The sequence below is a fragment of the Herpetosiphon geysericola genome (genome assembly GCF_001306135.1).
GTDB classification, from domain to species: domain Bacteria; phylum Chloroflexota; class Chloroflexia; order Chloroflexales; family Herpetosiphonaceae; genus Herpetosiphon; species Herpetosiphon geysericola.
Map to the genome: position 1 here is coordinate 1 of NZ_LGKP01000011.1, position 230,686 is coordinate 230,686.

Sequence of the window (230,686 nt, forward strand, 5' to 3'; positions counted from 1 at the left end):
TGGGCGGGTGGTGTGGTAGAATGCATGGGGAACCTCGTGCTGCTGGTTGGGTGATTGCTTCCAGCATACCACGAGGTTCTTTGTATGCCTATCCCTAAGCCTGTCAGAGCTTAAGTTACCACCTATGCCCCTTGCCCCTGATCCTCGATCTCCAATCCCGTATGTTCTTTGCTCTATGCTCTTTCTATGCTTTACATTTAAGCTTTGCTCGTATATAGTACTAGCACAAATGTTTGTATTTGGGGGATGGAATGAGTACAACTGCCAACGCTACGTTTAGTGTGGTGCAATGGGACGAAAAGCCGTATCACGAGCAAGCAGGCGAGGGCAAAACCACGCGCGCGCACGTCATCTATCGCTATGAAGGCGATTTAGTCGGCGAAAGTACGGTCGAATATTTAATGCACTATCCAGAAGCTGGCGATGCAACCTATGTTGGCTTGCAGCGCTTCGTTGGCACGCTGGCTGGCAAAACTGGTAGTTTTGTCTTGAAACATAATGGCACTGCCAACCAAACTGATATTTCCGATAGCATCGAAGTGGTGGCTGGCTCGGCAACTGGCGAATTGGCAGGCTTGCGCGGTAGCGGCAAAATTGCGCTCAGTGGCCATGCAGAAAGCTATCCTTTTGTGTTTGAATACGAGTTTGTTTAAGTGCTGAAACCTTCGCCACCAAGCCTGCGTACTATGGGCTAGAAGGATTGAGGTTCGAGCATCAGCATTGCCTTGGCTAGTTCTTTTGGCAAGGCGAAAGGAACAAAAGGTCATGGATTGTTCAGCATGTGGCCGTCACAACGAAACAGCAGCGGTATTTTGTATCTATTGTGGTTTTCGGCTTGAAACCGTTAATCAGGCCAAGCCATTTCAGCCTGCGCTTGGCAAGACAATAGATTTACGCCGTGAGTCTGGGCCTGCTGTCCAATCGATTCCTGCTATGCCCAAACTTGAGCCTGTTGTGCCACCGGTGGCCGCTGCCCAGCCAATTGCCCCAGTTGCTCGACCCAGCAAGCAAACAAACGATGGGCTGATGCTGATTGGGATTGTCCTGCTTGCGCTGGTCTTCTTTAGCAATATCGCTATTCCAACGTGGGCAGTGATTATGATGGCGATTGGCGTGCTTTCACTGCGCAATTCCCGCCAGACTGCGGTATGGATGATTGGGATTCCAATTCTCGTAATAACTAATTGGTGGTGGGCAATTGTGTTTCTGATCATGTTCAGCAACGATAAATCAAAAGGTTGCGGCATGAAACATTCATATAAGCATTAATCAATAAAATCTGCGCTATTAAACAATGGCTCTGCTGCATTGCAGGGCTATTGTTTTTTAAGTGGCTGCGATCTATACTCGCTAGGTTTTGCTAGGTTCGCTAGTGCATTTTGGAGGAGTAAACCATGGCCCAATATTTGTATGGGGATCGCATTGCAGCCCAAGGGCGTTTGATGCTTGGTTGTTCAGCAACCCTATTTGATGCCACCCGCAGTAAGCTTCTGCTAACGCGCCGCACCGATAATGGCCGCTGGTGCTTGCCTGGCGGCGCATTTGATCCTGGCGAGTCGGTGAGCGAAGCCTGTGTGCGCGAGGTTTTTGAGGAAACTGGCTTGATTGTCGAAGTTGTGCGTTTGTTGGGCGTGTATAGCAATCCCCATCGCATGATTCGCTACGCCGACGGCAATCAATATCACATCGTGAGCCTTAATTTTGAAGTTGCTTTGGTTGGCGGTGAGCTTGGGCTAAGCAACGAAACCACCGAAGTTGGTTATTTCAGCGAGGCCGAAATTGCGACGATGGACATAATTGATCCTCATGCTGAGCGGCTGGCAACAATTTGGGCCAACGAGCCAGGCATTACAATTGCCTAATATATGCAAAAAAGCCCCTCGCCCAAGCTTGGACGAGGGGTTGAGGCGAGCAAAATAGCTTATTGCCCAACTTGTTTATGAATACCTTCGCCTAATTCTTCGATAAATTTGCGATTGAAGGCTGGAATATCGTTTGGATTGCGACTTGTGACCAAGCCATTATCGACCACAACTTCGCGATCAACCCATTCGGCCCCAGCGTTTTTGAGGTCGCTTTGTAAGGTTGGATACGAAGTCATTAAGCGGCCTTTGACAAGTCCTGCATCAATCAGCGTCCATGGGCCATGGCAAATTGCGGCAATTGGTTTGCCTGCCTCAGCGATAGCGCGCACAAAATTTAAAACATGCTCTTCACGGCGTAATGTATCGGGGTTCATCAGGCCACCAGGCAAAAGTAGCCCATCGTAATCGGCGGGGTTTACTTGCTCAAGGGTATGATCAACGCTGACTTCGCTGCCCCAATCTTTACCCTTCCAGCCGCGAATCGCGCCAGCCTTGAGTGAAATCACATGGGTTTCAGCGCCAGCTTGTTCGAGCGCTGCTTTTGGTTCTTCTAGCTCACTTTGCTCAAAACCATGGGTTGCAATAATTGCTACGCGTTTGCCTTTTAAGTGATGACTCATTATGCATACCTCCTGTTACACCTTTGTTTTATGCAATCACAGAAGGCAAGATTCAGGCCACAGGTGGCTAAGTCGGCCTCGATCAAGCCAGATCGAGGCCGACAGTGGTTATTTGTTGGGGGCTGCGGGCACGCTGCTTGGTGGTTGCTTGCGGAAAAATTTTGCAGCTGCCAAGAAGACTTTCGGGGTAAATAAACTTGCTGCTGAGCCAATCATATGAATTGCACCAACCATGGCGTTGGTCGCGGCGCGATTGCCTGCTGCTGCCATGTTCACCTTGTCGCTATACCATTGCAGCACCCGAATTGGCAACAGCGGCTTATAGGTCGGTGTGTCAGCTAAACGTGAATCTTCGCTAATCGTGGTAATCCAGCCTGATTTGTTGCGGCGAGCCAAGGCTTTTTGAAAGCCCAAAGCCCATGGTGCGCTGCCAACGCCTTCACGTTGCAGCCATGTGGCCAAGAGTTGGGCGCTGAGGGTCGTGTTGGTAATGCCTTGGCCATAAATTGGATTCAAGGCACACACGCTATCGGCAATGGCAATTAATCCGGCGGGCATGACTGGCAGTTGTTCGTAGTGCAGCCAGCGATTTTCGGTTTTGGCGTAGCCATAGACTTGGCTGGCTGGCGTGAATTTTTGGGTTATTTCGGCCACGAGCGGGGTACGCATGCGTGCCAGCCAAGCCTCGAACTCGGCGTTATCGGTTGGTGGCCGTTGGCTGCCGACGCCGCCGATCGTCAGCAACCATTGGTCGTTTTCAACTTTGAGAAAGGTTGCGCCATGGCGAATATGCGGCGGCATGGGCATGACAAACAGCGCTGGCCAGCCTTGCCAATCGGTGGGAGCAGTGTACATGCGGGTGGCATAGCCAACATCCGACTTATAAATCGTCTCTTTGACGCGGCCAAATTGATGCTGTTCGAGCCATTCGGGCAGTTTCGATGGCCGACCTGCTGCATCGACCACCAAATTAGCTGCAACCTCGCGCTGCTCGCCAGTATCGCGATTGCGCACCTGCACGCCAACAACTTGCCGCCCATGAAACAGCAAATCGGTCACGTCTTGGCGGGTCTGAATTTCAATGTTGGCAATTTGACGAATGCGGCCCAAAATTGCCGCATCGAACAATGGGCGAGTGGCGATAATGCTGCGATAGTTTGATGGCTGTGGCTCGGCCCAACCAGCGGCAAATAAATAGCGGCAATCGTTCATGAGATCAAGCTCGTTGCCGCCGAGTGCCTTCATATCGTCGCGCAGGTTGGGGAACAGCTTTTCTAGCTCTAGCAGCCCGCGCATGAGCAACAAGTGCAATTGACGGCCTTGCGGCACGCCAGCCCGAAATTGCACGCCGTCTGGCAAACTATCGCGCTCCAAAATGGTTACTTTGCTATAGACGTCGCTCAACACCCGCGCGCTGAGCAAGCCGCCGATGCTGGCTCCAATCACAATCGCATGGTCACGTCTCACAACACACCTCCCACAAGCTAGAATGCTCGACTTCTATTCTAGGAGTATAACAAAGCTACGGGTGTTTGCCTATGCTTAAATGTTGCGCTGCAAGGGCAAATTTGGCACCAATGTGGAGGCTTTTGGGCGAATTTTGCTCATCAACACTGGAATAAAGACCCGGGGATGAAACAGTGCCATAGGATTGCCGATCATATGCACCATTTTGATGAATTCGCTAAATACAACGTTGCTCGACACGCTGGCTTGGTTGATTTGCTCAAAGTAGGGCGCCAAAAATTTGCTCGCTAAGGGGCGCTTGAAATTTGGATCATAGCGGGCATCCTCGCCGCTGGCCATTTCCCAGGCAAACTGATTGTTTTTTGCCAAATCGCGCTGAAAGCGTTGGCCCCACGCTGCCGAGCCACGATCTTGCTCTTTGAGCTTTTGGCCAAGCAAAATTGCCCCAAGCGTGGCGGTGCTAATGCCTTGACCATAAATGGGATTGAAGGCGCAAACCGCATCGCCCAAGGCCACCACACCTGCTGGCAATTGCATGCGCTCGTAATGGCGTTGGCGATTTTCGGTGCGCGCATAGCCACTGGTTGGGCTGAGTGGCTGCGCTTGGCTGAGCAAATCGGCCAAAATTGGCGAGGGTAATTCGCGTAGCCATTGCATAAAGCCAGCTTCATCGGTTGGTGGTTTGGCATGATTAACGCCACCGCCAGTCACAATCCAACGATTGCCCTCTACTTCGAGCAAAATCGCGCCTTTGGGTGCGCTTGGCGGCTGTTGCATCACAAACAAGCCTTTCCATTCGTTCCAGCCGTCGGGCTTGGCATAGATGCGTGAGGTATAGCTGAGTTTGGCATCGAGCACAGTTTCACTGATAACGCCACATCCAAGCTCGGCTAGCCATGTGGCTAATTTGGAGCTGCGCCCGCTGGCATCAACCACTAAATCGGCGTATAAACTCGTTTCGCTGCCAGTTTGACGATTGCGCGCTTGCACACCCTGAATATGCCGCCGATTGCCAATTAGATTGATCGCATCGTGTTGGGCAAAAAACTGAATCTTGGGGTTTTGCAACAAGCGGCGGCGAATTGCCCAATCGAATAACGGGCGGGTAGCTGAGAGGGTTTTTAATTCGGTTGGCTGTGGGGTTGTCCAGCCATTTTTGAGATAGTAGTGGCAATCGTTGACGATATCAAACGCTTGGGCACCAAGATCTTGGAGTTCTTGCTGAATGCCGGGAAACATAATTTCCAGCTCGCGCGCGCCACGAATTAAGAGCAGGTGAACATGACGACCTTGGGGCACGCCCGCCCGGAAATCGCTGCCCTCAGGCAAATTATCACGTTCAAGCACGCTCACACGGCTGTAATGGTGCGATAAAATATGCGCCGTAACTAATCCGCTGATGCTCGATCCAATAACAATTGCGTGATCTTGCAGCATTGTAGAACTCCTTGGTTATCTGTTGTTGATCGTATTGTCGCTGGTGTGGCATTGGTGGGGTCGCTGCTGAATGGCGGGAGCATTGGTGCAATATTGTGGTGCGAGCTTAGTCATTTCATGCAGCAACCAAAATTTTGATTGCTGCATAGTAGCATACATAATTTGTTTTGTACGGCTTTTTTTTAGGCTAGAAAGGCTTGGTTAAGTAGGTCATTTGGACACTCTAGTTGGGGGATTTGTTGGAATTTATTAGCATAGAGGCTGGTGCGCAGTTGTTCACCAAGCGCTGCATAGCTGATTTGGGGCTGTGTGCTTAGAATCGTGTTCAAGAAGAAGCTCATTGCACCGTGGTAAGTTCCACCAAAGTTGGCATCGGCGGCAACTTGCTCTGCTTTACATGCAGCAAGTAGCACCAAATTCTCGTGCTGTGGGCGTTGGCCAAAACGCTGTTTCTGCAACGAACCAATCAATTCGCCAGCAAACTTGGCAATTTCAGCAGGGTCGCTGGTGCGTGGCTGAAGATCGCGAAGTTGCTGGCTGACGCTAGCAACCTGGTTTTGTTGATAGGCAGCTTTTTTGGCGCGAATTTCGGCGTAGACCTCGTTGGCTGGGGTTAATGTGCGATAGCGAATATCAGCAAACGGATCTTTGCTAATCGTGCCCGAATGGCAGCAATCCATCAGCAAAATGAGCCGCGTTGTGCCCAAAAACCCTTGATACAGTTCAGCCAAATGATCGTCGGTCAGCACGCCAGCGCTCGTATAATCGATTGGGGCCAGGCATTCATCGGCGCCATCTGGTTCGTCGCCATTTTCATCTGGTTGGAGTAAGCCATGGCCGGCATAGTGAAAGATCCGCACTTCTGGTTGTCCGTCGTTAAGCGGTTCGGCCAGCCAGCGCAGATTTTCGATGATTGCTTGGCGGGTGGCCGCTGTATCGGCGACGAGCCGCAATTGATCGTCGGCGACACCATGCTGGGTTTTGAGCAGTTCGCGCACCGCAGTTACATCGTTGACACAACCCTTGAGTGGCCGCTCGCTATATGTATTGATGCCCACAAATAAGCCACGCATACCCATGCTGCACGCTCCTCAGATAGTTATTTGGCTAGTACAGTAGTTGTCTGCGCGTGCCATGTCAAGCCCAATCTAAAACTCAGGATTATGGCTCAAACATAGGGTTAGCCAACAGGGCTGGGTGATAATTGGCAAAAACGTGAGCAATTCGCTGGCCCATGGATCAATGCTATCAATTTCGTAGCGCAGGCTTTGATAGCCATTGTGCTGGGCGAACTGCATGGTTTTTTGTAATAGTACGCGAATGATCGCTGCTTGCTGAACGCTATACCCATTGGCAACTCCAATTAAACCTTGTTCGAGGGTTTGGGCAGCTGTTGAATGATAGATACAATTGAAGCCGACAAGCTGATCTGCGGTATACAGCACAAATGATGCTGCTGCATGAATGTCGGTCAAGAACGCGGTTTGGGCTTCGCTGGTTGTTTGGGTGGCTGGGTTATAGCTATGGGTGGCCTGATAACAGCTATTGATTAACTTGAGCAATGGTTCTGGTTGATTGCTGCTTAAATAGGCTTCAAACGAAGCAATTGTTAAATCCTGCGCTGGCTCAAGCTGGGGAATTTCAATGTCTAGCAGCGAAAACTCACCAAGGTAGGTTTGTTTAATAATCTGAAAGCCTTGCGCATGCAAAAAATTCAGTGTCTGTTGGGCATGGCTCCATGTGGCGGTTTGCAGGGTGCGGCCTTGAATAATGCTGGTTTGAGCGATTAACTGGGCATAGAGTAGCTGGTCGATGGCTGCCTGTTGATAGGCAGGCTGAACGTGAATGCCAATATAACAATGCTGGGGATGAAAGCGGTTATTCCAGAGGCTGCCAACACCAATCAGCTGCTCTTGATGCCAGGCACAAAGCGTTAGTTCGCTTTGCTCACCAATTCGATAATAGCCAATTGTGTCGATATCATCGGGCCAACACTGTTGCATCAGCTGGTCGATGGCTGCTTGTTGTTGTTGATCGTACACTCGAATCGATAGTGGATCGGGCGTGATTGCCATGGATTTGCTCCTGATAATGTTTAGTCGTTGCCGATTAAACCACATTTAGCAGCATGGGCGCTGAGCAAATCCCGCCCCAAACTGTTTGGATAGAAGCGCTCGTTGCGACATGCAAAACCAAGATAATCAGGTACAATAGGCGCAGACGGGAGCAAAGAACCTAGCTGTTCTTTGCTCCCCTTTTGCGAACAATGGAGGACAAACGGCGTGAGCGCAGAGCAACGACCAATTGTGATTGGGGTCGCTGGTGGAACTGGATCGGGCAAAACCACAGTTTCGCAGGCAATTCTTAGTCGCGTCGGGCCATCACGAATTGCATTTTTACAACATGATTCCTATTACCGTGATTTTGCTGAGCTTTCGTTTGAAGAGCGGCTACGGGTCAATTTTGATCATCCTGATTCACTGGATAGCAATTTGCTGGCGCAGCATGTTGAAGCCCTATGCAACGGCCAAACCATCGAAGTGCCGATCTACGATTTTACCCGTTATGCGCGGCGGCCTGAAGTGATGCATGTGCAGCCACGGCCAGTGATTTTGGTCGAAGGCATTTTGATTTTTGCTGAAGCTGTGCTACGCCAATGCATGGATGTGAAAATCTATGTTGATGCAGATGCAGATTTGCGCTTTATTCGGCGGCTCAAACGCGATATTGCCGAACGGGGCCGCTCGATCGAATCGGTGATTGAACAATATACCAACACCGTGCGACCAATGCACCTTGAGTTTGTCGAGCCAACCAAGCGCTATGCTGATATTATTATTCCGCGTGGCGGCCTCAATGCCATCGCCATCGATATGGTGATTGCCCGCGTTGAGTATTTGCTGGCCGAGAGCGAAAAAATAAGTATGCAGGATGAGCATAGAGAACATAGAACATAGAACATAGAACATAGGGGTCAGTGATCGGGTGTTAGGGGTCGGGTGTTAGGGGTCGGGGATCGGGTGTCAGGATTTAAATGCAGAGGCGCAGAGGAAATATGGCTATGGGCTTTTGGCTATCGGAACATTATTCGTGCAATTCGTGCAATTCGTGGAATTCGTGGCTAAAATAATCTTCGCGGCCTTCGCGGTTTCAACCCTTCGTGGATTACTCGATTCCTGACAACCGATTCCCAGCCCGCATTATATACGGAGGAAATTGCATGCAGCGCCGACGATTGATGATTATTGCAACTAGCCTGACGCTGCTTTCGGCGAGCGTTGGCTTGAGTTTGGCTCGGACGAATAGCTTGTTGGATGACCCTGATTGTAGCATCAGCGATTGTACATTCTTGCCATTAATTTTGAACAATGCGAGTGCGATTACGACCTTGCCAAGCGCTACGCCAACCGCATTGAGCGTAACAGTTTCGCCAACCGCTGAGCCAAGCCTAACGGCGACGGATACTCCGCTACCAACCAACTCGCCAACCGATGTTGCAACGCCAACCAATATTCCAACCATCAGCGCAACTGCGACCGCAACTGCAACCGCGACCGATCTTCCAACTGCAACCAGCGTTCCCACCAACACGCCAACTGACGCGCCAACTGCAACTACAATTCCCACCAACACGCCAACCGATGTACCAACCGCAACTACAATTCCCACCAACACGCCAACGGAAACGAGTACGCCGACCAATACCAACACACCGACGAATACGCCAACCAATACCGCCACCGCCACCAGTACAATCACAGCTACGCCGCGACCACCAACAACCACGCCAACCACGATTGTCGGCACGGCCACGCCAACCACGCCCGCCAACTTCACGCGGATTGTTTGGTCGACTGCGGTGCCAACGCCGTTTAGTTATCCATTTGGTGCAGTCGAAGCCCAAGGTGCGGTTGTCGGCGGCAAACTGTATGTCTTTGGTGGTTTCGGCCAGCCTGGCTTATCTGGCGATACGCCCTCGCGCTTGTCGAATGTCTATGATCCTGTTGCTAATACTTGGACGGCGATTGCGCCCTTGGAGCGTGGCCTGACTCACGTTGGCACGGCGACCGATGGCCAGAAAATCTTCTTTGTTGGGGGCTATATCGAGGATTTTGATGGTGTTGGCCAAATTTTTGGCTCGCGGGTTTCGCGCTATTACGATACCGCCACCAATAGCTACACCAACTTGCCAGTAATTCCAATCCAACGTGCCGCTGGCCAACTGTATTATTTGGAGCGCAAGTTGCACTATGTTGGCGGAACCTACTACAAGCAGGCTGATGTTGGCACCCACTTTGTGCTCGATTTGAACAATTTGGCGACTGGCTGGGTAACCCAAACCAACCAAATAACCTATGCCGAATTGCCCAACCCGCGCCAGCATGCTGGCGGCGTGGTGCTTGATGGCAAGCTCTATTATATTGGCGGCCAACATGGCCACGACGGTAGCTTAACCGTCGATAACGATGTGCATCGCTATGATCCTGCAACGAATGCGTGGGAGCAATTGGCCGATATTCCTTTGGCCTTAAACCACATTAGCCACTCGACGCTGGTGCTTGGCGGCAAGATTTTCGTCTTTGCAGGCCAGACAACCAATGGTACAAAACATAACACGATTTATGTGTACGATCCGGCGACCAATACGTGGGCACAAATGCCTAACAACTTGCCAGCAACCCGCTATTCGGGCATTATTGGCGAGATTAATGGCACACTCTATTTCACGACTGGCGGCGGCACCACCAGCTATCGTGGAATTCCCACACCCTAAATTCTTTTGTCAGGGCGTTGGTCGAAACTGCGACCAACGCAAACGCTATGAGCATCAACATCTATCCAATTCCGCGTGTGCTTACAACCAATCCCTACCTTGATTTGTTGTATGCGCCATTTACAGCGTGGCCTGAGCTACGGATCGTGCGCCAGCCGTTTGCCCAAAGCTTGCGGGCTGGCTTGCTACAGCGCGATCAACGGGTTTTGCATTGGCATTTTTTCGATGAATTAACTCAGCGTCCGCGCCAAAGTGCAACTGCTTTGCGCAGTATAAGCTTTATTGCGCTGTTGCGTTTGCTCCACGTGCGTGGCGCAAAACTGGTTTGGACAGCACATAACGTAGAGCCACACGAATTGCGCCATCCTGCTTGGGCTACGCGATGTTACCGGGCGATGGCGCAGGCCGCAGGCCAGATTATTGTCCATTCACAAGCAGCAGCCCAATTAATTGACCAACGCTACCAGGTTGCAACAAAAACGACAGTGATTGCCCATGGTTCGTATATTGGCGTCTATGGTGAGCGTTTGGAACAAGCGTTTGCCCGCCAGCAATTGGGGCTTGCAGCAGAAGGATTTTTGGCGCTTAATTTGGGCACATTGCGCCCCTACAAAGGCGTCGAATTGTTGATCGAAGCTTGGACTGCTGAGCTTGGCCAATTGGAGATCGTCGGAGCGGTCAAAGATCCGTTATATGTTCAGCAATTACAACAGCTTGCAAGTGCGCCAACGATTACTATTCGCCCACAGTTTATCGCTGATCAGCTGTTGCCTGCATGGTTTGCGGCGGCGGATGTGGTGGTCTTGCCATATCGCAAAACATTAACCTCGGGCATGTTATTGGCGGCGCTGTCCTATGCTCGGCCCGTGGTTGCTCCCGATTTGCCGCCAGTGCGCGAGTTGATCCGCGAAGGTGAGAATGGCTTTTTGTTTGAGCCAAATAATGTAGCGAGTTTACGATCCGCCTTGCAACGCGCCGCCGCCCATCCCAATCGTCAAGCCTTGCACCAAAACGCCTTACAAACGGTTCAACATTTGGAATGGGCACAGCTTGCGGCGCAAACTGCTAACGTGTATCGGCGTTTATTTGAGAAGAATTCATGATTTCAGGCCAAATTTCGATTATTATTGTGAGCTACAACAGCGCCGAATTGCTCCCAGCCTGTTTTGCTAGCCTCGCCACCACCAACGACGCCAACTATCAATTAATCGTCGTCGATAATGCGTCGAGCGATGGTTCGGCTGAACTGGTGCGCCAAGATTATCCTCATGTAACAGTCATTGCTAATGAACATAATCATGGCTTTGGCGCGGCATGCAACCAAGGCATGGAAGTCGCAACTGGCGAATATTTTGTATTTTTCAATCCCGACGTGCAAATAACTCCCAACTGGCTGACAATGTTACGCCAGCATCTGCACGAACATCCACAGGCAGCGATTATCTGCCCAACCACGTTGTACCCCAACCAAGCGCCGCCAACTCGCCAAGGCGTGGCGCTTACGGCGGCGGTTCCTGGTTGTGCGTTGTTGTTGCGGCGGAGCGCATGGCAAGCAATTGGCGGCTTTGATCCAACGATTTTTCTCTATTGGGAAGATACTGAGCTGTGCTGGCGGGCGTGGTTGTTGGGTTGGCAGGTGCTAGAAGATTTCGAGGCGCTGGTGGTGCACGAACGTGGGGGCAGCGGCGGCGGCCAGCGTTGGTTGGTCGAGAGCAGCAAAAATGGTTTGTATAGCTACCTGAAGTTGCGGCCATGGTCGGCAGTTTTTGGCTATAGCGTGCGCATGCTGGCCAAAACCGTGCTTGTGAGCCTGCGCCAGCGCAACGTAGCAATGTTGACTGTTTGGACGTGGCATCTGAAGCATCTCAAGCAGACGCTTGCAACCCGCCGCGCAATTCAAGCCCAAGTCACTGCCGATCGCAACGCGGTCGAGCGGTTGATCAAACAGCACCTAGCGCGTGGCAAACGGGAACGGAATGCAAGGATGAAGGATGAGGGATGAAATCAGAAAGAACATAGAGCATAGAGCAAAGAACATAGAATATTGGGGCTGGGGATTGGGGGATCGGGCTAACGGACAATTTTTCGTGGAATTCGTGCAATTCGTGGCCTAAACCTTAACTTCGCGTCCTTCGCGCTCTTTGTGGTTCCTATCCCTTCGTGCTCCTTCGTGGATCAATATCTCCGATCCCTTCAGGCTTGCGATAATGGTACAATAGCTGCGGGCGCAAGCCCTTCTGAATGTTTATAACCATGGTGCTGACAACCTATGTCCACAATATTGCTGGTAGAAGATGAAGCCCTGCTCGCCGATACGCTGCGTTACAACCTCGAACGTGAAGGCTATACCGTGCTTTCTGCTTCCGATGGGGTTACTGGGCTTGATTTGGCTCGCGCCGAACAGCCCGATTTGTTGATTTTAGATGTGATGCTGCCTAAGCTCGATGGCTTTTCAGTCTGTCGAATTTTGCGCCGCGAAACCAATATTCCAATTATGATGCTGACCGCCCGCCAAGATGAAGTCGATCGGATTGCTGGCTTGGAATTGGGCGCTGATGATTATGTGATTAAGCCATTTAGTCTTGGCGAATTACTAGCCCGCGTGCGGGCAATCTTGCGCCGAACCGATCGCCAACCAACGGGCGTTGAACGCGAATTGCTCACCGCCGCCAATCTCAAAGTGGATACTGGCAGCCGCCGTGTGTTTCGCGATACCAACGAAATTACCCTTGCCCAAAAGGAATTTGATTTGCTGGTCTGCTTGATGCGCAACCGTGGCATGGCGCTCTCGCGCGATTTGCTGCTCGAACGGGTTTGGGGCTACGATTTTCCAGGCGATTCGCGCACGGTTGATGTGCATGTGCGTTGGTTACGCGAAAAAGTCGAGCTTGACCCAAGCAACCCAATTTATATCCAAACAGTGCGCGGGATTGGCTATCGCTTCAATGATCAACTGAGTCGTAGCGAGCGCAAAAACTAATGATCTGGATTGTGTTGTTGGCGGTGACGACGATCATCGCGCTGATTTGGGGCTGGCGTGGGCAACGCAATTTGCGCCGCGAGCTGGCCTATTTACGCAATCGGCCTGTGGTTGCGCCGCCGCCACCAGCCGATCCATTTAACCAATTGTTTCGCACGCTCAGCGCCGCGCTCGATGCAGGCGTGATTGTCGTCAATGATGGCCGTACCATTCGTTATTGTAACGATGTTGCGGCCAAATTATTTGGGGTCAGTGCCAACGCCGTGCTCAACCATAGCGTTATCACCTTGGTGCGCGATTATCAGGCCGATACGATGATCGAGCAATCGATTCGCCGCCGCGACCCACAACAAGTTACCTTGCAACCAGTGCTTTCCAACCGCACAATTCGGATTTGGTGTGAGCCAATGCCCGAAAGTGGTGCGCTCATTTTGGCCCGCGATTTGACCCAACTCAGCTTGTTGGAGCGCGCGCGCCGTGATTTGGTGGCGAATGTATCGCACGAATTGCGCACCCCACTAGCTTCAATTAAGCTTTTGGTCGAAACCTTGGCAACCCAGCCGCCACCAGAGTTGGCCCAACGTATGCTTGGTCAAGTTGATACCGAGCTTGACGCGGTGATGCAGTTGGTCGATGAATTGCACGAACTTTCGCAAATTGAGTCTGGGCGCACGGCCTTGCAATTGCAGCCAACCGCAGTCAGCACAATTGTTGAGCGAGCACATGATCGGATTCAGCCCCAAGCCAAGCGTAAAGATCTGCGGGTTGTGGTGAGGGTTGCTCCGGATTTACCCGAAGTTTATGTTGATCGCGACCGAATTAGCCAAGTGTTGCTCAATTTGCTGCATAATGCGGTCAAATGGACTGATGCTGGTGGCACAATTACGATTGAAGCAGGCTTGCGTTCGCGGGCTGAACTCGGCCATTATCTTAGCCGCATGTTGGAGCCAAGCAATCGCTGGGTGATTATGGCGATTCACGATACTGGCGCGGGAATTCCTGCCGAGGCGATTCCGCGAATTTTTGAGCGTTTCTACAAAGTTGATCGGGCGCGAACTCGTGGGGTTGGTGGCACAGGCTTGGGCTTAGCCATCGTCAAACACTTGGTCGAAGGCCATGGTGGCGTGGTCTGGGTTGCCAGCAGCGAAGGCCGTGGCAGCAACTTTACGGTAGCACTGCCCGTCGTCGAAGATGAATAATTGTGTGATTTGAGGGAAATCATGACCGCGTTGAATGTGCAAACATGGGCCGAACAGTTACGCAACCAAGTTGGCCAAGTGGTGGTAGGCAAGCAAAATAGCGTCGATTTATTGCTAACAGCGCTTTTGTGTGAAGGCCATGTGCTGCTGGAAGATGTGCCAGGCGTTGGCAAAACAACCTTGATTCGGGCGCTGGCCCAAAGCCTTGATTGCCAATTTCGGCGGGTGCAATTTACCCCCGACCTCTTGCCAAGCGATGTGACGGGTCTGAATTTCTACAATCAAAAATTGAGCGAATTTCAGTTTCGGTCTGGGCCGCTGTTTGCCAATATTGTGCTGGCCGATGAAATTAATCGCGCTACGCCACGCACCCAATCGGCGTTGCTCGAAGCCATGGCCGAAGCCACGATCACGATTGATGGCGAAACCCATCAATTAACCCGCCCATTTTTGGTGCTGGCAACCCAAAATCCAATTGAGCTTGAAGGCACGTTTCCCTTGCCCGAAGCCCAACTCGACCGCTTTTTATTGCGGGTCAATTTGGGCTATCCCAGCGAAGCAGAAGAACATGCGATCATCCAACGCTTTAATCAGGGCGATCCATGGGTTGCCATGCAAGCGGTGAGCAATCAGGCGCAGCTGTTGGAGGCGATTCAGGCAGTGCGCAGCGTGCATCTGAGCGACGCAGTGCGGCAGTATGCAATTGCGATTGTGCGCGCAACCCGTGAGCATTCAGAAATTGAGCTTGGAGCTAGCCCGCGTGGTTCGTTGGCATTGACCCGCGCTGCACAGGCTTGGGCTTTAATTCATGGCCGCGATTTTGTGCTGCCCGATGATGTTAAACAACTGGTGCCGAGTGTTTTGGCCCATCGCCTCATTTTGGGAGCCGAGGCTCGCTTGGCCCAACGCAGCCCAGAGAAAATTTTGGCCGATATTGTCAAAAGCATTGCCACGCCAGTTGAGGAACGGGCATGAAAGGGCGGCGAGCAGGCTTATTTTGCTTAGTTTTGCTCTTGATTATTGGCTTGCTGACCGATGTCATCCTCTTGCCATTGGTTTGTATGCTGGGCATTATGGCGCTCGCAGCAGTAGAATTATGGGAATGGCGCATGTTTCATCGTGTTGAATATCAGCGTGAGCTTGGCCATACTCATCTTTTCCCCGATACCACGACCAGCCTGAGCCTGACCCTGAGCAACCGTAAATTTTTGCCCTTGCCATTCGTCAATTTGCACGATTTAGTGCCTGTTGGGATTCAGATTGAGCAGATCGAAACCCAACCTGCTGCTAGCCCGAATTATCGAATCTTAGCCCGCGCTTTTGGCTTGAGCAGCTACCAACAAGTGACCCGCCAATATACGATTCGCTGCCCACAGCGTGGCTTGCACCGCTTTGGGCCTGCCAATCTGAGCGCTAGCGATCCGCTTGGCCTGAGCATGAGCCGCGCCACAATCAACGATATTGATCGTTTGATTGTCTATCCGCGCTTGCTGAAAGACCCCGAATTGGGGATGCCCTTGCGTGAGCTGTTGGGCACAATTCGCGCCTCACAACGCTTATTAACCGATCCAGTTGTGCCAATTGGGATTCGTGATTATACCCAAAGCGACCCGCTGAAAAGCATTCACTGGACGGCAACTGCGCGCCGCGGCCAATTGCAAACCAGAATTTACGAGCCAGTAACCGCATTAACCGTGATGTGCATTGTTGATATTGAAACGATTGTGCCCGCGTATCTTGGGGTCAATAAATTCCAAGGCGAACGCTTAATTAGTATGGCGGCGACGGTTTGTAGCGCGTTGCACAAAGCTGGGCATGCGGTTGGCTTATGGTCGAATGCGGCCTTGGTCGAAGGCAATACGGCGGTGCATTTGCCACCCAGCCGTAGTCTTAAACAGGCCAGTGCGATTCTCGAAGTGTTGGCGCAACTGTCGCTCTATTCGCGGCTCGAAATTGCCAAGTTTATTGGGCGCGAACAATCGCGCTTGCCTTTAGGTGCAACGGTATTGCTGATTAGCGTTGTCGATACGCCTGCTCATCGCAGCGCATTGACCCGTTTGCGCGAATATGGCTACGCACCGGTATGGCTGTATTTGGGCGAACATGTGCCCAAGGTCGGCGGCATCAAGCTGATTCATAGCTATCAGAGGGAGCCATGATCAATCGTCAAAGCGCCAAATTATTAATGTTGCTCAGTGCCTGCATCGCCTATAGTAGCCTGATGAGCCTTGTGCTCAACAGCTTCGACATTGTTGGCGACAATGCGAGCGCTGTGTGGCGTTGGCCAGTTTTTTGTTTTGGCTTGATTGTCATGGTGAGTGTGCGCCTGCGGTTGCGCCAACGAGGTGCGATTATTGCCACTGCTGGCGCGATTGGGCTGAGCATGCTTGGCTGGCTTTGGTCGCGCACTGAATTCAGTGGTCAAGAATTGGTCTTGAGTGGTTTTGGGGTGAGCTTCTTGATGGCGCGGGCAATCAACGCTGATCAATGGAATCACGATTGGTTGCAACAACTGTTTTGGCGCGGGCTTGGCTTGTTGGTGGCGTTTGTGGCCTTGGGGCCAGTTATGACCCGTGGTGCACTTGAAGAAGCTGGCTTCATTCAGCTGTTCGTTGCCCAAGCCTTGGGCTTTGTCGCTGCATGTTTATTTGCCATGATGCTTGATCAAAGCAACCAAGCAGAGTTGCAAACCCCGCCAATGCTGGGCTGGAGCAGCTTGTTTACCGTGTTGATCATTGGCATTCCGCTGCTGCTTTTTGAGCTTGTCGATGGCCAACGGAGCATTGTAGGGCTGATTTTTAGCACGTTTATTGATGGACTGGTGCTGATTGTTGGGGGCATTAGCGTTGGGTTGTCGTGGCTGGTTGGCTTGCTGATTCCTTCATTCAAGCCTAATCAACGCCCGCCGGAGCAACTGGTGATGCCCGAAGCTGTCGATCCTTCAACGCTTAAACCAGAGGAAACCAGCCAAATAAGTTCGTTGCTTGGCGATCTGCTGACGATTAGCGTGGCCTTGATTGGCGTGCTGATGATTTGCTGGTTGATTTATCGTGTCGTGCGTTGGCTGCGCGACGTTGAAACGCGAGCTGTTGTGCCTGGCGAAGTTGTGATCGAGCAATCGATTTGGTCGTTTGATAGCTTGCGCGAACAGATTTTAGAGCGTTTTCGGCGCAAAAAGCCCTGGAAATTTGGTGCTGACGATCCACAGCGCCAAAAAGTGCGCCGCGTGTATACCAAGTTTTTGGAGCTTGGCGAAGATCAAGGCCAGCCACGAGGCAAGCATCAAACTGCCCACGAATATGGGCATGGCTATGCTCAACGCCAGCCCGATAGCGAGCCAGCAATCGATGAATTAACAGCTATCTATACCCAAGCTCGCTATGCAACCGAGCTTGATCCAGCGGCCTTAGAACGCGCCGAACAGGCCCTCAAAAACATTCAAAAAAACCAAGTTTAGCCTCGCCATTGCACGCTGTGCCATAAGGCAAATTGGTCGGGAATGGTTTGCGGTTTGCTGGTTGCCAACATCATCGATAAGGCGGGATAGCGTTCGAGCCATGTGCCAATCCATGCTGACCAACGCTGTTGCTCGTTGGGCTTGAGTTGGTCCCAACCTTCGATCAATAACAACCATACGCCAGCAGCCAAACCACGTTTAACCACCAATTCGTTGATCGCAAAGCCAAGCTGTTCCATCTGTTGATGCAACAATTGCAAGGGTTGGATTGAGCGGTCTGCTGCTTGCTGAACGCGGTAGAGCAAAGGAACATAGGCGGTTGGTAATTGGGCGCCGCGTGCCCATTGTAAGCAGAGTTGTCGCATCGCCAGCGAGCGTGAACCTGGCTCGATCAAGGCTAGACGGGGAGTTTCACGTAGTGCGTCGCGTAAGGTCATCGATGGGCCACCTTCGACCTGCTGAAATTGCAGTGGCAAGCGTTGCAGATGGGGCAACAACGGCTGCGAGCCAACCAAGGTTTCGCCTTCGAGCAAATGGTGGCGATAGCGCCGAATCTGTCGCCCATCACGCAGGCGAGGCAGGAAGTTAAGTCGAAATGTTGCAAGGGCCATGGCCGTGCCTCCTAAAACGATAGCTGTGCGGTTTAGCCTACGCCTTGGCTTGCACGCATTCAAGCAGTTAAGGTTACAATGCGATGACGGGACGAGACGAAAGGATGAGGGGTGAAGGATGAGGGATGAGGGATGAAGGGCGAGGGATCAGGCTATTGGCTATCGGAACATAATCAACAATAATCTGGGGCTAAAATAATTATTCGTGCAATTCGTGGCGGAAAATTTAACGCAGCGGCGCAGAGCAATGATGGCTATGGGCTAGCGGAAGCATAATCAGGGAAATCTGTGTTAATCTCTGGCGAAAAAACGAAGCCTTCGCGCTCTTCGCGTTCTTCGTGGTTTCTGGCCTTTGTGTCCTTCGTGCTCTTCGTGGATCAAACGTTATTACAATGAGGTAATTGTATGCAGTATATTGCGGCGCTCGACCAAGGCACAACTAGCACCCGCTGTATGGTGTTCGATCATGATGGTAATGTCGTTGGCGTTGATCAACGGGAACATAGCCAAATTTTCCCGCGTCCAGGTTGGGTTGAGCATAATCCAGCAGAGATTTGGCAACGAACCCAAGGCGTGATTGCAGGCGCACTGGCTGCGGCCAACATCGAAAAAGCCGATCTTGCGGCGCTTGGCATTACCAACCAACGCGAGACGACAGTGATTTGGGATCGTCACACGGGCAAGGCGATTCATAATGCCTTGGTTTGGCAAGATACCCGCACCGATCAGCTGGTGCGCCAATTTGCTGCCAACGGCGGCCAAGATCGCTTTCGGGCCAAAACGGGCTTGCCGCTGGCAACCTACTTTTCGGCTACCAAAATTCGCTGGCTGCTTGATCAGGTTGAGGGTGCGCAGGCGGCGGCTGAAGCTGGCAATGTGCTGTTTGGTACAATCGATTGTTTTGTAGCGTGGTGGTTGACTGGCGGGCCACATGGCGGCTTGCATATTACCGATACAACCAATGCGTCGCGCACCTTGTTGCTCAACCTCGAAACTGGCGATTGGGATGCAGAATTATTAGAGATTTTTCGGATTCCGCGCAGCATGTTGCCAAGCGTGCGTTCCTCAAGCGAGGTCTATGGCACATGTCGCGGCCAACTCGACGGCGTGCCCTTAGCAGGGATTTTGGGCGATCAACAGGCAGCAACGGTTGGTCAAGTTTGTTTTGAAGTTGGTGAGGCCAAAAATACTTATGGCACTGGCAATTTTATGCTGCTCAACACTGGCGAACGCTTGGTGCAATCGAGCCATGGGCTGATTACCACGCCAGCCTATCATTTTGGCAAGCAGCCAACTTGGGCTTTAGAAGGCTCGATTGCGGTAACTGGCTCGTTGGTGCAATGGCTGCGTGATAATTTGGGCATTATTCATCACGCCTCTGAAGTAGAAGGCTTGGCGGCGAGCGTTGCTGATAACGGTGGCGTATATTTGGTGCCTGCTTTTTCGGGCTTATTCGCCCCACATTGGCGCTCCGATGCGCGTGGAGTGTTGGTTGGCCTGACCCGTTATGCCAACAAAGCCCATATTGCGCGGGCTGCGCTTGAAGCCACCGCCTACCAAACCCGCGAAGTGGTGAGCGCCATGGCCCAAGATTCAGGAGTTGAATTAAAAGCTCTCAAGGTTGATGGCGGCATGGTTGCCAATGAATTGCTGATGCAGTTTCAGGCTGATATTTTGGGAGTGCCAGTTGTGCGCCCGAAAGTTGCCGAAACCACCGCTTTGGGTGCTGCTTATGCAGCTGGTTTGGCCGTTGGCTATTGGGCTAATCCTGCTGAATTACGCGCCAATTGGAGCGAAAGCAAGCGTTGGGAACCGCACATGAGCGTCGATCAGCGCGATAGCCTATATGCGCAATGGGGCAAGGCAGTCGAACGCACCCTGAATTGGCAAGAATAAGCTGCGATGCAAATCTATTGTTTGTATCAAACCTTGGCGGCCTTCGATAGTGGCTGGAAACAGTTTCCGCATCACTATTTGCTGTATGCTGCCCAAGGTGCGTTTCAGCTGGAGGTGGCAACGCTGCGCTGGTTGTTGCCACCGCAGCGGGCTGCATGGATTGCAGCGCATGTGCCAATTCGGATTCATTGCCAAAGCGCGGTGGTGTGTAGCTCGTTGATTGTTCCTCCAAGCAGTTTTGATTTGCCAATTGCTGATTGTCGGGTGTTTAGCGTTTCGGCCATGGCTCAAGCAATGTTGGAACATGCCAAACGCTGGCCCCAAAGCGCCGAATTTGATCCCAAAGCTGAGCGCTTTTTATTGGCTTTAGCTGATGTTTGTTTGGAGCTAGCGACCCAGCCTGATAATTTTTGGCTCCCAGTTGCTCAATCGACAGATTTACAATTGGCCTTGGATTATAGCTTGGCCCAGCTTGAGCAACCGATTACCTTGGCCATGGCAGCCCAAGCAGGAGCCATGGCCGAACGCACCTTGGCGCGCCGTTGTGCCAGCGAATTGGGGCTATCGTGGCGGGCCTATCTGCATCGCGCGCGCATGATTCGCGCAACCGAATTGTTGCTTGCCAGCAATTTGCCCATTTTAGAAGTCGCTTTGGCAATTGGTTTTGAAAGCGTAACTAGCTTTAGCAGTGCCTTTCGCCAATTTAGCGGCCAAGCACCACGCCAATTTCGCCAAGGCTACGCTTAACGTTGGCAAGCTTTTTGCCCATCAAGGCTCACCTGCAATTGTTGAAATAAGCCAGCAGTATCGAATAAGGCCCAATGCTCGGCAATCCGGCCTTGTGCTAGCCGATACATCCGATAAACTGCAACGTCAACAGTCTGCCCAGTTGGCGCAATGCCCCGAAATTCACCCAAATGAGTTGCCCGAAAACGCAACTGAACGACAACCCGATCAGCTTCGGCGACCGTTTGTAGAATCTGCTGCTGATGATCGGGAAAACTCCGGCTTAATTGTTCGAGGATCGCGATTAATCCAGCTTGATTGGCTGGCTGATAAGCATGGTCGACATAATCAGGGCTAAGCAATTGCTCGCTGCGATTGAGGTTCTTTTGATTCCAACATTGCTCGATAAACTGGTGAACGATCTGGCGATTGAGCGTGATTTGTTCTGACATTGCAACAGCTCCATCTGCTATGTGATGCTGCTAGTCTAGCGAATTTGTTGACGCCAGGCCGCTTGCAACCTGCCAAAAACCTATTGCACGCTGCCAAATGGCGAGCCACCTTGCGCCAACATTGGCTACTAAATGGCTACTTTAGAAAAACTACCGCTAGTGGTATTGTAGTAGGAGCCTAAAGAATCCTCGATGTTACCAAGTCTGCTGCGCTGTGGCGTTGCTTTCTTAAGAGCTTTTGACCACTGAACTACCCACCCTACGGAGGTAGGAATCATGGCGCTTGATCAGCCAACGGTTAGCTTGATTGTCGGAATTGGTTTGTTGCTCCAAGCATGTGTGATTGGAGCTTTTTTGGTATTTATCCGGCGCTATCAAGGGATACGCTGCTTTTTGCTGGGCACAATTGGCTTGAGCGTGGGCTTTTTGATTCAAGCATTGCTGCCTGCAAGCTCATTGATGGCAACTACTGCTAGCTATATTGTGCTGCTCAGTGGCTTGTTTGGCTTAAGTAGCGGGATTTTGCGTTTTATTGGGGCCAGTAATTCTGCGCGGATCTATGGATTGAGTTGGCTGCTTGTGGTTGGCTTGCTAAGTGCGAGTGCCTGGTGGTGGGCTGCGCCAAGCCTGATTATTGGTTTAGCGATGTTGATTGGCAGCTTGGGCATGGCCTATACCGCAATTCGGGTCTTGTTTCAGCGCACAATTCCGTATCAAAGTGCCAGTCGGTTGTTGGCAATTGCCTTGGGTTTGAAAATGGTGCTGGTCGTTGCTGCCCTAAGCTCTATCTGGTATCGCCAGGTATGGCCGAGCGTTGCTAGCTTGCAAATTGGCTATAGTGTGTTGATTTTGCTGCTTTCGCTGCTGTGGACTGGTGGGTTTGGCGTGATGATTACCCAGCGCCTGCAATGCGATTTATCAGCGTTGGCGAGTATTGATGTGTTGACTGGCCTCGCCAATCGGCGGGCAATCAACGACTATTTAGAGCAAGCAATGGCTAAATGGCGGCGTAACCAGCAGGGTTTTGCGGTAATTATGCTAGATATTGATAGTTTCAAGCAAATTAATGATCGCTATGGCCACCACGCTGGTGATACAGTGCTGCGTCATATTGGCTTGGTGCTGAGCGAACAAGTGCGGATTAACGATCTGATTGGGCGTTGGGGTGGAGAAGAATTTTTGCTGATTGTTGATGCGGCCACGGTGCAACAGGCAAGCTTCTTGGCCGAACGCTTGCGCCAAGCCATTCAACACCAGCCAACCGTTTGGTGTGAGCAAGTTATTGAGCATACAGTCAGCATTGGGATTGCGGTCTGTGGTTGGCATGGTTTTAATGAAACCCAATTGCTGACTGCTGCCGATCTAGCGCTCTACGAAGCCAAAGAAACCGGAAAGAATCGCTGGGTTGTCTATGAGCGCCGAATGTTGTTGAACCAACTTGAAGCTGGCAGCGCGCTTAACAACGAAGAGCTAGTGATTGATGTTGATTCGTCGATTTATGCCTAGTGGGCTGGTTGCGCTTGTGGCTCGGCGCTGGGCAAGCCAACCGCAATCAACGCTCCTGCCACCACCAACACACTGCCCATCAAATACGGCGAAGCTTCGCCAACATTTGAGAGCATCCACGTCGCATATAGTGGGGCGAAAATTCGTGCCAAGCTGCTCATCGATTGATACAAACCCATATTTTCGCCGCGTTCGTGAGCTGACGAATTGCGGCTGACCAATGATGAAAGCGATGGCGTGAGCAAGCCTTCGCCAATTGCTAGCACAATACAAATCGCCACCAAATGCCATACATTTTGAATAAAGCCTAAGCCTGCCAACGAGAGTGCGAGCAACAACGAGCCAGCCACAATCAAGCTTGCTTCGCCAAAACGGGCTGCCAAACGGCGAATTAAGCCGCCTTGGACAATTGCCACCACAACGCCAACTCCAGCCAAAGTATAGCCAGTCTGATGCGAGCCAAACTCCAAACGGCGCGCTGCAAACAAGGCAAAGGTTGTTTCAAACGCCACAAATGCCAAGTTGATCAACAAGGTAATGCTGAGCAAGCGGCCAACGTTAGGCTTGCGCACCGCTGCCAATAGTTTCATTAAGTTGAAGGTACGGCCTTGTTGTGGGGCATGGCGTTCTGGCTCTGGTAGCACCAAAAAGGTCAACACTAAACTGAGCATGGCGATGCCCGCAGCCACAAAAATTGGCAACTGATAATTGCCATCGCGACTGAGCAAAGCACCGATTGCTGGCCCAGCGATAAAGCCTAAGCCAAGCGCTGCGCCAACCATACCCATGCCGCGCGCGCGATCTTTGTCAGTGGTTATGTCGCTCACATAAGCTTGAGCAATCGAAATATTACCGCCAGTTGCGCCATCGAACATACGCCCAACGAACAGCCAAACCAGGCTATTGGCGAAGCCAAACAGCAGCAAACTACAAACTGTGCCGATCAGACTCAAAATGAGCAGCGGGCGGCGGCCAAAGCGGTCGGATAATTGGCCAAGGATCGGGGCGAAGATAAATTGCATCAAGGCATAACAGCCGACAATCAAGCCAACTTGAAACTCAGAAGCCCCAAATTCTTGAGCATAAAACGGCGTGATCGGAATCACGACCCCATAGCTCATTGTGCCAACAAAAGCGATCAAAAAGATGGTCAAAAGAGGAGAGCGTTTCATAGGCGAGTTTCTAGCCAGGCAAGCGGCTAGTGGCTCCTATAACTATTAGCCATTGCCATTGCGGCGAGCAGCTAGGACATCTTCAACAGCCAGCGAACAACCACGGAGTTCGGCTCCACTGGCCCGACCAAGCACCTCGAAGCCATCGGCCACGACCACGCCTAAATCTTCGGTTTGTAAGGCAAGCACCGAATAGAGATTGGCCAAATCGAGGTGGCGCAACAAGCCAGTTTCGCCAGCAGGCAAGGGTGCAAAAGTGGTTGGGTCGACAACTTGGGTGCGCACCCATGGCACAACAACTTTATGCCGTGGCTGCCATTCGCGCAGATAGGCCGAGTGCAACGAGCTATCGTAAAATTGGCTGCCCAATTCGGTCATGCCATATTCGTTGACACACATCGTTGATGGAATGCCCAAAACCTCGCTGTAGAGGGCATATAAATCGTTGCGGGCAATGTCGCGTACTTTGCCTTTCGAGCCGCCAGTGTCCATCAAGCGGCTGCCCTTGGGCAATTGCCAACGCTTGCCATGCTCGGCGCACCAATCGAGAAAATAGACGAAGGTATACATCACACCCATCAAGCAAATGGGCTGATTGTTGGCAACCGCTGCATCAAGCGCTGCGGCTAAAGTTGCTGAATCAAGGCCCTCGGCGCTAAACACATAGCGGCTTTCAGGGCTGCCATGCTGCTCAATTGCATCGCTGAGCATATGCGCCAACGACGATTGCGGCAGTTCATGCGCCTGCCAAAACAGCACATAAATCGGCATCCGTTTAGCATCGGGAAACAGGTGATAGGCTAAATTTGGCCGTAGCGATGCTTCATACAACGAGCGATCGCGGATGTAGTGCGAGCCACGTTGTTCGCTGCCTTGGGTTGTGCCGCTGGTGCGATAAACCACTTGAGCCTCGTCGGGCGGAAAGGTGGTGAGTGGCAAGTGCTTGAAGGCGGTGGTCGGCACTGCCGGAATCTCCGTCCAATGCTTAACCCGCTCAGGGCTGAGCATACGCCGCTCACAATAGCGTTGATAGACAAGGTTGTGTTGCCATTGGTAGCGAAACGTGCGCAAGGCTAAATCATTAAATAAACTATCGTCAGCAGGGTCGATCGAGCGCACACCTGCTTGCATCAAAGCCCGAATTTCGAAGTCTAGGGTTTCTATCTCGTTCATTTCCAACCTCAGTTGAGCCAAAACACGCCCTCAGGACGCAACCTGAATTGTACCACGGGCACTTTGGGTCTTGTTATCAATAAGGTCAAAAGTCAAAAATCAAAAAGAACATAGAACATAGAACAGAGAGCAGAGGGGATCGGGGATCGGGCTTTAACGCAGAGGCGCAGAGATGTGGTGGCTAGGCTATCGGAAGTTTAGTGCTATGCCACTGGAGCCAAAAGCCAAAAACCAAAAGCTTATAGCCATTAGCCATACTTGCTCTGCGCCTCTGCGTTAAACAGGGTTACACTCGTTATTTAGCTTTTGGGAAACCACGGCAAGAACGCGCTGGTTTTGGCGATGTAATCTGCATACTGGGGCTTGGTTTTGACCAAGGTACGTTCTAGTAGCATCACGCCAGAAACTCGAATAATCAGCAAGGTCATGAGCAATGCGCCGATAATGTGCCAATAGCTGCCAGCGGCAATTGCAAAGAGCGCATAACCCCACCAGACTGCCGAATCGCCAAAATAATTGGGGTGACGGGTGAAGCGCCATAAGCCAGAACGTAGCACTTGGCCTTTGTTGGCCGGATTAGCCTTGAAGCGGCTGAGCTGCCAATCGCCAAAGGCCTCAAAACTAAAGCCAATGAGCCAAACGACAAGCGCCAGATAATCGATCCAGTTCCAGCTTTTAGCCCCAGTTTGGGCACCAAGCAAGGTTACTGAAATGATCAATGCCAAGATACCTTGGAGCAAAAATACTTGGAAAAAGCTAAACCACCAATAGCGCTCGGCTCCGTAGCGCTGCCGAAACTCAGCATAGCGAAAATCTTCGGGCTTGCCCCAATTGCGCCAGCCAATGTAAAGGGTTAGTCGTAAACCCCAAATTGTCACCAAGCTGCTAATAATCAGTTTGCGTTGCTCATCGCCTTGAGCTTGGCTAAAATACCACCAAGTCAAGGCCACAAAACACATACCCCAACAAATATCCACAATGCTGGCATTGGTAATTTTGACACTCCACAACCACGCCAGCGTCAGCGGAACCATCACGACCGCCAAACCCAACCCCCAAATTAGCCAAAAACTCATGCAAACCTCACATGGCTAACGCACCCAAATATCATAACCACCCAAATGCACACGTATTCGATAGGGCGCAACTTTCAGCATGGCATCAAAGCCGATCGGGCGTACCGCGCCGTAGGTCACGATCACTTTTGGCGGCTTGCTGCGCAACTGTTGCAACGTCTCGTCGAGTGCATTGGGTAAAATCGCTAAGGGATAATCGTAGGGAAAACGGCTTGGAACCGCATAGTTGCCATACAGGTAAATTTCTGGCTCGGCCGCCCAAACCCACACACTGGTTTGCTTGCCCACATTCCTATCGATCCATTCGACCACTTTGGGCGCGAGGGCAAAGAATTCACGGCCATCAACGCCATATAATTGTTCAATTTGGGCTTCGGGAGTCTTATTATACAATGGCCAGAGGCTACTCAAGGGTAGAATTGCCAGCAAAACCGCAATCAAAACTATCGAAAAATCTTTGTATTGTTGTAAAAAGCCAAAACGTACTTTGGCCAAACCACCAGCAAACACTGCCAAAGCTGGCACCAGCGCCTGATAATAATGGGGATAGGCGCGCAAACTGACAAACGCGCTGGCGATCAAGCCAAGGCTCCATAAGCCAGCGAGGATCAAACTTGGCCAGTAGCGCCGCCGTCGCCAAGCCATGGTCGCGCCAATAATGCCCGCCACCACTAAGAGCAGCAACGAGCGCCAAATTGGCCAAAGTTGGCTGACTGTGGCATTGGTTTGCTGCAAATAGGTCGTGTTATACGTCCAATTTGCTTCAACAAAATCGCTCCAGCCGCCAGCAAGCGCAAAGTAGAGCACGGTTGGAATTAATACTAGCGCCAAGCCATCGATAATCAGAATTGCCCGCCCAATTCGTTCGTTAACATCGCCTTTAATCGCAAGTGTGGTCACAAACAGGGCTGGCACAATTAATACGCCAACTGGTTTGGCCAAAATCGCCACTGCCGCCGCAATTCCTGCCAGCATCCACCAAGCTTTTTGCCCATTATCAAGCGCTTTGAGGCCAAATAGCAAGGCCAAGCCACTGGGCAAAAGCATAATCGCTTCGCTGTTGAAGGTCACGCCTTGGAGAAAAACCGCGCTATTCCAGCTTGCCACCAAGATTGCAGTCAGCACGCCTGCAACTTCAGAGCGCCACAAGCGCCGCCCAGCCCGCCACAGCACCAAGGTTGTGACCAGCAGCCAAAGCGTTGCCCAAACTCGAATCGCCTGCACTGGCTCGGTGCCGACTAAAACAGGCGGGGCATAGGCCACATAGACAAACGGCGGTTTATGATCAAAACGGTCGCGGTAGGGAATCGCCCCATCAGCCCAATCGCGGGCAATGACGGCATAGGCAGCTTCGTCGCGCTCAAGCGGCAGGTGATGCAACGGCATTCGCAGCAGCCAAATCAAGCCACAAACCGCGCCAATTACTGCCCACAAGGCCAAGCGCCGCCGCCGAAAACGTCGTAACATGGCTTTAATCCCCCACGCCAAAAGATTGCTCGCCGCAATAATACTGGTAAATTGATAAAAAGCCTAAAAAAAGCCCAGCCGCATTAATGCTGGCTGAGCCATTCGATTGAGCTTGCGCTACTTTTTAGTTGTAATGGTTCATTGGATGAGCAACCGGAGCATTTCCTCATCCCAACCCAAACCTATGGTCAGTTTCCACTCAAGAGCACGAATTCAATGTTATCAAGGAATTTGGTTTGGTTGCTGATCATATTTGAGGGGGTGCAGGGGGATTAAAGCCCCCCTGCGTCTCCCGCCTTGAGGCGGGACGGAAGGGTGGTGACACAAATGATGGTGAATAACCAACCCTTCTATGGTACGGAATAACGTTGTTAATGCTATGAGCCATTACATTTAGCCGAGATAGAGTGCCATGACCAAGAAATGGCAAACGCTGCCGCCCATCACAAAGCCATGCCAAATGGCGTGGTTGTAGGGCAATTTTTCCCAGCGATAGAAAATTACGCCAGCGGTGTAGGTTAGGCCGCCAGCGACTAGCAAGGCAAATGCCCCGCCTGGCAAACTCGCTACCATATCATCCCACGCCATCACCGAGAGCCAGCCCATGCCCACATACATCAAAGTCGAAAGCAGTTCAAAGCGCTTAATGAAAAATAATTTAAAGCAGATTCCTGCAAAAGCACAGCCCCAAATCAAGCCAAACAACGTCCAAGCTACGCTACTTTGCAAGCTGACCAACAAAATTGGGGTGTAGGTGCCTGCAATCAATAAATAAATTGCACAATGATCGAAAATTTTGAGCAAATATTTGGCTCGTGGGTTGCGAATGCTATGATAGAGCGTCGAGGCCAGATACATACAAATCAAGCTCAGGCCATAGACTGTGAAACTGGCGATGCGCCATGGATCACCAGTATTAATCGCCATCACCAATAAAATCACCAAGCCTGCCACGCTCAAGGCGACCCCAATCCCATGGGTAATCGCGTTGGCCAATTCTTCGGCGGCTGAATATTCTGAGTAGTGGACGTTGCGCTCTTGAATTGCTTTTGCCATATAACCTCCAGCTAAGCGATGGTTTGCTGACGTGTATTATACCTCGTATTGCAAAGTACTTTGCAGTATCAAGTATAGTTCTTTTAGGCTAGCCAAGCGAGCGATTTTTGCTATACTTGGCGCGCAGCGTTGCACCACGAGAGTGAAGATTCCTGTAGTTCGAGGTATTTGCCATGGCCAATTTGCCAAGCTACGATTTTGCCGATTTGATCAAAGCTGACCATGACGCTGAATTTTTGTTAACCTGTTTCGCTGAAGTTTTGCACGAATTAGGCGAAGCCGATCTCGCTGGCTATCTTGGGTTGCCCACCACAACCCCAACCAATGCCCCAATTACCCCAGAACGGGCGATTCAAGCGGCCTCGCTCAACTTTCAATTGCTGAATATGGTCGAGGAAAACGCCGCTGCTCAACAACGCCGCCTGCGCGAAGCCGCCGATGGCTTCAACGCCGAAGTTGGCTTGTGGGGCAATACCCTGCAAAGCCTGAGCCAAGCAGGCTTTCGCGCCGAGCAGATTGCCGCCGCGCTGGGCCAAATTCAGGTCGAGCCAGTCCTGACTGCGCATCCAACCGAGGCCAAACGGGCAACCATGCTTGAGCACTATCGACGCTTATATTTGCTCTTGGTCAAGCGCGAGAATCCAATGTGGACTCCGCTTGAGCAACAAGTTTTGCGCAACGAGATTAAAGTTGAGCTTGAGCGGCTTTGGCGCACTGGCGAGATTTTTCTGGCCAAGCCCGATGTTGCCGATGAATTGCGTAATATTATTCATTATTTGCGCCATGTCTTTCCTGCCAGCCTTGCCACGCTCGATGTGCGTTTGCAACAGGCTTGGCAGCTGCAAGGCTTTGAACTGAAGCTGCTGCCGCCAAGCGCGCAATTGCCGCATGTGCAATTTGGCACGTGGGTTGGCGGCGATCGCGATGGTCATCCCTTGGTTACGGCGGCGGTTACGCGCTTTGCCTTACAAGAATTACGCCGCAATGCGCTCGACGTGCTGCACGAGCAATTAGTTCAATTAGTGATCAAATTAAGCTTATCTGACCGCCTGCAATCACCACCCGATGCCTTGCTTACCGCCCTCGATAGCGCTGCCGCCGCGCTTGGTCAGCGTGGTCAAATTGCTTTGGCGCGCAATCCCGAGGAGCCATGGCGCCAATGGATCAACCTGATCATTGCGCGTTTACCAGAAGCAGGCCAGCCACGCCAGCCGTGGCACTATCGCACAAGCAACGAGGTTGTGGCCGATTTGCAATTTTTGGTCGAGCAACTGAATGCAGTTGGCGCGCAACGGTTGGCACTCAACGATCTTCAGCCAGTGATTCGCAGCGTACAAAGCTTGGGCTTTCACAGCGCTGTGCTCGATATTCGCCAAAACAGCAAATTCCACGATTTGGCAATTGAGCAATTGCTCCAAGCCGCTGGCTTCAGCGATTATCACTTTAGCAGTTGGTCGGAAGCACAACGGCTGGAGTTGCTCAACCGCGAGTTGCAAAGCGCGCGCCCATTTGCCCACCCGAATCTTGCATTGGGCAACGAAGCCAGTGCTGTGCGCGATTGCTACCGCGTTTTGGCTGATGAAATTGCCCAGCATGGCACTGCTGGCCTTGGCTCGCTGATTATCAGCATGACCCGTAGCCTCTCCGATTTGCTGGCGGTTTATTTGCTGGCCCGTGAAGCAGGCTTGTTGCAGGTAACCGAGGCTGGTTTGGCCTGTGTACTGCCCGTCGTGCCTCTGTTCGAGACGATCGAAGATTTGGAAATTAGCCCCGATATTCTCGATGCATTTTTGGCGCATCCAGTGAGCCAAGCCAGCCGCAGCTTGCGCCAAACCAGCGTGCAGCAAGTAATGGTTGGTTATAGCGATAGCAACAAAGATGGCGGTATTTTGGCTAGCCTTTGGAGCTTGTATCGAGCGCAAGGCACGCTAGCAGCAGTTGGAGCCAAGCACAATGTGCGGGTGCGCTTCTTCCATGGCCGTGGCGGCACGATTAGCCGTGGTGCTGGCCCAACCCACCGCTTTTTGAATGCCTTGCCAGCAGCAGCCTTAGCAGGCGATTTACGCATGACTGAGCAAGGCGAAACCATCGCCCAAAAATATGCCAACCAGATCACGGCAGTCTACAATTTGGAATTAATGGTCGCTGGGGTAACTGAAGCCACCTTGCTTGGCTCGCAGCGCGATCAAACCCCGCATAGCCTTGCGCCAACTATGGATGCCTTGACCGCCTATAGCCGCCAACGCTATGAAAGTTTGATTCAAACGCCGGGCTTTATTCAGTTTTTTGGCCAAGCCACGCCCATCGATGTGATTGAGCAAGGCAAAATTGGCTCGCGGCCAGCCCGCCGCACTGGCCAACGCACGCTTGGCGATTTGCGGGCGATTCCATGGGTGTTTAGTTGGAGCCAAGCCCGCTTTTTCCTCTCTGGTTGGTATGGGGTTGGCAGCAGCTTGGCATGGCTCGCCGAGCAACATCCCGATCAATTTGATCAACTAAAAGCCGCTGCTTTTGAGTGGTATCCACTTAAATATTTGCTGACCAATGTTAGCACCAGTATGCTCTCTGCTGATTTGGCGACGATGCACGCCTACAGCCAATTGGTCGAAGATTCGGCGGTGCGCGAGCCAATTATGGCTGCAATCGAGGCCGAATTTAAGCAAACTCAACAGCAACTAGAGCTGATTTTTGGCGGCAGCTTGGCCGAACGTCGGCCACGCATCTACCGCATGTTGCAAGGCCGCCAAGCACGGCTCAGCCAATTGCATCAGCAACAAATTAATTTGCTGCACACATGGCGCAACTTGCCGAGCGAGCAAGTGCCAGAGCGCGAGCAATTATTAACACAATTGCTGCTGACGGTTAATGCCATCGCCAGCGGCTTGCGTACCACTGGCTAAGCCCAAAAACGCCCCGCATTGCAAAACTACAATGCGGGGCGTTTTGATTAATGTTTCAGTGCTGCTTCGCCGTGAAAGCGTTCGTAGGCGGCGCGTTCGAGGGCTTCGCGTTGGTCGGGGTGGGCAATATCAATCAAGGCTTTGGCCCGTTCGCGCAAGGTCTTGCCGTACAAATAGGCCACGCCATATTCCGTCACGATATATTGAACGTGGGCACGGGTGGTCACCACGCTGGCTCCTTCGTGCAGCACTGGCACAATGCGCGATTGGCCGCGACGGGTGGCTGAAGGCAGGGCAATAATTGGCTTACCGCCCTCTGAGAGCGCCGCGCCCCGCATAAAGTCCATTTGGCCGCCAACCCCTGAATATTGATAGGTGCCAATCGAATCGGCACAAACTTGGCCAGTCAAATCAACTTCAATTGCGCTGTTGATCGCTGTAACATTTGGGTTGCGCCGAATCACGCTGGTATCGTTGATGTAGGTGATGTCGAGCATGGCGATCTGCGGGTTATCATCAACAAAATCATACAAACGCCGCGTGCCCATCATAAACCCGCCAACAATTTTGCCAGGGTGGGTTTTCTTCATTTTGCCGTTGATGATGCCACGTTCCACCAAATCGATGATTCCATCGGAAAACATTTCGGTGTGAATGCCCAAATTTTTATGATTGGTCAAGGCTGCAAGCACTGCATCGGGAATCGCGCCAATGCCCATTTGCAAGGTTGCGCCATCGCTGACCAAGCCAGCAACATGGCGGCCAATCGCCCGTTCTACATCGCTCAATGTGGCTGGCGCATGCTCATAAATTGGCTCATCGACTTCGACCGCAAAATGAATCTGATTGAGATGAATCTGACCATCGCCATGGGTGCGGGGCATATGCGGGTTGATTTGGGCGATCACACATTTGGCTACTTCGACCGCAGCGCGGGTAACATCAACCGAAACGCCCAGCGAACAAAAGCCATGCTGATCTGGTGGCGAAACTTGAATTAATGCCACATCAAGCGGCAAAATCCCGCGCCGAAACAAACCTGGCACTTCGCTCAAAAAGACCGGCACATAATCGGCTTCGCCAGTTACCACGGCACTGCGAATATTCGAGCCAATAAATAAGGCTCGCGTATGAAAACTTTCGCGATATTTGGGATCGGTATATGGCGCTGGGCCTTCAGTATGAATATGCACTAATTCCACATCGCGCAGTTCATCGGCCCGGGCCACTAAGGCCGCAATTAATTGTTGAGGTGCTGCGGCAACACTATGAATAAACACACGATCGTGTGATTTAATCGCTTGAACAGCTTCGTTGGCTGAAACGTAACGCATCCTAAGCCCCCTAAATCGTTTTGTTGTAGCTTGGCTACCGCTTTATTGTGCCCGATTTTGGGCCATTCCGAAGTGAAAAGAGCTATGGAATGGGTTAAGGTTTGGCAACCTCAACATTGGCTACATTGTCGCGCCATTTGTCACAGACAGCCGTTATAATACATCTGTTCGATTAAATTGGAGGATGCATGCATGGCCGTGTCAGAGCAGACGGTTGCCCGCGCCGCAAGCTTGCGCGATGAATTGAATCGTTATAATCATCATTACTATACGCTTGACGCGCCGTTGGTCAGCGATGCCCAATACGATAGTTTATTGAATGAATTGCGGGCAATTGAAGCAGAATATCCCGAATTGCGCACCCCCGATTCGCCAACCCAGCGCGTTGGCAGCGCGCCCTTAGGTAAATTTCCCAAAGTGCAACACCCTGTGCCAATGTTGAGCCTTGGCAATGCGTTTAATGCAGATGATTTGGCTGCTTGGCGACGCCGTGCCGAGCAAATTATTGGCGCGCAGCCCATGAGCTACACCGTCGAGCCAAAAATCGATGGCTTGGCAGTAGCCTTAACCTATATCAACGGGGTGTTTAGCGTTGGAGCAACCCGTGGCAATGGCGAAATTGGCGAGGATATTACCGCCAACTTGCGTACGATTCGCGATGTGCCTTTGCGGCTGCAACCAATCGACGGCCAGCCTTTGCCCGAGCGTATCGAGGTGCGCGGCGAGGTCTATTTGCCAATCGAAGCCTTTAATCAATTGAATGAACGCCAAGCCCATGCAGGCGAAAAAGTTTTTGCTAACCCACGCAATGCTGCCGCCGGATCGTTGCGCCAGCTCGATTCGACGATTACTGCGAGCCGCCCGTTGCGCTTTTTTGCTTACGCTGTTGGCCCTTTCAGCGGCGTAGACCTTAACAGCCAATCTGAAACTCTCAATACCTTGCGCCATTATGGCTTTAGCATCAATCCCGATACGAGGCTTTTTGATGATTTTGCTGCCGTGGTTGATTATTGTCACGAGTGGATGGGCCGCCGTGAATTGCTGAGCTACGAAGTTGATGGCGTGGTGGTCAAAATTGATGATTTTGCTATGCAACGCGAGCTTGGTGTGGTTGGCCGCGATCCGCGCTGGGCAATTGCCTACAAATTTCCAGCTCGCGAAGAAACCACAACTTTGCTGAATATTGTGATCAACGTTGGCCGTACTGGCAAATTAATTCCTAATGCTGTGCTTGAGCCAATCAGTTTGGGTGGCACGACCGTGCAACATGCCTCGCTGCATAACGCCGATTACATCATCAGCCGCGATATTCGTATCGGCGATCGAGTTGTGGTCAAACGGGCTGGCGACGTGATTCCATATGTGATTGGGCCAATTGTCGAGGCGCGTACTGGCAACGAGCAACCATGGCCAGCGCCAACGTTTTGTCCAACTTGTGGCCAGCCAGTCGAGCAACTTGCCGATGAAGTTGATATTTATTGCATCAACAATGCCTGCCCTGCGCGGCTGATTCGCTCAATCGAGCATTGGGTGAGCCGTAGCGCGATGGATATTGTGGGCATGGGCGAGCGTCAAGCAAGCCAATTTGTTGAAATGGGCTTGATCACATCGATTCCCGATATTTATCGTTTGAACATTGCTAGCTTTGCTGGCCGCGAAGGCTATGGCGATCGGCGGGTAGCAAATTTGCTGAATGCCATCGAAGAATCCAAGCAACGCCCGCTTGATCGGGTGATCACGGCCTTGGGGATCAATGGCGTTGGCACCGTTGCTGCGGTTGATTTAGCGCGCAATTTCCGCTCGCTGCCAGCCTTGGCCCAAGCCACAATTGAGCAATTAACCGCAATTGACGGGATTGGTGGCAGCACCGCCCAAAGTGTGGTCGATTTCTTCAGCACGCCAGCCAACCAACAATTGATTGCCGAACTGCTAGCGTTGGGCGTGCAAGCCGAACTTGGCGCTGTTGCCGAGCAGCAAAGCGATCGTTTGGCAGGCAAGAGCTTTGTGATCACTGGCACATTGCCAGGCATCAGCCGCGAAGCTGCTCAAGCCTTAATCGAAGCGCATGGCGGCAAGGTTGGCGGTAGCGTTAGCAAGAAAACTGATTATTTGCTGGCAGGCGAGGCCGCTGGCTCGAAGCTCACCAAAGCCCAAAGCTTAGGCGTAAAAGTGCTGAGTATTGATGATTTGTATGCACTGCTCGCCGATAGTTAATTATTGATCCACGAAGCGCACGAAGAACGGAACCGCGAAGAACGCTAAGATCACGAAGGGGGATGAGGCTCTAGGCTTTTGGCGTTAGGCTATCGGAACAATTGTTGGAAATTCAACAAATCTCCAATAGCCAATAGCCAGCAGCCAATAACTCTACTTCGTGCTCTTCGTGGCCTTCGTGGTTAAAAAAGCTCTCTGCGCCTCTGCGTTAAAACGTTATGTTCTATGCTCTATGTTCTATGTTCTATGCTCTAATCCTTATACGGATCGAACTCGTTTTCGCCAGCCATCGCCACACCCAATGGTTGCAAGGTGTGCAGAATTTTGACCGTATTGGCGTGATGGTTGAGCACAGCAGGCAAGCGTTTGTAGCAATGTGGCGATTCATCGGTGCCAGCGCCGCGCAATTCAACGCCTTTTTGTTGGACCCAGGTATTCATCATTTCGCGCGAGATTTTGCCAGGCGAGAGCACTTTGCCAGTGCGCCAATTGACTTTGCCGCGAGCAGCGGTGCGGCTCATCACCCGCCCAGCGCCATGCACAGTTGAATGCAAGGCGGTTTTGGATTCTGGCGAATCGATGCCTTCTAAGATGACCGAAATATCGCCCATCGAGCCGCCAACAAAGCCGCGTTGGCCTGGAAAGGCTGGGGTTGCGCCTTTGCGAACCACCCACATGTCCACCCCGTTATGGGTTTCGCGCCAAGCAAAATTATGATGGTTATGGATCTCGTCAAGGATGTTTGCGCCTAAAATACGCGCAACCTCGGCGCAAACCCAATCGCGGCCAGCGTAGGCGTAGCGCCCAGCCAAATTCATACAAGTTAAATATTGCTCGCCCAAATCCGAGGCTGCTGGCAATACCAAGGGCGCAACGTCCATTCCATCTTTGGCGCCGCCAGCCTCTAAAAAGTAGGTGGCGGTTTTATGGCCCAATCCCCGCGAGCCAAAGTGCACGCCAATCCAAGCTCGATCAAGTTCGTCGGCGAATAAATCGACATAATGATTGCCGGAGCCAATTGTGCCAAGCTGATTGCGGGCAGTTTGTTTCAACGATTTGACCGCTGGAATTTGCCAAGCTGGGTCATCAAACAATGCATGATCAACGCTTTGGCGATTGTTCAGTCCAACTCCAAACGACAATGAACGCCAGATGTCGTCCATAATCTGCTTGATATTGGCGCGAACTTCGCTGGCTGGCATATCGAGCAAAACGGCTTTATTGCCGCAGGCAATATCGTAGCCAACGCCCGAAGGGCTAATTGCATCACGGTAGGCCACTACGCCGCCAATTGGCACCGCATAGCCTTTGTGATGATCAGCCATCAATGCCACCGCGTCTGCATCAAGCGCACAGGTTTTAATCTGGCTCAACGCACCTTCATCAATTGGATCACCCCAGATTGGAATATTCTCAACGTACTGCACGATCGCTCTCCTATCGCTTAAAATGAAAATGGGCTATAACTTAGCATAGCCCATACCAGCGACCATCGTTCCCCAGCCCGATTTTAGGCAGCGACGATAAAGCGCAATTCAGTTTGCCATGGATCAAGCACCACCAAGCCGCTTGCTTGCTCCTGCACTGCAACGTCGGCGGCTGCTAAGCGTTGGCGCACGCTATCGAGCGCTGCTTGGTTGGGCATAACAATCTCAAAATGCGCCAAGCCAGCAGCATCGTTTGGTTGTTGCGGGCCATTTTGGCTTTGCCATACATTCAAGCCCAAGTGATGATGATAGCCGCCAGCGCTGACGAACAGCGCACCCGGGTAGTGAGCCACAATATCAAAGCCTAAGACCCCGTGATAGAATTCTTCTGCTTGGCGCAAATTACCAACTTGTAAGTGCATATGGCCAATCGTTGTTCCCGCAGGAATGCCTGCCCACGCAGGTGCATTGGGCGTAATTTCGGCCAAAACTCCATACAGATCAAGCGATTCGGTGACCATATGAACTTCGCCATTGGATCCCCAGCGCCATTCGCTGCGCGAGCGATCGCGATAGATTTCCAAGCCATTGCCATCGGGATCATCGAGGTACAAAGCTTCGCTGACCGCATGATCCGACGCGCCAAAGCGATAGCGCACGGCAATCAAGCGTTGCACCATGTAAGCCAAATCAAGCCGAGTTGGCAAGAGAATTGCTGCATGGTATAAGCCAGTGACATTGCTTGGGTGGCGTTTCAGACCTGCTTCAACCTCTAAGCGCAACACAACCTGGTTGGGCGAACCCAAAACAATCGTTGAGGCCGTTTGTTCTAAAACGTGGAAGCCAAGTAAATCGCGATAAAATGCTAATGAGCGGCCAGCATCAGCGACACGCAAAGTAGTTACGCCGAGTGTCGTAGCGGCATCAATCGATTGAGGCGTAATCGTGCGAAATGTAGCCATAATATTCGTTCCTTTCGAGCAATCAGTACAGCGTTGTTACTGTCAAGCTGTAACCATTCTACGCTCGCTTTGTCCTTAATGTTGTCCCCTCTGTTATCCTTGCATGCGTCACAAATCGGCGTTTTGCTGGGGATTTGGCTCTGGCAACGGCGCTGCTGGCGCAATTGGCTGAATTAATACCAAGCCCTGTTCATCAATGTTAACTGCAATTGGCCGTTGCGGTATGGGTAAGCCAAGCCAAACCAGATAGCGCCCAAGCAGCCAAAAGCTAGCAGCGCTCACCAGCAGGGCCAAAACGACCATTGCACCGCCAGCAAGATAATTGAAACTCAGCCAGAGCATCGACATGCGTGCAAAGCCAGTTGCAAAACAGAGCCACGCCGTGCGGGCAACCAATTTGGTTTGGGCCAAGATTTGGCTGAGCGGGGCCAAAACTAGCAAGATCTGCATTGGCCAATGGTAGGCAAACACAATTGAGCTAGCAGCAAAATTGCGCCCAACCAAACCCAAAAGATAGGCGTAATCCCACCAAAGCACGCAAGGAATCAGGTAGAGCAAGCTGATAAATGGTTCAGCCAAATTTACAATTAATGGCCACAAGGCGCAGCGCAAATCGGCGCGTTGGCGATAGAGCCTAAGCGCCCGCTGCAAAAGCATGCCAGCATACACCGCCAGCCCAAAGATTCCAATCAACAAGCCAATTAATGGCATAGAATTCATGGCGATCACGCAGTTCGATTACCCAAAATAACAATGCAAAGATCATAACATTATTGATCAAGGGTTGGTGTAAGGGCGTTGGGCTTGGCTAATTGATTGACTAGATAATCCAGATAGATACCAAGTAAGCTAAATGACCAAATGCTGCCAATAATGAGTGCGATAACCCACATTAATGAAAACTGATAGATTGCCCACATTGCTAGCAGTCGAATTCCACCAATCAACCAGCTCGCCAAAGCGGTTTTGATGACTAACCGATCCTTCGTATAGAGGCAGAACAAAGGCAAAATTCCCAACATAATGAGCATCGGCCAATGATACAATCCAAAGAGAACCGTGCCATTAACTTTATTCGGACGATTAAGCCAGTTGAAGAATGGATGGTTGGGGCTTACCAAGAGCATTGGTAAAAACAAACCTGTGCTAATAAACGGCTCAGCCAGATTTAAGCTCAAAATTTGAAATGATGCGTTATTGCTAGGTTGCTTTTTTGCTTGTTTGATCGTTGCGCGTAGTAACAACCACATAATTGGATAAAACCCAATGATTAGCAAAATTCCACCAACTACGAGATACATAATAGCCTCCGTTATTGTATGTTCTGGCTTGATTCTAGCGCTAGCCCAAACATAAACTAGTGGAAAGATCTGCCATTCAGCTGATTAAACAGTAAATGGCAGTGCTGTTAGGCTATTAGTTTGATTGTGACACAGCTAAATTGATGCAATTAAGCACAACAAAAAACCACCCCTGCGAACAGGAGTGGTTGGGTTTGGTGGGCGGTACTGGACTCGAACCAGTGACCTCGTCGGTGTGAACGACGCGCTCTAACCAACTGAGCTAACAGCCCATAGCCTTCAAGCCACTGCCGAGTATAGCATAGGCCATGGCTTTGCGCAAATTGATCCACGAAGGCACACAAAGGGATGAAACCGCGAAGAGCGAGAAGGACGCGAAGTTTTTTTTTAGCCACGAATTACACGAATAATGTTCCGATAGCCTATAGCCAATAGCCTTCCTTATCTTTGTCATCCTTCATCCTTTCTTCTTCTGACCTCCCCTTATGCTCTTTGTTCTATGTTCTATGCTCTTTCACGGTACACAATTTGCTCACAGAGCACTAGCGATTTCTGTTGATTTAAAAGGAATTTGTGTATGTTGAAACCTATTTTTGGGCTAGCGCGAGTTTTGTTAGCTGCCCAAGTTGGTTCGTATCTTGGCGATACGCCCAAGCATGGCGCTGGCACGCCCAAAGGCATGGCGCTTGGCCCAGTTAACGTTACGCTCTCGAATGTGGCTCCAGCAGCAATTGTCGGCGTGCTCTGCGGCAATTCGATGGTTTATTCGTTGCTGACTAGCTATGCCCTGAGTAGCATTATTGGCGATAAATTCGAGGAAACAGTGCTTGCGCAAATTGGCCAATAAAAACAGCGCCCAAGTTTAATCGCTTGGGCGCTTTGCATTTAAGTTATTTGCCTTGGGGTGGCTCGACCGCCAACACATAGCCAGTGCCACGCACGGTCAAAATATAGCGTGGGTTTGATGGATCTGGCTCGATTTTTTGGCGCAAGTGATAGATATGCGGTTTGAGCAATTCGGCTGCTTCGCTGCTTTCAGCCTCGTAGCCTTGGGCGCAACGCAATAAATTGGCGTAGCTCATTACCAAGCCTGCTTGCTGGGCCAAACAGCTCAACAAGCGAAACTCAGTTGGGGTGAGATTTAATGTTTGTTCGCCGAGGCGGGCCATTTGCCGCCACAAGCCAATTTCCAATTCGCCAACCCGAATCCATTGATCGCCAGCTGGCTGTTGGCTGGCTGGCTCTGCTGGCTCTTGTTGCTTGCCGCCAAGCTCGCCAACGACCGTTTGGAGGGTCGTCATTAAGCTCTTTTTATGGCGTTGCTCTGCTTGGGCTTCGAGCGCACTTTTGACCCGCGCCAGCACATCTTGCGGGCTTGAGGTTTTGAGCATATAGTCGAACACGCCCAAGTGAATGCCTTCGATGGCACTATCAAGCGAACCATGGCCAGTCAAAATCAAAATTGCTGCATCAGGATAGCGTTCGCGCACCCGTTGGGCAACCGTAATCCCATCAACCCCAGGCAAGCGCAAATCCAAAAGAAACAAATCAAACGGGCGTTGGGCAATCCGATCAAGGGCTTCTTCGCCGCTATCGGCAGTTTGCACATCGTAGCCGCGGCGGCGCAGCAAATCGCCAAGCGTGGCGCGAATCGGAAATTCATCATCAACCAATAATATCGAAGCTTGACTCATTGAATACTCCTAGCTAGGTTGGTAGGGCAGCACAACACGGAAGGTCGAGCCAACCCCAACGGTGCTATCCACCTCGATTTGGCCGCCATGCTGGGTCACAATATGGGCACTAATCGGTAAACCAAGGCCTGTTCCATTGGGTTTGTTGGTAAAAAATGGCTCAAACAGATGCGCCCGAATATCATCAGGAATCCCTGTTCCCGTATCGCAAATTTCGATCGTCGCAAAGCTTGTGGCGGCCTCGGTTGTGACGGTTAATGTGCCGCCAGTGGTCATCGCCTCAAGCGCATTCAGCACCAAATTCAAAAATACTTGCCGTAATTGATCGGCGTTGCAGACCACGGCTGGCAGTTGTGGGTCGGGCGTAAAGGTGATTACGGTATTATTATGCCGCGCGTGTAAGCCGGCTAACGCCAAGGTTTCTTCAATAATTTCATTGAGATCGGTTGGCGCCATCTCGCCGCGCATTGGCCGATAGAAATCGCGCATACGCTCAATAATCCCAGCAATTCTGGTCAATTGATCGCGGGCCAATTGCATAATTGGCGATTCGCGTAAATCGTCGGGCAAATCTTCTTCGAGCAAGAGCAAAGCATTGCGCGCCGCATACAGCGGATTATTAATTTCATGGGCGATGGAAGCTGAAAGTTGGCCAACCGCAGCCAAGCGTGCGCCTTGCAACAAAGCTGCTTCGGCGGCACTGACGCGCTGGGTCAAGCGATGTTCGTGCTCTTTGGCTAGTTTCTTTTGCTCGGTCACATCGCGCACGACAGCAATAATTAATAATTGCTCAGTAGTTTTTAATGGGCTAAGGCTAATTTCGGTATAAAACTCGCTGCCATCGCTGCGGCGCGCCAAAAGGTCACTGCCAATGCCCATTGGGCGGGTGCGTGGCTCTTGGGTGTAATTGCCACGGTAGGCGACGTGAACGCCGCGCACGCGCTCGGGAATCAATAATTCAATTGGTTGACCGATCATCGATTCGCGATCATAGCCAAATATGGCCTCGGCTTGGGCATTGACGACCACAATTACGCCGTGGGCATTCACAATAACGACGCCATCAGGCGCTGCTTCAAGCAAGCTTTGAAAAAGCGGCTCTGCTGGTTGAGTGGCCAGCTGATGGCGCAATAACTCAACTTCGCGTTTAAGGCTGGCGTTTTCCGTTTCAAGCTGTTGATGACTCAGCATACCAAACACTCCCTTGAATGATTGGCAATCATAGCATATTTGGTTGTTGGGGATTGGGGGTTGGGGATTAGGGATCGGGTAAAGCTGGAAATCACGAATTTTTTGATGCATAAAGGAAACGAAGCCTGAAACCGCGAAGAACACGAAGGTTGAGTTGGCTATGGGCTATTGATTTTTGCCTTTTGCCTTCTGACTTTTGACCTCTGACTTCTGACTTCTGAAACCTAGCCCCTGATCCCGCGTCCTTCATCCCTCATAATTCATAATTCCTCCTTTATTGCTGGCCTGAATTATGCTACATTAATAGGCTTGCTCATATGGGTCTGAGTAGCCTAAAAGTGCCTATGTTATAATGCATACATTCATATGCCGAGGAGGATGTGTGAGCCGCTTCAGCGATGTCACCAACATTTGGTCAACCATCAAAGAAATCGATGTGCGCGATATTCGCGATCAAGCTGATCTGCCTTGTCGGATTGCGCTGCTGGGCCATGCTACCTTCGGGCGCGATTTGATTATGCGTTTGTTGACGCTTGGCGCGCAACGCTTCCCAGCCCGCACTCCCCAAGTGAGCATTATCGATTTACCGCTAGGCCGCGAGCAAGCAGTCGATCTCAATCGGGTCGATTTGGTGCTCTTAACGCTTGATTCCAGTCAAGCCTTGAGCTACGACGAATTTCTGGCCTACGAAAAATTGGCAATTCTGCCCATTCCGCTGTTGATTGCGGTTTGGGGTACCGATTTGCCCAAAAGCTCCGAGAGCACGCAGCAAGCAGATTTGCAAGCCTCTCCGGCAGTGTTGCTCGATCCGCAAGCAGATCCGGCGAGCCAACGTAAAGCACTGGCCAAAGCAGTGCTCGAACTCTTGCCTGAATCGTTGCATATTGCCGCCGCGCGGCGCTACCCTGGCTTGCGCAGCGAAGTAACCAATAGCCTGCTAAGCAGTGTTGCGCTAAGTAACGCCACATTTGCTTTCACGTCGGGCTTGCCTGAGATGATTCCTGTATTAAACTTGCCATTAAACGCCGCCGATATGTTGGTTCTAACCAAAAATCAGGCCCTTTTGGCCTATCGAGTGGCGTTGGCGATGGGTGCTGAAGGCGATTTCAGCGCCATGATTCGCGAACTGCTGCCAGTGGTTGGCGGTGGTTTTCTCTGGCGGCAACTTGCACGCCAATTGGTGGGCTTGATTCCGGGCATTGGCTTATTGCCCAAAGTTGCGGTAGCCTACGCTGGCACGTTTGTGACGGGCATTGCTGCCTGGCGTTGGTATGAACGCGGCGAACTGATCAGCAAAGCCGAATTACAAAGCTTGGTCAAAACGGCTTTAGAAGAAGGGCGACAACGGGCAAAGGCGCTCATTGGCAATCGTAAATCAGCCGATAGTGATGGTACTCCAGCGACCAAACCACGCTTGCGCCAACGGCTTGGTAGCTTGCTAAACCCCAAGAATTGGTTTAAGGCGATTCGGGGCCGTTTCAAGCGCAAACCCAAACAGGTACACCAACCAGCGGAGTCAAACGATCAGTCCAACTCTGCTGCTTAATCACATTGAGGATTATCATTCGTGGAAACCTTTGTCATTGAAGGCGGTCATCGCCTGAGCGGGACAATTACACCTGCAGGAAACAAAAATGCCGCCTTGCCATTATTGGCAGCCTGTTTGCTCAGCGACCAACCAGTTATTTTGCGCAATATGCCCGATATTGCCGATGTACGGGTCAAAGTCCAATTATTACAATCCTTAGGCATCGAATGTAGCTGGCTGGAAGATAACGTGTTGCGAGTGCACGCCGCTACTATCAACACCTCTGAGCCAGATATTGCACTTGCCCGCCGTATTCGAACCTCGATTTTGCTGGCTGGGCCGTTGTTGGTGCGTACTGGACGGGCAGTTTTGGCCCGACCAGGCGGCGATTCGATTGGCCATCGACGTTTGGATACCCACTTTCTGGCATTGGTTGCCCTAGGTGCCGAAGTTGAAGTGACCAAACAAGCCTACGAATTACATACCGCTGGCCTTGTTGGCACCGATATTTTCCTTGATGAAATGAGCGTTACTGGAACTGAACAGGCAATTATGGCTGCTGTTTTGGCCAATGGCACGACCACAATTGTCAACGCCGCTTCCGAACCACACGTCCAAGACCTCTGTCGTTGTTTGTTTGCCATGGGCGCAAAAATCACTGGCATTGGCACTAACACCTTGCAAATTCAAGGCGTTTCGCGGCTCAATGGTACCGAATATACGCTCGGCCCCGATTTTATGGAGGTTGGCTCGTTCATCGGGTTGGCCGCCGTGACTGGTAGCAACATTCGCATCGCTAATGCACGGCCTGAAGAACACCGCATGACGCGAATTATGTTTGGGCGTTTGGGCGTAACCTGGCAGGATGAAGGCCCAGATATTGTGATTCCAGGCGATCAGGAGCTGCGCGTGCGCGACGATTTGCATGGCGTTGTACCCAAAATCGACGATATGCCATGGCCTGGCTTCCCACCAGATCTCATGAGCATTGCTTTGGTGATTGCCACCCAAGCGCATGGCACGGTGCTGATTCACGAAAAAATGTTTGATGGACGTTTATTCTTTGTTGATAAGCTGCTGAGCATGGGCGCACGGGTGATTTTGTGCGATCCGCATCGGGCGGTGGTGGTTGGGCCAGCCAAACTCTTCGGCGAACGTCTGACCAGCCCCGATATTCGGGCGGGTATGGCCTTGGTGATTGCTGCATTGTGCGCCAAAGGGACGAGCATTATTTCGAATATTGCCCAAATTGATCGGGGCTACCAACGAATTGAACAACGGCTGGCTGCGCTTGGGGCGCGGATCGAACGCCGTCCTGCTGAATAATGGCCTTTAAGGAGGGTCGGTGTGACCAAAGCATCAGAACAACGGCATATTTTAATTGCTGATGACGATCCTGGGATTCGTGGCCTCTTGTGCGAGGTCTTTGATGAAGAGGGCTATCTGACAGAGCCAGCCGAGCATGGCGGCGAAGTTTTGGCCAAAATGACCAAGAAACATCCCTATGATCTGTTGATTATGGATGTGCGCATGCCTGGCCAAGATGGTTTGACCGTGCTTGAGCAATTGCGCAAAAATGGCATTACCACTCCAGTTATTATGATGACTGCCCATGGTACATCATCAACGGCAATCCGGGCAATTCAAATTGGCGCATACGATTATGTGATCAAGCCGTTCGATGTTGAAGAAGTGACCTTGGTTGTCAAGCGCTTGTTTGATCATCAGCAACTTGCCTCAAAAGTCCGTGAACTCGAAGCCAAAAGCTTTGACCCACGCGACAAAATGATTGGCAATAGCCCAGCCATGCAGGAAATCTACAAGCAAATTGGGCGCGTAGCCCACACCGATGCAACCGTGTTGATTACTGGTGAAACTGGCACTGGCAAGGAAGTGCTGGCCAACTTGATCCACGTTAATTCAGCACGGCGCAACGGGCCAATGGTCAAAGTCAATTGTGCTGCCTTGCCCGAATCGCTGCTCGAAAGCGAATTGTTTGGCCATGAAAAAGGCGCGTTTACTGGCGCGATGGCTCAGCGCAAGGGTCGCTTCGAATTAGCTCATAAAGGCTCAATCTTTTTGGATGAAATTGGCGAAATGACCCTTTCGACCCAAAAGAAATTGTTGCGGATTTTGCAAGAGCGCGAGTTTGAGCGGGTTGGCGGCACGACCACCGTGCGGGTCGATGTGCGGGTGATCGCCGCGACCAACCGTGATCTTGAGGCCGAAGTGCGGGCTGGCACCTTCCGCGAAGATTTGTACTATCGCCTAAATGTGATTACCTTGTATCTGCCAGCCTTGCGCCAACGCACTGGCGATATTCCCTTGCTGGCCGAATTTTTCTTGGATAAATATCGCTATTCGCCATCGTCACCACCAGCCCGCATCTCCGAAGATGCTATGGAGCGGCTGAACAACTACGATTGGCCAGGTAATGTGCGCCAGCTTGAGCACGAGATTGAGCGGGCAGTGATTTTGTCACGCGGCAATGTGATTACCAGCGAGCACATGTCGTTGGTGCCAAGTTCGCGCTCAGCCTTGCAAGTTGATATTGCCGCCCGTTTGCGTGAGCAATCGACGCTCGACGAACTCTTGGCCGATGTTGAACGCTTGGCCTTGCAAGAAGCCCTCGTGCAACACGATGACGACCTGAAGGCCGCCGCCCGCAGCCTTGGCCTAAGCGAAGCCGAGTTTCAAAAGCGCCAGAAGAAGTATACTTCGTAGGTGAGGCTATAGGCTATAGGCTATTGGCTTTTAACGCAGAGGCACAGATCTTTTTAAGGATCAAAACTACAGGATCAAGGGCATAACTGTACTGGTTCATTGCGTGAGCAACCGCAGCATTCCCGCATCACAACCCTATCCCAAGGGTTGGTTTTCGCTGTCCACCACGCATCCGCAGGGTCATCAATGGATGCGGTTCGGTCACGATGGTCCTTGAGGGGGTGCAGGGGGATTAAAGCCCCCCCTGCGCTTCCCGCTGGCGGGACGGAAGGGTGGAAAAGAACGATGGTGGTTAATGTGATGAACCATTACACATAACAGTTATGACTTCCTGATCCTCATAGTTCACATTCTTAACGAAACTCTGCGCCTCTGCGTTAAATAAATATTTGAACCGTGAATCGCACGACGGACGTTTTTCGCTACGAATTCCATGAATTAATGTTCCGCTAGCCAAAAGCCTTCAGCCTATAGCCTTTCTATGCTTACTCGCCCTTGAATTCGGCGGCACGGCGCGCGATTGCTGCTTGCACGCCCTCGCTAAAGTCGGCGCTACGAATTAATTGGCTCTGTGCCCAACCTTCAAGCATCAAGCCGCGGTCAACATCAAACAAACCATCAATCACCCGTTTGGCCATGCCGACGGCCAACGGTGCTGCCAAGATTAGCTCATCAGCAAACGCCTGCACAACTTCATCTAAACTGCCTGCATCAGCCACTTGATTGACAACGCCCCAGCGCTCAGCGTCGGCGGCGCTAAACGTGCGTCCAGTCATAATCAGCTCTTTAGCGCGGCCAACCCCAACCAAGCGCGTCAGGCGGGTTGTGCCACCAACATCAGGCACGATGCCCAAACGGGTTTCTGGCAAAGCCAACTTGGTGCCATTGGCCGCAATTCGAAAATCGCAGGCCAAGGCAATTTCTAAGCCCAAGCCAAGGCCCATGCCATGCAAAACGGCGATTGTGGGAATTTCTAGGCGCTCGATGCGGGTTGTCAAGGCTTGCCAATCGTCGGTGATTGTGCGCATTTGGCGCAACCAATGTTCGCCATAGCGATTGGGTAGATCAAGCAAATCGCCAAGATCGATGCCTGCTGAAAAAACCGGGCCTGCGCCGCTCAAGACGACAACCCGCACGCCCGAAGCGCTGGCTGCCTGATCGATCGCTGCGCGTAAATCTTGGCCAACTTGCCAACTAATGGCATTGCGTTTCTCAGGCCGATTGATCGTAATGCGAAAGATCGCGCCAGTTTGCTCGGTTGTAACGAAACCACTCACAGCATGCTCCTTTGCACAAAAAAAGACGCTGCATCGTTGCTTGATGCAGCGTCGATTGTACCGCTTATGCTTCGGTTGTGGCGTGACGTGTGCCGCCATAAAAAGCAATTTTATCTTTTATATGTTCGTAATTGGGCTTGACGACGGTATACATCCAGGCCACATCAGCGATAGTGCCGTTATCAGTCACCAAATCAATCCAGAAGCATGTACCTTTGTGGGGGCAAACATAGGTGCGCTCGGTCACCCGTAAATTGTGCATATCGACTGCTGCTTGATCAAAATACCAGTTGCCTTCAAGCCGAAAAACCGTTTGTGTTTCAACACCTTTGGCCAAAGTCGCCTGATCATGTTTGGCTTTGATGCTAATTTCCCGTAACATGGATCGTCCTCCGTTGGTAATAGGGAAATCGTACCACGAAAAAGGCCTTAAATTCGGCGCAGCATCGAGCGCAAGCTGAAATCGTGGTATGATTTTGGCAGCTATGATGCGCCATGTATTTCCGGCGCGTTAATCATCTTTCGTGCTCAACAACCTAGGATTAGGAATTATGGCAAAGATTATGGTCGCCATGAGTGGCGGCGTGGATAGTTCGCTCACCGCAGTTTTGCTCAAAGAACAAGGTCACGACGTGACTGGCGTAACCATGCACCTGTGGGAAGGCGATGATAATGGGATCATGGAAAGTCAATGTTGCTCAGTCGAAATGACTGCTGGCGCGCGGCGGGTCTGTGCCCAATACGACATTCCTTACTATGTCTTTAATTATCAAAAAGATTTTCGCAAGCATGTGATCGATTACTTTTTGCGTGAATATTCAAGCGGTGCCACGCCTAACCCGTGCTTGGCCTGCAACCGCGACCTCAAATTTCGAGTGCTGCTCGAACGGGCTGAACTCTTGGGCTTCGATGGCTTAGCAACTGGCCACTTTGTGCAGATTACTGGCGGCGGCGACCAGCCCTACGATTTGCGGCGCGGGATTGACATCAACAAAGATCAATCGTATGTGTTATATATGCTGAGTCAACGCGAATTGAGCCGTTTGCACTTTCCATTGGGTGGGTTTACTAAACCCCAAGTACGCCAAATGGCCCGTGAACGTGGCTTAGTTACCGCCGACAAGCCAGAAAGCATGGATATTTGTTTTATTCCCGATAACAACTATCGGCGTTTCTTAAACGAAGAACGCCCAGAAATTATGCGCCCAGGCCCAATTGTCAATCGGCGCGGTGATGTGCTTGGTAATCATAAAGGCTTGCCCCAATACACGATTGGCCAACGCAAAGGCTTGGGCATTGCCGCAGGCTCGCCGTTATTTGTGATCGAAATCGACACGGTACGCAACTTGCTCATCGTTGGTGATGCTGATGAACTAGAATGCCGCGATTTTGTGATTGACGATGTCCGCAGCGTCTATGGCCAGATCGAAGCCGGAACCTATGCGGTGCAAATCCGTGCTCATGGCGAGGCCGTGCCAGCCACGATTACCCCCCGCGACAACGGCACGCTACACATTCGCTATGATCAACCACAACGTTCGGTAACACCAGGCCAAGCTGCCGTGCTCTATCGCGATGATCGGGTGTTTGGTGGTGGTCGGATCAGTACGGAGCGCTATTCGTGAGCGAGTTAGAGCCAGCAGCATTGATTATTGCGCTGCTTGCCAGCGTTTACGGAGCCTTGGCGCATCTCTTTTGGGGGCAGCGTTGGCGCCATTTGCCCCTTTTTTTGGGCACAGCGCTCATTGGCTGCCTTATGAGCTATGCCTTTAACTTGCATTTTATTGGGGCTGGACCAGTGCCAGCAGGGGTACCGTTGGTCGAATCGACTATTGCTGCATGGATTATGTTAATCCTAGCAACGCGACTGCGCGTTTAACCCCTACGAAGGCAAAAAAGGCGACAATATTCCTGTGGTGAAAGTGTGGCATATTTCGGGGCAATATGCTATAATCGCCGCGATCAAATCCCTCTTTGTAAAGCATTAAATGTACCTTTCGACGGTTTGATTGGTCGTGTCGGTACGCTGGAGGATTGCTTGAAGAAGTTTGCCATTATCGGGGGCATCGTCCTCCTTGTTCTTGGGATTGGTCTGCCGATTTTGTTGATATCACAGGGCTGGCTCAACGAGGCCCGTGATCTTGCGATTATCCTCTTGGCAATTTTCCAACTCTTCTCGGTCACCTTGATGATTGTTTTGGTGGGCGTGTTGGTGGTGATGGTCAACGAGTTGCGCAACTTGGCCAAGGAAAAAATCTCGCCCAAGGTCGACGACGTGTTGGAACGGGTCAAAGATATTACCGAAAATGCCAAGGTTACAACCACAACCGCCAAGCAAACAGCCTCGTATGTGGCTGAAGGCGTGGTTTCACCAGTGATCAAGGCCGCTAGCTTGTTGGCAGGGGTCAAAGCTGGGGCCAAATCGTTGGCGCGGCGGCAAGCCCGTGGTTCGTTGCCTAGCGATCGCAACGAAAATAACTAGGCTGCCCTCTTGTCAAACGACAAGGGCTAGTGGTACGATACACAGACCAAACCATCCTCTATCTGGTGAACGCTATGGCTGAACGGTTTCCGTATGGTGGACAAGCAGTAATGGAAGGCGTAATGATGCGCGGTTTACACCGGGCTAGTGTCGCTGTCCGTTCACCTTCTGGGCAAATCGTCATTCGTGACCGTGAATTAAACTTAGCGCGGCGGGTTTTTTGGAGTCGGCTTCCGCTGCTGCGTGGCATTCAGCTTTTGGGCGATGCTTTGGTAATTGGGATGTGGGCTTTGATGTTTTCGGCAAGCGTGACCGAGGATCAAGCCGAGCAACCCTTGAGTAAAGGCCAAACCGCACTGTTGGTTGCAACCTCGGTCGGGATTTCGATTGCGTTGTTTTTTGTGTTGCCATTGCTGGTTGCTTCGGGCATTGCCAGTTGGGCCAAGCTTGGCATCTACAGTCGCGAAACAATCGAAGGCATAACGCGCTTGCTGATTTTTGTTGGCTACCTGATCCTCGTTGGGCGCACCGCAGAAATTCGGCGGGTTTTCGGGTATCATGGGGCTGAGCATAAAGCAGTATCGGCCTATGAAGCGGGCCTGCCATTGACCGTTGAGCACGTTCGGCCCTTTACAACCATCCACCCGCGCTGTGGCACAACCTTATTGCTCATTGTGGTGGTGCTCAGCATTCCTGTATTTGCATTGCTTGGCACGTTTCCCTTTTGGCTACGCTTGCTAAGCCGAATCATCCTAGTGCCATTTGTGGCGGCGCTTGCCTACGAGCTTATGCGGCTTACTGCAAGCAAGGCAACAAACCCGATTGTGCGTGGTTTAATGACACCAGCACTGGCGCTGCAACGCTTGACCACCCGCGAACCAGATGATGCCATGCTTGAGGTAGCAATCGCTGCCCTGGCGCGGGTCTTGGCCGCCGATGGACAAACGATTGAAACGCAGCCCATTGCGGTCGATATTCGGCCTGCACTTACGTCCTAACATCGTACATCCAGAGTGAGGGCATCTGTATGGCTCTTGTTGGTAATTTGCGCGACTTTGCACTCGCTGATTTTCTTTATCTGATCGATCGCGGGTACAAAACTGGCAGTTTACAACTGAACCGTCAAAGTGCCGCAGCAACGCTCTACTTTGAAAAGGGAAAACTGCTCTACGCCGCGCAAGCGCAAGAACGCGAATCGCTCGGCGAGATGTTGCAGCGCACGGGGAAACTCACGCCGCAACAAGTGCAGCAGGCGGTGCAACTGCAGCAAACTGATGGCAACCAATCGCTTGGAACGGTGCTGGTCGAGCACGATATTATCACGCGCGAAGACCTGCAACGCCACATCCAAACCCACATAGAAGAGACGGTGTACAGTCTGTTTGGCTGGCCCGATGGTGAGTTTTGCTTCAATGCCGGGGTAAAGCTCGACCGTGATGATGTCCAATCGCCGGTACCGCTTGGGGTGGAAAACCTCATTATGGAGGGTGTACGCCGCGTCGATGAATGGGGCCGCATCAAGGATCATATTCCCAATACCGATATGATCGCACGCTTTGTCGATCAGCCACTCGAAAAGGCTAAAAGTATCAACTTAACGCCCGATGAATGGCGGATTTTTGCCCGCATCAACGGCAAAGATTCGATCAAAGAAGTGATTAGTCGGACTGGTTTGAGTGAATTTGATGTGAGCCGCATTGTATACGGCTTCATTTCGGCAGGCTTGGTTGAGGTAACCCGACCTCGCCCTCCTGTCCCAGCGACGGGACGCGCTGGTGCTGGTGCCGCTGCAGGAGCACCAAAACGCAGCCTCGTCTCACGGATCATCAATCGTATTAGGGGAATGTAGAAAGGCGGCGCTGCGCTGGAACACTCCCACACTCCCACCGGCAACCTAGCTCCGTCTTAGGAGGACGTATGCAGACTGTCAAAATGGTTATCAGTGGCGCGGTTAACGCTGGTAAAACACAGTTCATTCGTGCCATTAGTGAAATCGAGGTGGTTTCGACCGAACGGAAGGCCTCCGACGATACCAAACTGCTCAAGGGCGAAACCACCGTTGCAATGGACTTTGGCCGCATTACCATCAGTGATGATTTGGTGTTGCACTTGTTTGGCACACCCGGCCAAAAACGCTTCGACTTTATGTGGGAAATCTTGTCCGAGGGGATGCTCGGCTTGATTGTGTTGGTCGATAGCACCCGGCCTGAAACGTTCCGCGAAACAAATCGGATTATCGATTTCTTCACTTCGCAACGTGATGCGCCGTATGTCGTCGCCGCCAACAAGCAAGACCACGAAAATGCTTGGGCACCTGATGAGTTGCGGCTCGCCTTGCGGTTGCCAGCCCATGTTAAAATTGTTCCCTGTGTGGCAACCCAAAAGGATTCGGTTAAGAATGTGCTGCTAGAATTGCTCTACGTTATTATGCAGCGCTCAGCCGATTAGGCGATTCTTCACGCTTCATTGCTCTTTTTCGCCATGCCGTACTCTGCAACCAGAGTACGGCTTTTTGCCTTTGTGGAGAAGGTTTTTTATGCAGTTGAATTTGCCAATTCTTGACCAATTACAAGGCCGTCGCTCAATCTTAATCGCTGGCATGGGCGGCGGTTTTGATATTTTCTGTGGCTTGCCGATCTTCCTCCAATTGCGCCAGCAAGGTTTTAATGTGCATCTGGCCAATTTCAGCTTCAGCGACCTTGAAGCGGCCACCAATCTTGAATATCTCGGTGATACGGTTTATGGCGTGCCCAGTTTGCCCCACGAGCCTGAATTTGTGCCAAGCCATAGTCCAATCGATGCCACTCAAGTCGCTTTGTTCCAGCGCTATAAGCCGTTTATCTATTTTCCTGAGCTGTATTTGGCTGAGTGGTTTCGCCAAACCTATGGGGAGCGATTGACGGTTTGGTCGTTTTTGCGCAGTGGCGTGCAACCACTCTTGGCCAGTTATCGGCGTTTGGTGCAGCACTTAGCAATCGATGCGATTATCTTGGTCGATGGCGGGGTTGATGCTTTGGTGCAAGGCGATGAGGCCGAAATTGGCACCTTGGTCGAAGATTCGATCTCGTTAGCTGCGGTCAAGCAGTTGCACGAGGTGCCAACCAAAATTGTGGCCTGCATTGGTTTGGGCGCTGAACGCGATATGTATTACCCGCATATTTTTCAAAATATTGCTACTTTGGCCGAGGCCGAGGTGCTGCTTGGAACATGCAGTTTGATCAAGCAAATGCCAGTTTATCAAGCCTATGCAGCGGCGGTGCACTGGGCACAAGCTCGAATTTACCAAGATCCCAGTGTGATCAATAGTTCGATTATCTCGGCGGTCGAGGGCTATTTTGGCGATTATCATCTGACCAGTAAAACCGCAGGCAGCAAGCTTGATATTAATCCGCTGATGAGTGTGTATTGGTTTTTTGATTTGGCTGGTTTGGCCGAGCGCCATTTGTTGCTTGAGCCGCTGCTTGAAACCGAGCATCTGCGCGAGGTGGTGCAATGGGTGCATACCTTGCGCGCAAACTTGCCGATTCGGCCTCGAATACGCTAAGTGGTTGCGACGCGAGGGGTCAGGGATCGGGGATTGGGATTTTAACGTAGAGGCGCAGAGAAATGAAGGATGAAGTAAAATCAAAAATCAAAAATTAGAAAGTTATATTATCCACGAAGCGCACGAAGGGCTAGGAACCACGAAGTTTGCGAAGTTAAGTTTTTGGCCACAGATTGGCACAGATTTTTGGGATTATGTTCTGCAAGCCAAAAGCCCTTTTTATTTTTCGTGCAATTCGTGGAATTCGTGGCTAAAAAACCTCGCCTTCGTGATCTTCGCGGTTCCTCGTACTTGGCTTATTGTTTCTCGGTGCGTTTGGCAGCTTCCCAAAGCGTGTCTGCTTCGCTCAAGCTGAGTTGGCTGAGTTGGCGGCCTTGGGCTTGGGCTGCTTGTTCAACGGCCACAAAGCGGCGGCGAAATTTGGCAATTGTGCCGCGTAGCGCACTTTCTGAATCAATTTTGAGCCAGCGCGCCAAATTGGTCAAGGCAAACAGCACATCACCAAATTCGGCAGCTTGTTCTTCTGGGCTGGCAGCTGCTTGCAATTCGCCAATTTCTTCATGCACTTTCTCCCAAACGCCGCTGATGTCAGGCCAATCGAAGCCAACTTTGGCAGCTTTTTTGCCCATGAGTTGCGCTGTTGCGAGTGGCGGCAAGGTTTTGGCGATGCCATCGAGTGCGCTTTCCCGTTGGCTGCCTTTTTCTTTGTGCTCAGTTGCCTTAATCGCATCCCAATTGCGCAATACTTCGTCTGCATCGCTCACTTCGGTGGTGCCAAAAATATGCGGGTGGCGGCGAATCAGCTTGCTGTTGATTGCAGCATAGACCTGATCGAGATCGAAGCGGCCTGCTTGGCGGCCAAACTCTGCGTGAAAGACAATTTGCAACAGTAAATCGCCCAATTCTTCTTTGAGATTTGGCCAATCTTCAGCGTCGAGCGCTTCGAGGGTTTCATGGGTTTCTTCAAGCAAGAATTCGCGCAAGCTGGCGTGGGTTTGTTTACGATCCCATGGGCAGCCTTGTGGCCCTGCCAAACGCGCCATAATCCATTCTAATGTGCTTGGGCTAGCCAAATCAGCCTCGATGCTGAGTGCTGGCAGATACCAGGCTTGGGCTGGGCTGGCGTTGGCAAGGGTTGTTTGGTTCAGGCCCGTTGCAGCAAGGCTCTGAATTTGATAGTCGCTGGGATAGCGGCGCAATAAGCTGGCCCGAACTGCTGGCAATATCGCTGCATCGATTGCGGTGACGATCAAGGCTTGGGTTGCTTGAAACGGTAACGGGCTAACGAAGGCTTGATAGTCAGCGATGCCCTGTAATTCACTCCACGCTCGATCAACGCCTTCGGCAGGTTGAGGCGTTGGTGCAATAAGCTTGTGGGCAGGCACAACTTGAAAGCCTTGGCTAAGGTCGAGTGGAAATTGGCTGAGAAACTGAGTTAACATTGCTGATCCTTAAATAAAGAGCGACAGGATGAGCATAGCATCCTGTCGTAACGCCCATTGGCATTGCTCTGCTTATTGGAAAACGGTCACTGATTCTGGGAAGGGTACATCCTCAGCGCGCACATAATTTTTGATCAAATCTTTTTGGCGGTATTCTTCGACTTTTCCTTGCACATAGGCCGTGCCTTCTGGCGAATTCATAAGTTCTTGGAACGAGCCAAAGCTAATCGCATTGCGGCTTTCGGTAATTTTCATAATGTGATAGCCAAATTGGGTTTTGACCGGCTCGCTCAATTGGCCAACTTCCAGCGTGTTGAGCGCGGTGGCAAACTCAGGCACGAAGCCAGCAAATTGCTCTTTGGTATACCATCCGAGGTCGCCGCCGTTTGAGCCACTGCCAGGATCTTCAGAATATTGTTGGGCTAAGGCCGAGAAATCTTCGCCAGCCTTCAATTGGGTCAAAAGTTGGTTGGCGCGATCAAGGGCGACTGATTCACTGACGGTTTCGGTGGAAACCAAAATATGAAACAGATGAAATTGTGGCGTTTCGCTTGGCAGTTGCAGCAGTTTGGCATAGCTCTCGAAGGTCAAAATCTGGGCAACATAGGCGCGCATATTTTCAACCGTGCCAAAACGATTTTCTTTGGCAAAAGCTTCATAATCGGCAAAGGTTGGTTTTTCTTTTTGAACCGCCTGATCGATCATCATCGTGGTTTGTTCTGCGGTCACGCTATCGATGCCTGCGCCAAGCTTGGCACTTTCTTCCAAAATCACTTTTTGCAAAATGAGTTGCTCTAAAAGTTGTTGGCGGGTAGTATTGGCATCAAGGCCGCCAGCATTGTTGTTGATATTATTGGAATTTTGATCTAAAAAGGTTGTAAATTCTGCTTCAGTGATTGAAGAATTACCGACCTCAACCATGACTTTCGATTGACTGGTGGTAATTTCACTACCACAACCTGCTAGGATTGCGATTACAAAACAGAGCAGCAACCACTGGGCGTGTCGTCGCATGAGCCAAAGTCCTCCACATGTTGAAATGCTAAATTATATATCTCATTGATACCGCAGCCATGGCTGCTTGTCAAACGCCAAACGAGGCAGCCGTGGCCCGACTACCTCGTTTAAGCTGGTTAATTGGCCAATTTAGGCGTATTCTGGTTGGCCTGGCACCGGGAAGGCCGCGCATAATTCGCGAACTTCGCCAGCAACTTTGGCTTGTAATTCTTTGTTGCTCAAATCGCGCACAATTTGGCCGACCCAAACGGCGATTTGGCGCATTTCATTTGGCCCAAAGCCCCGCGTGGTTGCAGCAGGCGTGCCAAAGCGCAAACCGCTGGCGGTCATTGGTGGCTTGGGATCAAATGGAATCGCGTTTTTGTTGACCGTAATGCCAGCATGGTCAAGGGCTTTTTCAGCGTCTTTGCCTGTAGCATTCACCGGAGTCAAATCGACCAACAACAGGTGGTTATCGGTGCCGCCGCTGACAATCCGCAGGCCTTCGTTGGTCAAGGCCTCGGCTAGCACTTGGGCATTTTCCACCACCCGGCGCATATAATCGCGGTAATCTGGTTGCAACGCTTCGCCAAAGGCAACAGCTTTGGCAGCGATCACGTGCATCAATGGGCCGCCTTGCACACCAGGAAACACAACTTTATCGATATTTTTGGCCTGTTCTGCACTGCACATAATCATGCCGCCACGAGGGCCACGCAAGGTTTTATGGGTGGTCGTGGTGACATAATCAGCAACCCCAACAGGTGATGGATGCAGGCCAGCAGCAACCAAGCCAGCAATGTGGGCAATATCGGCCATCAAAATTGCCCCAACATTATCGGCAATTGTGCGCAGCAAATCGAAATTGATTGTGCGTGGATAGGCGCTGGCGCCACAGATAATCATCTTAGGCTGAGTTTTGTGGGCAATCTCGGCAACTTCTTCATAATCGATCTGTTCGGTTTTGCGGTCAACGCCATAGCCGTGAATCTCATATGATTTGCCTGAGAAGTTGAGCGGATGGCCGTGGGTCAAGTGGCCGCCATGGGCCAAACTCATGCCCAGCACTCGGTCGCCATGCTCAAGTGTCGCCAGTTGCACCGCCATATTGGCTTGCGCGCCAGAGTGTGGCTGGACATTGACATGCTCAGCGCCAAACAATTGCTTGGCTCGTTTGATCGCCAAATCTTCGGCGACATCAACAAACTCGCAGCCGCCGTAGTAGCGTTTGCGTGGATAACCTTCGGCATATTTATTGGTCAACACCGAGCCTTGGGCGGCCAATACAGCACTGCTGACATAGTTTTCAGAGGCGATTAGCTCAATCCCATGGCGTTGACGTTCAGCTTCAGAGTCGATAGCTTGCGCCAATTCAGGATCTTGTTGGCGCAATTCATCCATTAACGACATGCGTACACTCCTTGTCTACGTGGAAAACATCCTTGCAGCCGGCTGGGCGTGATGCGACGATCTGCTGTGTGACCCATCCCTATGATACACGGTTTGGGCTTTGTGTGTTGCGGGCTTGAATCAAATCGGCAACCGTGCTGCGCAGGGTTTGCATTTCAAAGGGCTTGCCAAGCACGCTATCCACGCCGCGTGCAGCAGCATAATCAGCATCGTGTTGATAGCCCCAGCCAGTAATTAAAATTGCGATGATATTGGGGCGGCGCTGGCGAGCTTGCTCTAGCACATCCCAGCCATTCATCCCGGGCATGCCCAAATCGGAAATAATCAGGTCGAAGGCTTGTTCGTCGATCCAGCGCAGAGCCTCTTCGCCAGAGCCAGCTAAGGTTACTTCGTGATGATCGTGGCGCAGCACTTTGGCCACAATGTTGCGCACTGCTGGCTCATCATCAACCACCAAAATTCGTTGGGCAGCAGTTTTGGGCACAATCGCAACTGGGCGTGGCTTTGGTTGCGGTGCATGATGGATTGGCAGCAATACCACGAAGCGCGCGCCATGCGGGTAGACATCTTCGGTTAATAATTTGCCGCGATGGCGTTGGACAATGCTTAAGGCAACTGCCAAGCCCATGCCCGTGCCTTCGCCAATTGGCTTGGTCGAGAAAAATGGCTCGAAAATACGCGTCCGATCTTCTGGGGCGATGCCTGGGCCGTTATCAGCAATGGTGAAATACGACCACTCGCCTGTTGTGCCCGTGCTAATTGTAATCGTGCCGCCTTTGGGCAAAACATCAATCGCATTGACGACCAAATTAACGCAGACTTCGCGCAATTCGGCGGCGCTGCCTTGCACATGGGCGGCGGCCAAGTGGGTGCTAATATCGAGCTTGATGCCACGCTGCTGGGTTTTGTCGCGCCACGAAGGGCGGGTAAAATCGAGCGCAATATTAACCACATCACGCAAATCCACAATATCATCGTAGATCGTTTCGGAGGCCCGCGCAAACTCTTGAATTCGACGCACCGTGACCGCGCCATCTTTGGCAGCACGTTCGATCACTTGCAAGGCGTCGCGGCGTTCGGTGTGGGTTTCATCAATCAGCAAAAATTGGGCATTGCCAAGAATCGAGGCCAGCAGATTGTTGAAATCGTGGGCAACGCCACTGGCCAATTGCCCCAAGGCGCGCAATTTTTCCGAGTTGATCAAGGTTTCGCGGGTGTTTTCTAGCTCGTCGAGCACGCTACGCAATTGATAATACGATTGCTCTGCATCGGTGCGCAGCAAATGTTCTTGCTCATAGCGGCGCGCTGTATGAATTGCTTGCGAAATTTGCTGGGCAATCGAGGCCGCCAAATGGCTTTCCTCTGGATTCCAAACCCGCACGTTGCCACGGCTATACATTTGCAGCCAGCCACTAAACCGCCCGTCAACCATCAATGGCTGGGCGAAGAGCGATGATAGACCTTCAGCGCTCGCTGGATCGCCGCCGATCAGCGAGACGCGGCGAATATCGCTGATGTAGAGTGGCGTTGGCGGCTTGAAGCGCGAAATCCAATAATTAACCGTATCAGTGGTCATTTCCAGCGAATCAAGGTAGCGCTCGGAAAAACCAGCGTGGGCCACGACTTGCATTGCGCTGCCATCGTTATGCCACATCAGCACCGCAGCCGCCGCAATTTTAAACACATCGATGACCTTTTCGACCACATTGCCGCATAAGGCATGCAAATTGAGTTCGCCGCTGATCGCGCGAATAATTTCTTGCAGGGCTTCAAGCTCGCGGCGGCGTTGATGTTCGGCCTCGTAGAGCTGCATCTGGCGCAATGCCAAGGCCAATTGATCGGCCACATCGTTGATCAAACGCAAATCATCAAGCGTCCAGAGGAAGGGCCGTTGCACTTTATAGATGCAGACAAAGCCCAACCACTGGCCATTAGCCACCAACGGCACCCAAACCAAGGCATGAATATTCAAGGCCAGCAAACGCTCGCGCAATTCAGGATAATTGCTATCGTGATATTCATCGATCGTCAGCGAGCGCTTTTGTTGGAAGGCTTGCAACATTTCGCTATGCAACAAGGCCTCAGTCGCGGTGCGCTGATCTGGCGGCAGCAAGGTGGTGTAGGTGCCATGAAAGCGTAAGCGTTGCTCCTGCTCATACATGGCCACGGTGCAGAAATCGGCGCGCAGGCCTAAACCAAGGGTTGCCAAAACATCCTGCAACACCTCGCGCAAATTGATGGTTTGGCGAATATGGCTGACGATGCGGGCAAAGAGCACATTGCGTTCGTTGGCCACATACATCGAGCGAAACAGCCGATTATGCTCCAGAATATAGCCTAAGCGCGCGCCAAACTCGTGCAGCAATTGGATATCGCTTGGCTCAAATGGCGTGGCTGGAATCAGGTGCAGCATACCAAGATTCGTCTGATTGCCAGGCACAGGAATATCGATGCCAAACCTACCTGTGAGCAACGTTTTGGCCAAATGCTGGCTCTTTGAGGTGGCAAATTGTTCAGCATTGCTGAGGGCTTGCATGCCACGCTGGGTTGGCACATGGGCTGCATTGATCTGAGTCAATAAACCAAGCCCTTGCTCATCGTAGAGATAGAGGGCTGCGCCTTGGATTGGCAAGTAGTGCCAAATTAAACGAATAATTTGGTATGGCTCGGCCAGCACATCAAGGTGCTTTAAAATATGCAAATTGATTTTTTCGATGATTTTGGTGCATTGATCTTCGCGATAATGCTGGCGATGAGTGGCCAGCGTGCCCAAGGCCAAGGCCAATTGCTGGGCGATCATCTCGATAATTGGTTGGAGCAAGCGCAGTTTTGCGGCTGGCTGGTCGCTTTGAATATCGATTAAGCCAAGCAGTTGCTCGTGGCGCAGCATTGGCACGCTGAGTTGGGAGCGCTGGTTGTGCGCGCTTGCAGGCGTGATGATGCTTTGTTGCTGCTGGCAGAGCGCCGACCAAGCAGCGCCTGCATTGTGGCGCAGGCGGGGCGGCTGGTGATAACTAGGATCTTCCAGTGGGCCAAGCGCGCTAGCAACTGGCACAAGCTGATCGTCTTGAAGCAGGGCGATGGTGACATGCGGCGTTTGCAAGTAGTGGCTGATTAATGCGCTAATCCGTCGAATCAATAATTCTGCATTGTGAAGGCAAAAATGCTCTTGGGTGGTTTTGCTTAATAGCTCAAGCTGCTCGTGCCAAATGCTTGATTCCGCGCTATCACCATCGTACATACCGGCTATCCTTTCATCGAAGGGTTTACCATTTGGGTTTGCGCTTGTTGAGAAATGCGGCGAGGCCTTCTTGACCTTCGGGGCCGGTGCGGGCTTGGGCAATGGCTTCGATGGCGTAGCGTTTGGCGGCGCTGCGCTCCATTTCCCACATGGCTTGGACTAATTTTTTGGCTTGGGCCATGGCTTGGGGGCCGCCACTGAGCATGCGTTCAACCAAAAAGCCGACCGTTTGATCAAGCTCATCTTCGCTGGTAATTGCGTGAATGAGACCAATTTCGAAGGCTCGTTCGGCGCTAAAGCGTTCGCCTGAAATAAACAACGCTCGGCTTTGGCTGACCCCAATTTTGGGCACGACATATTGGGCAATTACTGCTGGAATCAAGCCAAGCTTGACCTCAGTAAAGCCAAATTTAGCTTGTTCGACGGCCACCGCGAGATCGCAGCAAGCCACCAAGCCTGCGCCGCCACCAAGCGCCGCGCCATTGATGCGGCCAATAACTGGCTGCGGCATGCTATTGAGCAGCGCAAACATGGCATCGAGATGTTCAGCATCGGCAATATTTTGCTCGGCAGTGTAGCTGGCGCTTGCTTGCATCCAGCTTAAATCGCCGCCAGCAGAGAACGAAGGCCCAGTGCCAGTCAAAATAACCACCCGCACGCTGGTGTCGGCGGCGATGGCGGTTAATGCTTGGCGCAACTCGCCGATCAATTCGGGATTGAAGGCATTGTGCAATGCTGGGCGATTGAGACTGACGGTGGTGACTGCTGCTTGCTGGCTGACACTGATCAGTTGATATGACACGAAATACTCCGGCTGTCCCAACCTCGTTGTTGGGCCAGATTGGCAATGGCCTATGGATAAGCCATGCGTAAATTATCAAATTGGGTTAAGGTATCGCCTTTTTCAAAGGTACTTGCGCCAAAGCCCATCGCTCCGCTGGCGTAGGTTTCGTCGGTGTAGGCGCCAACTTTTTCGCCATTCAAGTAGAAGGTGAAGTTTGAGCCAACCGCAACGACGCGCAAACGATTAGTTGCGCCAATTTCCTCATTGGCCACCGAGCTATATTTCCAATCGATCAAGTTCGTCCATTCGTCAATGGCTTTATCAAAGCGGCGGAAGGCAAAGTTGCCTTGACCATCGATTTGATAGACATACAAACTGCCTGAAGTATCGCCCTCAATTTGTTCGCGTAGCACTAAGCCTGCTGCATTGGTTGGCTCGCCGCTGACCATCGTAACATCAATTTCTGCATCAACATCGCTATACACTTCGTTGGTTGATGTCCAGATGATCCGTTCGTTGACATACACATGGATTTGATAGGCGCCTTCAACGTAGGCATACTTGCCCGATTTGCTGGCAGTTTCTTGCTCTGGCCAAGCCTGATCGGTGTTTGAAAAATCGTCTTCTAAGAATACGCCGCTGCCAACAACTGGCTCGGTGGTTGGTTCTGGGTCATCGGTTGAGGCCGGAGTTCGGGTTGGGCGGGTTGTTGCCGTGGCCACGCTGGTTGCATTGGTCGCGATCTGTTTCTTGGGATCTTCTTCTTTATCATTCATCAAGAAGGCTATGCCAGCGCCAAGTAGGAGCACAATCCCCACGACAATCCCAATAATCATCCCAGTGTTGCTACTGCGTTTGGTTGGCGCCCCAGCATTTGGATAGCCAGCGCCATAGCTTGGTTGTTGATAGTTGGCTGGCGTGTATTGCTGTTGGTTGCCATATGGTTGTTGGGGCTGTGGTGGTGGTGGCGGATAGCTAGTAGGCTGGCCATAATTTTGGGGTTGCTGATAGCCACCATAATTTTGCGGTGGTGGTGGATAGCTGCCAGGCTGGCCATAATTTGGTTGTGCTGGTGGCGGGTAGCTCCCTGGCTGACCATAATTTGGTTGCGGCGGTGGCGGGTAGCTCCCCGGTTGATCATAATTTGCTGCTGCTGGTGGATAACTACCACCCTGACCATCGTAGCGGGGCAATGCCTGAGTTGGGCCTTCGGCAGCAGTTGGCGCAGCGTTGAGCCTAGTTCCACACTCAGAACAAAATGGATTAATATCGTCGACACTTGCTCGACAATTAGGACATTCACGAAGCGCCATAGGGATTACCTCCAAAGCTAGGCCGAGGGTACTAATTCAACGGTTTCGAGGGCATGGCTAATGGTTGCAACAACCCGTTGTTCAACTGCGTTGCGCGCCTGCCCAATCGCGTTTTGAATCGCTAAAGCATCGGATTTGCCATGAGCAATAATCGCAATGCCATTGACTCCCAACAAGGGTGCGCCGCCATGACTGCGATAGTCCATCCGTTTGCGTAAGGCCAAAAGTGGCGCAACTGCAAGGCTGGCTGGCAAGCTCAAGCCAGTTAACCCAGCGATCACGGCGCGCCAACGGCCTTTGCCAGGCAGGGCCAAGGCCGCGAGGGTTGGTAGCAAGCCCAGCGCAAGGTTTTGACGCCAGGTTGCTTTAATATTGTTGGCGGCGGCGGTGGTGATCATTTTAAACACCCCTTCGCCAAATTTGAGCACCAAATTGCCAACAAAACCATCGGCCACAACTACATCAGCACTGCCATTGATCAACATATCTTTTGGCTCGACGTTGCCAACAAAGTTCAGGTCGGGGCGTTGTAATAACAGACCATGGGTATCTTGTACTAGTTTATCACCCTTATTTGATTCTTCGCCATTGGCCAACAGCCCAATCCGTGGCATGGGAATATTGGCAATCTTTTGGGCGTAGACATTGCCCATTTGGGCAAATTGGACCAAATATTCAGGCTTGCAATCGGTCGTTGCGCCCGAATCGAGCAACAGCGCATAGCCATTGACGGTTGGGAAATGGGTCACCAAACATGGCCGTTCGATGCCGCGAATGCGCCCGAGAATAAACAAGGCTCCAGCCATGGTTGCGCCACTATGGCCCGCAGAAACAAAGGCATCTGCCTCGCCCTCGCGCACCAAACGTAGCCCAACTGCAACTGGCGAATTGCGTTTGCGCCGAATCGCCTGCGCCGGATGTTCGGTCATTTCGATGATTTCGGGCGCATTAACGACTACTAAATCAAGGTTGCTAATATCGTGTTTCGCGAGTTCGGCGCGAATTGCCGCCTCGTCGCCAACTAAAATAATTTGGTCGCCCCATGTGCGGGCTGCGGCGATTGCGCCAGCAACTGTTGCTTGCGGCGCGTGGTCGCCACCGCTGGCATCCAAAACAATACGCACAGATAATCCTCCAAACAAAACAGTTGACCTCATCGAGCATAATCGAGTGATGAGGTCAAACTGCTACTGGTATCTTAATGGGTTTTTGGTTGAACTGCAATATGCTAATTACGGCCTATAGGCGTAGTTCTAGACAGCTCGACGGCGCTTGTTGGGCTTGCGGGCCAAAAACCAAATTATGCTCAAGGTTACGCCAATCACCAAAAGCGTGCCGATGCGCAATGCACCACGGCGCAAGTTGGCAGTGGCTTCTTCTTCCGATGAGCGATTGCCTTTGGCCGCATCGTATTGTTGGCGTCGCACGGTGTGTAAGACTTGATCTTCGCAATCGAATGGCTCGGTGCGATAGGTCAAATCAATGTTGTTCGAAAGCGGTGGTAGTTCGGGGCTATAGCCAAACGTCGGATCAAACAACATCTCTTCGGGCGAGACTTCGCTATACAAACGGGTCAAGAAGGCATATTTACTGGTCAATTCTTTGAGCAAGCTATCTTGGGGACTTAAAAACTTGCTTGGTTGGGCAAATTCGGTTAAGAAGCCTTTACCTGCAACGCTAGCCAAGACGCCGCTACGCAGTTCGTTATAGTTATTTTCGTTATTCAGCGACGTGAGTGCCAAATCGTTTTCGCGCATGGTAAAACGCTCGGTATTGGTTGGAATTGCCTGCGCCTCGCCGAAAACCCACACCGTAATTGGAGTTTTGGGTTGGCTGCTCAAGGCTGCTAATTGGAATGGCAACATTGGGGTTGTGCCCGCATAGCTAATGGCAATTGGCTGGATGCTGTTGGTTGCTGCATCTGGTTTGAGTTTGATCGCGAGCAATGGCATGCCTGCATCGGTATAGGGTTTGAGTGCAGTTTCCAAGCCTGCTGGAGCTTGGTAGCCATTATCTTTGAGCCACGTCATAAGCGCTGCTGGGTCGCGATCTTCGAGCACACTATAATCGTAGGCGCCAACTTGGCCTTGGGGGGCCGCTGGCGTTTGGGTCGTAGGCGCTGGGATTGTGCCAAGCGTTGGGGTAAAACAGGCTGGTGGCGCAGGGAATGTCACCCGTGGATCGGTCAGACTGTGCAGTTCAACAAAGCTGCTTGCGCCAACTACATCGAGCGTTGGAATGCTCGGCACTGGCAAAATCCAGGCAAATTCAGCAGGCGTGCCAGTATAATCGAGTTTTAGGTAGGCGGTCGTTTGGTTGGCTTGGCCATCGACGGCAAAAATCACGTTGAGGCCGGTTTGGCTAATCGGCGCATCAGCAGGAATCAAGGCCCCACTTGCGGCGGCAATTGAGGGCAAAGTAATGCTTAAAAGGCTACACAGCGCAATCACTGTGGCTAAACGGCGCATGGAAATCCTCCTTGAAATGTTTGCAAACTCAATCATAACACGCCGCGTTGCATGCTGTTATTCGTTCCAAGGCCTGATCCTCGTGATGGACATTGTTGTTAATATTGGCCCATTGCGATTGCTGCTTCAGATTGTGGCGGTGGCTCAATGGTGGCTTGTAGAAGGAGTGTGTCATGGAAATTCGTGCCTTGGTTGCTGATCAGCGTTTGCTTGACCAGGCTGCCGAGATTTTGACCCTGGCGTTTGCTGAGCATTGGCCAGAAGCGTGGCCAACGCTCGCCGATGCCCGCGAAGAAATGCAAGAGGCGCTGTTGCCTGAACGCGTTGGCTTTATGGCTTTGATCGAAGGCAACGTGGTGGGCTGGATTGGCGGTCAATCAAGCTACGATGGCAATGTGTGGGAGCTGCACCCCTTGGCAGTGCATCCCGATTATCAAGGCCATGGCATTGGCCGCGGCTTAGTGCAAGCCTTAGAGGCTGAATGCCATGCCCGTGGTGGCCTGACCTTAATGTTAGGTTCCGATGATGAAGCCTTTCTGACCTCAGCCAGCGGCATCGATGTCTATCCCAACCCGCTGCAACACCTCGCCACGATTCAAAACCGCCGTCGTCACCCATTTGAATTTTATCAACGCTGTGGCTTCAGCATCATTGGTATGATTCCCGATGCCAATGGTTTGGGCAAGCCCGATATTCTCATGGCCAAGCGCTTGGGCGCTTGGTCGAGCCAGTTGCCAACAGGAGGCTTAGCGTGAATTATTGGTATGGTCAGGCAGTCGAGGACGATATTGCGGCTTTAGCACCGTTATTGAGCCAAGCTTTACATTTTAATATGGCCCGTGAAGCGTCGGTCGAGTGGATGCAAAAGCGGGGCGTGGGCCTGTATCGAGCACTCAAAGTCGATGGCGCAATCGCCGCAGGCTTGGGAATTTTGCCAATGGGCCAGTGGTTTGGTGGCAAGGCTCAACCAACCGCAGGCATTACCGCCGTTGGGGTTGGCCCCGAATGGCGCGGGCGCAACGTTGGCGGCAAGATGATGGAAGCGATGTTGCGCGAGCAATATGCGCAAGATGTGGCGATCTCAACCTTGTATCCCGCCACGACCCAATTTTATCGGACGCTTGGCTACGAGCGGGCTGGCAGCCGAATTTTATATGGATTAAATCCAGCGCTGATTAAGCCCAAGCGCGATCATGGCGTAACGTTGCGCCAAGTGCTTGAAACCGATTATGCGCCATTTGCGGCGATTTACGATTCGTGGGCGGCAACTCAAACTGGGGTGCTCGAACGCTCGCCGTTGATGTGGGAGCGGATTATGCTTTCGCCCCGCGCCGAGCGTTTGCGCTATATTCTGAGCGATCAGGCTGGCCAAGCGGTTGGCTATGTGGTCTATGAGCAGGCTGGCCAATTCGAAGATGTAAAAGTGATCGATTGGGTGGCAACCACAGGCCCAGCCTTAGATGCCTTGCTCGATTTTTGGGCTGGTCATCGTTCATTAGTTAGCAAAGTTGTTTTGCCTGGCGCGCCGATGGATTCGTTGCTGTTTCGCTATCATGAGCAAGGCATTGACCAAACTTGGCATTTGGATTGGATGTTGCGGATTATCAATGCGCCGCTTGCCATTCAACGCCGTGGCTTTGCGCGCTGGCTACATTGCGAAATTGCCCTCGATTTGGTTGACCCACGCTTGGAATGGAATCATGGCCGTTGGATCTTGCAAATCCGCGATGGGGTTGGCACGCTGGAGCGGGGTGGCAATGGTGCGGTAACGCTGCACGCCCGTGATCTGGCGGCGCTGTATAGTGGCTACCTTGCGCCGCACGATTTGCGCTTGGCTGGCAGTTTGCAAGCAGATGATGATCAATTAGATCTCTTGGCGGCAATTTTTGCTAGCTCACGCCCGTGGATGAGCGATATGTTCTAGGCTGTGCGGCGAGCTTACCGCTAAAACTCAAAGGCCACTGGAATTTCCAGTGGCCTTTGGGCTGTTATGGTCTGAGCTAGGCTTATTGCATTGGCTCAAAGGCGAACGATTGACAGTCGTTATTGGTAGGATTGACCTGTTGCAATTGCACGCCGCTGGCGGTATCGCACCATGGAATATCAACGGCGAGGCCACTATGGCGGGCAGTAATTGTGCCATAGCCATTGCCAAGGTCGTTGATGCGCCATTGTTGGTTGGTGGCTCCGACCCATTCCCATTGATGGATTTTGGCTCCATCGTTGGTCGAGGCGGCGCTTACATCCATCACTTTGCCTGTAGCGCGTGAGACGAAGCGCACAAAGCCGTTGTCGGTGCTAATCAGTTGCCATTGTTGATTGTAGCCCGTGTGACAATCCCATTGCAAAATGACCGTGCCATTGGCTGGATTGCCGCCCTCGGCTACGTCGATACACTTGTTGGTAGCCTTGTTGCGAAGCCGGTAGTAGGTTGTGCCTGGCGCTTGCTTGAGCAAGAACTTATTATTGGCCGAGTTCCATTTGGTTGCCAAGTAGCTGCCTGCTGGCGGGTTGGTGTGGAAATAATCATCGTGGTTGCAGTCGAAGCGGCCATATTGGCTTGCACCACAGCGATTTTGCATTGGTGGCGTGCCTGGGCCGTCAACGTAGCACATAATATCTTCATCGTCGATACAGTGACCGTAGGCGGTGCTGTTGGGAGCTGAGCGTTGCACAGCGCCCATGGTGTGCATATGTTCGTGGGCAGCGGTCGAGCCGTTCCAGCAGCCGTTATCCACGCGCGCAAAGCCAGGGCCGAAGTTGTTGGCGTTATTTTGGTCTGGGCGATCATCGAGCATATAGAAGGCTACGCCACACAAAATATTGTTATCGACGAAGGTCAAATATTTGCGGTCGGCGCGATTGTGGCCAAGAGCCTTCAAGGCGTTAGCGGTTTTGTCGATTGAATCGTCGCCATCTGCTGGCACGACCACATTCATCACATAAATTTCACAATTGTTGGTGACGAAATTGACGGCGCGGAAGCCACCAGTTTCTTGGGCACTAGTTTGATAAATTCGATCCATGTCCGATGACCATTGGCGAATCGAGCCAACGAATTGGTTGAAGCGGTCAGGGCGGTCAGAAGCGCGCACATACATCACTTGGGTGCGGTTGCCAGCATGCCCATCGCCGTTACACACAATCTTGGGGTTGATTGCTGCTTTGTCTAAGGGCAAGGTTTCGTCCTTAACCGTTTTACCTTTGGCGATTGGGTCAGGGCCGTGGCTACAAAAGATTTCGTCGCCAACTTTGACTTCGTACAAGCCAGCACACGGGCCAGTTTTGGCTGGCGTCAAGCCATCGTAAATCATGCCACGTTCTGGGTCGTTGACCGGAACTGTATCTTCAGCTGGTTCGACTTCTCGGTCGTTGCGGGTTTGAGCTTGGGTGCTTGGAAGAGAACTACCAAAAAGAACGAGGAGCGCAAAAATCCAAATTAATCGTGGTGCCTTCATACAATTCCTCCATGAACTGTAACTACAAGGGTTTGCCTAATCGTCGAAATCTCGCCGCTGAGATCGTGCATTGCGTACGCGTGGCCTCCTTGCTGGCAAACTTATTCCAATCAATAAAATTAAGATTCCTAACTATTACGCCATAGTCATGGCCAAAAGTCAATATTTTCTTAATAACATGACTAGAATAAGTCATAAGGCGGAGAAAAGTATGAAGGATGAAATCAAAAGGCAGAAATCAAAAATCAGAAGGATGAGGGATGAAGGATGAAGCCGAGGGATCAGGGGTTAGGGGCAAGGAGGCAGCGTAAAGGCAGAAGGCAAAAATAGGGGTCAGGGGCCAGAGAATCAAGGATGAAGGATGAAAGAAAGAGTATAAAACGGAGAATGAAAATCAGAAGTCAAAAATCAAAAGGCAAAAAGCTGGTTTAACCGCGAAGAAATCTTTTTAAGAATGAATCACAAATAATCTGTGGCAAAAACAGGCTAATGGCTATAGAAAACGTAATCTAAAATAATCTGTGGGAATGTGTAGCAAAAAACTCAGCCTTCGGGTAATTCGTGGCCAAAAAGGGGCCTTCGCGATCTTTGCGATCTTCGCGGTTACGGCCCTTCGTGCGCTTCGTGTCCTTCGTGGATCAAAACGGCCTTATCGCTCAACCCGTGGTAGATAGGCCCGAAACAGGTCGGGGCCGGTTACGATGGGGCCGCGCTCGTTGCCATTCGCATCGCGGAACCAGACATACACCCGCCGCGCGGTGATTGGGTTCCACTGCCATTCGCGCTCGGGATTGAATGGCTCCCATTGCTTGCGGGTTGGGTTGGGATAGGCGCTCAAGGCCATGCTCAACGGTTGGTTGGCATCGGTGGCCGAAAGCACCAAGGTTGCACTTAACGCATTCAGATTGCGAATAGTGACGCTTGCTTGCGGCGGATGATCAATCATAATTGTTTGACTGAGCGTGCTGGTATTGCCCATGCGATCGGTCAAGCGCACGCTAATCGTATAGCTGCCCTCGGTGTTGGGCAACGTCCAGCGATAGGCGCGATAGTAGGTCATTGGTGCGGCGTAAATGCCGTTGATCCCAAGCTGCGCTTTGACGACACCGCCACCATTATCCAGTGCTGGAGTAAGAATTTGCAAATCGCGCTGATCAGTGCTGACGCTGCTTGCAACCAATGCTTGCTCGCTGATAGCCAAACGATAGATTTCATCGGCAGCTAATTGGCGCTTGTAAATCAACAATTCGTCGAGTGCAAGATTGCTGATGCCTGCGCCAATTGTCCAGCGCCCAAGATTGAGATCGTCGCCCACTTCAATTGGCAACGCGACTTTGCTTGCTTCACTAACCAACATGCCATCGATCAACAAGCGCTTATTGCCAGTCGCTTGGTTCCAGCTGATTGCAAAATGATGCCAGCCAGCGCTCAAGCGATCAGGCACGCTCAGGCTATGCTCCTGGCCATTGGCATCGACTGTCCAGAACGTCCATTTGGCTTGCTCAGTTTGCTCGTGGCGCAACGCCAAGGTATTGCGATAGATCTTATCGGGATCAACTGGGTTTTGTGAGGCGGCTAGCAGATAATGGCGGCCTGTGCTGGAGCTTGGCCACGTTTCTGGCACATTCACCCACAGCGCCAACGTGCCATGCTCAAGCTTGAGCGTCGGACTCGCCGGATAGGTCAACGATCCGTCGCCAACTTTGACCGCTTGGCCAAATTTACCACTAGCATAGCTAATTTGATCGCTGGCGGCCATTGGGCCAACCGAAGGCAATGGATTATTCTCAAACTGGGCGACCAAGGCCAAATCTGCATCAGGATTGATCGTCAACAGCGCACTAGGCGGCGTTGTATCTGTTGGCGCTGGGCCATCGGGTCGGCTCCAAGGCACACTATCATTCCAAAGCCAAACACTGGCTTCACATTTGACATAATTGGTGCATGGATCAGAACCTGGGCCATACCAGCCATAGGGATCAACTTGCTTGCCGTTGTGACGCACTTCGAAGTGCAAGTGCGGCGCGCCATCAGTAAAGCCAGTTGCCCCGCTCCAGCCGAGCAATTCGCCACGCTCAACCCATTTTGGCTTGGAATCATCGATATAATTTTTGAAACTTGGCGCAAAATCGTCGAGATGCCAATAGACCGTTTCATAGCCAGCAGTAGCGCCAGCATGTTGAATTAGCACGCCCAAGCCGCGCGTGGTACGAGCATAGGCCCAGCCTGGAGCGGCGGCAACAATCGGCGTACCATAGGGCAAATCGGGAAAGTAATAATCGTGGCCATCGTGGCTATTGTAGGAAAGCCCACTTTTGCCTTGATAATTGATCATCACATCGTTGCCATCGCCACCGCTATCGACCATTGGATAGGTATGATCAAAATGCGATGAATGGACCATTCGCGCGCCCTGCTCCCACGGAATGCTCAAAAAGCCCGTGCTAACTGGCGGCGTGCTGGGGGCCACAACTGGCTCGTTCTGAAATAATTCGTGATATACCTTGCTGTAGCGGTTTACCAGCTGTTGCCAGGTAGCTTGATCGCGCTCAAATGCTAAGAAGCGTTTGACGGTTAGCGCATGCGGATCATCCTTGGGATCGAGTTTTTGTTGGCTGCCATCGCTGAAATTCAGGATGACTGCACTATCGTAGGGGCCAAGCCCAACCCGAATCTCGCGCGCTGCCCAATCGATTTGGCTCAAAAAGCCCTGCGGCCCAGCCAAAAATGGCTGATTGGTAGCAGTGGTGGGCAAGCTTGGGTTGCTAATCAGTTGTGAGGTGGTTTCCAACAAGGCCACTAAAATACGGGCCTCGATATTGTAATAGGCCGCCATGCTCTCGATGATTTGGCCAGCTGGCTGACCATCGATAGTGACATTGGCAAGGCTACTTTGTTGCCGTTGTAAAAACCCTTGCACCCCGCCATCAAGCGATGATAGGCCGTGGGTTGGTTGTTGATTGGGCTGGGGTTGCTGCGGGCTGGCGTGCACCACGAAGGGCAGCGTTGCGCCGCCAAGCATTAATATTAATAAACCAAGGAGCAAAGAACGCTGCATAATCAATTCCAAAACTCTCATCTACATCAGTTGCCAGCCGTATGGTAGCACGCCACCAAGGCAGCGTCAATTAACATTAGCTGAGACATTGGTCCTGTTATCGCGATTTTGGTTTTTCAAGCGGGCAAAGCGAGGAAAATGCAGGGATTTTCAGCCACTGCATCTCCCTCAATGAGAACTGTTTGATCTACATACGTGGGTTACTTGGGTTCGATCAGGGTGGTGCCAGTCATGGCTTCGGGTTTGGCTAAGCCTAGCAAATCGATGATTGTCGGGGCTAGATCGGCCAAACGGCCCCCAGTGCGCAGGCTAATGTGCTCGCGAGTTAGGCCACTAGCTGGGTCGGCGACCAAAATACATGGCACAAGGTTGGTGGTGTGGGCGGTGTGCGGGCCACCAGTTTGGGGGTCGATCATCTGCTCTGCATTGCCATGATCGGCGATTAAAATTGCTGCGCCGCCTTGGGCAACCACCGCTGGCACGACTTGGCCCAAACAGCGATCGACGGTTTCACACGCCTTGATCACTGCTGGAATCACCCCTGTATGGCCGACCATATCGGGGTTGGCAAAGTTAACCACGAAGAAATCGTAGACTTGGCTATTGACCGCATCGAACAATTTAGCCGCCACTTCTTCGGCGCTCATTTCTGGCTGAAGATCGTAGGTTGCCACTTTGGGCGAAGCTGCCATCACCCGATCTTCACCCTCAAATGGTTCCTCGCGGCGACCATTCAAGAAGAAGGTAACGTGGGGATATTTTTCGGTTTCGGCGCTGTGATATTGACGCTTGCCTGCATCGGCAATTACCTTGGCCAATGGCTCGGTGATGTAATGCGGCGGGTAGGCAATTGCATAGGGGAAGGTCGCATCATACTGGGTCATGGTGACATAATGTAAATTTGCCAATTGCTCAGGCCGTTGCCAAATGCTGGTTGGCAGCTGCAAGCCTTGCTCAGCTTGGTTGGCATACCATTCTTGGACCATGGTGTTGACATCGGGCTGCATCAGCGCGCGCGTGATTTGGCGCACCCGATCGGCGCGGAAATTGAAACAGATTACCACATCGCCAGCACTGATTCGTGGCAAGGCTACGCCTGCGGCATCGGTAATCACGGTTGCTTCAATAAACTCATCGCCACGCGCATCACGCAGATACGATTGCTCGATTGCACTGATCGGATCGCTGGCGAAGTGGCCAACGCCCTCGACCATGGCTGCATAGGCAGCGCCGACCCGCTCCCAGCGTTTATCGCGATCCATTGCAAAGTAGCGGCCAATCACGCTTGCCACTTGGCCTACGCCGATTTGGGCAATCGTTTGTTGCAACTCACGCATATAGCCAAGCCCACTTTGCGGCAAGGTATCGCGGCCATCCATAAAGGCGTGAATGTAGGTGTTGCTGACCCCTTGCTGGGCCATCAGTTGCAACAACGCTGCGAGATGAATATCGTAGGCATGCACGCCGCCACGGCCAATCAGGCCAATTAAGTGCATGTTTGTGCCACGTTCTTTGACGAGTTGTACCGCTTCGAGAAAAGCGGGATTTTCAAAAAACTCACCAGCTTTGATCGATTCGCTGATCCGAGTCGAATCTTGATAGACAACCAAGCCAGCCCCGATATTCAGGTGGCCGACTTCGCTATTGCCAATTTGGCCTTCGGGCAAGCCCACATCGAGGCCAGAAGCATGGAGTTGGGTTGTTGGGCAGGTTGCCATCCAATGATCAACATTGGGAGTATTGGCTAAACTAACGCCGTTGCCAGGGCCAGCAGGTGCCAAACCCCAACCATCCATTATGGCTAACAACACAGGACGCGGTGTTGTCATGATGACTCCTTGTAAACGTTAACATGTTGGCTCTATTTAACGAGAAAAGCCCAAAAAGTGCAAGTAGCAAAGGCTTCACCTGCAATGGGCATCCAAAAACGGAAAATTAGGGGCGGTTGTTGGGGATCGAGGACTGAGTGCTTTTTAATATCCCCTCACCCTAATTCCCTTCGTCTGCGCTACGGACGAGAGGTTGAGGTGAGGGGATCTCTAATGGGTTAGTGGCTTTAACGTTTGATATTGATATAGCGAATTTTCCAACCAGATTCTAGGCGATTGAATTGCACATCGTAGGTGCCTGTTCCATCGGTATAATTGAGCGTGCCTGCAATGCCGAGCGTTGTCGTTTGGTCGGTACCAGCGTTGGCTGCTGGTGCTGCAAAATCGTCGCTAACGCTGGTATAACCTTCGAACAACTCGCGTTGGCTAAGCAACCCAGCTAATTGCTCATCACTCACGATTGAGGTATCAACAAACGCTTTAGCTGCATTAATATCATTCGCAGCCCCGGCCTTCATAAAGCCATCGAGGCTTGCTTTGACATCATCGACTTCGCCCATAACAAGTTTATAGGCTACAAAACCACCACCGACACACAGCAGTAATGCGACAATCACCCCGATAATGCCAAATTTCAAGCAGCCGCCACGCTTTTGCGGCTGTGGTGGGTAACCATAGGGTTGTTGCGGTGGATAACCAGGTTGTTGCGGCGGATAACCACCTTGTGGCGGTGGGTAGACTGGTTGTTGCGGCTGTTGGCCATAAGGCGGCTGCGGCTGTTGACCATATGGTGGTTGATTGCTCACAAAATACCTCCAAAGAACACACAAAATTTAAGTAGCAGTATAGATGATGCAGTGGTTGCTGAGAAGAGCAAGAATCATGCACGAAGCGCAGGTTTAAAAATGACACTCCGCAGTAGTACGGAGTGCCATTCAAGAAAGTTGCGTTAAGTTGCTTATTTTTCGTACACTTTGCCCGAGGCTGCTGGTGGCTTGGCGCGACCAATCACCCCTGCCAATACAATCAGCGTTACCACATATGGCAACATCTGCATAAATTGGGAAGGCAAATCGAAGTTGTAGGCCTGCACTTTGAGCTGCAAGGCATCTGCTGATGAGAACAGCAACGAGCCACCAAAGGCCCCAATTGGGTTCCACTTGCCGAAGATCATTGCTGCCAACGAGATAAAGCCTTGGCCGTTGGTCATACCATCGTCAAAGCCAAACGAGCCTTCGAGCGAAAACCAAGCGCCTGCAACCCCAGCAATCATCCCGCCAATAATCACATTGCGATAGCGCATGCGATTGACGTTGATGCCTACCGTATCGGCGGCTTTGGGGTGCTCGCCGATTGCGCGGGTTCGCAAGCCCCACACGGTGCGAAACAGGAAGAAGTTCAAGCCAATGACCATCAGAATCATCAAATAGGTAATTGGTTTGTGGTCAAACAAAATCGGCCCAATCAACGGAATATCGGCCAGCGGGCCAAGCGGCATTTGTGGCAAGCCAGCCCGTAATGGCGATTCGAATTTCAGCAGGAAGTTGGTGCGGGTAAAGCCCGTAATCCCAACCGCCATAATGTTGATCACCGTACCGCTAATTACTTGGTCGACTTTGAAGCGAATTGAGAGCCAGGCATGCAAGGCGGCCATGATGCCGCCAGTCAAAATCGCCCCCAAAATCCCGATGATCAAGGGCAGCCAAACCACACCTTTGGCGGCGCTTTCTGGCAAGGCATCGCCATAGATCATCCGAGCTGAGATTGCCGCCGCAGCATAACCAAAACAGGCTGCCGTCAGCATCATGCCTTCGATCCCGATGTTGACCACGCCCGAGCGTTCACAGACAATCCCCGCCAGCGCGCCGATGGCGATTGGCGTGCCAAGCCGCACCACCCGCGAGAGCGTATCCGAGAGATCAACGCTGTTGTTGGCTACCGCCCAGAGCAGAATCGAGAAGAAGCCAAAGGCAATCACGCTGCTCATATAGGGCGCAACCCAACCGCGTTCTGGATTCTTGGCGATTAGCACGCCGCCAACCAGAATCAACGCCCCACAAATCAAACTAATCGTGATCATCGTGGGCAGTTCGATTGCAGCGACGGGCGGTGCTTTAATGTCGACCTTCATCTTGGCACTATCGGGAATCCGAATCGTGCTCGTAAAATCCCAAATTGATTGAATTTTGCTTGTTTCAGTGATTTTATTGCCGAGGCTGTTATTGACTGCAAACAGCAGCACAATCGCAATGAAAATCCCTAACAGCCCGACCCCACGTGCGCGTGTAAATTTCATACAAATCCACCGTAAAGGTTAAATAATTCAAGAGCGACGACGCTGGCGCTATTTACCCCAGCTACGGTTAAACGTGATTTTGCCGCCTTCAGCTTGCTTGATGCGATAAATCCAGCGCACAATTTGGTCGGCAGCAATAAACATAATCACTAGAGCTTGAATAATTTGAATTAGGTTGATCGAAATGCCAGTATTGACTTGCATCGCGCCTGCGCCAGTGCGTAACGCACCCCAGAACAGCGCTGCCGGAACAATCGCAATTGGGTTGCTCTTGGCCAACAAGGCAATTGCCAAGCTATCGAAGCCCAAGCCGCTGGAGAACACAGCCTTGAGGTTATATTCCAAACCAATGACTTGGCTTGTACCTGCCAGCCCGGCCAATGCGCCCGAAAGGCCCATTGCGCCAACGACCGTGCCGGTGATGCTCATGCCTGCATAGCGAGCTGCTTCTGGGTTTTCGCCCACAGTTTTAATTTCAAAGCCCTTGGGCGTGCGGTTCATCAACCACCAAATAAAGCCAACCATCAAAAATGCCAACACAATCCCCATGTGAATCCGTAGATCCCATGTGCTGCTAGTGGTCGTGAACAAGCGTGGGTACGCTTGGCCGCCAGTGAGGCTGGGGTCGGTGGCTTTGCTGATAATTCGTGGCAAAGCGGCATTTTCGTGGATGAATGGTGTGCGTTGCAAGGTGGCGCTTTTATCTTTCATCACGCCATTGATCAAATAATCCATCACTTGCAAGGCAATATAATTGAGCATAATCGTGGTAATAACTTCGTGGGCGCCAGTTTTGGCCCTGAGATAGCCCGGGATAATCCCCCATAGCCCGCCAGCGATAACCCCTGCCAGCAAGGCTGCTGGCAAGTGAATGATTGTTGGCAGCGAGGCAACCCCAAACCATTGGGGCATAAATGCTGCAACCGCAACACTCCCAAGCGCGCCCATCAACAATTGGCCTTCGGCCCCAACGTTGAACAAGCCTGCTTTGAAGGTTACGGCCACAGCCAAGCCTGCCAAAATGTAGGGCGTTGATTCAACCAAGGTATTGCTCATGGCAACCGGAATCGAGCTTGGATTTGTCCAATCGCCAAATGCGCCAGAGAACAGCCCAGTAAAGGCGCTCAAGGTCACGCGTAGGCGTTCGGGCAAGGTGCTAAAAAACCAATCGCTGCGGCTGCCGTACAGACTGAGATCAAAGGCTGGGAGTTTGTTGCTAGGAATCGAAACAAACACGATCACTGCGCCGATTAAAACTGCGGTTAAAATTGCCAACAGCGGCACAATCGCTTCGTTGAGCCAGCCAAAGCGCCGTTTGCTGGGCTTTGGTTCAGTGGTTGGTTTGGTTTCAGCGGGGGCTTGTTGCTCATTAGACATTAGCTTGCTCCTGAATACCGGCCATCAACAGGCCAACGCGCTCGCGCGTAGCTTCGGCAATCGGGAGAATGCCAACTATTTTGCCATGATACATCACAGCAACGCGGTCGGCTAAGGCCAGAACTTCATCAAGCTCTGCCGAAACCAATAAGACCGCCAGCCCTGCATCGCGCTGTTTAATAATTTGATTGTGAATAAATTCGATCGAGCCAACGTCAATCCCCCGCGTCGGTTGCGAAGCAATCAGCAAGCGATTTTTGCGGGTAAATTCACGGGCGACAATAATTTTTTGTTGATTCCCACCTGAGAGCGAGCCAGCAGTTGTGGTTGCGCTGGGCGTGCGCACATCAAAGGTTTCAATCAATTCTTTGGCATTTTCGTCAATCGCTTGGTCGTTGAAGGTTAAGCCTTTGGTAAATGGTGGTTTGTAATAGGTTGAAAGCACCAAATTATCACGGATGCTATAGCCAAGCACCAAGCCTGTACCTTTGCGATCTTCGGGAATGTAGGCCACGCCTTGTTCAGTAATCGAGCGCGGCGGGCGATTGGTAATATCCTTGCCAAGCAACTCAATCGAGCCACTCGGTAAGGCTTGCAAGCCCGTAATCGCCTCGACCAACTCAGTTTGGCCGTTGCCTTGCACGCCAGCAATCCCCAGCACTTCACCTGCATGGACATCAATTGAAACATCATCAAGCACGGTGAGACCGCGATCGTCACGTAGATTGAGGTTGCGTACTTTCAGCACCACATCGCCAGGGTTGGCCGCAGTTTTATCAACTTTCAAGACAACATCGCGGCCTACCATCAGCGCTGCTAATTGACCTTCGCTGGCAGTTTTGGGGTCGGCGTCGCCAACAACCTTGCCCCGACGCAAGACGGTAATTCGGTCGGCAACTTCGCGCACTTCGCGCAATTTGTGGGTAATAAAAATCAGCGCCTTGCCCTTATCGGCCAATTCGCGCATCACCCGAAAGAGGTCATCGGCCTCTTGGGGCGTCAATACAGCGGTTGGTTCATCGAGAATCAACATATTGACGTTGCGATAGAGCGCCTTCAAAATTTCGACCCGTTGCTGAACACCAACTGGCAGATCGCCAACGATCGCATCTGGTGGCACGGCCAAGCCATATTGCTCCGAAAGCTCGCGCACTCGTTGGCTGGCTTCCTTGGCATTTAACACTGGGCCTTTGCGTAATTCGGTGCCAAGAATAATGTTCTCTGTGACGGTTAGGGTATCGACGAGGGCATATTCTTGGTGAACCATGCCTAAACCAAGCCCAATTGCATCAGCAGGATTTTTGATCTTGGCCAACTTGCCATTAATCAAAATCTCGCCTTCATCGGGATCGTAGAGGCCATACAAGATATTCATGAGGGTGGATTTACCCGCGCCATTTTCACCAAGGAAGGCGTGGATTTCACCGGGGAGCAGGGTAAAAGAAATATGGTCGTTGGCCAAAACCCCGGGGAATTGCTTGGTGATATTGCGGACTTCCAACGCAGGTACGACGTTCGCGGTCACACAAGACTCCTAGTTAATCAAAAAGAGGCAGCATTGCCTCAAATATGCAGAACAACCACGTTGTTGGCTGCCAAAAGTCTGGCCAAACGGGTGCTTGGTTGTTCGAGTTGCTGTGTTTCGATGCTGTGATAATACCACACAAAAGTAAAAGGGCTGCGTCATTGCTAACGCAGCCCTTCCACGGGTTTGTGCCTTGCGGCAACAGTTTAGTTCAAGGTAACGCCGGTTTTGATTGAACCATCGGCCAAGCCCTTCTTGATTTCGTCAAGTTTAGCTTTGGCATCTGCTGGCAAGGCTGATTCTGCATCGTGGAATGGAGCATAGTCAATCCCGCCGTTTGCAGCGTTGCCTAAGTATACGCCACCTTGGAACTTGCCATCGACAACTTCCTTGACCACATCGAACACTGCGTTGTCAACGCGCTTCATAGCGCTGGTGATCAACTTAGGTGCTGGGCCTTTTTTGAAGGTGGTGTTGTATTCGTCTTGGTCAACACCAATCACGAATACATCGTTGTCAGCAGCGGTCTTGATGGCGCCTGAGCCAGTTTGGCCGCCAGCACCGAAGATGACGTCTGCGCCTTCAGCGATTTGGGTCTTAGCAGCTTCACCGCCAGCGGTTGGGTCGGTGAATGAATCGATGTACACTTTGCTAACAACGATGTCTTTGTTGACATACATTGCGCCAGCTTCGTAGCCAAGGACGAATTTCTTGACCGCAGGAACTTGTTCCTTGCCACCAACAGCACCGATTTTGCCGCTCTTTGAAACCATTGCAGCCAAAGCGCCAGCGATGAAGGCTGATTCGTCTTCTGAGAAGACCAAGCCCTTGACATTTGCCAATGCTGGTTCGTAAGCGAAGTCAACAATTGCAAACTTCAAGTCTGGGTACTTGGCAGCAGCAGCCTTGATTGCATCGCCCATCAAGAAGCCTACGCCGATGATCAAATCGTAGCCTTGGCTCGCGAATTGTTCAATGTTCTTTTCGTAGTCTTTGGGATCGATGGTTTCGATGTAGTCGATCTTCACGCCAAGTTCGGTTTCGGCCCGTTTCAAGCCTTCGAACGCGAATTGGTTGAAGGTACCGTCATCAACTTTACCAACATCGGTTACCAAACCGATTTTGATTTCGCTGGTTGCGCCGCCGCCAGTGGTTGCTTCGGCGGTTGCTGCCATGGTTGCAACAGCGGTTGCTTCGGTTGCAGCGGTTGGCTCAGTTGCAGCAGTTGCGCTTGGTGCAGCTGCTGCGGTGGTTGCCGTAGCTGCTGGAGCGGTGGTTGCAGCGGTTTCGGTGCCACAAGCAGCCAAAACTGGAACCATCAAAACCAACAACATCATGAACGCAATAATGCGTTTGTTCATGGGAGGACCCCTCCTAAATAAAAGTGTATCTGTAGTTCCCCTAAAACCATGTCACCCGCAGTGCGTGGGGAATGATGACATGCATCGGCGTTGATTATAACATAACCCGTCGGACACAGAACATAGAGCAAAGAACATAGAACATAAAGCAGAAATCAAAAGTCAGAAGTCAAAAATCAAAAATCAAAAGGCAGAGCAACGAACAGAGAGCAACGAACATAGAACAGAAGGCAAAAATCAAAAGCCAACAGCCCATAGCCCATAGCCACACTTCATGTTTCGCAATCGTTTAGAATTAGGCGCAAAGCAATGAAGTATAGTAAAGAGCATAGAACATCGATAAGGATGAAGTAAGAAGGATGAGGGATGAACGTAACATCAAAAGGCAGAAGGCAAAAATCAGAAGTTAGAACAGAAAGGTAAGAGGGAATAGGATCGAATCAAATCAATCTGTGCAATCTGTGGCTAAAAACGTTCTTCGCGATCTTCGCGTCCTTCGTGGTTTCAATCTTCGCGATCTTCGCGTGCTTCGCGGTTTCCTACTTCGTGCCCTTTGTGAATCATAAATAATCTGGACTCTTGCTATAAGGAGCTTGCATGGACGATTTACTGGTAATTGGCGGCGGCTCGGCGGGCATAACCTTTGCCAAATTTGGCGCTTCGTTGGGCGCAAAAATTACCATAGTCGAAGCCAATAAACTTGGTGGCGATTGCACTTGGACTGGCTGCGTGCCCAGCAAAAGCCTCATCCACGCTGCCAAAATTGCCCATACAGCGGCGACTGCTGCGCGCTATGGCATTGCCGCCCAGCCAAGCATTGATTTTGCCGCAGTAATGGGCTATGTGCGTTCGGTGCAAGAGCAAATTTATCAGCACGATGATGCGCCCGAGGTGTTGCGCAAAGCTGGCGCGCGGGTTATCGAAGGTCGGGCTCGCTTTTATGATGACCAAACCGTGGAAGTTAATGGCGAGTTGCTGCGAGCCAAACATTTTTGCATTGCCACCGGCTCGCATCCCAAAATTCCAGCAATTGCTGGCTTGGCCGAGGCTGGCTACCTTACCAATGAAGATCTTTTTTTAGTAGATGAATTGCCCAAGCGAATTCTTGTGCTTGGTGGCGGGCCGATTGGCTGTGAGCTAGGTCAGGCCCTATTGCGCTTGGGCGCAGAAGTCAGCCTGATTCAACAAGGCTCGCGCCTGTTGCCCAAAGATGATCATGCCATGGGCGCTGCTTTGGCTCAAGCCCTCAAAGCCGAAGGCCTGCAAATTTACCTCAACACCAAAACCCTTAAGGTCGAGGTCAACGCCGGAGCCAAGCAGGTCACGATTCAGACTGCGAATAACGAGCCACAAACCTTGGTGGTTGATGCGATTTTGGTGGCCGCTGGGCGCACGCCGAATTTACATAACTTAGGCTTAGATGCAGCGGGCATTTTATACGATCCTGAACGCCGAATTCATGTTGATCAGTATTTGCGCACCAGCAACCCACGGGTCTTTGCCTGCGGCGATGTGATTGGGCGCTATCAATTTACCCATGTTGCGGCCCAAGAAGCGGGAGCCGTGCTGCGCAATGCACTTTTTCCTGGTCAAAGCGCCATGAAATACGAATTAGTGCCTTGGGCAACCTTTACCGACCCCGAAGTTGGTCATGTTGGTTTGAATGAAGACCAAGCGCGAGCCAAATATGGCAGTAGCTTGCGCGTCTACGAGTTGCCGTGGAGCGCCAACGATCGGGCGCGCACCGAGGATGCAACCCAAGGGTTTACCAAAATTCTGGCGGTTGGCCGCAAAGAGCAGATTGTTGGGGTGCATATTATCGGTCAAGGCGCAGGCGATATGATCAATGCAGCGGTGTTGGCGATGGGTACTGGCGTTAGCGCCTCAAAGCTTGGCGGCTTGATTAACGTCTATCCTACCCGCTCGCAAGGCCTTAAAATGACCGCCCAACGCTCGTTTACGCGCTGGCTCGAAAAACCATGGCTGCAACGGGCCTTGCGCTGGTACTTCCGTTAGCATTCGCCTTGGGTTATGCAAAACCTAGCAGCAAAAAAGCCCCTCGCCCACGCAATGTAGGCGAGGGGTTAAGGATTAAGGTACGGCAACGCCAAATGCGCCGCTCGTCAATTGTTGCTCGGCTCCAGTTTCAACATGAATTTGCCAAACGCCATTACTACTATTATTCAGTAAATATTGGCTATCACTCGACCAAAAGGTCAACGAGGCAGCATATTGGTCAAAATAGGGCAAGACATTTAAAAACTGGCTACTTGGGGCAAACGATTTGAGCCGCTTAACGCTCCCCGACGTTACATCGAGCACTTCCCAGTGGACTTGCACGCCAGTTTGGGCTTGGCGGCTAACCTGTATAATTCCTGCATTGCCGCTTGGTCCACGCGGTTTGGCATCAGCAACCAACAAGGCGACCGAATGCCCATCAGGCGACCAGAAAAAGGCCAATGGGCGCGCGGTTTCGAACGTTTGGCTCTTGCCAGTCGCAATTGTTTGAATCATCAGGCCCGAACGACTCTGAATGCCAAAGGTTTGGTAGGCCACTTTGGAGCGGTCGGGCGAAAGCACAAACATAAAGCCATCGCTGGTTGGCTCGCTCAAAGCCCGTTGTCCAGTTTGATCGATCTGCATCAATTGGTTGATATTGCCATCAGCCACCACAACCACGCGTGCAGAGCCATCAGCATTCCACGCAGGCGCTTGAAAATCGCCAGCAATTTCGCTAAAAAAAGTCAGATCGTTGGATTGGAGTGAGTGCAGCGCGGTGCTGCCAACCGGAGTGCCTCCGCCCGTGTGCAACAGCAAGGCGCTACTATCTGGCTTCCACGCAAAATACGATGGCTGACCATCACGCACTTTATGCGCTGTTTGCGAGCCATCAGCTGGCACAACATACAATTCCATGGTCGTGCCTGCGGCCAAAAAAGCCAAGCTTTGGCTATCGGGCGACCACGCAAGATAAAAAGGCCGCAAATTGAAATCGCTAAAAATGCTACGGGCTGGGCTGCCATCAAAGGCTTGAATTCGAATTTCGCTTTGCTTGGGGCTTAGTTGAATATAGGCGACGTGTTGGCCGTCGGGCGCAGGTGTAACTTGGGTGTATTGAATGCTGGCTGAGGCATCATTGGTGAGCGTTAATGCTGGTTTGCTGGCCGTGATCAGCTGCAAATTGCCTGTTTGATCTTGGACTAAGGTTCGATTGGGCTTAACCGCTGGCGCTTCGCGTTGCCACCAGCCAATACCTACCGCCACACTAAGCCCGACAACTCCACCGATTAACAGTAGCCAACGAATGCGTCGTCGCATGACATCGCCTCCTATTAAGTTGTATCGCTCAATAAATCTCCAATTAGTCCGCTCAATGGTATAGGATTAAGCCTATCACGAATCTGCTTACGAGCCACCTAACTAGGCCTTTTTTAACCTAGGACTATTGCGCTATTTTGGGCTGAACCTATGTTTTGCTTGAGCTATCCAAAAGTCGTGTTTTTGGATACATGGCTTAGCAGGCGCTTGTGCTAAAGTTGCAACACCGCTCGATTCTACCTAAATGTTGCTGATTTTTCCTAGCCAAGGACTGTTGTGATGCTTGCTTTTCAACCTAGCAGCCACGAATTAAATGAAGCTAGTCTGGTTGCCGGGTTGCGCCAACGCGACGATGCAGCCTTTAATTATTTTTTGCAAACCTTCGCCCCACAGTTGCAACGGCTTGCTCGACGCTATGTTTACTCCGATGATGAAGCTGATGATATTGTGCAAGAAAGTTTTATTCGTGCAGCTGAACATATCAATCGCTTTGAAGGCCGTAGTAGTCTTGGCACATGGCTGCATCGGATTACGATTAATGCTGCGCTTGATTATCGCCGTCGCCAACGACCTCAAACCAACTTGAATGAACTGGATGAGCGCATGAGCGTTGGCGATTTGGGCGATGCAACGCTTTTAGCTGAATTAAGCCAATATATTTATGCAGCCTTGGAAACGCTGCCAACTCGCCAACGCATGGCAATTAGCCTTTGTTATTTGCAAGGAATGACCGCCCAAGAGGCTTCACGCTCATTAGGCATTAGCCCCGATACGGTTTACGGCTATTTGCAACAAGCCTTCCCAAGCCTGCGCCGCGCTTTGGCCTGCTATATCAGCGAAGTGTGAAACACCTTTTTACTTTGCGCGTATAGCTGCTGCAACATCCATCGGCGGCAGTTCCCGCAAGGAGGTGTCCTATGCAAATCACTCTTATGTTGATGTTGTGTGTCGTTGGAGCACTCGCACTGGTGCTGGGGGAAGCCCATATGGTGCGGGTTCCAGGCAGTATCCAGCCGCTTTCCCTCATTGGTTGGCGTTTGGCCGTTTATATGATGTTAATTCTTGGCACGTTAAGCATTATTGCAGTATTATGATACCGATGTGCTGATCTATACATCGGCTCATTGCCCCCGCGGCAATGAGCTTTTTTTTGACAAAAACCATATTATTGAGATATTATCTCTTTTATAAATGAGAATAGTATCAATTAGCTAAGGATTTAATTTTAATGCGTCGATATAGTTTCGTGCTCTTGCTGGTGATCTTGGTTGGCTGTGGCCAAAGTACCGCCACTGTTCAGCCAAGCCAAATTAGCCAAAGCCAACAGCAAACCACCACTGCCGATCAAGTAATGCCAACTGCCACGGCAATTGCCACCGAGCCAGTCAGCCAAATTCGTGTGGTCACGACCATGAGTATTTTGGCCGATGTGATCAAGCAAGTTGGCGGCGATCGGGTGATCGTCGATAATATTATTCCTTTGGGCGCTGGCCCAGAAGACTATCAGGCTACGCCTGGCGATAGCCAAAAAATTGCCGATGCCAACATTGTCTTTTTCAATGGCCACGCACTTGAGGAATGGCTCGAACCGTTGTTTGAAAATGCTGGCGGCAGCGAGCAACCACGGATTGAATTATCAGCAGGCTTTGTGGCGCTTGAAGATGAACATGCTGGTGAAGAGCATGCTGATGAAGAACATAGCGATGAGCACGCTCACGAAGAGGGCAACCCGCACTTTTGGCTCGACCCAACCTATGTTATGTCGTATACCGTGACGATTCGCGACCAACTAAGCGCCATCGATCCAAGTGGCAAAGCTGTGTATGCAGCCAATGCAGAATCTTATCTCGGCCAGCTCGAAGCGCTCGACCAAGAATTGCAAGGCTTGGCGGCCCAAATTCCTGCCGAACGGCGCAAATTGATCACCAACCACGATGCTTTTCCCTATTTCGCCAAGCGTTATGGCTTTGAAGTAGCTGGCGTATTGTTGGAAAACCCTGAAGCCGAGCTTTCTGCTGGCGATTTATCGACCTTGATCGAGAGCGTTAAGGCCAGCGGCGTGCCTGCAATCTTCTCAGAATCGCAGTTCAACCAAAAAACTGCCCAATTGTTGGCTGACGAAGCGGGCATTAAAACGATTGCCGTGTTGTATACCGACACTTTAGGTAGCGAGACAGCAACTAGCTATATCGCCATGATGCGGTACAATATGAATACTATTGTTGCTGCGCTCAAATAACGCACACGTGACGTATGCAGTGGCTATAGGAACAGCAGCGGCTGTTGCCTATAGCTTCTTGCGTTAACAAGGATTTTTCTATGGCAGCGGTTGCTTTCCCAGCGCATACTCGAGTTCAATCTGCCACGATTGCCCCAGCGCTTGAAGTTCGTCAACTTACGATTCGCTATGATCAACGCCCAGTCTTGAGCGATGTTTCGTTTCAAGCCCAAGCCAGCCAATTAATTGGGATTATCGGCCCCAATGGTGCTGGCAAAACCTCATTAATCAAAGCGATCTTAGGCTTAATTCCTTCGACTGGCCAAATTTTGGTGGCAGGTCAAGCCTTGGCCAAGCGTTCGCGCAAAGTTGCCTATGTGCCGCAAATTAGTGCGGTCAATTGGCGCTTTCCTGCCAGCGTGCGCGATGTTGTGCTGATGGGGCGCTATGGCCAGCTTGGTTGGTTGCGACGGCCCAAAAAAGCCGATTACGAGCTAGCTGAGGCGGCGCTTGAGCAAGTTAATATGCAGGATTTTGCCCAACGCTCAATCGCCGATCTTTCTGGCGGCCAGCAGCAGCGGGTCTTTTTGGCACGCGCTTTGGCCCAAGAGCCAGATGTATTGCTGCTCGACGAGCCAATTAGCGGTGTTGATGTGCCAACTCAAGAAGTGATTTTGCATCTCCTCCGCGATTTGAGCAATGCTGGCCGTACTTTACTAGTTACAACCCACCATTTGCAGCATTTGGAGCATCATTTCGATGCCTTGCTCTGTTTGAATCAACGCCTGATTGCCTATGGCCCGCCAACTGCGATTATGACTCGCGATGTGGTTGAGGCAACCTTTGGCCGTTCGTTAGTGCTGGTGCCAAGCCATGAACGGATTATTCTCGATTGCAACCATAGCAATTGCAGCGAAAAACCGGCGCTCACCAACAACGATTCAACAGCGAAGAATTAGCGGACTCGTGGCGCTTGGGTGGTGATTGAGCAGTTATTCCCGATCCCCGACCCCTAACCCCCGATCCCCAACTCAAAAAGGTTCTCGACCGATGAAATGTACTGATTTATGGAACTGTGTCGTAGTTCCGTTACAATTTGCGCCGACCCAACGTGCTCTGGTTGCAGCGATTCTGATTGGAATTCTCTGCTCGGTAGTAGGTGCGTTTGTCGTGCTGCAAGATTTATCGTTTATTGGTGATGCATTGGCTCATGCCTCGTTTCCTGGCGTGGTGATTGCCTCGATGCTGGGCTGGAATATTGCGCTTGGTGGGGCGATTTTTGGGGTTGCCACAGCCTTGGGTGTTGGCTGGATCACCCGCCGCTCCAAAGTGAGCCTCGATACCGCAATTGGCGTGTTATTTGCTGGCATGTTTGCACTGGGCATTTTTCTACTTTCGCGTAACCGTGGCTACAACAAAGAGCTATTTGGCTTGCTGCTCGGCGATATTCTGGCGGTACGCCAAAGCGATCTCTGGACGATCGTTGGGGTTGGTGGCTTGATTTTGGTGGTGATTGCAGCGCTCTACAAAGAATTGGTGCTGATGACCTTTGATCGCACGGCGGCAGCAGCCCAAGGCTTACCGGTTGGCTTCTTGCACTATTTGTTGCTCAGCATTATGGCGATCACGGTGGTGGTGGCGATTCAAAGCATCGGGATTGTCTTGGTGGTGGCGATGTTGGTCACGCCTGCGGCAACTGCTTCGTTGGTGGTGCGCCGTTTTTGGTCGATGATCGTTTGGGGTTCGTTGCAAGGCTTGGTGGCGGCAACAATTGGGATTTACGTTTCGGCCTATATCGATGGCGTGCCAACTGGCTCGTCGATTGTGTTGGCGCATACGGCAATCTTTATTATTGTGTTGTTGCTTGCGCCGCGCAAAAATGCCTTGGCTGGGCTGTTTCAGCGCAAGGTTGCCGACTAACTAGGCAATATCGTTGCTGAAAACCACATTGGCCTGCTGCTAACAATATTCCATGTTCCACATGCACTGATTCTTTGGTAGGATACGATCTTACTATCACGCATGAGGACTGCTTATGGCCGATTTAACCTTGAACCACGATCAAATTCTTTTAGGGGATTGTCGTGATGTTCTTCCATCACTGCCACCAGCCAGCGTTGACCTCATTTTCGCTGACCCGCCCTATAATTTACAATTGCGCGGCGATTTATTGCGCCCCAACATGACGCATGTTGCTGCGGTTGATGATGCTTGGGATTCGTTTCGTGATTTTTCAGCCTACGATGCGTTTACGCGTGCTTGGTTGCAAGCGTGTCAGCGGGTTTTGAAAGATAATGGCACGATGTGGGTTATTGGCAGCTATCATAATATCTATCGCGTTGGTGCAATTCTCCAAGATTTAGGGTTTTGGATATTAAACGATATTGTGTGGATTAAGCGCAATCCAATGCCAAATTTTCGTGGTGTGCGCCTAACCAATGCCCATGAAACATTAATTTGGTGTGCTAAATTACCTGGCCAAAAGTATACCTTTAATTATCATGCCTTACGCCATTTGAATGACGATAAGCAAATGCGCAGCGATTGGGAATTTCCGTTGTGTACGGGCAATGAACGCTTGCGCATCAACGGCAATCGCGTACATAGCACCCAAAAACCAGAAGCTTTGCTTTATCGCGTTTTGTTAGCCAGTTCAAATGTCGGCGATGTGGTGCTTGATCCCTTTTTTGGTACTGGAACGACCGGCGCGGTGGCCAAACGCTTGGCCCGCCACTACATTGGCATCGAACGTGACCCAAGCTATGTCGAAGCTGCGCGAGGCCGCATTGCGGCGATTGACCCACCAACCAACATTGCTGCCCTCGAAGCCTTGCCAAGCAACAAGCGGCGGATTCCCCGGATTCCGTTTGGCAATTTGTTGGAGCATGGTTTGTTGCAGGCTGGCCAACAACTGTGGTTTAATCGTGATCCAGCCTTGGTTGCAACGCTCTTGGCCGATGCTTCGCTGCGCATGGCCGATGGCACGCGTGGCTCGATTCATAAACTTGGCACAATGTTGACTGGCCAGCCAAGTTGTAACGGTTGGGAACATTGGTTTTTTCAAGCTGCTGATGGAAGTTTGGCCTCAATCGATCTGCTGCGCCAAGCGTTGCGGCAGTTAAGTGAGCAAGCCCCAGATGCTGATGATTACAGTGGTTTATGACGATTAATCTTGCTGCTGCTGTGCGCGCGCAAGCCGCCAGTTTAGGTTTTAATTTGGTTGGCATCACGCCAGCACGCCCATCGCCAACCTTGGCTGCCTATCAACAATGGGTTGAGGCCGGAATGTATGGCGAGATGGGCTATTTGGCGCGACCTGATCGCCAAGCGCGACGCCAAGATCTGAATGTGATTGTGCCGAATGTGCGTTCGTTGATTATTGTGGCGCTCGACTACCGCACGTTGCCAATTCCCGCCAGCCTGCTTAATGACCCCAGTCGTGGGCGAATTGCGGCCTATGCCTGGGGCATTGATTATCATGATCTGATGACTCCGCGCTTGCAAGAATTGGCCAACTGGTTGCAAGCCCAAATTCCTGATCCTGTGCAGCAGCGGGTTTATGTGGATACTGGGGCGATTTTAGAGCGTTCGCATGCGCAGCAGGCAGGCTTGGGCTTTATTGGCAAAAACACCATGCTAATTAGCCCACGGCGTGGCTCATTTTTCTTTTTGGGCGAAATTCTGACGAGCTACGAATTTACTGATTACGATCAGCCAGCGCCAACGACGATGTGTGGCTCGTGTAGTCGCTGTTTGCGGGCGTGCCCAACCCAAGCCTTTCCCAAGCCGCATGTGCTCGATGCGCGGCGCTGCATTTCTTACCTCACAATTGAATATAAAGGCTCGATTCCGCGCGAGTTACGCCCACAAATGGCCAACTGGATTGTTGGCTGTGATGTGTGCCAAGATGTGTGCCCGTGGCAGCGTTTTGGGGTGCAAAGCCAAGAAGCGGCCTTTTTTCCAATCGATCACGACCGAGCTGCGCCAAGGCTGGCCAGCCTATTAACCTTGGATGCAGCCAGTTTTAGCGAGCGCTATGGCGAGGCCGCGATTAGTAGGCTTAAGCGTGATCGTTTGGTGCGCAATGCCTGTATAGCTGCTGGCAACTGGCGCGACCCTGGTATTTTGCCCTTGCTTGCACCATTGCTGCACGATGCAAGCGGCCTGGTGCGCGAGCATGCCGCGTGGGCGATTGGCCGTAATTTTGATGATTCAGCCATCACATTATTGCAGCAAGCCCTCCAAACCGAAAGCGAGCCAAGCGTGCGCAGCGAATTGCTACAAAGTTTGCATGAACGCTAGAACTTTTGCCCCGCCTCAATCAACTATGATCAAGTGGGGGCAAAAGCTTAAAACCAGTTCCTACTCAATGATTGGCTTTAACTCGTAGACCTGTCGAATCCACTCGGTTTGCTGTTGATCGACAACCCGAATCGTCATTAAGCTATCAGTTGGCGGCAGCAGCGCCCGATCTATTGCAATGCTGCTGATCGACATAACTGGACTTGCTTGGGTTAACAATTGGCCTTGGCTTGGTGGATGGTACTCCACGACGACGGTTAGGGTTAGTTGATTGCGTTGAACTTCGTTAATTTTGACCCAATACCCGCTATGACCATACGCTGAAGTAAAGACGCTCACAATAATGGTGGTCTGCATATCCACAGCTTGAATTGCTTCACGATTGACAAAAGGCTCTTTATATTTCGGGAGTTCTTCAAGCAAACGTGTTTGCTCATAGTCAGTTTGGGTGAAACGCAGATTTAATACACCTTCTGCATATGGATAATCATCAAAGCTCCCATGGTTATCATCGAGATCTGCAAGCCGAGTAAATGGCAAGACTTGAACTGGCTGTTGGCTACTACACCCAGCTAGCAAAATGAATAGTAATAAAACATCGAACATTTTGTGCATAGCTACTTCCTTCGACCATGAAGATTCAAATGAAACCTGTTAGGCGATGAGTTGATACCACGAGTGTAGCAAGCAGCAGTTGCAGCAACGTGCAGAAAGAGTGCACGATTGCAGCAGATTGGCAGCAGCAAACGTATCGATGATCTTGGTTGGCAGAATGACGATTAGATGAGCATCCGGTTGCGAGCGAAGCTGTTTGCTAGACGTTGCCCTGCGAATCTGCTATCATCCATGGGCTTTTGTTAGCTTGTGGAAGAATGAACAACGATGGAAAAACAGCAGACTGAAGGGCTAAAACAGGCTTGGTGGCGGCTTGGCATCGGTGGGTTAATGCTGATCCTGATGCTTGGCTTGATGTGGCCAGCCTTTGAACGTGGCTTGGCGCGACGGCCAGTCTTGAACTTGCAAACCCCAGATGATGGCCTCGAAGGCACATTATTACATGAAGCCCAACTGATTCGGCGTGATCGCTCGTTGTATCGCCCGATTGTGGCCGAGGAATTTATTTCCGCCCCATATACCCCGTTACACCCCATGCTGCTTTCGTTTATGCCGTTTGATCCTGAGCGACCATTTACTGCAGGGCGTTGGGTTTCGCTGCTTTCAATGTTGGCGATTGGCCTGATTATTAGCCTGTTTGTGGCCAGCAATACCCGCTATTGGTTGCTTGGCTTGGCGCTTGGCGCGTGTTGGTTGGCCTTTCCGCCTGCCCAACTCTGGGCGTTGCGGCTCAAGCCCGATTTATTTGCTTTGAGCTTTAGTGCGCTCGGGCTGCTGTTGGCAAGCTGGCGCGAAGGGCGCTGGTTTGGCTGGGCGGCAGTTTGTTTTGGCTTGGCATTTTTGGCCAAACAAACCTTAGCGATTGCTCCGCTGGCGGTTGGTCTGAATTTACTGCTGCACGATTGGCGCAAAGCACTGAAGTTTGGCACACTGGCGATTGTAGCTGCTGGCCTGCCCTATTTAGCCTTGGATCTTGTGACCGATGGTTGGGCAACACGCCACATTTGGGGCTTACACCGCTCAGAGTGGTGGAGCTTTGACCTAATGTGGAAGTATGTGCGCTTGCTTGGCTGGTCGTTGCCATTGTTGGGGTTGGCGCTGGTTGGTTTGGCCTTGCAGTGGCGCAATTTTGCGATGCGCCAAGCAGGGCTGTATGCAGTGCTTGCGCCAATTTCGCTGTATGGAGCTGGTGAAATTGGCGCACATCATAATCATCTTTTAGAGACTATGCTTGCTTGGACTTTGGCTGGAGGACTGGCGTTGGGCTTGTTGCTGGAGCTTGGCTTGAGCAAACGTGGCTGGTGGCATGCGCTGACGGTTGCCACGCTGAGTGCAGGCTTAGTGCAAGGCTGGTTATTGCGCCAAACGCCAAGTTGGTATGGTGGCGAGTTTGCGATTCTCGATTTAGAACGTTTTGTGCCCTATATTCAATCCAAGCCTGGTGATGTGTTGCTTGATAACCCTGGCTTGGCGCTTGCGGCTGGTAAACCGCTGATTTTTGATGATCCATCGACGATGGGGCCAGCGATTGAGAGCGGTGTGTGGCCCGCCCATGGTCTGTTTGAGAGCATCAGGCAACGGCGCTGGAGCCTAATCATGTTACCCTTCAACGTGCAAACTGATCAGATTGATGTAACTGGACGCTGGACTGAAGAAACAATTCGTTTGATTGATCAATATTATCAGCTTGAATTTGCGGATACAGTGTTTACCTATGTGCCAAAACCCTAAAAGGCGATTGCCAGCACCCCCTCCGAGATGCTGGCAACCCTTTTTGCATTCATCAAAACACTCTAACCAAAAAGACCCGCGGATACGGTTCGACAGCTTCAAAGCTGCACAAATACCTAATTGTTATGCCTAATTCAAGCGGCTGCCTGCCGAGGAGACCCTCGCAGGGGCTGGGCTTGTTAGCGTTCCTAGCGGTTGACCTTAAAATTACGGTTATGTCACATCACGCCAGGATGATAACAATGCTTCAAATTGATAACCGAGCAGCAGATGGGAATTCGTCGGTGATCAGTCACCACCAGCCCGATCCATGTGCATGTCTTCGTGCGTTTCCCCATAGCGCTGATATGCTAGTTGCTAGTTTCGACGCACCACCGACTATTTCCATAGGCCAATCCTACAGTCGATAGCGGTGATCAATTTGGGGTTTGGTTGATTTGTTCAGGTGCTGTTCCCGCTGAACCGTATCCATACGGGCTACGCTGTTAATATACTTGGCTGGCCAGTTAACTACAAGCGCTTCATCGCTGTTTTACGATGAAGCGCTGAAAAGGGCAATTTTGGGCTTGCTAGCGGTTCGCTTAGTTCAGTTGTGTCAACAATTAATAACGCAAAAATACCTAGGGTCAATTATTGAAAAAAGAAAAAAATACCTAGGACTAAAAAGAAAGTTACAACTGCAATCAAGACGAACTGAATGGTAGTGGTGAATTTTGCCCTTGCTGAGCTTGCAAAATTGCTGCTTGCTTGGAGGCCGAAGGTTGGCGCTGCTGTGCTTGGCCGATTGATATCGACTGGGCGGGCTTTTGGTGCGCGCTGTTGCGGCTGGGTAAACTGATCGACGAATAGATCTTCTGATGGTGCTGGTAAGGGAATTGTGAATTCGCTTGGGATGCGCCGTTGGAGTGCATGTTGCAGCTGGCTCACAAACTCGCCAACTGATTCTTGGCGTTGCTCAGGTCGTTTGGCTAAGGCGCGTTCGATGACTTGGGCGACTGCTGGTGAGATATTGGGCACAACCTCTTGCAGCGGTGGAATGCGCTCTTGCAAAATTTTTTGCACCAGCTGTGGCGAGGCAGTATCCGTGCCAAATGGCCGCGAATTAGTGAGAGTTTCGTAGAGCACCAAGGCCAGCGAATAGAGATCCGAGCGCGGCGAAGCTGGCACTTCCTGCATAATCTCAGGTGCCATATAGGCGATTGTGCCGGTTACATTGCCGGTTTTGGTGAGCCGAATATACTGCGCCGTGCTGGCAATGCCAAAATCGGCTAAAACTGCTTGGCCATTGCTGCGAAAAAGAATATTACTCGGTTTGATATCGCGGTGAATAATGCCTTTGCTATGAGCATATTCCAAGGCATAGCCAATATCAATCCCGATTTTAATCACATCTTCGACGGCAAGCGAGCTGGCGATCATGCGCTCTAATAACGAACCATCGTCAATATATTCGAGCGCAATAAAATAGACCTCCTCGTCTAGTTTGGGGTGGGGTACTGCACCGGTCTCATACGATTGAACGATATGCGGGTGATGTAAAATCCGCACAGCATCTGCTTCGTTGAGAAAGCGGGTTAACAGTTCACCGACATGAACGAGCATCGACGGCAAGACTTTAAAGGCTGTGGTACCGAACTGTGGATGTTCAGCCTTGTAAACAATTGCCATGCCGCCTTGCCCGATCTGCTCAGCTAGATGATACTCCCCAAGTTGAAGATTACTTAAGTTTTGCATAGAGGGCCACCTAATGCTAAACATTGATTGTGATCATAGACAGAGCGCACTAGCTTGTGCGCTCTGATCGCGTGATCTCCGACAAACATTATGGATTAATTGGCGGCGCGGTCGGTATAGCGGTTGGCCGTGGCGTATTGGTTGGTGGTGGTTTTGGACAACCACTGCGTGATGGATCGCCTGGCTCATTGGGACAATTATCGACGTTATCGGGAATAGTATCGCCGTCTGAGTCAGGAATTGGCGTTGGTGGTGGTGGCTCGGTTGGCGCCGGACAGCCATTATTTGGCCCAGCAACTCCAGGACAGCCATCAACATCGTCGGTAAACCCATCGCCATCGCTATCGACTGGCGCTGGGGTGTTGGTTGGTGGAACCTCGGTTGCTTGCGGCACTGGAGTATTGGTTGCCCGAGGCCGCGCTGTTGGTTGCGGCTGTTGTGGTTGTGGACGCGCCGTCGCTACAACCGCATTTGATGTGGCTGTTGCTTCTGGTGTATTGCTTGGCTCTGGAGTTGGGCTATTTTCAGGAGTTGGAGCCAAGGTACTGGTTGGAGCACCTGGATCAACGATGCCAATTGGTTGGGTTCCAACTGGGGTTCCTTGACTGGCACTACCAGTGGTTGCGGTTGCCCCGCCATTGGGATTAACCTGAACCGAGTTTGAAGTTTCGGTACCCGTTGTGTTGTTGGCAGGATTGTTGCCTGATAGAATGTAGACCCCAATTAACACCAGCCCTAAAATGCCGCCGCCAATGCCAGCAATTAAGGCCTTCTTTTTGTTATTGGGTCGGTTGAGTGCGATTGAGCCTGTGCCTGCAAGATTGAGATTTGATTCTGAGCTAGGGTTAAGACTTTGATTGAAGGCAGTTGCAGGCCGGGCGACCTCGATTGGCCGGGCATTAACTGTGCGATTTGGCCGTGAACCTGGCCCACGCACGGGGTTCTGGCCAGTAAGCGGCTGATTGACCCCGGATAATGGTTGGTTAACCCCTGAAACAGGCGCATACATTTGGGTGCTTTCGCCGCCCAAGGCCAGATTGACCCCACTCGGCGCACCGACCGCTTCCGGCGCATAGATCTGCGTCCCATCGTTTGGCAATGAAACGTTGACCTGCGAGTTTTGACCGCCTGGTAAGGGCTGGTTGGCTCCGCTGAGCGGTTGATTAACCCCACTCAATGGTTGATTAATCCGACTATTTGGACCAGTTCCTGCTGGTGGTGCGTAGATTTGAGTACCTTCGGCGGGCATGGCCATATTGGCAGCGCTAGCTGGGCCAGCCATTGGCTGGTTTGGCTTGGAAAGTGGCACATTGGCCGCACTCGCAGCCCCAACCACAGGATTAAACACTCGGGTACTGGTTGAATCGCCTTCAGAACTGCGTTCGCTACGGCTGCCGCCTGGGCGGGCAATTGGGATCATGGGCTTGCCATGGACATTCAGCGGCACATCTGGTTTGGTTGTCGTGCGCCCAAATTTAGCCTGTTTGAGCGCTTCAACAAAATCAGACATGTTTTCGAAGCGTCGTTCAGGATCTTTGGCAGTAGCGCGTTCAATAATTTGGGCCATCAAGGGTGGCACATGGGGGGCTAGTTCGCGCAATGGTGGCAAGGGTGTGCTGATAATTTTGCTCAGCGCAACTGCGATATTGGCATGCATGTTGGCATAGGGGTTTTTGCCCGCTAAAGCCTCATACAAAATTAAGCCAAGCGCATAAATATCCGAGCGCGCATCAGCACTTTGGCCTTCAGCAATTTCTGGTGCTGTATAGGCAACAGTCCCAGCAAAGCCGCCTGTTTTGGTCATGCGGGCTTCATTACTGACCAGCGCAATCCCGAAATCGGCGAGCACAGCATGGCCATCATGGCGAAACAAAATATTACTTGGTTTGATATCGCGGTGGATAAACTGCTTACGGTGTGCGTAATCTAAGGCCGAACCAATATGCAAGCCCATCTCAATCGTTGGGTTGAGTTGTTGACGGGGTTGCTTTTGTAAGCGTTCGCTGAGTGTGCTACCGCCAATAAATTCCATGGCAATATAATGGATTCGTTGGCGGGTATTGTTGGGATCAGGAATATCACTGGCTTCATAGAGCTGCACAATATGCGGGTGGTGCAGTTCACGAATCGCCCGTGCTTCGAGCATGAATCGTCGGAGCGTGTCGGTATCGTGGGCGAAATAAGGCGGCAGCACTTTAAAGGCGACTGAGCCATAGTCGGGATGATGTGCTCGATAAACGAGCGCCATCCCACCACGACCTATTTCGTCTTGCAAGGCATACTCGCCCAACTGTGTATGTTCAAACGACTCCATAGCAGCATCCTACAACGAAAACAGCGGAAGACCGCTCTCTTCAGTACCAAAGATTAACTATTCTCGACAACTTCGTTGCTGCCCCATTATCACACTATTCGCTAGCCTTGACAAGCGCCAGCATAAATGCTAAGCGCGTCGATCCAATCGACCTTGCGTTGGAGGCCAAGCGTGTGCGCTTAGGGTTGATATAAGGCTTTAACCCGATATACTGGGGGTTTATCGCCGAGTTTAGCAGCCCAAACAATATTAATCAGATAGGTTGTGTTGGCTGCAATTGGCACATTGCTCAACAACTCAGCAGTTTGGCCTGGATTTCCCGATTGCTGATAGACTTGAAACTGGCCGTTGCCATCACGATAATACAGATAGAGATTAAAATCGTGCTGGTCAGGGGTGATGTTGTCAAGCTGGATTGTTACTCTGCCGCCAACAGCCACTTTGAATTGGTAATAATCAAAGTTACTTGGAACTTCGCCAATAAAATCGCTTTCGCACCAACCACCAGATAAGGCAATAACCCCAGCTGTTGTTGAAGCATTATTGGCAGGCTCCCCAACATGAATACACGATTGTAGGTCGCCGACGACCGGAGCAAACAGTCGGGCGCGCGAGATGCCAATTGTGGTGCGAGCACCACCAATGACGCTTACATTCGCGGTTTCTGAACGGAGTTCAACTTGAAATTGCTCATATGGTTCAGCAACAGCGTTCGACAAAATCCCAATGTTGATCAACGCATAGCGGCGTAGGCCAGTAATGGTCAAGGCATTGCCAGTGCCAGCAGTTGGCGAAAAATCGCTGCCCGCGACAGCAGTACCACTGAAAGTCTGATAGCGTAAGTTAAGGCTAATACTCTCAGTCTCACCTGCACCATAGACCATTACTTTGAGCCAAACACTCATTCCCTCAGTCGTCTGAACCGCAGTCCGTTCCCACGCTACTGCGATGGCTTGGGGGCTTGCCTCTGCGCTTGGTGAGCTAGCTTCCTCGGCATGAGCAACCGGCAAGGCTATGAGACTAAAGATTATGAGGAGGAACACTGACCAACGTTTGTTGTGCATAACCTAAGAATCCTTGTTGCTAGAATCGGCTGGTGATCGCTGGTTATGAGTTTGGCAGGCGCAACAGCTGCGAGCGTTACGCCATGCCAGTGAATCATTTATGGCCTAAAGGTCACGTTTACGCGATAGGTTGGGACTTTATTTCCACTCGAGCTTGCCCAATAAACCCCAATCAGGTAGTTCGTGTTGGCTGCGATTGGGGCATCGATGATGCTCTCGGCCAATTGATTGCTATTAATTGATTGTTTGTAGGCTTGATATTGACCATTTCCATCACGATAATAAAGATATAAATCAAGATCGTGTTGATCAGGCGTGGTATTTTCGAGCTGAATGGTTAATTTTCCAGTAGTCGACTGCGTGACGCGATAGTAATCAAGCGCACGAGCTGCCTCGCCACTAAAGTTGCTGTTACACCACCCGCCACTCGCGGCAATTTCACCTGACGATACAGGAAAATTGTTATTTGGTTCGCCAACATTAATACACGATTCAATTGTGCCGACTGCTGGATTCATGATCCGTGAGCGGGCTATTGCGATCGTTAAACGTGCAGGCCCAGAAATAACCGTACTTGATGAATCTGAACGAAGTTCAACTTGAAAAGTTTCAATTGGCTCATAATAACTATTATTCAGAATGTCAATTTTTACATAGACAAATCGATCAGTGCCACTAATCGCGCCTTTGGTGCCATCACGCCAATTGGTTGGCACATAATCATCGTTGGGGGTTGCTTGTTGGCCAAACGTTTGATAAATAAATTTAAGATTAACATTCTCGGTTGGCCCAGCCCCAATCACATTAATCCGTAACCAAACATCGACCCCTTCGGCAGTGGAGACAAACGTTTTATCCCATGTAAGGGTTGCGGCGCTGGGCACATCAGGGCTGGCATAACTTGCTTGGGGCAAAATCCCATGAATTAATAAAAGCAGAATGAGGATTCTAGCAAATTTCATAATTGCGATACTCCTTAATAACGATACAAATCGTAGGTATTATAGAGGGAATCGAGCAATCCATAAATGGCCTAGCGCCAATCGGCGTTGAGCCGATAGCTTGGTACTTTCGAGCCACTTGATCTCTCCCAGTAGACCGAAATTAAGTAGTTGCTATTTGCTGCAAGCGGTGCAGTAATGAATTCTGCTTGCTGGTCTGGGTTAGTTGATTGCTGATAAAATTGATATTGACCAGTGCCATCAAGATAGTATAAATACAATTGGAGATCATGCTGATCGCGAGTCGTATTTTCAAGTCGGATCGTGATTGTTCCATTGCTGCTTGGCTTTAGTCGATAATAATCAACTGCAAGCAGTTGTTCATTTCTAAAATCACTGTTACACCAACCGCCATTAGGCGCAATCACCCCAGCGCTTGTCGCTGTGTTATTGGCTGGTTCGCCTACATGAATACATGATTCTAAATAGCCAACAACTGGGTTCATCAGCCGTGAACGGGCAATGCTTACGGTTGCCCGGGCTTGCCCAGAAATCACTGTGCCTGAAGCATCGGAACGCAGCTCAACTTGGAAGGTTTCGATTGGTTCGGAGTAGAGATTATTTAGGATATCAATTTTTACATAAGCAAAGCGCTGAAGCCCAGTAATCACACCTTTAGTGCCAGAAGGCCAATTGGTTGGCACGTAATCATCGTTGGCTGTTGCTAGTTGGCTAGCGGTTTGGAAGATAAATTTAAGCTCAACTATTTCAGTAGGCGCGGCTCCAACAACATTAATCCGTAACCAAACATCTATCCCTTCGGCAGTTGATACAAAGACTTTATCCCAAGCTAAAGTGACTGCTTGCGGTGTTTCAAGATTGGCATAGCTAGCACTTGGGAACAAACAGAATAGGCAGAGAAAAAGAGCAGATTTTGCAAAGCTGCGCATCACTGATGATCCTCCTCACGACTGAATAATCTCCTTGTTGCCACACATTGGTGGAATAGCAGGGGCTTGTATTGGTTGTACAAGCCCCTGTTTTTGATGAACCGTTATTGGAAGCTCGCACTCAGATCATAGGTTGGAACGTTGCTTCCAGTTGCAACAGCCCAATAGGCTGTGACGAGATACAAGCCGTTATTATTGCTGGTATTAGCGACAATTGGGAAATTGATTACGTCATCCAATTGGTTGGCATTATCCGATTTCGCAACTTCGTCGTAGCTATTTGTGCTTGTATTGTATTTGTAGAGGTATAAGTCAAGGTCATGTTGGTTGGGAGTTGTATTTTTTAAGCGAATAGTAACATTCCCGCCAACTCCTGAGCTGATGCGGTAATAATCAACCGCTCCAGGATTTTCGCCATTAAAATCACCATAACATGGCCCACCTGAAATTGCTAAGAACCCACTTCGTGCTGGAAGGTTATTGTTGGGTTCGCCCACGTCTTGGCAGCTTTGGAAGTTGGCAAAAGCGGGATAGAATTTTGTATCTCTGACGATTGTAATCGTTGCTCGATTGCCACGGGATTCAATCGTGCCATTCGAGACAGTTACATCAACAAAGAAGATTTCGTTTTCCTCGTTGATCGTATCGCTAACCGTGCGCAACTGAACATACAGCACTTGTGATGTACCACTGATGTAACCAGTAATTTGCTTATCGCGTGATTGATTAGTTTGTGGTAGGGTGATTTCGCGATCAAAATCCGTATCGATATCAGCGCCATTTGCTGCATTGCTGGTATAGAGCTCAATATCAATCCGAATCCCACTGGTGGTATTAATTGGCGTATCAGTGCGCAGGGCGAGCCACGCATCCTTACCTTCAACCACTTTGACATCAATCAAATCCCACTTGACTAATGGCAAGGCCTCAGCATCAGTTGGTTTTTCAACCACTGGTGGGCTGTAATTGACATCAGGGCTAGATTTTATTGCTTTTTGGGCTAAGCTTGGGCTTGGCAAGCTGCCTATTAATATCAGCAGACTAATTATGAATAAACGTTTAAAGGCCATTAAGCGAACTCCTTATTAACACATACTTCACTGCTATGGCTGCCAAACTCAGGCTTACGGGCCTGGAGTTGGTGGAACATTTGGTTTTGGAGTTGGTGGGGTTTCCTTGGTTGGCTGCGGCACATCGGTTGGGCGTTCGGTTGGCTCAGGCCGCGGCGTATTGGTTGGTGGTGCTTCCACCGGTTTTGGACAGCCATTGCGTGATGGATCGCCAGGCTCGTTTGGACAAGCATCGCGATCATCAGGAATGGTATCGCCATCGCTATCGGCAACAGCTGGTGGTGCAGTTGGCTCAACTGGAGCAGGACAGCCATTGTTTGGCCCAGCTACATCGGGACAAGCATCGATATCATCAACAAAGCCATCGCCATCACGATCGCTTGGAGCTGGCGGATTGGTTGGTTGGACTGCTGGCGGATTGGTTGGTTGGGCGACCACTGGTGGATTGGTTGGTTGGACTGCTGGCGGATTGGTTGGTTGGATGACCGCTGGTGGGTTGGTTGCCTGTGGGCGTGCGGTTGGGTTTGTGCCCGGAGCGCTGGTGGCTTGAGGGCCAAGCGTATCGGTTGGGACTGGGTTTTCGGTTGCTTGCTGAATCAAGAGCGCTTCAGCAGTTGCGGTTTCCGCAGGCAAGGTAACAGTTGCAAATGAACCGTCATCGAGCTTAATGACAGGGCGGGTTGGAATGACAACCGCATTGCGGCCACTGCCATTGGGGTTAACCTCGTCGCCGCCCATGAACACAATCCCGCCGAGGAGGGCTGCGACCAACAAGATAACGCCCAAAATCCCGCCTAAGGCGCCCCATTGAATTGGGGCTGGCCCATTGCGCACAACCACATTGGTAATGTTATCGTGGCCGCCGCGCTCGTTGGCAAGGCTAATTAATTCAGTTGTGGCATTTTGGGGTGCATTTTGAGTGGCAATTTTGCCAATTTCCTCTGCTTGAACCCCATCGGAAAGCCCATCCGAACACAGCACAATCACATCATCTTTGCCCAAAACCAGTTCATCGCTGAAGTGGGGCGTTACCTCAGGGTCGCCCATGGATTGCCAGAGGCTTTTGTTCATGGCGTTGACGTGATCTTTGGTTTGGACGGCGCGATCGTATTCGGTGTTATTAGCGCGGAACAAATAGCCTTTGCTATCGCCAACATTCGAAAAAATAATCTTGCGCAGGCTACCTTCATCCCAGACCAACGCCAGCACTAAAGTAGAGGCGCGGTTGGTATTGCCAGCCTCTTTATAGACCATTTTGGTCGCATATTGGATGGCAGCGTTGAGCTGTTCTTGTTTGTTTGTATAGCTTTTTGGGTCGCTATTATAGAAAAACTTAGTTGTATATTCAACAACCGCGCGACTAGCTAACTCGCCATCATCATTCCCGCCGACGCCATCGGCCACGACATAGAGCCGACCATGGCTGGCAAGCAATTTGTGATCGATCTTAACACTAAAACCAGTTGCGCCGCCGCCACGGATTTTGGCGAAAAGTTCTGTCACTCCATTGACAAATTTGGTGCCAACACTGCGTTCATCGGCATGCCGCCATGCCAAATTGTCTTCGTTGTTGTTGCGTTGTCGCCCAACATCGCTTTGACCATAGACCACGAGATTGGGCAGATTAGCTGCTTGACTCATTGCAATGCTCCTTGGTGGCCTATTGTAAGACGGTTTCTGGTAACCATCCTGTTTCTCCATCGCTGATACGTTGTACATTAAACCATTTGCGTCGATCGCCGCTGATAGTGCTAGGTGTTTCATTAATAACGCGAAACTTCTGGCCTGTCAGGGCTTGGCCACTTTGCAGGGCATTTGCACTTCCATCGCCTGGTTGTGCCCGTAGAATATAGGCTTGGGTCAGCGTCACTTCCCTGCTACTGGCTACCGTCGGTTCAACAATTGGTGGCAAGGTTGAGGTTGGAATGACCTCAATCGTGACCGTTGGGAAACCGCCAGGGTTTGGGCTTGCTGCTGCTGGAAGGGTCAAGGTTGGTGGGAGTGCTGCCTGATCGGGCGTTGCTTTGCCTGCTGGCACAGGCGTATCATCGCCACCAAAGAATAAAAAGAGCACTGCAATTAAAACCAGAGCACTAATCACCCCAATACTGATCATCGTCGAGCGGCGTGAGTTGCTAATTGGCATGCTTGGCGCTGCAAACGCGGCCCCATCGTTGCGCAAAGCTTCGTGCATGGCCATGCTGAAGGCTGCACAGGAGCTATAACGATCGCCTGGCTCAAAGGCTGTTGCTTTTAAGAAGACCTCGATCGCGGTTGGATGTTTGGCCAAGTTTTTACGAATCCGCTCGCTCTGGGCCGCTAGTTGTTGGCGATAGCCTGTGTTCCAAGTAGCCAAGGCTGCTTGATAAATTTGCGGATCATCCGACTCCAAGCCTTTGATTTTTGGTGGCTTGATAGTTGGAATTGTATCGCCAGTCAGGAAGTAGTAGACAACCAAGGCCAAGGCATATTGGTCGGTGGCTGGCACTTCGTGCCCAGTATATTGCTCAGGCGCCATATACGGTGGCGTGCCAAATCCACGTTCATCAACCAAGGCAAAGCGCTCGTGCGACGCCACACTAAGGTCAATCAGAATCGCATCGTGCGAGGCTTTATCAACCAAAATATTATCGGGCTTTACGTCGCGGTGAATAACTGGGCTATCTGGGTGGGCAATATGCAAATAATCCAAGGCGCTGCCAATTTGTTCGGCAATTTGCAGCGCAATGGTTTCGCTTTTTTGTTTGGCTAATTCTTTGTTGCTATAGGCATAGACAAACGTCGTGGCCAGGGTATATGGCTCATCACGCACGTTACTATGCACAAAGCCGATCACATGCGGGTGCTCGGCTTTTTTCAGCAAGCGCTCCTCATTCATAAAATACTGACGAACCTGAGGAAGTTTATTCGTCAGAAATTTAAGCGCCACTTCTTCACGATGGCCATCATCGTGGTTGATGATCGCATGGTAGACCGGGCCAGAAAGCCCTTCGGCCAAACGATCATCAACAATCTCATAGCGCCCATATTGTTGACCTGCAACAAGATGCATTGGCGATCCTCCGATAGCCTACTTACCAGCCCCTGGATCAATCCGAGTTGGGCGACGGCGGGTGGCGGTTGCTAAAGCAGTCGTAACTGCTGCCAAAATAATTGCGGCGGGAATGCCTCGCAACATGTAGTCTTTTTGAATTTGGCTCAGTGGAACAAACTCCGATGTCGTTGTTAATACGTCAGTTGGAATCGGCAAGGTTGAACTTTCCCAGGTTTGGCCAGCAATCGTGACCTTAACTTGGAAGGTATGTTGTTTATCATCGCGGGGCGCAGTATGGACAAATGCCACATCATAGCCTGTGCGGTTAACTGGCTTAACCAAGGCTTTGTAGGCTTGTTCCATATTTATAGGCCGAATATCAGCCCCTCCAGCAACATAGCGGCCATTGGTGCTGCTGGCCAAATTTGGCAATTGGTTGGTTGCTTTATCCAAGTTCTCTGGCTTGCCAATGCCTACTGCAATAATAATCGTATTATTTTTGTTGGCAATATCGACAATTTGACTGAAGAGGCCAGCACTATCGGGCGTCACTGACCCATCGCCAAAAACGATCACATAGCTATCGGTGCCGCGCTTTTTGGCCTCGGCAGCGGTTGCGGTCACAGCCTCTAAAACTGCGCCATACAAGTTGGTTGCCCCATCGCGAGGTGGTTCAGTTCGCAAAACCCCAATAATTTTATTGTGGTCGCGATCAAACTCTGGCGCGTTGGCTGGGCGCGTCGCTTGGCTGTTGGACGAACGCGGAATAAACAAGCCAATCGATTCAGGATCGTTGGGCGAAACTGCATTGCCAAGGTTGATCCAACTTTCGGCAGCAGCGCGCACTTCGCCAATAAAGGGATCACCCAAAGCCACGCTCAAATCAGTCACCAAGCCAATGGTTGCGCCTGATGCTCGCAACACATTTTGGCTATCAAATGGAATCGTATGGCTAGTTGGATGGGTCGCATCAGTCGTAATCGCATTCATTACCATTTGCGAATCGGTCAGCAATTGACCATCTTGGTAAATTGCAAGATCGCCAGTTTCCAAGGGTGGCACATCTTGGCCAGTCGCCGTATTCGTGACCCGCATTTTAAAGTTAACCACCCGATCATCAAGCAATTGCGCATCGGTGAGTTTCACTTCATAGGCTGCTTGGGCATAGGTCAAAACAGGCGAGAGTAGCAGCAAAGCAAGGCTACAACGCAAAATCCACGTTTTCATGGGGTTATGCTCCTGTATTAAACTCAAATAACATTTCTACGGCGTTGTCTTGGTTGGGGTCGCCTAAATAGAGCATATCGCCATGTTCGAGTGGTACTGGTTGCCCATCGAGCATGAAGCCTTGACCATCGCGGACCAAGAAGGTGCCATTGGTGCTGCCAAGATCAACAACTGCAATTTGATTTTCTTCTAACACGAATTTGGCATGCGTCCGTGAAACAATCACATCGCTGACTTGAATATCGCCTTTGCTGCCAATGGTGAAGTCAGGCCGCAAGGCTTCGATTGAGCCTTTGCGTGAACCATTATTAATCGTTACCGAGCCATAGGGTGCATTGATCCGCCCACCACCACCAGCTCCGCCCCGTCGCCCAAAGGCTCTGGTGGCAATATTGGTGATCGTTTTGGTCGCATTGCGAATCGCTGGGCTGATAACCGGCACTTCGCTACGCGAAAGGCTCGTCAGAAGTAATGGCAAGGTTAGGGTAATTCCTAACACGCCCCATAATCCAAATGTGTTGAGGTAATTGCCTAACACAATCGCATCGTTGCGCGCAAAATCATTGGCATTTGTGGGCATGCTATAGCCAACTCGATTAAGTGCACTCTTTAGGGTGCTTGCAATGTAGGCCGATGGGAAGATGAGCAAAACTGGAATTGTCGATAAAAAGAGGGTTAAGAAACGATTATGGACTTTTTTGATTTTGCGGGCAGCAAAAATCGCCAAGAACAGGATCGATAGTGCCCAAATTAAAGCCGGAAGCGCAATCGTCGGATACCACCAGTCATAGGTGATCTGCCCCATTTCCTTAATTTTTTGCCAGAACTCGAATTCGGTCATCGTGCGTCTCCTCGTGAGCTAGCGGATAGTGCTGGATAGTGCTGGATGAGGCGGGAGTGTGCGCCTCTGGTTGCAATTGCGCTGTATACCATGGTGCTTAACCTGTAGATATAGCTCCATGCCGTACTTCTGCGACATGAAGTTGAGGCGTAGTGTAGGTTGTCCATAGGACTTCTGGTTAGCTAGGGTTTGGATAATCGTCCCTGATTATACCAGAATCGCCTTGTTTTGTTTTACTCTTTGGCCTGTATTTTGTGGGGATAACCTAAATTTAAACAAAACCAGCACAGCCTTAGACTGTGCTGGTTTGGGCTGACTAAGATTGTCTAACTAACCTTGCTCTGCATATTTTTCGGCTAATTCATCGGAGATTTCTAAGTTGCTATAGACTTTTTGCACATCGTCGAGATCTTCGAGCCGCTCCATCAGCCGCAGAATTTGGAAGGTTGTGGCTTCGTCTGCTTCCATGATCGTTTTGGCAAGCATGGTTTTTTCAGCAGTGCTGATTTTGAGGCCTTGCTCGTTGAGTGCATCGCGCACCGCAGCCAGCTTGCTAAACTCGGTGTAAACAATAATCGTATCGTCGTTGATGATTACATCATCTGCATCAGCATCAATTGCCAACAAGGTCACTTCATCGGGGTCGGTTTTTTCAGTCCGATCAATGTTGATCAAACCTTTAATATCAAACATCCAGCCGACCGAGCCACCTTCGCCAAGCGTGCCACCATTTTTGTTGAAGGCAGTGCGAATTTCGGAGACTGTGCGGTTGCGATTGTCGGTCGCAGCATCGACGATAACCGCAATTCCACCTGGGCCATAGCCTTCGTAGGTTACTTCTTCGAGCGCTGCTTCACCGCTTACGCCAGTGCCGCGATCAATTGCCCGTTGAATATTATCCGCTGGCATATTATCGGCTTTGGCCTTTTCAATCGCCAAGCGCAGCCGAAAGTTCATATCAGGGCTGCCGCCGCCTTCGCGGGCTGCAATCGTAATATCTCGGGCGATTTTTGTCCAGCGTTGACCTCGGCGTTGATCAAGAACCCCTTTTTTGCGGCGAATTTCATGCCATTTTGTATGCCCTGACATCGGAAAACTCCTACGGTTGACAATTAAGCACACAGATTGTGCCACTCAATCATTAGTTTTTGTTGACCATTATAGCGTATGCCTGAGAAGATTGGCAAAAAATTGGCGCAAGCATAATTGCCTGCGCCAATTCTCAATTAATCATTCGAGCGAGATTTAGATGCGTTGCTTGGGCAAAGCTTCGTTATAGGCTCCGTTGTTGGAGTTATATTGCACAACTTCATCAAGCAAATTGCGTAATGGCTCGCCATCGAGGTTTTCATGCTCGATCAAGGCTTCGGCCATGCGGTTCATCACTTCACGGTTGCGCTCCAAAATCGCGCGGGCGCGTTCGTGGCCTTCGCTAACCAAGCGGCGCACTTCCGAGTCGATCTTGCGTGAGGTTTCTTCCGAATAGTTGCGTTGTTCGCTGATCTCGCGGCCCAAGAAGATCAACTCTTCTTTTTCGCCAAAGGCGATTGGCCCCAGCTCCGAACTCATGCCATAGCGGGTAACCATAGCGCGCGCCATGCGGGTCACTTGTTGAATATCGCCTGAAGCGCCAGTGGTAAAGTCGCTCAGGACTAATTCTTCAGCAGCCCGACCACCAAGTGCCACCGCAATTTGGGCTTCAAATTGCGAAACGCTCATGTAGCTTTGGTCTTCGTCGGGAATCATCAAGGTGTAGCCACCAGCCATCCCGCGAGGAATGATCGTCACTTTATGCACAGGATTTGCGCCTGGCATCGCTTTGGCAACAATTGCGTGCCCAGCTTCGTGGAAGGCGGTCAACTCTTTTTGCTTTGGCGTCATCACGCGCGAGCGGCGTTCTGGGCCACCAAGCATAATCCGTTCGGTTGCATCTTGCATTTCTTGCATGGCGATGCGTTTCTTCGAGCGGCGTGCAGCCAAGATAGCGGCTTCGTTGACGATGTTGGCCAGATCAGCACCAGATGAGCCTGGGGTCAATTTGGCAATTGCTTCCAAGTTAACATCTTCAGAAAGTGGCTTGCCTTTGGTATGCACTTTGAGCACTTCGACCCGTCCGCGCATATCGGGAGCATCCAAGACCACTTGGCGGTCGAAGCGGCCTGGGCGAACCAAGGCTGGGTCGAGCACGTCAGGGCGGTTGGTCGCGGCAATCACAATCACATTGGTATTGCTATCGAAGCCGTCCATTTCAACCAAGATTTGGTTGAGGGTTTGTTCGCGTTCGTCGTGCGAGCCACCAAGGCCAGCGCCCCGTTGGCGACCAACTGCATCAACTTCGTCGATAAAGACGATACATGGTGCATTGCGCTTGGCTTGTTCGAACAAGTCGCGGACGCGGCTTGCGCCAACCCCAACGAACATTTCGACAAATTCCGAACCGCTGATTGAGAAGAATGGCACACCTGCTTCACCAGCAACTGCGCGGCTGAGCAAGGTTTTACCAGTCCCTGGAGGGCCGACCATCAAAACCCCGCGTGGAATCCGCGCGCCAAGTTGGGCGAATTTCTCAGGAAATTTAAGAAACTCGACAACCTCGGTTAAGTCTTGTTTGGCTTCTTCTTGGCCAGCAACGTCGGCGAAGGTTACTGATGGTTTATCGCCAGTAAACATGCGGGCTTTGCTCTTGCCAAACGACATCGCTTGGTTGTTGGAGCCTTGAGCTTGGCGCATGAAAAAGACGAAAAAGCCAATCAGCAACAGCGTTGGCAGCAAGAAGGTCAAGGCTGCGCCTAAAATTCCGCCCCATGCTGGAGCCGATTTAGGGTTGAACTTAACTTTAGCGGCGTTTTCCAACGGTGCGGCAATTGCAGCTTTGTTTTCTGGGTCTTTCAGCTCTGCAAGTTTGCTCGCATCTTGGGCTTTTTGCGAAAGTAACTCTTCGATACTTTCGGTCGTGCTGTTTTTATGTGAGATATAGGTAACTGGTGGCGTGTCGTTGGTGGTTGCGCGAAACTCGATATTGCCTTCGGTTTGCACGATTTCGGCAATTTTACCTTGGAGCGATAAATCGAGAATCTCGCTGTAGCTCTTTTCACTGGTATTGCCAGGACTACCATTGATGTATTGATAGAAGAGCGCCAACGCCGCCACTACGATGATCAAATACACAAAACTGTTGCGTAAGAAGCGATTTTCACCCATCGCAGTATCTCCTGAACGTGCGCACACGCTCATAAAATTTTGCTGCACTCCATGCGGAGTACAGCGACCTTCAAAAATTATACCAAAGCGCTACCTACCTAGCAAGGGAAAGCTTTGTTAGCAATGTGTTAATGCGTATAAACACGTGGGCTTAAAACCCCAATATAGGCCAAGTTGCGATAGCGTTCGGCATAGTCCAACCCGTATCCCACCACGAATTCGTTGGGAATGTCGAAACCACAATAATCAACCTGCACATCGACGTTGCGGCGTTCAGGTTTATTGAGTAGGGCACAAATCTCTAGAGCAGCTGGGTTGCGCCGCAAAAGCATATCATGCACATACTTTAATGTTAAGCCACTATCAATAATATCTTCGACGATGATCACATGCTTGCCAGCAATATCAAGATCGAGATCTTTGTTTAAGCGCACCACCCCAGTGCTTTCGGTGCTGGCTCCATATGATGAAACGGCGATGCAATCGTAGGCAACCTCGCGGTCAAGCGCCCGCATCAGATCGGCCATGAAAATCAGCGAACCTTTTAAGATGCCAACCAACACCAGCTCTGGTGCGTTAACCGTTGCTTGGGCAATTGCTGTGCCAAGCGCTTGAATCCGGTTTTGGAGTGTCGCGGTATCAATCAATACCCGTTCAAGATCAGGATGCATCGGCGTGAGTATCCTCCAAGGTTATCAGCAAAAAGCGGGTTGTTTCGGGTGTAGGGTGGGCATGTTCGGCCATGAGTAAACCAGGAATCCAGAGAATGCCAGCATTATCGACAAATAATGGCCATTGAGCACGCAATTCGCGTGGCAAACGCATATCAACCATAATATCTTGGATGCGGCGTGAGCCAATGCCCCCAGCAGGCCGCATGCGATCGCCTGGGCGTCGTTGGCGTAACAGCAATTTGCCTTGAATCGCATCTGCATCGAGCAAGCCTTGCCAGCGCGAAAGGTTATATTCAGGCCGACTTGGCAGCACCTCTATCATGACCCGCCAGCGTTCATCGGGCAGCGGAGTCATGCCTTGTTGGTTGAGCGGCCACTCATCGATGCTCAATTGTGGTTCGTCGTTGGTTGGTTGCATGGTTGTGGCAACGGTCATCGTCCAGCCATGCGGCTTGCGATGCAGCACCAAATTATGCGGCATTTGGCAAAACAGTTGCATACTGTTCATTGCACTTAACGCATGGTCAAGCTGCGAGGATGTTAATTCCTCGCGTTCAGGCCGGAGCAGATGCACCGCGCGCCGAATTGCATGGCGCTGCAAGGCAGGATGCATGTGGTTCCATTGTTCGCGATGAAAGGTAATGGAGCCAGGCTCAAATTCGATCAGGCTTTGCCATTGGCGATCCAGTTCGCTTTGCATGTAGTCGGTTTCAATCGCTGCCAAGCGTGCCGTGCGCGCCAAGGCCGAAACAACTTTGGCATTGTATTCGCCAAGCAACGGCAAGAGTTGGTGGCGAATTCGGCCCCGCGTATATTCAAGCGAGTTATTGGTCGGGTCGCGCCGTGGATCTAATTGTTGCTCATCGCAATAGGCCTCAATTTCGTCGCGGGTAATGTTGAGCATTGGGCGAATCAAGGCTGGCCCGGTTGCTTGATGCGGCATGCCAGCGGTTACCCGCCAACCAGCCCACTCAGTACGCGGGCGCATCGCACTCAAGCCGCTTGGGCCTGTGCCACGCAATACGTGCAACAAGACGGTTTCAGCTTGGTCGTCTGATTGATGGCCAAGCACAACCGCATCTGCTTGTTGTTGCAATGCCACCTCGGCCAAAAAACGATAGCGGGTGGCACGGGCAGCGGCAGGCAGCCCAACATGAAATTGTTTGGCAATTTGGTCAACATCGCGCAGTTCAATCGTCGCGGTTAGGCCCCAATCTGCTGCTATCTCGGCCACAAACGCGGCTTCAGCAGCAGATTGCTCGCCGCGCAAGCCGTGGTCAAGGTGGGCGACATGCAAGCGCCAGCCATAGGGCACGGCCAAGGCGCAGAGCCGATGTAAGAGGGCCAGCGAATCGGGGCCACCCGAAACCGCCACCACCAAACATGCTGCCGAGGCAAGGCGGCCATCGCGAATTAGGGTTGTTTCAATGTCGAGTAGTTGGGACATAGCTGGTTTCTCGTTGCCAAGTGGTGCCACGCTTGATGATAGCACATTTTTGCGGCTAATTCGATCAATCGTAGGGTGGAGTTGTTGGGGATTGGGGATAAGGGATGCGGAACCGCGAAGAACACAAAGCGCGCGAAAGGGCTGGGATAACCCATCATTCGAAGGGTGAACAACAGAATAAACCTCAACAATCGACAACGTGAATATTAGGGGGTGCAGGGGGATGAAAACCCCTTGCGTCTCCCGCCTTGAGGCGGGACGGAAGGGTGGTGAAACGCTGAGAAGGGATTGGTTGTTGGGAATCGGAACCGCAAAGAACGCGAAGAGCACGAAGTTGTGAAGGTGGGGGAATAGATACGTCAAAACAATCCACAACGTGAATATGAGGGGGTGCAGGGGGATGAAAATCCCTTGCGTTTCCCGCCTTGAGGCGGGACGGAAGGGTGGTGATAAACAATGCTGATTAACAACCTACCCTTGCAAAATCCCCCGACCCCTAGCGCCAAAGGTGGCAAACTATACGTCCATTGCAGCCGCTGATTAGCACTTGATTAACAACCGATGCGAACCAGACTACCTATGTTATGCTGATAGCAACCAGTTTGATCCAGACCATTCTAGGAACAAATAGCCGTTATCAGGCGTTGTTCAGCTACCTATCATTTAACGGCGCATGGAACCGTTAACATTGCCAAACCGACGGCATATGCTTTGCTTAAAATTGACAGCAATTGTGCTTCGCGGCATACTAGGCGATCAATCCCCAATTTGGTCAATTAAAATCAAGACTTCTAGGGCAGGTTTTGCCAAAGTTGGTATGCTATAATGCCGCGCAGCGACTTAATTCAGGGTGTAAGGATAATTCAATGAGTTCAACACCGCTTCGGGATCGGATTGATCAACGCGCTCATCATGATCCAAATCCATTAAAACCAACGCTGCTTGAGCCAGCCCCGCCACCAGAAGAACCGCTGGATCTAGACGAGGCTGCTGCAAAGAGCGTTCCCCAACGTCGCGGCTGGTCGGTCGTCAAAGAGATTATCGAGACGGTCGTTTTTGTGCTTTTGGTCTTTTTTATTGTGCGTGGGTTGTTGCAAAATTTTCGCATCGAAGGCTCAAGTATGTTCCCCACCATGCACGATCAGCAATATATTTTGGTTAATAAAGCCTTGTATATGCACTTCGATTTAAATGCCCCATTACGCTTGTTGCCTGGCCGTGGCGAGCTTGAGCAAAATGTGGTTTATCCCTTCCGCAAGCCCCAACAAGGCGATATTGTGGTGTTCTTGGCGCCCGAATCGGCCCACGACGAGCCAGACAAAGACTATATCAAACGGGTGATTGGGATTGAAGGCGATAAAGTTACCCTGCTCGATGGTCAAGTCTATGTTAACGATCAATTGCTTGATGAATCAGAATACCTTGATGCTGGCACCCAAACCAATTGCAAAGGCTATGCGGCAACCTGTACTGTCGATGTACCAGCTGGCCATGTGTTTGTGATGGGCGATAACCGCAATAATAGCAGCGACTCGCGCGAATGGGGGCCATTGCCGCTTGATAATGTGATTGGCAAGGCCTGGCTCTCGTATTGGCCCAAAGAAGATTGGGGGATTGTACAAACCCCTAATTATGAATTATCAACTGATCAATGAACGATTTCGAGCAACCTGAAGCAAAAACAACCCGTTTGGCGCTTGATGATACGCTGCCGTTGCCGGTTGCTGCTCCAAGCGCCGATGAGATTGCTTGGCTTGAGCAATCGCAAGCACCATTGCCAGCCCCGCCAACGCCTCTGCCCCAACGCCCGCGTTTGCGGAATTCGTGGCAGTTGTTTGCAAGCTTGATTTTGAGTTTTTTGATCTTGCGCAGTTTGATTCAAAATTTTCAAATCGAGGGCGAAAGCATGGAGCCAACCATGCAAACCAAGCAATATGTGTTGGTCAATAAAGCAATTTATGCCCACCTCGATCTCAACGCGCCCTTGCGTTTGTGGCCTGGCAATGGCGAACTGCCCAAAAAATTTCTCTATTTGCTGCACCCACCAGAACGAGGCGATATTATCGTGTTTCTGGCGCCCCCGGCTGCCCACGATTTGCCCGACAAAGATTATATTAAGCGGGTGATTGGGGTTGGCGGTGATACGATCAAAATTCGCGAGGGCAAGGTTTGGGTTAACGACCAGCAATTAACTGAGGATTATCTTGGCGGGGTTGACACGCTCTGTGATGCCCATTGCGAGCTAACCGTGCCCGAAGGCCATGTCTTTGTGATGGGCGATAATCGGCCATTTAGCAGTGATTCGCGGCGCTGGGGGCCATTGCCCTTGGAATATGTGATTGGCAAGGCATGGTTTAGTTATTGGCCCAAAGAGCGCTGGGATAGCTACTAGGCTGTTACGTTGCCTCACACCCCTCATCCATCCGCTGGACGAGGGGCTTTTTGTTGGGCAAAGTATGGTTAATCGGCTAGGGAATTAACGAATTCCAAGCAAAAGATCGGTTTCATACTCTTCACGTTCGGGCAAGCTCACCCGCGATTCGATCAGCGAAAAATGTTCATGGCTCAGCAGATCGCCGCGTAACTCCTCGGGCAAAGCTAAAAAGCCCCATGTTGGTGCAATTTGGGTGCGATGCTCCAACAACGATTGCAATTTGGTCGTCAAATATTTGCTAATTTCAATTGCAGTCGTTGTGCGTGGATCATCGACATAACGTTCGAGATCGGTTTCTGGATCATCGAGTGGCGTTTTATCGCCGCGGGCCTGCATATATTCCCAGGCTTTGCGCCAAATCGAACGCCGATAGGCAGTGTAGTAGAGTTTCTTTGGTTCCCAGGCTGGGCCAGCCTCGGGAAACTGCTCGGGATCGCCTGCTGCATGGAAGGCAGCAACCGTGATTTTGTGGGCCATAATATGGTCGGGGTGGCCATAACTGCCATTTTCATCGTAGCTAATCAGCACATCTGGTTGATATTGGCGCACTAAGGCGACCAAACGCGCCGTGGCTGCTTGTAAATCAGCTTTGTTAAACGATTCAGGGTGATCGTTGGCTGGGGTGTTGATCATGCCCGAATCGCGGTAGGCCAACTGATGAAACTCGGTGATATTGAGCAGCGCAATTGCCTTTGCCAATTCTTCATCGCGAATTTCGGCCAAGCGCGCTTTGTTCTCAGGCGTGTTTAATTCGGCGTCTACAATTTCGCCTTCTTCGCCACGAGTACAGGTTACTAAAACGACCCGCACTCCTTCCTCGTGATACTTCAGCGCAATGCCGCCTGTTGAAATCACTTCATCATCAGGGTGGGCATGCACAAGCATAATCGTTGGTCGATGGTCAGTCATGAACATTCCTTTCAATGCTATGGTGCATGCCTACTATTGTGCCACGAAAACGTGTTAACGATCAGTTAACGTTGCAGTTGACTGGCCGCCGCTTGGTCGATCAGCCAATCGGCATTGCGAATCAGGCTGGCGGGATAGTTTTGGTAGTTGCCTGTTTGCTCAAGCAGCTCGCGAATGACGCTGGCTTTATCATCGCCTGCGGCCAAAAAGAGCTTGCTGCGGGCATTGTTGATCACTGGCGCAGTTAGCGAAATGCGATATTGCTTGAGCTTGGCAACCCATGTTTCAGCCACCAATACATCGTCGCGGCCTAAAATATCGCTTTCGGGAAAGAGCGAGGCAGTGTGACCATCGTTGCCCAAGCCAAGCAACATCGTATCGAATTGCGGCAATTGGCCTTCGGCTAGCCCAAAGATGCGTTTGATTTCATGGGCATATAAGTTGGCAGCACTTTCTGGCGCCAACTCGCCACGAATGCGCAATACATTGGCAACCGGAATCGGAATGTGATCGATTAAGGCGATTTTGGTCATGCGATAGTTGCTTTGGGCATCGTCAGGCCCGACGCAGCGCTCATCGCCCCAAAAGAGAAATGTGCGGCCCCAAGTAATCTTGTGCAGATATTGGGGGCTGGCTAATAATTCAAACAGCGCTTTGGGCGTTGAGCCACCAGACAGCGCGATAATCCAACGACCGCGTTCGGCGATGGCGGTTTGAGCCTCGGCTACCAGCCGATCAGCCGCGAGAATCATCAGTTCCTCGCGGCTTGGGGCAATCTGCAGCGTCATACATGTGCTCCATGAGGATCGGTTGCTTGGGCAATTGCGGCGACAATCGCCAATGCCCGTTCATAAACCCGATCATGACTATACATATTCAATTCATTTAAGAGCAAGAGGCTATCGCTGGGATTCGGCAATTCGCTCATTTGGCAGCGGGTTTCGGTATCAAGCCGCAGGTTGGCGAGCAAGGCTTGTTTGTTGCTACTGCGGCCAACCGTGATTGTGGCCTTGTGCTTGGCAGCGTGCAGCTCGATAAATGGCACTTCTTCGCCAGTTCGATCGCTGGTTTGCATGCTGATTGTGACCGTGCCATTGCGATGCTTGAAATTGCAAAGCAAGGTTTCGCTATTGCCGCTGGCGCTGATCAGTTGCCAATCAAGGCAGGTTGCGATCCAGCCGATGCTGAGCAAGCCTGCTGCTTGATGGCGTCCGGTGCTAACTTTGATGCTGCTGATGTTTTCGAGCACTGGACGCATAGCCATTGCATCGAAAATTTGGGCAAATGCTGTGCGCCAAGGAGTCAAGCGTGCCCAGGTCAAATCGCTCACCGCATCGGTTTGGTCGCTGGTCATCAGCGTATTTAAACGCGCCAAATCCGGCAATGGATCGAGAAAATCAGCAGAGTCCATAATCCAGCGATCGGCGTGGGCAAAGAGTTGGGTGCGCACGTTGCTAGCTGGGTGCAACGGGCCAGGCCACCACACAAACAAAGGCAAATCGGAAACGACCAAGGGCAGCACCGTGCCTGGCAAGCGGCGGCGCATCTGCTCGCCCACCGCAAAGGTAATTTGCTCGCAACACACTTGCTCGTGCTCTTCGCTGCTTGGTTGGCAAACCGTGCTAACCCACGCGCTGAGTTCTTCCGGCTCGTTGGCAGTTTCAATCAAAATTGCGCGACAGGGATGCACGCCAAAGACTTGGGGCAAGGCGGTCCGAATCCGCTTGGCCAATTCTTGGTTTGCGCCATAGCCAATCACGGTCATAGTGCAAACGCGGGTCATCACATGGTTGGCATCGCGATGCTGATCGCCTAAATCACGCCACAAATCACGTAGTTGGTCTTCAATCTCAGCAACATTCGCTGGACGCGGGCTATTGGAAATTTCGCCCATCATGGTTGCCACCTCCTACAATTTGCGCCACTCGCGGCCATCACGTTGCATAAATTGATCAGATTCATCTGGACCCCATGTGCCTGCTTCGTAGTGGGGCAAGTGCTTAATCTCATCGTTTTCCCAGCGTTCGAGGATGGGTGTCATCAAGGCCCATTGGGCTTCGACCTCATCGCGGCGGGTAAACAGGGTCGGGTCGCCAAGCATGGCATCGAGCAACAAGCGTTCGTAGGCTTCGGGTGCTGCCACCCCAAACGACGAACCATAGCGGAAATCCATATTAACGGGATGGATAATCATACGTTGGCCTGGTTGCTTGGCGCTAAATTTGAGCGTGATGCCTTCGTTTGGTTGAATGCGGAGCGCAAGTACGTTCGATTCAATGTCATCGCGAATTTCGGGGAAGAGCAGCAACGGCGGTTTTTTGAATTGAATCGCAATTTCGGTGACTCGTTTGGCCAGTCGTTTGCCAGTGCGCAAATAGAATGGCACGCCAGCCCAGCGCCAATTGTCGATCTCGAATTTGAGCGCAACGAAGGTTGGGGTGCGTGAGGCGGGATTAACGCCCTTCTCGGCTAAGTAGCCTGGCACTTCATCACCATTGATGGTGCCATGATCGTACTGGGCACGCAGCGCATTCTGATCAACATCGCTGGCACTCATCGGGCGAATCGCATGCAGCACTTTGACTTTCTCGCTGCGCACTTCATGCTCGTTAAACTCAACCGGCGGCTCCATGGCGGTCAAGGTCAGCAATTGCATCATATGATTGGTGATCATATCGCGCAACGCGCCAGCTTCCTCATAAAACCCAGCCCGACTGCCGATGCCAAGGCTTTCGGCGACCGTAATTTGCACATGGTCAATGTAGTTGCGGTTCCAAATTGGCTCGAAAATGGCGTTGGCAAAGCGCGCAACCAACAAGTTTTGCACGGTTTCTTTGCCAAGATAATGGTCGATCCGATAGACTTGGCTTTCATCAAAGGCGCGGCTGACCAGATCGTTAAGCTCTTGGGCCGATTTGTAATCGTGGCCAAACGGCTTTTCGACGATAATTCGCGACCAGCCATGGCTTTGTTCGGTCAATTTGACCTTTTGCAAGTTGCTAATCGCATCGTCAAACCACGATGGTGGAATTGCCAAGTAGAACAATCGATTGCCGTTAGTGCTCCGTTGCTGATCGATTTGTTCAAGGCGGCTGGCAATTTGTTCGTAGGTATTGATGTCGCCAAACTCGCCGCCAACCCAAAACAGGCCCTCGGCAAAAGTTTGCCAAACTTCTTCGTTGATTGGCTGGACGCGCGAGAATTGCTCGGCGCTTTTGCGCATCTCAGCGCGAAAATCGTCGTCGCTCCATGGGCGGCGGCCAACGCCAAGCAAAGAAAAGCCTGCGGGTACCATACCTTCGCGGGCCAGATTATAGAGTGCAGGCAATAATTTACGGGCAGTGAGATCTCCGGTTGCACCAAAAATCACCACAGTACATGCTTCAGGGGTGCGAGCAATTCGTAAGCCTGCTCGCAAAGGATTTGGCTGGTCCACAAGCCCTCCTTAGGAACCACGCATAATGACAGGGCTACATCCTTTCTAGTAGCCCCGTTGCGTTTATAGCATAGCACTGTTTTGCAAAATGTTTAGTAATTGTTGGTGGCAGCCAGCATGCTTTGACGCGGCACAGCGAGGGTAAAGGTCGAGCCAATGCCTGGTTCGCTCCAAACCCGAATATCGCCGCCAATCAGCCGCGCCAAATGCCGACACAACGCTAAGCCCATGCCTGTGCCATCGTAGCGGCGGGTGCTTGAGGCATCAAGTTGGCTGAATTCAGCAAATAGCAAGGGTAAATGTTCGTGATCGATGCCAATGCCTGTGTCGCAAACTTCAAAGGCAATCATTTCGGGGTCGAGGCTATCGGGCGCAATCGTCAGGCGCACTTGGCCTTGTTCGGTAAATTTGTTGGCGTTGTGGAGCAATTGGAAGATAATCTGGCGGACTTTTGAGCTATCAGAATAGACCCAGTTCGCCTCTGGGTCGAGCTTAATTTCAAGTTGGTTGTTGCGTTTTTGAAATTGAGTGCGTAAGCTAAGTTCGAGCGAATTGGTCACCATTTCGAGGTCAACATCGTCGTAATGGACGTTTGATGCGCCTGATTCTAAATTCGCTACCTGCAAAATCGTTTCAATCACATGCAGCAAATGTCTGCCAGCACTACGCACTTGACGGGCATCATCAGCAGATTGTTGTTGGTCGGTTGCACTTAAATCGTCGATCAGCAGCTCGCTATAGCCAATAATTGCATTGAGCGGCGTGCGCAACTCATGGCTCATCATGCTCATAAAGGTGCTTTTGGAGCGACTAAACACCTCGGCGGCCAAGGCGCTGCTTTTCAAGCTATGAATTTCTTGGCTATCTTTGAGCAATTGCTGGGCTAAGCGTACCAGCTGTTGCACATGGTTGATGGTGGCATTAATTTGTTGCGCGCTAAATGGGCGAATTTGCTCCAAGGCAGTGCGATAGCGCTCCCAATCGAGGCCTAACTCTTGAGCATAACAACGATGCCATTGCCAATCGATCGGATCTTGGGCGATAAAATTACGATTTTCAATCGTGCCTAAAACCGTGTTATTACTGATGACTGGCACGACTAGCCAGACCAAGCCGCCATGATGTTGGGCGATGACTGGTTGCTTGCTGGCGTAGGCTTGCTCGCGGGCCTGTTCAATGGTTTGGCCAAGCTTACGCCAACCAGCGTGCTGACCAATCAGTTGATAGAGCGAATCGTCGGCGAAGCATTGGCGCTGGCTTTCGTGGAAACGTTGATAATGTTGCGGCTCCAAGAAATGGTCAAGCCCTAGGCCTGCGTTGGTTTGCAAATCGAAAGCAATGTTGGTGAGATCGCGCAGGCTCGACAACGTATCCCACAAGGTATTGGCTGGCAACAGCTCGAAAATTGCAGGTAAGGGTTGCTCAATGTGGCGCAAATGGGCGGCGATGCCTTCGCAAGTCGTCCAATCAGCGGCCAAATAGGCCATGGTGGTGATTTGCGGTTGGCCGCTGGGTTGGCCAATTAGGCGAATTGCGCTGGTACGCACTGGGTTAAAATGAGCTGCATAGGCTCCGAAGGGCTTGCGATCGCCGCGTTGAGGGCTAAAATGATAATTTGGCGTAATTTGTAAATCTTCGACATTGTGCCATGCGCCCTCAGCGTCGCGATATTGCACTTGCAGCGATGTCCACCAGCCATGATCATCGAACATGGGGCCATGCATCCAATAGACCACATTTAATTTGGTGGGTTTGGGAAACGTCAGGGCATACCAATCGGGCGCATTATCGGGCTTAATTTCATAAGTATCGAACCAATGGCGATAATTGCCGCGCTGTGGGCCGAATAATAAAAAGCGCGGATCGTCAACGCCATCGCCCGCAGGGTGGCGTACCGAGCAGCTGGCGCGCACACCGTAGGCATAACTTGCCAAGTGTTGAGGCGATGTCCGCCGGATACAGGTTGGATGATCGAAAAGATAATGCATAGCTGGCCCTCCCAAATGCCCGTGATAGCATGTATTGTACCCAGCTACGATGTTGGATAGAATTGATTTTGCTGATACCTTAGTCCCAACTGTAGGGTGGGTTTTTACCTATACTGATCTCAAGCCTGGGGCATGACCATGGTTTTTGCGCCTTTTTAATTGTTGTCAAAGCTTCACTTGACGAGTTAAGCATATGTTGCTAAAAATGAAGCCTAATGCTAGAATAGTAATTAGAATCATTCTAAGGTTGAAACACAATGGCAATTATGCAACCTGACGAGCGCGCACGGCGCTTATTACGCGAATTGGAACACCATGGGTATCGACCAACCCCGCAACGCGAGGCGGTTTGTTGGGCTTTAGCGCGCCACGGCGGGCATCCAACTGCTGCTGAGATTGTCGAGGTGGTCAAACTGCATGGCATCGGCCAAGCCACGGTCTATAACACAATCACAACCTTGGAAAAGCTGGGGGTTATTCAGCCTATGCCGTTGAATACCGATGAGCACACCCGCTATGACCTCGATACAACTCCACATATGAACTTTGTTTGTTCGCAATGTGGCTCGATTATCGATTGTCATGCACCACAGCTTGACTTAATGTTGGCCCAAATCGCCTCGACCGCTGGCGCAACCTTCGAATCGGCCAATGTGGTGGTCTACGGACGCTGCGAACGTTGTAAAAATTAAGAGTAAAGAGTGCTCCGGCACTTTTTATTTGATCTCAATTTAGAATCATTCTAAATTAAAACATTTAAAACAGTCCTAATAGCAGAAATTTTTTTATTAGCAATTTAGAATCATTCTCATTGCTAAGGAGCGTGGGTCATGACAACCAGTGTTAGCAACCGCCACTTGCATGCTGAAGCGCAAGCTGAGCTTGACGAGCTTGCAGCCTTGCCTTGGATGCTGCGATTAACCGCGATCTGTTTGTTGGCGACGGGCTTGGGCTGGGTTGCTGGCAGCTTCGCTGCTGTACCAACCTGGGTGCCTTGGTTGCTGTATGTGCTCGCGTTTGCCAGTGGCGGCTGGTTTCCGCTGGGCAATGCGTGGGAAAGCCTGCGCCAACGCGAATTCGATGTTAATTTCTTGATGATTGTGGCGGCAATCGGCGCCGCAGCAGTTGGTCAGCCACGGGAAGGCGCAATTTTGATGTTTTTGTTTGCGCTTTCGAATACGCTTGAAACCTATGCCATGGGCCGGACCCATCGCGCGGTCAATGCGCTGCTGGAGATGGCTCCCGACCAAGCGACCAGAATTGCTGCTGATGGTAGCCAAAGCGTGGTTGCCGTAGCCGATTTGGCGCTTGGCGATCGGGTGCTCGTGCGGCCTGGCGAGCGCATTCCCGTCGATGGAATTGTGCGGATTGGTGCTTCTTCGATCAACGAGGCTGCGATTACTGGCGAATCGGTGCCAGTCGATAAAGCTGCTGGCAGCAAGGTGTTTGCTGGCACGCTCAATACAACTGGTGCATTAACGATTGAGGTAACGGTTGCAGTGGGCGATACAACCTTGGCGCGGATTATCGAAACTGTGGCTGAAGCTCGCAGCCAAAAAGCCAAAGCTCAAGATTTTACCGATCGGGTGATTGGCCAATATTATGCCTATGCTGTGGTTGCAATGACCCTGCTGGCGATTGCAATTCCCTTGCTATTTCTCGATTGGAGCGTTAAAACCACGCTCTACCGTGCAATGGCTTTGATGGTCGTGGCCTCGCCGTGTGCCTTGGTGATTTCGATTCCAGCGGCGATGCTTTCGGCGATGGCCAACGCCGCTCGCCATGGCATGTTGTTCAAAGGTGGGCGCTATCTCGAAGCTGCCGCCAAGATCAAAGTGGTGGCGTTGGATAAAACTGGTACGCTAACGACTGGCCAATTGAGCGTGACCCAAACCCTTGATCTTGGCCAACAGCCAACTCAACACTGGCTCAAAGCAGCAGCAGCGGTCGAAGCCTTCTCGGAACATCCTTTGGCCAAGGCGATTGTGACCTATGCTGAACAACAAAACATCAGCGTACCAACGGCGGTTGATTTCCAATCGATCACAGGCATGGGCGCGCAAGCAGATGTGCATGGCGAGTTAATTCAAGTTGGCCGCCCACGCTTGTGGGGTGAGTTAGTGCAAGCTCAAGCAGCCAAGCTTGAAGCAGAAGGCGCAACTGTAATTGGGGTTGGCACAATCGAGCAAGCATGGGGTCTGATTGCCTTGGCTGATACCGTGCGACCTGAATCCAAGCAAGCGATTGCTGCTTTGCACGCTGCTGGAGTTGAACGGGTGGTGCTGTTGACTGGCGATAATCGGGCGGTTGCCCAGCATGTGGCTAGCCAACTTGGCATCGACGATGTGCGGGCAGAATTGTTGCCTGGCGATAAAGCCAGCATGATTGAAGAATTGCAACAAACCTATGGCCCAGTTGCCATGGTTGGCGATGGGGTGAATGATGCGCCTGCCTTGGCCAAAGCCCAACTTGGCGTAGCCATGGGCGTTGCTGGCACCGATGTCGCCTTGCAAAGTGCTGATGTGTTGTTGCTGAGCGACGATTTATTGAAACTTGCTGAAGCATTGCGGCTTGGTCGGCGCGCCCAACGGATTGTTTGGCAGAATATTGCTTTTGCTGGCAGTGTGATTGTGGTGCTGCTCATTGCGGCGCTTTTTGGCAATATTGCCTTGCCTTTGGGCGTTGTTGGCCACGAAGGCAGCACCTTGTTGGTGGTTGCCAATGGCTTGCGCTTGTTGCGCCGCTAACCAAACAGCATAAAACCGAAAACAAAAACCATTGCTAGCAACATAAGCCATGCTACTGGGTCCTTGCTCAACTGACGATTCAGATTGGGCAAGGGCTTTTTGTAGGTATACTCGTGATCACACTCAAGGCATTGCACGAAAAAGCGAAACATGTGAATCCCTGAGTTAAGCAGGGGTGTCATATGCTGTTTTTTGCTGCCACCCTCAGGGCAGGCAAAACTGGTATGGGTTTCACTAGCGTTCGGCACATAATAATCGGCCATACAGCAGCTCCTCGTTTGGTTGGGCAATGAAGCGATGATGGAGATTAGAATTGCATCATAGCATGGCCCAACTTGCTTGAGAAGATTTATTTTTTTTGCAACCGATTGGCCCAGATTTTGAGGATTGGGTTGCTTTTTGCCACGAATTGCACGAATGTTGATGCTGCGAGCCACAAATTCCACAGATTGTTGCGATTATGCTCTCTGCTCTCTGTTCTGGCTTTCCTTTCATCCTTCATTCTTTAAACAAATTCCCCCTAGTAATTTTGGTAAAAATTTTTTATACTTGGAGTATTGATTTTCCTCGATGGTGTGATTCATCATTCTCTCAGGGCACACCCCCAATTACCACCCGGAGGTCGGCATGCGATTAGTTCATGGTCTTTTACTGCTGAGCTTGGTTTTTCTAAGCTTCGGAAGTGCCGCTAGCAAGCCCCCCAGCGCCACAATTCCACCAAAGTTGTATCTTCAACGGGGCACGATCGATCTCGCGGTGGCTACCCAAACCAATCAGGCTGATCCATGGTTACAGCCTATTGACGAGTATGCGGTTATTCAATTTAGCGGGCCGATTTTGCTCAAGCAGCGTCAAGCACTGGCAGCAACGGGCCTAGAGATTGTTGAATATCTGCCCGATTATGCCTATTTGGTACGCGGCTCAGCAGCACAGCAAGCAGCGGCCCGCACTATCGATGGCTTTTATGCGCGTGGCGATTGGACGTTAGCTGATAAGGTTCAGCCTGGCCTGTTGAAATTGCTGCAAAGCGGTCGCTATCAAGGCTTGCCGTTGCGCACCATTGGTTGGGATAACCAATTGACAAGTGCTGAACAAGCAGTCAACGCGCAAGGCCTCAAGCTCGATGCCATTCGCACGAGCAATCAAATGCTGCAACTGGCCCGAATTAACGAGGTACGCTGGATTGAAGTAGTCAGCACGCCCAAATTGATCGATCAGTATGCGCGCCAAGTACAAAAAGTCGAGCAAGTTTGGACTGATCGCCAGTTGTATGGCCAAAACCAAATTGTGGCCTATACCGACACAGGTTTGGATACTGGCTCGTTCTCCACCCTCAGCAGCGATTTTGCTAACCGCATTCATGCCACCCAGGTGCTTTCTACTGGCAGTAACTGGGATGATAACCATGGCCATGGCACTCACGTTGCTGGCTCAATTGCTGGGAATGGAGCGCTTTCTGGCTCCAACCCAGCCAACCATAGCTATACCAACTCGATGGCTGGGATTGCGCCGGAAGCCAAGTTGGTGGTTCAAGCGTTTGAAGCTGATGCAAATGGTAATATTATTGGCTTGCCAACCGATTTTTACCCAATGTATCAACAAGCCTACAATGCAGGCGCCCGGATTCATAGCAACAGCTGGGGCGATCTAACGGGGCCGATCACCGATACTGAAGCCTCGTATGGTGGTTATCCATACAGCGCTCAGCGCACCGACCAATTTTTGTGGGAACACCCCGATTACACCATGCTCTTTGGGGCTGGCAATAGCGGGGCCGATGGCGAAGTTGGTGAGATGGGTTTTTGTACTGGAGGCAATGGCGTGGTCGATCCCGATTCGCTGTTGACCCCAGCCACTGCCAAGAATGTGATTACGGTTGGAGCTAGTGAAAGCCCACGCCCAACTGGTGGGTTTACCAGTTTGCCTTGGCTTTTGCTGAGCTTTTGTTTTGCAACCGAGCCAATTCTTTCGGATACCCTTTCCGACGATGCCAACGGGATGGCGGCGTTTTCATCGCGCGGGCCAACTGACGATGGCCGGATCAAGCCTGATTTAGTCGCACCTGGGACGAATATCGTTTCTACCCGATCATATGGTAGTGGCGCGACGACTTTATGGGGTGTGCACGAAACCAATGGCAACTATGTCTACTCTGGTGGTACTTCGATGGCAACGCCCTTGGTTGCTGGCACGGTTGCGTTGATTCGCGAATGGCTGGCAACCGAAGGGTTGAGCACTCCCAGCGCAGCAGTGATTAAATCCATTGCTCTGAATACGACCGTGGATATTGCCCCAGGCCAATATGGCACTGGCGTAACCCAAGAAATTCCCTACAATCGCCCAAATAGTGTGGCTGGTTGGGGGCGCAGCAATTTGAGCTTTATCACCAATGCAGCGCCCTATGATCTTTGGGTCGATGATCATGCCGCAGGCTTGAGCACTGGCCAAACAGTGAACTACAACCACACCATGAGCCAACCATTAACCGTCTTGACCAATAGCCAACCATTGCGGGTAATGCTCAACTGGACTGATCCACCAGCATCGTTGGCTGCTGCCCAACAATTGGTCAATGATCTTGATTTGGTGGTGATTGGGCCTGATGGCACGCGCTACTATGGCAACAATCAGAGCACTGGCGATCGGACTAATAATCTCGAAGGCGTGATTATTAATACGCCGCAACTTGGCGCTTATCGAATTGAGGTTATTGCCCATAATGTGCCGATTGCCAGTCAAGCCTATGGTTTAGCTGTTGCTGGGCCATTCCGCGAAGGCGACGGCGGCGGTACGCCAACCCCAACAACTGGCCCAACCACCACGCCAACGACTGGGCCGACCAACACAGCAACCGCAACCAATCCACCAACGATCACGGTGAGCAACACGCCAACCGCGACAACCGCACCAAGCAATACGCCGACAGCGACAACCGCACCAAGCAACACGCCGACGGCGACAACCGCGCCAACCAACACCGCAACCAGCACAGTTGTGGTAAGCCAGCACGCGGTTTGGATTCCGTGGGCTAGTAAATAACTTCCATTCATCCAAAACCGCGATCAAACGTTTGATCGCGGTTTTGTTTTGCCCAAAAATCACCCTTGACAGCCCAATCAGCATTCTTTATACTCTTGATTGAACGTTCAATCAAGTTTTTGGAGTAGCATATGACTGATGACCAAGGCGAGCGCCGCGCGGCGATTTTGGAGGCAGCGCGGGCTGAATTTGCTGAAAAAGGCTTTCGAGGCGCTACGATCAAATCGATTGCGACGCGGGCCAACATTCAGTCGCCAGCCTTGATTTATTGGTATTTTCCGAATAAAGAAGCCTTGCTTGAGGCAGTGATGCAAGGCCAAATGCCGTTTTTGCAAACCACCCAAGCGCTTGATGCCTTGCTTGAACGTGAGCCAAGCCAATTGCTGCCACTTCTGGCCAAAGGCTATTTGCAAGCAGGCGATAATCAGCGCACCGTGCAGATAATGCGGGTTATCTTGGGCGAAATGCTGCTTGGGCGCAACCCAACCGATGTGCTCAACCAGCAGTTTGTGCCACAGGTCAAGCAATTTTTGGAGCGCTATTTTCACCATCAAATTCAGCTTGGCCGCATGCGCGCGCACGATACCCGCGCCAGTAGTCGGGCTTTTATGGGGATGTTAATGCCACAAATGCTGAGCAAGGTTATTTTTCCTAGCCTCCAAGCAGACGGCTTAACCGACGACGAACATATTGCAACCACGATTGAAATTTTCCTGAATGGACTCAAGCCAAAGGAGTAAACCCATGAACGCAGTTGAAGTTCGGGGTCTCACCAAACGTTACGGCAATGTCCACGCCCTCCAAGGCATCGATTTAAGCGTGCCTGAAGGCATGATTTTTGGCTTACTTGGTGCAAATGGCGCAGGCAAATCGACCTTAATCAAAGCTTTGGTTGGCGCACTCAAGCCCAACAGCGGCGAATGGCAGGTGCTTGGTCTGAATCCATTACGGGATCAAGCCAAATTGCGCGCATTAATTGGCTATATGCCTCAAGGTGTAGCGCTCTACGAAGATCTTTCGGCGCGCGAAAATTTACGTTTTTTTGGCAGTGCGCACGGCGTACCAGAATTAGAGCAACGGATTCAAGCAGCGCTGGAATTTACCGAATTGACCAGCCGTGCTGAGCATGCGGTCTATGGCTTTTCTGGTGGCATGAAAAAGCGGGTTTCGTTGGCCTGCGCGTTGTTGCACCAACCACGTATGCTGTTTCTCGATGAACCAACGGCGGCGGTCGATCCGCATCTCAAGGTGCGTTCGTGGCAACTTTTTCGCGAATTGGCCAACGCTGGCACAACCCTGTTTATTAGCACCCACTTGATGGATGAAGCGCTGCTCTGCGATCGCCTCGCCATTCAGCAAGCTGGCAAAATTTTGATTGTCGACACGCCGCAGGCAATTTTGGAGCATGGTCAAACTCAATTAACCATCGAACAAGCTGGACAAACCAACACCCAGCAAATCGCCAGCACGCCCAGCGCCTTGGCTGAATGCTTGCGTGGCTATGGGCTTAATCCAGCAGTGCAAGCCATTGCCTTGCAACCAGATTCATTAGAAACGATTGTGTTGCGCATGCTGCAAAAAAGCGAGGTGGCCAAATGAGCAGAATTTTGATTGTTGCCAAACGAGTATTAACCCAATTACGCCACGATAAACGTTTGCTTGGACTGTCGGTGATGGCTCCATTATTAATTATTTATCTGTTGAAAATTTTCTTCGATACCATGCCCAAGGGCTTCAACAATGCCCGTTACGTTATGCCGATTACGGCGTTTATGGTGCATTTTTTGGCCTTCTTGCTGTGTGCAATTGTGTTGGTGCAGGAGCGTACCGCTGGAACCCTAGAGCGCATGTTTATCAATGGCTTTCGGCGGATCGAGATTATTGGTGGCTATGTGCTGGGCTACATTCTGCTGGCCACATTTCAAGCCATGATTGCCTTGGCCGAGGCCTTATGGCTATTTGATTTGAGCTATGCTTGGGGTGATTTGGCGCTGTTGTTTGGGGTGATTTGGCTTTTAGCAATCACATCGGTGATGTTGGGGATGTTTATCTCGACCTTTGCTCGCCACGAAGGCCAAGTGTTTCCGTTTATTCCATTAATAATCTTGCCATCGGTATTTCTTTCTGGCTTGTTGATCAATCCTGAGCAACTGCCAACGTGGGCCAATTGGCTTGGCCATGCGTTTCCGTTGTTCTATGCCAACGATGCAATTCAAGAAATTATTGGCAAAACGCCAAGTTCCAGCGTTATTTGGACGAATATTGTGATTTTGCTTGGCTATGGCTTATTTTTATTAACCTTGGCCTCGCGCACCTTGAAAGATGTTGAATGAATGATCCACGAAGAGCACGAAGAACCACGAAGGTTAATTACTTCGTGCTCTTCGTGCTCTTCGTGGATCAAAACGAAAGCTAATTCCTACTGATAACTTACATTATCCAAACTGGGCATGGCAGCGATCCAGATTGGGCCAGCAGGAAAGACAATTTCAGCCTCAGCGCTATCGTAAAAGCGCAATGGCGCTGATTCGCTAGTTTTGCGCCACGTTGCTGTTTGCAGCGAACCATTGGCGAAAACCAAGGCGCGACCTTCGCCAACCACTTGCTGATCGATGCGGCCTTTGTCGTCGCCGATAATTGGCGCTTCGAAAACTTCCATCGTCACGATGCTTTTGAAGGTCAGTTGTTGCTCACTTACCGCGTCGATATGCGGCCTGCCGCGGCGCAAACGAGCATATTCGTTGGTGTCTTGGTTGTAGCGCCAGCCAGCAGGATCGTCGGGGTAGATGAAGAAATAATCGATGGTGCTAATTGGCTCAGCAACTGGCGCTTCAGGCTCAAACAAATAGCCAACCTCGCTCACATCTGCTTCGGCGCTGGAGCTAGCGCGCTCGGCGACATACTTGCCAATTTCTGCAGCGCTAGTATACAAATTATGCGGAGCTTCGCGTTGCAACGAACGGCGCGAATAATCGAAGATCTGACGGCCTTCTAAGCTCACCAAATCAATATCAATCACCAAATCGTTGCCGTCGGCTACCAAGCGCTCCAAGCCCTCGGGGCTACCACCAGCGTGGGTATAAACCGCACGAAAGCCCATGGCCCACTGCACAAAGTAGAGCCGTGCAGAGCGGACTGGCCCTAAATCGCCTGCAACTTCAACCAAATCGGGAGTGAAAACCGCCATATAGCGGGTGACGCCATACTCGGCCAAGGCCTCAAACACAATCGCTGCTTGGTCTAAGCCAGTTTGCGGATAGGCCGCTGGAAAGTTGTCGATCATCGTGATGTATGGGCGTTGGGTGAGCGTGCCACGCGCCATGGCAGGCCGCCCAGTGCGTGGGTCGCTACTGATCGGTGTAGCTGTTGGCACAAGGGTTGGGCTTGGTGGCGTGGTTGCGGTTGGCGCAAGCGTTGGGCTTGGCTGTGTTGTCGCGGTTGGGCTGGGTTGGGCTGGCACAGTCGCAGTTGGTGCTCCGGTTGTGCTGCACGCTGCTAGGATTAACAGCAAAATGATAAAAAACCATCGACGCATGCAAAAACCCCCTGACGCTGAACATTCAGATTATGATTAATCAGATCTATGGGCGCGAAAAGACCTGATAGGTTTGATTTTGGCTTACTATTTGCCAATTATCTGTTTGTAAATTTTTGGCAATCGGGCTATCAATTTCAACTAAGGCACATTTAATTTGATATTGATCAAACAATGGCTTGTATACACCATTATCTTCAGTTTGCATATTGCTATTCATAAAATCTCTTGGATATGGATCAAAGCGATTATCAATAAATACTGGCCGTTCAGGCAAATACCAAATCAAATCACCGCCACTATTATAGGAATTGTAAATATTTCCCGAGCAATTTTTGATTGAATCGAGAATTGATTGCGATAGTAATGGTGTGCGTTGAATCCAGCTAAAAGTAACTAAACTGATTGCGATAATCGCCGTTAGGCCTAAGATAACTCCTTGCATTGGCTCGAATGCACTGGTTTTGCTTGGTTTATAGGGTGTAGCTGCAAACATTTTGAATAATAACAAGACTGCTAGTACATCAAAAAATACATTTTGGCGTACTGAACGAAATGCCATAAAGCCAAATAAAATCGTAGCCAAGGCTAAAAACCATTCGTAATTGGTGCTTGGCTTATAGCGCCGTCGATACCAGGTTAATCCAACAACCAGAACCAGCAAGAAATAGGGATAGCTGGCAAGGCTGGTAAAGCGTTGCGGTTGCCATTCTTCAATATAGGCATAGGTGCTGCTATCGAGCGAATTGAGCGTAAAGAGCCATAATTCATAGCCATGAGGATTACATAAGCTAGCGAGAAATGAAAGCGCACTGATTGCTAGCCAGCGTACAACATCTTGGCGTTGCACAATATTTACGGTGGTAATAATGCCAATTAGCACCATCCCAACCACAAAGCCAGCATGCAGATTGGCCCAAACCAACATGAATGGGATAATCCACCAGTGATATTTCCGCTGCTGAATCATCAAAATTAACAGAACAAATAAAAAAATGGTGATAATTTGTGGTCGAATACTCCAACCTTTAACATTATCAACAATTCCTAGCGTTAATAATAAAATTGCTAATTTAGGGTTGATTTTTTCTGAACGATAAATTAAATACCATGTACAGAAAATAATGCTAGCAAATACTGCAACCAATAATGGATAACTCCCAATTGCATATACTATATACATAATTGTTTGGGTTAACCATTCATGATTTGGCCAAAAATTACCTTGATTTGTCCAACTATAGAGATCAGTGGTGATAATTGTGCGTTGCTGGACAATATCTTGGCCTGTGCGCAATAACCACCACGTATCACTTTGTAATGGAACGAGTAATGCCATCCCTAGTAACATGAGGCCAGAAATCCATAACAGAAACCGATCAAACGACCATTCTTGTGGTTTGAACCAAGCTTTGATCATAGAGTTTTCCCCGTGCTAAAAATCGAGGGCTTAGCTAATTCCATTATGTTGCTTATTTATGCCAATGCCATTGCGAAGGAATGTAAATTGCGCCAAATTGCTCGCCAATCGAAGCAGCATAGACCCGCAAATCGTGCTTGCGATCGTGATGATCATACGGATGGGTCAGGGTGTGATCGTACAAGGCAACCGAAAGCTCGTAATTGCCTTCGAGCAGCGGCAAATTTTCGATGTGATAATCGACATAGCCTTGTTCGGCAATTTCGGGAATTTCGAGGCCAGCAAAACGCGAATTTGGCCCATTGATATGAAAGCCAGTTCGATGATGAATCGCAACCCCAAAAACTGGTTTTTCAATTGGCTCGTGCGCTTGATAGTGCATGCGAATGGTTAAGGCTTGGCCGGTGGTCGCGGTCTGAATCTCTTCGCCAGCGGCGTTGAGCAATTCAACCTTATAGATTTCGGCCTCGTGGCTACCCCAACGCCGAGGATCGAATTCGACAGCTGGCTCGGGCGCTACTGCTTCGCTTTCAGTTTCGCTGCTGCCAACTTCTGGCTCAGGAGCTTCAGCGGCTTTTTCGGCCTCAATTCGCTCTGCATCACGTTGGTTAGTTTCGGCCAAATAGTCATCGATGGTTTCGGTTGGCGTGCTGTCGGTCATCAAATTGCCATGATGAAACCACAAGGCGCGGTCGCACAAATCGCGCACTTGGCCCATGGCGTGTGAAACAAACAAAATCGTCTTGCCACGGCGCTTGAGTTGATAAATGCGGTCGAGACATTTGCGCTGGAACAACTCATCGCCAACTGCGAGCACTTCGTCGGTAATCAAAATATCGGGATCGACGTTGATTGCCACAGCAAAGCCCAAGCGCATATACATTCCCGATGAATAGTGCTTGACGGGCATATCGATAAATTCTTCTAGCTCGGAGAAGCGAATGATTGCTGGGACTTTTTCGGCCATTTCGGCGCGACTGAATCCAAGCAGCGAGCCATTCAAAAAGATATTTTCGCGGCCTGTCAGGTCGGGGTGAAAGCCAGAACCAAGCTCCAGCAAGGCCGAAACCCGCCCATCGACCACCACCTTGCCACTGTTGGGTTGCAAAATGCGCGTAATTAATTTGAGGGTTGTCGATTTACCAGAACCGTTGTGGCCAATCAGGCCAACCGTTTCACCACGATTGATCGTAAAACTTACATCGCGCAAGGCCCAAAAATCTTCGTCGGGAACTGCTTGGGGCTTGAACAAGCCTGCGATACGTTCCTGAATGCTATTGCGCCGATCGCGCTTGATCGTAAAATGCTTGGAGACGTTTTCAAAAATAATCATCATTGCCTCGCTTAGAGTTCTTCGCCAAATCGGGCGCTGTAATGGTTAAACACATAGGCTCCGAAACACAGCACAATCAAGGCGGTGAGGCCAGTTCGTGCCACGCCGTCGAGGCTTGGCAAGCCAGGCGTTGGATAATCGGGAACATTCGTGACCCCACCATAGGCGATATCGCGATAGAAATCGACAATCGAGGCCATGGGGTTGAGCCAACGCACCAGTTTGGCATAATTGGCGCTAGCAATATTATCTAAGGGATAGAAAACTGGCGTGATAAAAAACCACAATTGCAGCACAATCCCCATAATATGCGAAACATCGCGATAAAACACAGTGATCGACGATAAAAACAGAATCATGCCCAAAATAAACATGCTTTCGATCACAATAATCACGGGCATCAATAAAAGCGTGGCTTTGATTGGTGCTCCAGTAATGAACATAATCAAAAACATAATTGGCAAAGCCAGCATAAAATTTACCAAATTGGAAATTAATGTGGTGATAGGCAAAATTTCGCGTGGAAAATAAACCTTTTTGATCAAGTTGGCATTGCTGATTACGCTCATCATACCTTCAGCCATGCCACCGATAAAATAATTCCATGGTAATAACGCCACCATCAAGAAAATATGAAAATGGCGAATATTAGAATTGAGCAGCAGGCCAAAAATTAAATAGAAGATCGAAATCATCAACAATGGGTTGAGCAACGACCAAACGTAGCCCAAGGCCGAATTTTTGTAGCGTGAGCGTAAATCGCGCAACACCAAGTTGCGAATTAACTCACGATAAGCCCACAGCTCACGCACTTTATCGACAATGCCAATTGCGCGATCAGCTAGCACCAACAAAATGCCGCCAACGATCCCGACCACCAAAGCCAAGCCAAATTTGAGCGCGAAGTTTTGCGAACGGGCTTGGGTTGGCAACAAGGCTGCTTGTTTGACATACGCTGCACTGGCTTTACTATCATCGGATTGGTAGCGCGGGTCGGAGTAGAGCACATCGGTTAGGATGGTGCCAATCAAGCCGCGCGCGGTTTTGAGGTCACGCACCCGTTCTGCTGCTAAATCTGGTTGCCGTAATTCAACAGCAATCTGATCAAAGCGCACCTCAAACGCCCGCACCAGATCATTGAGATCTTCGGCGTTGATTGCTGGCAGTTCAGTGCTGGCGTGTAGCGAAAAATCAAAGGCTTGGACGCCGATTAATTCGCGCAAACGGCGCCCAAGCTCATTGTTGGCTGGCTGATTTTTGAGCAATAAACCAAGCTCATATTCCATCAAGCGGCGCAAACTATCGCGGCCACCAGCCGCCCGCACCTGCTGAATCAGCTTTTGGGCGGTGTAATCGGCGGCGGCTTGGGCATCTTCTGGCGAGGTAGCTTGGGCAGTCAGAATTAAACTGCCATCAGCAGCAGGTGCGCCACAGGCTGAGCCAAAGGTATTGCTGCCAAATTTAGGCAAAATGCTTTTGACCACATTGCGACTAGCATCGCACAACTGATTTTGCAAGGCTTGCTCGGCCATAAAACTGCGATAGCGTTGCGGATTAAGTTGAATTGTGGCGCTTGCATCGTATTGAACTGTTTGGAAAAACAGGGTTGGTGCCGAAATCAGCAAGGTCATGCCAATTGTCAGCAACAACAAAAACCAATGAAAGCCGCCCAACCGACGACGTTTGCCATTTACGGTACGTGCGGCGTTGATGGTTTGAGCCATATCGTAATCTCCTCGGCGGAGTTTGCTGGTAAATCAAGAATCAACCGATGGTGGGCCTGATCAAAGCTGCCTTTATCGCTGCCAGTGCTTTCAGCAGGAAGCCGCAAGCTGAGCTGAGCCAAATCGAAACGACTTTGGTTGGCTAGGCGAATTTGGAGTTGTTCAGGAGTTTGTTCGATGGTGAGTTGAATGGATTTGAGCGCGCGCCAGCGGTCGCCAATCTCCGGCACAGTGGCGATCCACGCTTGAGCAGCAACCGCCTGTTGAATCGCGGTTTGCCACACGGCAATTTGCTCAGGGTTGTAAATTTCGTAATTATGAGCATAGATGTCGATAACGCCGCCGCTGGCCATGGCTTGCTGCAAATAGGTGGTTGCAGTGAGAGCGGTTTGCGGCGTGAGATAAACATCTGGCAAGGCAACCAAATCGTGGCCTGGCAATTGGCGCGGTTGCCACCAACGGCGATCGATCAACAAGTGGCGATCGTTTAATCCGCGTTGGATGTTGGTTGCATCGAGCACCCGGGTGCGTACCACGGTGCGAATGCCTGCGGTGTGCAAGGTTTGCCAATGGGCTTCAGTTACGCCGTCGCTGCCACCATAGGGAAACGCGAGGCTGCTGGCGGGTGCGATGCCTTGGCTACTTGCCAACGCTTGCCACTCGTTAGTGTCGCTGGCTAGCTCGTTGGCCTGAGCAAAACCAACGTACATATGGCTAAATGTATGACTTTCGATTGTTTGTTGGGCGGCCTGCAATGGCGCAAGCAAATCGCCAAAATACCAAGCTGGATCGCTCGCGACGGTGCCATAGGGATCGTAGCTGAACCATGGCGTTTGCGACCAATCGATGGTTTGCCAACGGCGTGGCGTGCTGGCAGCCCAAGCAAAGGTTGGGTCGCCCATCCAAGTACGGCGCTCTTGATTGCCGAATAAAAAATTGTAGCCATTGCCAAACCATGTGCCGCGAATCTGATGCGGCGCGAATAAAGCGAGCAAATTATGCGTGCCTTGGCGCGCTTGCAAGCCCAAACTCGTAGCGCTGCTAATCGCATCGGTTGGCAAACTGAGCGAGTGAATCGCCCCGCCCATAGCTGTTTCCCAATCGACGCTGAAGCTCACGGCGGCAACTGCGCCCTGCGGATAGGGTTCGATATAAATGCCAGCCGCTGCCATACTCAAATTATCGAGATAAATCGTGTCATCGGAAAGTGCGTGGATTGAAATTGCAACCCAAGCGGCTTGGCTGGGGCTTGGCTCGGTTTCAACCAGCAGCGGCGTCCAGGTTGGTAAACCTTGGCTATCGAAGCCCAGCAAAACTGGCGCTTGTTTATCAAGCCGAATATCATCGCCTGCGGCGTCGATCCAATGCACCCAAACCTGAATTTGGGCGCCAACACTGCTGCGTTGGGTGCCAGGGTCGATTAATGCTTGGAAGCCAAGCCGATAGCGCTGGCCTGTTTGGGCGGTTAATCGCGGCGAGCGGGCAAAACTATTGACCCCATACAGTTGCAAGCTATATTGATCATCGAGCACATAGCCATTGGTGGTATCAGCGCGTTTGAGGCCATTGCCCGTCCAGCCGTCAGGAATCCCGTTATCGGCGGCGCTGCGCCAATCGGCGTTGGCCAGAATGTTGCCGCCAGTCCATGTGCGTGGCGAGCGATCGGGGCGTAACCATTGAGCGATCAGTAGGCCGCCAAGGCCAAACAAAGCCATGGTCAACATAATAAATATCGAGGATTGACGAAACCGCTGCATGCAAAGCCCTTCGAGTTAGTGCGTGCTAAACGCAATAGCGCATTTTAACACAGGGCTGGCGGCTTGACAAAAAATGAGGCTCCCACGCTTTAGTCAGCTAGGCGCAGACACTCGCGCTGCTGCACCTGCATTTCTTCGGTCGAGCGAGGGCAAGCCAGCGCAGCGGCGTATCCAGCAGGCGCAGCGAGTGGCTGCACATGCCATTGATCGAGGGTATTTTCGCGGTTCCATTCCAGGGCTTGATCAATGTGCGGTTCGATTGAGACGGCAAAGCTAGAGAGTGGCAACGATAAACCCATGCCATGGGCTTTGATATAGGCTTCTTTGCGCGTCCAGCAGCGAAAAAATGCCGCAGTCTGATCAGCAGCATTCAGCACTGCGTGGCGCTCGCTGGGCGCAAAATAATGTTGGGCGATGCTCGCCAAGTCGTCGACTTGACGTTCTTGCTCAATATCCACGCCGATGGTGCTCAATTGGCTGAGGCCGAGCAAGCCATAGTTGCCAGCATGTGAGAGGTTAAAGCTCAGTTCAACATCCGCCAGCAAGGGCTTGCCATAGCTGTTTTGGCTAAATTCGAGGCTGCTTGGGTCGCTGCTAAGGTATTCGGCCAAAATCAGGCGCATTGCGCCACGACAAATCGTGTAGCGCAGCTGATCGCGCTCGAAGTGAAAACGTAGCGCCCGCGCTTGCTCCTCAGGGTTGAGTACAGCCCAAAAGCGGCTCCGTTGAGGTCGTAGCCGCGTCAAGTCGATCAGCCAAATGTCGATAGTATTAGCGTTTAAGATCATAGAGAGCTTTTTTAACCACGAAGAGCACGAAGGCGAGTTGGCTATTGGCTGTAGGCTATAGATCTCAAGTTTTTACCAAAATCTCCGATAGTTGATAGCCTACAGCCTCAATTCCTCTGCGCCTCTGGGTTAAAGTTTTTAACCACGAAGGACACGAAGTATATTTAATTTTTATCTCTTAGCGTAGCTTCGCGTTCTTCGCGGTTATAACTGAGCCTTTTTGACTTCTGACTTTTGATTTTTGTCTTTATCCTTCATCCCTCATCCTTCATAATTCATCCTTTTACTGTCGTGGCGATTATACCATCGGCTTGAGCTTGAATCGTATCGCGGTCGCTGGCGATTTCAGCGTCAGGAATGGCATCGGGCAGCGCATCTTCCATATAACGTAATGGCCGATAATTGAAGCCGATCAAGGCCCAAATTGCTGCACCTAAGCCAACTACCACCATCAACAGGCCAATCCCGCGATCAGGCCCAACCCCGAAGAGCCAACCCAAACTGCTGCTGAGTGCGCCGTTTGGTTCGAGCAACGGGCCAAACAATTTATCGGCCAACGGCCCAGCCAGCCAATAGCCCAGCGGGATGCTGAGCATTGCCAGCATTTGGTTGGTTGCTTGGACTCGCCCTTGTAGCTCTAGGCCAACTTTGGTTTGGATGAGCACTTGCCAGTGGGCGTTGACGAGCGAAATCGCAAACCACATTCCAAACATTGCCAAGGCCACCAACCATACCGAAGGCCGCAACCCAGCCAAAGCAATGAAAAAGCCTTCAAGAATGACGAAGCCGACCATGCCTTCGGCACGACGCTGCAAGCCGCCCCATAAGCTCATAAATAAGCCGCCGAGAAAGCCACCCAAAGCACAAGCTGCGCTGACAATGCCTAATTCGGCAGGCCCGCCAAACGAGAGCACCAACGGACTCATACTGATGCTGGCGATGCCAAACCAGATGTTGCCCAAGGCAAAAAACAGCACCATCGCCACCAAACTTGGGCGCTTGATGATATATTCCCAGCCGCGCACAATTTCGCGCAGCAATGGTTCCTCGCGCTTGTGATAGAGCGTGTTGGGGAAGCGTACCAAGAACAACACCCCAATCCCCAAGCTGAACGAGATGAAGTCGAGCAAAAAGACTCCGCCCAAGCCAAAGAATGCCACCATACCGCCTGCAATAAATGGTGCAATCAGTCCGCCCGTAGCCGAGCCAAGCTGAATCACGCCATTGGCATGGCCTAGATATTGTTTGGGCACAAGCTGGGTCATGGCTGCGGCATAGGCTGGGCGCTGGAAGGTTCCGGCAATCGAGCTAACTGCTGCCGTGAGGTAAATATGCCAAACCTCAAGTTTATTGGCCCATAGCAGCATGGCAATCACAATTGTCGAAAGCGCCGAAATTGTATCGGCAATAATCATAATCCAACGCCGATCCCAGCGGTCGGCGATTGCTCCAGCCAATGGCGAAACCAGCAAACTTGGCAGCATTGAGGCAATTGCGGTAAAGGCAAAATCGCTGACTGTGCCAGTTCGTTGATAGATCCAAATCCCCAAGGCAAAGCTTGATAAGCTTGAGCCAAGCATCGAAACTAGCTGGCCCAAGGCGACCATAAAGAAGATTCGTAGGCTGGGCATGCTGGTTTTGTGCGATTTTGATTTGGCGGCGGTTGGCTGAATTGGCCTTGGTTGTTGCCATTGCTCAGTTTGTTGATCGATGATTTGGCCTAGTTCGCTGGCCTGATGTTTGAGAAAATAATGGCCAGCGTGGGGAATCACATGCAGCGTGACGTTGTTGCTGAAATATTCCCATTCGCGGTAGCGCTCTTGGTAATATTCGGTCGCTCGATCCATCTCGCCGATGATACAGGCAATTGGGGCTTTGAGTTGTTGCGGCTGTTTTTGGGCAAAGGCTTGGGTGAAATAACGCTCAACTTCGCGGGCATCGTGGCGCAAACTGCGCATGACAAAGGTTTGCTCAGCTGGATCGACAATTTCGGTGAAGCCACCCAACGCCCGCAGAAAATCGCGATATGTCCGATCCGACATCCAACGATCGGCGGGCATAAGTTTGTTGAGCCATTCAAAGAAGCGGCCTGGCACGCGAGCCGCCGGAAAATTGCCACCGAGCACAATCCCCTGAACGTCGCGGCCTGCTTGCTCCAACAAGCGGCCAATTTCCACGGTCATGGCGCTGCCAACGCAATGGCCATACAACACAATTGGCCCTTGGGTTTTGGCTTGAATTTCGCTGGCAAGCTGACTCGCCACCACTTCTAAGGCTTGCAATGGCTCGTCGGGGCGGCTGAAATCGTGGCCAGGTAGCTCGGCGGCTAATAACCGATAGCCCTTGGGCATGGCTTGGGCCAATGGTTGATAGGTGATCGCACTGCCGCCACCATAGGGAATTGCCACAATCGTGGTGTGGTGTTTAGCCTGCGCTTTGGTTAATTCATAGAGCATGCCGCCGCTCTCAGTGCTGCTTGCACCGGAAAGATGGGCTGCCAATTCACGCACTGTCGGATATTTGAATAGCGTCATAACGCTGACATGGCTGCCAATTTTGCGCACAACCCGAATCGCTTTAAATGATTCGCCGCCTAAATCGAAGAAATTATCGTCGATGCCAACCTGATCAAGCCCCAAAACCTCGGCCCAAATTCCTGCCAATTCATGTTCAGTGGCGGTTTGTGGCGCAACGTAGCTATCGAGATTGCGCTCGTTGCTAGGGGCGGGCAAGGCACGGCGTTCAATTTTGCCATTGGGATTAAGTGGTAATCCAGCTAATTCAACAAAGGCGGTTGGCACCATATAATCGGGCAAGCTATTGCGCAAGGCCTCGCGAATGCTACCAATATTCAGGCTCTGGCCCGCTTCGGGCACGATATAGGCGACCAAGCGCTTATCGCCTGGTGTGTCTTCGCGCAAAATCACTACGCTATTGGCAACCTGCGCTTGGGACTGAATCGCAGTTTCAATCTCGCTTAACTCGACGCGATAGCCACGAATTTTGACTTGCAGATCGATCCGTCCCAAAAATTCAATCGCGCCATCAGGCTGATAGCGTACCAAATCGCCGCTGCGATAGAGCCGTGATCCGGCTTCGGCACTAAATGGATTGGGCACAAAACGCTCGGCAGTCAGATCGGGCCGCCCGATGTAGCCGCGCCCCACGCCAGCGCCGCCAACATAGAGTTCACCTGGCACACCTTGCGGCGTTGGTTGCAGCTGGCGATCGAGCACATAAATTTGCACATTGCCCAATGGCCTGCCAAGTGGTACGGTGCTGCTGGGGTAGCGCGGTTGACTGGGAATTGGGTAGGTCAGCATCGAAACCGTGGTTTCGGTTGGCCCATAGTGGTTTTGCAGTTGTACGCTAGGCTGAAGTTGGCGAATATCAGCGAGTTGCTCCCAAAGGCTGGCTTCGCCCGCCAAAATCAAGCGCTGCTTGGGAATGACATCGGCCAAGTTGTTTAGGCCGCGCATGGCCTCGAAATGGCTGGGCACAAGTTTCATCACATCGATGCGATGCTGGCGAAAATAGGCTGCGAAGGCTTCGGGATCGGTGGCGCGTTCGTAGGCCACGATGTGTAATTCGCCGCCGCTGCACAAGGCTCCATAAACATTGGTTGTGCCAAGGTCGGCGGCAAAGGTCGAAACCAAGGCATAGCTCCAGCCATCTTCGGCTGCAATTCGTTGCAATAAACCTTGAATATAATTGACATAATTGCGGTGTTCGATTGCCACACCTTTGGGGCGACCAGTCGAGCCAGAGGTAAATAGCACATACATCAAACTGCGCGGCTCAAGCGCCAAATTCAAGTTTTGGGTTGGCGCTTGAGCAATTGTCGGCCAAGCCTCATCAAGGCAGAGCACCTCAAGATCGAGCGCTGGCAAATCGGCGGCTAGCTCGGCGTGCGTAATCAGCAAACTCACCGCGCCATCTTCGAGCATAGCACTGATGCGATCTTGGGGGTAAATCGGGTCGATTGGCACATACGCCGCGCCCGCCTTGAGAATCCCCAACGCGCCCACCAACAAATCCAACGAACGATCAATAAACAAGCCAACTCGCATATCGCAGCCAATGCCGCGTTGATGCAAGCTATGCGCTAGTTGGTTGGCGCGTTGATTCAGTTCGGCGTAGCTCAGGCTTTGGCCTTCAAAATGCAAGGCTGTGCGCTCTGGCACTCGCGCCGCTTGAGCTTCGAACAAACTCACAATTGAATCGACTGCTGGATAATTGGCGTTGGTGCTGTTCCAGGTTTGCAGCAATTGTTGGCGTTCGCTGCTGCTCAGCAAGGGCAAATGCTCGATGCAGGCATCGGGATTGGTCACCGCATATTCCAACAAGCTATGGAAATGGCTGGCCATGCGTTCGATCGTGCTGCGCTTAAACAAATCGGTGTTGTATTCGAAGGTGGCACGATTGGCGGCTAAATTCAGATTAATATCAAATTTAGCGCTGCCAGTTTCAATTGCCCCGCCAAATTGTAAGCCAAATTCACCTGAATCGACAGTTTGAATGCTGGTGGTTTGATGCACAAACAAGGCTTGAAATAGTGGGTTATGGCTCAAACTGCGTTCGACTTTGAGCACATCAATCAAGTGTTCGAGCGGCATATCTTGATGCTCAAAAGCGGCCAACGAGGTTTGGCGCACTTGAGCAATCAGGCTACGAAAGCTAGGTGAGCCAGCCAAATTAACCCGAATTGGCAGGGTATTGACGAAAAATCCAATTAGATTTTCGATTTCGCGGCGGGTGCGATTGGCAATCGGCGTACCAATAATTAAATCGCTTTGGCCCGAATAGCGATAGAGCAAAACCTGAAAAGCCGCCATAAACAGCATAAACGGCGTGGCTCGCTCTTGGCGGCTCAAGCGTTCAACCGCCTCGACCAAACTCCAAGGCAGATGATATTCGACGGTTGCCCCAAGATCGCGTTTGACCGCTGGTCGCGCATGGTCGGTTGGCAAATTGAGCAGGGGTAGTGGGCCGCTCAATTGTGCTTGCCAAAAATTCAAATGTTGCTGATAAACTTCCTCAACCACATAACGTTTATGCCAAACCGCAAAATCGGCATATTGAATTGGCAGCGCTGGAAGCTCAAGCTGCTCGCCGTGTAGCCCAGCTTCATAAAGTTGGCCAAGCTCGCGCAACAAGACCCCAATCGACCAACCATCGCAAGCAATATGATGAATCGTCAATACCAATTCAGCGTGATCATCAGCCGTGTGCAGCAACAAGCCACGCAGCATTAAATCTTTGCTGAGATCAAACGGTTGCTGACTGTGGCGCTCGATCTGCTGCTGGCGTTGGCTGGCTTGTTGCTCGTTGCTCAGCCCACGGAGATCAACAAGCTCCAAATCAAGGCTGCGGAATGGCTGAATGACCTGCATTGGCTCGTCGTTGAGCACTTCGATCGTGCTACGTAACACTTCATGGCGCTGAATAATTTTATCAAGACAAGTTTGCAGTACAGAAACATTAATTTCACCAGCAATGCTGAATGTAGCTGGGATGTGATAAGCGGCGCTTTCTGGTTGCCACTGGCTTAAAAACCACAGTCGTTGTTGGGCAAACGAAAGTTCAAAGGCTGGGTGTTCACCGACGCGGGCCAGCGCTGGAATGCTGGGCACTGGCTTGGCGGCTTGGCGTTGGCGCAAACGTTGGGCCAACAAGGCGCGGCGTTCTGGCGAAAGATCTTCAAGCTGGCGTGCGACTTCGGTCATACTTGCTCACCTCGGCGTTGTTTCAAGCGTTGAGCTAAGAGCGCTCGTTGTTCAGCGGGCAGGGCTGCCAACTGGGCGGCTCGTTGCACTTTGGGGTCGGGAGTCAAGCTTGGCACGACGCTAGTTTGGCGCGGTTGCAGGTTGAGAAAATAGCGTTCGAAATGTTCGATGCCAATATTGTTGATAAAATTGAGGGCCGCAGCTTGCGAACGTTGAGCCAAATCGTTGTAATGCTCACGATCATTCAGCAAACGGCGCAAGGTTGTTTCCCAAGGCGTAACATCTTGGGTCGGCACAACTGGAATTGCCGTATAAACTTTGGCTGAAATGCTGCTATATTCGCGAATTTGGGTGACTGGCAGCAGATATTCTACGCCCAGTTTGGCTTCGGGCAAGCCGCCAACATCGCTTGCCAGCACTGGAATGCCGCGCAGCATCGCGTCAACCACCACCTGGCCAAACGATTCGCCCCACAGCGATGGCACCAGCAGCACCTTGACATGCTTGAGCACCTCGTTCATATCGGGCGAGGGCTGAATAAATTGTACATTTGGCAAGGCTTCGAGAATCGCTCGATCTTTGCCAGTGGTTGACCACGTGGGCACGGCTGCAAACTGTACTTCGGGCATGCGCTGGGCTAATTCAATAAAAATTGGGCTGCCCTTGAGCATCGACGGATTGATCATTGTGACCGCGCCTTGATCGAAGTTGGCAAGGAAGGGAAATGGGCCTTCGCCATACGATGGAAAGCGCAGCACGGTCGAATCGAGATTGCCCCATTCTTTGGCGTAGCGTTGCAAATATTCGCTCACGCAGATTAAATCGGCCATTTGTTGCAAGGTGCGGGTTTTGGTGGGGTCGTCAACGAAGCATTCGGGGCCGAATGGCAGGGTTGCTTGGCTATGCGAAAGAAAAATAGCGCGGCCCGGATTGGCTTCGTGGGCCACCTCGACCCATAAAAATGAGCGATCTTCGGTGACAATCGTCCAATCGATGTTAAATTCTTTAGTAACTTGGTGAATGAGTTTGGTGAAGAAGCTCAGTGAGCCGCCTGAGGCATAGACATCAACCCCATTCATGTGGTAATGCACCATATCGGGATGGGTTGCATCGACCACCTGAATTTGGCGTTGTTCAAGTTGCTTGAGCAACTTTTCTTTGCCATTCTTTTCGCGATTTTCTTCCAGCGGGTAGAGCACGATACATTTGTGGCCGCGCTGGACGAGGCCTTCCATCAAAAAACGATTGGCTTTATGTGCCCCGCCAGAGACGAACAAATAATCAAGCGGCTGAATCAGCAAAAAATTCATGCGGTGAGCGCTCCTTCATCAGCTAACAAGGCTTGAATTTCTTCATCGGAGAGGCCATCAAGTTCGTTCAACAGGTCGGCTAGTTCGGCATCATCGGCGTTGGCAATTTGATACTGCTCGATCAATTGGGCGGTGGCGGCGATGGTTGGCTCAACGCCCAGCAACACTGAGAGCGGAATTTCCACCGCAAAGGTGCTGCGAATTGCTGAAACAATTTGGGTCGCTAACAGCGAGTGTCCGCCAGCATCAAAAAAATCATCAAGCACACCAATGTTGGGCGTATCCAAAATATTTTCCCAAATTGCGGCGATCTGCTGTTCAAGCGGCGTGCGTGGGGCAACATAATGTTCACTAACGGTCAGCAAGGCAAAATCTGGCTCAGGCAAGGCTGCTAAATCGAGCTTGCCATTGGGTGTGCGTGGCAATTCTTTCACGACGGTATACGAGAGCGGTACCATATATTTGGGCAGCATACTCTCCAAATAGCGGTAAATATCGCGATAGTATGGTATCACTTCGCCGTGTAACACCAAATACGAGACCAAACGCTCGGTCTGGTTATGGTCGTGATGCAGCGTTACGACGGCGTGGCGCACATTGGGATATTCCATCAACAGCATTTCAATTTCGCCAGGATCGATCCGATAGCCGCGATGCTTAATTTGATGATCGATGCGTCCGCGAAACTCAAGGCTGCCATCATTCAAGCGCCTCACCAAATCGCCAGTGCGATACATTCGACTGCCCGCTTGGTCGCTCCATGGATTGGGCAAAAAGCGCTCGGCAGTTTGTTCGCCAAGGCCGAGATAGCCATGGGCTAAGCCAACGCTGCTGACCAATAATTCGCCAACCGCCTCGCCTTCGACCAAATTTAAGTGTTCATCGACGATATAGGTTTGGCTATTGCTAATCGCGTTGCCAATGCTGACGGCCATGCCATAGCGCAAAGGCTGGCTCATGGTGGCGCAAACCGTAACTTCGGTTGGGCCATAGGCATTGATAAAACGGCGGTTTGTCCCCCAACGCGCTACAATTTCGGCAGTACAAGCCTCGCCTGCAGAAACAATGGTTTGTAAATTGGGCAAGTCGCGTGGATCGAGCAACGCCAGCACTGAAGGCGGCAGGGTTGCAACCGTGATGTGGTGATCCCGTAGGGTCGTCAATAAATCTGGGCCTGGTAAAAGATCGTTCGTTGGGGCTACAAACAAAGTCGCAGCCTGAAAAAAAGCTGTGATCATTTCAGAAATCGAAGCATCAAAGCTTGGCGAGGCAAATTGCAAAACTCGCGATTGGCTGTTAATGCCAAAGCGTTCAGCTTGGGCAGCCGCCAAATTGGCCAAGCCGCGATGTGGCACGAGCACACCTTTGGGCTTGCCAGTCGAGCCAGAGGTATAAATGATATAAGCGAGATCGTCGGGTGTAAGTTGATGTTCAGGGGCATGGCTTGGTTGCTGGGCAAGCTCAGCGGCTAATTGCTCAACAGTATGCAATTGTTGCTCAGGAAATTGGCTGGCGGTGAGTTGGGTTGCCAGTACCAAACTCGCGCCGCTATTGCCCAACATATATTTAAGCCGTTCTTGGGGATAACTCGGATCAAGCGGCAAGTAGACTGCGCCCGCCTTCCAAATCGCCACGGCGGCGATCATTGCCTCGACTGAGCGCTCAAAGCATGCGCCAACTGTGTGGCCACGGCGCACTCCTTGACGGTGCAAATAATGGGCAAGCTGATTGGTGCGCTGTTCGAATTCAGCGTAACTTAACTTGAATGTGCTGGTAGCAATGGCAATAGCCTGTGGTGAATGCTGGGCGTGCGTGCTGATAACATCATGCACAAAAACTGTGCCTGTGCGGTCGGCGGTGATCGGCGCTAATGTCGCTATTGACATAACACGGCTCCTTCGCATCGTTTTAGATTGTAGTTTTAGCATTGTTGCGATGCCTATGGGCGCAGCGATAGCCTCAGCGCAACCGCCAAAGGCCCCGTAGGCAGGGCATGAGAAATCTAGTTGAGGATTGATTAAATGACACGACTCTTCAAGGCCATACTATACGCCAAAGCCGCGGCGTTTGTCAATTTGTTGGATGAACAAACAATTGAACAAATATGAAAATTCCTACGATTGCTTGTAGCTTAATCGGCTAAACAATCAGCCAAAAAGACGATCGGATGCTGGGCAATTACGCCTGTGCCAGCCTCAATCTGATGGCGACAAGACATGCCAGCCGCGAGAATTGGCTGTTGACTGTTACGAACTGCTGGAAAAAGGCGTTGCTCGCCACAAGCCAGCGAAACTTCATAATGTTCGCGTTCATAGCCAAACGAGCCAGCCATACCACAACAACCGCTTTCAATTTCCTGCACCGCCAAGTTTGGCACGAGCCGCAACATCGCCAAGAGTGGGTTGGTGCTGATCAAGGCTTTTTGATAGCAATGACCATGGACTAGCACTTCATCAGATGGTCGTTGTTCTTTCCAATGCCAATTAATGCCTTCAGCAGCCAATTTAACTAAAAATTCTTCGATGAAATAGCTTTGTGCCGCCACGATTTTGGCAGCGTTGGTCGTCACCAGCGCTGGGTATTCATCGCGAAAGCTGGCAATACAACTTGGCTCTAGGCCAATAATTGGCACGCCCAGCTCAGCAAATGGCGCAAGCAGTTTGATGTTGTGTTCAGCATTGGCCCGCGCTTCTGCCAACATGCCCTTTGAGATCAACGGCCTGCCACAACAGCGCCGTTCGTTGATTAAGTAAACCTTGTAGCCCGCTGCGCTGAGCAACTTCACGGCGGCTTGGCCAATTTGCGGTTCGTTGTAGAGCGTAAAGGTATCATCCCAAAGAATTAGCGGGCCACGCGGTGCAGCTTGAATTTGGCTTTGGCGTTTAAACCATGTCCGAAATGAGCTATTTGCCAAGGCTGGCAATTGCCGTCGTTGATCGATGCCCAAACTGCGGTCGAGCAGCCAACGGGTGATTGGTTGGGCTAGCAACCAATTATTTAAACGTGGAACCAGCATGCCGAGTTGGTTGATTTTGGCGATCTGGCCAAACAAACGGCTGCGCAATGGCACGCCATGAGTTGCTTGATACTGCGCCAGCCATTCCGATTTGAGCCGTGCCATATCCACAATCGACGGGCATTCACGTTTACATGCCTTGCATTCAAGGCATAAATCCATAGCTTCATGCAATTCAGGGCTACTCAAGCCCTCGGCTCCAAGCTGGCCTGTCATCGCTGCCCGCAACGCATTGGCTCGGCCTCGTGTTGAATGAGCCTCGTCGCGAGTTGCCATATACGATGGGCACATCACACCAGCATCAGCTTTGCGGCAAACGCCTTGGCCATTGCACATCTCGACTAAGCCAGCAAAACCGCCATCAGGCGTGAAATCGAAGAAGGTCACGCTGGGCGCATGCGGTGTTTGGTAGCTGGGGTTGATGCGCAGAATTTCTGCTTGCCACGGCTGCGGTGCTGCCAAAATTTTGCCTGGATTGAAGATTTGCTTGGGATCGAACAATTGCTTGATTTCGCCGAAGGCTTGGTGCAATTCTGCGCCATACAATTGTTGGTTGAAAGCTGAGCGCGCCAGACCTTCGCCATGTTCGCCAGTCGTTGTGCCGCCAAGGCTCATTGCCAAACTAGCAACGGCCTGCGAAATATGCGCCATTTGGGCCAAACCACGCTCAGTTTTTAAGTTAATTAATGGATTGATGTGTAAGCAGCCAACCGAGGCATGGGCATAAAAACTAGCTTCTGTACCAACCTCGCGACAAATCGCCTCAACTCCACGGGCATAGTCGGCCAAACGGGCAACTGGCACAGTCGCATCATCGACAAATGCTAGCGGTTTGGCATCGCCGCGTTGGCTCATCAACAAGCCTAAGCCTGCCTTGCGCACCGCCCAAACATTGGCAATGGCAGCGGGCGTTGTTTCGCGCACCACGCGGCCAGTTTCGCCCAACGCGCGCAAACAGCCTTCTAAGGCCGCATCGTTGGCGGCTAATTCGTTGGAATCGGTTCCCGCCCATTCAACAATTAAGACCACGCGCGGCTCACCAACCACAAAACTCAGGCGTGAACCGTACTCAGGGTTTTGGCGGGTCAAATTAATAAAATAGCGATCAAATAATTCGACAGCACTTGGCTGAAAATTTAATATTTCGGGCACTAAGGCCAAGGCACGCTTCAGATCATCAAAATGCCACAGGGCTAGCCGCGTAACCTTTGGCCGTTCGACGAGGCTAAGTTGTGCACTAACTGTTAAGCTTAATGTGCCTTCGCTGCCAACCAAAATTGGCACAGCGCTAAATGGTTGTTGCTGCTGCTGGCGTTGCAGCATACGCTGAAGATTGTAGCCCGCGACATTGCGCCAAACCTGCGGGTAATCGCGCTCGATGGCAGGGGCATAACGCTCAACAATTTGGCTAAGTTGGGCTTGAATCTGCTGCTGACGCGGATTATTGGCTGCTTGGGTTGACCAGGTTGCAACTGAGCTATCATCCAAAATGGTTTCGATCGCGAGGGTATGATCAACGGTCATGCCATAGACAATCGAATGCGAGCCAGTTGAATTATTGCCGAGCATGCCGCCAATCGTCGCCGAAGCACTCGACGACGGATCGGGGCCGAACATCAGACCATGTGGTTTGAGAAAATTATTCAAACGGTCGAGGGTGCAGCCAGCTTCGACCCAAATCTGGCGGCTGCTAGGATCAAACTCGCCAATTTGATCGAATGAATGCGAAAGATCGACGATAATGCCCGCGCCAATCGCTTGGCCCGAGAGGCTCGTGCCACCGCCACGCGGCACAATTGGCACGCAAAAGCGTTGAGCAATCTCGACGATGGCCTGTAAATCGGCGCGATCGCGCGGAATAGCCACCGCTTTGGGCATGACGGCGTAGGATGAGGCATCGGTGCTATAGAGCGCACGTGTCAAGCGGTCGGCGTGAACCTTGCCACGAACCGACCGCTGCAGTGCAGCTAAAACCTCAGCCTGAAGTTCTGCTGCGTGGTTCATCGATTAATAGCCGCGACTAGCATTAACCATGGCACTGCGTCCGCTCAAAATTTCGAGGAATTGCTGGTGATCCATGGGATGCGAGAACATTGGATAATCTTTGCTAATTGCGCCTGCTTGCTCTTCAGCGCTGGTGGCGGCTACACAATCGGTCAGGGTAATCACGTTATAGCCACGTTCGTAGCCTGAGCGCATCGTCGATTCAACGCAGCAATTGGTCAAAAAGCCCGCCAAAACCAAGTTGCTCAAGCCCCGACTGCGCAAAATAAAATCAAGGTTGGTGCTGGCGAAGGTATCAAGGCCACGTTTGCCTTCGACCACAATATCGGCGCTGTCCGGAGCCAGCACATCAACCAATTCTGCGCCCCATGTGCCTTTACGAAAGGCATTGTTATCGACCACACCTTTGAGAATGCCATAGGGTTGGTTGGTAATTTCGCGATAGCCTTCGGCAAATGAAATTGGCGCATGAATGATCGTCACGCCTGCTTCACGCGCTTGTTTGACCGTTTCGAGCGTGTTGGCCAGCATATTGGTAGCTTGCATGCTTTCGGCAACTGCGCCGTGGAGTGCTCCGCCTTCCGAGGTGAAATCGTTTTGAAATTCGATGAGAACCAACGCGGTTGTGGATGGATCGATCTGCATACTATCTCCCTTGTGGCTGAAATGGAGAACGCTGATCGGGCGGCATTAATGTGAGCTACATTGCCCAATCCCATTATCACAAACAAATCACGCTAGATCAAGTATGAAGGATGAAGTATGAGGGATGAAAGTCAGAACAGAAGGCAAAAGTCAGAAAAGAACAGTGAGCAGAGAACATATCAAGTATGAAGGATGAAGGATGAGGGATGAAAGTCAGAACAGAAGGCAAAAGGCAAAAAAGAACAAAGAACAAAGAACATAAAGGCAAAGGGCAAAATGGGGATCGGGGATCAGGGGTCAGGAATTGAGGCGAGGTTTTAACGCAGAGGCGCAGAGGGATGAGGCTATAGGCTGTAGGCTATGGGAAGCATAATTAGGGAAATCTGTGGGAATCTGTGGCCAACGGCAAGGATGAATGATGAGGGATGAGAAGGATGAAGGATGAAGGGCTATGCTCTCCACATTGAGCATGACGTTCTTTGTGCCCTTCGCGTTCTTCGCGGTTCCATTCTCTTCGTGCTCCTCGTGGATCAAAACCGATCCCCAGCCCCCAACAACCGACATGCACCTATGTTCTATGTTCTTTGCTCTATGCTTGGTTGATCAGCAACCATAATTACGGTAGAATGAGGCAATGTGCCTTTTGGGGCTTTGTTGCGTTAAACTTTCATCCTGTCGGAGGTATGGTAGCGTGCCAACCTATGTGTATGCGTGCCAAGCATGTGGCGCCCAATTCGAGCAATTTCAACGCTTCTCTGACGAGCCGCTGACAATCTGTCCGCGCTGTCAAGGCACGATCAAACGTGTATTTCAGCCGGTTGGGGTGGTATTCAAGGGTAGTGGATGGTATATTAATGATAGTCGTTCAGGCAATAACAGCAGCACCAGCAAAGCGAGCACTCCTGCAGCGCCAAGCAGCGATGCCAGCCCTGCTGCGCCTGCGGCTGCAACTAGCGAAAGCAAGCCTGAAGCTCCCAAAGCCGAAACCAGCAAATCAGAGCCTTCGGCTGCGGCCTAAAGCGACATTCAAGAACCCAAGGTACTTGGCTTAAGGCTAATGGCCTTGGGCTTTCTTTTTGTCTGCGAAAGGAATGGATCGATATGAGGCATTGGTGGCGTTCGGTTCGCGAAGATATTCAAACGATTTTACACAATGACCCAGCAGCGCGCTCGATCTTTGAGGTGTTGCTCTACCCTGGCTTTCAGGCTGTCCAAATCCATCGCCTAACTCACTGGCTTTGGAACCAAAAGTTGCCCTTTATTCCGCGTTTGCTCTCGCAACTTACGCGCTTTTTGACGGGCATTGAAATTCATCCAGGCGCGACGATTGGCCGCCGTTTGTTTATCGACCATGGCATGGGCATTGTGGTTGGCGAAACGGCAGTTATCGGCGATGATGTGGTGATGTATCAAGGCGTGACGCTCGGCGGAACTGGCAAGGAAATTGGTAAACGTCACCCAACAATTGGCAACCACGTGGTGATTGGGGTTGGAGCCAAGGTGCTTGGCGCAATTACCATCGGTGAAGGCGCACGCATTGGCGGCGGTGCGGTGGTGGTCAAGCCAGTGCCTGCCTATTCAACCGCAATTGGCGTACCTGCGCGGGTCGTCGCCACCCGCGACCCCCAAACGGGCCAAACCAACCGTGTCGAAATGTTGCCCGACCCTGAGGGCGCAATGTTGCGCTCGCTCCACGAATCAGTCCAATCGCTCAATCAACGGGTGATCGAGCTTGAAAGTGCCATGGGTAGCCAAGCCTACCATATTGCCGCGCTCAGCGCTCAACGTACCCCTGGCGATGATCCCTTCGATTGCCTTGAAGATTTGCAAAGTTACGAAATGCACTACGCTGACGGTATTTAGCTCTTTATTATTGTGTTGAGGAGCCACGTTTATGGCATTAGCAATTTACAACACCCTTAGCCGCCAGACCGAGCCGTTTACACCGTTGGTTGCTGACCATGTGTCGATGTATGTCTGTGGGCCGACGGTGTATTCTGATGCTCATATTGGTCATGCGATGTCAGCTGTCGTGTTCGATGTGGTGCGGCGTTATTTGGAGTGGTCGGGCTATACGGTGCGCCATGTGATGAATTTTACCGATGTTGATGATAAAATTATTCGCCGCGCCAACGAGCAGGGCCGCGACCCCATGGAATTGGCCGAGAGCTATACCTTGGCCTTTCTTGATCAATTGGGCCAATTGAATGTACTGCCCGCCACGGCTTATCCTCGGGTTTCAACCACCATTCCGCAAATTATTCAATTTATCGAAGGCTTGATTGCCAAAGATGCAGCGTATCACGCTAGCAATGGCGATGTCTATTTTCGGGTGCGTGCTGATGAAGATTATGGCAAGCTTTCGCGCCGCGCCGTCGATGATATGCGTTCTGGCGCACGGATCGCTCCCGACGAAGCCAAAGCTGATCCTTTAGATTTTGCCTTGTGGAAAGCGGCCAAGCCAGGCGAGCCAGCTTGGGAAAGCCCGTGGGGCCAAGGCCGACCTGGTTGGCATATCGAATGCTCGGCCATGAGTTTGCACGAATTAGCTGAGCAAATTGATATTCATGGCGGTGGTAACGACCTAATCTTCCCCCACCACGAAAATGAAATTGCCCAAACCGAATCGTTGACCGGCAAGAATTTTGCCCAAATCTGGATGCATAACGGCATGCTGCAATTGGCTGGCGAGAAAATGAGCAAATCGCTGGGCAATTTGATCACGATTGATCAATTTTTAAGCGAACACTCCGCCGATATTATGCGCTTGCTGGTACTTTCTGGCTCGTATCGTGCGCCATTGGTTTATAATGAAGAGGTTTTGGCCGACACCGAACGCAAGCTCGAACGCATCATGTCGGCTTTCAAGCCAGCGCATGGCACGACGACCAGCGGCGCGGTGGTTGATACGCTCAACACGATTGTGGCCAAAGCGCCAACCGATTTTCGCAGCGCGATGGATAGCGATTTCAATAGTGCGGCGGCGTTGGCTGTATTGTTTGATTTAGTGCGTTCGATCAATGCTGCCCGTGATGCTGGCGTTGGTGGCGAGCCATTTGCGGCAGCGCAAACTTGCTTGCGCGAACTAGCGGCGGTGCTCGGCTTGCGCTTGGAAGCAAACAGCGCTGGCAAAACCGATGCCGCTCCATTTATCGAACTATTGATTGAGCTACGCGCCGAATTGCGCAAAGCCAAGCAATGGGCGCTCTCCGATTTGGTGCGCAACCGCCTGAGCGAGCTTGATGTGCAGCTCGAAGACGGCCCAAGCGGCACAACGTGGACGACGAAAGGCTAAAATCAAAAGTCAGAAGGCAAAAGTCAGAAATCAAAACAGAGAATACTCTGAAATTTTAACTTTTGCCTTGAATAGAGCTTTTTTGCCTTTTGAACTTTAAGTTTTGCTGATAGACGTATTTGCCTTGTGATTTTGATAGTGTTTTGACCTTTGACTTTTGACCTTTGCCTTGAATAGGGGTTTTTATGCAGTGGCTCGAACTGAGCGTGACCGTCGATACTGAAGCGGTCGAAAGCGTGGCGGAATTATTTGCCCAATATGGCTATAACGGTGGCGTGGCAGTCGAAGAGGCCATCATTCCATCGCTCGACTCGCCCGAATATCAAATTGATACCAACAAACCAGTGATTGTGCGCACCTACGTGCAGGCCAACGAGCAAGCAGCAGATGCCCAAACCCACATCGAACGTGGTTTGTGGGTGCTTGGCATGATGCGTCCAGTTGGCGAATTGCAGATTAAAGCCATCGCCGAAGAAGATTGGGCCAATGCTTGGAAAGAGCACTATCGCACTCATCGCATCGGCAAGCGCTTTGTGATTGTGCCTTCGTGGTTGGAACATGAGCCTGTGGCAAACGATGTAGTACTGAATCTCGACCCAGGCATGGCTTTTGGAACTGGCTTGCACCCAACCACCCAACTCTGCCTTGAGTTAATGGAATTGATCGAGTTTAACAACACCACGGTGCTTGATCTTGGCTGTGGCTCGGGGATTTTGGCGGTTGGCGCTGCCAAGCTTGGCTCGCAACGAGTTTTGGCTTTGGATACCGACCCAATTGCGGTTGAAGCGACCGCCGAAAATGCGCGCATCAACCATTCTGCCGAATTGGTGACTGCCTTGGAAGGCAGTTTGGGCGATGCGCCTTTGGAACACTGGCTTGGCTGGGAAGGTGCCCAACTTGGCACACCGCAAAGCTATCGCCATCACAACGAGTTTGATGTGATTTTGGCCAATATTTTGGCCAAGGTGCATGTCGTGTTGGGTAATGATTATCTTGCGGCGCTGAAACCAGGCGGCGTGCTGATCACCTCAGGCATTATCAACGAGCGCGAAGCAGATGTAGTGGCAGCATTTGAGGCGGTTGGCTTAGAGCAAGTTGAACGCCGCACCCAAGGCGATTGGGTTGCTTTTACTCATCGCAAGCCAGTCTAATGAAAAATACCTATCGCTTTTTTGTGCCAGCTGAGGCCATTCAAGGCGAAGCGTTGCATGTGAGCGAGCGTGAGCTGCTGCACCAATGGAACAACGTGCTGCGTTTGCGGGTTGGTCAGCATATTGCGCTGCTCGATGGCCTTGGCACGGGCTATATTGCCGAATTGGTCAGCTTGAATAAGCGCGAAGCTCAAGGCCGTATTTTGCAATGCTATGCGGCTAATGGCGAGCCAAGCCTCAACGTTACGCTCTATCTTGCCTTGACGCGCGGCGAACGCTTCGAAATCGCCTTGCAAAAATGCACTGAATTGGGTGCGACTGCGTTTGTGCCCTTGCTCTGCGAGCGCTCGCAAGCCGACGTGACGCCAACCAAACGCGAGCGTTGGCAACGGATTATACGCGAGGCTGCCGAGCAAGCTGGGCGTGGGCGTTTGCCGATCTTGCACCAAGCCCAAACCGTGGCCCAAGCCTTGCCTCAAGCTCGTGGGCATTTGTTGTTGGCCGAAACTGGCCAGACGCTGGCTTTCAAGGCTGCCTTAGCTTTGGAGCCACGTAGCGAGCTAGCGCTTTGGAGCGGCCCCGAGGGCGGTTGGACTGAAGCAGAGCTTGAAGCCGCCAACCACGCTGGCTTGATCAGTGTTAGTTTAGGCTCGCGCATTTTACGCGCCGAAACTGCGCCAATTGCCGCTTTGGCAGCGATCATGTTTCAATTCGATCAGTGGTTTAGCCCAAATTCGTGCTAGCATGAACCATAGCCTGAGAGGCAATGCCGCGTAACCTATCCATGTCGATTACTAATGCCAACCTAACCTACAAGCAGTTGCTTAAGTTGTACACTGCATACAGGCTGGCTTAGCCTAGCTTAAATTGCGTGAAACGAGGTTTTCTATGAGCGAATTCCAGCCCATGTCGGGCGGCAACCCAGCACCATCCAGATTGTGGCTGGTGTTGAGTGGAATTGTCGGGGTCTTGCTGGTTGTGGCCATTGCCTTGGGGGCTGGATATTTTTGGGGCAGCTCATCGAAAGAGCAATCGATGACGGCAGCGAATCAGGCGTTAGCAACCGAAACTGCCCAAGTGATCCAACAAACCCAGCAGGCCTTGCCGCCTGCCAATGCAGACGAAAATTTTCAAACCTTTTGGGAAGTTTGGAATCTGGTCAATAAAGAGTTCTATCATACCGAGCCAATTGACGAAAAACAAATGATGTATGGCGCAATTCGCGGCATGTTGCAATCGCTCGGCGATGATTTTACTGGGTTTCAAGAGCCAGAATCAGCCGAACGCTCACGCGAAGATATGCGCGGCAATTTCGAGGGCATCGGCGCCTACGTCGAATATAAAGATGACCAGATTATGATTGTCTCGCCAATCGAAGGCTCACCAGCAGAGAAAGCCAATGTGCGCGCTGGCGATATTGTGGTGGCCGTCGATGGCAAACAAATTAGCGAAGTTATCGCTAATCTTGAACGAGATCAGGCCTTGGCTGAGGCAATTAAGCTGATTCGCGGCCCCAAAGGCTCGCAAGTGGTGATCACGGTTTATCGCACAAGCACCGAAAAACAAATTGATATTCCGATTGTGCGCGATACGATTCCCTTGATTAGCGTGCGTTCAACCATGATTGGCGATATTGGCTATATTCAATTGAGCGAGTTTAAGCAAACATCCTACGATGAAATGGATCAAGCAATTGCCAAACTCAAGCCCAATAATCCTAAAGCGATTATTTTTGATTTGCGTAATAACCCAGGTGGCTATGTCAATCAGGCCCAAAATATTCTGGGCCGATTTACCAAAGATGGTGTGACTCACTATCAAGAAAATAGCAACGGGGTCCAAAAAGAATATCGTACCTTGCAACAGGGCGATGCGCAAGAATTATTCGATCTGCCCGTAGTTGTGTTGGTCAATGGTGGTTCGGCAAGCGCTTCGGAAATTGTTTCTGGCGCAATGCAAGATACCAAACGCGCAACCTTGATTGGTGAAAAAACCTTTGGTAAAGGTTCAGTCCAAAGCGTGCATACTCTTGGCGATAAATCCGAAGCACGGATTACGGTTGCCCATTGGTTAACACCTAACAAGCGCGCAATCCACAAGCTGGGAATTACGCCCGATTATGTGGTGCCATTCTCAGACGATGCAACCCAATATCCGGTGGAATGTATTTTGAATCGCACGCCAGCAGATGGCGTAACGGCCTGTGCTGATTCACAATTGTTCTGGGCGCTGAAGTTTTTGGATGAACAACAAACCCCACCACCACCGCCAACCCCAACCATTACGCCAACGCCTGGTAAATAGGCTGCAAAAACGCCCGCTCAACTCTGAGCGGGCGTTGGTTTTTTTAGCGTTGTTGGCTAGCGTATAAGTCGCGGGGAACCATTTGGAAGCTGCTCCAGTGGGCCGACATTAACGGGTCATCTTCGTCGCGCGGCAGGTGATGGAAGGTCATCCCATACCAAACGATTGGGTCGACCAAGGTTTGGTTATTCACAAAACCACTAACATCATCAGCGCAGGTATTGCCATCGTTGCGCGAAGCCCAGCGTTCGCAGGGGTTGTTTTCAGTCACATAGACATCGTTCTTGGTCCATGGCTCAAATGAAGGGCCACGGAACACATGATCGGAGTTGCCAATGATGTCATACGAGATCTGGTGCCCATCGCTATTCAGGACAGTGCTATTTTTGACCCGCCATGAGCGAAAATTTTCCGGATTGACTTGAGCGGCGGTTTCAGTGGTATAGGTTTGTACTTGTAAGCCACGTTGGGCTGTGCCGCTTGAATCGAATTCGATCTGCTCAACGACGTTATTGGTGTTGCCACCAAGCGCAAAGTCGATCCGCCAGTAGTAATTGTGAACGTGCGATGTGCCATATTGACAGCTATTTGCATCGATCTTCCAGCCATATTTGGCTACATTGGTACATTTTTGCAATTTACCAGTTGCGCCGATGCCTGGTTCAATCGTGGCATCATCGTGGAAAATCCACTGGCTAACATAGTTATAGGCACCAATGTGCGAGACGGAGCGCACCACCAAGGCCGAGCCTTGCTTGACTTGGGCATAGTATTTGTAGGCATAGCCGGTTGGCACAAGCGTAGCACACAGCACATTGCGCCCATTATTTTGCAGCAAGGTTCCATCTGGGCAATCTGCTGCTGTCATGTTATTCAGGTGGCCACCACCCAAGCCATAATCGGAGAGGTCGTGGAAGCGGGCGGTGTTATCGTCGTATGGAACGTGAATTTGGGCCAAATTAATTTGGTTGATAATCGAAATCGCGTTGCCACCTGGTGGGGTGTAGCGGATGCCACGCAGCACAATCCCTTCGCTGCTACGTTCTTCCCAACATAAGGCCCAATTGGCGCCATTTTCCAAGGTTTTATTAATGATAAAACTGCCGCCAGAACAACGGTCGCGGGTTTGGGCATTGGCCGCTTGCTGCGAGTTTGTGCTAAGCAGACTGGCCCCAATTAATAGCATGCCAAGCAGCATGCCCCAACGTGCTGAAAGCTTCATCGCCAGGCTCCTAACGCTTCAAACTAACCACAAGGCCATTCGATAGATCGACAATCGGAGTGCTCTCAACCGCCCATTCATTATCGGCGCTGAGGAGCAATTGAACACAGCGATTTTGTTGGCAACTGCGCAAAACAGCAGCATTATCAACCTGTGGCTCGGCAATATAGACGAAGCCTGCTGCCCGTAATTGGCTGGCCTTGGTCAGGCTTTTGCCAGTCAAGGCTTGATACTCGCCACGTAGTTGTGGCCCAAACGAGGGATGATCCAAGACCAATTGCAGCGCGCGCGTGGTTTCGCGATCGGTCGGGTGTGGTTGGCTGCCGCGGGCTTGATCAAGCAGATCGACGTTGCCAGTGCTCAGGTTGACCAACACGGCAACCAAGCTGTTTTTGGCATAATCGAAAATCAGCACATCGGCGCGGCGTTGCCATGTGCCCTTGTTGTACACCGCTTGAATTTCTTCGTGGCGTTCGGTTTTGACGAATTCCAACTGCGCATCAGCAGGTACGGCTTTGTTTTCGACAACGTTGCCGCGTTTGGCTTGCCATGCGTTGAGCGCAATCTTCTGGGCTTGCTCAATTTCGGCCAACGATAACGGGTCATAGCCTGAGCGATTGCTCTGGGCGGCAATTTCGACCTTGCCAGTAACCGTGTTCGGGGCGGCGGTGGCCTGCGGATCACGCCGCAGATAGACGATCAGCAGGGCAACCAACGCGCCGCATGTCAGCCATGCAACGTTTTTGAGCACTGCCCGTGAGCGAGATACGACCATCGGACTCTCCTTACAGCAGAAATGGTTCAATAATCAAGCAGCCGCATTGCGATGGGCGTTGGGCCAGAAACCAACATAACCCAGAACTTGCGTCACTGCCTGAATCATAGCCTAAAGGGTATGAACACTGCTGTTCATACCCTCGAACATGCTTAAGTTGGAAGAATAAGGGAAGGTTTAGACGACGAATGTGCCGTTTTTCTCGAACAGTTGGCCATCGACATAGACTTCGCTGTTTTGGCGCAAATCGCAAACCATATCCCAGTGGATTGCCGATTGGTTTAAGCCGCCAGTTTCAGGGTAGGAAGCGCCGAGGGCCATGTGGATTGTACCACCCATTTTCTCATCGAATAAAATGTTGCGGGTGTAGTTTTTGATGTTGGGGTTGGTGCCAAAGGCAAATTCGCCCAAAACCCGTGCTCCAGCATCAACATTCAACATTTGCTCAAGGAAATCTTGGCCGCTCTTGGCAGTTGCCTTAACAACTTTGCCAGCTTCAAAGGTCAATTGCACATCTTCGACTTCGCGGCCATTATAGATCGCTGGGAAGGAGAAGCGTACAATCCCGTTGACATTCGTTTCTTCTGGGCCAGTAAAGAACTCACCATCGGGAAAGTTTGAATCGCCAGCACAATTGACAAAACTGCGCCCTGCAATCCCCAAGCGAATATCGGTGCCTTCGCCCACGATATGCACTTCGCGCTTGCCTTCCAAGAAATTAATCAAATGGGCTTGCTTGTCGTGGAGTTCTTGCCACTTGGCAATGGGGTCGGCTTCATTCAAGAAGCACACGCCATAGACAAAATCTTCAAAATCGGGCAAGCTCATGTTGGCATCTTGGGCCAAGCCCTCGGTTGGAAAGAGCGTGACACACCAGCGAAAATCGCCAGCATGGGTGCGCGACATCAATTTGCCCATCAATTCGCTACGCGATTTTTGAAACACCGATTGGCGCTCTGGGTCGACCTGCGAGAGTTCGCGGGTGTTGCTTTGGGCATCGATCCGAATCCGCACATCGGCGGTTTCAATTCCCAAACGATCGTAGGGCGAGATCCATTGTAACTGCTGATCGTTGCCATGGTTCAGCAAAATGCGCGAGATGCCAGGCATAACGGTGTGGACGACTGGATTACCACCGACCAACAAAATTTCGCGATACATTTCTTTAATCAAGGGTGCGGCAGCTGGTTCGCTTTGCAAAACCACCATTTCGCCTTCTTTGATCTTCATCGAATAATTGACCAAGGTATGGGCCATTTTGACAACCCGTGGATCGGCCATGTCAGCTCCTTACACAACACACCAACTCGCCCTTCACAACGAAGGGCGAGGATTGAACGAAGATTAAGCAGTTAATTCATCGAGTTTGGTCACCAAATCGCCGAAGCGGTTCATGGCTCGATGAATTGGGTCTGGCGTAGTCATATCGACCCCAGCGCCCTTGAGCAAGTCAATTGATGATTTGGAATTGCCACCGCGCAAGAAATTGACATAATTTTCGGCAGCCTGAGGGCCTTCGGTCAAAATCTTGTCGGTCAAGGCAAGGGCTGCTGAAATGCCAGTTGAATATTGGTACACATAGAACGAGCGATAGAAATGGGGAATCCGTGCCCATTCAATATCCAATTCTTCATCGAAAACCAATTCAGGGCCATAGTATTGCTCGATCAAGCGGCGATACAAGGCGCTGAGGTTATCGGCGGTCAGGGCTTCGCCTTGTTCGGCCATGCGATGGGTTTCGCGCTCGAATTCTGCAAACAAGGTTTGGCGCAACAAGGTGCCACGAATATCATCAATTTGCTGGGTGACCAATTGTAAGCGTAAGGCTGGATCATCGCTGGTTTTGAGCATATATTCGGCCAGCAAGGCTTCGTTTAAGGTCGAAGCAACTTCAGCCACAAACAAGGTGTAGCTGCCATAGGTATAGGGCTGATTTTTGCGGGTCAGCAACGAGTGCATCGAGTGACCAAGCTCGTGGGCCAGGGTAAACAGGCTATTCAAGTTATTTTTGTAATTCATCAAAATGAATGGTTGCGAGGTGTAGCAACCCCATGAATAGGCTCCTGAGCGCTTGTTTTTGTTTTCATAGCGGTCAACCCAGCGCGATTCAAGCCCATGGCCGAGGCTTGAGCTATATTCAGCACCCAGCGGCTCTAAGGCGCTCAGAATTAACGAAGCCCCTTGCTCGAAATCAATTTTGGTTGGTGCAGCCCCATTCAAGGGCACAAACCAATCGTAGGCATGCAGGCTGTCGATGCCCAAAATGCGCTTGCGCACTGCCCCATAACGATGTAATTTGGGCAAGTGCTCGTGCACCGTGCTGATCAAATTATCATAGACGCTCATAGGAATTTCTTTGGGTTTTAAGCTGGCCTCCAAGGCCGAATTGTAGCCGCGCGCTTTGGCATAGAAAATATTGCTGCGCACGTTGGTGGCATAGTTTGCCGCCAACATGTTGCGAAACTGGCGATAGGTGCTGTGGATGCTCATAAAGGTGTCGCGGCGAATCCGTTGGTCGGGGTTTTCCAACAAGACCGAATAGCGACCCATGGTGACTTCAACTGGCTTGCCTTGATCGTCTTCAATGGGCGGGAATTTGAGGTCGGCATCGCTAAACATGTTGAAGGTAGTTTGGGCGCCACGGCTAATCTCGCCGCTTTGGGCCAATAATTCCTCAACTTCTCCAGAGCGGGTATGTTCGCGCAAGCGAATTTGTTCTTCTAAGGCACGGCGATAGACTTCGAGGGACGGCAAGGCGTTAATGTAGCCCAAAATTTGCTCGTCGGAAAGTGCCAACAACTCAGGCTCGATCCACGACGTGGCGGCGCTGGCCTTAATCGAGAGCGCGGTGGCCCGTTCTTCGAGCGCCTGATGATGCTGGTTGGCGGTGTCTTCGTCGGCGCGCAGGCTGGCGTAGACATAGATTTGTTCGAGCACCATGCCAAGTGCTTCTTGGGCTTGAAACACTGCCAATAATGCCTCAGGACCGTTGGCTAGGCTGCCTTGCAGGCTGGTCAAGGCTGGCAGCAAATCGTTGCTAATCCGTTCAACGTCAGCCTCCCAAGCCGCTTGGTCTGCATACAGACTACTAATATCCCAAGTGTCTTCGGCGCTTACTTCCTCGCGGGTTGGTACCTGTTCTTCAACCATGGTCATGAGGGGGTTCTCCCGTTTAATGTCAATGCTTCAGTGTTGCACCATCGCAGCACTGGTCTCATAACTATACAACCTAATCGATACAGTATGCTGATTTTAGCATAAACTGCACGATTTGCACTACCCGACTTTTGGCTGAACTGCGGTTAATCTGCTGCAAAGTTGCTGCTCCATGCGCCGTGCATTGGCTATAGTAAAGCCAGTCGATTGATTCAAGCAAAAGCGAGGTAGTTATGCAGTATCCGAATGAGCCTGTCTTTCCCCACTATTCAAAGCCTGAGCCACCACAGGTGTTGCCAGCCCATGGCGTTAGTTGGCAACGCTGGTTTTGGCGTGGCTGGGGCTGGATTATCCTTGCGAATACAGCTCTGACCATGAACCTTGGTGGTATGGAAGGATTACTGTTTTTTGGGGTGCTCGGGTTGTTGGTTGGCGTGGTTTTAGGTTTCTGGGTCAGCGTTTTTAGCACAATCGGCTTATATCAACGTGAGTTTGAGTGCCAGCCAGCCTTTTGGTTTGCTGTGCATTATGCAGCGTGGGCTGCCATTGTGGTGTTGATTTTTTATTTGCTAACCTCAGCGTGGAATATCTGGAGCTTCGATAACGATCATTTTCGTATTCTAAGCGTTGAGCTGCCAATGGCGTTTTTTATGCTGGCCAGCGGTCTGGTTGGTTGGCATATGCACGGTTGGTTAAATCGTCAGCAGCCTGCTGCGGCAGAAGCTCCGCCACCGCCTGAAAGTTGATTGATTTACAAGCGGGGTTACAATGGACTATCAGGTTCCTAGCAGTGAATTGGTTAAAATAGTGCGCTGGCAAGCATGGTTTTGGCGTAGTTGGCGAGAGATCATTCTTGGTACGGGTCTAATCAATGGGGTTTTGGTTATGGTAACTATTTCTGGAATAGCCATATCGCTCATAGACCCCTTTTTGTTTTATGTTGTGCTTGGTGGATTGATTGCGCTGGTTTTGGGCTTTTGGGTTAGCGTTTTCACCACGATCGGGTTGTACAAACGTCAAATTAAGCGTGATAAAACCTTTTGGTTTTGTCTCTACTATGCCATTGGGGCGGCAATAATGGCTTTGGGTTTTGGTTCTTTGGTGCCATTTTGGGATCTTTGGTCGCTAATACCACCTTGGTTTGGCCAGGAGTATTTCGGTTTTCGGCTTGGATTCCTCGAGGTGCACATGCTTAATTTTATTGTGGCCAATGCCTTGGCTGGTTGGCGAATGCAGAGTTGGTTAAAACAAACTGGGCACTAGCAGCACAATTGGACTATGGTAGGCTTGACAAGCGAGGGTTTTTGCGGTCTGGTATTGGTACGCCCTTTTTTCATGATGGTGGCGGTTTGGATAGGAGTTCTGCAATGATTGTTGCTGAAGAGTTACGCAAGCAATTTGGAGATTTTCACGCTGTCAAGGGCGTTTCGCTTGAAGTTAAACCTGGTGAAGTTTTAGCCTTGCTTGGCCCCAATGGCGCTGGCAAAACCACCAGCATTCGCATGTTGGCGGCAATTCTTAAGCCAACCAGCGGGCGGGCAATTGTCGGCGGCTTTAATGTTGAAACCCATGCCCGTGAAGTGCGCCACGCCGTTGGCTTGCTCACCGAATTTCCAGGCCTCTACCATCGCATGAAATCGCTTGATTATTTATTGTTTTTTGGGCGGCTGCAAGGCATGAACGACCGTGATTGTGGCAAGCGCGCGATTGAGTTATTGCAACAATTTGGCCTGTGGGAAGCCCGCGAAAAACGGATCGATGGCTATTCCAAGGGCATGAAACAAAAACTGGCCTTAATTCGGGCCATGATCCACGATCCCAATATTTTGTATCTCGATGAGCCAACCACCGCCATGGACCCGCATTCAGCGCGCACGGTGCGCGATGCGATTGCTGGCTTGCGCTCGGCTCAGCGCTCGATCATTCTGTGTACCCACAATTTGAACGAGGCCGAAGAACTAGCCGACCGCATCGCTGTTGTCCACGATGGCGGCATTGCCGTGCAGGGCACGATTGCTGAGCTGAGCCAAGAATTGATGGGCGACCCAATTTGGGAATTACGCTTGGCTCGACCTCAACCTGAGCTAGCCGCTCGCTTAGCCGATTTGCTCACAATTGAGGCAGTTGGCGATAGTTGGTTGCGCTATCGCACCACCGAGCCACACGCGCTTAATCCTAGCCTCATTCAACGGATCAGCGGTTGGGGCTGGCCGTTACTATCGATCAACGAGGTGCAGCGCTCGTTAGAAGATGTCTATCTGACGATTGTTGGCCAAACTCATAACGAACGGGTTCGCAACCAGCCTGTGCAGCCAAACGCTGCTGCGGTAGCCGAGGTAGCCGTATGAGCAATCAGGCCCTAACCATTACGCGGCGCGATTTACGCGATACCCTGAGCGATTGGCGCACCTTGATTCCGCTGTGTATTCTTTCGGTGCTGTTGCCGCTGATCTTACGGGCGGGCGTGGCCCAGGCGGTGAGTTTTCTTGACGATGAATTTATCAGTCGCAGCTTAGTGCCGCTTGGCTTGTTGATTGCTGGCTTCTTGCCTGCCTCACTTTCCTTGATTGGCCCGCTGGAATCGTTTGTTGGCGAACGTGAGCGCGCAACTTTAGAATCGCTTTTGGCGATGCCGCTGAGCGATCGCGGCTTGTATTTGGCCAAATTTTTTGCCGCCCTGCTGCCACCAGTTGGTTCCTCGGCTGTGGCAATGGTTATTTATAGCGTGGCGATTGAATTTGGGCGCCCTATCCGCATGGCCTCGCTGCCAAATCGCGTCTTTCTCAGCGAATATCTGACCAGTGCCTGGATTCTGGGGATTACGGCTATTTTGCTGATTAAAGTCTTCACCATGGTTGCAGCAGCGGTCTATGTTTCTTCACATACGACCAGCATTCGAGCTGCCAACTTACTTGCGAGTTTCATTCTGATTCCAATGGCAATTTTGGTCCAGATTGAATCCTTGATCATCATTAATGGCATGGTTTTGCCAATTATCTTGATCAATGGATTGTTGCTGGTGGTTGGCCTGGTGATGGTTGGCTGGGGTATGTATAGTTTCAATCGCGAAGAATTGCTTTCGCGTGAGCATGAAACGATCAGCAAACGCAGTTCAACCCAACGCCTGAGCCAAGCGACCACGACTCATGGCCCAGTGTTGACGATTTTGCGCCGTGAAGCAACTGATACCTTGAGTGATTGGCGGATTTTGATTCCGATTGGCTTGCTGACCTTTTTGGTGCCAATTGGCGCTTTGTTTGGCGTAATCTATGCCTACTCGAATGTTGAAACACCAGAGGGTGTGGTTAATTTAATGCCCTTTATTGTGTTGCTGGTGGGTTTTCTACCTGCGTCGTTTTCGTTGATTGTTGCGCTAGAGGTGTTTGTTGGCGAGCGTGAACGTGGCTCGCTAGAATCACTGTTTTCAATGCCAATTAGCGATGGTCAATTGTATCGCGGCAAGTTGTTGGCGGCGATTGTGCCGCCAATTGGGGCCAGCCTCATTGCGATGCTGCTGTTTGGGGTTGGCCTGAGTATTTTTGCCCCAACTGCCTTGCTTGGCCGAATCGATCTTGCGATCTTTAGTCAAATGGTGCTGCTGAGCATTGCCCAGGCTTTGGCAATGGTTTCGGCAGCAGTCGTGATTTCATCGCATACCAACACTGTGCGCTTGGCCAACTTATTAGCCAGTTTCATTTTGGTGCCAGTGGCAATTATGGTGCAGCTTGAGGCGGTGTTGATTATTGGCGAACGCTATGATGTGCTGAATGCAATTATGGCGGTGATGCTGATTTTGACGATTGTGCTCAGCCGCACTGGGATTGGCAGTTTTAAACGCGAATCAATTCTGTCGCGTGAGCATTTAGCGCTTAATTTTAGCCAAATTAATCGCGCCTTGAATGCCTTCATCAGCGAAATTCGCCCTGCTGGCACGAATCCCGATAAGCATCTGCCACTGTTTTATGTACAAACTGCGCATGGCCCAGAACGCAAGCTTAGCGCATGGATCAAACGCTTCTATCGCCAAGAATTGGCTGTGGTTTGGCGCGAAACCCGCTTAGCTTTGGCGGTGGTGCTGATTTGTTGTTTGGCGGCAATTATCTTTGGCAGCCAATTTACGCCAGAGAGCCAGCGCGAACAATCGTTGGCGAATATCATGACCCGCTTGGATGTCAATCGTGGGGCCTTGGTTACAGCTAAATTTGGCAATCTTTTGAGCACTAATCTGTTTGCAATCTTTTTTGCTGGCCTGTTTTCAGCGCTTAGTCTGGGCTTTTTTGGCTTGATGCTGCCAGTGATTAACCTAATGAGCATCGCATTTCGGGCTAGCACGCTGGCGGCGAGTGGCGGGATTGGCGCAGGGTTGAATTATCTGGTGGCCTATGAATTACCTCATGGCCTGATTGAAATTCCATTAAGCATGTTTGCAGCGGCCTTGGCCTTGCGGCTGGGCGCATCCTTGGCCTTTGTGCCGCCAACCTATAGCGCCGGACGGCATTTGCTCTGGGCTTGGGGCATGTATTTGAAAGTATTTTGCTTGGTGATTGTGCCTGGGTTTGTGCTAGCAGGTTTAGTTGAGGTTTTGCTGACGCCTGTCGTATATCAAACGGTCTATGGCTTTTTGGGAATTTAGCCTGTTGACAAGCCATGAAGCGGCTTCGTACAATGGAGCCAGCACTTGGTACTGCTAGGAGGGTACTTTGATGGTGGCTCCTTCTGCGCTTGCGTTAATTTTGCCTGCTGGTATGCCTTTGGCAACCGCGTTGATGATCGTCAATCAACGCCACGTCGATTGGCTGGTGATTACGCCTACGCCCAACCCCAAAGAGGGCGATGCTGCCACGTTGATTGCTGTGGCTGAGCTGAAGCAAAGCAATGTTTCAGTCGTCGGGGCCTTGGCTGGCGTTACGGTCACGATCATCCGCATTTTTCCAGATCGCACTGCGCATTGGCAGAGCGACCCGGTTGTACCCAAACATACCGACGATTATCGCGGCACAGATGAGACTGGGACTGTAGCTCCGCCGCCAACAAACCAATTGCGGGTGATCAATGCTGCACTCTATTATGCAGATGATCCGCCTGATTTGGTTGCTGCGACTTCGACTTTAGCACTAGCAGGCCGCTATCATTTGCGGATTAATATTGGCCAGCGCCGCAGCGATTCGCGGATAGCTACTGCTGAAGCCTTGCCAACGCCCGAAACAAACGAGGATTTGCCTTTATTTATCAGTGTGTCGAGCAAAGGCCAGTATGTGGTGTTTGATGCACCGATGCATCATTTGAGTTTGCCACCAAGCGGCGATAGCCAAACCATCCAATTTAGTCTGACTGCCAACCAAGTGATCGATGATCTGCCTCTGTGGATTAATGTTTATTATAATTGGACTCTGCTGCAAACGCTTGAATTGCATTTCAAAATCACCCCCGTTGAGAGCGATTTGCCAGAGCCATTATTGGCACGGGTCAGCTATTCGCGCACGGCTGGCTTTGCAGATTTAGCATCAATTCGGCCCAAGCAAATCAGCTGCACATTAACTGGCGATGGCGAGTTTTATCGCATGAGCGTGGCATGGCCAGCTGAAGGCACAAGCACGCGCCGCGAACAACGTGGCTTGAATGTGGTGTTGCCAATCAATGCAGCCAGCTTGAGCAATGAAATTCTCCAAGCTCGCAACACGCTCTACGATATTACTTGGCAGCCATCGTATCGCCAAGGCACGCGCGGCAAGTTGGCTGAGCGGCGCGAAAGCTTGTATCAATTGGCAGTTGTTGGTAATCGGCTGTATGCTGCGTTATTTGCCCCAAGCGGCGCAACTGCTGAACAAGCAGCATCGTTGGCGGCCTTGCGTGCATGGCTCGAAACAATTAGCGCTGAACAAAGCCTACCAGCCTTGCAGATTATTCACCAAGGTATGCCCAGCGGCGTGCCATGGGGCTTGCTCTACCCCGAGCCAGTCAACGACCCGAACAGTGTTGATTTGAGCAAATTTTGGGGTTGTCGCTATCGTTTAGAGATTATGACCACGCAGCTGGCCCAAAATGCGCAACAAGCGCCAAGTGCTCAGCAGCAATTGCAGATTGGCGGCGGAACCTATAATTTTCGCGTGCCAATCGCCGATAGTGTGGTTGATGTAACCCAACAGCACCGTGCAGCCTTGCAAACGTGGAGTGCTAGCCGTGGCAATGTTACGCTTGATCTGCGGGAGGCTGGCGATAAAACCAGCCTTGGCCCGTTATTCAGCCAAAGCGATATTGTTTATATGTATTGCCATGGCCACACCGCCAAAACTCCCGATGATACCTCGGATTGGGTGGCCAAGTTTCGTGATCAGATGGCGCGTTTGGATGAAGGTGTGCGCAGCAAATACAGCGATTTGCTGAGTTTGAGCCAAAAAGAATATCAGCCAAGTGACCCAAATAGTAGCGATAGCTGGCTGAAATGGAACCAAAGCCTGTTGCCGTTGCGCTTGCTGAGCCAATGGGGCCTGAAACTCGAACGCAAACCGTTGGTGATTTTGAATATGTGTGAATCGGCCCAAGTGCTGCCAACCTTGAGCAGCGGTTTTATTCCTTTTTTTAGCCAACTTGGCGCACGCGGTATTTTGGGCACCGAATGCCCAATGCTCGCGCCATTTGCGGCAGCCTTTGGCCAAAAATTAATCGAACGCTTGGGTCTGGGCGAGGCGATGGGCGATATTCTGCCAGCCCTGCGGCGCTACTTTATCGAAGAAGAGCGCAACCCCTTGGGTTTGGCCTATACCTATTATGGCGATGCTGATGCCAAAGTTTAATGAAGGATGAGGGATGAAGGAAAGGCAGAAATCAAAAGTCAAAAGTCAAAAAGAACAGAGAGCATAGAGCAAGGATGAATTATGAGGGATGAAGTAAAGGCAGAAGGCAGAAGGCAAAAGTCAGAAGTCAGAAGGCAAAAAGAAAAGAGAACAGAGAGCATAGAACATAATCTTAAAATCTGTGCCAATCTGTGGCTAAAAAATGGTTATTCGTGTAATTCGTGCAATTCGTGGCTAAAAAATGTCCTTCGTGCTCTTCGTGTTCTTCGCGGTTCCGATCCTTTGTGTGCCTTCGTGGCCTTCTTAGTGCCTATTTTTAACGCAGAGGCGCAAAGAAGCAAAGGATGAAGGATACTACGCCGACGACTATGGCGATGCTGATGCCAAAGTTTAGGCGAGGTGGTGGAGATAGCGGGAATCGAACCCTTGTTATGCTGCCAAAGTTTAACAGTGTTATAGTTGAGTTGACAACGAACCTTTATTTCCAGCCAAGCATCATTATTCATTGTGTGAAGGAGTTGCTGTGAGCGATTCAACCAATCAAGAAGCAGTGTTGGCCAGCCAAATTCAAACGCTGGTTGAGCTTTCGGAAGATGATTTATTTCGCAAGCTTGGGATTCAGGTCAAGCAAGCTGAAGAAGCCGATGCAGCGCAATTAGAGGCAGCGCAGGCCAACGGTGCATTTGCTGAGCCAGCTGAGATTGAAATGGGCTTGGGTAAGGATTTGCGGGCCTTTGGCGCACGCTGGTGGGCCGAAATCGAACCAAAGCTCTACAATTTGTTGTGCTCCAGCGAAAGCAGCGAGCGCAGCCAAATTTTGGCCCAATTGCCCGCAGCCAAGGGTGGCACTGCAACGGCGGTGGTCGGTGGCGATAGCGGCAACGCTGCTGCTGACAATATCGCCACGGCCTTAGCGCCATTATTAATTGGCCTCTTGCCCTTTAATTTGCCAATTATTGCCTCAGTTGGCGCGACGATTGCCGCCAAAATGATTTTGAGCTCGGGCCTAAAAACCACCTGCGATATGTGGCAAGAATCGATTGAAGCACGCGAAGCTGCTAAAGCCAAAACCGAAGCTAAGCCTGCTGAATAATCATAATTCAGATAGCTGATTAAGCGCAGCACAATCTGTTGCGCTTTTTGTTTGTTAAGGGTTCGGCTATTGCACCAAATTAGCCAACAAACGTCACGGAAGTTCAGCCCAAGCAGCGCTATAATATCAAGAGTATCGATTAAAGGATTCATGGTATGACATCAATTCGTAAGTTCCTTTGGGTAAGTCTTGGGACTTTTTTCTTGATATTAGGCGTAATTGGCATTTTCGTGCCGCTGATTCCAACCACGGGGCCGTTATTGGTCTCGGCGGCGTGCTATATGCGTGGTTCGCAACGTTGGTATAACTGGCTGATGAGCAATCGCTATTTGGGCAGTTATATTCGTAATTTTCGCGATAAACGCGGCATGCCGTTGCGGGCTAAGATTGTCACGCTGCTTTTGCTGTGGCCAACCTTAGCCCTTTCTGCCTGGCTTAAGCCGATTTGGTGGCTTTGGCTCATTCTTTTGGCGGTGGGGATTGGGGTGTCGTGGCTGATGTGGAAGCTTCCGACGTTGCAGCTTGATCCTCAGGGTAACGCCATGCCAAGCGCTGCTGAACCCGCGCCTCATAGCCATGATCTGTCGGGTAGTAATAGCGATGCCCCGCTAAATTCGGCGGTAGATGCTCCTGTTCAACCTGGGCATCTTTGAAATCGTGGGCATATTGATAGCCCGACCCATAGCCCAGCCCCTTCATCAAGCCAGTGACCGCATTGCGCAAATGCAGCGGCACTGGTTCGTTGCGGGTGGCCTCTACATCGTGAATCACTGCCCCATAGGCTCGATAAACCGCATTGCTTTTCGGTGCTTGGGCCAAATAGACTACTGCTTGGGCCAAGGCCAACGCGCCTTCACCAGTGCCCATAAAATGTACTGCCTGCTGGGCGGCAACACAAATGCCTAAGGCCAGCGGGTCGGCAAGGCCAATATCCTCGACGGCCATACGAATCACCCGCCGCGCCACATACAATGGGTCTTCGCCGCCCTCAAGCATGCGTGCCATCCAATATAACGCGCCATCGGGGTCGCTATCGCGCACCGATTTGTGTAAGGCCGAGATTGCGTCGTAATGCAATTCGCCAGTTTTATCGTAGCTGACGTTGCGGCGTTGATAGGCCTCAACAATCGCCTCCAAATCGATCAGGCGTTGGCCGTTTGGCTCGGGAACTTGGGTTAATGCTGCTGCTTCGAGTGCGGTCAAGGCTGCGCGGGCATCGCCGCTGGCCAAATGGATGAGCATATCGCGGGCTTCGGGGCTGAGTTGCACTCGCTGTTTGCCCAAGCCGCGTTCATTATCGCTCAAGGCGCGTTCAATAATCGCCTCGATTGCCTGATCATCGAGTGATTCAAGCACAATTACCCGACAACGTGAAAGCAAGGCACGATTAATTTCAAACGAAGGATTTTCGGTAGTTGCCCCAATCAAGGTGACAGTGCCATCCTCAACCGCTGGCAGCACTGCATCCTGTTGCGCTTTGTTCCAACGATGAATTTCATCGATAAACAACACCGTGCGCTTGCCATACATGCCGCGGCGCTCGGTGGCCTCTTTGACCACTTTGCGCAATTCGGCCACGCCTGCGCTGACTGCCGACAGTGGCTCGAAATGTGCCGAAGAAGCCCCAGCGATAATCCGCGCGAGCGTGGTTTTGCCAGTGCCAGGCGGCCCCCACAAAATCAGCGAAATCAATTGATCGCGCTCGATCAGGCGGCGCAATAACCGCCCTTCGCCGACAATTTTGGTTTGGCCTTCGTATTCGGCCAACGTGCGAGGCCGCATGCGTGCTGCCAAGGGCGCATCGTTGCTTTGGCTCGCTTGATAGCTAAATAAATCCATGAATTGTGATACCTTTCTTATGATGATGTTTTGGAGGTACCATGCGCAAATCTCTGCTCCTGATTAGTTTGCTTGGTGTGTTGGTAGCCTGTGGCGAGCAACAAGTCGATGCGCCAATTGCGCCGACGAGTGTGCCACTCAACCAACCAGCTGGCAGTTCCGCTACTCCACTTGCTGAAGCAACAGCAGTCATTGTACCAAGCCCTGAGCCAACAACAAGTGCTGGTAAACCAGCGCCCAACGCGCCAACCGAAGTGGTTGCGCCAACCAATCCAATTAGCTTGCCCGCTGGCTTTGGCATTAGTGTGTTTCAAAGCAAATTGACTGGCCCACGTATGCTGACGATTGGCCCAGATGGCGCGATTTATACCGCCGAACGGGGCGAAGATCGGATTGTGCGCCTGCCCGACCGCAATGCAGATGGCTTGGCTGATGGCGTTGAGGTGATTGCTGATGGCTTCGATTCGCCATCAAGCATGATTTTCGACCAAGCTGGCAACTTGTATGTGGCTGAAACCACCAAGGTGATCAAATTAACCCAGCCTGATGCTGAGGGCAAATATACTCAGCGCCAAACGATCATCGATGGTTTGCCAGATGGTGGCCATAGCACCCGCACCTTGCTGTTTAACGCCGACGAGAGCAAACTCTACGTGGCGATCGGTTCATCGTGCAATGTTTGCGACGAAGACGACGAACGCCGTGCCGCCGTGATGGAATATGATCCCGATGGCAGCAATGGCCGAATTTATGCCAAAGGCTTGCGCAACGCCGTCGGCATTACTTGGCGGCCTGGCAGCAACGAATTATGGGCTACCAACAATGGCCGCGATATGCTGGGCGACGATCAGCCACCTGAAACCGTTAATGTTGCCACTAGCGATGGCTTGGATTTTGGCTGGCCGCGCTGTCACTCAGGCCGCATTGCCGACCCTGAGTTTGGCAAAGCTGCCAATGCCTGCGAAGGTGTTACGCCGCCAGCAGTTGAGATGCAAGCTCATAGCGCGCCATTGGGCCTTGCGTTTGGCAACGGCAGCAACTTCCCCGAACCCTACCAAAGCGGCTTGTTTGTGGCCTTCCATGGCTCGTGGAACCGCTCAACCCCAACTGGCTATAAAGTCGTATTTGTGCCAATCACCGATGGCAAAGCTGGCAATGCCCAAGATTTTGCCACTGGCTGGCTGACCGATGCAGGCGCAGTTTGGGGTCGTCCCGTTGATGTCATTGTTGGGCGCGACGGCAGTTTGTATATTTCAGATGATGCTGGCGGGGCGATTTACCGCGTCTTTGCCAAGTAGCCACGTCTCGATTTGTTTACCAAGGGTTGTTGCATAACAACCCTTTTTTGTTTAAACCACGGCTACCCTAGCAACAGGCCAAATGCGGTTCGACCTGCATTTAACTGTAAAAAATTATTGCTGTGCTTAATCCCCTTTACGGTGGATGAATCCGGTTCAACTATTCACAACCGTGGGGGATGAAGGCTAAAGCAAGACACGACTTTGGGCATTTTGCACAAATTGCAAACTTGACGTAGCATAGATACAAGTGATCGATTGGATCAGATTGCTTTACACTCTATCGTTCGCTGTTGGTTTGAGGAGGTCGCTGCATGCGTTTCGCGCTTCGCCCGTGGTTTCGCCTATTGGTTATCAATCTGTTTGTTATGGGAAGCCTGATTGCTTGTGGCCAAACCACGACTGATCCTGCTAGCGCCTACACGGTGGTTACTCCTGCAACCATTAACGCTGGCGATCCAATTCCCGCCCCCAGTTCTGAGGTTGTTTTGAGCCTCAGCGGCCTGATTGGCCAAACCAATAATGGCCAGCAGCTTGATTTCAGCATGGAAACGCTTGAACAGCTTGGGGTGGTGGAATATACGCTCACTGATCCATTCTTGGGTCGAACCGTGACCTACCAAGGGGTGTTGCTCAGCAGCATTTTCGCTGCGGCCAAGGTTGGCGATAGCGCCAAAACGGTCAAAGCCATCGCCTTGAACGACTATAGCGTTGATATTGCGATCGATGAATTGCGCAGCATGCCTGTCATCTTGGCAACCCGCTTGGATGGCGAGCGCATGGCTGTTTCGGATAAAGGCCCACTGGAAATTGTGTTTCCATACCACGCCTATAAACTTGAGCACGAGAAATATGTGGGCATGTGGATCTGGCAGTTGCGGAGTATGGAGATTAAGTAATGCAGCCTCGCAGTTGGATTCACCGATTGGTGCTTGCAGGCACAAGCTTGATCTTTTTGATCTTGCTTGTGCTCTTGGGCTTTAATTTACAAACCTTAAGTGTTGCCAACCGCTTCTTCACGCTTGATGGCGGCATTTGGAACCCAACCCAGCTTGAGCGCGAAATTTTGCGCCTGCGGGTAATTGCCAATGAAATTAGTATGGGCACGCCCAATTTAGGCAACGAGTTTGTGCTGCGACGTAATTTAGTTGGTAGCCGCATTAATATCTTGGGTGATTTTTATCGAGTTGAGCGCGAAGATCAACGCAGTTTGCTCGAACGTAGCTCGTTTGAAGTAATTAAGCGCGATTTCTTTACGCTCGAAACCCAGACCCGGCTTAATATTTCGACCAACTCGGTGCAGCAATTAATTCCAGTTTTAAGCAATATGGAAACCAATGCGCGCACGATGGTCAATGAGCGCCGCCAAATTGTCGATCGCGCCGCGCAATTTCAACGCCAATCACTTGAACGCTTACGGATCACGCTCTTATTTATTCTTGGCGGGATTATTATTCAAGTGCCGATTTTCTTTTTACTCAGTCGGCGGCGCTTTGATACAACCCTGCAAAAAGCCTATGGCGCATTGCAAGAACGCTCGAGCGCGCTTGAGCAATCGCAGCACGAATTGGCTAGCTCCAACGCGCTAGCGCAGCAGCAAAACGAGGCCTTGCAACAAACCTTGGCCGATTTAGAAAAAAGTATGGCTGAACGCAGCGTTTTGGAAACCACCGTGCAGCGCATGCAGTTTCCGATTATTCCGTTGCGTAATCGCATGGCAATTATGCCAGTAATTGGCAATTTATCCAGCGAGCGGGTCAAAATTGCTACTGATTCTGCGGCGCAGTACGTCGAAGTCAAACGCATCAAAGTGCTTTTATTTGACATAACAGGAGTGTCGGCGATTGATCGCTCAGCGGCGGCTAGTATGCAACAACTGTTGCAGATGTTGCGTTTGCTTGGCTGCGAGCCGGTGTTGGTGGGCGTAACGCCTGATGTGGCCGAAGAATTAGTCCATACTGGCCTACCCCAACATGGCCTGCAAACCTACGCCAATTTGCAACAGGCAATCGAGGCCACCGCGAAAACGCTAGAGTAGGCATCAGGGGCTAGGGGTCAGGGATCGGGGATCAGGCGGCAGCTGTAACCGCGAAGAGCACGAAGAACCCGAAGGTTGAAACCGCGAAGGCCACGAAGAGCGCGAAGGGGATAAGTTTGGAGTATTGGCTTTTGGTCAATTATTCGTGTAATTTGTGTAATTCGTGGCTAAATTAATCTCTTTAGCCAATCCCGATCAATGACCCAACAACGACTGTCCGCTTGCCAAAAAAGAGATCGAGCTACGAGCAGCCCGATCTCTTTTTTATTCCTACTACTTATGCTCTATGTTCTATGTTCTGAGCTCTATGCTTTGTGGTCCGCTCCAATTGCGGCTTGGGTCGATCAAGTTGGGAATTGCCTCGAAAAACATGCGCACTGAATGTTCTTCGCCAGCAGCGATATGTTTATAGACCTTGTTAAACGGATAAACCCAAATATCGCCGCCTTGGACGGGCAGGGCAATGCCCCAATCGTTGCTCTCGCGTTCGAGGCCCCAACGTCCGCCGTAGTTGGCAATAATGCAGGCGCCCAAAAACGCACCGAGCGATTGTACCAAACTTGGGGGCACATTCTCAGGGTCGTGATTGGGCCGAATTTGTTCGATATAGGTATTGAGCCATTTCACTGCCAAGTGATTATACTCAAGTTCGATGCCAAGCTGGCTTTGCACTGAGCGCACAAAGTGTTGCGCCAAGTGCTCTAGGCCAGCGATAATTTGTTCATGTTGCGACATAACGACCTTAATGATTATTTGGTGGCCTGTTCGAGCACGCGCAAGGTGACATGGGCTACACCAAAGGGTAATGGATGATTATTGGGCATTGGTTTTAGTCGGCTATTGCCCGATTCGTGCTCCAAGATGCCAATCACTTGGCCTTGGTAAAACGGCACATACAAGGTTGGTTTATCGGGCACGCTAATTTGCACGGCGCCGGTAGCGCTGCGCTTATGCACATCAGCAACAACCTGCTGCAAAATAGTTTTCGAGGCCGCAATCGCTGCTGGTCGATTAGGATCAGCGCCAACAATTGCGCTACAAGCCTCGATCAAGCGCGCTGGCGTTTGATACAGATCGGGCTGCGAATGCGCGCTGGCCAACTGCTGCAAGGCTTGGTTAGCGCTAAACCATTGATCATTGCCCAAATCTTGGGCATGCACGCCACGCAAATTACCCTCGCTGAACAGCACAATCCCCATCACAAAGCCAGTGCTTTGCGCGCCTGGCTGATAGTAAAGATAACCAGAAAAGCGTTGAGCATGTAAATATTCAAGTTGCTTGCCGAGCGGCAGGCTTTGCAATTGCTTGCTGCTATTCGGATCGTGCTCGCCTGGCGGCAGCACTAACGAACGCCGCACAGGCTGCGGAATTAAGGCCTCTTTGGGAATTGGCGCAGCACTTAGGCCAAAAAACTCCAGTGCAAAATCGTGCTCAGGTGGCCGATTTAAAATTTCACCTTCGACCATAATCGTTAATAAACGATCAAAATTTGCTACCATCTCTGCATTAATACTGTGTGCTGGCTTAAACAAGTTATCGGCGGCGTTCCATTCAAAATGGCCCGAACGCCGCGTTAATAGCCAATCAACTGCATCTTCGCCAATTTGGCCATGTGGGTCTACTTGGCCATGGCGCAAAATCCCATCGACAAAAAATAAATGCACCCGATCTATGTGATCGATCCATGTGAGTCGGCCTGATAATTGTCGCCGTTTCACGGTTTCAACCACTTGTGGTAGATCGTGAAGGTGCGGGATTGCCGCCAATGAATTCATACCATCCTCCACACCAAACAAGTAGCCCGTCGAATATGTGTATGCGTCTGATTAATTTTCTGCATTCTGTGTTTGCCACCATCCACCGAAATACCACCCACAAAAGCCACAAAACAACACAAGCAAGGCTGCGCCATTTAGTTGCCAAGAACGTGGGGTTGTTGCAAGTAATGTTAGGGCTGCTGGCAAGATGTTTGCCAACCACAACGCCACCGCCAAAGCCAACCCATTCCAGCGCAACCTGCGGCCAAGCCAGATGCTGATCAGCACGCTTAGGCCTAAAATAAGCCATTGCACTGGTTCGCGTAATGGCAAAAGGGTTAATGCCATTCCAAGACAGGTTATTGCCAAGGCGATTTGCTGCTTCCCACGTACTACCCATGTTAGCATGCTCAGGCTACCGATCAAGAGCAAACTTGTGGTGATTGCCTCAAATGTTGCTTGTAATAGTATATCAAGCATTGCTGATTGTGCGTTGAGCGGTTGAACGCTGGCCCAAAAGCCAGCTTTGGCGGTCGTCATGTTAACAAGGCTACGAATCAGCAAGATCCATGGCACGAGCAAAATGCCCAATACCACGCTTTCGCGCCGCAAAACCTGCGCTCGATCAGCGACGAAATCTTGAATCCGATGCGGAATTGCCCGGATAAAGGCTTCAAGTGGCAATTGTTGCTCGCGTTTGGTCAGATTCCAAGCGGTTGCTGCTCCTGCACCCAACAAGGCTAGCTCGCCACCATTCAGCACAGCGTTGGCGATGGTTTGGCTAATTGCTAAAATAAAGCGTGGCCCTTCACTGACTTGGGCAAATGTCCAGCGCCCTGCACCTTGAATCAAGTAGCCAATTCCCACCACAATCCCCAACCAAACCCACGGCCAAAGCTCGGTGCGCCGCCGAAAAATGCCAATTAAGCCCAAAATTGGCAAGAGCGTGGCCGGAATGGTACGCAAAGCATTGCGCAGATTGCTCAGAATACTCTCGCCCAGCGTCGTTTGGTCGCGCTCGCGGCGATATTCTGGCGGTGTGTACATCGCAGGCGAGCTGGTAATCACTTGATCGCCTGCCACCGTTACCTCAAAACGCCGATAGGCTTGGCCTATCCATGGCATTTTTGTCTGCCATACAAAGCTGTAATCGCTGCGGTTGGGTTTTTGGCTGGTGCTGGTATTGGTCAATTCATAATCATCAAGATTAATAAATTGACTCGCATGGTTGGTTGCGATTGTTTGGGCCTGTTCAAGCGTGGTTGAAATGGCGCTAGCATTTTCGGGCAAGCTCAAGCGATACGAGAGCAACTGGCCTGCTGGGTCGAGATAGACCAACCAACTATATTCAGGCCGATCCCAATTCGACCAGCGCACGCTCCAAGCGCGAGGCGTACCCTTGGCAATAGCGGCCTCGATTTCTTGTTCATCAAGTTGATCGTAGATGTAAGCCAAATCGAGGTCAACCCAATCGGCAACGGCGGTAACGCTGGGATTCAAACCGCTCAAATCGATCGTGCGGGCTTGGGCGATGGCCTCAGTGCTGGCTACCAGATCTTCGCGCACGCCATTGCGAGCCAAGGTTGGCGCACGATTCAGCCCAATCACCAGCAGAATAATGACCACCACGCCCGATAAACCAGCGAACAAGAGCCAATCACGGCGCCATTTCCAAGTTAATTGGGGCACAACTGCATCGGGCACGAGGGGCGGCAAGGCTGCGCGAATTGTATTGTCGTTTTCAAGCGGAATGCCGCGCAGTTGGCGAATAATTGAAGGCACAAGCAGCCACAATACCAAGGCTGCTGCAGCAATCCCGCTGAGCAAATAGAAGCTATTGGTTTTCCAAAACAGCGGCACATACAACGAGGCATTATAGGTATAGTGGGCCGCAATTGAGGCTAGCACGCCATAACGCAAGCTCAAAAAGCCAAACAAGATGCCAATAATGCTTAATTCGACAACTCGAATATAAAATGGGCGTTGCGGATAGGTCGCATGCAACGATGCCCAAACCACTGCTGTAACGATAATTGCTAACTTGGGGGGGCCAAAATAGCGGGTCAAAACCGTAATCCCGCCTAGGCGAAAGATCAATTCCTCGCCAATTGCAGGTAACAAGCCAAGCGCCATTCCATAGAGTGCGGGAAACGGCGTGGCAATCGTATCATCGTAGAGTGGTGTAACTGGCGACCAAACGTCAAAATAGCGGTTGCCCAAAGCATAAAAGGCCGATACAAAACCCAATTGGAAAATACCGACCAAGCCGCCAATCCAGAGCGCCTTCACCACCGGACGACTAACTAAGCCGCGCCGAGTCAGGGTTTCGCTCAACGAAACTGCGCCTTCGGTCTTTTCCCACACCAGCGCTTCGCCAGCCATGCCCGCCAAAATAATCGTGGTGGCAATAGTCACAAGTTGGCCAATGTAGCCGCCAAGCACGTTGCCCCAATAGACTGGCAAGCTTTGGTTCACGTCGTAATGGGCCAAATCGAGTGGAATACTGTTGAGCATGACCAACACGCCAACCACCGCCACCGCCGCAAATAGGTGCAAGGCCCAGCGCCAGCGCAAACGGCCCCGCCGGGCTTGAATAAACCAGGCTACCCCGATCAAAGCAGTCAGAGCATAGGTCAAGGTCCAGCCCGTATGATTAAGCAGGCCGCCCCGCCGCAGTTGCCAATCTTTCTCCAGATACCAACTTTGGGGCAACCAATAATACTCGCTGAGTTGGCCCAAATCATTACCTGCAATCGTCACGCTGTAACGATATTGCGCTTCAGCATCGGCCAGATCGCGGCGCTGCCAGATAAAGGTATGGTCGGTACGATTAGGCTGTTGGGTGGTGAATTGATCGAGTAAGGTTAATTGATCAAGTGGAATTTGCAACTTATTTTGAGCCAGCAGCAAGGCCTCTGCTTGGCTCAACGTAGCTCCAGCGGCTTCATCAGGACGACTATGATTAATCGCTAGAATTCGTCCGCTTGCTGGCGAAAGGCTAATTGTCCATTGCTCAGGGTCAAGTTCGCGCCAAAAGCGTACATTCCAGCTGCCCAGATTAAGATCTTCCTGTACTCGTTGATTGAGTGTTTCGCGGCCTCGTTCACGAATTAAATACGATTGAGCGTCATTATCCGAGCCAAAGGTAATGGTTTGGGTAAATTGGCTAGGATCGCCGCCTGCCGCCTGCAATGCTTCCGCTGAGCGTTGCAAGGCCGCATCACGATCCACGTTGAAGCGAATCTCGGCCATTGGGGTAGATTCAGCAGCAAATACAATGGCTAAGAAAATTCCAAATATGGCTAAAAGAACAAATCCTAGGGGAATCAGTCGTTTGGTATCAGGCTTGTGCACGCCAGCCCTCCATCGCTGTTAGGTTGTTATTCCTAGTATAAAGCAAAGTCAAAAAGAACATAGAACAGAGAGCATAGAACATAGGGCAAGAGATGAGGGATCAGGATTCAGGGATGAGGCTATAGGCTTTGGGCTATGGGAACAATAATCAAGCTAATCTGTGTCATCTGTGGCAAAAAATAGTTATTCGTGGAATTCGTGGAATTCGTGGCTAAAAAATTAGCCTTCGCGTCCTTCGTATTCTTCGCGGTTTCTTTCCCTTCGTTCGTTTCATCGATTAAACTGATTCCTGAACCTTCGCCCTAACCCCTCGTTGCCAACTTGTCGAAAAAGAGAGATTAGGGTATTGTGTGCAGGCGTGGCCTTCAGATGCCACCCACCAAACCCCCACTTAAAGGAGCAGAAACACTCATGTCAGCAATAATGGACAAAGTTCAAGAAATTATTACTGCGATTATTAACTTATTAAGCTACCCAGGCATTGCGTTGGTGATGTTTGCCGAAAACCTCTTTCCGCCAATTCCTTCAGAATTAGTCATGCCCTTTGCTGGTTTTAATGTTGGTAAAGGCGAAATGAACCTTGTTGCCGTGATGATTGCGGGCACAATTGGCGCAGTTTTAGGCGCACTCGCCCTGTATTATATTGGCATGTGGGCTGATGAAACGATTATTCGGCGTTTTATTCGGCGCTATGGCAAATTCTTTTTCATTAGCGAAGCTGACATCGATAAAACTCTTGCCTTCTTTGAAAAACGCGGCGAAATTGTGGTCTTTACTGGGCGCTTGATCCCCTTGGTTCGCAGTTTGATCTCGATTCCTGCTGGCATGAATCGCATGCCAATGGGCCGCTTTTTGCTCTGGACGACCTTTGGCTCATTAATTTGGAATGGCATTTTGACCTATGCAGGCATCGTGCTTGGCGCCCAATGGGAAAATGTACTGGGCCTTGTCGATCGCTACGAAAAAGTTGCTTTTGCAATTATTGGGGTGTTCGGGATTTGGTTTATTGCAAGTCGGGTTGTCAAAGCTCGGCGCAATCGCGCTGAATCAAAGCGAGTCTAAGCAAAGCCATTCCCCCGACCGATTGCAAATCGATCACGGTACGTATGATTAGCTGCGTACCGTGATTTGCCGTTAACAAGGAGTTTTCATGGCCGTTTTTGTCGAACAAGAAGCCATTTTAGAATTATTGCAAACTTCGCGGGCCGCTAGCCTGGCCGCGCTTCAACATTTGCCAGCAATCGATTTAGCCCAGTTGATTGCGCTTGAGCAACAAGCAACCAAGGATTGTGCTGACCATGCCAAGCAACCAGCGCAGCTTGTGGCAGCAGCAAATAGCTATGATCACTGGCAAGCGCAACGCCAACACTTGGCTGCAACCATCGCCGCAATTCCATGGGCCAGCTATGGCCAGCGCATCCAAACGGCGGCAGGGCCACTTTATTTGGGCGAGTTGGTCAAGCGCTTGATTGCTGCCGAGCATCAGCAATTGAGCCAGTTGCTTCAGGCGAGCCAACACCCGCCAATTATTGCCCAATGGGCCGATTAGGCCTGCTTGCGTTGGTCAAACCAATCAATTGCATACAAATAGCCATGCCAGCCTAGCCCGCTAATTTGGCCTTGAGCAATCGCGGCCACAACCGAATGATGGCGAAACGTTTCGCGAGCGTAGACATTCGATAAATGAACTTCGATGATTGGCACATCCATCAAGGCCAAGCCATCGCGCAAGCTCAAACCATAGTGGGTCAGTGCGCCTGGATTGATAATGATGCCCTGAATGTTGCCATAATGCGCATGCAGCGTATCGACCAACACGCCTTCGTGGTTCGATTGCACGAAACTCAATTCGATGCCTGCGGCGCTGGCGCGTTCGCTCATGGCGCTATGAATATCAGCCAGCGTGGTTGAGCCATAAATTGTTGGCTCGCGTTGGCCAAGCATGTTAAGATTTGGGCCTTGTAGGACTAAAAGATGCATGAATAGTGCTCCTGATTGCCAAATGCGCGGCTATTGTGCGCCGAAGCCAAAGCCTTGTCAATCGCAGCAAGCGAGGATAAACCATGGAATATGGATTAAACGCAACCCAGCGCGCGGCAATGCTGGCGATGTGGCAAAACCTGAGCGAGCAAGAGTTGCCAGAAGAGCGGCTTTCGTTTGCTGGCTTGCAGGCCTTGCCACGCTTGGTCGAGCAAGCCCTGAAGAATGGCGATCAAGCGGGCCTCACCGCCAGCCTGATCAATCCACTGTATTGGCATCAAACGGCGAGTTATGGCCATGGTTTGTTGGCCCGCGAGCGCCGAGTGCCGATTGATCATGCGGCCTATCGTTTGAGTTGGTGGCTTTGGCTGCGGCTCTACAATCTTGCCAACGCCAAGCTTTGGTTTGATCAAGGCCAGCGCTATGCCACACTGGTGCTGTTTAACGCAGAGCATCAAGAGCCAGCCACCTGCCCGCTAAATAGTGAAACAACCGTCGAACTAGCAGCAGTGCTTGAACAGCGTTTGCTGGTGCCAAGTGGCTTTCATTGTCGCCATGGGCTGGTGGTAAGAGCATAGAGCAAACAACATAGAACATAAGGCAACCGAAACCACGAAGGACACGAAGAGCGCGAAGAACACGGAAGTGGCTATTGGCATTTGGCTATCGGGATTTCTGAGCTGCCACATCATGTTCCGATCGCCCATAGCCTTAGCCACGTTGACTTTATGTTCTATGCTCTCTGTTCTATGTTCTTATTTCGCCCTTTATCCTTCATAATTCATCCTTTCCTATGTTCTTCTTTTTGCTTTCTGCCTTCTGCCTTATGATTTGGCCTTCATCCCTCATCCTTCATAATTCTGACTTTTGATTTCTGATTTCTGCCTTCAGACTTTAGTCCTTTGACTTCTGACTTTTGATTATGGTACAATCGGGCCACAGGCGTTGACGGAGCCGAGTAGTTGGGCCAAATCCTGAACCAGCGAGCGTGCAACTGGTGTGAGGCACGTATCAGCAAGCCCAACCAAAATCTCTCCTGAGCCGAACGCTGAACCCATTGGCAGTAAGCGAACCGGGTATCCCCCGTTATCGGGATGACGTTGTGATGGCAACGGCTTAAAGTGGGTAGCTCGTGCAAACGACTATCAAGCAGGGTGGTACCGCGAGGTCTTTTCGATAACCTCGTCCCAGCAGTGTGGGGCGGGGCTTTGTGTTTTTTAGTCAACGAGGAGTCAACCATGGCGTTTGCAGCAGTTGATCCCAAGGTGTCGTTTCCGACGCTCGAGGATGAGATCGCCGCTTGGTGGGAGGCCCATGGCATCGTCAAAAAGACGTTAGCCCATGGCGATGCTTCACGTCCGTTTGTCTTTTTTGAAGGGCCGCCAACTGCCAACGGTCGGCCTGGGATTCACCACGTTGAGGCTCGTTCGTCGAAAGATATTATGGTGCGCTTCAACCGCATGCTTGGCAAAAAGGTCATCGGCGCACGCGGTGGCTGGGATACCCACGGCCTGCCGGTTGAACTCGAAGTTGAAAAGAAACTGGGCTTCGCGGGCAAACCAGACATCGAAAAATATGGCATCACTGAATTTAACGCTGCCTGCCGCCAATCAGTTTGGGATTATATCCAAGAATGGGAAAAGCTGACCCAGCGGATCGCCTTTTGGATCGATCTCGAAGATCCTTACATCACCTACGATAACAAATATATCGAGTCGTTGTGGTGGATCTTTAAGCAATTGAATGAGCGCGAATTGCTGTATCGTGATTATAAAGTGACGATGCACTGCCCACGCTGTGGCACGTCGCTCTCTGATCACGAAGTGGCCCAAGGCTACCAAGATAACACTGATGATCCATCGGTCTGGATTCGCTTTAAGCACACGCCAAGCAACCATGCCTTGGATGCCCAAGTGGCCGATGCAGCCTTCTTGGCTTGGACGACCACGCCGTGGACCTTGCCAGCCAACGCTGGTTTAGCAGTCAACCCTGAGGCAACCTATGTGCTTGCTGAGCAAGAAGGCCAACGCTATATCTTGGCCGAAGCCTTGGTTGGCGCAGTGTTGGGCGAGGGTGCAACCACCGTTGCGAGCTTTACTGGCGCCGATTTGCAAGGCTTGCGCTATACGCCGCTCTTCGCTGGCGTTGGTGATAATGGTGCAGCGATCGATTTGAGCAGCGCCTATCGCGTTGTTGCCGATGAATTCGTTTCGTTGGAAGACGGCACGGGGATTGTGCACATCGCGCCAGCCTATGGCGACTTGGAAATTGGCCGCAAGTATGGCTTGCCAACCTTATTCTCGGTCGATTTGGCAGGCAAAGTGTTGAGCAGCTTTGAAAGCCTTGGTTTTGCAGGCTTGTTCTTCAAAGAGGCCGATCCCAAAATCACCCGTTATTTAAAAGAACAAGGCAGTTTGTTCAAATCAGGCCGCGTGCTGCACACCTATCCATTCTGTTGGCGCTGTAAAACGCCATTGCTGTTCTATGCTAAGCAATCATGGTACATCCGCACAACGGCCTTGAAGCAACAATTGATCGATAATAACAAAAAGATCAATTGGGTGCCTGAGCACATCCAAACAGGTCGTTTTGGCAATTGGCTCGAAAATAACATCGACTGGGCGATCAGCCGCGAGCGCTATTGGGGCACGCCGCTGCCAGTTTGGGCCTGCGATAACTGTCAGCATGTTGATGTCGTTGGCTCGTTGGCGGAGCTTGGCGAACGTTGGGGCCAAGATACGGCTGATCTTGATTTGCACCGCCCATTTGTTGATGCGCCAACGTGGTCGTGTCATTCCTGTGAAACTGGCACAATGCAGCGCATTCCCGATGTGGCCGATTGCTGGTTTGATTCAGGCGCAATGCCCGTCGCACAATGGCATTATCCATTTGAAAATCAAGAGCTGTTTGAAGTTGCCGGTCAAGCAGATTACATCTCGGAAGCAATCGACCAAACCCGTGGTTGGTTCTACACCTTGCACGCGGTTTCGACCTTGCTCTTCGATCGCCCAGCCTACAAGAATGTGATCTGTTTGGGTCACTTGTTGGATGGCAAAGGCGATAAGATGTCCAAATCCAAGGGCAACATCGTTTCGCCATGGGAAGTGGTCGAGAAGTATGGCGCTGATGCGGTGCGCTGGTATATGTTTGCCGCAGGCCAGCCCTACAACCCGCGCCGTTTCTCAGCCGATTTGGTCAGCGAATCGTTGCGCCAATTCTTGTTGACCTTGTGGAACACCTATAGCTTTTTCACAACCTATGCCAATGTCGATGGCTGGACACCTGAGGTTGCCCAAGGCGATTTGGCGGCGATCGATCGCTGGGCCTTGGCGCGGCTCAATGGTTTGGTGCGCGATGTGCGCAACGATCTGACCAATTACGACATGAACACGCCAGCCAAGCGGCTCGAACAGTTCGTTGATGAGCTTTCGAACTGGTATGTGCGGCGTAATCGCCGGCGCTTCTGGGGCAGCGAGATGAATGGCGATAAGCAAGCTGCCTATTCAACCTTGTACACATGTTTGGTAACGATCAGCAAACTGATGGCTCCATTCACGCCATTCGTGGCCGAATCGTTGTATCAAAACTTGGTGCGCAGCTACGACCAAAACGCCGCCGAGAGTGTGCACATGGCCTTGTTCCCAGAAGCCGATTTGAGCTTGATCGATGATGAATTGATCCGCAAAACCGACTTGTTGCTCAAAGCCGTCAGTTTGGGGCGTGCTGCCCGCAAGAATGCTGGCCTACGGGTGCGCCAACCGCTGAGCGAGGTGCTGGTGCGCTTGCCTCGTGGTGAGCAACTTGACGAATTGAGCGCCGAACTCAGCGACGAACTCAACATCAAGTCGGTGCGCTGGCTGGGTGTTGGCGATGGCTTGGTCAGTTATCGCTTCAAACCCAATTTACGTTCAGTCGGCAAGAAGTTTGGCAAGCTCGTGCCAGCTTTGCGCGAGGTTTTAGCAGGTCTTAGCAGCGAGCAAGCAGCAGATGCAGCGCATAAAGTTGAAACTGGCGCCAGCTTCGAGGTCGAGGTCGAAGGCCAAACCCTCACCTTGGCTGCCGACGATGTGTTGATGGAAGCTTCATCGCCAGAAGGCTACGCTGTGGCTGAAGGCGAAGGCTTGTTGGTTGCTTTGGTCACAACTTTGACCGATGAATTGCTTCGTGAAGGGATCGCCCGCGAAATCGTGCGCAATCTCAACGATGCCCGTAAGGCCGCCGATCTGGCGATCACCGATAAGATCAACGCCACTTTAGGCAGCGAAGTGGATTTGGCCGCAGTTGTGGCTGAATATGCCGATTACATCAAGGCCGAAACCTTGTGCGAAAGCTTGAGCGTTGGCGATCCGAGCGCCAACCAACACACCAGCACAATGGAGTTGGAACAAGGCAAACTGAGCCTTGGTATCAGCAAAGTCGCCTAATCGAAGTTCAATGCGGCGTATGCAGCAATAGCATGCGCCGCATTGAGCATTAATTATTTAAGGAAAATTATGCTCTTGCACATTATTTCCCCCACAGAATGGCAACAGGCCGTGGCTGCTGGCGAATATCGCCCAGCCTCGTTGGCCGACGAAGGTTTTATCCATTGTTCAACGCTTGAGCAAGTGTTAACTCCAGCCAATTCGTTTTATCGCGGCCAAGCTGGATTACAATTGTTATGCATCGATCCTGCCTTGCTCCAAGCTAAATTGGTCTATGAAGATTGCTACGAAACTGGCATGCAATTTCCGCATATTTATGGCCCGCTCAACCTCGATGCTATCGTGAAAATCGTCGATTTTCCAGTCACGCCCGATGGCACGTTTGATCAGCCGCGGTTGGATTAATCAGGGATCGTGGGTCAGGTATCGGGGATCGCTGAAAAGCCGAGGATTAGGCTTCAACGCAAAGGCGCAGAGAAGCCATGGCTGATGGCTATTGGCTTTGGGCTATCGGAACATTGTTCGTGGAATTCGTGCAATCTGTGGCTAAAATGCCCTTCGTGGACTTCGCGTCCTTCGCGGTTCCCATGCTTCGTGGCCCTTCGTGTCCTTCGTGGATCAAATCCCGCTACAATAACCTAAGCACTCTGCTAGTGAAGGAATACCTATGAAGAAGCTTTTGAGCGGCATGCTTTTAGCGGGAATCATCGTTGGCTGTGGTGGCCAAGCAACGCCGACCAGCGTTCCTGTGACGGCAACTAGCCAAGCCTCGCCTACAACGCAAGCCCTGAATCCAACCGCAACGAGCGAATCTACTCCCAGTGTTGTTGCCAACCAAATCACGCCAACCCCATTGCCAAGCAAACCAACTGCGCCGATCTTTACTGCCGACGATGAGCGTTGGGCTGGCCGTTCAATTTATTTTATTATGACCGATCGCTTTGCCAATGGCGACCCAAGCAACGACAACGCCGATGGTTTTGCTGCTGATCGTAATGATCCACGGCGTTGGCATGGCGGCGATTTTCGCGGCATTATCCAACGCCTCGATTACATCAAAGGTATGGGCTTTGGCGGCATTTGGATCACGCCAGTCAGCAAGCAAAATTCGACCAATGCCTACCATGGCTACTGGCAGTACGACCCCTATCAAATCGATCCCCATTTTGGCACGCTGGAAGAATTGCGTGAGCTGGTGAGCGAAGCTCACAAACGCGATCTGTTGGTGATGCTCGACGTGGTGCCAAATCATATGGGCGATTTCTTGCCAGGCTCAAACGCTGCGCCGCCGTTCGATGACCCAACGTGGTATCACAACAAGGGCAACATTCAAAATTATGGTAATCAACAAGAGGTTGAAGATGGCGATTTGCTGGGGCTTGATGATTTAGATCAGGATAATCCCACAACTCGAGCTGAATTGCTCAAATGGATTGCTTGGCTCAAAACCGAAACTGGGCTTGATGGTATGCGGGTTGATACGGCCAAACATCTGCCCAAAGATTTTCTGCGCGAGTTCGATCAAGCGGCGAACACTTTTTCATTGGCTGAAGTGTTTAGCAGCGATGCTGGCTATGTTGCGCCCTATACCCAATACAACGATGCAATTTTGGATTATCCATTGCACAGCGCCTTCAAAGAAAGTTTGGTTGGTGGGCGTACTCTGCTGGTGATTCAGCGGGTGCTCGAAAATGCCGACGCGAGCTATCGCAATGTGCATGTCAACGGCACATTTTTGGATAATCACGATAACGAACGCTTCTTATGCGTGGCAACAGGCGGCCCTGACGACCAAAAAACTACCCAATTACAACAGGCTTTGGCGGTGCTTTATAGTTTGCGCGGCATTCCAATCGTCTATTATGGCACTGAGCAAGAGCTGAGCGGCTGCAAAGATCCTTTCAATCGCGAAGATGCCTTTGAATTGGATTCAACCGCTGCGCCGTTGTATCAATGGATTAGCCAGCTCAACCAGCTGCGCCAAGCCCACCCAGCCTTGCAACGAGGCAGCCTCGAAAGCCGTTCTACGGCTGATGATGGCTGGGCCTTCCAACGCACTGCTGGCAACGATACCGTGGTAGTGTGTATTAACAACACCTGGAAACCGCTGGAAGTGGCGGTAACTGGCCTGACAGAGATTGCCGATGGCGAGGTCTTGACCGATGCGCTTGGCGGCGGCCAAATGAGCGTCAAGGGTGGTGCAATGAATTGTGCCTTGCAACCAAAGCAAGTTATGATTTATACCCGTTAAATTGAAACCATAACGCCAAGAAGAGCCAAGCTAGCTTGGCTCTTTTGATCTAGAGAACACTATCGAAGTTTTCGCTCCTAATTCCTAGGATTCAAAATAGACAAAATCGAAGAAGAAGCGTGAGCTAGTTGATAATGGATTGTGGGCTGCCATCGTGCGGAATTCATACTTGCCTGGGCCTGGCCCCCAGTAGAATTCAACCGTACAATCTCGCTCAAGCGTTGGCGAATAGGCATCAATAATGCCCAATAATTGGCCTTCGTAGAACACGCTAACTTTGCCTGCATCAGGCCGCATTACATAGCCCATTGCGAATTTATAGGGAGACGTAACAGCCGTATATGAAACCGTGTAGCCGCCGCCCATCGAGACATGCTGCGTGCCGTTATATGCATTAGCGAGTGGATGCCCAGATTCGGCTTTCCAAACCCCAGTATACTTAACTGCTGGGTTGGTATCATCAATCATATAGTCGGTATTGCCAAGCCAAAGCGATGGCGAATCACATTGAATATCCATCAATGGAACATCATTGGTTGCAGCTTTGGTGGTTGCTGGGGCAATCAAGCTTGGTGCGATGATGGTGGCTGCCAGCAGCAATGAAGTGAATATTTTACGCATCAAAAAAGCCTTCCTACACACTACTAGGTTCTCTAGACAGATAGGTACTTTAGGCGAGATTGCTGCATATTTCAAGCCCTAAATGATGAGAATTTGCTGATAAATATCGTTAATTACTTAACATAATTATTTTTCGATTTATAGCGACTCAATTTCGCCACGCAAACGGGCAAGGGCTTGCTCAACGCTGGCTAATTCGTTGCGTGCTTGTTGCAGCTGCTCATTTTGATATTTAACAAAACGTGTGTATGGTGCAACTGTTTCAGTCACGCGCTCGATTGATTGATCGATTTCTGCGTAAACTTGTTTGCTCAACGAACGCACAATTTTATCGCGTAGCTCGCTGACTTTTTTGTGAAACTCGCGCTTGGCTTGGGCACGTTTGGCCGGAATCAAATAGGCGCCGCCTGCAACTGCCAATACACTGAGGCTGATGCCAGTAAAATCGAGCAACGCGCCATGAGCCAAAATCACAAACAAGGCCCCAAAACCAACCGCACCAACCCCAGTTAAAGCTGTCGTGGCAATCGTGCCTTGCAAATCCATGGCCAATTGTTTGGCTTCTGCATCGCGATTGTAGCTTTGGACAATTTGGTTGGTGCTCCGACCAACTGAATCGATCAGCGATTGGCGGTTGTAGTTGAAATTTTGGCCAACATTGCCAACCATCTCGCTATTGTGGCGCGAAAGTTGGCGTCGATCGATATAGGCGTTCACATCTTGCCAAAGCTTAAGATTGCGTTCAATCAGCCAGTCGATAATTTGCTGGGTAATGCGATCGGTATCAGCGTCGAGGTCACCGACTACTTGGTCGCGAAAGCGTTGTTCAAGCAGATCTTTTTTGAGCAAATCGCGGGCACGACCTAAACGAATTTGCTCATCGAAAAAGGTATGGCCGCGCTGCTCAAATTCGTGAATCAAATTTTCGAGCTGGGCAATCCGCGGCGTGAAATCACGCTGCATATCAGCTTTATAGACCTGAATTTGGCCCTCGATATTGTTGATTGCCTTAATATCATCGCTCAAGGTTTGTAAGCGCTCATCGGACGCAGTGCGATAGGTGGTGGCTAGTTTTTGGCCAACGCCCAAAGGATTGAGCAATTTGAGCCGCACTCGTTCGCCTTCATCAAGCGTGCGCAGCAAATATTCTTCCATGGCGTTGAAGCCACTTTCGGCCCACAATTTAGGGTCGTCGTTTTCGCGGGCGCGCAAGGCAGAGCGGGCCGAAACTGCAAAAATCATCGGCGTGCTGCCAAGCAAGGTAGTGGCATTGCTGCGCACAAATTCAAGTACCTCGTTGCGGCCTTTTTCATCGAGAATATCAATTTTATTGACGACCAAGATGATTTTCTTGCCCCATTCGCGAATATGCTCAAGGAAGGTGCGTTCGCTCTCGGTAAATGGCCGATCTGCCGAGGTAATAAACAACACCAAATCCGAGCGTGGCACAAAGCGCTTGGTCAGCTCCTCGTGGCGGCGAATAATTGCATTGGTGCCTGGAGTGTCAACGATATTCAAGTCGCCAAGCAAGGGCGCAGGATGGGTGCGCAACAGCAGAAAATCTTCGAGTAATTGCGAATCGGGCTGCTCGCCAAAGCGCAAAATATTGATCCGGTCGGTGGTTGGGGTTACACCTTCAGGCAAAACCCGATCGCCGAGTAGGGCATTGATAAAGCTCGATTTGCCAGCATTGAACTCGCCAGCGACCACGAGTAAAAAGAGTTCAGCCAATTGCTCGGTGGCTTCACGCAAGCGCGCAGCATCAGCGGCGGTCACATCGGCCCCAAATTGCTCCAAAGCGTTATGCAAACGATCAAATAAGCTTTGCTCGGTAGCCCGAAGCTCTGCTTCACGTTCGCCAAGAATTGATTGAGCACCAACATGGGCCATGGCTGTGTCCTTATCTCTATGAGCAGCGTGCTACTCAATCTGACTCTGATTGTTCGCCTAAAGTTGCAATCCTCTTGTTGATTAATCACAACTCGTGCCATAAAAATCTGCATACCCCTAGCGCCATCATTTCAAGCGCAGGTCTGAAATTAAGTTTCTGCTTCGAGCCAACGATCTCATAGTTCATGGGTGGATGGATACCTTTCCCTGATTGCCATTGAGAGGGTGCAGGGGGATTAAAGCCCCCTGCGTTTCCCGCCTTGAGGCGGGACGGAAGGGTGGTGATCACAAATTCATGCTGATGGACAATGATTAGTCCTCAAAGCTAGCCCTCGCTCTCGCAAACGAGGCGATGGGAAACCGTAGTACGACTGGTGTCAGTGATTAATCCAAGCTCAATTTATAGCCAAAACCGCGCACGGTAAGCACAAAACGGGGCGCAGATGGATCGATCTCGATTCGTTGGCGCAAGCGATAGATCAAAGCATCGATGGCGTTATAATCGTAGACCTCATAATCCCACACGCCACTGGCAATTTGCTCTTTGCTAACAACTTCGCCGCGGCGATTGTAGAGCAACTCCAGCAATTGAAACTCCTTGGCGGTGAGCTGTGGATCAAGCCGTTTGCCACGAACATAGACTTCCTTGGCAGCGCTATCAACGTGCAATTCAGCCTGATCTTGGCTCGCAATTCGATGCATGACGACTGGGGGCGGCGTGCCCTTCATGGTTGCTTCAGGATCGCGAAAAATGATCACCGTATCGGCGACCCACACTTCGTCGTTATTGCGTAATGGCGCGAGGCCGTTGACCTTTACGCCATTTAAATAGGTTCCGTTGGTGCTATCGAGATCGCGAATATAACAGCCGGCTTCATCGCGTTCTAAGCGGGCGTGACGGCGCGAGGCTAAACGATGATCGATGACAATATCGTTGGCTACATCGCGCCCAATGGTGAGAATTGTTTGTTCCCACGGCATGAGCCGAGGTGGGACATCTTGGTTTTTAATTGTCAGCGATGGCACTGGCTGATCGTTCATAAAAAATTCCTCCTCAAACACACGATGCATGGAGAGGCGTGGTATGGTATGCTAGAGTCTTAGTCAGAGACAAAGCAAAAGGGCTATGATAGAATGTGACGCGATTCTAACATAGGGCTTCTGAATGCGCTAGAGGCGCAAGGAGCGGGCGTTTGACTTCTTGGAATGGTCGCCAATTTGGCAAGTATATTTTACACAACGAAGTTGGGCGAGGTGGCATGGCCCGGGTTTTTCGGGCAACCGATACCACCTTGCAACGCACAGTTGCGTTAAAAATTCTTGCGCCCCAGCTTGCGAGTGATCCCGAATCAAGCCAGCGCTTTGAGCGCGAGGCGATTACGGCGGGCAACCTGCATCATCCCAATATCGTCACCATTTTCGATGTTGGCGAGGCTGAAGGCTTGCCCTACATCGCCATGGAATATATTGCTGGTCGTTCGCTGCAAGCGGTGATCGATGAACAAGGTGCGATGGGCCTTGGCTATGCCGTAGCATTGTTGATGCCAGTGGCCGAGGCGCTGGATTATGCCCATTCGCAACAGGCAGTTCATCGCGATGTCAAACCCCACAATATTTTGCTTAATGCAGATGGTCGGGTTTTGTTGACCGACTTCGGCATTGCTCAAGCTCCTGTTGTCAATGAAAAGCGTCTAACCCGCGCCGGAATGTTTATGGGCACGCCAGAATATATCGCGCCCGAACAAGCTTCGGCGCAGTTGGTTGATGGCCGCTCCGATTTATACTCCTTAGGGATTGTGGCGTTTGAAGTGATCACTGGCCAAGTTCCCTTTACTGGAACGGTTCCAGAGTTGCTGGTTGCTCACACCTATACGCCGCCGCCAGCCATCACGAGCCTTGTGCCTGGTTTGCCAACAGCTTTTGATAAAGTTTTTGAACGAGCGTTGGCCAAACAACCAAGCGAGCGTCCACCCTCGGCAGTCGCGTTTATCGATGCCTTGCGCACGCTCTCCAGCAGGGTTGGAATTACGATTCCAAGCAAGGACGAATTAAAGGGCTTGGCGGTTCCAGCTGGCTCGTCGGCTGGCAAAGCAACGGTGGCGATCAATGCGCTGCCTGCGTTGCAACGCCAAAGCGACCCCAGCGCTCAAACCGATGTTGGGGCGATTCAGCCGCAAGCGCGTCCGGCTACACCCGTGCCGCAACCAGTGCCACGCCCAAGTAATCCTAACCCAACTGCCCGAGTTGCGCCGAGCGCGCAAGAGCCGCAAGCTAAGCCGCAAGCTGCATCATCCCAGCCACGGCCACGCCAAGCAGCGCCAAGCAATAGTAACGCTGCTCGGCCTCGCATGCGCACGCGGCCAGTCTTGCGCACGGCCACAACCAGCGATCCTTTAAAAGTAATTTATCCGGTGGCGATCATTATAACCCTTGCTGTTTTGGGCATCGTTTTTTGGCAACGCATGGGCCAAGGTACGCGTGGCTTGGTTTCGTTGCCAACTGCAACCCAAACCAGCAGCTTATCAGGGCCGTTTGTGCCCGAATCGACGCGGATTCCGACCGCGATTCCCACTAACACGCCTGAGCCAACCCCAACCGATGTGCCAACTGAGGAGCCAAGCGTCACGCCTGAGCCAAGCGCAACCGTGCCTAGCCCAATCCCAACTAGAACGCGGATTCCAACGCGAACAGTGCCGCCAACGCGAACTACAGCGCCACCCACGGTTGTACCATCGGCTACGCTAGTTGTGCCAACTGATGTGCCTGCTACGCCAACTGATGTGCCACCCCCAACCCCAACTAATGGCCCAACCGAGCAGCCAACCCAAGACTTGCCAACCGTGACCAATACCGGAGTTGAGCCGACGGTCGTGTATCCTTTGCCACGGCCTGAGCCGTCGCCAATTTCCTGAGGTTGGCCGATGGGCTTGCGCGATTTACCAGCGGTGCATCGGCTGATTGGTTTGCTTGCAGAAGTCTTCCCCGATGTGCCTGCCCAATGGTTGCTTGAGGCAGCACGAGCCAGCCTTGAGCAGGCCCGTCAAACGTTGCGGGCTGGCAATGCCCAGCCATCAATCGCCCAGATTGTGGCTCATGCTGAGCACTTACTTCGCCAACGCCAACAGCTGCCATTGCGCCCGGTTATCAACGCGACTGGCGTGATTGTGCATACCAATCTTGGGCGGGCGCCACTGAGTGCTGCCGCGCAACAAGCAATCATCAGCGCCAGCGCTGGCTATAGCAACCTCGAATACGATCTGGCACAAGGCGAACGTGGCTCGCGCAATAGCTTGTTGGAGCCGCAACTGCAACGCTTGACTGGGGCTGAAGCGGCGTTGGTGGTTAATAATGCGGCGGCGGCCATGCTGCTTTGTTTGAGTTGTTTTGCCCAAGGCCGCGAGGTGATCGTGAGTCGCGGCCATGCGGTTGAAATTGGCGGTGGCTTTCGGATTCCCGATATTTTGCGCCAAAGTGGCTGCACGTTGGTTGATGTTGGCACGACCAATCGCAGCTATTTGCACGATTACACAGCGGCGATCACCAACCAAACCGCAGTGTTACTCCATGTGCATGCCTCGAATTTTCAAGTGCTTGGCTTTACCCACGAGCCAAGCGTGGCCGAATTGGCCCAAGCCGCCCATGCGCAGCAAAAACTCTTGATTTGCGATCTTGGTAGTGGTGCATTGCTAGATACCCAAGCCTTTGGCTTGGCAGCTGAACCAACTGTTCAGCAACTGATTAACGATCAAGCAGATTTAGTGGTATTTAGCGGCGATAAATTGCTTGGCGGCCCGCAAGCAGGCCTAATTGTGGGCAAACGCAGCCTGATCGATCAATTGCGCAAACATCCCTTGCTGCGAGCACTACGAGTTGATAAATTGACGATTGCCGCCTTGAGCGCAACCCTCATGGCCTATGAAACCCAGCGTGCTAGCCACGAAATACCAATTTGGCGCATGCTTGGCTGTTCGCTTGCTGAACTTGAACAGCGTGCACTCCCGATGCTGGCCGAGTATCCTGCTGCCCAACTTGTGGCAACTCATGCTACCATTGGCGGAGGTTCGCTGCCTGGCTCAAGCCTGCCAAGCCGAGGGCTTGCGCTTGACGGCGCTGCTGAGGCTTTGAGCGCCCACCTTCGTGCCAACGACCCACCCATTGTTGGCCGAATCCATGCGCAGCGCCTAATCCTTGATCTGCGGACTGTGCTACCAGAGCAGGATGCAGTGATCGTGGCGGCGTTAGCAGCCCTCAATTCAGCTTAACCCGTCATAGAGAGGGACGCAATCGATGACTTCTGATCAAGCTGCAACGTTGTTAGAGACAGCGGTGGCGGCGTTATATGCTGGCGACCGACGCAGCGCACGTATTTACCTGACCCAAGTTTTAGCGCTTGAACCCTATCACGAGCAAGCCTTGCTTTGGTTGAGTGGCGCGGTGGAGCTGCCGGCCCAACAAATTGCCTGCTTAGAGCGGGTTTTGGCGATTAATCCCTATAATCATGTGGCGATTCGTGGTTTGGCCCAGTTGCGCGCTAGCGTTGATGCGCCAGTTGTTGCCGAGCCAGAACGCGCGCCTTGGCAGCCGCCCGAGCCATTGAGTTTAAGCCAACTGGCCGAGTTGCCAGTTGCCTGTTATGCCTGCGATGCCCAATTATATGCCAGTGCTACCTTTTGTTGGCGTTGCCATGTGGCAGTGCGCTGCTGTGCCAACTGTGTTTTTCGGCCCTACACCGAATGCAAAGTAGAGCAAGCAATTCAATCGGAGCAAAGCCCCAATTGCTGCCCGTGGTGGCGGCCAATTTAAAGCATGGCTTTTGACTTCTCTGGTTCATAATGCTAGCATGGCGGCTATCTGAAATGATTGTTTATAGCAGCAATGAGGCAGAATGCGATTATCAACCAAAGGTGAATATGGCGTGCGCGCATTATTTGATTTGGCTCAACACTATGGCGAGGGCTTGGTGCAAAGCCACGATATTGCTGAACGCCAAGCAATCTCCGAAAATTATCTCAATCAATTATTAATCGCATTGCGCAAGGCTGGCCTCATTACCAGTGTGCGTGGCCCGCAAGGTGGTCATCAATTGGCGCGACCACCCCAAGCGATTAGCTTGCTTGATGCCATTTTGGTGTTGGAAGGCCCACTCTTGCCAACCCCCGAAGGTGCTAGCCTCGATACCTTCGATGCAGGTTTGCTGGGCGAAGTTTGGGGCGAATTACGCGCCGTGATCGAAGCACATCTTAGCGAAATGACGATTGCTGATCTCTGCCAACGCAAACACCAGCAACTCGATTCACCGATGTATTATATTTAGGGGCCGGTTGGTGGGGATCGGGGGTCGGAAGATTGGTGCAGAACCAGCAATTCTTTGTATTTATTGATGTGCTCAATCATGCGATTGCGCAATAATTCTAGGCTGGACCAAACTAGACATACCAATCCCCAGCCCCCAAACCCCGATCCCCATTTAGTTTTAGGGAGCGTTCATGGCTTCGCCAACATTTGAACAAGTGCAAGCATGGGCTGCGGCTGGCTACACCCAATGTGCAGTCTACCGTGAGTTAGTCGCCGATTTGGAAACGCCAGTTTCGGCCTATTTGAAGGTCGCTCAGGGCCACTATAGTTTCTTGCTTGAAAGTGTTGAGGGTGGCGAGCAAATTGGCCGCTATTCGTTTATTGGTTGCGAGCCGCATTTAATTATTCGTGGTCTCGGCCAACAAAGTATTATCGAAACTGCCAACGGCGAGCGCACCAGCTACGACGATCTGACGACACTTGATCAATTAGAGCGCTTGGTGGTTGGTTCGCAAAAGGCCAACCCCGCGCCGCAACCCGATTTGCCACGCTTTACTGGCGGGGCAGTTGGCTTTTTAGGCTATGAAACGGTGCGGACGTTTGAACGCTTGCCAGCGCCAACCATGCGCCCTTTGCAAATTCCCGATGGCGTGTGGATGGTGGTCAAAACGGTTTTGGCCTTTGACCATGTGCGCCACACAATCAAAATTATGAGCACCCTGGTGTTTGATCCGGCACATGATTTGGCAACCCAATTTGCCGAAGCGAATAGCGCTATCGAAGCCATGACCAAGAAATTGGTGCGCCCATTGGCTCCCGAAGTCTATAGCTCAAGCGCGGCTTCGCCCAGTTTGCCCGAACTGAACGAAGAATTGCAATCCAATCAATCGTTTGGCGAATTTAGCGCAGCAATTGAAAAGGCGCGTGAATATATTCGCGCTGGCGATATTTTTCAAGTAGTGTTATCGCAGCGCTTTCAGCGTGAAACCGATGCTGAGCCATTCGCGGTCTATCGGGCTTTGCGCACGGTCAACCCATCGCCCTACATGTTCTTTTTGAATGTGCCCGATGCGGCGATTATTGGGGCATCGCCTGAAATGTTGGTGCGGGTTGAAGATGGCATTATTGAAACCCACCCGATTGCTGGCACCCGTCGCCGTGGCCGCGATGCAGATGACGAAGCGCGGATGCAGGCCGAATTGTTGGCCGACGAAAAAGAACGCGCCGAGCATTTGATGTTAGTCGATCTTGGGCGCAACGATGTGGGGCGGGTTTCGTTGCCCGGCAGCGTGCACGTGCCCAAATTTATGCAAATTGAAAAATATTCGCATGTGATGCACTTGGTTTCGGTGGTTAAAGGCACGCTCGATACTGCCCGCTACTCGCCGTTGCACGCCTTGCGCGCCTGTTTCCCCGCTGGCACCTTGACTGGCGCGCCCAAAGTGCGGGCCATGGAGATTATCGCCGAGCTAGAAACAAGCCAACGCGGGCCGTATGGCGGTTGTGTTGGCTACGTTTCGTTTGGCGGTTTATCGCTTGACACAGCGATTACTATTCGCACAATGGTGATTAAAGATGGCGTGGCCTATATGCAGGCTGGCGCTGGGATTGTCGCCGATAGTGATGTTAAATTAGAAGATCTCGAAACGCGCAATAAAGCCGGTTCACTCATCCGCGCTTTGCACGTTGCCGAAATGTTGGAGTTGTAATGTTGGGGATCGGGGATTGGTTGTTGGAGGTCGGGTTAATGTCAAAGTCATTTTAGCCAGTTTGGAAATATTGATTTAAGCTATAAATGACTACTTAATATTGAACCCGATCCCCGATCCCCAATCCCCGATCCCTACGAAACTATGGACGCATACCTTGATATTGAAACAACATGGCAACGCACGATTAGCGTGATTGGCATTTACTTGCCGCAGCGAGGCACGATTCAATTGGTCGGCGCTGGGGTTAGTGATGTTAATTTGTACGCGGCGTTGGCAGGGGTCGAGACGATCTTTACCTTTAACGGTGCCAGCTTTGATTTGCCAATTATTTACAAGGCCTTGGGTGCAGATTTGAAACGCGAGTTTGTGCATTGCGATTTGTTGCGCGAATGTCGGCGCCAGAATTTGCGCGGTGGCCTGAAAATTGTTGAACAAAAGATTGGCATTGCGCGTTCTACGCATGGGCTTGATGGCCGCGATGCCTTGCGGCTGTGGCAAGCATATGAAAGCTATAACGATCAAGCAGCGTTAGATTTACTCTTACGCTACAATCGCGACGATATTATTAACTTGCCACGCTTGCGTTGTTATTTACATAAAGTTAAAGAGCCTGATTTGCACCCGCATGTTACGATTTGGCATGCGTCCGAGCAGTCGTTGCTGTCGCCATTGAGCGACGAGGAGCAGTAGTGGGGCGATGAGCGAACAACCACGAATTCTCAATAATCGCTATCAATTAGAGCGAAAATTAGGCCAAGGCGGCATGGCAACGGTGTATCTTGGGCGCGATTTGCGGCTCAATCGACCAGTTGCAATTAAAGTGTTACACGGCCAATATGCCAGTGACGAACAATTTTTACGCCGCTTTAAGCACGAAGCCGATGCCGCCGCTCAGTTGGGTCACCCCAATATTGTGCGGGTTTACGATATTGGAGCCGAGGGCGATTTTCATTATATTGTGATGGAATACGTCCAAGGTACTGACCTCAAAGAGATTATTGAGTTGCAAGCGCCGTTGCCTGTGCCGCGCACGTTGGCGATTGTGCGCCAAATTGCCGAGGCTTTGCAGGCTGCCCACGATAGCGGCTTGGTGCACCGCGATGTTAAACCGCAAAACGTGCTGATCGATTCCAACGATTATGCGCGCTTGAGCGATTTTGGCATCGCTAAAAGCAAGCAATCATCTGCATTAACCGACCCAGGCACGACCTTTGGTACTGCCGATTATTTGGCACCAGAACAGGCGCAAGGCTTGGGTGCAACTCCGCTTTCCGATGTCTATGCCTTGGGCGTATTGACCTACGAGATGTTGACTGGGCGTTTGCCATTCAGCGGCGATTCGCCGTTGGCAGTGGCCTTGCAACATATTCAAGCAACGCCGCCAGCCTTGCGCAATTACAACCCTTCGATTCCGCCGCAGCTTGAGGCAATTGTGCTCCAAGCAATGGCTAAAGATCCTGCCCAGCGGCCTCAATCGGCGCGGGCATTTGCCGAATTACTGCGACTCTATCGCGAGCGCGGCAATCAAGCAACCATGGCGGTTCCGTCGGCAAATGTAGGCCGTTTGCCTACTACCCAAGAGCCTGCTGATGTGCGCCCACCACGCCAACAACCAGCGCCGCAAGCACGTCCGCGCCAAAACTATGCCCCACCATTGGCTGCCCAACAGCCAGTACCAATGAATCCAAGCACTGAAAAACGCCAGTCGTCTGGCTGTGGCTTGTGGGTTGTGGCAATTTTATTGTTGGTCGGGATTGGCGCCTTGGTCTATGTATTGATGTTTACCGATGTGATGGACTCGATAACCCAAGCTTTTGGTGGCAAGCAAGCGACTCAGGTTGTGCCAACCGGCGAGCCAACACCCGCCCCAGAAATGGTCGAAGTGCCACCATTGGTTGGTAAAAGCGAGAGCGAAGTGCTTGAACTGCTCAAATCGCTCGAATTGGGTGAGCAACGCAAAGCGCCACGCAACGATCTTGCACCTGCTGCAACGGTGATTGAGCAAGATATTGCGCCTGGAACCAAAGTTGCCAAAGGCACAGTTATTCCGTTTACCTTAAGTTTAGGCCCGGCCCAAGTCGAAATTGACGATGTGACGCGCCAACAATTTGAGGTTGCTTCGGATACGCTGACCCGCGCTGGCTTTAAGGTGATCCGCAAAGATGCGCCGAATCAGACAATTCCTGCTGGCTTTGTGTTGAGCCAAAATCCCCCAGCCGGGTTGAAATTGGCTCAAGGCAGCGAGATCGAATTGGTCGTTAGCATTGGCGATATGGTGACATTCCCCGATATTATTGGCCGTAAGCGGGCCGATGCTGAGGCGATTTTGGCTGGGCGTAGCGATTTACGTTTGGATATTGTCGATGAGCAAGGCCCAGATTTGATTCCAAATTTCGATAGTTTGGAGCCTAATACGGTGGTCAGTGCAACCGCCAATGGTCAGCCAGTCGAAAATGGCAATTTTATTCCCCGTAATAGTGTGATTGTGATTGGGGTGCGCCGTCCATAGCACGTTTATCCGCAGTTGCGGCCGTCTACGCTACGCCAAAGGAGAATTCCTATGAGTCTTGAACGATTAGCAGCTTTCGAGCGCCTTGCCAACAACGAGCGTTTGACCGACAACTTGACTGATACAACTGCCAAGGCGCTGTTACGTTGGGCTGAGCAGCAACTTCAGGCTGGAGTTGCCGAAGATGCTGTGCTGCAAGCGGCTCACCAAGCCAATCGCGATGATCTTGTTGATGTGAGTGGGGTTTTGGCGGCGGCGAATGCTGCATTAAATAAAGCTCATACGGCAGTAGTTGCCCATATGATGCCTGCGCCTGATCCTGCTGCCCAAGCTGGTCAGGCTGCCGCCAATGCCTTAAATCAATCAGCGGCAACGATTGCCAGCCAAATGAGTAAACTTGGTCAAAGCGTGCTCAATAGCGCTGGTCAAGCTGCCAGCGACCAAAGCACCATTACCAGCAAACTTAATCGCATTGGCGCAACCTTGGGCGCTAATGCCCGCCCGCGTTCGCATCGGATCAAGCGGCGGCGTGGCTGGCGCGGCTAATTTTGAAGTATGAAGTATGAGGGATGAAGGATGACCCAATTAGGCTATCGGCTATCGGCACATGGAGTGGTATTTCAAACGCTCTAATTGCTTAATGCCAATCGCTAATAGCCTTTTCCATCTCCTTCATGGAGAAAACTCCCGATCCCCAACCCCCAACGACCGATCCCCGATCTCTACTGAAAGGCTGATCTATGGCGCGTAGCAAATCAACGACGAAGCTCAAGCCTTGGCAAATTATCCTGATTCTGCTGATTGCAGGATTGGTGTATTGCTACCAAGAGGGCTATTTTGATCGCTGGCTTGGGCGCACCAGCGATCAGCCGACCAGCGTGGCCCAGCCAACCTTTCCCGCTAATCAGCCTGATGCCAATGCTGTGGCGGCGGCGATTGACCCGAATAAAGCTTCTGTGGCTCAAGGCGCGTGGTATCAGGTTTTCTTCACCCGCCCAAGCTACCCAGAAAAAGCTGCTGGGCGCAAAGGTGGGGTTGATGCAGGCATCATTGCCGATATTGATGCTGCCAAAAGTACGATTTATATTGCTTCATTCGATTTTGATTTGGATTTGATGACCAATGCATTGATTCGAGCCAAAAAACGCAAGGTAAAAGTGCAATTGGTCGTTGATGACGAAAACTTGGTTGCTCCAGAAGTTGCTGAAACGACAGGTCGTTTGGAAGCTGCTAAAATTCCGATTACGTGGGATGAACGCTCAGCTTTTATGCACAATAAAATCGTTGTTATCGACGATTCGATTGTCTGGACTGGCTCGATGAATTTAGTTGTGAACGATGTCTATCGCAATAACAATAATATGCTTCGTTCGCGGGTGCCAGAATTGGTTGCCAATTATCGCCAGCGCTTTCTTGATTTGTTTGCAGGCAAAATGGGCGGCAAAGCACCCAAAAACACGCCGCATCCAGTGATTAAACTTGCTGGTGGCGTGCAAATTGAAACCTATTTCTCGCCAGTTGATAAACCACGCGCCAAAATTGTCAACTATATCAAAAACGCCAAACAATCGGTTAATGTGCTGGCATTTTCGTTTACCGACGACGATACCGCCCAAGCGTTGATCAATCGCCATAAAGCAGGCTTAGAGGTTCAAGTGGTGATGGAAGCGCGGAATGCTGATGGCACTGGCTCGGAATTTGGTATTTTGGAAAAAGCAGGCATTCCAATTTTTCGCGACGCTAATTGTTATATTTTACATAATAAAACAATGGTCATTGATGAAAAAATCGTGATTACCGGTTCGTATAATTTTACTGCTGCTGCTGAAAATAATAACGACGAAAATTTATTAATTATCACTGATCCTGATTTGGCGCGGCATTATTTGGCCGAATTCGATCGGTTGTATGCCCAAGCCAAAAATCCTGCTGGTTGTGGCCGTTAGCGAGTATTCATGCGGATTTTACAAGTTATTCAGCGCTATTACCCCTATATTGGTGGGTCGGAGCAGGTTTGCCAAGTGATTGCTGAACGCTTGGCTGCCGAAGGTCATAAGGTCGATGTTTGGACGAGCAATGCCTGGGATCTTGACCATTTTTGGGCCAGCGGGCGGCGCACCATTGATCAGCCAAACGAACAACACAATGGGGTAGCGATTCGACGCTTTCCAGTGGTTCGCGCGCCTGGCCCAGCCTTGGTCTACCCAATTTTGCGCCGTGCAATGTTGGAATTGGGGCGCTTGCCAGCAACCAGCAACCTGTTGATGGCGCTCAGCCAAATCACGCCGCGCTTGCCAGCCTTCAACCGTGCGCTTAGCCAAATGATCGATCAATTCGACTTGGTTCATGCTGCTAATATTACCTTGGATTTTATGCTGATTCCGGCCTTGAAATATGCCAAGCAAGCCAAGGTGCCGTTTGTGCTCTCGCCCTATGTGCATTTAGGCGTGCCAGGCGATCGCTCGTTAGTGCGCTATTACACGATGCCGCATCACGTTAAATTGATGCAACAAGCAGATCGGGTGATTGTGCAAACGCCGCTCGAAGCCGATTATTTGGCCGATTGCGGGATTCCACGGGCAACACTGCGTTGCATTGGTGTGGGTGTTGAGCCAAGCGAATTAGCTGGCGGCGATGCTGAGCGTTTTCGCCAAGAAACAGGGATTCAACAGCCATTTGTGCTGTATATCGGCACGTTGGCCAAAGAAAAAGGCGCATTTGACCTGATTCGCGCGATGGAGCAGCTTTGGGCCAGTGGCCGCGACGAACATTTGGTGATGGTTGGCACGCCGATGGCCCATTTTGAGCAGCTTTGGGAGACGCTCGATCCTGCCAGCAAGCAACGGATTCATGTCTTTGCCCGGGCGCCGCAACAACGCAAACGTGATGCATTAGCGGCGGCAAGCCTGTTTGCCATGCCATCGCGCACCGATTCGTTTGGCATTGTCTACCTTGAGGCGTGGTTGTATCGCTTGCCCGTAATTGGGGCACGGGCTGGCGGCGTTCCGGCGGTGATTCGTGACGGCGAAACCGGCTTATTGGTCGACTATGGCAATGTTGCTCAATTAACCAGCAGCTTAACCAAACTCCTGAACGAGCCAGCCCTTGCCCAGCAGCTTGGCCAACGCGGCTATGCGCAAACCCTAGCCGAGCTAACCTGGGAGCATAAATATGCCCAAATTCGCGCGGTCTACGAAGAATTAATTTAGAACAGAGAGCATAGAACATAGGATGTAGTGGTTATGAATCAGTAGTCAGGATTCAGGGATGAGGTTTAACGCAGAGGCGCAGAGCAAATAATTATGAAGGATGAGGGATGAAGATAGTTTTAACCACGAAGAGCACGAAGAGCACGAATGTTGAGTTTGTTGGAAACTTAGAATGTATTTAATTTCAGAAAACTGCTTAACGGAATCTTAGTGATCTTCGTGCTCTTCGCGGTTGCATGCTTCGTGGCTTTTGGAGATCAAAACTGATCCCCGACAACCGATCCCTAAAAAAGAAAGGCATATCAATGGAACATACAACCGCAACGTTTACTGGGGTGCACAACACCACAATTTTTTATCAAACATGGCGCCCAGCTACGCCTAAGGCAACGGTGGTGGTGGTGCATGGCTATGCAGAGCACAGCGGGCGCTATCGGCATGTGGCCGAGGCTTTAGTTGCTGCCAACTACAGCGTTTGGGCGCTCGATCATCGTGGTCATGGCCAATCGCAAGGCAATCGGGCGACCGTCAAACATTTTGAGGAGTTTGTCAACGATTTGGCGAGTTTTGTGCGTTTGGTGCGCGATAAAGAGCCAAATGGGCCGTTATTTATGCTTGGCCATAGCATGGGTGGCTTGATTAGCACGCTCTATACTTTGGAATATGGCCACAATCTGCATGGCTTGGTACTGACTGGCCCAGCTTTCAAAGTCGATGCTAAAACACCAAAAGCTGTGGTTAAAGTTGGTGCGTTTATTAGCAAATTCCTGCCTCAACTGCCAGTTGCGCCGTTTGATCCCCAATGGAACAGCCGCGATCCGCAGGTTGTCGAGGCCTTCAAAGCAGATGCGTTAAATTATAAAGGTGGGATCAAAGCCCAAATGGGCACAGCGATGATTAACGCAACACGGGTGATCGATCAACGGGCTAGCGAAATTAGCTTGCCAGTGCTGATGTTGCAAGGCTTAGATGATCGTTTGGTTAGCCCTGAGGCGGCAATTCACGCCTTTGGCCTGTTTAAATCGCAGGATAAAACCTTGCACACCTACCCAGGCTTGTATCACGAAGTGCTGAACGAGCCAGAACAAACCACATTAATTCCCTTGATTGTCGAATGGCTTGATGCGCATATTGGCTAAGTTTGGCCATATTTCAAGCCATTCCAAAGTAGCTTTGCGCTGTTGCGAACTAAGCGCTCCGAATCAATTGCGCCTTGTTGCGAGGTAATTTGATCTTGGAGCGCGAGAGTTGCCAAGCCATGCACCGCCGCCCACGCCGTGAATGCTAATTGCCGCAGCTCGCCTGCGCCAATCAGGCCTGCTGCTTGGCCGCGTTGAATTGTGCCTACCAACACCCCAAAGCTGGCTTGGGCTGCCGCATGGGTTGCTGGATAGTGCAAGCGATCAACCCCAGAAACCCCAAACATTACCCGAAATAAGGGCGCATTGTGCAGGGCAAATTGCACATACGCAATCCCACATTGAAAAAATTGCTCGCGTGGATCTGCACTGTGCTGCATCACCTCAGCTTCCACAAAGGCCTTCAATTGCTCAAACCCGGCGCAGGCTAAGGCCGCCACCAAGGCCTCTTTATTGGGGAAATGGCGATAGGCCGCCGCATGGCTTACCCCCGCCTCACGACTAATCGCCCGTAAACTGAGCGTTTCAAAGCCTTGGCTGGTCAGCTGTTGCTTGGCAATGGCCAACAGCGCTTGGCGCAAATCGCCATGATGATAGCGTTCTTCAAGCATTCAATACCTCTATGTTGACAGTGGTAACATTGCTGATTACACTACTTGATAGTGATGTAAACAGCGGTACGTTGACAGTTTTTAGGGGGAACATATGCCAACTCAAACAATCAAACTTCCATGGCAAGCGCGCTTGCTGCGCAATGGGCTTGGCGGCCTGAGCTATGTTGCGCCACAGCTTGCAGGGCGCATGGTGCTTAAGCTTTTTCTCCAACCACGGCGGGCGGCCGCCAACAAAAGCTCCAAATTTCTCCAATCGGCTCAGCGCTTGCAGGTTGAGCATAAGGCGCTACGCTTGCAGGCTTATCGCTGGGGTGTTGGGCCGCGCAAAGCCCTGCTAGTGCATGGCTGGGAGCACGACGCACGGCGCTGGCATGCCTTGGCTCCGCGTTTGGTTGCGCTTGGCTACGAAGTTACCGCAATCGATGGCCCAGCCCACGGTGCTTCCGAAGGCACAACCACCAGCATTCCCGATTTTAGTGCAGCGTTGGCCGCAACCGTGCAGCAACTTGGCCCCTTCGATCTACTTATTGCACACTCGTTTGGGGCAGCTTGTAGCGCATGGATGCTTGGCATGCTGGGCGTTCCACAGCCGCAACGGGTTGTGCTGATGGGCGCGCCGACCAGTGGCGAATATATGACTGGCGCATTTGCCGATGGCTTTGGCCTATCGCAACGCCTAAAACGCTTATTCAACCAAGCCTTACAGCACGAATTTGGCCAGCCAGCAAGCTATTATGCCATGAAATCGATGCCAACCGAGCATTTACCGCCAGCCTTAATTGTGCACGATCGCGATGATCTGCGGGTTGATTTTCGTTATGGTCAAGAATTGCAGCAGCATTGGCCCAACTCAGAACTTTTGGCTACCAGCAAACTAGGACATAGCGGCATCCTGCATTCGACAGAAGTACTAGATAAGATCGTGACCTTTGTGGGAGGCGCAGATCACCCTAGATAGCGGACACTAAAGCGATCAGCAAATACTAAACCGAGGAGGCACGGAATGGGCACAGATGTGTATGTGGATCAGGATGAAACGACCAGTGACCTACAGCAAAAAATCATCGCCTTGCGTGCCCAGATCTCCATTTATGAACAAATTTTGGATACGATTCCAGATTTGATTCTCTACAAAGGCCCTGGCTCGCACATTCGCTACGCCAATCGGGCCTTTCGCGAATATTATGGGATGAATGAGCAGCAGCTGCAAGATGTGATTGATGCTGAATTCAACCAACCAAGCTATACCGAGCAATATGTGCGCGATGATGCTCAGGTTTTTGAAACTGGTGAGCCGTTGCTGATTAGTTCCGAGCCAGTCACGCGGCATAATGGCGAGGTGCATCTTTTTTCGACGACCAAGCATCCAATTCGTAACCAAACAGGCGAAATTATTGGCACGGTTGGCATCTCACATGATCTCAGTAGCGATGTTGCTGCTTCGGCAGCCTTGACAGAAAACGAAGCCCGTTTGCAACGAATTATTCAAAATGTGCCCGGCATGGTTTATCAATTTTTGCTCGAACCAGACCACACCATGCACTTTCCCTTTGTCAGCACTGGTAGCCGCGATATTTATGGCCTTGAGCCAGAAGCGATTATGCGCGATGCTAGCATTGTGACTGAGGCGGTCAATCCAAGCGATCGGGTTCGCTTCCAAGAAGCTATTATGGAATCGGCGCGCACGCTCGAACCATGGCGTTGGGAAGGTCGGGTGTATATCGATGGGCGAGAAAATTGGCTGCAAGGGGCGTCGCGGCCAACTCGCTTGATCAACGGGGCAATTCTGTGGGATGGCTTGTTGCTGAATATTACTGAGCAAAAGCAGGCCGAAGCTTTGTTGGGGCGCTTTGATACGATTTTGAGTTCGACAAACGATATTGTGGCAATTGCTGATCTTGCTGGCAAGATGCAATATCTCAATCCAGCGGCGCGCCGTTTATTAGCCATTGAGCCAACAGATCCCGTCGATCAATTAACTTGGCACGATCTGCACCCAGCCAAAGCCGAGCAGCAATGGCTGGCCAAAACCTTGCAACATGCTCAAGTTCATGGCTCGTGGATGGGCGAGCATGAGCTTAAACCAGCCCATGGTCAACGCTTGCCAGTGATGTATCAAATGCTTTGCCACTATGATGTTGATCAACAGCCAAGCTTCTTTTCGATAATTGCCCACGACATTAGCGACCAAAAACAGGCAGAGGCTGAGCGTCAACGCTTGCACGAAGAAATTATTCGGACCCAACAACAAGCCCTGATTGAACTCTCGACGCCGCTGATTCCAATTGCCGACACGGTGGTGCTGTTGCCCTTAGTTGGCAGCGTGGATACTGCCCGCGCCCAGCAATTTATGGAAACCTTGCTCGAAGGTGTGCATATCAACAAAGCCCAAATTGCCATTGTTGATGTGACTGGCGTTCCAGTGATGGATACTCAAGTGGCGGGCTTATTGATTCGGGCAGCTAACAGCGTTCAACTACTAGGTGCCCGCGTAATTATCACGGGCATTCGGCCTGAATTGGCCCAAACTCTGGTTACTTTGGGGATTGATTTCCGCTCGATTATGACGCATAGTAGCCTGCAACAAGGAATTACCTATGCGATCAATGTGACTCGTGGGCAGCAACTCAATGTGAGGCATCGCGGCAATTGATCGTCAGCTGCTAAGGAGCGATCATGCGCGTACTCCATTCGTTGAGCGACCTCTCGTTGGCGTGGCTGATTGAGCACCTACAGCCGTGGTTGGGCGCTGGCACGATTCGCCATTTTCAGCTGATCGAGGAACATACAGCCAATTCACAAATTGGCCATATTCAATTGCAATTGTTTCGCACGCCGCTCAAAGCGCCACGCCAACTTGTGCTCAAAATTACCCATGATCACCATGGTGCGCATGAAGTCGCAATTTATGAGTATGCGAAAAACAATGATCTGTTGCATTTGCCATTTGTGGCTTGCTATGCTGCTGGCTACGAGGCTGCCTCTGGGGTTGCCAATTGTTTGCTCGCTGATTTGAGCGAAACCCATGAGCCTGCGATTGAGCGTAAAGCCTTAATTGCTGGCGAGAGCGTGCCGAAAGAGCAGCGCCGCTTTATGTGTATTGATGCCTTGGCCCAATTGCATTCCTCGTGGTGGGAAGCAGCACCCCTCGGCCAAGCAGCTTCTGCCTTCGCGCTACGCTGGTGGTATAGCGATGCAATGGCGCATGCTCAGCACGTTCAACGTCGGCAGGACGAATGGCAGCAATTTCTCTCCCGCCATGGCTCAATTCTCAACGGCGCGTTACATGATCGTCTAACTACAACGTTAAATGCCTTGCCAACCCTTTGGCAACGCTGGCTTGAGCCACGAGTTGGCAGTTCTAAGCAATTAACCCTTTCGCAAGGTAATTGCTCCTTCAACCAATTTTTCTGCCCCAAAGACCCGCATGCAGAAGATGCTTATCTGTTGGATTTTGGTGCTGCTTCGGCCAACTTGCCAACCTACGATTTGGTCTATCTGCTGGCCACGTTTTGGAATCCAACTCAACGTGCTTTGGCTGAAGAGCAATTGTTGCGGCGTTATTTGGCAGGCTTGATTGGCGCGGGGATTAATTATTCGTGGCAGCAGCTGTGCAACGATTATCGCTTGATGTTGGCCTATATGCTGTTTGACCCAATTTGGAATGCAGTCGCTGGCGCTGATCAGGCCTATTGGTGGCCGAAACTGCAATGCCTCGCCGCTGCCAATGATGAATGGCAGTGCGAGCAGTTGTGGCAGTAGCCAAGAACAGAGAGCAAAGAGCATAGAACATAGGGGTAAAATCAAAAGTCAGAAGTCAGAAGTCAGAAATCAATAGCCAATAGCCTGATAGTCTCTGCATCGCTGCGTTAAAAATATTCTAGAAAGCTTTTTTAGCCACGAATTGCACGAATTGCACGAAGGCTCTATTTTCGCCACAGATTACACAGATTATGTGGATGATGTTCCAATAAGCAATAGCCTGATCTCTGATCACTGACGTTATGTTCTATGCTCTTTGTTCTCTGTTCTTTTTGGCCATAGATTGCACAGATGTTGAGGATTGGGCTTTGAGCTTTCATCCTTCATCTCTCATGCTTCATAATTTTGCTATGTTCTCTGCTCTTTTTTGCTCTCCGTTCAATAGTTTTGCCAATAAATTTGGCTTCAAGGCTTGTTCAACGTGGTCGGCGAGTCGCTCGAAGGGATCGCTTGCTGGCTGCCCGGCTTGCGCTTGCCAGCCGAGGCTGCCTAACCATGCATAGCGAAAAGCACGGTTGGCAAAAATTCCATGCAAATAACAGCCCCAAATCTTACCATCAGCCCGCATACAGCCATCGGCGTGGTTGGCTCCAGCCACTTCAATCGTTAATGCTGGCTGATCGGCGAGGAGTTCGCTGCGACCTAAGTGAATTTCATAGCCTGTCAGCGGGCAATCCTTGGCCCATGGCAAGTGGCTGGTGGCCTGCACTTGGCGGGTTTGTTTTTCGGCGCTAAACACGGTTGTGATGGGCAATAAGCCTAAGCCTCCCATCGTGCCGCCGTTCCCCTCAAGCGCCTGTGGATCATCAATCTGCTGGCCGAGCAGCTGGTAGCCACCGCAAATGCCGACGATTGGCCCTTGAAATTGTTGAATTGGCTGATCGAAGCCCTGCTCGCTAAGCCATTGGCGAGCGGCAAGCGTGTGCTTGGTGCCAGGCAAAATTAACGCTTGGCAATCGGCTAATTCATGCGGCTGCTTGATATAGCGTACTGCCACGCCATGCTCCTGCGCCAACGGATCAAAATCGTCGAAGTTGGCAATTGCAGGTAGTTGAATGACCCCAATTGTTAATCCCGCCGTGGTAGCCATTTGCGCAGGCCGTTCTAAGGCCACCGCATCTTCTTCGGGCAGGCCAAGCTGCGGCAACCACGGCACAACGCCCAACACTGGCTTGTTACTGCGCTGTTCGAGTATTGCAATGCCATCGGTAAATAAAGCTGGATCGCCGCGAAACCGATTGACAATCAGTCCTGCGATTAATTGGCGTTCCGCTGGCTCAAGCAACATAAGCGTGCCCAGCATGGCCGCAAAAATCCCACCAACATCAATATCGCCAACCAACAAGGTTTGGGCTTGAGCATAGGTTGCGACCCGCATATTGGTGATGTCGTGGGCTTTGAGATTTAGTTCAACTGGGCTGCCAGCGCCTTCAGCAATCACCAAATCATATTCTTGGCGCAAACTATCGAGGCTGCTGCTAACAATATCCCAAAGCATTTGCTTGCGCTGCCAATAATCGATTGCATCAAGGGTGCGCCAAGGTCGGCCTTGCACAATAATTTGGCTGCGGCGCTGGCCTTCTGGCTTGATCAAAATCGGATTCATCTGCACGCTGGGCGCAAGCTTGGCTGCTGCTGCTTGAACGGCAATGCTGCGAGCAATTTCTTCGCCATTGGCTGTGACGGCAGCATTGTTGCTCATATTTTGGGCTTTAAAAGGCGCAACCCGAATACCACGGCGGGCGGCGATGCGACACAACGCACTAACCAAGGTACTTTTGCCAACCGATGAAGCGGTTCCAACAACCATCAAAACTGGGGCGAGCATAAGGTTCTCCAAGCTGCAAGCAAACGCTGATTTTGGTGTGGCTGGCGTGGGGCAATCCGAATGAAGCTGGGCAAGCCAAACGAGCTACAATCGCGCACCAAACAGGCGTGCTGCAATAACGCGCTGCGGGTTTGGGCAGCGTTCTGCACTTCCACCAAGAAAAATGGCAAGCAACTTGGCAAAACCCGCAGCCCGAGTTGGCCTAATTCAACCCGCAGTTGATCGCTCCATGTCCACCATTGGCCCAGATTTTGCGCGAGCCACGTTGGATTTGCCATAATTGCCAAGCCCGCTGCCTGCGCCAAACTATTAACGCTCCACTGTGGCTGCCAGTGCCGCAAGGCAGTGATGATGTTTGGCTCGGCCACGACATAGCCCAAGCGCAAGCCCGCCAAGGCATAGCTTTTGGTCAATGAGTAGAGGTAAATTGTGTAGTGGTTGGGGGCTGGGGACTGGGGGCTGGATAATGATTTCTCAACCCCAATCGCCGATTCCCAATCTCCAATCTCCGTTTCCCGATCCCCAATCCCCGATCCCCGATCCCCAACCACCAAATCGGCATAGGCCAAATCGAGCACCAAATAGCCCTGCACTGCGGCACAGGCTGCTTGGAGTCGCTCAATTGCTTGGGCTGGCAAATAGCTGCCAGTTGGATTATTGGGGTTGCACAGCCAAACCAAGCGTGGACGATATTGGGCAATTAATCGGCAGCAGGCTACAACATCAACCTGAAAGTCAGTTTCAGCGCTTGCTTGATAGCGAATGAGCTGAGCGCCGACCAAACTACTTGCATAGGCATATTCGCCAAAGGTTGGCTCGATCACCACAACATAATCGTTGGCTTGCAGCAACGCACGGGCAATTAAGTGAATTAACTCATTGCTGCCATTGCCAATCAGCAACTGTGCTGGCTCGCAAGCGTGATGGTTGGCAAGTGCTGCCCGCAACGCCAAACATTGGCGATCAGGATAATGGGCCAAATCAACGTTTGCGAGCGTTGCGCGAATAAAATTTGGCGTACCAAGCGGATTAACATTGCTGCTGAAATCGTAGATTTGGCTTGGCGCAAGCCCGTGTTGTTGCAATTCTGCATAATCGATTGCGCCATGAATTGGCTGTTGCATCATTTGGCCCACGCTGGCTGCAATTGGCGAATTTCGATTGGCATGCCTGCGACAACCAAATAAACCTCGTTGGCCGCCGCCGCAATTTGCTGGTTGGCACGGCCAATCAGGTCGCGATAGACGCGGCCCAAGGCATAGGCGGGCACAATGCCCATGCCAACTTCATTGGTCACAACAACTAAATGTAAATCGCGGGCTTGCTGAGCGGCTAACATTGCGGCAATTTCAGTTTGAATCACAGGTTCGGGCTGGGCTTCGTTGGCTAACAACAGGTTGCTCACCAATAAGGTCAGACAATCGAGCAAGACCACGCTGCCACTTGGCAGTTGGCCTAATGCTTGGCTGGCAGCAAGCGGCGCTTCGATAGTTTGCCAATGGCTAGGCCGTTGAGCTTGGTGTAGGCCAATCCGCTGCTGCATTTCGCTATCGCCAGCTTGGGCTGTAGCCAAATAATACACGTGGGCTGCGTGCTGGCTGGCATATTGCTCGGCGCGCCAACTTTTGCCGCTACGTGCGCCGCCAGTAAATAAAACTAAACGAGCCATGATCGTTCCTTAGGTTGTGGTTGAAGCATCACTAACGGCAGGCCATGGCTGGGATGTTCGATCAATTGAACTGGCACATCGTAGGCCGCCTCGATCAATTCGCTGCGCAACACGCTGTTTGGCGGGCCAACTGCTTGCAAACGGCCATGAGCCAAGAGTGCAATCCGGTCGGCGCAAAGGCTGGCTTGATTCAGATCGTGCAAGGTCAAAATCACACAGACCCCATCGCTATGCGCCAGCTCGCTGACCAATTGCATAATTTCAAGTTGATATTTTAAATCAAGATGGGCGGTTGGCTCATCGAGCAACAAGATGCTTGGTTGCTGGGCCAAGGCGCGAGCGATAATCACCCGCCGTTGTTCGCCGCCCGAAAGCTCGGCCAAGCTCTGGCGTCGATACTGGGCCAAATTAAAGCGCTCAAGTAATTGTTCAACGATTGCGCGATCGGCTTTGCTCATCGGCAAGAGCCAACCGCGATGCGGTGTGCGCCCAAGCAGCAGCATTTGCTCAACCGTCAGGTCGCTATTGAGGCCATGGTTTTGGGGTGCAAAGGCAATTTGTTGGGCTGCCAAGCGCTGCTTAATCTGCCACAATGGCTGATTATTCAGCCAAATTTTGCCCAGTTGCGGCTGTTGCAGCCGTGCCAAACAGCGTAATAACGTGCTTTTGCCAGCGCCATTTGGCCCAAGCAAGGCCAGCACTTCGCCTTGGGCAGCATCTAAATCAAGCTGGGCAAAAACCTCACGCGCCCCATAACGACAACTCAGTTGTTCAACCTTGATGATTGGGTTTGACATTGATTGCGGCTTTCTACGAATTTGATCCACGAAGCGCACGAAGGACACGAAGATTAATTTTTTGGCCACGAATTGCCCGAATTGCACGAATGATTCTTTTTTAGCCACAGATTGCACAGATTATGATGATTTGATTCCTACTCTCCCATAGCCTAGAGCCAATAGCCATCTTTCTCTGCGCCGCTGCGTTAAGAATTGATCCACGACGCGCGCGAAGGTTAAGTTTTGATCCACGAAGGACACGAAGAGACACGAATGATTATTTTTGGCCACAGATTGCCCAGATTGACCCAAATTATTATTCCTTTAGCCAATAGCCATATCTTTTCTGCGCCGCTGCGTTAAGCATTGATCCACGAAGCGTGCGAAAGACACGAAGATTAATTTTTTGGCCACAGATTGCCCAGATTATGTTGATTATTGGTCTATCTCTCGTGCTGCCTGATCCCTAAACTTCTGATTTTTGATTTTTGACTTCTGGTTTTCATCCTTCATCCTTCCCCACGTGAGCGCTTGAGCACATACAAAAAGAATGGGCCGCCGAGCATGGCCGTCAAGATGCCGACTGGTAATTCCAACGGCGCGGCGATGGTGCGGGCGGTTGTGTCGGCCAACACCAGCAGCATCGCCCCAATTAGGCCGCTTGCCGGAATCAAACGGGCGTGGTTGGCGCCAAACAGCAAGCGGGCAATGTGCGGCGCAATTAGGCCAATAAAGCCGATAATGCCGCCATTGGCGACGGTTGCGGCAGTGGTGATGCTGGCGGCGGCAATCACGGCGCTCCTACTGCGCCACAGCGATAAGCCTAAACTTTGGGCCACTTCATCGCCACAACTCAGGGCATCGATTCGACGCGCCATCAGCCATAGCCAAGCAATGCCAAGCATTACAAACGGCAAACTGCTGGCTACATTGTTCCAGCTGCGGCCTGATAACCCACCAAGCAACCAGGCAAAAACTTCGTACAACGGCTGTTCGTTCATTAATAACAATAATGACACGGTTGCTGAAAGCATCGTGCTGAGCGCTGCTCCTGCTAAGAGCAAGGCAGTGCGCGGGGCTTGGCCGCCAACTTCGGCAATGCTATACACCACCGCAACCGCCAGCAATGCGCCGATAAAGGCACACAGCGCAATCGCATTAAAACCCAACCATTGCCATTGCACTTGCAAGACAATCGCTAAGGTTGCGCCCAAGGCCGCGCCTCCAGAGGCACCAATCGAGAACGGATCGGCGAGCGGATTTTGAAACAGCCCTTGGAAGGCCGCCCCAGCACTGGCCAACCCAGCGCCGATCAGGGCTGCCAGCAGCATGCGTGCCAGCCGAAAATCCCACACGATCGTCACGGCGGTGCTGTTGGTGCTGGCATGATTGGGTTGAACAATCGCTTGCAGCACCGTACTAGGGCTGAATTTTACTGCCCCAATGCCAAGGCTCACAACCATCATTAATAACAAAAGGCCAAGCATGCCGCCAAAGGCCAGCAGATCGCGCCAATAGGGCTTGGAGAATAAGCGTGCCAAAACCAACCCTTCAAAACTGAATTAAGCAGAGCCATCGCTGACTCTGCTGTGGTAACCAGCATTGCGAAAGAGGCGTTATTTGAACAATTCTGGATACAAGGCTTGGCTGATCGCTTCTAAGGCAGAGGCCAAACGTGGGCCTGGGCGCGAAAGAATATCACCATTCAACATAAAGACCTTGCCATCCCTGACAGCTTTGATTTCGCTCCAACCTGGGCGTTGGGCAAGCAGCTCAGCAGTGAATTTATCGCCGCGTGAGTCAGGCCCAATAATGACCGCTGGTTGGCGATTCAGCACTTCTTCGGCGCTAATTTCTGGATACTCTTCGCTGAGTTCAGCAAAAATATTGCTCCCGCCTGCAAGCTCAATCAGCTGGCCAATGAAGGTTTGCGGGCCAGCAGTCATCAACGGCTCATCGTACACTTCGTAGAACACGCTCAATTTATCGGTTGCGGCAAGCGTGCTGGTTTTCGTAGTTACTGCTTCAATTCGTGCTTGCATAGCAGCCACAACTTGAGCTGCTTCAGTAGGATGATTGGTTGCTTTACCAATCAGATTAATGTTTTCGTAGACTGCCTCAATGGTCTCAGCTTTAATTGCAATCACCGGAATATTGGCTTGGGCAAGGGCATCGATCACTGTTTGTTGGCTTTCGTCGCCCGAAAATACCACATCGGGCTTGAGCGCTACAATCGTTTCGAGGCTGATCGATTTGGCCGAAAAGCCGCCAATTTGATCGATGCTTTTGGCTGCTTCGGGATAGTTGCAATACTTTGTCACGCCAACCAAAGCATCACCCGCGCCAACCGCAAACAGGATTTCGGTGTTCGATGGCGCTAACGAGATGATGCGGCTGGGCGCTGCTTGCAAGGTCACTTCACGGCCAAGGCTATCCTTGATCGTCAAGGGATAGCTGACGCTGCTAGTGCTGCTGACCACAGCGGTTGGGCTGATCGTTGTAGTTGGAGTTAATGCGGCGGTTACGCTGACTGCCGTGGTGGTGGTTGGCGCTACGGCGGCACTAGCGGTTGTTGCAGTTGCTGGCACAGTTGTCGCTGGAATTTGGGTAAGGCTACTTTCGGCAGTGCCACAGGCCACAAGGCTGCTCAACAACAAGAAAACGCTCAAAAATCGGCTAAATCGAACCTTGGTCATTTGAACCTCATTTTTATAAAGGATGAAGTATGAGGGATGAAGGATGAAATTATTACTTCTGCTCCTTCGTGCCCTTCGCGATCTTCGCGGTTATAGCTTTAATCACTAATTCTTAGTTTCAGCTCCCCAGTCCCTATGCTCTCTGTTCTCTGTTCTTTCATACTCCCAACAACTAAGCCTGCCACAACCAGATAGATTACGCGGCGGGCTAGCTGGCGAGCAGTTTGCATCAGGGCTGGGTCGGGCTGGGTTGGGCCGTCGCCAAGCACATAATGCCCAATTTTGATCAGCTGGGTATCCAATGCCCCAGCCATGGCCGCCATTGGCCAACCAGCGTTTGGCGAAGCAGTTTTGCCATGATCGCGCCAAGCCACTTGCCATGTTTGTTGGCGTTGACCATGGGTAACCAACCAAAGCAGGCCTGCCGTCAAGCGCGCCGGAATCAGATTCAGTGCATCATCGCAACGGGCGGCAACTTTGCCGAGATATTCAAAGCGCTGATTGCGATAGCCCCACATCGCATCGAAGGTATTGCTCATGCGATAGGCCGCCAAGCCCGGCAAGCCTGCTGCCAAATACCAAAACAAGGGCGCAATCACGCTATCTGAGAGATTTTCGGCCAGCGATTCAATTGCAGCGGCGGCAACCTCGCTTGAGCTTAGCTCCGCCGTATCGCGACTGACCAAATGCCAGCTTAATAAGCGCCGCGCTTCAGCCAAATCATCGGCTACCAATGCGGTTTGCACCTCGCCAACTGCCTGATCGAGCGCTCGATAGGCCAACAAACTTTGGGCAACCAAAGCTTGAGCCAATGGATGTTTGGGAATTCGGGCAGCCAAGCCTGCGCTCAAGCCCAAGCCCGCGCCGAGCCAGATTGCACCCCAAGCCAAACGCGCCGCATTGTTGTTTGGCGCGAAACGCTCACCCTGCTTGATCCATTTGCCCATCCAGACCACGGGATGGATGTGGTTGGGCAACTCTGGTAGCAGCGCATCGCAAGCCAAGGCGATTAAAGCACTTAATGCCCGTTTAGCCATTGTTTGCTCGCTGGGCGAAAATAAACAGGCCATTGCTGCCATCGCCATACGCTCGATTTTGGTCTAAGCGATGCCACGCGCTGACCAAACGCAAGCCAGCATTGCCAAGCAAGCGCTGCAATTCAGGCAAATAATAATGGCGACGGGTCAATTCGTAGCTCGTGCGCTGGCCTGCATTCAGCATCGTCAAACGATCGGTGCAGGTCATGGCGCTGCGATTAGGAATCACTTCGTATAACTCCAAGCCTTGTTCAGTTTCAGCCCAGCGTTGGCTAGCTTCAGGCAGCGCAAACGGCCAATCGTTGATGCCGAAAATCAGCCAGCCGTTTGGTTGCAGCAAATTGGCTAAATGCTGCAAGCTTTGGGCATCGGCGGCCTCGCTGGGGTAGCCACAACAGCTACGGTCGTACAACGAAAAAATCGCATCAAACGGCTGATCGTTAATTTCGATAAAATCTTGTTGGCGAAATTGGCAGGTTTGGCCGCGTTGCAGAGCAAAGGCTTGGGCCGCTTGCAGCAATTCTGGCGCAATGTCGATGCTCACAACATGCTCAAAGCCCCGTTCTGCCAAGGCCACGCTATGCCGACCCCAGCCGCAACCAATTTCCAAAATGCTGGCGTTTGGCTCAAGCCCAATTTGGCCGAGCACAAAATCGAGATCGTACTGGGCGGCAGCATAATCTGCTTGTTGACGTTCGGAGCTGAGCGTGGCAAATTGGCGCGGCGCAAAATAGCGATACCAATCGTTGTTGTTCATAGCTGACCTCGTTGTTGTAAATTGCTCAAACCCAACGATTGGGCAGCTTTGAGCAGATCGATATCGTGTTGTTCAGGGTCGTGCCATAAATCGCGATCGATCGCTTCGAGCAGGCGTTCAGCAATCGCTTGCCAAGCCCAAGGGTTGCTATCGGCAAAAAATTGCTGCATCTCCTCATCGCGCAAATAGTGCTCAGCAATCGAGTGATACATCCAATCATCAACAACTTGGGCGGTAGCATCGTAACCAAAGAGATAATCGACGGTGGCGGCTAGCTCCAACGCGCCTTTGTAGCCATGGCGGCGCATGCTTTCGATCCATTTGGGATTGACCACCCGACTGCGAAATACCCGCCGCGCTTCTTCGCGCAGATCGCGGGTTTGCGGGCGTTGCGGGTTGCTTGAATCGCCAAAGTAGCGGCGTGGGTTGCGTCCAGTCAAAGCGCGAATCGTAGCGATCATGCCGCCGTGATATTGCATGTAGTCGTCGCTATCAAAAATATCGTGTTCGCGATTATCTTGGTTTTTGGTAGCAATTTGAACTTCACTCAAGGCTGTGCCAAAGGCATTGGCGGCCTCAATCCCATATTCATCGCTGGTGTAGGCATAGCCGCCCCAAGCGATGTAGGCTCGGGCAAAATCTGCGTCATCTTGCCAATTTTGGCTATCAATCAAAGGCAAAATGCCTGCGCCATAACTACCTGGCTTGCAGCCCCAAACCCGATAACGCGCTTGTTGTTGGGCAATTTCAGGCGCTAGCCCAATTTTGATCAGCTGTTCGGTGGCGGCAAAGGCTTGTTGCCGAGCAAAATTTTGATCAAGTGGTTCGTCAAGTTCAATCACGGTTTGGGCAGCTTGATCCAGCAAACTAACCAAATGCGGGAAGGCATCGCGAAAGAAGCCGCTAATTCGACACACCACATTAATCCGTGGGCGGCCAAGTTCGGCCAACGGAATCACTGCAACGCCCGTGATGCGGCGATTTTCTGCCTGCCAGACTGGCCGCACGCCCAACAAGGCCAGCACTTGAGCAATATCATCGCCATACGTGCGCATCGCGCTAGTGCCCCAAATGCTGATGCCAACGCTGCGTGGGTAGCTACCCTCTTCACGTTGATAGCGCCGAATCAGATCATCGGCCAAGTGTTGGCCAACTTGCCACGCCGCCGCGCTGGGCAACGAGCGCGGATCAACCGCATAAAAATTACGGCCCGTCGGCAATACATGGGCCATTCCGCGCGTTGGTGCGCCGCTTGGCCCTGCTGGAATGTAGCCGCCATTTAATGCATGCAGCAAACTGGCAATTTCGGCGCGCGCACTTTCGTGCAAATTGGGAATTAATTGGGTGGCGATAAATTCCAATGGCGCGACCAGCGTTTGATCCCACGCTGATGCACTTGGCAACAAGCTCGTTTGCAAGACGGCTAGAATGGCATCAATCTGCCAGTTTTGGTGTTCTAAATTTTGCAAGATTGTTTTGCAATGCTGTTCGAGCCATGCCGCCACATCGCCGTTGCTGTAGAGGGTTTGTTCGCCTAATTGCAACGGCTGAGCTAAGCGTTCGCCCAAATTGGCTTGCAAAGTATTCCAATCCAAGCCATAGAGCTTGCCAACCGCCACGGGTAAACTTGGCACCTCAAGATTGGGCAATTTGGTCAGGTGAAAGAGCAATTCTGGCAGTTGGTCGCCCTCGGCCAGAGTGCCTAAAATATGCAAGCCATCGCGAATTTGTGCTCCGGTCAGCTCGCACAAATAGCCTTCAATATCTTCGAGCAAGTGAGCAACTTGGCGACCTTCCATCTCTGCAAAGGCGGTTGGTGTGCCATCGTCAAGGAACGAGCCATCCCAATCGTGGGTGTGGTCGCCGTGATTGGCCTTGAGAATAAATTGCAAATCATCACTAAGATTGCTAGTTTGCAGCAGGTTCCAAATTTGGCGCTGCAACAAGGGCAATTTATTGGGGTCGAGTTGCTCAACTTGATAATATTCATTGACCAACTGCGCCAATTCGGCCAACTGGCCATAGGCTCCCGCGCTGGTCATCGGTGGAGTCATATGGTCGATAATTACGGCGTGGCTGCGGCGTTTGGCCTGATTGCCCTCGCCTGGATCGTTGATAATAAACGGATAAATCACTGGCAAATCAGCAATTAATGCATCGGGGAAGCACTCGCGACTAAGGCCAACGCTCTTGCCCGGTAGCCATTCGAGCGTGCCGTGTTTGCCCATATGCACCAAGGCATCGGCCTGCCAACCATCGCGCAGCCAGCGGTAGAGCGCATAATAGCTGTGCGGCGGCGGCAAATCGGGCATGTGGTAAATTGCGTTGGGGTCCATGCCATAGCCACGCGGCGGCTGCAAAGCCACAAACACATTGCCAAACTCTAAGCCCGCCAAAGCTAAACCATGCTCGCTCAAATAGGCTGTGCCTGGCGCTTCGCCCCATTGTTTGATCATGCTGGCTTGTAAATTGGCGGGCAATTCTGCAAACCATTGTTGATATTGATCGACTGGCACATGCACCGCTTGATTTAATTGCTGCTCGGTCAGCCAAGTTTCATCATACGAACAGCGATCGATCAAATCAAGCAACAATTGGTCGCTGCTTGCTGGCAAATTGCCAACCTGATAGCCCTCTGCTTGCATGGCGTGGAGCAAGGTCAATAATGAGGCTGGGGCATCCAAGCCAACCGCGTTGCCAACTCGCGAGGCCTTGGCGCTGCTGTTGGTAAACACAAAAGCGATCCGTTTTTCGGCATTTGGTTTGTGGCGCAAATTGACTAAGCGCCGCGTAATCCCCACCACCCGCTCAACCCGTTCGTGATCTGGCACGTAGCGCACAATACCAGAATTGGGGTCTTGCTCCTTGAACGAGATTGGCACGGTGATAATCCGGCCATCAAATTCAGGAATCGCCACATTAATTGCCGTATCCAACGAGCTTAATCCACGGCCTGCTCGTTGCCATTGCTCACGCGAGCGGCCACTAGCAATCGCTTGGATAATTGGCACATTCAGCTGTTGCAGCATATCGATTTCCCAGCCTGCGAGGGTTGGGCCTTCGGTATTGACATTGCCCAAAGCAAACGACAAACTGCAAATCAAGGCATCGATCGGCCCTTCAGCTTGCAAACACTCTAAGGCAGCGGGCAGATTGTTGGTTCCGCCTTCCTTGAGCGAGTGGCTATAAACCGCCCGTGGTTGCATGCCCTGGGCATCGATTGCCTGACAAATTGCATCAACAAACTCGGTATTGCCGCTGAGCATATGCGCTCGATAGAACAGCACGCCCACAGTTGGCTTGGTGGGCTGAACACTGGTGTGGCATTGCGAGCCAGTGCAGCCTTCGCAGCGATTGAGCGCTGGCGTGTAGCTGCCATGACGTGGTAACTCTCGCGGCGCGTCGTAGCCCCAACCTGTCAGCAATAAGTGGTCGCTCAAGCAAGCCAAAGCATTGACCACATTGTCCAAGCCGCCTTGCATAAAATAGCTGCTGATCAGGTGCGCCAGCGGCACGCCAACATTTGAAAGTGCCATCAACTCTGGGTCAAGCGCCTCGAACCCAGGCAAATACAGCACAAAACCATTGGTTTGTTGTGTCCATTGTTGCAAGCGCTCGATGCCATGCTCAAAGCCACGGCTCCCAGAAATTAAGCGCACAACCACAATTTCTGCCTGTGGTAACAACCGATCAAGCAAACTATCAAGCGCGTTTTGATCTTCGGCCTCGCCCACGTTGGCGGTTTGGAGGCTAGTAAAATCGCTTGGCAATTGGCGACGTGCCTGCTCAATCAGCAGAATATCGGTATCAGCTTGAGTCAAAAATACGATGCCATTGCCAAGGCTGGGCTGGCTGGCTGGCAAGGCTGGCACTTGGCTGATTGCGGCTGGTGCTTGGCCATCCCATTTGAAGCCATTAAAAACATGCGGCTTGAGCTTGGCTGGCGCAGGCAGTACTTGATCGGCCTGAATCATGGCTTCGATGTAGTCGTAGAGCGCCACAACCAACTCTGGCTGGTTAAGCGAATGAAACCAAATCGGCTGGCCATCGAACATCAACATTGCCACGTTGGCCAATGGGCATGGCCCCAAACAGCCACCCATATTCAGGTGCACAAGGTTACGTAGTTTGCGGCTTTCCCATTCGTGCTGATGAATTTCGGGCCAAACCGGGGCAAAGCCACGTTCGGTAATCCCGCAGCAGCAGCCATGAGCGCAGATAAACAACATGCCGCGTTTATAGCCAGCGTTGACCATGCGCCCATCGATGCGCTCGACCATATTGCGTTGCAAACGTTCAGTCATTAGAAGTCAATCCCGATCTGGGCACGAATGCCTTGGGTTGTAAACGGATGTTTGATCTCGCGCATCTCGGTCACGAGGTCGGCGTGCTCAATCAGGGCGGCTGGGGCATCGCGGCCCGTAATAATCACATGCAGCAATTCGGGCTTGTTGGCCGCCAACCAAGCCACAACCTCGTTGACATCAAGCCAACCAAAGGCCAACACATAGGTAAATTCATCGAGAATGACGATCTGATATTGATTCGAGCTAATCGCAGTTTTGGCCAGTTCCCAGCCATGCAAGGCTTTGGCTTTGGTCGTATCAAGATCTTTCGATGTCCAAGTAAAGCCATCGCCAGTGCCACCAAACTCAATCTCCATCTTGGCGGCTGCCCGCGATTCGCCAAACTTGGCATTTTCGTGTTTGAGAAATTGAATCACGCGCACCTTGAGATCGCGACCCCACGCGCGGGTCATCACGCCCAAAGCAGCCGAGGTTTTGCCCTTGCCATTGCCTGTATTGACAATCACCAAGCCTTTTTTGCCCTTGCGCAATTTGCGCACTTGCTCGCGATAGCGCTGTTTTTCCTCGGTCGAATGCAGTTGGGTGCCAGCAACAACGATTGGCTCCAATTGCTCAACTGCATCATCGTGTTGCAATTCAATTGGATTAAATTCTTGATCGCCACGCACTGCCGGAGCGTATTTTGGCTCTTGGCCCGCTGGATACAGCCGATGAAATATCGCTGCTTCAACTGGCTCGCCATTGATCAGATGCTCTTGAACGATTTGTTCAACTAATTCTTCATCAAGCTGGTGATACCAAATGCCTTCGGGATAGACCACCGCAATCGGGCCGCGCTGGCAGACGCCCAAACAGCTGACGGTCGAGCATTTAACCCGTTCAGGATTGCGCAATTTGCGCCGATCGCCGAGTTGTTCAAGCGTGTGTTGGGCCAACGCCGCGCCATCAGCATCGCCGTTGCATTGATCACCAGTGCAAATAAATAAATGGCGGCCATAGGCACGCATTGTCAGTGGGGAATCGCTCATGCTGGCTCCGTTGGACGACACACCAGCATGCAAACAGCCAAGAAAAAACCTCTTCGGCTCATGCCAAAGAGGAAAAGAGGCGCTAAACCCAGCAGGGTCTAGCAACTCCTTCCCTGATCCGCGAGGGAAATGTTGGAGTGTCGATGAGTTCGTGGCGGGTTATCGGGCTTGAAGCAAAGCTTCCTACCGTTGCGGGACAGCGCCAGACTTAGACTGGCTTCCCCCATTGCGCGTGTGTCATCCGGGACAGCAACGCACCACAAACAAACTTGTAAATTGCAGTCGTGATTATACGGGCAACCCCTAGTTAAAGTCAAAAGGCCAATGAAAGGATGAAGGATGAAGGATGAGGGATGAAAGGCCAAGTCAGAAGTCAGAAGGCAGAAATCAAAAGTCAAAATGCAGCGGCACAGAGAACTTTGGCTATGGGCTGTTGGCTTTGGGCTAGCAAGAAGATAATCATAAAAATCTGTGGAATCTGTGGCTAAAAACGTTCTTCGTGTGCTTCGTGGATCAATTGCTTAACGCAGAGGAGCAGAGAAAAAGAAAGTATGCGGGATGAAAGCAAAAGTCAAAAGTCAAAAGTCAGAAAGCAAAAATATTTAATGCAGCGGCGCAGAGCGATGAAAGGATGAAGGATGAAAATGTTAACCGCGAAGAGCGCGAAGGACACGAAGTTACATTGGATGAATGTCTGAATTGCGTTCAAATCCTATAGAATTCAGAACCCAGCATTCGTGCGCTTCGTGTCCTTCGTGGTTACAAATAACTAATCGACTGACCCCTCGTTCTCAATCGACTAAAAAGCGTTCGATGACTTGATTGCCGACCATGCGCCCGCGCGGCGTAAAGCGAATGGCATTTGCAGTTTGTTCGAGCATGCCTTGTTCAACTAATTTATCAATTACTGGTTGATACTGCTCAAGCAAATCGTGGCCGGTGCGTTGCTGAAAATGGGCAAAGCCTAAGCCACAATTGAGCCGCAAGCCCATCATAATCGTTTCAAAATTACGGTCGGTTGGCTCGCTTGCTTGGGCATCAACCAATGGTGCTTGGCCGCGTTCAACCTGCTGAGCGAATGGTTCCAACACCCGTTGATCAACCCAGCGCCAGCCGCGCCAATGGCTATGTGCGCCAGCGCCAACGCCCAAGTAATCGGCATTGAGCCAATAGGCGACGTTGTGGCGCGAAGCATAGGCTGGCAAGCGTTCGCTGGGGTTGAAATGTGGGCTTTTGGTTTTGGCCCAATTAGAAATCTCATAATGGCCATAGCCTGCTGCACCCAAAATCTCCATCGCTACCTCATACATCTCGCCAGTTGCATCATCGTTGGGGATGCTCACGCGGCCAGCGGTCACTTGCGCTGCCAGTGGCGTGCTTGGCTCGACAATCAGCGAATAGAGGGCAAAATGTTCGGTATCCCAGCTGACAATTTCTTTGAGCATCGAGCGCCATTGGGCAATATCTTGGCCCGGCAAGCCAAACATAAAATCAAGATTGATATTGTCAAAGCCAACTTTTCGTGCTGCCTGATACGAAGTAAAGGCCTCGCTTGCAGTATGAATCCGGCCCAATACCCGTAAAGTTGGGTCATGCAGGGTTTGGACGCCCATGCTTAGGCGATTGATGCCCATTGAACGCATAGCCCGCAAATACTCATGATCAAGCACCGTGCCTGGGTTGGCCTCACTGGTCACTTCTGCTTGCGCAAGCGGAATAATTCGCCCAACGGTTTGCATCAGTTGTTCAAGCAAGGGCAAGGGGAGTGCGGTTGGCGTGCCGCCACCCAAAAAGACGGTGGCTGGTAAATCGGCCTGCTGCAACGGCCCTGTGAGATCCTGCAGCTCATAGCTGGCCCACGGAATTGTTTGGGTTGCTGTTTTTGGCCAACTTGGGTCAACGCTCGTTTCGCCGCTGGCCATGCGTTCGAGATGCAAGCACAGCGCATCAACATAACGCTGCATAAAATCTTCGCGGTTGGCAAAGGTATTGAAATCGCAATAGGCACAACGGGTTTGGCAAAATGGGATATGAATGTAGAGATGTTTTAAATCGTGTGTTGTCATGGCACTATTGTAGTGCGATTTGAGCCTTTGCGCCATGAAGCAGCAGTTTGATCCACGAAGTGCACGAAGCTTGAAACCGCGAAGAGCACGAAGAGCACGAAGGGGAATGAGGCTATTGGCTATAGGCGTTGAGCTATCGGAACAATTGTTGCCATTTCAACAAATCTCCCATAGCCAAAAGCCATCAGCCTATAGCCCAATCCCTATGTTCTATGTTCTTTGCTCTATGTTCTCCTGCGTTCTATTTACTGCTACAATGGGGCCGATGCGCGAGCTAGCTATGGTGCGCGAGGTTTATGGTGCGGCGCTTAATTAAACGTAGCTTAGTTGCCCGCTTAGTGGCAATGTTTTGTTTGGTAGCTACACTCGCTGTAAGTCTCTTAGGCTTGACGGCCTATTGGCTTGGCCGCCGCGTTATCGAGCAATCGGTAATTGAACGGCTGAGCATTGCCACCTCGCTCAAAGAACAAGAAATCGAGCGCTGGGTCGACGATCAGCGCAAAGAGGTGCAGTTGTTGGCGGGCTTGCCTTTGGTGCGCAGCAACGCAAGCATGCTTGCCAACGCCAAGCTGGTCAGCCCCGAAGCCAATAGCGCCTACGATACGCTTTCGACCTACCTGCGCTCAGTGGTGAAAAATCAAACCAAATTCGACGAGATTTTTGTGCTCAATCAAGTTGGGCGAGTCATTTTCTCAACTGATCCGCTCCACGAAGGTACGATTATTACTGGCCTTCAATATACCAGTGTCGCCCAATTTGGCTTATACATTGAAAATATCTACCCCAACGATGCAGATATTCCCACGATGACGATTGCTAGCCCGCTCTTTGACCGCGATAACAATGTCTATGCAATTTTGGCTGCGAACGTGAATTTATCGCGGCTTGATGATATTTTAGTTCAACGGGTTGGCTTAGGCCGTAGCAGCGAAACCTATTTGGTCGATAGCAAGCAACGCTTTGTTTCAAGTAAACGCTTTGGCCGACCTGGCATGCCAATCGTCGTCGATTCATATGGCATTCAGCAGGCGCTGGCGCGCCAAAATGGCGTTGCCAAATATCAAAACTACGCTGGCGAAGCAGTGGTTGGGGTCTACCATTGGCTCGAAGGCCGCGATCTGATTTTGTTGAGCGAAGTTACTCAAGCTGAGGCCTTTGCTCCTGCCCGCGAACTCAGTATTGTAATTGTTACAATTGGCCTGGTTTTAGAGGGCTTGGCGCTGTTGGCGGTGTTTGCCTTGATGCGGCAGGTCGTTGTGCCTGTGGCCCAATTAACCGAAGCTGCGGTTCAAGTTGCCGAAGGTAATTTGCAACAAGCAGATTTGCCCGCGCGTGATGATGAATTGGGCTTGTTAATTCGCAGTTTTACTCGGATGACCAAGCAGCTGCGTGCTAACCGTGAGCAACTCGAAGACCAAGTTGCGTTGCGCACCAACGAATTGCGCCTAGCCTATCAACAATTGGTGCAACTCACTGATCAACTCCAAGAGAAGAATGATTATTTGCAGCAAGGGCTTAAACTCGCCCACGATATTCAAATTGGCTTGCTCTCGCAGCGTCCGCCGTGGAACCCCGATATTTTGCGTGCTAATGCCTATTCGTTGCCATCAGCAGAAGTTGGCGGTGATTTCTATAGCTTTGTCGATCTTGGCAATGGTCGGGTTGGCATGGCGATTGGCGATATTTCGGGCAAGGGTGTTGGTGCAGCCTTGATGATGGCGCTGGTTTCAAGCACCTTGGAAGAACGCGCTCGCGAAGGCAGTTCACCAGCTGTTTTGCTGCAAACCCTCAACACATTGTTGATCGAACGGCTCAAAGCTAATCGCATGAATGCTGCGGTGCTATATGCGGTTTATGATCAAGCCAATGCACGCTTGGAGATTGCCAATGCTGGCATGGTTATGCCTTACTTACTCCGCGCTGGGTTGCTTGAGGAAATTGAGGTTGTTGGCTTGCCCATTGGCTCGCGCCCCGATGTTCGTTATCACGAAATAAGCATTCAGCTCAAACCTGATGATCATGTGGTTTTTGTGAGCGATGGCGTGGTCGAAGCCCGCAACCCCACTAACCAAATGCTCGGCTTCGAGTTGCTCACAACGATGTTGGCTGGCTATCGCCACTGGCCAGCTATCGAGCCATATCACGAGCATTTATTCAAACAAATTAGCAATTTTATGGCTGAACGCACGCCCGTCGATGATATTACAATTTTGTGGCTGCAAAGGTAGGGATTGGGGATCGGTTGTTGGGGGGCAGAGATCAGGAGTTTGCTGATCGAAACCGCGAAGCACGCGAAGATCGCGAAGATTGATCCACGAAGCGCACAAAGGACACGAAGGTTAAGTTTTTTGGCTTAGATTCATAGTCCCAAAAGCCCATAGCCCGTAGCCATGTATCCTCTGCGTTAACCATCATGCTCCACGTCGATTGAAACCACAAAGAATGCAAAGGTGGGAAATTTCTCAAACACATAACAATCCACAACATAAACATTAGGGGGTGCTGGGGGATGAAAACCCCCGGCGTTTCCCTCCGGTGGAGGGACGGAAGGGTGGCGAAACGCTGATTGGGGATCGGTTGTTGGGGGTCAGAGATCAGGAGTTTGCTGATCGAAACCACGAAGATCGCGAAGATCGCGAAGGTCGATCCACGAAGAGCACGAAGAACGTTTTTTCGCCACAGATTCCACAGATTCGCTTGATTCTATTCCAATAGCCAAGAGCCTATAGCCTGATCCTCAGCCCCCGACCCCTGATCCCCAAATGCTATGCTCTATGTTCTTCTTTTTTGACTTCATCCCTCATAATTCATCCTTCATTCTTATGAAATAAGCCTTAGGCCACATGCACAATCGGCGTTTTTTCGGTAAACTGCACATATGTTTTGTTGTAGGAGGAAGCCCATGCTGAAAACCCAAGCCTATGCTGCATTTAATCACGTTGCGCCGTTTGCCCCCTTCGAATTCGAGCGCCGCGATTTAACGCCTACTGATGTTCAAATTGAGATTTTATACTGTGGCATTTGCCATTCTGATTTGCATCAAGCACGTAGCGAATGGGATGGCACCGTCTACCCAATTGTGCCTGGCCACGAAATTGTTGGCCGCGTGCTGGCCGTTGGCTCAGAGGTACGCAAATTTCAGGTTGGCGATACGGTTGGCGTAGGCTGTATGGTCGATTCATGTGGCCAATGTGCCGATTGCCACGATCAGCAAGAGCAATTTTGCCCCAAAACCACTTATACCTACAATAGTCCAGATGCGCACACTGGCGGCGTGACCTATGGCGGCTATTCAAGCCAGATTGTGGTTACTGAGAATTTTGTGTTGCGCATCGCCGATCATTTGGATTTGGCTCGGGTTGCCCCATTGCTCTGCGCTGGCATCACCACCTACTCGCCATTGCGCCATTGGAATGTGCAGCCAGGCCAGAAAGTTGGCGTAGTTGGCTTAGGCGGCCTTGGCCATATCGGGGTCAAAATTGCCAAAGCTATGGGTGCTGAAGTCGTGCTCTTCACCACTTCGGCGCATAAAGCTGCCGATGCTGAGCGCCTAGGCGCGACGGTGGTTATCTCCAAAGATCCTGCTGCGATGCGCAGCCAACGCAATAGCTTTGATTTTATCCTCAATACCGTCTCAGCTTCACATAATCTTGATGATTATTTGAACCTTTTGAAACGCGATGGGACGCTTTGCCTCGTGGGCGTTCCCGAAAATCCCCATCCAACCCCGAGCTATCCCAACCTGATTTTTCGCCGCCGTCAGTTATCTGGCTCATTGATCGGTGGGATCGCTGAAACCCAAGAGATGCTTGATTTTTGTGCTGAACACAATATTTTGGCCGATATCGAGCTGATTGGCGTGCAACAGATCGACCAAGCCTACGACCGCATGCTCAAAAGTGATGTCAAATATCGCTTTGTGATCGACCTCGCTAGCTTGAAAGCAGAATAAGCAGTTGCTTGTTGCCAACAGTTGCAAATACACTGCGGCTGTTGGCGCTTGGATTAAGGATGATTCATGACACCCACTATTTCGCTTGATCAAGCCCGGGCAATTGCGATTGCCGCCCAAGGCTTAGATCGCCGCCCAAGCGTTGTTGATCAAGCAACCTTGCACCAAACCATCAAGCGCATGCAAATAGTCCAAATCGATACGATCAATGTTGTGGCGCGTGCGCCCTATTTTGTGCTCTGGAGCCGTTTGGGCAATTATGATCCAGACTGGTTTGATCAGTTGCAGTTTCCGGCAGGCCAATTATTTGAATATTGGGCCCATGCAGCCTCATTCTTGCCGATCGAATTATTTCCTTTGCTGCGTCCGGCGATGTTGCGCTATACCACCCACGGCTGGCCCAAGGCGCGGCAATGGCTTGAAGAACATAAAGAGGTTGTTGATCATGTGCTTGCGACGATTCGTGAGCGTGGCCCATTGCGCTCGGCGCATTTTGAAGCGCCTGTTGATCACGCTGGCGGCGGCTGGTGGAATTGGAAGCCTGCCAAATCGGCGCTCGACTTGTTGTGGAGCATGGGCGAGTTAATGATTATCCGCCGCGAAAAATTCCAGCGCGTTTATGAGCTGACCGAGCGGGTTATGCCCAATTGGGATGATCGCGACACCCCGAGCTTCGAGGATGCAGCCGAGCAGCTCAGCGAGCGCGGCTTGCGCGCAATGGGCATTGCCAGCGAGCGCCATCTGCCCGATTACTTTCGCCAACGCCGCCCAGGCATCAAGGAACGTCTGCAAACATGGGCCGCCGAAGGCAAAGCAATCGAGGTCAACGTCGAAGGTTGGAGTGCGCCAGCCTATATCCATCATGATCAGCGCCATTTGCTGGAGCAAACGCCAACCCCAAGCCTCACCACCATGCTTTCGCCCTTCGATAACCTAATTTGGGATCGCCAGCGCACCATGGATTTTTGGCAGTTTGATTATAAAATCGAATGCTATACCCCAGCACCCAAGCGCCGTTATGGCTACTTCACCTTGCCAATTCTCTGGAAGGATCGAGTGATTGGGCGGATTGATGCCAAGGCTGAACGTAGTGCAGACATTTTTCGCGTCCATGCTTTGCATTTGGAGCCAAACATCACACCAAGCCCAGCCTTGTATGACGATTTGGCCGTGATGCTGCGCGATTGTGCCAACTGGCATCGCACGCCAACGATCAGCATCACCATGAGCGACCCGCCGCAGGTTGCCGCCGAAGTTCAAGCGCGAATTAGCTAGGCCACGCTGTGGCATTTTTTGGATTTTATTGACATAATTAAATTTGTGATTTAGTTTTACGCTTATTTGCTTCCATTTGGCAGTACCCGACCGTTGGGCAGAATATAGGGCGTAGGAATTGAAGGATCAAGCGTTTCGATCATAGGAGACATAGGGATTGGTTCATGGATGGGATTGGTATAGAGTGCATACTCATGATTGGTGAGCGAAAGATACTGCCGCATCTCTATGTCATTAATCCACGTCGCACTTGATTGGCCATTCAGCACAATCATAATTTTGTTATCGGGTTGCAAGCGGCTACGATCAACCGAGAGATCAACAATGAATGGTACATTCGGTACAATCGCCGTTGTGGCAAGCGGTTGCAATTGGGTATCAATCTGGTGACCTGTACTGATGACCGCCGTCACGTGCTCAAACCAGAGCGAATGATAGAGGGTAATTCTGATATCAATCCGTGCTGGATCGGCTAATGGTTGAAGCTGCCAATCAGCATAGTAGCCAAATTCTTCATAATGAGGAATATGCGGCGGGACTGTTGGAAAGTCGAAGGGTATATTATTCGTTTGCCCAAACTCGACAACCCTGCCACAACCAACAAGTAGCAAGGCAAACACTGCCAATCGTTTGAAAATCATGCGCTTTCCTCCAAATAAACTCAATTAGGATGTTGACGACATCTTAGTTGAGTCCTTTTGTTGATCCAGTGTTAGCATATGGAAATTGGGGTGGAGTGTGGAGCAGCATAACAGCAGGTTGCTTGCAGCTTCAGTGCAGCTAACCCATTCAAGGGTAGCATCCTAGTAATGTATTCCGAAGGAATTGTATGCAACCCATTCAACTGCGGCCAATTTTGATTGAGCATCAAGCCCAATTAGCAGCGTTGCTTGCAGATTATCTGGCCGAGCTTGATCCTGCGTCAGGGCCAGCGTATCCCTATTTGGCGAGCTATTGGGCAGATCCTGAGCGCGTGCCGTTGTGGATTGTGCAAGAAGAGCAGCGAATTGGCTTTGTGCTGTTGAATCGTTATGCTTTGTTGCCCCAAACTAGCTTGGCGATTGCTGAATTCTACATTGAGCCAACTGTTCGACGTCAAGGTGCTGCACGCCAAACCGCGTGGCTCTTGTTCGATCGCTTTCCGGCGACGTGGGAAATTCGCTGTTTAGCGAGCAATGCTGCTGGCCTCGCCTTTTGGCAAACTACCCTCGATCAGTATCTTGGCCATGCCTGCCCAGCCTTGGATGG

The 230,686-nt window shown here is 51.3% G+C and carries 181 protein-coding genes, 1 tRNA gene, 1 pseudogene and 1 riboswitch (1 of these 184 cut by a window edge); of the genes and pseudogenes, 87 read left to right on the top strand and 96 right to left on the bottom strand.

The window, feature by feature from the left end:
• Window positions 1-251 precede the first annotated feature (251 nt).
• The 3 genes from SE18_RS05280 (at window position 252) to SE18_RS05290 (ending at window position 1,862) form a co-directional block, all read left to right on the top strand.
• Complete coding sequence (locus SE18_RS05280; protein WP_054533384.1) at window positions 252-653, top strand: DUF3224 domain-containing protein; 402 nt, start codon at window positions 252-254, stop codon at window positions 651-653.
• A 112-nt stretch (window positions 654-765) separates the two neighbouring features.
• Window positions 766-1,269, top strand: coding sequence for a zinc ribbon domain-containing protein (locus SE18_RS05285; protein WP_054533385.1), 504 nt, complete (start codon window positions 766-768; stop codon window positions 1,267-1,269).
• Window positions 1,270-1,394: 125 nt separating this feature from the next.
• Window positions 1,395-1,862 (top strand): NUDIX domain-containing protein, encoded by a 468-nt coding sequence (locus tag SE18_RS05290; RefSeq protein ID WP_054533386.1) that lies wholly within the window; start codon window positions 1,395-1,397, stop codon window positions 1,860-1,862.
• 59 nt (window positions 1,863-1,921) lie between these two features.
• On the opposite strand, the gene SE18_RS05295 is transcribed toward SE18_RS05290, so the two are convergent.
• From SE18_RS05295 to SE18_RS05315, 5 genes are all read right to left on the bottom strand, one after another.
• Window positions 1,922-2,485 carry a type 1 glutamine amidotransferase domain-containing protein gene (locus SE18_RS05295; RefSeq protein ID WP_054533387.1) on the bottom strand — a complete coding sequence of 188 codons (564 nt, stop codon included), beginning with the start codon at window positions 2,483-2,485 and terminating at the stop codon, window positions 1,922-1,924.
• A gap of 108 nt (window positions 2,486-2,593) precedes the next feature.
• Window positions 2,594-3,952 (bottom strand): NAD(P)/FAD-dependent oxidoreductase, encoded by a 1,359-nt coding sequence (locus SE18_RS05300; protein ID WP_054533388.1) that lies wholly within the window; start codon window positions 3,950-3,952, stop codon window positions 2,594-2,596.
• Between the two features lie 75 nt (window positions 3,953-4,027).
• Complete coding sequence (locus SE18_RS05305) at window positions 4,028-5,389, bottom strand: FAD-dependent oxidoreductase (protein ID WP_054533389.1); 1,362 nt, start codon at window positions 5,387-5,389, stop codon at window positions 4,028-4,030.
• 182 nt (window positions 5,390-5,571) lie between these two features.
• Window positions 5,572-6,468, bottom strand: a complete 897-nt coding sequence (locus SE18_RS05310; RefSeq protein ID WP_054533390.1) for a caspase family protein — start codon at window positions 6,466-6,468, stop codon at window positions 5,572-5,574.
• 69 nt (window positions 6,469-6,537) lie between these two features.
• Window positions 6,538-7,464 carry a GNAT family N-acetyltransferase gene (locus SE18_RS05315; protein ID WP_054533391.1) on the bottom strand — a complete coding sequence of 309 codons (927 nt, stop codon included), beginning with the start codon at window positions 7,462-7,464 and terminating at the stop codon, window positions 6,538-6,540.
• Window positions 7,465-7,671: 207 nt separating this feature from the next.
• On the opposite strand from SE18_RS05315, the gene udk reads away from it, so the two are divergent.
• From udk to SE18_RS05360, 9 genes are all read left to right on the top strand, one after another.
• Window positions 7,672-8,346 carry a uridine kinase gene (udk, locus tag SE18_RS05320; RefSeq protein ID WP_054533392.1) on the top strand — a complete coding sequence of 225 codons (675 nt, stop codon included), beginning with the start codon at window positions 7,672-7,674 and terminating at the stop codon, window positions 8,344-8,346.
• A gap of 263 nt (window positions 8,347-8,609) precedes the next feature.
• On the top strand, window positions 8,610-10,163 hold the full coding sequence (locus SE18_RS05325) for a Kelch repeat-containing protein (RefSeq protein WP_054533393.1): 1,554 nt from the start codon (window positions 8,610-8,612) through the stop codon (window positions 10,161-10,163).
• A 47-nt stretch (window positions 10,164-10,210) separates the two neighbouring features.
• Window positions 10,211-11,266 carry a glycosyltransferase family 4 protein gene (locus tag SE18_RS05330; protein ID WP_054533394.1) on the top strand — a complete coding sequence of 352 codons (1,056 nt, stop codon included), beginning with the start codon at window positions 10,211-10,213 and terminating at the stop codon, window positions 11,264-11,266.
• A complete protein-coding gene (locus SE18_RS05335; protein ID WP_054533395.1) occupies window positions 11,263-12,165 on the top strand; it encodes a glycosyltransferase family 2 protein in 903 nt (300 codons plus the stop codon). Before SE18_RS05330 ends, SE18_RS05335 begins: the two co-directional genes overlap by 4 nt.
• A 267-nt stretch (window positions 12,166-12,432) precedes the next feature.
• Window positions 12,433-13,143 carry a response regulator transcription factor gene (locus SE18_RS05340; protein WP_054533396.1) on the top strand — a complete coding sequence of 237 codons (711 nt, stop codon included), beginning with the start codon at window positions 12,433-12,435 and terminating at the stop codon, window positions 13,141-13,143.
• Window positions 13,143-14,342 (top strand): sensor histidine kinase, encoded by a 1,200-nt coding sequence (locus SE18_RS05345; protein WP_054533397.1) that lies wholly within the window; start codon window positions 13,143-13,145, stop codon window positions 14,340-14,342. Before SE18_RS05340 ends, SE18_RS05345 begins: the two co-directional genes overlap by 1 nt.
• A 21-nt stretch (window positions 14,343-14,363) precedes the next feature.
• A complete protein-coding gene (locus SE18_RS05350; protein WP_054533398.1) occupies window positions 14,364-15,317 on the top strand; it encodes an AAA family ATPase in 954 nt (317 codons plus the stop codon).
• Complete coding sequence (locus tag SE18_RS05355) at window positions 15,314-16,501, top strand: DUF58 domain-containing protein (protein ID WP_054533399.1); 1,188 nt, start codon at window positions 15,314-15,316, stop codon at window positions 16,499-16,501. The genes SE18_RS05350 and SE18_RS05355 overlap by 4 nt, the downstream gene beginning before the upstream one ends.
• Window positions 16,498-17,799, top strand: coding sequence for a DUF4129 domain-containing protein (locus SE18_RS05360; RefSeq protein ID WP_054533400.1), 1,302 nt, complete (start codon window positions 16,498-16,500; stop codon window positions 17,797-17,799). The genes SE18_RS05355 and SE18_RS05360 overlap by 4 nt, the downstream gene beginning before the upstream one ends.
• On the opposite strand, the gene SE18_RS05365 is transcribed toward SE18_RS05360, so the two are convergent.
• The gene (locus tag SE18_RS05365) at window positions 17,796-18,410 is read right to left on the bottom strand and encodes an NACHT domain-containing protein (RefSeq protein ID WP_054533401.1); all 615 of its coding nucleotides are present in this window, start codon (window positions 18,408-18,410) and stop codon (window positions 17,796-17,798) included. The two genes, SE18_RS05360 and SE18_RS05365, sit on opposite strands and share 4 nt — an antisense overlap.
• A 405-nt stretch (window positions 18,411-18,815) precedes the next feature.
• Between SE18_RS05365 and glpK the strand changes: the two genes are divergently transcribed.
• Complete coding sequence (gene glpK / locus SE18_RS05370; protein WP_054533402.1) at window positions 18,816-20,306, top strand: glycerol kinase GlpK; 1,491 nt, start codon at window positions 18,816-18,818, stop codon at window positions 20,304-20,306.
• A gap of 6 nt (window positions 20,307-20,312) precedes the next feature.
• Window positions 20,313-21,053 (top strand): AraC family transcriptional regulator, encoded by a 741-nt coding sequence (locus SE18_RS05375; protein WP_054533403.1) that lies wholly within the window; start codon window positions 20,313-20,315, stop codon window positions 21,051-21,053.
• On the opposite strand, the gene SE18_RS05380 is transcribed toward SE18_RS05375, so the two are convergent.
• Window positions 21,050-21,484: an ester cyclase gene (locus SE18_RS05380; RefSeq protein ID WP_054533404.1), complete on the bottom strand. Its 435-nt coding sequence runs from the start codon at window positions 21,482-21,484 to the stop codon at window positions 21,050-21,052. The two genes, SE18_RS05375 and SE18_RS05380, sit on opposite strands and share 4 nt — an antisense overlap.
• A 276-nt stretch (window positions 21,485-21,760) precedes the next feature.
• Between SE18_RS05380 and SE18_RS05385 the strand changes: the two genes are divergently transcribed.
• A complete protein-coding gene (locus tag SE18_RS05385; protein ID WP_054533405.1) occupies window positions 21,761-22,990 on the top strand; it encodes a GGDEF domain-containing protein in 1,230 nt (409 codons plus the stop codon).
• On the opposite strand, the gene SE18_RS05390 is transcribed toward SE18_RS05385, so the two are convergent.
• The 5 genes from SE18_RS05390 to trhA form a co-directional block, all read right to left on the bottom strand.
• Entirely contained in the window at window positions 22,987-24,162 is a 1,176-nt protein-coding gene (locus SE18_RS05390) for an MFS transporter (RefSeq protein WP_054533406.1), read from the bottom strand. The genes SE18_RS05385 and SE18_RS05390 overlap by 4 nt on opposite strands.
• A 45-nt stretch (window positions 24,163-24,207) precedes the next feature.
• A complete protein-coding gene (locus SE18_RS05395; protein WP_054533407.1) occupies window positions 24,208-25,335 on the bottom strand; it encodes a LuxE/PaaK family acyltransferase in 1,128 nt (375 codons plus the stop codon).
• Between the two features lie 299 nt (window positions 25,336-25,634).
• Window positions 25,635-26,411: a DUF1295 domain-containing protein gene (locus SE18_RS05400; RefSeq protein WP_054533408.1), complete on the bottom strand. Its 777-nt coding sequence runs from the start codon at window positions 26,409-26,411 to the stop codon at window positions 25,635-25,637.
• A 15-nt stretch (window positions 26,412-26,426) separates the two neighbouring features.
• Window positions 26,427-27,878 carry an ArnT family glycosyltransferase gene (locus SE18_RS05405; protein ID WP_054533409.1) on the bottom strand — a complete coding sequence of 484 codons (1,452 nt, stop codon included), beginning with the start codon at window positions 27,876-27,878 and terminating at the stop codon, window positions 26,427-26,429.
• A 393-nt stretch (window positions 27,879-28,271) separates the two neighbouring features.
• The gene (trhA, locus tag SE18_RS05410; RefSeq protein WP_054533410.1) at window positions 28,272-28,934 is read right to left on the bottom strand and encodes a PAQR family membrane homeostasis protein TrhA; all 663 of its coding nucleotides are present in this window, start codon (window positions 28,932-28,934) and stop codon (window positions 28,272-28,274) included.
• Between the two features lie 173 nt (window positions 28,935-29,107).
• Between trhA and SE18_RS05415 the strand changes: the two genes are divergently transcribed.
• Window positions 29,108-31,834, top strand: a complete 2,727-nt coding sequence (locus tag SE18_RS05415; protein WP_054533411.1) for a phosphoenolpyruvate carboxylase — start codon at window positions 29,108-29,110, stop codon at window positions 31,832-31,834.
• 47 nt (window positions 31,835-31,881) lie between these two features.
• Here the strand turns inward: SE18_RS05415 and SE18_RS05420 are convergent, their stop codons facing one another.
• On the bottom strand, window positions 31,882-33,168 hold the full coding sequence (locus SE18_RS05420; RefSeq protein ID WP_054533412.1) for an acetyl-CoA hydrolase/transferase family protein: 1,287 nt from the start codon (window positions 33,166-33,168) through the stop codon (window positions 31,882-31,884).
• Between the two features lie 198 nt (window positions 33,169-33,366).
• Between SE18_RS05420 and ligA the strand changes: the two genes are divergently transcribed.
• A complete protein-coding gene (gene ligA / locus SE18_RS05425; RefSeq protein ID WP_407928470.1) occupies window positions 33,367-35,382 on the top strand; it encodes an NAD-dependent DNA ligase LigA in 2,016 nt (671 codons plus the stop codon).
• 251 nt (window positions 35,383-35,633) lie between these two features.
• Here the strand turns inward: ligA and SE18_RS05430 are convergent, their stop codons facing one another.
• The 5 genes from SE18_RS05430 to SE18_RS05450 all read right to left on the bottom strand — a co-directional run bounded on the left by SE18_RS05430 (window position 35,634) and on the right by SE18_RS05450 (window position 39,344).
• The gene (locus SE18_RS05430) at window positions 35,634-36,809 is read right to left on the bottom strand and encodes an RtcB family protein (RefSeq protein ID WP_083469735.1); all 1,176 of its coding nucleotides are present in this window, start codon (window positions 36,807-36,809) and stop codon (window positions 35,634-35,636) included.
• Window positions 36,810-36,892: 83 nt separating this feature from the next.
• Window positions 36,893-37,771, bottom strand: coding sequence for a VOC family protein (locus SE18_RS05435; RefSeq protein WP_054533415.1), 879 nt, complete (start codon window positions 37,769-37,771; stop codon window positions 36,893-36,895).
• A gap of 108 nt (window positions 37,772-37,879) precedes the next feature.
• On the bottom strand, window positions 37,880-38,491 hold the full coding sequence (locus tag SE18_RS05440; RefSeq protein WP_152976559.1) for a hypothetical protein: 612 nt from the start codon (window positions 38,489-38,491) through the stop codon (window positions 37,880-37,882).
• A 50-nt stretch (window positions 38,492-38,541) separates the two neighbouring features.
• Window positions 38,542-39,072, bottom strand: coding sequence for a hypothetical protein (locus tag SE18_RS05445; protein WP_054533417.1), 531 nt, complete (start codon window positions 39,070-39,072; stop codon window positions 38,542-38,544).
• Between the two features lie 195 nt (window positions 39,073-39,267).
• Window positions 39,268-39,344 (bottom strand) — tRNA-Val (locus SE18_RS05450).
• A 305-nt stretch (window positions 39,345-39,649) separates the two neighbouring features.
• On the opposite strand from SE18_RS05450, the gene SE18_RS05455 reads away from it, so the two are divergent.
• Complete coding sequence (locus SE18_RS05455) at window positions 39,650-39,919, top strand: hypothetical protein (protein ID WP_054533418.1); 270 nt, start codon at window positions 39,650-39,652, stop codon at window positions 39,917-39,919.
• A 43-nt stretch (window positions 39,920-39,962) separates the two neighbouring features.
• Here the strand turns inward: SE18_RS05455 and SE18_RS05460 are convergent, their stop codons facing one another.
• Together SE18_RS05460 and SE18_RS05465 are read right to left on the bottom strand one after the other, a co-directional pair.
• On the bottom strand, window positions 39,963-40,766 hold the full coding sequence (locus tag SE18_RS05460) for a response regulator transcription factor (RefSeq protein WP_054533419.1): 804 nt from the start codon (window positions 40,764-40,766) through the stop codon (window positions 39,963-39,965).
• A 9-nt stretch (window positions 40,767-40,775) separates the two neighbouring features.
• A complete protein-coding gene (locus SE18_RS05465) occupies window positions 40,776-41,957 on the bottom strand; it encodes an ATP-binding protein (RefSeq protein ID WP_054533420.1) in 1,182 nt (393 codons plus the stop codon).
• 382 nt (window positions 41,958-42,339) lie between these two features.
• On the opposite strand from SE18_RS05465, the gene SE18_RS05470 reads away from it, so the two are divergent.
• The 3 genes from SE18_RS05470 to SE18_RS05480 are packed head-to-tail and all read left to right on the top strand — an operon-like array spanning window position 42,340 to window position 46,209.
• On the top strand, window positions 42,340-43,503 hold the full coding sequence (locus tag SE18_RS05470) for a hypothetical protein (protein ID WP_054533421.1): 1,164 nt from the start codon (window positions 42,340-42,342) through the stop codon (window positions 43,501-43,503).
• Window positions 43,504-43,524: 21 nt separating this feature from the next.
• Complete coding sequence (gene murA / locus SE18_RS05475; RefSeq protein WP_054533422.1) at window positions 43,525-44,811, top strand: UDP-N-acetylglucosamine 1-carboxyvinyltransferase; 1,287 nt, start codon at window positions 43,525-43,527, stop codon at window positions 44,809-44,811.
• 21 nt (window positions 44,812-44,832) lie between these two features.
• Window positions 44,833-46,209: a sigma-54-dependent transcriptional regulator gene (locus SE18_RS05480; RefSeq protein ID WP_054533423.1), complete on the top strand. Its 1,377-nt coding sequence runs from the start codon at window positions 44,833-44,835 to the stop codon at window positions 46,207-46,209.
• Window positions 46,210-46,694: 485 nt separating this feature from the next.
• Here the strand turns inward: SE18_RS05480 and SE18_RS05485 are convergent, their stop codons facing one another.
• Both SE18_RS05485 and SE18_RS05490 read right to left on the bottom strand, forming a co-directional pair.
• Window positions 46,695-47,486: an enoyl-CoA hydratase/isomerase family protein gene (locus tag SE18_RS05485; protein ID WP_054533424.1), complete on the bottom strand. Its 792-nt coding sequence runs from the start codon at window positions 47,484-47,486 to the stop codon at window positions 46,695-46,697.
• Between the two features lie 64 nt (window positions 47,487-47,550).
• Entirely contained in the window at window positions 47,551-47,868 is a 318-nt protein-coding gene (locus SE18_RS05490; RefSeq protein WP_054533425.1) for a DUF427 domain-containing protein, read from the bottom strand.
• Window positions 47,869-48,037: 169 nt separating this feature from the next.
• On the opposite strand from SE18_RS05490, the gene mnmA reads away from it, so the two are divergent.
• The 7 genes from mnmA to SE18_RS05525 all read left to right on the top strand — a co-directional run bounded on the left by mnmA (window position 48,038) and on the right by SE18_RS05525 (window position 53,512).
• Window positions 48,038-49,111: a tRNA 2-thiouridine(34) synthase MnmA gene (mnmA, locus tag SE18_RS05495; protein ID WP_054533426.1), complete on the top strand. Its 1,074-nt coding sequence runs from the start codon at window positions 48,038-48,040 to the stop codon at window positions 49,109-49,111.
• Window positions 49,108-49,365 carry a hypothetical protein gene (locus tag SE18_RS05500; protein ID WP_012188398.1) on the top strand — a complete coding sequence of 86 codons (258 nt, stop codon included), beginning with the start codon at window positions 49,108-49,110 and terminating at the stop codon, window positions 49,363-49,365. Before mnmA ends, SE18_RS05500 begins: the two co-directional genes overlap by 4 nt.
• Window positions 49,366-49,524: 159 nt before the next feature.
• Window positions 49,525-49,968: a hypothetical protein gene (locus tag SE18_RS05505; RefSeq protein WP_054533427.1), complete on the top strand. Its 444-nt coding sequence runs from the start codon at window positions 49,525-49,527 to the stop codon at window positions 49,966-49,968.
• Between the two features lie 74 nt (window positions 49,969-50,042).
• Window positions 50,043-50,966: a DUF1385 domain-containing protein gene (locus SE18_RS05510; RefSeq protein ID WP_054533428.1), complete on the top strand. Its 924-nt coding sequence runs from the start codon at window positions 50,043-50,045 to the stop codon at window positions 50,964-50,966.
• Between the two features lie 29 nt (window positions 50,967-50,995).
• Window positions 50,996-51,817: a DUF4388 domain-containing protein gene (locus SE18_RS05515; RefSeq protein ID WP_054533429.1), complete on the top strand. Its 822-nt coding sequence runs from the start codon at window positions 50,996-50,998 to the stop codon at window positions 51,815-51,817.
• A gap of 68 nt (window positions 51,818-51,885) precedes the next feature.
• Window positions 51,886-52,416, top strand: coding sequence for a GTP-binding protein (locus SE18_RS05520; protein ID WP_054533430.1), 531 nt, complete (start codon window positions 51,886-51,888; stop codon window positions 52,414-52,416).
• An 88-nt stretch (window positions 52,417-52,504) separates the two neighbouring features.
• On the top strand, window positions 52,505-53,512 hold the full coding sequence (locus tag SE18_RS05525) for a DUF1152 domain-containing protein (protein WP_054533431.1): 1,008 nt from the start codon (window positions 52,505-52,507) through the stop codon (window positions 53,510-53,512).
• Window positions 53,513-53,808: 296 nt separating this feature from the next.
• On the opposite strand, the gene mazG is transcribed toward SE18_RS05525, so the two are convergent.
• The 8 genes from mazG to SE18_RS05565 form a co-directional block, all read right to left on the bottom strand.
• The gene (gene mazG, locus SE18_RS05530; RefSeq protein ID WP_054533432.1) at window positions 53,809-54,954 is read right to left on the bottom strand and encodes a nucleoside triphosphate pyrophosphohydrolase; all 1,146 of its coding nucleotides are present in this window, start codon (window positions 54,952-54,954) and stop codon (window positions 53,809-53,811) included.
• A 72-nt stretch (window positions 54,955-55,026) separates the two neighbouring features.
• A complete protein-coding gene (locus SE18_RS05535) occupies window positions 55,027-55,968 on the bottom strand; it encodes a peptidylprolyl isomerase (protein ID WP_054533433.1) in 942 nt (313 codons plus the stop codon).
• A gap of 132 nt (window positions 55,969-56,100) precedes the next feature.
• The gene (locus tag SE18_RS05540) at window positions 56,101-57,351 is read right to left on the bottom strand and encodes a serine hydroxymethyltransferase (RefSeq protein ID WP_170206269.1); all 1,251 of its coding nucleotides are present in this window, start codon (window positions 57,349-57,351) and stop codon (window positions 56,101-56,103) included.
• Window positions 57,352-57,439: 88 nt separating this feature from the next.
• A complete protein-coding gene (locus SE18_RS05545; protein ID WP_054533435.1) occupies window positions 57,440-60,601 on the bottom strand; it encodes a GAF domain-containing protein in 3,162 nt (1,053 codons plus the stop codon).
• 25 nt (window positions 60,602-60,626) lie between these two features.
• Window positions 60,627-61,403 carry an enoyl-CoA hydratase-related protein gene (locus tag SE18_RS05550; RefSeq protein ID WP_054533436.1) on the bottom strand — a complete coding sequence of 259 codons (777 nt, stop codon included), beginning with the start codon at window positions 61,401-61,403 and terminating at the stop codon, window positions 60,627-60,629.
• Between the two features lie 50 nt (window positions 61,404-61,453).
• A complete protein-coding gene (locus SE18_RS05555; RefSeq protein WP_054533437.1) occupies window positions 61,454-62,698 on the bottom strand; it encodes a family 16 glycoside hydrolase in 1,245 nt (414 codons plus the stop codon).
• A 17-nt stretch (window positions 62,699-62,715) separates the two neighbouring features.
• Window positions 62,716-63,822 (bottom strand): phosphate acyltransferase PlsX, encoded by a 1,107-nt coding sequence (gene plsX / locus SE18_RS05560; protein ID WP_054533438.1) that lies wholly within the window; start codon window positions 63,820-63,822, stop codon window positions 62,716-62,718.
• Between the two features lie 129 nt (window positions 63,823-63,951).
• The gene (locus SE18_RS05565; RefSeq protein WP_054533439.1) at window positions 63,952-65,166 is read right to left on the bottom strand and encodes a DUF2330 domain-containing protein; all 1,215 of its coding nucleotides are present in this window, start codon (window positions 65,164-65,166) and stop codon (window positions 63,952-63,954) included.
• Between the two features lie 173 nt (window positions 65,167-65,339).
• Between SE18_RS05565 and SE18_RS05570 the strand changes: the two genes are divergently transcribed.
• Window positions 65,340-65,921 carry a GNAT family N-acetyltransferase gene (locus SE18_RS05570; protein WP_054533440.1) on the top strand — a complete coding sequence of 194 codons (582 nt, stop codon included), beginning with the start codon at window positions 65,340-65,342 and terminating at the stop codon, window positions 65,919-65,921.
• Window positions 65,918-67,090, top strand: a complete 1,173-nt coding sequence (locus SE18_RS05575) for a GNAT family N-acetyltransferase (RefSeq protein WP_054533441.1) — start codon at window positions 65,918-65,920, stop codon at window positions 67,088-67,090. Before SE18_RS05570 ends, SE18_RS05575 begins: the two co-directional genes overlap by 4 nt.
• A gap of 82 nt (window positions 67,091-67,172) precedes the next feature.
• On the opposite strand, the gene SE18_RS05580 is transcribed toward SE18_RS05575, so the two are convergent.
• The 8 genes from SE18_RS05580 to SE18_RS05615 all read right to left on the bottom strand — a co-directional run bounded on the left by SE18_RS05580 (window position 67,173) and on the right by SE18_RS05615 (window position 80,070).
• Complete coding sequence (locus tag SE18_RS05580; protein WP_054533442.1) at window positions 67,173-68,624, bottom strand: RICIN domain-containing protein; 1,452 nt, start codon at window positions 68,622-68,624, stop codon at window positions 67,173-67,175.
• Between the two features lie 649 nt (window positions 68,625-69,273).
• A complete protein-coding gene (locus SE18_RS05585) occupies window positions 69,274-71,682 on the bottom strand; it encodes a peptidoglycan DD-metalloendopeptidase family protein (protein WP_054533443.1) in 2,409 nt (802 codons plus the stop codon).
• Between the two features lie 200 nt (window positions 71,683-71,882).
• The gene (gpmI, locus tag SE18_RS05590; protein WP_054533444.1) at window positions 71,883-73,511 is read right to left on the bottom strand and encodes a 2,3-bisphosphoglycerate-independent phosphoglycerate mutase; all 1,629 of its coding nucleotides are present in this window, start codon (window positions 73,509-73,511) and stop codon (window positions 71,883-71,885) included.
• Window positions 73,512-73,738: 227 nt separating this feature from the next.
• The gene (locus SE18_RS05595) at window positions 73,739-74,317 is read right to left on the bottom strand and encodes a hypothetical protein (protein ID WP_054533445.1); all 579 of its coding nucleotides are present in this window, start codon (window positions 74,315-74,317) and stop codon (window positions 73,739-73,741) included.
• A 152-nt stretch (window positions 74,318-74,469) separates the two neighbouring features.
• The gene (locus SE18_RS05600) at window positions 74,470-75,807 is read right to left on the bottom strand and encodes an ABC transporter permease (protein WP_201783474.1); all 1,338 of its coding nucleotides are present in this window, start codon (window positions 75,805-75,807) and stop codon (window positions 74,470-74,472) included.
• Between the two features lie 48 nt (window positions 75,808-75,855).
• Window positions 75,856-77,184, bottom strand: coding sequence for an ABC transporter permease (locus tag SE18_RS05605; protein ID WP_054533446.1), 1,329 nt, complete (start codon window positions 77,182-77,184; stop codon window positions 75,856-75,858).
• A complete protein-coding gene (locus SE18_RS05610; protein WP_054533447.1) occupies window positions 77,177-78,709 on the bottom strand; it encodes an ABC transporter ATP-binding protein in 1,533 nt (510 codons plus the stop codon). The genes SE18_RS05605 and SE18_RS05610 overlap by 8 nt, the downstream gene beginning before the upstream one ends.
• Window positions 78,710-78,915: 206 nt before the next feature.
• Entirely contained in the window at window positions 78,916-80,070 is a 1,155-nt protein-coding gene (locus SE18_RS05615; RefSeq protein WP_054533448.1) for a BMP family lipoprotein, read from the bottom strand.
• 597 nt (window positions 80,071-80,667) lie between these two features.
• Between SE18_RS05615 and SE18_RS05620 the strand changes: the two genes are divergently transcribed.
• A complete protein-coding gene (locus SE18_RS05620; protein ID WP_054533449.1) occupies window positions 80,668-82,086 on the top strand; it encodes a dihydrolipoyl dehydrogenase family protein in 1,419 nt (472 codons plus the stop codon).
• A 75-nt stretch (window positions 82,087-82,161) separates the two neighbouring features.
• On the opposite strand, the gene SE18_RS05625 is transcribed toward SE18_RS05620, so the two are convergent.
• Window positions 82,162-83,388 carry a hypothetical protein gene (locus SE18_RS05625; RefSeq protein WP_054533450.1) on the bottom strand — a complete coding sequence of 409 codons (1,227 nt, stop codon included), beginning with the start codon at window positions 83,386-83,388 and terminating at the stop codon, window positions 82,162-82,164.
• 279 nt (window positions 83,389-83,667) lie between these two features.
• On the opposite strand from SE18_RS05625, the gene SE18_RS05630 reads away from it, so the two are divergent.
• The 7 genes from SE18_RS05630 (at window position 83,668) to queG (ending at window position 89,908) form a co-directional block, all read left to right on the top strand.
• Window positions 83,668-84,234, top strand: coding sequence for an RNA polymerase sigma factor (locus tag SE18_RS05630; RefSeq protein WP_054533451.1), 567 nt, complete (start codon window positions 83,668-83,670; stop codon window positions 84,232-84,234).
• Window positions 84,235-84,305: 71 nt separating this feature from the next.
• Window positions 84,306-84,482, top strand: coding sequence for a hypothetical protein (locus SE18_RS27400; RefSeq protein ID WP_160319474.1), 177 nt, complete (start codon window positions 84,306-84,308; stop codon window positions 84,480-84,482).
• Between the two features lie 134 nt (window positions 84,483-84,616).
• Window positions 84,617-85,627 carry a metal ABC transporter substrate-binding protein gene (locus SE18_RS05635; protein WP_054533452.1) on the top strand — a complete coding sequence of 337 codons (1,011 nt, stop codon included), beginning with the start codon at window positions 84,617-84,619 and terminating at the stop codon, window positions 85,625-85,627.
• Between the two features lie 80 nt (window positions 85,628-85,707).
• The gene (locus tag SE18_RS05640; protein ID WP_054533453.1) at window positions 85,708-86,565 is read left to right on the top strand and encodes a metal ABC transporter ATP-binding protein; all 858 of its coding nucleotides are present in this window, start codon (window positions 85,708-85,710) and stop codon (window positions 86,563-86,565) included.
• A gap of 91 nt (window positions 86,566-86,656) precedes the next feature.
• Window positions 86,657-87,526 carry a metal ABC transporter permease gene (locus SE18_RS05645; RefSeq protein ID WP_054533454.1) on the top strand — a complete coding sequence of 290 codons (870 nt, stop codon included), beginning with the start codon at window positions 86,657-86,659 and terminating at the stop codon, window positions 87,524-87,526.
• Window positions 87,527-87,641: 115 nt separating this feature from the next.
• Window positions 87,642-88,769, top strand: coding sequence for a site-specific DNA-methyltransferase (locus SE18_RS28310; RefSeq protein WP_054533455.1), 1,128 nt, complete (start codon window positions 87,642-87,644; stop codon window positions 88,767-88,769).
• Window positions 88,766-89,908 (top strand): tRNA epoxyqueuosine(34) reductase QueG, encoded by a 1,143-nt coding sequence (gene queG / locus SE18_RS05655; RefSeq protein WP_054533456.1) that lies wholly within the window; start codon window positions 88,766-88,768, stop codon window positions 89,906-89,908. The genes SE18_RS28310 and queG overlap by 4 nt, the downstream gene beginning before the upstream one ends.
• Before the next feature lie 60 nt (window positions 89,909-89,968).
• On the opposite strand, the gene SE18_RS05660 is transcribed toward queG, so the two are convergent.
• Window positions 89,969-90,523: a hypothetical protein gene (locus SE18_RS05660; protein ID WP_054533457.1), complete on the bottom strand. Its 555-nt coding sequence runs from the start codon at window positions 90,521-90,523 to the stop codon at window positions 89,969-89,971.
• Window positions 90,524-90,790: 267 nt separating this feature from the next.
• Between SE18_RS05660 and SE18_RS05665 the strand changes: the two genes are divergently transcribed.
• On the top strand, window positions 90,791-92,254 hold the full coding sequence (locus SE18_RS05665; RefSeq protein ID WP_054533458.1) for a glycosyltransferase family protein: 1,464 nt from the start codon (window positions 90,791-90,793) through the stop codon (window positions 92,252-92,254).
• A 630-nt stretch (window positions 92,255-92,884) separates the two neighbouring features.
• Here SE18_RS05665 and SE18_RS05670 read toward each other — a convergent pair.
• The 14 genes from SE18_RS05670 to tilS form a co-directional block, all read right to left on the bottom strand.
• A complete protein-coding gene (locus tag SE18_RS05670; RefSeq protein ID WP_054533459.1) occupies window positions 92,885-93,988 on the bottom strand; it encodes a serine/threonine-protein kinase in 1,104 nt (367 codons plus the stop codon).
• Between the two features lie 88 nt (window positions 93,989-94,076).
• Window positions 94,077-96,302, bottom strand: a complete 2,226-nt coding sequence (locus tag SE18_RS05675; protein WP_054533460.1) for a serine/threonine protein kinase — start codon at window positions 96,300-96,302, stop codon at window positions 94,077-94,079.
• 179 nt (window positions 96,303-96,481) lie between these two features.
• Window positions 96,482-97,366, bottom strand: coding sequence for a pre-peptidase C-terminal domain-containing protein (locus SE18_RS05680; protein WP_054533461.1), 885 nt, complete (start codon window positions 97,364-97,366; stop codon window positions 96,482-96,484).
• Window positions 97,367-97,464: 98 nt separating this feature from the next.
• Window positions 97,465-98,328, bottom strand: a complete 864-nt coding sequence (locus SE18_RS05685; protein WP_054533462.1) for a PPC domain-containing protein — start codon at window positions 98,326-98,328, stop codon at window positions 97,465-97,467.
• A gap of 71 nt (window positions 98,329-98,399) precedes the next feature.
• A complete protein-coding gene (locus SE18_RS05690) occupies window positions 98,400-99,257 on the bottom strand; it encodes a hypothetical protein (protein WP_054533463.1) in 858 nt (285 codons plus the stop codon).
• 104 nt (window positions 99,258-99,361) lie between these two features.
• Window positions 99,362-100,327: a hypothetical protein gene (locus tag SE18_RS05695; protein WP_054533464.1), complete on the bottom strand. Its 966-nt coding sequence runs from the start codon at window positions 100,325-100,327 to the stop codon at window positions 99,362-99,364.
• A 54-nt stretch (window positions 100,328-100,381) separates the two neighbouring features.
• Window positions 100,382-101,968 (bottom strand): PP2C family protein-serine/threonine phosphatase, encoded by a 1,587-nt coding sequence (locus SE18_RS05700; RefSeq protein WP_054533465.1) that lies wholly within the window; start codon window positions 101,966-101,968, stop codon window positions 100,382-100,384.
• A gap of 19 nt (window positions 101,969-101,987) precedes the next feature.
• A complete protein-coding gene (locus SE18_RS05705; protein WP_054533466.1) occupies window positions 101,988-103,379 on the bottom strand; it encodes a serine/threonine protein kinase in 1,392 nt (463 codons plus the stop codon).
• A gap of 18 nt (window positions 103,380-103,397) precedes the next feature.
• Window positions 103,398-104,588, bottom strand: a complete 1,191-nt coding sequence (locus SE18_RS05710) for a vWA domain-containing protein (protein WP_054533467.1) — start codon at window positions 104,586-104,588, stop codon at window positions 103,398-103,400.
• Window positions 104,589-104,592: 4 nt separating this feature from the next.
• Window positions 104,593-105,429 (bottom strand): FHA domain-containing protein, encoded by an 837-nt coding sequence (locus tag SE18_RS05715; protein WP_054533468.1) that lies wholly within the window; start codon window positions 105,427-105,429, stop codon window positions 104,593-104,595.
• 330 nt (window positions 105,430-105,759) lie between these two features.
• Window positions 105,760-106,518 carry a YebC/PmpR family DNA-binding transcriptional regulator gene (locus SE18_RS05720; RefSeq protein WP_054533469.1) on the bottom strand — a complete coding sequence of 253 codons (759 nt, stop codon included), beginning with the start codon at window positions 106,516-106,518 and terminating at the stop codon, window positions 105,760-105,762.
• A 156-nt stretch (window positions 106,519-106,674) separates the two neighbouring features.
• Window positions 106,675-108,630, bottom strand: coding sequence for an ATP-dependent zinc metalloprotease FtsH (gene ftsH, locus SE18_RS05725; RefSeq protein ID WP_054533470.1), 1,956 nt, complete (start codon window positions 108,628-108,630; stop codon window positions 106,675-106,677).
• 128 nt (window positions 108,631-108,758) lie between these two features.
• Entirely contained in the window at window positions 108,759-109,301 is a 543-nt protein-coding gene (gene hpt, locus SE18_RS05730; protein WP_054533471.1) for a hypoxanthine phosphoribosyltransferase, read from the bottom strand.
• Window positions 109,291-110,751, bottom strand: a complete 1,461-nt coding sequence (gene tilS / locus SE18_RS05735) for a tRNA lysidine(34) synthetase TilS (RefSeq protein WP_054533472.1) — start codon at window positions 110,749-110,751, stop codon at window positions 109,291-109,293. Before tilS ends, hpt begins: the two co-directional genes overlap by 11 nt.
• A gap of 866 nt (window positions 110,752-111,617) precedes the next feature.
• Between tilS and lepB (SE18_RS05740) the strand changes: the two genes are divergently transcribed.
• Window positions 111,618-112,406, top strand: coding sequence for a signal peptidase I (lepB, locus tag SE18_RS05740; RefSeq protein WP_054533473.1), 789 nt, complete (start codon window positions 111,618-111,620; stop codon window positions 112,404-112,406).
• Window positions 112,403-113,143, top strand: a complete 741-nt coding sequence (gene lepB / locus SE18_RS05745; protein ID WP_054533474.1) for a signal peptidase I — start codon at window positions 112,403-112,405, stop codon at window positions 113,141-113,143. Before lepB (SE18_RS05740) ends, lepB (SE18_RS05745) begins: the two co-directional genes overlap by 4 nt.
• Window positions 113,144-113,227: 84 nt before the next feature.
• Here the strand turns inward: lepB (SE18_RS05745) and SE18_RS05750 are convergent, their stop codons facing one another.
• From SE18_RS05750 to SE18_RS05770, 5 genes are all read right to left on the bottom strand, one after another.
• Complete coding sequence (locus SE18_RS05750) at window positions 113,228-114,094, bottom strand: PIG-L family deacetylase (protein WP_054533475.1); 867 nt, start codon at window positions 114,092-114,094, stop codon at window positions 113,228-113,230.
• A gap of 65 nt (window positions 114,095-114,159) precedes the next feature.
• Window positions 114,160-114,882 (bottom strand): 6-phosphogluconolactonase, encoded by a 723-nt coding sequence (pgl, locus tag SE18_RS05755; RefSeq protein ID WP_054533476.1) that lies wholly within the window; start codon window positions 114,880-114,882, stop codon window positions 114,160-114,162.
• Window positions 114,879-115,991: a glucose-6-phosphate dehydrogenase assembly protein OpcA gene (locus SE18_RS05760; protein WP_054533477.1), complete on the bottom strand. Its 1,113-nt coding sequence runs from the start codon at window positions 115,989-115,991 to the stop codon at window positions 114,879-114,881. Before SE18_RS05760 ends, pgl begins: the two co-directional genes overlap by 4 nt.
• A 12-nt stretch (window positions 115,992-116,003) precedes the next feature.
• Window positions 116,004-117,530 carry a glucose-6-phosphate dehydrogenase gene (gene zwf, locus SE18_RS05765; RefSeq protein WP_054533478.1) on the bottom strand — a complete coding sequence of 509 codons (1,527 nt, stop codon included), beginning with the start codon at window positions 117,528-117,530 and terminating at the stop codon, window positions 116,004-116,006.
• A 92-nt stretch (window positions 117,531-117,622) separates the two neighbouring features.
• Window positions 117,623-119,518, bottom strand: coding sequence for a sensor histidine kinase (locus tag SE18_RS05770; protein WP_054533479.1), 1,896 nt, complete (start codon window positions 119,516-119,518; stop codon window positions 117,623-117,625).
• Between the two features lie 257 nt (window positions 119,519-119,775).
• Between SE18_RS05770 and SE18_RS05775 the strand changes: the two genes are divergently transcribed.
• Both SE18_RS05775 and SE18_RS05780 read left to right on the top strand, forming a co-directional pair.
• On the top strand, window positions 119,776-120,210 hold the full coding sequence (locus tag SE18_RS05775) for a Fur family transcriptional regulator (protein WP_054533480.1): 435 nt from the start codon (window positions 119,776-119,778) through the stop codon (window positions 120,208-120,210).
• A gap of 138 nt (window positions 120,211-120,348) precedes the next feature.
• The gene (locus tag SE18_RS05780) at window positions 120,349-122,265 is read left to right on the top strand and encodes a heavy metal translocating P-type ATPase (RefSeq protein WP_054533481.1); all 1,917 of its coding nucleotides are present in this window, start codon (window positions 120,349-120,351) and stop codon (window positions 122,263-122,265) included.
• Here the strand turns inward: SE18_RS05780 and SE18_RS05785 are convergent.
• Window positions 122,262-122,528 (bottom strand): hypothetical protein, encoded by a 267-nt coding sequence (locus tag SE18_RS05785; protein ID WP_054533482.1) that lies wholly within the window; start codon window positions 122,526-122,528, stop codon window positions 122,262-122,264. The genes SE18_RS05780 and SE18_RS05785 overlap by 4 nt on opposite strands.
• Before the next feature lie 364 nt (window positions 122,529-122,892).
• Here SE18_RS05785 and SE18_RS05790 point away from each other — a divergent pair, with 364 nt between their 5' ends.
• The 4 genes from SE18_RS05790 (at window position 122,893) to SE18_RS05805 (ending at window position 127,637) form a co-directional block, all read left to right on the top strand.
• Window positions 122,893-125,304, top strand: coding sequence for a S8 family serine peptidase (locus SE18_RS05790; protein WP_054533483.1), 2,412 nt, complete (start codon window positions 122,893-122,895; stop codon window positions 125,302-125,304).
• 131 nt (window positions 125,305-125,435) lie between these two features.
• Window positions 125,436-126,044, top strand: coding sequence for a TetR/AcrR family transcriptional regulator (locus SE18_RS05795; RefSeq protein WP_054533484.1), 609 nt, complete (start codon window positions 125,436-125,438; stop codon window positions 126,042-126,044).
• 4 nt (window positions 126,045-126,048) lie between these two features.
• Window positions 126,049-126,903 (top strand): ABC transporter ATP-binding protein, encoded by an 855-nt coding sequence (locus tag SE18_RS05800; RefSeq protein ID WP_054533485.1) that lies wholly within the window; start codon window positions 126,049-126,051, stop codon window positions 126,901-126,903.
• Window positions 126,900-127,637, top strand: coding sequence for an ABC transporter permease (locus tag SE18_RS05805; RefSeq protein ID WP_054533486.1), 738 nt, complete (start codon window positions 126,900-126,902; stop codon window positions 127,635-127,637). The genes SE18_RS05800 and SE18_RS05805 overlap by 4 nt, the downstream gene beginning before the upstream one ends.
• An 86-nt stretch (window positions 127,638-127,723) precedes the next feature.
• Here SE18_RS05805 and SE18_RS05810 read toward each other — a convergent pair whose 3' ends face one another.
• The 11 genes from SE18_RS05810 to SE18_RS05860 form a co-directional block, all read right to left on the bottom strand.
• On the bottom strand, window positions 127,724-128,839 hold the full coding sequence (locus SE18_RS05810) for a DUF3048 domain-containing protein (RefSeq protein ID WP_054533487.1): 1,116 nt from the start codon (window positions 128,837-128,839) through the stop codon (window positions 127,724-127,726).
• Between the two features lie 46 nt (window positions 128,840-128,885).
• Complete coding sequence (locus SE18_RS05815) at window positions 128,886-130,259, bottom strand: hypothetical protein (protein WP_054533488.1); 1,374 nt, start codon at window positions 130,257-130,259, stop codon at window positions 128,886-128,888.
• 52 nt (window positions 130,260-130,311) lie between these two features.
• Complete coding sequence (locus tag SE18_RS05820) at window positions 130,312-131,592, bottom strand: ABC transporter ATP-binding protein (protein ID WP_054533489.1); 1,281 nt, start codon at window positions 131,590-131,592, stop codon at window positions 130,312-130,314.
• An 11-nt stretch (window positions 131,593-131,603) separates the two neighbouring features.
• Complete coding sequence (locus SE18_RS05825) at window positions 131,604-133,316, bottom strand: ABC transporter permease (RefSeq protein WP_054533490.1); 1,713 nt, start codon at window positions 133,314-133,316, stop codon at window positions 131,604-131,606.
• Window positions 133,283-135,073: a polysaccharide deacetylase family protein gene (locus SE18_RS05830; protein WP_152976560.1), complete on the bottom strand. Its 1,791-nt coding sequence runs from the start codon at window positions 135,071-135,073 to the stop codon at window positions 133,283-133,285. Before SE18_RS05830 ends, SE18_RS05825 begins: the two co-directional genes overlap by 34 nt.
• Before the next feature lie 89 nt (window positions 135,074-135,162).
• Window positions 135,163-135,861, bottom strand: a complete 699-nt coding sequence (locus SE18_RS05835; protein ID WP_054533492.1) for a 4'-phosphopantetheinyl transferase family protein — start codon at window positions 135,859-135,861, stop codon at window positions 135,163-135,165.
• A 275-nt stretch (window positions 135,862-136,136) separates the two neighbouring features.
• Entirely contained in the window at window positions 136,137-141,587 is a 5,451-nt protein-coding gene (locus tag SE18_RS05840) for a non-ribosomal peptide synthetase/MFS transporter (protein ID WP_054533493.1), read from the bottom strand.
• A complete protein-coding gene (locus tag SE18_RS05845) occupies window positions 141,584-142,897 on the bottom strand; it encodes a glycosyltransferase family 4 protein (protein WP_054533494.1) in 1,314 nt (437 codons plus the stop codon). The genes SE18_RS05840 and SE18_RS05845 overlap by 4 nt, the downstream gene beginning before the upstream one ends.
• On the bottom strand, window positions 142,894-144,783 hold the full coding sequence (locus SE18_RS05850) for a non-ribosomal peptide synthetase (protein ID WP_054533495.1): 1,890 nt from the start codon (window positions 144,781-144,783) through the stop codon (window positions 142,894-142,896). The genes SE18_RS05845 and SE18_RS05850 overlap by 4 nt, the downstream gene beginning before the upstream one ends.
• 245 nt (window positions 144,784-145,028) lie before the next feature.
• On the bottom strand, window positions 145,029-147,917 hold the full coding sequence (locus SE18_RS05855; RefSeq protein WP_054533496.1) for an FAD-binding and (Fe-S)-binding domain-containing protein: 2,889 nt from the start codon (window positions 147,915-147,917) through the stop codon (window positions 145,029-145,031).
• A 3-nt stretch (window positions 147,918-147,920) separates the two neighbouring features.
• Complete coding sequence (locus tag SE18_RS05860) at window positions 147,921-148,562, bottom strand: cysteine hydrolase (RefSeq protein ID WP_054533497.1); 642 nt, start codon at window positions 148,560-148,562, stop codon at window positions 147,921-147,923.
• Window positions 148,563-149,253: 691 nt separating this feature from the next.
• Between SE18_RS05860 and SE18_RS05865 the strand changes: the two genes are divergently transcribed.
• The 6 genes from SE18_RS05865 to SE18_RS05890 all read left to right on the top strand — a co-directional run bounded on the left by SE18_RS05865 (window position 149,254) and on the right by SE18_RS05890 (window position 155,312).
• Entirely contained in the window at window positions 149,254-149,580 is a 327-nt protein-coding gene (locus SE18_RS05865; RefSeq protein ID WP_054533498.1) for an FmdB family zinc ribbon protein, read from the top strand.
• 83 nt (window positions 149,581-149,663) lie between these two features.
• Window positions 149,664-150,425, top strand: a complete 762-nt coding sequence (gene cysE / locus SE18_RS05870) for a serine O-acetyltransferase (protein WP_054533499.1) — start codon at window positions 149,664-149,666, stop codon at window positions 150,423-150,425.
• A gap of 31 nt (window positions 150,426-150,456) precedes the next feature.
• Entirely contained in the window at window positions 150,457-151,857 is a 1,401-nt protein-coding gene (cysS, locus tag SE18_RS05875; RefSeq protein ID WP_054533500.1) for a cysteine--tRNA ligase, read from the top strand.
• Window positions 151,858-152,042: 185 nt separating this feature from the next.
• A complete protein-coding gene (locus SE18_RS05880; protein ID WP_054533501.1) occupies window positions 152,043-153,008 on the top strand; it encodes a 50S ribosomal protein L11 methyltransferase in 966 nt (321 codons plus the stop codon).
• Window positions 153,008-153,751 carry a 16S rRNA (uracil(1498)-N(3))-methyltransferase gene (locus tag SE18_RS05885; protein ID WP_054533502.1) on the top strand — a complete coding sequence of 248 codons (744 nt, stop codon included), beginning with the start codon at window positions 153,008-153,010 and terminating at the stop codon, window positions 153,749-153,751. The genes SE18_RS05880 and SE18_RS05885 overlap by 1 nt, the downstream gene beginning before the upstream one ends.
• A gap of 145 nt (window positions 153,752-153,896) precedes the next feature.
• Window positions 153,897-155,312, top strand: a complete 1,416-nt coding sequence (locus SE18_RS05890) for a S41 family peptidase (RefSeq protein WP_054533503.1) — start codon at window positions 153,897-153,899, stop codon at window positions 155,310-155,312.
• Between the two features lie 43 nt (window positions 155,313-155,355).
• On the opposite strand, the gene SE18_RS05895 is transcribed toward SE18_RS05890, so the two are convergent.
• The 4 genes from SE18_RS05895 to pepF form a co-directional block, all read right to left on the bottom strand.
• On the bottom strand, window positions 155,356-156,534 hold the full coding sequence (locus tag SE18_RS05895) for a copper amine oxidase (protein WP_054533504.1): 1,179 nt from the start codon (window positions 156,532-156,534) through the stop codon (window positions 155,356-155,358).
• A gap of 10 nt (window positions 156,535-156,544) precedes the next feature.
• A complete protein-coding gene (locus SE18_RS05900; protein WP_054533505.1) occupies window positions 156,545-157,309 on the bottom strand; it encodes a hypothetical protein in 765 nt (254 codons plus the stop codon).
• 177 nt (window positions 157,310-157,486) lie between these two features.
• Entirely contained in the window at window positions 157,487-158,590 is a 1,104-nt protein-coding gene (locus SE18_RS05905) for an aminopeptidase (RefSeq protein ID WP_054533506.1), read from the bottom strand.
• A 63-nt stretch (window positions 158,591-158,653) separates the two neighbouring features.
• Window positions 158,654-160,465, bottom strand: a complete 1,812-nt coding sequence (gene pepF, locus SE18_RS05910; protein ID WP_054533507.1) for an oligoendopeptidase F — start codon at window positions 160,463-160,465, stop codon at window positions 158,654-158,656.
• Between the two features lie 233 nt (window positions 160,466-160,698).
• On the opposite strand from pepF, the gene SE18_RS05915 reads away from it, so the two are divergent.
• The 7 genes and pseudogenes from SE18_RS05915 to SE18_RS28315 form a co-directional block, all read left to right on the top strand.
• Window positions 160,699-161,211, top strand: a complete 513-nt coding sequence (locus SE18_RS05915) for a hypothetical protein (protein ID WP_054533508.1) — start codon at window positions 160,699-160,701, stop codon at window positions 161,209-161,211.
• 22 nt (window positions 161,212-161,233) lie between these two features.
• A complete protein-coding gene (locus tag SE18_RS05920; RefSeq protein ID WP_054533509.1) occupies window positions 161,234-161,728 on the top strand; it encodes a hypothetical protein in 495 nt (164 codons plus the stop codon).
• Window positions 161,729-161,832: 104 nt separating this feature from the next.
• Window positions 161,833-162,813 carry an ABC transporter ATP-binding protein gene (locus SE18_RS05925; protein ID WP_054533510.1) on the top strand — a complete coding sequence of 327 codons (981 nt, stop codon included), beginning with the start codon at window positions 161,833-161,835 and terminating at the stop codon, window positions 162,811-162,813.
• On the top strand, window positions 162,810-165,098 hold the full coding sequence (locus SE18_RS05930; protein ID WP_054533511.1) for a stage II sporulation protein M: 2,289 nt from the start codon (window positions 162,810-162,812) through the stop codon (window positions 165,096-165,098). The genes SE18_RS05925 and SE18_RS05930 overlap by 4 nt, the downstream gene beginning before the upstream one ends.
• Window positions 165,099-165,168: 70 nt before the next feature.
• Window positions 165,169-167,259 (top strand): CHAT domain-containing protein, encoded by a 2,091-nt coding sequence (locus tag SE18_RS05935; protein WP_054533512.1) that lies wholly within the window; start codon window positions 165,169-165,171, stop codon window positions 167,257-167,259.
• Window positions 167,260-167,782: 523 nt separating this feature from the next.
• Window positions 167,783-168,352, top strand: a complete 570-nt coding sequence (locus SE18_RS05950; protein ID WP_054533515.1) for a hypothetical protein — start codon at window positions 167,783-167,785, stop codon at window positions 168,350-168,352.
• A 155-nt stretch (window positions 168,353-168,507) separates the two neighbouring features.
• Window positions 168,508-168,807, top strand: a pseudogene (locus SE18_RS28315) (YbaN family protein); the annotation flags it as partial.
• A 4-nt stretch (window positions 168,808-168,811) separates the two neighbouring features.
• Here the strand turns inward: SE18_RS28315 and SE18_RS05955 are convergent.
• Window positions 168,812-170,191: a replication-associated recombination protein A gene (locus tag SE18_RS05955; RefSeq protein ID WP_054533516.1), complete on the bottom strand. Its 1,380-nt coding sequence runs from the start codon at window positions 170,189-170,191 to the stop codon at window positions 168,812-168,814.
• A 41-nt stretch (window positions 170,192-170,232) separates the two neighbouring features.
• Here SE18_RS05955 and SE18_RS05960 point away from each other — a divergent pair, with 41 nt between their 5' ends.
• From SE18_RS05960 to SE18_RS05970, 3 genes are all read left to right on the top strand, one after another.
• Window positions 170,233-171,489 (top strand): PQQ-dependent sugar dehydrogenase, encoded by a 1,257-nt coding sequence (locus tag SE18_RS05960; RefSeq protein WP_054533517.1) that lies wholly within the window; start codon window positions 170,233-170,235, stop codon window positions 171,487-171,489.
• A 314-nt stretch (window positions 171,490-171,803) separates the two neighbouring features.
• Window positions 171,804-172,388: a molybdopterin-dependent oxidoreductase gene (locus tag SE18_RS05965; protein WP_054533518.1), complete on the top strand. Its 585-nt coding sequence runs from the start codon at window positions 171,804-171,806 to the stop codon at window positions 172,386-172,388.
• Complete coding sequence (locus tag SE18_RS05970) at window positions 172,388-173,527, top strand: STAS domain-containing protein (protein WP_054533519.1); 1,140 nt, start codon at window positions 172,388-172,390, stop codon at window positions 173,525-173,527. The genes SE18_RS05965 and SE18_RS05970 overlap by 1 nt, the downstream gene beginning before the upstream one ends.
• 291 nt (window positions 173,528-173,818) lie before the next feature.
• Here the strand turns inward: SE18_RS05970 and SE18_RS05975 are convergent, their stop codons facing one another.
• The 3 genes from SE18_RS05975 to SE18_RS05985 are packed head-to-tail and all read right to left on the bottom strand — an operon-like array spanning window position 173,819 to window position 178,638.
• Window positions 173,819-174,262, bottom strand: a complete 444-nt coding sequence (locus SE18_RS05975; RefSeq protein ID WP_054533520.1) for a DUF3806 domain-containing protein — start codon at window positions 174,260-174,262, stop codon at window positions 173,819-173,821.
• Window positions 174,263-174,276: 14 nt separating this feature from the next.
• Entirely contained in the window at window positions 174,277-175,302 is a 1,026-nt protein-coding gene (locus SE18_RS05980; protein WP_054533521.1) for a DUF4388 domain-containing protein, read from the bottom strand.
• A gap of 51 nt (window positions 175,303-175,353) precedes the next feature.
• Window positions 175,354-178,638 (bottom strand): CPBP family intramembrane glutamic endopeptidase, encoded by a 3,285-nt coding sequence (locus tag SE18_RS05985; RefSeq protein ID WP_054533522.1) that lies wholly within the window; start codon window positions 178,636-178,638, stop codon window positions 175,354-175,356.
• 411 nt (window positions 178,639-179,049) lie between these two features.
• On the opposite strand from SE18_RS05985, the gene SE18_RS05990 reads away from it, so the two are divergent.
• Both SE18_RS05990 and SE18_RS05995 read left to right on the top strand, forming a co-directional pair.
• A complete protein-coding gene (locus tag SE18_RS05990) occupies window positions 179,050-179,700 on the top strand; it encodes a DedA family protein (protein WP_054533523.1) in 651 nt (216 codons plus the stop codon).
• 88 nt (window positions 179,701-179,788) lie between these two features.
• Window positions 179,789-180,187, top strand: coding sequence for a hypothetical protein (locus tag SE18_RS05995; protein ID WP_054533524.1), 399 nt, complete (start codon window positions 179,789-179,791; stop codon window positions 180,185-180,187).
• On the opposite strand, the gene aroQ is transcribed toward SE18_RS05995, so the two are convergent.
• The gene (gene aroQ / locus SE18_RS06000; protein ID WP_054533525.1) at window positions 180,184-180,618 is read right to left on the bottom strand and encodes a type II 3-dehydroquinate dehydratase; all 435 of its coding nucleotides are present in this window, start codon (window positions 180,616-180,618) and stop codon (window positions 180,184-180,186) included. The genes SE18_RS05995 and aroQ overlap by 4 nt on opposite strands.
• A gap of 83 nt (window positions 180,619-180,701) precedes the next feature.
• On the opposite strand from aroQ, the gene SE18_RS06005 reads away from it, so the two are divergent.
• The 4 genes from SE18_RS06005 (at window position 180,702) to SE18_RS06025 (ending at window position 187,293) form a co-directional block, all read left to right on the top strand.
• Window positions 180,702-181,196 (top strand): hypothetical protein, encoded by a 495-nt coding sequence (locus SE18_RS06005; RefSeq protein ID WP_054533526.1) that lies wholly within the window; start codon window positions 180,702-180,704, stop codon window positions 181,194-181,196.
• Between the two features lie 660 nt (window positions 181,197-181,856).
• Window positions 181,857-185,042: an isoleucine--tRNA ligase gene (gene ileS / locus SE18_RS06010; protein WP_054533527.1), complete on the top strand. Its 3,186-nt coding sequence runs from the start codon at window positions 181,857-181,859 to the stop codon at window positions 185,040-185,042.
• 69 nt (window positions 185,043-185,111) lie between these two features.
• The gene (locus tag SE18_RS06015) at window positions 185,112-185,447 is read left to right on the top strand and encodes a DUF952 domain-containing protein (RefSeq protein WP_054533528.1); all 336 of its coding nucleotides are present in this window, start codon (window positions 185,112-185,114) and stop codon (window positions 185,445-185,447) included.
• 262 nt (window positions 185,448-185,709) lie between these two features.
• Complete coding sequence (locus SE18_RS06025) at window positions 185,710-187,293, top strand: alpha-amylase family glycosyl hydrolase (RefSeq protein WP_054533530.1); 1,584 nt, start codon at window positions 185,710-185,712, stop codon at window positions 187,291-187,293.
• Window positions 187,294-187,377: 84 nt separating this feature from the next.
• Here SE18_RS06025 and SE18_RS06030 read toward each other — a convergent pair whose 3' ends face one another.
• The 3 genes from SE18_RS06030 to SE18_RS06040 all read right to left on the bottom strand — a co-directional run bounded on the left by SE18_RS06030 (window position 187,378) and on the right by SE18_RS06040 (window position 190,845).
• Window positions 187,378-187,914 (bottom strand): hypothetical protein, encoded by a 537-nt coding sequence (locus SE18_RS06030; RefSeq protein WP_054533531.1) that lies wholly within the window; start codon window positions 187,912-187,914, stop codon window positions 187,378-187,380.
• Window positions 187,915-188,052: 138 nt separating this feature from the next.
• Entirely contained in the window at window positions 188,053-189,804 is a 1,752-nt protein-coding gene (locus tag SE18_RS06035) for a dynamin family protein (protein ID WP_054533532.1), read from the bottom strand.
• A 384-nt stretch (window positions 189,805-190,188) separates the two neighbouring features.
• Window positions 190,189-190,845: a winged helix-turn-helix domain-containing protein gene (locus SE18_RS06040; protein WP_054533533.1), complete on the bottom strand. Its 657-nt coding sequence runs from the start codon at window positions 190,843-190,845 to the stop codon at window positions 190,189-190,191.
• Between the two features lie 152 nt (window positions 190,846-190,997).
• Here SE18_RS06040 and SE18_RS06045 point away from each other — a divergent pair, with 152 nt between their 5' ends.
• The 11 genes from SE18_RS06045 (at window position 190,998) to SE18_RS06095 (ending at window position 203,668) form a co-directional block, all read left to right on the top strand.
• Complete coding sequence (locus tag SE18_RS06045; protein WP_054533534.1) at window positions 190,998-192,716, top strand: serine/threonine-protein kinase; 1,719 nt, start codon at window positions 190,998-191,000, stop codon at window positions 192,714-192,716.
• Between the two features lie 9 nt (window positions 192,717-192,725).
• A complete protein-coding gene (gene selA / locus SE18_RS06050; RefSeq protein WP_054533535.1) occupies window positions 192,726-194,066 on the top strand; it encodes an L-seryl-tRNA(Sec) selenium transferase in 1,341 nt (446 codons plus the stop codon).
• A 25-nt stretch (window positions 194,067-194,091) separates the two neighbouring features.
• Complete coding sequence (locus tag SE18_RS06055; protein ID WP_054533536.1) at window positions 194,092-194,607, top strand: tetratricopeptide repeat protein; 516 nt, start codon at window positions 194,092-194,094, stop codon at window positions 194,605-194,607.
• A gap of 82 nt (window positions 194,608-194,689) precedes the next feature.
• A complete protein-coding gene (locus SE18_RS06060) occupies window positions 194,690-195,118 on the top strand; it encodes an RrF2 family transcriptional regulator (protein WP_054533537.1) in 429 nt (142 codons plus the stop codon).
• A 172-nt stretch (window positions 195,119-195,290) separates the two neighbouring features.
• Entirely contained in the window at window positions 195,291-196,808 is a 1,518-nt protein-coding gene (gene trpE / locus SE18_RS06065) for an anthranilate synthase component I (protein WP_054533538.1), read from the top strand.
• Between the two features lie 144 nt (window positions 196,809-196,952).
• Window positions 196,953-197,501, top strand: coding sequence for a ribonuclease H-like domain-containing protein (locus SE18_RS06070; protein ID WP_054533539.1), 549 nt, complete (start codon window positions 196,953-196,955; stop codon window positions 197,499-197,501).
• A 7-nt stretch (window positions 197,502-197,508) separates the two neighbouring features.
• Window positions 197,509-199,320, top strand: coding sequence for a Stk1 family PASTA domain-containing Ser/Thr kinase (pknB, locus tag SE18_RS06075; RefSeq protein ID WP_054533540.1), 1,812 nt, complete (start codon window positions 197,509-197,511; stop codon window positions 199,318-199,320).
• Between the two features lie 51 nt (window positions 199,321-199,371).
• Window positions 199,372-199,866, top strand: a complete 495-nt coding sequence (locus SE18_RS06080) for a hypothetical protein (RefSeq protein ID WP_054533541.1) — start codon at window positions 199,372-199,374, stop codon at window positions 199,864-199,866.
• A gap of 194 nt (window positions 199,867-200,060) precedes the next feature.
• The gene (locus SE18_RS06085; protein ID WP_054533542.1) at window positions 200,061-201,266 is read left to right on the top strand and encodes a phospholipase D-like domain-containing protein; all 1,206 of its coding nucleotides are present in this window, start codon (window positions 200,061-200,063) and stop codon (window positions 201,264-201,266) included.
• A gap of 9 nt (window positions 201,267-201,275) precedes the next feature.
• Complete coding sequence (locus SE18_RS06090) at window positions 201,276-202,529, top strand: glycosyltransferase family 4 protein (RefSeq protein ID WP_054533543.1); 1,254 nt, start codon at window positions 201,276-201,278, stop codon at window positions 202,527-202,529.
• A gap of 305 nt (window positions 202,530-202,834) precedes the next feature.
• Window positions 202,835-203,668, top strand: coding sequence for an alpha/beta hydrolase (locus tag SE18_RS06095; RefSeq protein WP_054533544.1), 834 nt, complete (start codon window positions 202,835-202,837; stop codon window positions 203,666-203,668).
• Here SE18_RS06095 and SE18_RS06100 read toward each other — a convergent pair.
• A complete protein-coding gene (locus tag SE18_RS06100; protein ID WP_054533545.1) occupies window positions 203,665-204,279 on the bottom strand; it encodes a TetR/AcrR family transcriptional regulator in 615 nt (204 codons plus the stop codon). The genes SE18_RS06095 and SE18_RS06100 overlap by 4 nt on opposite strands.
• 94 nt (window positions 204,280-204,373) lie before the next feature.
• Here SE18_RS06100 and SE18_RS06105 point away from each other — a divergent pair, with 94 nt between their 5' ends.
• The 3 genes from SE18_RS06105 to SE18_RS06115 are packed head-to-tail and all read left to right on the top strand — an operon-like array spanning window position 204,374 to window position 208,044.
• Window positions 204,374-205,240 carry an alpha/beta fold hydrolase gene (locus SE18_RS06105; RefSeq protein WP_054533546.1) on the top strand — a complete coding sequence of 289 codons (867 nt, stop codon included), beginning with the start codon at window positions 204,374-204,376 and terminating at the stop codon, window positions 205,238-205,240.
• Window positions 205,241-205,285: 45 nt separating this feature from the next.
• Complete coding sequence (locus SE18_RS06110) at window positions 205,286-206,935, top strand: PAS domain S-box protein (RefSeq protein ID WP_054533547.1); 1,650 nt, start codon at window positions 205,286-205,288, stop codon at window positions 206,933-206,935.
• Window positions 206,936-206,958: 23 nt separating this feature from the next.
• Window positions 206,959-208,044 carry a phosphotransferase family protein gene (locus SE18_RS06115; RefSeq protein ID WP_054533548.1) on the top strand — a complete coding sequence of 362 codons (1,086 nt, stop codon included), beginning with the start codon at window positions 206,959-206,961 and terminating at the stop codon, window positions 208,042-208,044.
• 337 nt (window positions 208,045-208,381) lie between these two features.
• On the opposite strand, the gene SE18_RS06120 is transcribed toward SE18_RS06115, so the two are convergent.
• The 11 genes from SE18_RS06120 to hemW all read right to left on the bottom strand — a co-directional run bounded on the left by SE18_RS06120 (window position 208,382) and on the right by hemW (window position 224,211).
• The gene (locus tag SE18_RS06120) at window positions 208,382-209,872 is read right to left on the bottom strand and encodes a cobyric acid synthase (protein WP_054533549.1); all 1,491 of its coding nucleotides are present in this window, start codon (window positions 209,870-209,872) and stop codon (window positions 208,382-208,384) included.
• Complete coding sequence (locus SE18_RS06125) at window positions 209,854-210,999, bottom strand: pyridoxal phosphate-dependent aminotransferase (RefSeq protein ID WP_152976561.1); 1,146 nt, start codon at window positions 210,997-210,999, stop codon at window positions 209,854-209,856. The genes SE18_RS06120 and SE18_RS06125 overlap by 19 nt, the downstream gene beginning before the upstream one ends.
• The gene (cobU, locus tag SE18_RS06130) at window positions 210,996-211,541 is read right to left on the bottom strand and encodes a bifunctional adenosylcobinamide kinase/adenosylcobinamide-phosphate guanylyltransferase (RefSeq protein ID WP_054533551.1); all 546 of its coding nucleotides are present in this window, start codon (window positions 211,539-211,541) and stop codon (window positions 210,996-210,998) included. The genes SE18_RS06125 and cobU overlap by 4 nt, the downstream gene beginning before the upstream one ends.
• Window positions 211,529-212,338, bottom strand: a complete 810-nt coding sequence (locus tag SE18_RS06135; protein ID WP_054533552.1) for an ABC transporter ATP-binding protein — start codon at window positions 212,336-212,338, stop codon at window positions 211,529-211,531. Before SE18_RS06135 ends, cobU begins: the two co-directional genes overlap by 13 nt.
• Window positions 212,339-212,829: 491 nt before the next feature.
• Window positions 212,830-213,861 (bottom strand): FecCD family ABC transporter permease, encoded by a 1,032-nt coding sequence (locus SE18_RS06140; protein ID WP_054533553.1) that lies wholly within the window; start codon window positions 213,859-213,861, stop codon window positions 212,830-212,832.
• A 75-nt stretch (window positions 213,862-213,936) separates the two neighbouring features.
• Window positions 213,937-215,016, bottom strand: a complete 1,080-nt coding sequence (locus SE18_RS06145; protein ID WP_054533554.1) for an ABC transporter substrate-binding protein — start codon at window positions 215,014-215,016, stop codon at window positions 213,937-213,939.
• Window positions 215,017-215,114: 98 nt separating this feature from the next.
• Complete coding sequence (gene cbiB, locus SE18_RS06150; protein ID WP_236706809.1) at window positions 215,115-216,086, bottom strand: adenosylcobinamide-phosphate synthase CbiB; 972 nt, start codon at window positions 216,084-216,086, stop codon at window positions 215,115-215,117.
• Window positions 216,046-216,810 carry a class I SAM-dependent methyltransferase gene (locus SE18_RS06155; protein ID WP_054533555.1) on the bottom strand — a complete coding sequence of 255 codons (765 nt, stop codon included), beginning with the start codon at window positions 216,808-216,810 and terminating at the stop codon, window positions 216,046-216,048. The genes cbiB and SE18_RS06155 overlap by 41 nt, the downstream gene beginning before the upstream one ends.
• Window positions 216,807-221,114 (bottom strand): cobaltochelatase subunit CobN, encoded by a 4,308-nt coding sequence (locus tag SE18_RS06160; RefSeq protein WP_054533556.1) that lies wholly within the window; start codon window positions 221,112-221,114, stop codon window positions 216,807-216,809. The genes SE18_RS06155 and SE18_RS06160 overlap by 4 nt, the downstream gene beginning before the upstream one ends.
• Window positions 221,114-222,145 carry a cob(I)yrinic acid a,c-diamide adenosyltransferase gene (gene cobO, locus SE18_RS27790; protein ID WP_236706811.1) on the bottom strand — a complete coding sequence of 344 codons (1,032 nt, stop codon included), beginning with the start codon at window positions 222,143-222,145 and terminating at the stop codon, window positions 221,114-221,116. Before cobO ends, SE18_RS06160 begins: the two co-directional genes overlap by 1 nt.
• A gap of 136 nt (window positions 222,146-222,281) precedes the next feature.
• Window positions 222,282-222,422: riboswitch (cobalamin riboswitch) on the bottom strand.
• Window positions 222,423-222,936: 514 nt separating this feature from the next.
• Window positions 222,937-224,211 carry a radical SAM family heme chaperone HemW gene (hemW, locus tag SE18_RS06170; RefSeq protein ID WP_054533587.1) on the bottom strand — a complete coding sequence of 425 codons (1,275 nt, stop codon included), beginning with the start codon at window positions 224,209-224,211 and terminating at the stop codon, window positions 222,937-222,939.
• A 296-nt stretch (window positions 224,212-224,507) separates the two neighbouring features.
• On the opposite strand from hemW, the gene SE18_RS06175 reads away from it, so the two are divergent.
• The 3 genes from SE18_RS06175 (at window position 224,508) to SE18_RS06185 (ending at window position 229,438) form a co-directional block, all read left to right on the top strand.
• The gene (locus SE18_RS06175; protein ID WP_054533557.1) at window positions 224,508-226,439 is read left to right on the top strand and encodes a SpoIIE family protein phosphatase; all 1,932 of its coding nucleotides are present in this window, start codon (window positions 224,508-224,510) and stop codon (window positions 226,437-226,439) included.
• A 674-nt stretch (window positions 226,440-227,113) separates the two neighbouring features.
• Complete coding sequence (locus SE18_RS06180) at window positions 227,114-228,163, top strand: NAD(P)-dependent alcohol dehydrogenase (RefSeq protein ID WP_054533558.1); 1,050 nt, start codon at window positions 227,114-227,116, stop codon at window positions 228,161-228,163.
• Window positions 228,164-228,229: 66 nt separating this feature from the next.
• On the top strand, window positions 228,230-229,438 hold the full coding sequence (locus tag SE18_RS06185; RefSeq protein ID WP_054533559.1) for a winged helix-turn-helix domain-containing protein: 1,209 nt from the start codon (window positions 228,230-228,232) through the stop codon (window positions 229,436-229,438).
• A 62-nt stretch (window positions 229,439-229,500) separates the two neighbouring features.
• Here the strand turns inward: SE18_RS06185 and SE18_RS06190 are convergent, their stop codons facing one another.
• A complete protein-coding gene (locus tag SE18_RS06190; protein WP_054533560.1) occupies window positions 229,501-230,079 on the bottom strand; it encodes a hypothetical protein in 579 nt (192 codons plus the stop codon).
• A 188-nt stretch (window positions 230,080-230,267) separates the two neighbouring features.
• Between SE18_RS06190 and SE18_RS06195 the strand changes: the two genes are divergently transcribed.
• Window positions 230,268-230,686, top strand: partial view of a GNAT family N-acetyltransferase gene (locus tag SE18_RS06195; RefSeq protein ID WP_054533561.1) — the 5' portion only. Its footprint extends 49 nt past the window's final position; the window shows 419 of its 468 coding nt (coding positions 1-419); its start codon is at window positions 230,268-230,270; its stop codon lies beyond the right edge, outside the window.

Bases quoted from the DNA above. Each gene is read 5' to 3' on its own strand.
- ileS (WP_054533527.1), top strand. From the start codon at position 181,857: ATGGCGTTTGCAGCAGTTGATCCCAAGGTGTCGTTTCCGACGCTCGAG.
- hpt (WP_054533471.1), bottom strand. From the start codon at position 109,301: ATGCATCCTGATCTTGAACGGGTATTGATTGATACCGCGACACTCCAA.
- SE18_RS05820 (WP_054533489.1), bottom strand. From the start codon at position 131,592: ATGATTATTTTTGAAAACGTCTCCAAGCATTTTACGATCAAGCGCGAT.
- queG (WP_054533456.1), top strand. From the start codon at position 88,766: ATGACGATTAATCTTGCTGCTGCTGTGCGCGCGCAAGCCGCCAGTTTA.
- trhA (WP_054533410.1), bottom strand. From the start codon at position 28,934: ATGGCAAAAGCAATTCAAGAGCGCAACGTCCACTACTCAGAATATTCA.
- SE18_RS05890 (WP_054533503.1), top strand. From the start codon at position 153,897: ATGAGCGAATTCCAGCCCATGTCGGGCGGCAACCCAGCACCATCCAGA.
- SE18_RS05570 (WP_054533440.1), top strand. From the start codon at position 65,340: ATGGAAATTCGTGCCTTGGTTGCTGATCAGCGTTTGCTTGACCAGGCT.
- lepB (WP_054533474.1), top strand. From the start codon at position 112,403: ATGAACGATTTCGAGCAACCTGAAGCAAAAACAACCCGTTTGGCGCTT.
- SE18_RS05750 (WP_054533475.1), bottom strand. From the start codon at position 114,094: ATGACTGACCATCGACCAACGATTATGCTTGTGCATGCCCACCCTGAT.
- SE18_RS05600 (WP_201783474.1), bottom strand. From the start codon at position 75,807: ATGAAATTTACACGCGCACGTGGGGTCGGGCTGTTAGGGATTTTCATT.
- SE18_RS05790 (WP_054533483.1), top strand. From the start codon at position 122,893: ATGCGATTAGTTCATGGTCTTTTACTGCTGAGCTTGGTTTTTCTAAGC.
- trpE (WP_054533538.1), top strand. From the start codon at position 195,291: ATGGCTTCGCCAACATTTGAACAAGTGCAAGCATGGGCTGCGGCTGGC.
- SE18_RS05980 (WP_054533521.1), bottom strand. From the start codon at position 175,302: ATGAATTCATTGGCGGCAATCCCGCACCTTCACGATCTACCACAAGTG.
- SE18_RS05435 (WP_054533415.1), bottom strand. From the start codon at position 37,771: ATGGCTACATTTCGCACGATTACGCCTCAATCGATTGATGCCGCTACG.
- SE18_RS05855 (WP_054533496.1), bottom strand. From the start codon at position 147,917: ATGAACCACGCAGCAGAACTTCAGGCTGAGGTTTTAGCTGCACTGCAG.
- SE18_RS05400 (WP_054533408.1), bottom strand. From the start codon at position 26,411: ATGAGTTTTTGGCTAATTTGGGGGTTGGGTTTGGCGGTCGTGATGGTT.
- SE18_RS06185 (WP_054533559.1), top strand. From the start codon at position 228,230: ATGACACCCACTATTTCGCTTGATCAAGCCCGGGCAATTGCGATTGCC.
- SE18_RS05420 (WP_054533412.1), bottom strand. From the start codon at position 33,168: ATGCGTTACGTTTCAGCCAACGAAGCTGTTCAAGCGATTAAATCACAC.
- cysS (WP_054533500.1), top strand. From the start codon at position 150,457: ATGGCATTAGCAATTTACAACACCCTTAGCCGCCAGACCGAGCCGTTT.
- pgl (WP_054533476.1), bottom strand. From the start codon at position 114,882: ATGACGCTGCAGATTGCCCCAAGCCGCGAGGAACTGATGATTCTCGCG.
- SE18_RS05900 (WP_054533505.1), bottom strand. From the start codon at position 157,309: ATGGTCGTATCTCGCTCACGGGCAGTGCTCAAAAACGTTGCATGGCTG.
- SE18_RS05795 (WP_054533484.1), top strand. From the start codon at position 125,436: ATGACTGATGACCAAGGCGAGCGCCGCGCGGCGATTTTGGAGGCAGCG.
- SE18_RS05960 (WP_054533517.1), top strand. From the start codon at position 170,233: ATGCGCAAATCTCTGCTCCTGATTAGTTTGCTTGGTGTGTTGGTAGCC.
- SE18_RS05465 (WP_054533420.1), bottom strand. From the start codon at position 41,957: ATGCTGAGTCATCAACAGCTTGAAACGGAAAACGCCAGCCTTAAACGC.
- SE18_RS05640 (WP_054533453.1), top strand. From the start codon at position 85,708: ATGGCAGCGGTTGCTTTCCCAGCGCATACTCGAGTTCAATCTGCCACG.
- SE18_RS05540 (WP_170206269.1), bottom strand. From the start codon at position 57,351: ATGGATGAATTGCGCCAACAAGATCCTGAATTGGCGCAAGCTATCGAC.
- hemW (WP_054533587.1), bottom strand. From the start codon at position 224,211: ATGACAACACACGATTTAAAACATCTCTACATTCATATCCCATTTTGC.
- SE18_RS05350 (WP_054533398.1), top strand. From the start codon at position 14,364: ATGACCGCGTTGAATGTGCAAACATGGGCCGAACAGTTACGCAACCAA.
- SE18_RS06125 (WP_152976561.1), bottom strand. From the start codon at position 210,999: ATGATGCAACAGCCAATTCATGGCGCAATCGATTATGCAGAATTGCAA.
- SE18_RS06145 (WP_054533554.1), bottom strand. From the start codon at position 215,016: ATGACCAAGGTTCGATTTAGCCGATTTTTGAGCGTTTTCTTGTTGTTG.
- SE18_RS05970 (WP_054533519.1), top strand. From the start codon at position 172,388: ATGCAGCCTCGCAGTTGGATTCACCGATTGGTGCTTGCAGGCACAAGC.
- SE18_RS05975 (WP_054533520.1), bottom strand. From the start codon at position 174,262: ATGTCGCAACATGAACAAATTATCGCTGGCCTAGAGCACTTGGCGCAA.
- SE18_RS05385 (WP_054533405.1), top strand. From the start codon at position 21,761: ATGGCGCTTGATCAGCCAACGGTTAGCTTGATTGTCGGAATTGGTTTG.
- SE18_RS05705 (WP_054533466.1), bottom strand. From the start codon at position 103,379: ATGCATCTTGTTGCAGGTCAACAATATGGGCGCTATGAGATTGTTGAT.
- SE18_RS06040 (WP_054533533.1), bottom strand. From the start codon at position 190,845: ATGAACGATCAGCCAGTGCCATCGCTGACAATTAAAAACCAAGATGTC.
- SE18_RS05915 (WP_054533508.1), top strand. From the start codon at position 160,699: ATGCAGTATCCGAATGAGCCTGTCTTTCCCCACTATTCAAAGCCTGAG.
- SE18_RS05395 (WP_054533407.1), bottom strand. From the start codon at position 25,335: ATGAACGAGATAGAAACCCTAGACTTCGAAATTCGGGCTTTGATGCAA.
- cbiB (WP_236706809.1), bottom strand. From the start codon at position 216,086: ATGGCCTGTTTATTTTCGCCCAGCGAGCAAACAATGGCTAAACGGGCA.
- SE18_RS05280 (WP_054533384.1), top strand. From the start codon at position 252: ATGAGTACAACTGCCAACGCTACGTTTAGTGTGGTGCAATGGGACGAA.
- SE18_RS05535 (WP_054533433.1), bottom strand. From the start codon at position 55,968: ATGCGACGACACGCCCAGTGGTTGCTGCTCTGTTTTGTAATCGCAATC.
- cobO (WP_236706811.1), bottom strand. From the start codon at position 222,145: ATGAGCGATTCCCCACTGACAATGCGTGCCTATGGCCGCCATTTATTT.
- SE18_RS05565 (WP_054533439.1), bottom strand. From the start codon at position 65,166: ATGCGCCGTTTAGCCACAGTGATTGCGCTGTGTAGCCTTTTAAGCATT.
- SE18_RS06005 (WP_054533526.1), top strand. From the start codon at position 180,702: ATGGAATATGGATTAAACGCAACCCAGCGCGCGGCAATGCTGGCGATG.
- lepB (WP_054533473.1), top strand. From the start codon at position 111,618: ATGAGTTCAACACCGCTTCGGGATCGGATTGATCAACGCGCTCATCAT.
- SE18_RS05770 (WP_054533479.1), bottom strand. From the start codon at position 119,518: ATGCATTATCTTTTCGATCATCCAACCTGTATCCGGCGGACATCGCCT.
- SE18_RS05510 (WP_054533428.1), top strand. From the start codon at position 50,043: ATGGCTGAACGGTTTCCGTATGGTGGACAAGCAGTAATGGAAGGCGTA.
- SE18_RS05285 (WP_054533385.1), top strand. From the start codon at position 766: ATGGATTGTTCAGCATGTGGCCGTCACAACGAAACAGCAGCGGTATTT.
- SE18_RS06025 (WP_054533530.1), top strand. From the start codon at position 185,710: ATGAAGAAGCTTTTGAGCGGCATGCTTTTAGCGGGAATCATCGTTGGC.
- SE18_RS05620 (WP_054533449.1), top strand. From the start codon at position 80,668: ATGGACGATTTACTGGTAATTGGCGGCGGCTCGGCGGGCATAACCTTT.
- SE18_RS05515 (WP_054533429.1), top strand. From the start codon at position 50,996: ATGGCTCTTGTTGGTAATTTGCGCGACTTTGCACTCGCTGATTTTCTT.
- SE18_RS05830 (WP_152976560.1), bottom strand. From the start codon at position 135,073: ATGCAGCGGTTTCGTCAATCCTCGATATTTATTATGTTGACCATGGCT.
- SE18_RS05835 (WP_054533492.1), bottom strand. From the start codon at position 135,861: ATGATCTTAAACGCTAATACTATCGACATTTGGCTGATCGACTTGACG.
- SE18_RS05710 (WP_054533467.1), bottom strand. From the start codon at position 104,588: ATGAAAACGTGGATTTTGCGTTGTAGCCTTGCTTTGCTGCTACTCTCG.
- SE18_RS05925 (WP_054533510.1), top strand. From the start codon at position 161,833: ATGATTGTTGCTGAAGAGTTACGCAAGCAATTTGGAGATTTTCACGCT.
- SE18_RS05840 (WP_054533493.1), bottom strand. From the start codon at position 141,587: ATGACCGAAGTCGCACGCCAGCTTGAAGATCTTTCGCCAGAACGCCGC.
- SE18_RS06190 (WP_054533560.1), bottom strand. From the start codon at position 230,079: ATGATTTTCAAACGATTGGCAGTGTTTGCCTTGCTACTTGTTGGTTGT.
- pknB (WP_054533540.1), top strand. From the start codon at position 197,509: ATGAGCGAACAACCACGAATTCTCAATAATCGCTATCAATTAGAGCGA.
- SE18_RS05930 (WP_054533511.1), top strand. From the start codon at position 162,810: ATGAGCAATCAGGCCCTAACCATTACGCGGCGCGATTTACGCGATACC.
- aroQ (WP_054533525.1), bottom strand. From the start codon at position 180,618: ATGCATCTTTTAGTCCTACAAGGCCCAAATCTTAACATGCTTGGCCAA.
- SE18_RS05955 (WP_054533516.1), bottom strand. From the start codon at position 170,191: ATGGATTTATTTAGCTATCAAGCGAGCCAAAGCAACGATGCGCCCTTG.
- SE18_RS06120 (WP_054533549.1), bottom strand. From the start codon at position 209,872: ATGCTCGCCCCAGTTTTGATGGTTGTTGGAACCGCTTCATCGGTTGGC.
- SE18_RS05965 (WP_054533518.1), top strand. From the start codon at position 171,804: ATGCGTTTCGCGCTTCGCCCGTGGTTTCGCCTATTGGTTATCAATCTG.
- SE18_RS05520 (WP_054533430.1), top strand. From the start codon at position 51,886: ATGCAGACTGTCAAAATGGTTATCAGTGGCGCGGTTAACGCTGGTAAA.
- SE18_RS06100 (WP_054533545.1), bottom strand. From the start codon at position 204,279: ATGCTTGAAGAACGCTATCATCATGGCGATTTGCGCCAAGCGCTGTTG.
- SE18_RS05815 (WP_054533488.1), bottom strand. From the start codon at position 130,259: ATGATCAAAGCTTGGTTCAAACCACAAGAATGGTCGTTTGATCGGTTT.
- SE18_RS05670 (WP_054533459.1), bottom strand. From the start codon at position 93,988: ATGCAAAACTTAAGTAATCTTCAACTTGGGGAGTATCATCTAGCTGAG.
- SE18_RS06070 (WP_054533539.1), top strand. From the start codon at position 196,953: ATGGACGCATACCTTGATATTGAAACAACATGGCAACGCACGATTAGC.
- SE18_RS05375 (WP_054533403.1), top strand. From the start codon at position 20,313: ATGCAAATCTATTGTTTGTATCAAACCTTGGCGGCCTTCGATAGTGGC.
- SE18_RS05715 (WP_054533468.1), bottom strand. From the start codon at position 105,429: ATGACCGAATTCGAGTTCTGGCAAAAAATTAAGGAAATGGGGCAGATC.
- SE18_RS05700 (WP_054533465.1), bottom strand. From the start codon at position 101,968: ATGAGTCAAGCAGCTAATCTGCCCAATCTCGTGGTCTATGGTCAAAGC.
- SE18_RS05645 (WP_054533454.1), top strand. From the start codon at position 86,657: ATGAAATGTACTGATTTATGGAACTGTGTCGTAGTTCCGTTACAATTT.
- SE18_RS05780 (WP_054533481.1), top strand. From the start codon at position 120,349: ATGACAACCAGTGTTAGCAACCGCCACTTGCATGCTGAAGCGCAAGCT.
- SE18_RS05860 (WP_054533497.1), bottom strand. From the start codon at position 148,562: ATGCAGATCGATCCATCCACAACCGCGTTGGTTCTCATCGAATTTCAA.
- SE18_RS05545 (WP_054533435.1), bottom strand. From the start codon at position 60,601: ATGTACGATGGTGATAGCGCGGAATCAAGCATTTGGCACGAGCAGCTT.
- SE18_RS06055 (WP_054533536.1), top strand. From the start codon at position 194,092: ATGACTTCTGATCAAGCTGCAACGTTGTTAGAGACAGCGGTGGCGGCG.
- SE18_RS05415 (WP_054533411.1), top strand. From the start codon at position 29,108: ATGGCCAATTTGCCAAGCTACGATTTTGCCGATTTGATCAAAGCTGAC.
- SE18_RS05555 (WP_054533437.1), bottom strand. From the start codon at position 62,698: ATGGCGCTTCGTGAATGTCCTAATTGTCGAGCAAGTGTCGACGATATT.
- SE18_RS05775 (WP_054533480.1), top strand. From the start codon at position 119,776: ATGGCAATTATGCAACCTGACGAGCGCGCACGGCGCTTATTACGCGAA.
- SE18_RS05695 (WP_054533464.1), bottom strand. From the start codon at position 100,327: ATGGCCTTTAAACGTTTATTCATAATTAGTCTGCTGATATTAATAGGC.
- SE18_RS05850 (WP_054533495.1), bottom strand. From the start codon at position 144,783: ATGTCAATAGCGACATTAGCGCCGATCACCGCCGACCGCACAGGCACA.
- SE18_RS05800 (WP_054533485.1), top strand. From the start codon at position 126,049: ATGAACGCAGTTGAAGTTCGGGGTCTCACCAAACGTTACGGCAATGTC.
- SE18_RS06085 (WP_054533542.1), top strand. From the start codon at position 200,061: ATGGCGCGTAGCAAATCAACGACGAAGCTCAAGCCTTGGCAAATTATC.
- SE18_RS05325 (WP_054533393.1), top strand. From the start codon at position 8,610: ATGCAGCGCCGACGATTGATGATTATTGCAACTAGCCTGACGCTGCTT.
- SE18_RS06110 (WP_054533547.1), top strand. From the start codon at position 205,286: ATGGGCACAGATGTGTATGTGGATCAGGATGAAACGACCAGTGACCTA.
- SE18_RS05845 (WP_054533494.1), bottom strand. From the start codon at position 142,897: ATGAATTTTTTGCTGATTCAGCCGCTTGATTATTTGTTCGTCTCTGGC.
- SE18_RS06090 (WP_054533543.1), top strand. From the start codon at position 201,276: ATGCGGATTTTACAAGTTATTCAGCGCTATTACCCCTATATTGGTGGG.
- cobU (WP_054533551.1), bottom strand. From the start codon at position 211,541: ATGGCTCGTTTAGTTTTATTTACTGGCGGCGCACGTAGCGGCAAAAGT.
- SE18_RS05310 (WP_054533390.1), bottom strand. From the start codon at position 6,468: ATGGGTATGCGTGGCTTATTTGTGGGCATCAATACATATAGCGAGCGG.
- SE18_RS05685 (WP_054533462.1), bottom strand. From the start codon at position 98,328: ATGAAATTTGCTAGAATCCTCATTCTGCTTTTATTAATTCATGGGATT.
- SE18_RS05995 (WP_054533524.1), top strand. From the start codon at position 179,789: ATGGCCGTTTTTGTCGAACAAGAAGCCATTTTAGAATTATTGCAAACT.
- SE18_RS05665 (WP_054533458.1), top strand. From the start codon at position 90,791: ATGGAAAAACAGCAGACTGAAGGGCTAAAACAGGCTTGGTGGCGGCTT.
- SE18_RS05630 (WP_054533451.1), top strand. From the start codon at position 83,668: ATGCTTGCTTTTCAACCTAGCAGCCACGAATTAAATGAAGCTAGTCTG.
- gpmI (WP_054533444.1), bottom strand. From the start codon at position 73,511: ATGACAACACCGCGTCCTGTGTTGTTAGCCATAATGGATGGTTGGGGT.
- mnmA (WP_054533426.1), top strand. From the start codon at position 48,038: ATGGCAAAGATTATGGTCGCCATGAGTGGCGGCGTGGATAGTTCGCTC.
- SE18_RS06175 (WP_054533557.1), top strand. From the start codon at position 224,508: ATGGTGCGGCGCTTAATTAAACGTAGCTTAGTTGCCCGCTTAGTGGCA.
- SE18_RS05660 (WP_054533457.1), bottom strand. From the start codon at position 90,523: ATGCACAAAATGTTCGATGTTTTATTACTATTCATTTTGCTAGCTGGG.
- SE18_RS05990 (WP_054533523.1), top strand. From the start codon at position 179,050: ATGTCAGCAATAATGGACAAAGTTCAAGAAATTATTACTGCGATTATT.
- SE18_RS05405 (WP_054533409.1), bottom strand. From the start codon at position 27,878: ATGTTACGACGTTTTCGGCGGCGGCGCTTGGCCTTGTGGGCAGTAATT.
- SE18_RS06095 (WP_054533544.1), top strand. From the start codon at position 202,835: ATGGAACATACAACCGCAACGTTTACTGGGGTGCACAACACCACAATT.
- SE18_RS27400 (WP_160319474.1), top strand. From the start codon at position 84,306: ATGCAAATCACTCTTATGTTGATGTTGTGTGTCGTTGGAGCACTCGCA.
- SE18_RS06035 (WP_054533532.1), bottom strand. From the start codon at position 189,804: ATGGCCCATGTTGGTGCTCAATCAATTCTTGGCGAACGTGAAGCAGAG.
- SE18_RS05615 (WP_054533448.1), bottom strand. From the start codon at position 80,070: ATGAACAAACGCATTATTGCGTTCATGATGTTGTTGGTTTTGATGGTT.
- SE18_RS05675 (WP_054533460.1), bottom strand. From the start codon at position 96,302: ATGGAGTCGTTTGAACATACACAGTTGGGCGAGTATGCCTTGCAAGAC.
- SE18_RS06135 (WP_054533552.1), bottom strand. From the start codon at position 212,338: ATGTCAAACCCAATCATCAAGGTTGAACAACTGAGTTGTCGTTATGGG.
- SE18_RS05625 (WP_054533450.1), bottom strand. From the start codon at position 83,388: ATGCGACGACGCATTCGTTGGCTACTGTTAATCGGTGGAGTTGTCGGG.
- SE18_RS05585 (WP_054533443.1), bottom strand. From the start codon at position 71,682: ATGCAGCGTTCTTTGCTCCTTGGTTTATTAATATTAATGCTTGGCGGC.
- SE18_RS06105 (WP_054533546.1), top strand. From the start codon at position 204,374: ATGCCAACTCAAACAATCAAACTTCCATGGCAAGCGCGCTTGCTGCGC.
- SE18_RS05935 (WP_054533512.1), top strand. From the start codon at position 165,169: ATGGTGGCTCCTTCTGCGCTTGCGTTAATTTTGCCTGCTGGTATGCCT.
- SE18_RS05330 (WP_054533394.1), top strand. From the start codon at position 10,211: ATGAGCATCAACATCTATCCAATTCCGCGTGTGCTTACAACCAATCCC.
- SE18_RS05805 (WP_054533486.1), top strand. From the start codon at position 126,900: ATGAGCAGAATTTTGATTGTTGCCAAACGAGTATTAACCCAATTACGC.
- SE18_RS05785 (WP_054533482.1), bottom strand. From the start codon at position 122,528: ATGGCCGATTATTATGTGCCGAACGCTAGTGAAACCCATACCAGTTTT.
- SE18_RS05295 (WP_054533387.1), bottom strand. From the start codon at position 2,485: ATGAGTCATCACTTAAAAGGCAAACGCGTAGCAATTATTGCAACCCAT.
- SE18_RS28310 (WP_054533455.1), top strand. From the start codon at position 87,642: ATGGCCGATTTAACCTTGAACCACGATCAAATTCTTTTAGGGGATTGT.
- SE18_RS05290 (WP_054533386.1), top strand. From the start codon at position 1,395: ATGGCCCAATATTTGTATGGGGATCGCATTGCAGCCCAAGGGCGTTTG.
- SE18_RS05605 (WP_054533446.1), bottom strand. From the start codon at position 77,184: ATGTCTAATGAGCAACAAGCCCCCGCTGAAACCAAACCAACCACTGAA.
- SE18_RS06030 (WP_054533531.1), bottom strand. From the start codon at position 187,914: ATGCGTAAAATATTCACTTCATTGCTGCTGGCAGCCACCATCATCGCA.
- SE18_RS05335 (WP_054533395.1), top strand. From the start codon at position 11,263: ATGATTTCAGGCCAAATTTCGATTATTATTGTGAGCTACAACAGCGCC.
- SE18_RS05580 (WP_054533442.1), bottom strand. From the start codon at position 68,624: ATGAAGGCACCACGATTAATTTGGATTTTTGCGCTCCTCGTTCTTTTT.
- SE18_RS05680 (WP_054533461.1), bottom strand. From the start codon at position 97,366: ATGCACAACAAACGTTGGTCAGTGTTCCTCCTCATAATCTTTAGTCTC.
- SE18_RS06160 (WP_054533556.1), bottom strand. From the start codon at position 221,114: ATGACTGAACGTTTGCAACGCAATATGGTCGAGCGCATCGATGGGCGC.
- SE18_RS05390 (WP_054533406.1), bottom strand. From the start codon at position 24,162: ATGAAACGCTCTCCTCTTTTGACCATCTTTTTGATCGCTTTTGTTGGC.
- SE18_RS06155 (WP_054533555.1), bottom strand. From the start codon at position 216,810: ATGAACAACAACGATTGGTATCGCTATTTTGCGCCGCGCCAATTTGCC.
- SE18_RS05885 (WP_054533502.1), top strand. From the start codon at position 153,008: ATGAAAAATACCTATCGCTTTTTTGTGCCAGCTGAGGCCATTCAAGGC.
- SE18_RS05315 (WP_054533391.1), bottom strand. From the start codon at position 7,464: ATGGCAATCACGCCCGATCCACTATCGATTCGAGTGTACGATCAACAA.
- mazG (WP_054533432.1), bottom strand. From the start codon at position 54,954: ATGTTAACTCAGTTTCTCAGCCAATTTCCACTCGACCTTAGCCAAGGC.
- SE18_RS05635 (WP_054533452.1), top strand. From the start codon at position 84,617: ATGCGTCGATATAGTTTCGTGCTCTTGCTGGTGATCTTGGTTGGCTGT.
- SE18_RS05380 (WP_054533404.1), bottom strand. From the start codon at position 21,484: ATGTCAGAACAAATCACGCTCAATCGCCAGATCGTTCACCAGTTTATC.
- ftsH (WP_054533470.1), bottom strand. From the start codon at position 108,630: ATGGGTGAAAATCGCTTCTTACGCAACAGTTTTGTGTATTTGATCATC.
- SE18_RS05455 (WP_054533418.1), top strand. From the start codon at position 39,650: ATGTTGAAACCTATTTTTGGGCTAGCGCGAGTTTTGTTAGCTGCCCAA.
- SE18_RS06080 (WP_054533541.1), top strand. From the start codon at position 199,372: ATGAGTCTTGAACGATTAGCAGCTTTCGAGCGCCTTGCCAACAACGAG.
- SE18_RS05760 (WP_054533477.1), bottom strand. From the start codon at position 115,991: ATGATGGGCGAAATTTCCAATAGCCCGCGTCCAGCGAATGTTGCTGAG.
- SE18_RS05490 (WP_054533425.1), bottom strand. From the start codon at position 47,868: ATGTTACGGGAAATTAGCATCAAAGCCAAACATGATCAGGCGACTTTG.
- SE18_RS05440 (WP_152976559.1), bottom strand. From the start codon at position 38,491: ATGAATTCTATGCCATTAATTGGCTTGTTGATTGGAATCTTTGGGCTG.
- SE18_RS05355 (WP_054533399.1), top strand. From the start codon at position 15,314: ATGAAAGGGCGGCGAGCAGGCTTATTTTGCTTAGTTTTGCTCTTGATT.
- SE18_RS06180 (WP_054533558.1), top strand. From the start codon at position 227,114: ATGCTGAAAACCCAAGCCTATGCTGCATTTAATCACGTTGCGCCGTTT.
- SE18_RS06060 (WP_054533537.1), top strand. From the start codon at position 194,690: ATGCGATTATCAACCAAAGGTGAATATGGCGTGCGCGCATTATTTGAT.
- SE18_RS06015 (WP_054533528.1), top strand. From the start codon at position 185,112: ATGCTCTTGCACATTATTTCCCCCACAGAATGGCAACAGGCCGTGGCT.
- SE18_RS06115 (WP_054533548.1), top strand. From the start codon at position 206,959: ATGCGCGTACTCCATTCGTTGAGCGACCTCTCGTTGGCGTGGCTGATT.
- SE18_RS05360 (WP_054533400.1), top strand. From the start codon at position 16,498: ATGATCAATCGTCAAAGCGCCAAATTATTAATGTTGCTCAGTGCCTGC.
- tilS (WP_054533472.1), bottom strand. From the start codon at position 110,751: ATGTCCCAACTACTCGACATTGAAACAACCCTAATTCGCGATGGCCGC.
- cysE (WP_054533499.1), top strand. From the start codon at position 149,664: ATGAGGCATTGGTGGCGTTCGGTTCGCGAAGATATTCAAACGATTTTA.
- SE18_RS05460 (WP_054533419.1), bottom strand. From the start codon at position 40,766: ATGAGTCAAGCTTCGATATTATTGGTTGATGATGAATTTCCGATTCGC.
- SE18_RS05720 (WP_054533469.1), bottom strand. From the start codon at position 106,518: ATGTCAGGGCATACAAAATGGCATGAAATTCGCCGCAAAAAAGGGGTT.
- SE18_RS05340 (WP_054533396.1), top strand. From the start codon at position 12,433: ATGTCCACAATATTGCTGGTAGAAGATGAAGCCCTGCTCGCCGATACG.
- SE18_RS05895 (WP_054533504.1), bottom strand. From the start codon at position 156,534: ATGAAGCTTTCAGCACGTTGGGGCATGCTGCTTGGCATGCTATTAATT.
- pepF (WP_054533507.1), bottom strand. From the start codon at position 160,465: ATGACCATGGTTGAAGAACAGGTACCAACCCGCGAGGAAGTAAGCGCC.
- glpK (WP_054533402.1), top strand. From the start codon at position 18,816: ATGCAGTATATTGCGGCGCTCGACCAAGGCACAACTAGCACCCGCTGT.
- SE18_RS05445 (WP_054533417.1), bottom strand. From the start codon at position 39,072: ATGTATCTCGTAGTTGGTGGAATTTTGCTAATCATTGGGTTTTATCCA.
- SE18_RS05525 (WP_054533431.1), top strand. From the start codon at position 52,505: ATGCAGTTGAATTTGCCAATTCTTGACCAATTACAAGGCCGTCGCTCA.
- selA (WP_054533535.1), top strand. From the start codon at position 192,726: ATGGGCTTGCGCGATTTACCAGCGGTGCATCGGCTGATTGGTTTGCTT.
- SE18_RS05365 (WP_054533401.1), bottom strand. From the start codon at position 18,410: ATGGCCCTTGCAACATTTCGACTTAACTTCCTGCCTCGCCTGCGTGAT.
- SE18_RS05920 (WP_054533509.1), top strand. From the start codon at position 161,234: ATGGACTATCAGGTTCCTAGCAGTGAATTGGTTAAAATAGTGCGCTGG.
- SE18_RS05825 (WP_054533490.1), bottom strand. From the start codon at position 133,316: ATGGCTCAAACCATCAACGCCGCACGTACCGTAAATGGCAAACGTCGT.
- SE18_RS05305 (WP_054533389.1), bottom strand. From the start codon at position 5,389: ATGCTGCAAGATCACGCAATTGTTATTGGATCGAGCATCAGCGGATTA.
- SE18_RS05345 (WP_054533397.1), top strand. From the start codon at position 13,143: ATGATCTGGATTGTGTTGTTGGCGGTGACGACGATCATCGCGCTGATT.
- SE18_RS05880 (WP_054533501.1), top strand. From the start codon at position 152,043: ATGCAGTGGCTCGAACTGAGCGTGACCGTCGATACTGAAGCGGTCGAA.
- SE18_RS05810 (WP_054533487.1), bottom strand. From the start codon at position 128,839: ATGCGTCGATGGTTTTTTATCATTTTGCTGTTAATCCTAGCAGCGTGC.
- SE18_RS05905 (WP_054533506.1), bottom strand. From the start codon at position 158,590: ATGGCCGATCCACGGGTTGTCAAAATGGCCCATACCTTGGTCAATTAT.
- SE18_RS05690 (WP_054533463.1), bottom strand. From the start codon at position 99,257: ATGCGCAGCTTTGCAAAATCTGCTCTTTTTCTCTGCCTATTCTGTTTG.